This window comes from Limnohabitans sp. WS1 (assembly GCF_003063265.1).
Lineage (GTDB): Bacteria > Pseudomonadota > Gammaproteobacteria > Burkholderiales > Burkholderiaceae_C > Limnohabitans_A.
Genome location: NZ_NERU01000002.1, coordinates 55,229 through 285,914, shown reverse-complemented (window position 1 = coordinate 285,914; position 230,686 = coordinate 55,229). Strand labels below are relative to the sequence as shown.

The window sequence follows — 230,686 nt, the reverse complement described above, 5'->3', positions numbered from 1 at the left end:
CCATCGTGCAAAACTCGGGCCAGACCTGCAGCGCGGGCTCTCGCGTGCTGATCCAGCAAGGCATTTACGAGCCGCTGCTCCAACGCCTGGGTGAAGCTTTCAGCCGCCTGCAAGTGGGCTCAGCCGCGATGAACCTGGATTTGGGGCCCCTGATCCGCGCCAGCCAGCTGGAACGCGTCACGGGCTTTTTGGAGCAAGCCAATGCGGACGGCATCGCCACCGTGGCGCACGGCCAGATCGCGCCCGGCGTGCCTGCAGGCGGGTTTTACCAAGCCCCGGTGCTCTTGCGCGACGTGCCGGTGATGCACCGTTTGGCGCAGGAAGAGGTGTTTGGCCCCGTGCTCTCGGCGATGGCTTTTAAAGACGAAGACCACGCCGTCGAGTTGGCCAATGCCACCGAGTTCGGCCTCGTCGCGGGCATCTGGACTCGCGACGGCGGACGCCAGTTCCGCATGGCCAAACGGGTGCGCAGCGGCCAGGTGTTCATCAACAACTACGGCGCGGCGGGTGGGGTAGAGCTGCCCTTTGGTGGCGTCAAGTCATCGGGCTACGGCCGCGAAAAAGGCCTGGAAGCGCTGCTGGGCTTCACCACCCTCAAAACCGTGGCCATCTCACACGGCTGAAACCACCTGTTGATCCGACCCGATGGTGCTTGCATGAACGCTTTTTTGCAGGAGCGGCGCCCCCGCCGCGATAGAGCCTCACGGACCGCGACCCCTCGCCCCGAGGGCGGGGCTCCCACAGGGGTGAAACTCATGGCGTTTGCATGAACGCTTTTTTGTAGATCTGTCCATCCTTGACCATGCCACCTCCAAGGGGGTGGCGTGTCGGGCACAATCGCTGGCTATGTCTGAACGCGTCATTCCGCTGGTTGACCAGCGCCATCCCAGCTTGCCTTTGCCCGCCACCGTGCAAGGCCACAGCCACGACCTGAACCCACTGCCCTTGGACGGCCTGCGCCGACCCTTGACGGATTTGCGCATCAGCGTGACCGATCGCTGCAATTTCAGGTGCAGTTACTGCATGCCCAAGGAAATCTTTGACAAGGATTACGCCTACCTGCCGCACAGCCATTTGCTGAGCTTTGAAGAAATCACCCGCATCGCCACCGTGTTTGTGGGCCGGGGCGTGCGCAAAATCCGCCTGACGGGCGGTGAGCCCCTGCTGCGCAAAAACATCGAGATCCTGATCAAACAACTGGCCGCACTGCGCACCCCCGACGGCCAGCCACTCGATTTGACGCTGACCACCAACGGCTCGCTCTTGGCCCGCAAGGCCCAGAGCCTGAAAGACGCAGGCTTGCAACGCGTGACGGTCAGCCTGGACGGGCTGGACGATGCGGTGTTTCGCAGCATGAATGACGTGGACTTTCCGGTGGCCGATGTGCTGGCCGGGATCGAGGCGGCACGGGCAGCGGATCTGGGGCCGATCAAGGTCAATATGGTGGTCAAGCGCGGCACCAACGAGCATGAAATTTTGCCCATGGCGCGGCACTTTCGGGGCACAGGCATCGTGCTGCGCTTCATTGAATACATGGACGTGGGCGCGACCAACGGCTGGTGCATGGACGAGGTGCTGCCCAGCGCAGAGGTGATCCGCCTGCTGCAGACCGAGCTGCCGCTGGTGCAACTCGACCCCTCAGCCCCGGGAGAAACCGCCGAGCGCTGGGGTTACGCCAACGCCCAGGGCGAGCACGACCCGAGTTTGGGCGAAGTGGGTGTGATCAGCAGCGTGACGCAGGCCTTTTGTGGCGACTGCAACCGCGCCCGCCTGTCCACCGAAGGCCGCTTGTATTTGTGCCTGTTTGCCAGCCAAGGCTACGACCTGCGCCAGCTCTTGCGCGACCCCACACAAAGCGACACCACACTGGCTGCCACGGTGGACGCCATCTGGCGCGGGCGCACAGACCAATACTCGCGTCTGCGCAGCCTGCGCGGGCCGGACACCGCCAGCGGCCCCGGCCGCCGGGTGGAAATGAGCTACATCGGAGGCTGAAGGCCATGAACAACAACGCACCCGCCATCACCGGCCTCATCCTCGCAGGCGGGCGCGGCTCGCGCATGGGTGGCAGCGACAAAGGCCTGCAAAACTTCCACGGCCTGCCACTGGCTTTGCAAACCCTGATGCGCCTTCAGCTGCAAAGCCTGCCACTGCAAGAGGTGCTGATCAACGCCAACCGCAACCTGGCGGCCTACGAATCGCTGGGCGTGCCGGTTTGGCCTGACAGCATCGACGGCTTTGCAGGGCCTCTGGCAGGTTTTCAAACGGGTTTGGAGCGCTGCGAAACGCCGCTCATGCTCACGGTGCCCTGTGACACGCCCTTGTTTCCGCTCGATCTGGTGGAGCGCCTGGTCCACGCCATGAACGCCCAAGACGCCGATCTGGCCATGGCCGCCGCCCCCGAGGCCGATGGCACGGTGCGCCCTCAGCCGGTGTTTTGCCTGCTCAAAACCGATCTGCTCGAAAGTCTGGTCAAGTTCACCCAAGGCGGTGGCCGCAAGATCGACGCCTGGACCGCACAGCACCGCTGCGCCATCGTCCCGTTTGACCTGCCTGGCGACAGCCCACAGGCCTTTGCCAACGCCAATACACTGGCCGAACTGCAGCAACTCGAAGCCCTCTGAATCCCATGGCCACACAATGGCCGCGCCGACCATGACCATGCCCCTGCCCCCCGCACTGTCACCCACACCGTCACTCAGCGAAATCGCCGACCGCCTGCAAGGCTACGACCCGCAAGCCCTGTCGGCCCGCCATGTGAACGACTTTCTGGCCCAGCTGGTCCAGCCCCTGCGCGAACAAGAAACCGTGGCCTTGATGCAGGCCCATGGCCGCATCCTGGCGCAAGACGTGGTCTCACCCATCAGCGTGCCGCCCCATGACAACTCGGCCATGGACGGCTACGCCTTGCGCGGCGCAGAACTGCTGCCCGACCGTCCAACACCCCTCAACGTTGTAGGCACCGCGTTCGCCGGTGCTGCCTGGCAAGGCACGCTGAATGCGGGCGAGTGCGTGCGCATCATGACCGGGGCCATCATGCCCGCTGGACTGGACACCGTGGCGCCGCAAGAGCTGGTGAAGGTGGACGGCGACCAGGTGCAGATTCCGCCCGGCCTGCTGCAAACGGGCGACAACCGCCGCCTTTTGGGCGAGGACCTGATGGCTGGGCAACCCGCCCTGCGTGCGGGCACTCGCCTCGCGCCCGCTGCCTGCGGCTTGCTGGCCAGCCTGGGCTTGCCCAGTGTCAGCGTGTGGCGCAGACCCAAAGTGGCCTATTTTTCAACTGGCGACGAAATCCTGAGCCTGGGCGAAGCGCCCCGCGAAGGCGCGGTGTACGACAGCAACCGCTACACCGTGGCCGGCATGGTACAGGCGCTGGGCTGCGAGCTGATCGACATGGGCGTGGTGCGCGACGAGCCTGCCGCGCTGGAACAAGCTTTTGTGGATGCGGCTGCACAGGCCGACGCCATCATCACCAGCGGCGGCGTGAGCGTGGGCGAGGCCGACCACACCAAGGCCATGATGAAAAAACTGGGCGATGTGGCCTTTTGGCGCATCGCCATGCGCCCGGGCCGCCCCATGGCGGTGGGCCGCATCCAGCGTGGAAACCGCTCAGCGGTACTGTTTGGCCTGCCGGGCAACCCGGTCGCCGTCATGGTGACCTTTGCTGCCTTTGTGCGCCCCGCCTTGCAGCAACTCATGGGCTGGCAGGCACCAGCCTTGCCCCTGCTCAAAGCCAAAAGCACCGAAGCACTGCGCAAGAAGCCCGGCCGCACCGAATACCAGCGCGGCATCGTCAGCACCAACGCGGCTGGCGACTTGCAGGTCAGCATCACCGGCAACCAAGGCTCCGGCGTGCTCAGCTCCATGGTTCAAGCCAACGGCCTGATCGTGCTGGGCCACGCCCAAGGCAACGTGGCCGTGGGCGACCTGGTGGATGTGATGATGTTTGACGGGCACCTGTGAACCGGAAAATCCGGCACCCATGAAAAAAGCGGCCTTGGCCGCTTTTTTCATGACTCAGACGCCGCACAGCGCGTGCCGCGTCTGTGCGATCAATGCACAGGCACCTCAGGCGGTGCCTCATGCGCCACCGCCTTGTTCGGCCCAGGCACCGCTTTGCGGGCCAGCAGCGAATACATGGTGGGTACCACAAAGATGGCCAGCAAAGTGCCCAAGCTCATGCCACCCACAATCACCCAACCAATTTGCGTCCGGCTCTCCGCGCCCGCGCCCGTGGCCAAGGCCAGCGGCACCGCACCCAACACCATGGCCCCGGTGGTCATCAAAATGGGACGCAAGCGCTGGGCCGAAGCCTTGACCAAGGCCTCTTGCATCGCCATGCCCTGCTCACGCAGCTGGTTGGTGAACTCCACAATCAAAATGCCGTGTTTGGTGATCAAGCCCACCAGGGTGATCAAGCCAATTTGTGAGTACACGTTGAGTGACCCGCCCGTGAACTTGAGGGCCAAGAGCGCCCCGATCATGGACAGCGGTACAGACAGCATGATCACAAACGGATCCACAAAGCTCTCAAACTGCGCCGCCAGCACCAAAAAGATGAAGAACAGCGCCAGCACGAAAACGATGACCAAAGCCCCCTGCGAGCTTTTGAATTCGCGCGAAGTGCCGTTCAGCTCGGTGGTATAGCCGGGTTTGAGCACCTTGGCCGCGGTTTCATCCATGAACTTGATCGCTTCGCCCAAAGAATAGTCAGGCGACAAGTTGGCCGTGATCGACACCGACCGGCGTTGACCAAAGTGGTTCAACTCGCGCGGAGAGACGCTTTCGCGCACCTTGACCAGACTCGACAGCGGGACCATGGTGTCATTGCGACCGCGCACCTGGATCACGTCGATGTCGTCGGGCGTGTTGCGGGCTGAGGGCAAGGTTTGCACGATCACGTCGTACTGCTCGGCGTCGCGTTTGTAACGCGTCACCACCCGGCCCCCCAGCATGGTCTCGATGGTTTTGGCCACCACCTCGATGCTCACGCCCAGCTCGGCGGCTTTCACGCGATCGACTTCGATGCGCAGCTCGGGCTTGTTCAAACGCAGGTCCACGTCGGGTGACAAGATGCCGGGGTTTTTGGCCACCTCGTCCATCAACTGGCGTGTCAGCTGATTCAAGTTCTGGTAGCTGTCCGAGGTCTGGATCACAAAGTTCAAAGGCCGCTCGCGAAAACCCTGCCCCAAAGAAGGCGGCGTGATCGGAAAGGCATTCACACCGGGCAAGCTGTTGAATTTCCCACCCAATTCACGCGCGATCTCCAGCGTGGTGCGTTGGCGCTCGTCCCAGTCCACCGCACGATAAACCACCGAACCTTGCCCAACCGTGGGGTTGCCGATATTGGCAAAAATGCGGTCGAACTCGGGGTACGCCTGGCCAAACTTCTCCAGCGAACGGGCATAGCGGTCGGTGTATTCCAGTGTGGAGCCATCGGGCGCGTTGACAGTGGCCAAAATCACGCCCCGGTCTTCCAGGGGTGCGAGTTCCTGCTTCATGGTGGGGTAAATGAAGGCAATGCCCACCCCTGAGCCCACCATCACCAACACCACCACCCAACGTGCGCGGGTCAGAATGAAGCCCAACAAACTTTCATAACCGTTGGACAAGGCCGTGAGCCTGCGCTCCATGAAACTGTCAAACCAGCTTGGATTGGGGTTGTGGCGCAGCAGTTTGGCGCTCAGCATGGGGGCCAGGGTCAAGGCCACAAAGCCCGACACAATCACCGCCCCAGCCAGGGCCAAGGCAAATTCACCAAACAACTTGCCCGTGCGCCCCGGCGTGAAGGCCAAGGGCGCAAACACGGCGGCCAGCGTCAAGGTCATGGCGATGACGGCAAAACTGATTTCCCGAACGCCCTTGATGGCCGCTGAAAACGGGTCCAACCCCTCTTCAATGTGCCGGTAAATGTTTTCCAGCACCACAATGGCGTCGTCTACCACCAAACCAATGGCCAACACCAGCGCCAGCAGGGTCAGTGTGTTGATGGTGAAACCGGCCAAAGCCATCATGGCAAACGCCCCAATCAAGCTGACCGGGATGGTGATGATCGGGATGATCGAAGCCCGCAAGGTGCGCAAAAACACAAAAATCACCAAAGCCACCAAAACCACCGCCTCCACAATGGTCTGGAACACGTTCTTGATGGAGCGGTCGATGAAGACGGAGTTGTCGTTGGCCACGTCGATCGAGATGTCGCCGGGCAAATCAGCCTGAAGGCGGGGAATCATCTCGCGCACACCTTTGGACAAATCCAGCGGGTTGGCCGTGGCCTGGCGGATCACGCCAGCAGAAATCGCAGACCGGCCATTCAGGCGCACCACACTGCGGTCGTTGGCGGCATCTTCCTTGATTTGGGCCACATCGCGCAGCTTGACCGGAAAACCGTTCACGCTGCGGATCACGATGTCCCCAAACTGGCTGGGGCGGGTCAGGTCGGTTTGTGACGAGACACTGAATTCACGGTTGCTGGACTCGATGCGACCCGCAGGCAGTTCCAGATTGCTGCGCCGGATGGCGTCTTCCACGTCTTGCGGCGTGAGCTTATAAGACGACAAACGCGCATGGTCCAAGGACACCAGCATGGCGTATTTGCGCTCACCAAAAATACGCACATCGGCCACACCGGTCACGGTCTGCAGGCGCGGCTTGACCACGCGGTTGACCAGGTCGTTGATTTGCAGCGCATTGAGCGTGTCGCTGGAAAAAGCCAGCCAGATCACCGGAAAGGCATCGGCCTCGACCTTGGCAATGACGGGCTCTTCAATGGCCTGAGGCAAACGGTTGCGCACCCGCGACGTGCGGTCACGCACTTCGGCTGCGGCCGTGTCGGCGTCCTTTTCAAGGCGAAAGCGCACCGTGATTTGCGACTGCTCGGCGCGGCTGATGGAGGTGATGACATCCACCGCATCAATGCCCGCAATCGAGTCTTCCAAAGGTTTGGTGACCTGCGACTCGATCACCTCGGCCGAGGCCCCGACATAGCGGGTGGTTACGGTGACGGTGGGCTCGTCGATCTTAGGGTATTCGCGCAGAGACAAACTTTTGAAGCTCACAGCGCCAATCAGCAAAATCAGCAAGGACATGACCACGGCCAGTACAGGCCGCCGAATGGAGACTTCAGCGAGCTGCATCGTTGCCCCTCAGGCAAGGGTTGGGGCCGGACACCGCCACATTTCGGGCTGCAGACTGACCCGGCTTGGCCGCAGCAGCGGGTCCAGCACTTTGCAAAGCTGCACCAGGTGCAGCTGAAGGTGCAGCTGAAGCTGCAGCGCCTGAAGCCGGTGCCCCTGCAGCGCCCCCTGCTGCTGCAGGGGCACCGTTGGCACCTCCAGGCGCACGGCCAGCGGCAGCACCCGCAGCCCCAGAAGGCCCAGCGCCAGCAGGCGGTTTGCCACCTCCGGGCTGCGACAAGTCGACCACGCGCACAGCTGTGCCGTCTTTTTGCAACCGCTGGTGGCCTGCCGTGACCACGGTGTCACCTTCGGCCAAACCTTCCAAAACTTCGACTTTCCCCGGCAAACGCAAGCCCAACTTCACCGCCACGCGCTCAGAAATCAAGGCATCGGGCTTTTCGCCTGCCACCACCTTGACCACAAAGCTGCGTCCTCCCTGAGGGATGACCGCCTCTTCGGGAATCATCAAAGCGTTTTCACGCGAACCAAACACCGCATTGACCCGTGCAAACATGCCGGGACGCAAAGCCTGTTGGCGGTTGTCGATGCAGCCGCGCACGCCGACCGACCGGCCATTGGCCTCAATCAAGGGGTCCACCGCCTGCACAATGGCCGTGAAGGGACGTCCGGGCAAAGCATCCACCGTCAGCTGGGCTGTTTGGCCCGCACGGATCTTGGCCTGAAAGCGCTCAGGCAATCGGAAATCCAGCAACACCGCATCCAGGTCCTCGATGTTGACCATGTCCGCGCCGTCTTTCAGGTAATCGCCCACATTGATTTGCTTGAGGCCAGCGATGCCATCAAACGGTGCCAGCACCTTCAAACGCTGCAAGGTGGCATCGGCCAAAGACAGCTTGGCGCGAGACACCTCCAGCGCCGCACCGCTTTCATCGAGCGATCGCTTGCTGATGAAGTTTTGTCCTACCAGTTCTTGGTTGCGTTTGTGGTTGGCCTCGGCAATCGACAACTCGGCCCGGGCTTGCGACACCTGTGCCTGCTGCAGTTGGTCCTCAAACTGCACCAAAACCTGGCCCTTGCGCACACGTTGACCATCGTTGAAAAAAATCTGTTTGACACGACCGGCCACTTCGGGGCGCAGCATCACACCCTGACGGGAGCGCAAACTGCCCACCGCTTGGGTTTCGTCCACCAGGCGCTGGGTCTGAACTTTGGCCACTTCCACGGCAGGGGCACGGGCCGCGCCGGCTCCTGGACTTCCGGTGGCCGCCCCCGGCCCCGCCAAGGGGGCCACAGGGCTGCTTGTGGCAGGCTTGTTTTGCCACCACCACGCCGCACCAGACGCCACACAAACCCCGACGAGCGCCAGCAGGGCATATTTTTTCTTGTAAGCCATTCAGATTTCTCTCAGGTTGAATTCACCAAGACTGACAGAATGTAACAGCGGCACCCGCCCTGTCCAAGAGGTCGCGGTTCGGCTCAGGCTCAAGAAAATGGCTTTCCACACCAGCTCGGCCAACGCCAAAGGATTGGCCTCACCGGCCCAAGGCTTTGTCTACGCCGAGGTTGGCGAGTGCATCGGCCCTTTCATTGCCCGGGTCGCCCGCATGCCCCTTGACCCAGCGCCAGTCAATCCGGTGTCCCGCAGTGGACACGACTGTGTCCAATTTTTGCCACAAGTCGGCATTTTTGACCGGTTGCTTGGCGGCTGTGCGCCATCCCCGTGCTTTCCAGCCTTGAATCCACTCGGTGATGCCTTTGCGCACATATTCGCTGTCCAGGTACAAAGTGACTTGGCAAGGGCGTTTGAGTGCCAACAGGCCCTCAATGACAGCGGTCATCTCCATGCGGTTGTTGGTGGTATTAAGCTCACCACCAAACAACTCCTGCACATGCCGGCCAGCCTGCAAGCGTGCGCCCCAGCCACCCGGGCCAGGATTGCCCTTGCAGGCACCATCGGTATAAATTTCAACGTGGGTCAACACTGTCTTTCGCGGCCGCTTGACGGCCAATGGAGGTATCGGACCGGGCCACTGGCACAGTCGTTGCAGCGGGCGATCGTACCTTGCGCCAAGGGCGAGATTCCAGCAAACGGCCCCCATGGACACGTTTGGTGGCCATCAACAGATAAACGCCCCCAAAAATGGGCCACCAACGTTCACCCGCCCGGTCCATCCAGTCCATGCGCTGCATCCATCGCTCTTGACGCCAAGCCGGTGTCCAGCCTCCAAAACGGCTGACCTGAACCTCAAACCCCAACAAACGCAGCCAATCGCGCAACCGTCGGTAGGCGATCAAAGACTGGCCCAGGCCATGACCCACCCCCTGACGCCGCAAGGCACCTGACTGATGCCAACCCCACAAACTCAAGGGATTGAACCCCGTGATAAGCACATGCCCCTCAGGAATCAACACCCGCTCCACTTCGCGCAAGCAGGCGTGAGGATCGGCTGACCGCTCCAGGGCATGGGGCAAGACCACCAAATCCAGGCTGTCGGCCGACCAAGGCCAAGCGCGACTGTCCAGCCACACATCAGGGCCTTGGGCCAGGGTATCGGTGTTGTGATGAAATGCGACTTGCGAAGACTCGAACTCGGCCTGCGCCTGCCAACGGTGTGGCATTCGGTTGCCCCGCAAGGCTTGCAGGTCAGGCCATCCCAGCTGAACGGCGTGATAGCCAAAGACATCGGCCAAAAGTGCATCGGCTTGGGCCTGTTCCCAGGCCAACAAACGCGCGGCCACCGACGGCCCCAAACTGGACAACCAATCGGCATTTGAATGCTTGCTTTCTATAATCGGACTCTCCATGAAACTCATTGCATTGCCCGCTTTCACCGACAACTATATTTGGTTGTTACACACAGACCACCACGTTCTGGCTGTTGACCCAGGCGATGGTGCGGCTGTGCTGGACTGGCTGGCGGCACACCCCGGGCTGCAACTGGACACGATTTTAGTCACGCACCACCATGCCGACCACACCGGGGGCGTGGCCCAGCTGGTGGCCCAAACGGGTGCCCTGTGCAAAGGACCGGCCATGGAGCGCTTGCCTGTTGAAGCTCAGGGTCTGCAACAAGGCGATGCGTTGGACTGGCATGGCCTGAACTTCCAGGTGATCGATGTGCCCGGCCACACCCTGGGACACATCGCATTTTGGGCGCAACCGCCAGACCAAGACCCTGTGCTGTTTTGTGGCGACACCTTGTTTTCTGGCGGCTGTGGACGGCTGTTTGAAGGCACTCCCGCTCAAATGCTGCAGTCGCTGGACACCCTGGCCGCTTTGCCCTCTGCCACCCGGGTGTGTTGTGCCCACGAATACACCCTGTCCAACTTGAAATTTGCCTTGGCCGTGGAGCCTCACAACACCGACTTGCAGCAATACGTGCAGCGGTGCACCCAACTGCGCCAGCAAGATCTGCCAACTTTGCCATCACACCTGCACACAGAGCGAGCCATCAACCCCTTCCTGCGCAGCCGCGCACCTGATGTGGTCACGGCAGTGCAACAACATGCGCCTCACGCGGTGGACGACATCGCCATTTTTGCGGCCCTTCGTCAATGGAAAAACGACTTCCGATGAACCTCCTCCTATCGCCCCTGAAGGCCCTGGGCCGCCCCGCTGGGGCCTTGATTTTGGGCTTGAGCTTGCTGCTGGCGGGCTGCGCCACCCCCTCGTCAGGCCCCAGATCGAGCTTTCCCAGCGCAACACCTTCGTCACCCTCGACCTCACCCGTCAAACAAGACGCGGCAAATGCCTCCCTCAACGCACCACCCGTGGTGTCGATTGCCCCAGCAGAGCCTGACCGTGCCGTGGTGCTCAAGCCCCAATCACAAATTGGCCTTCAAGCCCCACCCGTTGACGTCTGGGAACGCATTCGCCGTGGTTTTGCCATGCCCGACCTCGACAACGAACTCGTGCGCAACCGCGAACAGTGGTATGCCAGTCGCCCCGACTACATCTTGCGCATGACCGAACGCTCACGCCCCTACCTGTTCCACATCGTGGAGGAACTGGAGCGGCGCAACATGCCCACCGAACTGGCCCTGTTGCCCTTCATTGAATCGGCCTTCAACCCCCAGGCCGTCTCGAGCGCCAAAGCCGCAGGCATGTGGCAGTTCATGCCCGCCACGGGCAAGTACTTTGACCTCAAGCAAAACCTGTTCAGGGATGAGCGTCGCGACGTGCTGGAATCCACCCGTGCGGCCCTCGACTACCTGCAAAAGCTCTACACCCTGTTTGGCGACTGGCATTTGGCTTTGGCCGCTTATAACTGGGGTGAAGGCAGTGTGGGCCGTGCCTTGGCACGCAACCGGGCCCAAGGCAAACCGCTGAGCTACAGCGATCTGAACATGCCCAACGAAACCCGTTATTACGTGCCCAAATTGCAGGCCGTCAAAAACATCGTGGCCCAGCCCGAGGCCTTCAGCACCCAGTTGCCCCTGATCCAGAACCACCCCTTCTTCAAGAGTGTGCCCATTGACCGCGATATCGATGTCGAGGTGGCCGCCAAATTGGCCGGTGTTTCCTTGGAGGACTTCAAAGCCCTCAACCCCGCCATGAGCCGACCGGTGATCCTGGCCGCAGGCACACCCCAAATTTTGCTGCCATGGGACAACGCCACCATCTTTGAGACCAACCTGCAATCACACGCCAACCGCCGACTGTCCACCTGGACCGCATGGCAAGCCCCACGCACCATGAAGGCCGAAGAAGTGGCCACTCAGCTGGGCCTGTCCGCCGAGCAATTGCGCTCGGTCAATGGCATACCACCGCGCATGCTGGTCAAAGCCGGCTCCACCCTGCTGGTACCGCGCCAGGGGAAACTGGACAACGATGTCACCGAACATCTGGCCGACAACGCCCACTTGGCCCTGGCCCCCGAAGTGGTGCTGAGAAAAATCCAGGTCAAAGCCAGAAAAGGCGACTCTTTGGCCAGCCTCGCGGCCAGACACGGTGTCAGCGCCGCCAACGTGGCCGAATGGAACCGGCTCAAACCCCAGGTCAGTCTCAGCAACGGTCAAACACTGACCCTGTTGGTGCCCTCACAAGCGCCACGAAGGGTAGAAAAATCAAGCGCACGAAGTCGACAAACTGGTCCCAAAAAAGGCACAGCGACTGCAAGAAAGTCCCAACGCTGAGACCCCGTCTCCTGTGACACCCCTCATGCAGAAAACCGCACCCGCGATTTAAGGGCAAAGGCGTTGGTGTAAGTTTTTTCAGGCACCACCCGGGCCAAGGCCGAGCCATTGGGCAAACGAGAGTGCGCCCGCCAAGCGTTCATCACCTCCTCGCTGCGCAAGATGCCATCGACCGCATAGGACTCGCGCAGCTTCTCAAAAGCGCTCAAATAAATGGCCCGATCGCCCAACCAATGACCCGCAGGCACGGCCTTCAAGACATCGGTCAAACCCGCAGTCTGCAACCATTTCAAAGCATGGACCACTGCATCACTCAAGGCCTGAACGCGCTCGGGTTGGCGCTGTAGAAAATCTGCCGTGGTCATCAAGCAAGCCCCGGGCACCATGCCCCCAAAAAGCTTGCGGGTCGCGGCCAGACTGCGGGCCTCGAACACCACACGAACTTCGTTTTTTTGCTCCAACCAATGCATCACCGGATCGGGTTGACACAGGGCATCAATGGCGCCGCTGCGCAAAGACTCCACCACCTGAGGAGCCGACCCCACCGGGACAAACACCACGTCTTCGGGCAACAAACCATGGTTCATGAGCCAATGGCAGGTCATCCAGTAGGTGGCCGAATCCAGAGACGAGACCCCCACACGCAGGCCCCTCAGATCCATCACCGAACGCCAAACCAATCCCGGCCGTGTGCTCACCCCCAAACTCAACTGAGGTGTTCGCCCCGTTTGCACAAAGGCCTGAAACCCCTGCACTTTTTGCTGCAAGAAAAACAAATGCTCGAACGAGCCGGACAGCACATCGGCTTGACCCTGCAACACACTGCTGGCCGCCTTGGCTCCGGACTCATGAACGACCCATTCCACCGCCACACCCGCCTGCTTGAAATAGCCCAATTGGTCTGCCAAGGTCAAGGGCAAGTGGTAGAGGCTTTGCCCTGCTGCCAAGGCAATTTTGACCCGAGGCAAAAAACGTCCGGGCTCCACATTGGCGGACACGGCAGCCGGCGCACAGGCCAGCCAAGCCATGGCGCTTGACAGAAACGAACGACGACCCCAGACCGCCTTGGACACAGGCCAGCTCCCTTGAAAACATGCAATGCCCCAAGCTTAAGCAAAGCCCTGTTGACGCGCATCGGGAATGATCCCAAGCGGGTTTTCACGTACGCAAAATCAGCGGCGGTCCACCAAAGCATGGGCAATCGTGCCCAGGTCCACATACTCCAACTCGCTGCCCGCTGGCACGCCCCGGGCCAAGCGCGTGACCTTCAAACCTTGCTGGCGAATCATCTGCGAAATCACATGGGCCGTGGCTTCGCCTTCTGCCGTGAAGTTGGTGGCCAAAATCACCTCGGTCAAGACCCCGTCGGCCACACGCTGCTTGAGCTTGGACAAGCCGATGTCGTGCGGGCCAATGCCGTCCAAGGGGCTGAGCTTGCCCATCAACACAAAATACAAACCCCGGTAAGTGCCCGTGCGCTCGATGGCCGACTGATCGGCCGGCGTCTCAATCACGCACAACAGTGTCCGGTCGCGCGAAGCGTCCAGACAGGTATCGCACAACTCGGCCTCGGTGAAGGTGTGGCAACACGCACAGTGGCGCACGTTTTCAACGGCATGCTGCAAAGCCGCGGCCAAGTGGCGAGCTGTGGCCCGGTCGTTTTGCAGCAGTTGAAAGGCCATGCGCTGGGCCGACTTGATGCCCACCCCCGGCAAGCCCTTGAGGGCTTGAACCAAAGTGGCAAGGGCGTGGGTATCGGCCATGTGGGCGTATCAATCGGTCAGAAAGGCATTTTCATGCCGGGCGGCAAACCGGCCGTCAATTTGCCCATCTTTTGCTGCGACACCTCTTCGGCCTGACGCACCGCATCATTAAAAGCAGCGGCCACCAAGTCCTCCAGCATGTCTTTGTCATCGGCCAGCAAACTGGGGTCAATGGTCACGCGGCGCACGCTGTGCTTGCAGGTCATCAGCACCTTGACCATGCCCGAACCCGACTGGCCTTCCACCTCGACAAACGCCAATTCGTCTTGGGCCTTTTTCAGGTTGTCCTGCATGGCCTGCGCCTGTTTCATCAAGCCGGCAAGTTGTCCTTTGTTGAACATGGTGATTCCTTTGAATGGGGGGAGTTGAACAGAAAAAGAAAAGTCAAATCAGCTGAATGCTGCCAGGCACAATTTTCGCGCCGAAGTCACGCACCATGGCCTGCACCAGGGGGTCGTTTTGAATCAGGTCTTGCGCGGCCAGCATTTTTTCGGCCGCCAAAATGGCCAAACGTCGGGCTGGAGTGTCGCTGACCGGCCCGATCTCGACCCCAAGCTGCACATCACCATGGCCTGCCGCCTGCAAAGCCAACTGCAAACGCTCCTTGCTGACCGCATGGTTCAGCATCTCGTTCTCGACGCGCAATTGCCACCGATCCTGCGTGCGCGACATCAGCTGCGACTGCAAGGCCAGCTCACGCACCAAGGCAGTGATGGCCTCTTGGGCCATCAGGCCCTGCACCACGGCCAGCCACACATCGCCCTCGGGCGTGAGCTGCACCGCCAGCGGTGTCGGCACATCGGCACGGCCCGCCACAGCCGCCATGTCACGCACCGGCAAAGACCGCAGACCCGAAACGGGTCTTTGAGCCTGTTCAGCCGCCATCGCGGAGGCCCCTGGCGGTTCATGGCTCAGGCGGTCATCGTGGGCACCGTGCCACTCATCCCAGGGCGGAGACTCATCCTGAGCGTCCTCAGCGTCCTGAGCCATCGCATCCACTGCGTCTTGATAGGCCACGGCAGGGGCCACCGGCTTGACCACCGGATGGGCGACGGGGTGGGGCAATACAGGCGCTGGCACTGCTGGCACTGCTGGCACAGGCTGTGCCACGGCAACCGGGGGCGATGCTGTGATTGTTGTCGGAGCGACTGGGGTGACAGGCGTTAAGACAGGTGTGAATGAAGCCAGTGGGACTGGTGAGGCGAGCGCAGGCACGGGAGCCACGGCGTCTGAAGACGCTGAAGGCACTGCAGGTGCCAAAGCCTTCACCTCGCCCGCAGGACTGGCCAACTCGGGCGCAGCAGACCCCAATGGGGCAGGAACAGGCACAGCGCTCGCCGCCGAAGACCCAGGCAGCGAGACTGCTTGGGGCGCGATCAGACGGGTGTCTTGGGGCTCAATGGCCGGGCGGGGGGGAATTCGTGGGCTTTTTTTTTCAGCCAAACCCGAAGCCGGTTTGAACGCCAACAAACGCAACAGCACCATGGTCAGCGCCGCATACTCGTCCGGGGCCAAGCCCAGCTCGGTGCGCCCATGCAAACACAGGCTGTAAAGCAATTGGGTTTCTTCGGCAGGCATCGCCATGGCCAGCTCGGCCAAACCTTGGGTGTCCGGATCTTCCCCATCGTGCGCCATGCTCGGCACCATCTGCATCACGGCCATGCGTTGCAGCAGCATGGCCATGTCTTCCAGGGTGGCCGCCGCAGACACGCCTTGCAGCCGCAAAGCGTCCACCTGGGTGACTACCGTGGCCCCATCACCCACCGTCAAAGCGCGAATCAAGTTCAACACATGGCTGCGGTCCACACTGCCCAACATCTGGCGCACACCGGCCTCTTGCACCAAGCCATTGCCAAAGGCAATCGCCTGATCGGTCAAGCTCAAAGCATCGCGCATGGAGCCGCGTGCTGCCCGCGCCAACAAACGCAAGGCCAAAGGCTCGGCCGTCAAGTGCTCGGCGCTGAGCACACGCGTCAAGTGCTCAAACACGGTCTCGGGCGCCATGGGCCGCAGGTTGAACTGCAAGCAACGTGACAACACCGTCACAGGCACCTTTTGCGGATCGGTGGTGGCCAAGACAAACTTCAGGTATTCGGGCGGCTCTTCCAAGGTCTTCAACATCGCGTTGAAGGCCGTGTTGGTCAGCATGTGCACCTCGTCGATCATGAAGACCTTGAAGCGCCCCTGCACCGGCTTGTAAACCGCTTGCTCGAGCAAACTCTGCACCTCGTCCACCCCCCGGTTCGAAGCGGCGTCCAACTCGGTGTAATCGACAAAACGACCGGCATCAATGTCGCGGCAGGCCTGACAGACACCACAAGGCTCGGCCGTGATGCCCCCCTGCCCGTCCACGCCTTGGCAATTCAAGGACTTGGCCAAAATGCGCGACACCGTGGTCTTGCCCACGCCCCGTGTGCCCGTGAACAGGTAGGCATGGTGCAAGCGCTGTTGCACCAAAGCGTTGGTCAAAGCTTGAACAACATGCTCTTGCCCCACCATTTCGGTGAAATTGCGGGGGCGGTATTTTCGCGCGAGAACAAGGTAGGACATGGGGCTTGATTCTATCGGCCCCCGGCACGCGGCCAGCACCATGCAAAAAACAAGGCTGACCCACGCCGGACCCACCCAAGCTCGCCTACAATCAACCCCGACGGGCCTTCCCGCATGGTGAAGCGGCCAACCGGGTCAGGTGGGGAACCAAGCAGCCCTAACTGTGAATCCAGTGCCGGGGTCAAGGCTCGTCACCTTCTTCTTTTCAATCTGTCGTCCCAGTCGCAGCAAGCTGTTGCATGACAGGTACATCCCCACAAAACCCCTGCGTTGCGACGAGTTTTAGCAAACCACGTCCCATCGCCCCGAGGGCGGGGCTCCCACAAAATGCCTCGCCCTTATTGATCCGGCCCGATGAAGTTTGCATGAACGCTTTCTTTGTGGGAGCGGCGCCCTCGCCGCGATAGAGCCTCGTAGACCACCACCCATCGCCCCGAGGGCGGGGCTCCCACAAAGCCCCCATCGTTGATCACTGTCCCCAAGGCAAGCCTTCCACTTCAAACTTCTCAGGGCCGGATCAATAAGGGCGAGGCTGCCAGAAAACGCCACACTCAAGGCCTTCAATGCCATGTGCTGAAACAAAGTCATCCACATTTTTGAACTTTGAAAACCCTTGCTTACCCCATTGAGTTTTTGAAATATTTGAATACTTGTGAAGTGGTTTAATATTTTTTTCAATTATTTCAAATAAACCAAATTTAGCCTTTAAAAAACCCGGGTTTTCAAATCAACGGAATCAAAACCAGTTCTGCACAAAGTTATCCACAGGCTTGCTTCCAATCCAGTGTTCCTCAATGGCTGTAAACCAGGCGCAGCAGCAAGCGGCTGGGGGAGGCTTGCGGGTTGGACAGTTGGCGGCTGGCCAGCGCATCCAGGCCCAGGCTGTCGTTGATTTTGACTTGCACGCCCATGCCGGCCGAACGCAAACGGTCGTCTGCCACACGCGTGGGGTCTTTGGCCAGACCTGCATCCCAAAACACATAGGCCTCACCCGATTCGCCACCCCAATCGCGCAAGCTGCGGCGCATTTCCAATTGGGTCGCAGCGCCCCGGTCACCGCTGCCAGCGCCCAAACTGAAGCCCCGCACCGAGTCCTGACCGCCCAAATAAAAGCGGTCCATCGAACTCAGCTCGCCGCTGGGCTTCAAGCGCAGCAGCCCAGCAGCCTTGACACTCCACAAGCCCGCCTCGTCCAAGGTATGACGCCATTGGCCGGTGAACTCGGCATAACGGTAGTTTTGGGTCTCCGAGGCCACATGGAAGGTGCCGCGCAAACCGCCTTTTTGGCGCGGGGTGTCGTACTCGACCGTGCCCAACCAAGACAGTTTGCGGCTTTGACGATCAAGCAAGGGCACATCGCTGGTGTCCAGGAAAGTTTGAGACCGATGCTTGGACACACCGAGGGTGGTGCCCGCCAGCCAAGGCGCGGCCAACACCCAAGCCCGTGAGACATCCCAGGTCAAGGCGGCCGATTCGCCACGGATGGCCAAATCGGACGAGTCCTTGCCTTTGACAACGCTTTCAGAGCGTGCCAATGAGCCGCTCAAGGTGGTGCGCCAGCCCCCCGTGCCCAGCGGAAAACTCATGGACCCCGTGCCGGTTTTGCCAGCACTCGTGGCCAAGATGGACAGGTCCTGTCGCCCGCCGTAAATGGTGAAGGGCACCACACGCAAGCCTGCGGCCAACTGCACCGGCGAGGTGCTGGCCGTGGACCGCTCCACAAAGGCCCACGTCTGCACCCGCTTGCCTTCGTTGACTGCCACGCTCAAATCGGTTTGTCCAAATGCGGCCCCTGCCACCATGTCGGCCGTCGCCGAAAAATCGCTCGCCGTGTTGAACAGCACCAAACGCTCACGCAAAGCTTCTTGCGTCAACACCGCATTGCGCTCCAGATCAAACCAACGCTTGACCCAGTCCACTTGCGCCATGCCCGGCTCGGCCACCTTGACCTCGCCCAGACGCCCTTCAACCAACAAAATCCGCAGCACCCCGGTCTGCAAGTCCTGCTTGGGCAAAACCGGCACGCCGGTCAGGATGCCCTTGTTCTGGTAGAGCAGCGACACGTCATCGAGCAAAGCCTGAATCTGGCCTGCACCCAAACGCCGCCCCACATAACGCTCGCCCAGCTCCTTCAATTCTTCGGGGGTCAAGAGCTGGGTTTTGGAAAACTGAATCTCGTTGATGAGCACCACCACATCAGACGCTGGGGCGCTCGGCCGAGGCGCTGCCAACGGTGCGGTGGGCGGGGGTTTTTTGGCCGAAGCCGCTTCCTCCATGCGTTTCAAATGGTCTTGCATCAGCAAGTTGGTGGTGTCGCTCAGCGGGTTCAGGATTTGGGCATGGGCCTGGGCGTGCAGCAAACAACCCGCGCCCACGGCCAGCGCAGTGAGCCAAACAGGATACGACCGTTTCAGCCCAGCACATGAGGGCACAACACACGGTGCAAAAGCGCCAGAAGACAGCAACTGGAAAGTCATCACATTCATCCTCAAGGGGGTATTCGGTCAAAAAAAACGACCACGGTGATCCGTTTCAACTCGGTCTCGCCCGAGGCCGTCCACAGGGGGGCAAAGGTCACCAGGTCATCGCTGCGGCGCACCCGGTTCAAATTGGCAGCGGGTCCATCCGAGCCATCGATCGCGGCGGCCAAACGGCGTGCGGCCACGATGGGCACATCGGTCAACAGCAGCGCGTTGAAGCGGTCTTCGGAGTTGTTGAGGGTGGGGTTGATGTTAAAAACCCCCAAAAACGCAAACCCGCCCACGCCGTGGGCACTGGCCTTGCGGTTGGGTTCGCCCGCAGGCATTTGCCCACCCCATTTGAGTTCGTTGAAGGCCACATTGAACTGGGTGTAGGGCGCCAGCGTCGATGCCGGGCACAACAGACCCAACGAATAGGTGGTGCTCACGCTGGCCGCAGCCGTCAATTCGGTCGGAATGCCGTAGTCGTAGGCATCGGCATTGAGGGCGCTGACGGTGACCAAAGGTGCATCCATCAAGCCATCGCGGTTGCAGTCACCCGGAAAGCGGCCAAACGTGGTCTTGTATGCGTTCAAATGGGCTTGCAGCACACGCACATGGTTGACAAACTGGACCTGCCGGTACTGCTCCACCATCTCTTGGGACTTGAAAGCAATGGTCGTCATCACCCCCAGCAAGGCCAACACCACGGCCACCTCCAACAGCGTAAAGCCCCGCTGTTGCCAGCGGGGCCGCCTTGGGGTGGGCATTCTGACGCACACAGGCACGCACACAGGCTCGCTCATCCGTTGTCCTTTTGCAGGCGGTTTTGCACCCAAGTTCGTTGCGTCGCCATGTCCGGCCTGTTCACACTCAAGTCCAAAAAGCGGCTGTAGGCCTTGCGGGCCTCGGCTTTTTGCCCCAGCGCTTGGTAGGAATGGCCTTGGTTGAGCCACAACTCCGGCGACAAGGGCAGCAACTGCTGCGCCTTGTCCAGCACCTGAATGGCGCGGGCATGGTCACCACGCTCTTGCAAAGCCACCGACAAATACAAGGCGGCCGTGGGGTGCCTTGGGTTGAGCGTTTGAGCCTTGCCCAAAGCGGTGATGGCCGGCTCCCAACGGCTCAGGCCCATCAAGGCCACCCCCGTCAAGTACTGGGTGCGCCAGTTTTCGCCAATGTACTTTTCCAGCTTGGTCACCCCCTCCAAGGCCCCTTGGTGGTCTCCGCGTGCCAGACTTTTTTCGACCGACTGAAAATCCACATCGATGGCTTTGGCCGCCGTGGACACCGGACCCGAAGCAGGCAAACGCTCGGCCTCGGTTCGGGTCAACTGGGGTGCCTCGGCGGCAGTATCTGCCACGGCGGCTTTGGCGTTTGAGGCGCTGGCCCCGGCTGCCGAGTGGGTCACCACCACCGAAGGTTTCATATGGGCCGCAGACGCCAAATCCGCCGGGTTCAGATTGACAGAGGGCGCTTTGTTTTGGCCACTGGCGGTGTTGACACTGGGGGTGTTTGTACCCGGGTTGTTGGTGCTGAGGTTGTGGGTGCTGGGGTTTTGGCCGATGCTTTTACCAGGCAAAGGTGCAGGGGTCGAAGCGGGCAAAGGCACCGACACGGGCGCGGCCGACACAGCAGGCGTTGGCGTGGTCATGCGAGGCGCGGCGCTGCTCGAAGGTGCAGGCAAAACAGCCGGTGCGGGTGCAGGTAAAGACGGCGGTGCAGGTGCAGGTGCAGGTGCAGGCAAAGGTGCAGGTGCAGGTGCAGGTGCAGGAGAAACAGTCGGCGCAGCCACCGCCGCGCCCTCACGCGGTGTCGCTGCCAGGCCCAGGGCTTGCTGCCACTGCGCCCAGGTGTTCACGGCCACCGGCACCGACAAGCCCTGCGACAAACTCTGACGGGCTCGCTCCACATCGCCCGGCGCAGGCACAGCCAACACCACCCACAGCTTGACCGCCCCGGTTTGACGGGCCAGCACCACCACCGGCATCTCGCGTGACCAGCGTGTGTACAAATTGGATGCCTGCACCAGGTTTTGCTGATCGCCCAGCAGCAGCAAGGCGGTTTGCGGACTTTCGGTCTGCAAACCCATCAACCACAGGCTAGCGCCCTTATCCCACACACCCCAGTCCCATTGGCGCTCACCGGCACGGTACCAAGCTGGCCAGCCGGGGTTTGAACTGGGCACAGCCCCATTCACAGCCCCTGCATTGGGCGCAGCAATCTGCGGCAGCCCCTGAGCCAAGGCTTGGGGTTGGGTAGGCGGCAGGAACGACGGCTCAGCCGCAGCAGATCGGGCCGCGCCTTCACCCGACGCCCCCCAGGGCAGCCACCGCGACAAGCTTTGGGGCTTGGACGACAGCATGCCCGCCATGATCACCCAAGAGCCCACCAAAGCGATGCTCAACACCACCAAGGCCACCGGCATCCACACCGACCTTTTGGGGGGCACATATTCCCCCGGATAAGCCATTTCAGACAGCCTCGCATCGTGGTCCTGAGCGGCGCTGTGCCGCTGCTGGTCGATTTGCCGAAGGGCTTTGTCCAAGGCGCTCATGACCAGGCTTTCGAAAACTCTCGGCATGCCTGCCGGGCCTGTGACAAACCCACTTTTTGCCGCTTGTCGGCAAAAGTCAGCAGCAAGGCTTTTTCGCACGCATAGTTGATGCGCCGTGGCACCCCCCCGGTGCGCCGATGCAAATGCCACAAAGCCAAGGTGGTGAACTCAAAACGCCCCTGGCTGTGCGTCAAGCGAATGCGGTGGGCAATGTAGGCGTCCATCTCATCGCGGCTCAGGGGCGACAACTTCAGCCACACCCCAATGCGCTCGCGCAATGGCCGCATGGCCCGCAACAACAAAGTCCGCTCCAGCTCAGGCTGGCCCACCAAAATCAAACTGATCAACTTGTGCTTTTCGGTTTCAAGGTTAGACAACAAACGCAGCATCTCCAGCGCCTCGGGGTGCAAGCGGTGCGCCTCGTCCACGATCACCGCATAGCGCAAACCCTTGAGGGTGCCCACCATCACCGTTTGCAGCAAGGCCTCGTGCACCTGCGACAGCGACATCTCGGCCGCCGAGGGCGTGTCCGAAAAGCGGGTGTAGATGTCGCGCAACAAATCGTGGTGGTCAATGAAAGGGTTGATCAAATACGCCACCCGCACCTCGGGTGGCAATTGCCGCAGCACCGTGCGCACCACCAAGGTCTTGCCCAGACCAATTTCACCGGTCAACACCGCCATGGTGCCGCTGGTGCAGGCATAGCGAATTTGGTTACACGCCGTCACATGCTGGCTGTCCGGAAAAAACAGCTCGGTGTCGGGCGTGATCGAGAACGGCACGCCCTCGAAACCCAAAAATCGGTAACAAGGCTCCAGAGGATTGGACGGCACAGCGTTCTCCATTTCCATTCATTGACCCGGCTGAATCGTTGGGGCCAGAAAAATCACCAGCTCTTTGCGCCGACCCGCCTTGTAGGTGCTTTTGAACAAATTGCCAAAAGCAGGCACCTCGCCCAAGCCCGGCACACGCCGGTTGGTGTCGCTGGTTTCTTCCTGAATCAACCCCCCCAAAATGATCAACTCACCGCTGCGCACCCGCACCATGGTGGTGGCCTCGCTCACATCCAAAATGGGGGCCGTGCTGTCACCGCGTGGCGACACCGCTGTGCCAATCAAGCGCGTCAAGCTGGGGGTGATGTTGAGCATGGCCCAGCCATCGGCCGAAATCTGCGGCGTCACGCTCAAGGTCACGCCCAGGCTCACAGTTTGGGGCTGCTCGTTCACCGTCTCGAGCACGCCGCCCGAGTTTTGCAACACGCGGTTGGACGAACGCACAAAAAACGCCTCGTCCGTGCCCGACTTCACCCGCGCCGTTTGGTTGTTCATGATCCGGATGCGCGGCTGCGAGACCATGCGCACATCGCCTTGCTGGCTCAGCGCATCGAGCAGCGACACATAACTGGCCGGGTTGGTCATGCGCAAAGTCATGGTGCTGGGCAGCGCACTGGTGCCCTGCGGTGCGGTCACCCGGGTGTTGAAGCCAATCGAGTTGTCTCGCCCGGCCACCTGCTGAAAACGTGACCAATCCAGGCCCAGTGCAAAGCTGTCGCTCAGCGTCACCTCCACAATGCGCACCTCAATGTCCACCTGGCGGTACATGCCCTCGCGCATCAAACCGATGAAGCGGGTGACCAACTCCACCCGGGCAGGCAAATCGGTCACCATCACCGTGCCGGTCAAACGGTTCACGATCAAGCGGCCCTTGGGCGACAACAGCGAGCGAATCTGGGTCTCAAACTCCTGCCAAAACGCGGCCCCCTCGCCCCCGCCACCACCGGCGGCACCTGTGCTGCGTTTGGCCTGGATGTAATCGACCTCGTAGGTGCGCGTGATGCTTGAATGCACACGGATCACCCCCTGATCGTCCTCCCACGAATAGCCCAGGCTCGACAGCAGAATGTCAAAGGCCTTGGCCAAAGGCACGTTATGAAAATCCACCGACACGATGCCGGTGACCTCTGGGTCGGCCACGATGTTCAGGCCATGCGCCTTGGCCAGCAAACCCAGCGCATCGCGCAAAGGCAACTGCCGCGCCTTGAAGGAATACAGCTGGGGCTGACCCGATCCGGCGTCCTGAACGCTGTCAAAGGTCGGCATGCGCTGGGTCAAAGGCAAGGCCGATTCGCTGCTGGGCAGCGAGGCATTCTTTTCTTTCAACTGCTGGTCCACCGGGGCATAGGCCGAAGGCGGAATCGACTCCGAACCCGGCAAGGCCTTGTTCAGGGGCGCACACGCCACCAACGCCGACAAAGACACGGCCAGCAGCACCCAACGGGGCGACGGCAAATGGGAAGAAACAAGCAGGGTCATTTTCGGTTGGAGTTTCATCGCTCAAGCACCTCCACCCAGCGCTTTTGGCGCAGGTCGGGGTGGTCAAATTGCACACGTTGGGATTCGATGGCCACCACCTTGAACAGGCCATGGCTCTCGCCCACCGTCAAGGCCTGGCCGTTGACCTGGGCCACTTTGCGTGAACCATCGACCAAAATACCGGCCACAAGAGGCACTTCGGGCGGGCCAGGTGGGCGCAAAGCCGTTTGGCCACGCGGGGCGGGCACACGCACCGAAGGCGGCAGCAGCACGTTCACCGGCACACGCACCACCTCTTGCGCATCGTTGGCGGGCACCACCACGCCCAAAGCGGGCGGGGCGTCCAGGGCCAGCACGGCGGGCAAGGCCAAGCGCTCGGGGGACAAGCCGTACATCGACAGCCCCCACCCGCCCAAACTCAAAGCCGGAATCAGCAGAAAAGGCAAAAAAGGTTTCATGGACGGTCCAGCACCAAAATGTTGTCGCCCTTGACGCTCACCCTGAGCGCGGGCTCGGCGTTGGCCGTGCCCGGCAAGGCCTCGATCGTCAAAGAGCGCAGAAAAAACTGGCCCTTGCCCACATGGTTGGCCTGCAAGATGTCGTTGAGTCGCTCACTCTCATGGCCCGCAATCGTGGCGCTGGTGTTGATGGTTTCGTGCCGCAAAGCCTGGCCGGGCCGCCAGCCAATGCGGTCAATCAAACTGCGGTAGTTTTCGGCACGCTCGCGGCCCTGGTCGAGTTCTCTGCGGGTTTTCTCCAGCGCCACCTGCTGGGTCTGAGAAAACGCCAAAGCCGCTTGCCCGGTCATGGCCGCGTAAATGCCCGCACCCAACAGGCACGAGGCCACGCTCAGCCACAGCACGGTTTTCGAATGAAAGGACAAAGACATGGTGCTTGCGCTCCGGTTCAAGGCAATTGCGTGACGGTGCAAGTCGGCTTGGCCGCCCCTGCCCGGTTGAATTCATTGCTGGCCAGCAGCGTGTGCGTGCCGCTGCACGACACCGTCACCGTCTGCCCGGCTGTGGCCGCGGCCAAAGCATTCAGGTTGCGCCAACGCGTCACCCCATCGTCGGCGGCGGTGGCCGCTGCGGTCAAGGTCGGGTCCACCAACAAGCCGCCCCGGTACCAATATCCGGCCGCCGCACCGTCGGCATAACCCACCGACCCGGTGGGGCTGATGAACGACACACGCAAATAACGGCTGCGCGGCTCGCTGGTCACGGCCGTGTTGAAGCTGTCCAGGCACACCCCCGTCGAGGTGCTGCCATTGGCAATGTCACCCGACTGCAGCACCGTGTACGCATCGCTCACGGGGTCGCGGTTCATCAGCTCCCAGCGCAGTGTCAGGCCCTGGGCGCTGCCGGTCAAAGGTGCCGAACTCACATAGTTGGCAAAACGCACAAAAAGCTGGTTGACCTTGCAAGTCTCGGGCAGCGTGGTGCACACACCGGCCTGGCGCAAACCATCGAGCAGTTCACCCAAAGACACCGCCTGCACCCGGCCGTCGTAGTCGTTGGCGTCCGAGGTGGGGCTGTCCACGGCAGGCGTCAAGGGGTTCTCGTACACCCGAAACCCCCGCTCGCCCGCCAAAGCGGGATAGACCGTGCCCCGGGCAGCCAATGTGGGGTCCAGCCCGGTGGTGCCCACCTGCTGAAACAAGGCATTTTGACGGTCCAGGCGGCGCTGCGCCGGGGGAGCGCGGCGCACCACCACAAAGGCCGCTGCCGAAGAGTTTTCAAACACCGCGTCCACCGTGCCAGCGGAGGTTGTGGCGTAACCCAATGCCGAGTTCCACACAAAATTGCTCTCGTAATCCTTGGCCCAAATGCGCGGCAAGGTCACGTTGATGAAGCTGCGGCGGTATTCAGCGCTGGTGGTGGTCGGGTAGATGCGAATTTTTTGCTCGATGTCCTGCAAGGTGTTGAGGTGGCGGCACAGTTGCGTGCGCACCCCCCCGGTGGACATGTTGGCGTTCACCGCAGGGTCCAGCTGGCTCATGATGGACTTGAACACCCAATTGGCCCCCACTTGCTCCACCGCAGGATAAAAAGCCGTGCCCGCGTCGGCCCGCAAAGCCGGTTGCACGTCGTAAGCGTATGCGGTTTGCCAAGGCGACACCGTGGGCACACCCAGCAATTGCCCCGGCAAAGCGCCCGGACGCCCCAGCGCCATCAACTCCAACGTGGGGCTCAAAGCCACATGGCTGGCCGCCGAGCCAAAACCCCCGGTGTCGGCCTCAGCAAACCGGATCGGCCCGGGCAAACCCATGCCCAGCACCGCTTGGCGCACCAAAGCGTCACGCGCTTGCTGCATGGACAAAGCGTCCTGCCGCGCACTGTCGAGCTTGCCCTGCATGGCCAGCAAGGGAATCAGCATGGCCGCCAGCCCGCCAATGACCAGCAGCGCCAGCGCCAACTCGATCAGCAAAAACCCCCGCACAGCAGGTTTCAAAGGTCGGCTCATGGCTGGATTCCTGCAGACGCCCGAGACGCCAAGTCGTACACCGGCCCCAGCATGGTGCTGCCCACCAGCAACAACACTGCCGCCAACACCAACAAGAGCACCGGCTCAAACAAACGCGTGCCGGTTTCAATTTGCTGCTTGAGCTTTTGCGCATAGTGCTCGCTCAGGCGCGTGCTTTGCTCGTCCAGCGTGCCCGTGTTTTCACCCAAGCGCACCAGGCTCAGGGCAAAACGTTCAAACACGCGCGTGCTGCCCAAACCCTCGGCCAGCGACTGGCCCCGCGCCGCATGCGCCCCGATGCGCCCAATGCGCCCGCCAAAAAACTGGTTCAGCGGCTGCTGCATCAACACCGCCAGCGTGCGGCTGAGCGTCAGGCCCGCGCCGTGCATGGCCGACAAGTGGCTGAAAAACGCGTGGTACACCCGCGCCCGTTCCAACTCACGCACACCGGGCAGCCACCAATACAGGGCATGAAACACCGGCTTCATGGCCGGCAGCCTGATCAACAGCACCAACAGCAGCAAAACACCCCCCAACACCAGGGGCAGCGAAGCCACATTCGCCTTCATGCCCTCGGCCACCTTCATGACCCACACCGTGGTGGGCGGCAGCTGCACGCGCAAAGACTCAAACAAAGCAGCCATTTTGGGCAAAACCATCAGCAACCAATACAAACCGCTCACCACCAACACCGCCAACACCAGGGCGGGGTAAATCAAGGCCCGCAGCAGCGCATTGCGCAGCTGGCGCATTTGCTCAAACTGGGCCGCCGCCATGGCCAAAATCGTGCCCAAGCGGCCAGTTTCCTGGCCCACCACCACCAACTGGCTGAGCATGGGCGGAAACACCTTGGTCTGGTCCAGGGCCTGCGACAGCGTGTCGCCCCGCTCCACCGAACGCTTGAGGCGGGCGCACAACATGCGCAGCCGCGTGGTCGAGGCGCTGGCCGCCGCCTCGGCCAAGGCCAAACGCAAATCGGCCCCGGCCCGCACATGGCTGGCCATCAGGTGACAAAACTCGGTCACCGCCGCAGGCTTCAAGGGCCGCAACACCAGGACATTGAGCCAAGTCGGCAAAGACCAGACCCGGTAAGGCTGCAAACCCTGGGCCGACAAAGCGCTCACCAAATCGTTCAAATCAATGTGCTCGCCCGAGCCGCGCACACTCGCGCCCTCGGACGTCATGGCCTGGTACCAATACAGCCTCATGGCGACAACTCACCAAACACGCGGTTCACCTCGGCCGGGTCGGTCACGCCCACATCCACCAGGCGCTGGGCCCAGGCCCGCATGGGCACAAAGCCGCGTGCGTGCAAGCTGCTGCGCATCTCGGCCTCACCGGCCAATTGGTCAATCAGGCCGCGCAAGGTGTTGTCCACCACCAGCACCTCGCCCACGGCCAGGCGGCCACGGTAGCCGGTGCCATTGCAGCGCTCGCAACCCACCGCCTTGTAGCGCCCACCACCCACCGGGGCGCGGCAAGCCATGCACAGGCGGCGCACCAGGCGCTGGCCAATCACCCCGCGCAAGGTGGCCGACAACAAATACGCCGGCACGCCCAAGTCGCGCAAGCGGCTGATGCTGCTCAGCGCATCGTTGGTGTGCAGCGTGGCCGGCACCAAATGCCCGGTTTGTGAGGCCCGCACGGCCATGGTGGCCGTGTCGCCATCGCGAATCTCACCCACCAGCACCACGTCAGGGTCTTGCCGCAAAAAGCCTTTGATGGCCGAAGTGAAGGTCATGCCCGCTTTTTCGTTCAAGCGCACCTGGCGCACCAGCGGCACCTGGTACTCGACCGGGTCTTCAATCGTCATGATGTTGCGCTCCAGCGCATTCACCAGGCGCAAACCGGCGTACAAGGTGGTGGTTTTGCCACTGCCGGTGGGGCCGGTCGACAGCACCAGCCCGTCGGGCGCACGCATGAGCCGCGTGATTTGTGCCACCTGCTCGGGCCAAAACCCGCACTGGTCCAGCGGCAACACATCGCCGCGCAAAGACAAAATTCGCACCACCAAGTTCTCGCCGTGGGTGGTGGGCATGGACGACACGCGCAAATCAAAGGCCTGGCCCACCACATTCAGGGCAAAACTGCCGTCCTGAGGGCGGCGCGACTCGGCAATGTCCATGCCGGACTCGACCTTCAAGGCCGACGCCACCCGCGCATGCAGGGCATTGGGCAGCACATGGTGCAGGTGCAGCACACCGTCAATGCGGTAAAACAACAACAAGGCAAAACCGCTGGGAGAAAAGTGCACATCGCTGGCCCCGCGCTCCACCGCGTCGGCCAGGGCCAGGCGCACCAAGCGCCCGCCGTCCAGGTCGCCGCCCACCCGCGCCAGCTCGTAAGCCAGTTCTTCGGCACTGGGGTGCGAGGCAAAGTGGTAGGCCATCTCGATGGCCGAAGCCAAAGCGCCCCGCGCCGACACCCAAAACGCCACCGGTCCCGACACATGGCGGTTCAGGCGCTGCTGGGCATCCAGGTCGGTTGGGTCGTCGACTGCAATTTGCAGCACACCGTCTTGGCTGCGCACCGGCAGCATGCGGTGCTGACGGGCAAAGGCAAACGGCACTTGGGCCAGGGCGTCCGGGTCCACCTGCACCGGGTCGGGCAACCAATAGCTCAGGCCATGCAAGCTGGCCAAGGCGCGGGCCATGTCAAAGTCGCTGGCCAGGCGCAACAAGCGCAGCACCTGTGGCGCACCCAAGCCCATGGACTGGCCAATGCGCCGTGTGTAATCCATTTGCTGGGGCGACAGCAAACCGTTGCTGGCCAACTGCTGCAACAATTTTTCGTCGTCCAGCGACAAAGCGGCCGTGGCCATGTGGCTGCGGGCGTTGCTCAAAAAGCCCCCGCTGCAATGGTCAAACGCGTCTTCAAACGCGCCCCGGGGGTACCGGCTGCGGTGTCTTCAAAGGTCAGCTGGGTGTCGGTCAAGCGGCCCATCAGGGTCAGGCGCTCGGCCAGGCTTTCGGCCTTGAGCTTGGCACTGGCATAGCTGCCGGGCACCACAATGTTCAAGTCCACCTGAAAACTCGGCTCACCCGCCACCGGCATGCGCCGCAGCGGGGTGCCCGAGGTAAAACCATCCACAAAGCCAGCGGGCTGCAAGCTCACCGCGCCCGGGTCTTTGGCACTGTCTTTTTTGGCCAGCTGTGCCTTGCGGCCGTTGCCCGCACCGGCATTGGCCTGCAGCACCGGCTGGCCATCGGCCACTCGCACCCGCTCGGCAGCCGCGCCGTTGCGTGTGATGGTCAGGGACTGCACCTGCACCCCGGCCGGTATTTGGGTGAGCATTTCTTTCAAAAATCGGTCGGCCCGCAAATTGGCGCCCAAGGCGGTCTCGCGCCAGGCGGCCGAACGCAGCGCCATCACGGCCTCGGGCGGGGGCTTGAGCTTTTGCAGCGCCTGCGCCTGCGCCTGCATGCCCAGTTGTTCTTGTTTCAAACCTGCCAGGGTTTGCTGCGCCTGGGTGTGCCACCACAAGCCTGCACCCAGCAAGACCACACCCAACAAGCTCGCCGTGGCCGCCAAGGCCGGGGCCACATGCCAGGCCATCACACGCTGACGGTAGCCGTTCACAATCAAACTCTCACGGGGCGAAGCAAAAGCCAGCCCATACAACTCGGGCTGCAGCAAGACCTCGTTGCCCGGCAGCCCCTGAAACAAAGCCTGCAGCTTGAGCACCAGTTCACGCGAACCGTTGCTGGCCCACTCGCCCTCGCTCGCCCACGGGCCATTGCCCAAGCGAATCACATGGCCATGCAGGCCCGAAAACTCCAAAGGCGCGGTGCGCACGGCCGAGTCCAGCCAGGTTTTCCACTTGCCAGCGCCCAAGTCACCCGTGGCCACATCACCCGATTGGATGTTGAAGGACTGCACACGCTGCCAAATCACCCGGCCCTCGCGCACGCCCAAGCTGCGCAAGCCGCCCACATGCCACCAGTGCACCAGCACCGCCGCCTGCGTGACCGCGCCCACCAGGGCGGCCACAGCGGCCTCGGCGGTCAACAAATGGGTCAAAGGCCGCTCGCGTGTGGGCAACAACTCGTGCGCCAGCTCGGCATCGTCTTCGAGCATGGCCAACACATCGACCTCGGCCTCGCCCTGGCGCAACCAGTTCACGCGGCTGCGAACCCGAAAGCGTTCGGTGAAGGTGCCGCTGTCGGTCAAATGCCGCTGTACCAGCACCGGCACAAAACGCCGCGACAGGGCACGCAAACGCAAACGCTCGGTCAGGTTGGCCGGCGAGTCCAGGCTCAGCCGCAAAGACTGCCCGCCCTGCTGCGCCATTTCGTCAATCGCCCCCTGCCCCTGCACCAGCACCTTGCGGCCACTGAGCACGGCATAGCGAACGGGGTGTGTACCGTAGGCGGTCGCGGTGCGCGACATGCTGACCAACAGGGTTTTCATGAAATGGGGAGGAGCGTGGATGCCGTCGAATTTGGAAAAATAGAGAAAAGCGGTCCCGGGATGTTGGGCATCCCGGGGCTTTAGGGGGGCGTTAGATCAGAAGGTCATCAAACTGGTGTTGTTGATGCAGTTGCGCCAGCCTTGGACTCTGGAATGCGATCAAAGAAATAAACCACGGTGACCATGCCGTCACGGGTTGCAGTGGTCGTGGTTCCTACAGCACCGGCATCGTCGTCCATTTGAATAGTTTGCCAAAGTTGGGAATAAGTACCTGCTGTACTAGTTTCACGTTGCAACAAACGAACGCGTGTGCGGTCAGCTCGTGAATCTTGACCGTTGATGGATGTGGAGAGGCGACGCGCCATCCACTGGGGCACGTTGTGAATGACGATGGCGTTGTAGTCAGCGCCAACAGCAGCACCACCACCTGCATCGGTGACCTTACCCACGAACATGAAATCTTCATGCACGAGTTTGGCCAATTTGCGGTTGGATGCACTGTCGCTGACCACGCCGGCGAGTTTCAAGTCGTTGAGCCACACGTTGGCGTTGGAAGTACTTGCAGCAACGTCAGCCACAGTACCTGCACCCATAAGAGCACAACCAGCAGTTTGGGCTGCTGCAGCTGCACCATCGGCTGGAATGGTGGGCAAGGCTACGGTGTAAGCGTATTCGCTGGCGCGAGAGTTATTACCGGTATCTGTGCGTAAGCTGGTTGTTGTGTTTTCATCAGCTTTGTAATCAATCACACCATCCGCATCGCAATCACCGGGCATACGGCCCTTGAGCTGCGCATATTGCTGAATTTGCATTTCAACAGTCTTGACATCGTTGATCAGCTTGGTCGCTTTGGCCTGATCAATCAGTTCTTGGCCGGTGGTCACGGCGGAAAACAGCAAACCTGCTGCTGCCATCGTGACGGACATCTCGACCAAAGTGAAGCCGCGTTGCTTGCCGGCTGGTTTGAGGTTGCGCTTCATGGAAATTTCCTTGAGGGTTGGGGAAGTGGAATTTGTCGATCCTGTCGATTGACGGGGAAATGTTAGCATGCAATCGTAAAATACAACAATCTCATTTGCATCAAATGCTAACATCAATAAATACACAAAAATTATTTTGAAATGAACACCTTGTCTTTGCCTGTGCCTTCCGCTGAGCGCTTCATGGCGCAGGGCGTGCTGCGTGGTGCAGTGGCCGGTGTGGTGGGCATGGCTTGGGCGCTGGCGGCGGGGGCTGCGCCGCCTTTGTCCCCTTCTGAGGCTGTTTCAGCCGCACCGCTTTACAGCTGTCCCGGCCCCTTGTTCACCAATGACATTCACCCGCTGCAGGCCCGGGCACAGGGCTGCACTTTGGCCCAACAAGGCCGCTGGTCGCAGGCCCAGGCCCCTGCCCTGCCTCAGCGTGTGGCAGTGCTTTCACCGAATGCCTTGCCCACTGGCGCTGTTGCCAATTCACCACAGTTACCGACCTCCACGTCCGTACCAAGCCCTTCCGCCGTTTCATTGGGGTCCTTTGGTGGTTCTGGCTCCTCTGCTGTTTCTGGCTCTTTCGGTGCATTCGACGGTTTACCCACCCCACCCCTGGGGGCGATGCCTGTGGCTGCACCTCAGGTGTCCCAGCTGCCCCTGGCCGCTGCCACGGTGGCAGCCCCCGCCTCTGGCCAGTCCAACACGGCCCCGTCTGTGCCACCCCCTTTGGCCCTGCGGCCCACGGCCTCAGCAACGGTGTCACACACCGCCTCAACCACTTCAGCACCCCCACCCAGCCCACAAGCCGCTCCAGCGGGGTCCGGTGGTGATGCCCAGCGCCAGCGTGACCGGCATGCCCGCGAGATCGTGTTGGCCGAGTTGGCCAGCACCCAGGCCCGCATCCAGTCTTTGTCGGCCCGGACGCAGTTCAGTGCCGACGAGGACAACGCCTTGCAACGCCTGCGCCGGGACGAAGAGGCTTTGCGCCGCGAGTTGGCCCGGCGACCGGGGTGAGGTCGAGTTCTCCACCCCTCCCATCGGCCCCCATTTCTCAGACACTTTTTGACCCGAATTTTTTGAAAGCCTTGAACCATGACCGCTGAACTCTCAACTGTGAACAACGACCTGGTGATCTTGCACCGCGAGGCACACGGGCACCTCAAGCTCAACCGCCAGTCGCCCGATTACGGTTTTGCCCGCGATTCGGTCACGGTGGCCCTGACGGTGGCCGAGCTGCCTGCGGCTTGCGCCGAATACCCCTGTGTCATGGCACGCCAGCCCGACGGTGCCCTGAGCCTTTTGGCCGTGACCGGTTTGCAGGCCGGGCACAACCTGTTTGTGGCGGCCGACGGCGCTTGGCAGGGTCAGTACCTGCCCGCCACCTTGGCCACTTGGCCGTTTCGCTTGGTGCGCGAGTCCGACGATGGGCGTTTTTTGGTGGCGGTGCGGCCCGAGGCCCTCAACCCCTCGGTGGGCGACCCGCTCTTTAATGCTGAGGGGCAAGAGCTGCCTTGGCTGCTGGAGCGCTTGCGCCAGCTGACCGAGACCGACGCGGGCATGGGGGCCACCACCGCGCAGCTGGCCCAGCTGGATGCGGCCGGTGTTTTGGTTGATCGGTCTTTGCAAGTGATCTTGCCCGATGGCCGCGACCTGGAGTTGCACGGCTTCATGACGGTGGACGAGGCCAGGCTGCAAGGCCTGCCGGCCGACACGGTGCACGCCCTGCACACCAGCGGCGCACTGACACTGGCGTATTTGCATCTGTTGTCGCTGCGCCAGTTCCGCCAGTTGGTGGCCCGCTCGGGCGAGTTGGCCAAACAAGCGGCTTTGCAAGAAGCCCAGCAATTGGCGGCTTTGAACGGCCAAGCCGGGCCTTTGGCTCAGGCCGAGTCGGTCGCTGTGCCTGCCGCCAAAACCACCTGACGGGCTTTTGCCCCTGCCTTGCTGCGTTGTGACTGCCGCATTTCCCTGTTTTTAAAAGCGCCTGTGCGCTTCCCGAAAGTTGACCATGTCCAAGCCCGTTTACACACCGCCAGCCTCTGTCAAGTCGGCCAGCAGCTTGCGCCGCCAAGTGGTTCGGGTGGCGCAGTTGCCGCTGGCAGCGGCGGTGTCGCTGGGCGCAGGGGTGCCTTGGGCGGTGGCGCAAACCACCAACGGCACGGTCATCACCACCCTGAGCGGCTCGGCCGCCACTCAAACGCTGGTCAACAGCCCGCAAGTGGGGCTCAAAACGGTCACCACAACGACCTTGCGCGATGGCAATGCCTTCAACAACTTCTCGCGGTTTCAGGTGGGCAACGGCGACACCGTCCAGCTGGTGGTGCCCACCGGGGCCAACTGGCTGGTCAATGTGGTGCGCGATGGGCGGGTGCAAGTCGATGGTGTGCTGCAAAGCCGCCTGGGCTCGGACGCGGGCGCGGTGGGCGGCAATTTGTTGTTCATCGACCGGCACGGTTTTGGTGTTGGCCCCAATGGCCGCATCGACACGGGCCGACTGACTTTTGCCGCGCCCTCCACCACCTTTGTGGATGCCATGCTGGCCTCTGGCCCGGGCTTGTCGGCCAACCAGGTCACGGGCATTTTGTCGGGGCAGTTTGAGCGTTCGAGCACCGGCTCGGTGCGCATCGACGGCGAAATCAACGCCCGAGATGGCGTGCAGATCATGGCCGGTCAGGGCCAGGACGCCGCGCAAGCGGTGGTGGTCAATGGCCGTGTCATGGTGGGGGGCCGCGCAGCGGGCTCGGCGGTCAACCTGGGCGATTTGCGCAGTTTGAACCCGGTGGTCGAACGCGATGGCGTGATCGACATCACCACCCCGGGCGATGTGCTGCTGAACGGCAAACTCTTGGCCGACGCCTCGCACTGGAATCAGGCCGGAGGGGTGCGTGTGGTGGCCGGTGGCAACATCGATTTGGGGGCACAAGCGCTGGTGTCGGCCACGGCCGCATTGGGCAGTGGGGGCCAGGGCGGGCAAGTGAGCTTGTTTGCCCATGGCAGCGCCAGCAATGCGGCCGGGGCCACTTTGGCCGCGCGCGGTGACGGCACGGGCGCGGGCGGTTTCATCGAGCTGTCGGCGGCCAAACAAATCCACTTGAACAGCGTGACCCTGGACGCGGGCAGCGACCAGGGCCCGGCCGGTCTGGCCTACATTGACCCGGAAGACTTGGTGGTTTCGGGCAGCGTGTACACCAACGGGGCCAACCTGTCGCTGGACGCCACCAAAACCTTGAAGGTGAACTCCGGCGTGACGCTGAACACCCGCAAGGTGACGGCAGCGGCAGGCTCGGCCAGCGGCGTGGCCGCAGCCGCCACCGCCATCGGCAACAACCCCTCAACGCCCTCTTTGGGCCACAGCGGCAACATCACCTTGGACGCCCCGTCGATCACGGTGCAGTCGGGGGCCACGCTGGACGCGTCGGTCATCAACCAAAGCGGCACCACCTACACGGCGGGGGACATCACGCTCACGGCCAGCAAGGCCAGCGAATGGGTCACCTTCATCAGCATGGCAGAGGCCAACGCCAGCATCGATGTGGCGGGCACACTGACCGGGCGCAATGTCACGCTGACGGCCTCGATCGAGTCGGCCGCCTCGTTTGGCGGCACCTCGGGGACCATCCAGCAAGAGCTCGTGAACCTGGCGCTGAGCGAAATGCCGTTTGCAGCCAGCCTGTCCTATGTGCAGGCCAAGGGCAATGCCACCGTCACTTTGCAGCCCACGGCGGTGCTCAGAGCCACCGAAAACATCGCCCTGACGGCCATGGCCGACCGTTCGGTGAGTGTGGAAACCGCCACAGAAGGTTCGGCCAAAGCCAACCTGAGCGCCGGTTTTGCCCGCGTGCTGGGCAACACCACGGTCGACGTCAAAGGCGGGGCCAGCCTGCAGGCCGATGGCGACATCGCTTTGGTGGCCGCCTCCAAAACCACGGTGTCCATGGCCAGTGCGGCAGCGGGTGTGACCGATCCCGACACCGGCGCAGCCAATGTGGCGTCGATTGTGTTTGCAGGTTCCACTTCCGAGGTGAACACCACGGTGAATGTGGCGGCGGGGGCCACCCTGCAAAGCGGCGGCGATGTCTTGCTGCAAGCCTTTCATTCGGGTCAGTACGACACTACCGCCGAGGTGACGGTGTATGGCGGGGGCACGGCCGGGGTGGTGGGGGCGCTGTCGCTGCAAAAGTCCACCACCAGCGTGACCATGGACGGGCAGATCACGGCCGACGGCCACGTCAGCATCATGGCCATGAACGCCTCGGCCAAAAACGCGATTTCGGCCACTTCGGCCAACGCCTCTGAAGAAGAGGAAGAAAGCGCTTTGGCCGGATTGCCCACTTCTTTGGAATACTCCAAGGACGATGCAGGCGCTGCGGCCGAAGCAGGTTTGTTGGCCAGCTTCAAGGCCATGGCGGATGAGGTCTCCGGCGGCGCGGACACGGAATCGGGCGGTGCACCGGCCGAGTCCAAACCCCCTGCCCTGCGCCTGGCCGGGGCCTTGACCTGGTCGGAATCACACCACACCACCCGCGCCACGGTGGGCGCAGGGGCCATCGTCACCGCCGGGGGCAACGCGGTGGTGGACGCCCAAACCCTGGTGGGCCAGCTGCAAAGCGTGGCCACCGCCGAAGCGACCTCGGACACCAAGGATTCGCAGGGCACCAAAGTCAGCCTGGCCGCCGCTTTCAATTACGGCAACCACAACATGACCACCCGCGCCTTGGTGGGCTCGGGGGCCCAAGTCACGGGCAACCATGTGGCCGTGCATGCGGCCACCGACATGCCCGAGTTTTACACCAACGGTTTGCCGCTGGACTGGAGCAGTTTTTCCTCGGCCTATGCCAACATCATGGGCGGCACCGACTTTTTGCTGGACGGCTTCAACACCCGCGTGGGGGCCACGTCTTCGGCCACCAACCTGGCCGCCGCCGGGGCGGTGAACTTGAGCTTCATGAAAAACGACACCCGGGCTTGGGTGGACACGGGGGCCAAGCTGACCACCCACATCACCGGGGGAGCCGCCTGGACGTATGACGTGAAAGAAGTCGGGTTTGATTCGGACTTGGTCGAGATGCTGATCCCCATCAACACCTACAGCCTGGACAAGGACTTGGGTGTGCTGGGCGACTTTGTCAGCACCACACGGGTCGCTCCCACCGGGCCAGCGGTGGACGAGATCAATTTCACCCGCAGCTTCACCGGTTCCACGGTGGTCAAAGCCGCCAACCATGTGCAGAGCCTGCACCACGCCGGTGGCCCTGCCCCGGCCGCAGGCGCATCGGGCACCTCGGTGGGGGGCACTTTCTCGATGGTGTCGCGCGACAACACGGCCATTGCCGGCATTGCCGACCGGGCCGAAATCAACACCTTCCGGCTGGAAACCACAGCCGAAACCGACGACTGGCTGGTCTCGATTTCGCCCACCTCGGGCCAAGGCGCGGGCGTGGCCGTCAATGGCATCGCGTCTTACAACAAGCTCAAGGAAACCACCCGCGCCTCGATCAGCCGCGAAGCCTTTGTGAATGCCACCCAAGTGGTGGTGGAAGCGAACGCCTCGCTGGGGGTGATCGCCATGACCGGCGCTGTCTCGCGCAGCGAGAACTCGGGCGTGGGCATTGGCCTGGCCATCAACAGCATCACCGGCGACACCCGCGCCTATGTGGGTGACAACGACGCCGATTCGGGCGGTGCCGACACCACCGAGGGCACGGTGGGGGCCATCGTGGCGGGGGCCATGCGGGTCGAAGCGCGAACCGACGGAAAAATTGTGGCCATGGGCGTGGCCGGGGCCACAGCGGGCGAAAAACCACCCGCCGCCCCCAAGAGCACCGGAGAAAACCTGGCCGACAAAACCGCCACCGATTCGGCCGACACCCAAGCCCAGCTGGACGGCAGTGATGCCAGCATGGCCCCCGTGGCCGAAGCCAGCGAACCGGCCAAAGGCTCGGGCTCGGACAGTGCCGCCGCCAGCGAGCCGGCCGCCAGCAAGCCGCCGAGTTTTGCCATTGCCGGGGCCGGTGCGATTGTCACCAACACCACCGACCTGGACACCACAGCGCTGGTGGACCGCGCCGTGATCAAGGCCGAAGGCGCTGGCACCCTCGGTTTGACGGTGCGGGCGCTGTCCGATCTGACCCAAGTGAGCGTGGCCGGTGGCGGCGCGCTGGCCATGTCCAAAAACGCATCCACCACCTTCAGCGCCGCCATTGCGGGCGCTGTGGCTTTGCAAAAATCAGACGACGACACCACCGCACGCATTGTGGACAGCAGCGTGACCGACTTGGCCGACACCGCCACCAGCTTGAACGTGCAGGCCATCAAGTCGGGCGAGCGCACGGCTGTGGCCACGGGTATTTCGGCCAACCTGTCCAAAGGCAGCAAGACCAGCGTGTCGGTGGTGGGGGCGGCCTCGGTCACTACCACCAACGATGACACCCTGGCGTCGATTGAAAACTCCACCGTCACGGGCAATGTGGCCAGCCCCACGGCAACGGGTGTGACCGTGGTGGCTTATGACCGCAGCCGCATTGGCGCGGGGGGGGGTGCTTTGTCGGTCAGCACGGGCAAGGGCTCGGCCGGGGTGGGTGCGGCCGTCTCGATCGTCAATGCCAAAGGCAGCACGCAGGCGCAGGTGTCCGGGGGGGCGCTCACGCAGGCCCATGACTTGTCGGTGCTGGCTTTGTCGTCGCAAAAAGTGGTGGGCGTGGGCGCCGTGGCGGGGGTGCAAACCAGCAGCGACGCGACTTCGGCGGGCCAACTCATGGGCTCTTTTGTGACCAACCATGTCAGCACCACCGTGAGTGCGGGCGTCAAAAACAGCGCGGTGGTCAACCTGACGGGTGACTTGATCGTGCAAGGCGGCGGCACGGCCGCCAGCGCCACGGCGACGCTGGACAGCTTGATCGGTGCGGTGCGGGCGTCCGAGGTGATCGACTTCGAGATGAGTTCGGCCAGCAACGGCTACACCAGCGAATTCAAAGACGCGGTGGGCGGCGAGAGTGTGGTGGGCGTGGCGGGCACCCTGAGCGTGACCCTGGGCAGCAATGCGTCCAGCCTGGGACTGTCGTATGTACACAACGACATCCAGACCACGTACGGCGCACAGCTCAATGGCAGCATCACCACCACCGGTGGCGTGAGCGTGTCCGCCATCAGCCGGGCCGACATCGTGGGTGTGTCTGCGGGCGTGGGGGCAACCAAGGGCAAGTTTTCGGGCATGGGCTCGGCCAGCGTGAACCTGATGGGTCAGCGCACCCAGGCGCAAGTGACGGGCGGCACGGTCACGGCCAGCCAGTTGAGCGTGAACTCCGAGACCAATGGCAACACCTTTGGCCTGGCCGGCAACCTGAGTTTTGCCGTGGGCGGGGGCAATGGCAAGGCCGCTGGCGCTGCCGTGGCCTACACACAAAACGGCACGCGCACCTACACCTCGGGCGGCTCGTCCATCAGCACACGCTCGGCAGGCAATGCCGCCACCATCGACGCCACCACTGTCAACGTGGGTTCGGGCACGGTGCAGGTGCAAGCCAGCAACACCAGCGATGTGATGTCGGTGGCCGCCTCGGGCGCAGCGTCCACGGGCAATGTGGGCTTTGCAGGCACCGTGACCGTGAACGAAACGGCCGATGTGACCGAAGCCCGCATTGGCACGTCCACCGTCACCGGGGGCACGGTGCGTGTGCAAGCCGGTGAAGGCAGTGGTGCCAGCAGCGCCCGCATCCGCTCACTGGCCGGTGGCGTCTCGGCGTCCAAGGGCTATTCGGGCGCTTTGGCCTTGGGCTACAACACCATCGAGAGCACACGCTCAGCGCAAATTTTGTCGTCCACCATCAACGCGGGCACGGCGGTGTCGGTGCTGGCCGACTCGGACGCCAGCATCCAGACTTTGTCGGTGACCTTGGCCGGTGGCAAAGACTATGCCGCTGCAGGTTCGTCCAGCACCAACGTGCTCAATGGAACGACCTTGTCCAACGTGGACAACAGCACCCTCAACGGCGCGGCCACCACATTGACGGTGCACGCCTCGCAAGCGGGCAGCATCGAGTCCTTGGCCGGTGCGGTCACGGGCGGGGGCACCGGGGCGATTGGGGGCTCGGTGGCGGTGAACCACATGGGCAAGGGGCCTGAAGACTTCAAGGTCACGGCACGCCTGAAAGACTCGGTGTTGGTGGCGCCGGTGGCGGTGACCGTTGACGCCAAGCTCGACGGCTCGATCCGCTCGGTGGCCGCTTCGGGCAGCGGTGCGGGCACCACGGCCATCAACGGCAGCGTGACGAGCAACGTTATCGAGTCCGATGTGCAGGCCCTGGTGGTGGGTGGCAGCCAAAACAGCAACGGCGGTGCCTTCAAGGTGCTGGCCGACAACGATGCCGACATCGCTTCCCTGGCGGGCACCATCAGCGGGGCCGGCACGGCCGGCGCTGGCGTGGCCGTGTCGACCAACGAAATTGGCGGCAACGTGACCGCCAGCCTGCAAAGCTACACGCTGCGGGCCACCGGGGCCGTTCAGGTCGATGCCACCTCGTCGGGCAACATTGGATCGATTGCGGCCGGTTTGGCCGGCGGCGGCACCAACGCCTTGGCGGGCTCCAACACCACCAACGCCATCACCTCGCAGGTGCTGGCGCAAATGAGCAGCGTGACGCAGTCGGCGGCGTCCTCGTCTTTGCGGGTCAAGGCGCTCGACAGTTCCATCATCAAGTCGTTTGCGGGCACCGTGTCCGGGGGCGGCACGGCTGGAGGCGGCGCAGCCTTTGCGCTCAACTTTTTGGGCCGCACAGCCACCAACGCCGACAGCAGCAAGGGGGTCAAGGCCCAGGTGCTCAACAGCAGCTTGAACTCTGGCGGGGCGGTGCAGGTGCAGGCCCTGTCCTCGGGGCTGATCGAGTCCATGGGCATGGCCGTGGCCGGTGGCGGCAGCGGCGCGGTGTCGGGCTCCAACACCACCAACTTGCTCGAAGACGACATCGTGGCCACTTGGTCGGGCGGCTCGCTCAATGGCACGGCCACGTCGCTCACGGTGCAAGCCGATGACTCGGCCACCGTGCGCACTTTGGCGGGTAATGTGGCGGGCAGCGGCGGGGGCGCGTTTGGTGCGGCCATTGCCGTGAACCAGGTGGGCAGCGCGGTGCAGGCCACGCTGACGGGCATGACACTGAACGCGGCACCTGCGGTGGTGGTCGATGCCGACATGCGTGGCGAGATCAAGTCGGTGGCGGCCTCGGGTGCTGCATCGAGTGGGGCTTCGGTCAACGGCAGCTTCACGACCAACCAGCTCACGGCCAGCGTGAAAGCCCAGGCCACCAGCGTGACGCAAGCCACCAACGGTGGCGCATTCACCGTGAGCGCCGACAACGACAGCGACATCTTTTCTTTGGCGGGCACCATCAGCGGATCAGGCGCTGCGGCCATCGGTGCGGCGGTGGCCGTGAACGAAATGGGCGGCGATGTGACCGCCCGGGTGGCCGACAGCACCTTGCGGGCCACAGGCGCTTTGGGGGTCACGGCCACGTCGTCGGGCACCATCAAATCGGTGGCGGCAGGCATGTCAGGCGGCGGCACGGTGGCCCTGGCGGGCTCCAACACCACCAACGCCATCACCTCGCAGGTGTTGGCGCAAGTCAGTGGCGTGACGCAATCGGCGTCTTCGTCGTCGGTGCGGGTCAAGGCGCTGGACAGCTCGGTCATCCAGTCGTTTGCAGGCACGGTGTCCGGGGGCGGCACGGCCGCAGGTGGCGCGGCGTTTGCGCTCAACTTTTTGGGTCGCACGGCCACCAACGCCGACAGCAGCAAAGGGGTCAAGGCCGAGGTGGTCAACAGCAGCATGAGCTCGGGCGGCGCGGTGCAGGTGCAGGCCTTGTCCACCGCCACCATCCAGTCCATGGGCATGGCGGTGGGTGGCAGCGGCAGCGGCGCGGTGACCGGCTCCAACACCACCAACTTGCTTGAAGACGAGATCACAGCCACTTGGTCAGGGGGCTCGCTGTATGGCACGGCCACCTCGCTCACGGTGCAAGCCGACGACGCCGCCACGGTGCGCACTTTTGCAGGCAATGTGTCGGGCAGCGCCGCAGGTGCGTTTGGCGCGGCCATTGCCGTCAACCAAGTGGGCAGTGCGGTGCAGGCCCATTTGTCGGGCATGACCTTGCACGCGGCAGCGGCCGTGGCGGTGGATGCCGACTTGCGCGGCGAAATCAAATCGGTGGCGGCCTCGGGCGCGGCCGATGGCGTGGCCTCGGTCAATGGCAGCTTCACCACCAACCAACTCACCGCCAGCGTCAAAGCCCAAGCGGTGAGCGTGTTGCAGGTCACCAACGGCGGCGCGTTCAGCGTGACGGCCGACAACGACAGCGATATTTTTTCTCTGGCCGGCACGATCAGCGGCTCGGGCGGGGCGGCCGTGGGCGCGGCGGTGGCGGTCAACGAAATTGGCGGCGATGTGACGGCTCGCGTGGCCAGCAGCACGGTGCGTGCACCCGGTCAGGTCGATGTGCAGGCCACGTCTTCGGGGGCCATCAAATCCGTGGCGGCCGGCATGTCCGGCGGCGGCTCGGTGGCTCTGGCGGGCTCCAACACCACCAACGCCATCACCTCGACGGTGTTGGCGCAACTGGACAGCACCAATTTGGTGGTCAATGCCAGCGCAGTGAATGTGCTGGCCCGTGACACCTCGAGCATTCAGTCGTTTGCGGGCACCGTGGCGGGCGGCGGCGCGGCCGGGGGTGGCGCAGCTTTGGCCTTGAATTATTTGGGCCGCACGGCGGGCAATGCCGACAGCAGCAAAGTGGTCAAAGCCGAGGTGCTCGCCAGCAATGTACGCGTCGCAGGCCCAGCGGTGGTCAGCGCCTATTCGACCTCGTCCATCGAGTCGATTGGCGTCGCCGCAGGAGCCAGTGGCACAGCCGCCATTTCGGGGTCGAACGCCACGAACTTGCTCGAAGACGAGATCACGGCCAACTGGACAGGCACCAACCTGTCCAGCACCAGCTCACTGACGGTGAGCGCACGACAAGCCTCCAACATCGACTCTCTGGCGGGCAACGTATCGGGCAGCCTGGGTGCAGCCGTGGGGGCTGCTGTGGCGGTCAACCGCATTGGCACCGTGACCCGCGCGAATTTGCTGGGTGAACCCATTGCGCGGTTTTATGCAGGTCAGGGCAATTGGACCTTGAGCGGTGACGACCTGGTGGTGTCCACCGAGAGCGACAACGAAATTGACACGATTGCCGTAGGCATGAGCGCCGGTGCGGCCGGTGTGCAAGGCTCGGTGGCGGTCAGTGTCATCAACGCACAAACCCACACCACCGTGGGGGCTGACGCCACCGTCAGCGACCTGTACTTCACCGATTCGGTCGCCATCACAGCCAACAGCCGGGACCGCATTCGCGCCTTGGCTGGCGCTGTGGGTTTTGGGGCCGCCGGGGTCGGTGCAGCGGGCGGGGTACTGACCAACATCATCACCAGCAGCACCACTGCGGGCGTGGTCGGTTTGGACACGCACATCAACGCCATGGCCCAAGGCAGTGGCCTGACGGTGCGCCAGTCGAGCCTGGCCAGCGCCCCCAATTTGATGAACATCAACCAGGTGTCAGACTCGGTGATGAACGGAGCCAGCTTTGGCACCCGAACGGTCAAGGGTCTGGCGGTGCAAGCCACCGCCATTCAGCAAATCGGGGCGGTGACAGCGGTCGCTGGCGGCGGTTTTACGGGTGCTGCAGGTGCGGCCATCAATGTGGACCAGATTGGTGGCACCACACGCGCCTACATTGACAAGGCACGCTTCATTCAAGACACAGCGGGCGCGAATGCCGCCCAAAGCCTGGATGTGATGGCGGCCAACCATGCCATGGTGGCCAGCTCGGCCTCGGCCCTGGCCATTGGGGGCGTGGGGGTTTCGGGTTCCTTGGGCACCGAAATTGTGGAGCGCGCCACTCGGGCCGAGATCATCGGTGGCGCACGGGTGTTTGCCAAAGGCGCTGCGGATGTCAAAGCCGTGTCCACCAATTCCGTGGCGCAAATCTCGGTCGGGGCCGCAGGCGGCGCTTCTGCGGGTTTGGCCGGCAGCGGCGATGTGGTGCTGCTCAAGGGCACCACCGAGGCCTTGATCGACAACAGCACCTTGTCGGCCGACACCGTGTCGGTGGTGGCCGATGGCACCAACAGTGCCAATTTGGTGGCCGGCTCCATTGCAGGGGGTGGCGCTTTGGGCGCGGGCCTGAGCTTCACGGTCAATGTGTCGGGCTCGACCGTACGGGCCAAAGTCAACAACACCACCCTCAAGGCCGATGGGGCCGTGGTGATTGACGCCGACAACCGCACCGAATCGTTTGCCGTCAGCGCAGCCGCTGCCGTGGGCGGCTTGGCGGGTGTGGCCGTGGGCGCTGCAGTGACGGTGATGGAGGGTGCCACCGAGGCGGGACTGACCGGCACGTCCACGCTGGGCCGGCGCACCTTGGCTACGGGCTTGGTGGCCTCGTCCAACAATGCGCCAGTGGCGATCACCCTGGCGTCGGACTATGACCAGGTAGGCACGGGCAACCAGACCCAGCTGCGCTTTAGCCTGAACGACTTGAATGGTCGGGTCAATCCGGCTTCGGCCGTGGTCACGGTGTCCGATGGCGAACTCACGGTGACCGCCGTGCGCCAGTCCGACGGCACCTACACCGCCAACGTGGCCAGCCTAGCCGACGGCCCCTTGATGGCCAAGGTGGTGCTGACGGAGAGCGGCACCAGCAAGGCGTCGAGCACGACCTTGTTCAAATCGACCGGCATCAACAGCTCGGAAACCGCCCCGGTGTTGGGCGCTTTGCCGGTGGCAGCCACACGCATTGCCACTTTGTCCAGTTTTGACCAGGTGGATGCCCGCAACGACAGCGCGGTGCGTTTTGTGCTCAAGGGCGACAGCGGGATTCAGCCCACCGGCACAGCCGTGGTCACGGTGGGTGATGGCACACGTTCGGTCACGGCCACACGCAACGCCGACGGCAGTTACACCGCCGATGTGCGCACGCTGGGCGATGGCGTGTTGACGGCGGTGGTGACCACTGGGGTGGGCGAGACCTCGCGGGTGACCCTGAACAAGGCCTCGGGTGCAGGCTCTTTGTCGGTCACGGCCAATGAGACGGTGACGCTGAACCACAATGCCGGGCAAATTGGCGTGGGTGGCGTGGCGGGCATTGGCTCGTCGGCCAACGTGGTGGTGGGCAAGAGCACGGTGGTGGCCAAAGTGGACGCCTCCAGCGTGCGGGTCTCGGGTGCGCTCAATGTCAAGGCCGAGCGCGAGGCCAACATCGACATGATCACGGCCACCGCAGGCGGTGGCGGTTTTGTGGGTGTCAGTGGTGCGGTGGGCGTGTTGGTGTTTGGCAGTGCGCCCGACAGCAATGCCAACAGCGAATTGACCGGCAGCTCCAGTACCCTGGGACAAATTGGCTCGGTCACCCAAGCCAACCGTTCACAAGGCTCGGGCTCGGCCCTGACCACGGCCGAAAGCGATTCGGCCAACAACAGCGGTCGCTACGACACCCAAGGGGCGTATGCAGGGGCCTCGGGCAGCCACCGCACCTCGGCCACCGTGGCCGCGACCACAGTCACGGCCGGCTCACTGACGGTGGCCAGTCTGGACCGCACCTCGGTGGACAACAACGCCGGGGCCGTGGCCTTGGGCGGAGCGGCCGGCATCAGTGCAGGCGTGGCGATCACCCTGCTGGGCGGGGCCAACCATGCGGGGGTGTCGGTGGGCAATATGGCCGTGGCCGGCAACATCGACATTCAGTCGGGCAACCGCACGCCCAGCGAGGGCGTTCCGGCCGTTGAGAGCCGGGCGATTTCGGGCGCGGGCGGTTTTGTGGGCGTGGGCGCCGCGGTGTCGGTGGCGTCCAACACCACGGCCAGCACGGCCAGTTTGGCCGGCACGTCAAGTGCCGGGGGCTCGGTGAATGTGCAGGCGCTGGACCAGGCCTCGATGCGCAGCGAGGCCGTCGGTGCCACTGCCGGTGTGGTGTCAGTCGGGGTGGTCACAGCCACTGCCACGCAGTCGGGCAGCGTGGCGACCACGGTGAGCGGTCAACACAGCGGCACGGGCTGGACGGCGCAAGCCGAACGCAGTGCGACAGCCGCCGCCCAAGCCACGGGGGGCTCGGCCGGTGTGTATGCAGGTTCGGGCGCAGGCGCGACCGCCAGCGACAGTGGCTCGGTCACTTTGACACTGGCCAGCAACACGGTGCTCGACGCGGGCACGGGCGATTTGTCGCTCTTGGCCTTGTCGACGCCCAGCGCAGACGCCTACGCTTTGGGCGTTTCGGTCGGGCGCGGCGTGGGCATGGGGGTGTCGGTGGCGCTGTCCGAGGTGGACACCAACGTGCAGGTGCTGGCCAATGGACCGCTGTCTTTGAGCGGCAAGAACATGCTGGTCAATGCGGTGCTGGGCCACGGCGACTCGAGCGTGACGGCCAAGGCTGTGGCCGGTGGCGGGGGCTTGCTCTTGGGCGCACAAGGCGCCGGGGCCACGGCCAGCAACCAAGGTACAGCCGCCGTGACCTTCAGCAACGGGGCCACTTTGGCAGCCACGGGCGATGTGGCCATCATGGCCAACGACGCCATGCGCATGAACTCGGAGTCCACCGGGGTGGGTGTAGGGTTTGTGGGGGCCGGTGTGGCCGTGGCCATGACCGAGAGCAATTCAACCGTCTCGTCCAATGCCAGTGGCTTGGCCGGGCGCGTTCAAGGCACCTTGACGGTGAGCGCACGGGGCGACGAGTTGATCGATGCCGATGCGGTGGCGGGCAGCGGCGGTGTGGTGGCCGGGGCGGGGGCTGATGCCCGCATCAACCATGTTCAAAACGTCAGTGCCACTTTGTCCAGCAGCGGCTCAGGCCTGCTGGTGGATGGCCTCACGGCCGTGACGGCAGAGCGCAAGGTGCGCTTTGACACCCAGGCCTCGACCATCAATGCCTCGGCATTTGGGGGTTCGGGTGCGGTGACCGTGGCGTCTCTGACGGGTTCGGCCACAGCCAAATTGGGCAACAACGCCAAACTGACGGGGGCCCAGTTGCAAATTTTGGCCACCAACGATGTGGAGCGCACGGACCTCACGGCCATCAACGTACAAGGCGGCGGTGGCGGTGTGATTGCCGGTGCGGGTGCCGATGCCAAAACCATCCTGAATGGCAACGCGGTGGCCGAAATCGGGGACGATGTGGTGTTGAACCTGGGCGACAGCGGCAATGGCTTGCTGGAAGTGCGGGCCTACAACCAGTTCCGGGGCTCGTCTTTGGGACGCCTGGACATTGGCGGGGCATTGCCGATTGCTTTGGTGGACACCGAAATCAACTCGATCGCCAACGCCACGGCCAAATTGGGTGCACGCGACAACATTCAGGTGGCCGGTGATGTGCATGTGAACGCCTTGTCCTATGTGGACATTGAGGCCAACACCATCACCAAAACCTATGGCGCAGCGGCCGCAGCGCAAGGCGATGCGCTGGCTTTGGCCAACGTGACCAACCTGGTCAGCGTGGGCACGGGCACCCAAATTGTGGGTGAAAACTCGGTGTCGCTTTTGGCCGGTCAAGACAAGGATTTTTGGCGCAACAAAAACTTTGTCACGGCGCGGGCCGATTTGTTCAACCACTCGGCGATTCCGGTGTCGGTCAACCCCGACGTGCAAGCCACGCTGAACCTGACCAACAACCTGACGCTCGACAGCCAATCGGTTCGCTCGGGTGGCTTGATCCAATTGGGGGGCATCAGCGGCACTTACATCGTGGAGGGCAAGGGCAAGGTCAGCGACTGGACCCGCGAAGTGGGCGAGTTGATGGGTTTGAGCAGCGAGTACGGCAGCTCCAACAAAACCTTGACGGCCAATGTGGCCTTGAAAGGCCTGATTGAGGCGGGCTATGGCAACAAACAAAAACTGGTGATCAACGCCAATGGTTCGGTGGCGTCCAGCGAGGGCAATATCCGCTACAGCATTGGCACCGAAGACTTGGCCGCCACAGGAGCCGCCTACCTGGAAACGCTGTACAACCAGTTGAAAAACTACGGTGACATTCCCGAGGTGAGGGCCTTCGTGGAAGCCGAAATGGCGTTTTATTTGCAAACTCTGCTGCGCGAAGGTTTTGCCACCATCGAGACCGACCCCGATACCGGGGCCACGCAGATCGTGCCGCAAGAAAACGTGCCGGGCACCTTTTTGACCCTGAAAAATATCCGGGCTGGCAGCGGCAACGTGGAGCTGTTTGGCAACAACGTGACCGGCACCGCCACAGTGGTGGCCAGAGCCGACTCTGAAATTTTGATCGACAACAAGAGCCCAATGAACATCCGGGCCAAGGACCTGATCATCGACAGCAGCGGTGGTTTTGCCAAATACAACGGCACTTACCTCAAGAGCAATGCCGACATTGCCAGCTTCAACCGCGATGTGAAGACGGGCATCAACATCACCGTGGACAGCATCGACACCCGAGGCGGTGGCCCGGCCGAGGCCTTGCCCACCATCAAGATCCTCAACAGCTATGTGTCCACGGGTGTGGTCTCGGCCAACCCGGTCATCGCCACCGCCCCGGATGGCAGCAGCGCCGATTTGCGGCAAGACCAGATGCGTTCGCCCGAAATCCGGGTCAACGGCTTGGCCTACAACAAACTCGGCTCGATCTTGCTGGACAACACTTCGGGCAGCATTTCGGTGATCGCTGAGGATGCGCTGTACACGCCGCGTCTGGATGGCCTGGAAATCACCGTCAATTCGGGCAAGAACTTTGTGCTGTCTTCGCCCACCGTGAGCCAGTCGATTGGGGGCTCACCCGAAAACCTGTATGCGGTGGCCTACAACGATGACCAGCAAAACAAGCTCAACAACATGGGCGTGGTGCGCTGCGGCACGGCCCGCGCCGGCAGCCCTGCCAGCACCAGCTTCTCATCCAATTGTTTGCGCAATGGCACGGGCGGCATTTACGCCAGTGGTGGCATTTTCTTGGGGGCCCGCTACCTCAACATCAATGGCACGATCCAGTCGGGCCAGTCCGACTACGCCGTCACACTGACCGACGCATCAGTGGGTTCAAGGATCAACAGCTGGAAAACAGAATGGCCGAGAAACCGGTCGCGCTCACCGCTGTTGCAAATCAGCGGCCGCCTGAGCACCGACAGCGAGTTGGATGTCACCAAACGCTTTGAAAACGGCACCATCACCCAAACCCAACGCGACAATGAATTGGCCGCCATTGCTGCACGACGCAAAGAACCCATCATCCACTACAACGCGTCCACAGACCGATTGCAAGTGGCCGAAACCAACATCACCGGCGGCTTGGTGGAGATGGTGGGCTCCATCATCAACACCGGTGGTGGTGTGGTCCGGGCGCTCGATGGTTTTGCCCGTTTCAACATCGACAACCAAACGTCTTATGGCCTGGATTTGCTGGGACTGGACACCGGCGGCGATGCGGGCGTGGTGCGCATCACCGACTTGAACCGCCCGGTCTACACGGGCAGCACCCTCACGGGCTACGAGGTCACCACCTACGAACGCAATGTGGCCGGTGTGTTCAAGTCGACCACCACGGCCGGTCGGGGGGCCACGGCCGCCGTTTTGCGTTCGAGCAACTCCACCCTGGCCAGTCCAAACCCCGCGCGTCCGGAACTCTTGGCCACCTTCAATTACAACCCGGTCACCAACAGCACCTATGTCTGGTCTGCGGGCTACGAATACAACCAGGAAAAACGCTACTGGTACCAGAAGTCGTCCATGTTGTGGGGGGCGATCAACCTGAAGGCGATCAACTGGAACAGTGTCGAGACCATCGTCAAAACAGCCTCGGCCATGGCCGAGGGCATTTATGTGACCACGGCCAGTCCGCCCTCTGGCAATTTCTGGATGGGCACGCAAACGATCACCACCGACGCAGAAAAAGAAATTTACAAGCGGCAGTGGAAGAAGTGCGGCTTCATGTGCTTCAAGAAAACCTTCTACGTGGATTACCGCACCGAGGTGGGCAGCAAGGATGTGTTCACCCAAAGGGTGCGTGCCGACCACCCGATTGCCATCGAAATGGTGGGCTACACGAGTGGTTTGATTCAAGTGGCCAGCAAAAAAGACATCCGTTTTTCGGGTGACCTGGTCAACGACGTGGGCTTGGTCTCTTTGACCAGTTCACTGGGCTCGATCGTGCAGCAGAGCGGCGGCACCTCGGTCACGGGCGACGATCTGCGCTTTTACGCCGCCACCGGCATCGGCAGCCAAGGCAGCCCGATCAACGTGATCACCGGCACCGGCTCGTTCACAGCCACCTCCACCAAGGGCAACATCGCCTTTCAGAGCTTGGGCGGTGCCTTGCGCATCAACCAAGTCTCGACCACGGGCAAGATTTGGTTGTTCGGCGACGAGGACATTGTGGGCGTGGACCCCAGCAAGGTGCATGTGTCGGGCAGCAGCATCGAAATTTCGGCGCCGCGCGGGGGCATTGGCAGTTTCAACGCCGATGGCTCGGTCAAGTCCACCCTCAACATCCAGACCGAAAACTCGGCGGGTGGTGGCATCACGGCCACGGCAGCACGCGGCATTGCACTCAAGCAAGCCACGGGCAACCTGTGGGTCAACCAGGTGGCCTCCAGTGGGGGCGATGTGTACATCGAAGCGGGTGGCGACTTGATCGACAACAACCGCAACGAGACCCGCGATGTGCGCACCGAAGAAGAGCTGTTGGCCTTGTGGAAGTCGGCGTCCTTGCAAGGCGCGGATGCCGAGGTCAGCCGCCAGCAAACCCTGCGCAGCGCCCGCAATTCCTTCCGACGTTACTGGGGCTTGCGCAATGCGGTGGTCACCTCGGTCAATCCGAGCACCGGTGCGGTGGTCAGTTACACCGCCGACAGCTACAACCCGGCCACCTATGCCTTCACCTACACCACCGCCGAAAAGCAGCAGCTGAGCCAAAACGGCCTGAGCGCGGCCCAGATCACGGCGCTGGAATCGGCACGCACGCAAGAGCTCAAAGATTTGCATGCGCTGTACGGCACCACCGCTTACCAGACCTCGGACACGCTGATCATTGACCAGATCAATGCGGCCAACGTGGCGGCAGGACGACCTGCGGTGGACGCCATGTCCACCTGGAGCACCGCCGAGTTGAGCAGTCCTCTGCCCAAGGCGATTTTCTCCAAGTCCTCCACCGACACCCAAACGCGCATCGAAGCACCCAACGTGATCGGCAACCGCGTGGTTTTGCGACCCGGTGGAAAAATCGGCCGAGACGATGGCGCGGTCACCATCAATTTGCTCAAGGCCGGTGGCCTGACCACCGAAGACCAGCTGACCATCATGTCGGCCGAGTCGGACGACATGGTGCTGAACAAATCGACCTGGATGCTGACGGTGGTCAAAAAGGACACTTTCGATGTGTTGTCCAACAAGCTGAACCTCACCTCCAACGGTTTTGTGTACCTGGGCTCCGAGTCCACCGATGCTTACCCCAACGGGGGTGATGCCAATCTGGAAAAAGTGGTCGGCAACGGCGAAATCCGCATCAAAGTCAGTGGCTCGGTGCTCAATGCTTCGGGCTCCACCGATTCGGTCATTCAGGGCCACAAGGCCATTTTGGAAGCGGCCACAGGCAGCATCGGCACCAGCCTCAAGCCGGTGACCATGACACTGACTGGCGGGGGCACCCCCAGCAATGCCACCTTGGTGGCACGCGCCCAAGACGGCATCTGGATCACACAGACCGGTGACATGCGGATTGCCGATGTGTATTCACCCGGCTTTGTGGGGCTGACGGCGCAAAACGCCATCATCGATGCGCGTGGCACTGAACGCACACGCTCTTTGGAGGCCGGTGAGGCATCGCTGACCGCACTCAATGGATCGGTGGGCACCTTGGCCAACCCCTTGGTGGTCAAGGCCAGCGCGTCCGGGGGCGTCAATGCCTCGACACCCACGGGCTTTTCGGTGTATTTGCAAGGCGCGGAAACAGGCCTGAGCGTCAAAAACATCAACTCGGGCCTGGACATTGACCTGTATTCGCCGACGGGCAACCTGCAAGCGCGGGGCAACATCAAGGCCATTGGCCGCTTGTCGGTAGAGACCGAGGGCACCGGCGACATCGTCATGGAAAGTGGCTCGATGTTCCAAGCCGTGTCGGGTGATATTTTTGTCGGGGCCGACGATGTGGGCCTGGGTCGGCTGGATGCCGCACGAGCCGTGGTGGTCAACGCCCGGGGGGCGATGACCAACAACAACACCGACACCAGCTTGATCAATGCCACAGGCCGCAGTGTGACGCTGCAAGCGGTGGGCTCGATTGGCACCAGCACCAAGGCCGTGGATGTGTTGCCCAAGGAAGTGACCCGTTTGATCGCCACGTCGAGCACTGGCGATGCCTACCTGAGCGCCAATTCGGGCATCTTGCGCGTGTCGCAAGTGGTGGCCAGTGGCATGGCTTCCTTGAGTTCGGCCTATTCCATCTTTGACGAACGCGGCACCAACGCACAGTCGGTGCAGGGGACGAACATTGCATTGTCTGCCGGGGGTGATCTGGGTCAGTCCAATTTGCCGATGACCTTGAAGACGGCGGCCAACGGCGTGGTCACCCAGGCCAGCGCTTATGGCTCGGTGTACGTGACTTCGCCTTGGGGCGTGTTGACGGTGCAAAACGGTCAGGCCACCACAGGGCAAATCTCCCTCAATGGCAGCGCCTATGGCCTGAACTTGACGGGCACCCTGAGCGCTGCACAAGGCTTGACCCTGAATGCCGGTGCTTATGGTTTGAACCTGGCCTCTACCGCCGACTTGAGCAACCAGGCGGGCAGTGTGGTCATGAAAGGGTCCACCATTGCGATGGCCGACGGGGCCAAGGTCCATGGCGGTCTGGGCACCCTGGTGCTGACGGCCACCGGCGACATCAGCTTGACGGGCCTGAGCTCGGACAATGCCACACGCAGCGCGATTTTGGTCTCCACCACCGCAGGCGCTGTGCGCGATGCGGGTGATGCCAACGCTTATGACCTGAAAGTCACGGCTGCAGGCGGTGGGGTGTCGGTCAGTGCGCTGGGCGATGTGGGCAACGCCGCTTTGGCCTCCTCGGCGGCAGGCCGCTTGCTGGACACCGATGCGTCGGTGCTGCAAATCACGAGCAAAACAGGTGCAGTGACCTTGGCGCAAAACAAGGCCACCACCGATGTCGCCATCACCTCGGCCAAAAACATCGAACTGCTGTCACAAGGCAGTGTGGTGGGCAGCAAGCTGTCGGCTTTGGGCGGCGGCTTGCTGGTGCGCAGCGCTGCAGGCGGTGTGCAACTGAGCAGCGGCACCAGCACGCAAAACCTGGAAGTGACGGCCGCTGGCCTGATCAGCCTGGGGGCCATCACGGTGCCGGGCGACATTTTGATCACCAGCACCACCTCGGGCGGCGTGACGGCGCAGGCCCTGACCGCAGGTCTGGGCATCATCGTGTCTGCGGGCACGGCAGGCAACCTGAGCTTGGGAGCGCTGAAGGCCCAGTCGGGCACCGTGGTCTTGGCAGCTGCAGGCGGCACCCTCTCGGCCACCAGCGCCAGCGCCACTGGCAACATCACCCTGGATGCCACGGGCAACACCAGCGTGGGAACCCTGAGCAGCAGCACCGGCGCGGTGGACGTGGAAGTGACGGCGGGCACCTTGACGACGGGCGCTGTGTCGGGCTCCTCAGCCGTGGCGGTCAAGTCCTCGGGCAACCTGAGCACGGGCGCTCTGACCAGCACCAACGCAGCGATCAACGCGCAGTCAACTGCTGGCTCGGTGGCCTTGGCTTCGGCCAGAGCCAACACAGGTTTGGTGGTCAACGCCAAAAATGACCTGACCATCACGACGTACAGTGTGAGCGCCGGCACGGCAGCCTTGACGGCGGGCACCACCTTCACCGGCACCAGCGGAACAGCCACTGGCCACATCACGCTGGACGCCGTGGGCAACACCAGTGTGGGCGCGGTGAGCAGCAGTGCGGGCACGGTGGACCTGGAAGTGACGTCGGGCACCTTGACGACGGGTGCTGTGTCGGGCCTGACCGGCTTGGTGCTCAAGTCTTCGGGCAACTTGGCCACTGGTGCCTTGACCAGCGCCAACGCGGGCATCAACGCCCAGTCGACAGCGGGCTCGGTGGCCTTGGCCTCGGCCAAAGCCGCATCAAGCCTGGTGGCCAAAGCCGCAAGCACTTTGGCAGTGACCACCTACGCTGTGAGTGGCGGCACTGCAGCCTTGACGGCGGGCACCACCTTCACCGGCACCAGCGGCACAGCCACAGGCAACATCACATTGGACGCCGTGGGCAACACCAGTGTGGGCGCGGTGACCAGCAGTGCGGGCACAGTGGACCTGGAAGTGACGGCGGGCACCTTGACGACGGGTGCTGTGTCGGGCCTGACCGGCTTGGTGCTCAAGTCTTCGGGTAACTTGGCCACAGGCGCCTTGACCAGCGCCAACGCGGGCATCAACGCCCAGTCGACAGCGGGCTCAGTGGCCTTGGCCTCGGCCAAAGCCGCATCAGGCCTGGTGGCCAACGCCAAAACCACCTTGGCGGTCACCACCTACGCTGTCAGTGCAGGCACTGCAAGCTTGACAGCAGGCACCACCTACACCGGCACCAGCGGCACAGCCAGCGGCAACATCACCTTGGACGCTGTGGGCAACACCAGTGTGGGCGCGGTGACCAGCAGTGGTGGCACCGTTGACTTGGAAGTGACCGCAGGCACCTTGACCACCGGTGCGGTGTCGGGAGGCTTGGGCGTGACCCTGAAGTCTTCAGGCAACCTGGGCACAGGCGCATTGACCAGTTTGAGCGGAGGCCTCAACGCCTTGTCAAGCACCGGTTCGGTGGTGATCACCTCGGCCAAGGCAGCCACCAGCTTGGTGGCCAACGCCAAAAATGACCTGAATGTCACGACTTACGCCGTCAGTGGAGGCACTGCTGTTTTGACCGCAGGCACAACGTTCACCGGTACCAGCGGCACAGCCACGGGCCACATCACCTTGGACACCGTGGGCAATGCCAGCGTGGGCGCTGTCAGCAGCAGCCAGGGCACCGTGGATCTGGAAACGACCGCCGGTACCCTGACCACCGGAGCGGTCTCAGGTGTGGCGGGCGTCGTGCTCAAATCCTCGGGCAATCTGAGCACAGGGGCACTGACCAGCACCAACGCAGGCATCAATGCCCAATCGACTGCGGGCTCGGTGGCTTTGGCTTCGGCCAAAGCGGGCACCAGTTTGGTGGCCAATGCCAACGCCGCATTGAACCTGACCACTTACACCGTGAGCGGAGGAACAGCAACCTTGACGGCAGGCACCACCTTCACCGGCACCAGCGGCACGGCCAGCGGCAACATCACCCTCGATGCGGTGGGCATCACCAGTGTGGGCACGGTGACCAGCAGCGCAGGCTCGATCGATCTGGATGTCACAGCGGGCACCCTGACCACGGCTGCAGTCACGGGCTTGACCGGTGTGGTGCTCAAGTCTTCGGGCAACCTGAGCACGGGTGCGCTGACCAGCGCGAACGGGGGCATCCATGCCTTGTCCACCATGGGTTCCGTGGCCTTGGCCTCGGCCAAAGCGGGCAGCAGCCTGGTGGCCAATGCCAAAACCAGTTTGGCCCTGACGACTTACACCGTGAGCGCGGGCTCAGCCACCTTGACCGCAGGCAGCACCTTCACCGGCACCAGCGGCACCGCCAGTGGCAACATCACCCTGGATGCCGTGGGCATCAGCAGTGTGGGCGCAGTGACCAGCAGTGCGGGCACGGTGGACCTGGAGGTCACAGGTGCAGCACTGACCACTGGCGCTGTGTCAGGGGGGGCGGCGGTTTTGCTCAAGTCATCGGGCAACTTGGGCACAGGGGCTTTGACCAGCTTGAACGGCAGCGTCAACACCGAGTCCTTGACAGGTTCGGTGGCGGTGACAGCCGCCAGCGCCAAGACCGGTTTGGTGGCCAAATCGGGCACCACCCTGAACATGACGTCCTTTGCGGTCAGCGCGGGCGCAGCCCAGGTGACGGCGGGCACCGATTTCACGGTCGGCACGGGCACGGCTTATGGCCCGATCACCCTGAACATGACGGGCATCGGCTCGCTGGGCACCTTGACCTCGACCACAGGCGCGATCAGTGCCACCAGCAGCTTGAAAGGCTTGAGCTTCACGACCTTGAAGGCGGGAACAGGCATCACGCTGCGGGCAGCGGCCAATATGGGATTGGGCCTGAACCCGGCCTTTGCCATCATCGGCACCAACTTGGACGCAGGCACAGGGGCGGTAGATGCACAAGCGACCACAGGAAATGTGCAAATTGGCAAACTGATGGCTGCCAGCGCCAGCACGGTCAAGGCACTCAGCGGCAATTTGAAAATCACCACCGTGACCTTGCCAGCCACCATAGGCCTGACGGCCTCTGCAACGGGCACGCGATCTTTGCCCATCGGCTTTTAACAAGACCTTGTCATGATGCTTCAACAACCTCCCCTTTTGCGCAGCTTGGGTCTGCGCTCGTCGGCCCTCGCGGCCGTGGTGCTGGCCTTGTCCTTGAGCAGCTGCGGCCACTTGCAAGAGCTGGGCAGCGTTCGCGGGGGCTATGCCCAAGGCTCTTGGTTGGCGCTGGACGATGCGCACCAGCACACGGTCTCGCCGGGTGTTTTTTTGAACTTGCCGGATGCACCTTACCGAGCCAAATTTGCAGATGAGCGTGGGGTCTACTACCAAACCTCTAGGGCTTTGCGTTTCAGCACACAAGACGGCGCGGTGATTGAAGTCGATGGCGGGCTGTACATGTTGCATGACAATCCGCTGCAAGCCACCACCTGGTTTTATCCCACGCTGGGGGCACCTGCCACACCGTACAAAACGCCCCTCAAAGTGACTTTCTTTTCTGCCAAATATTGACGCCCATACCGAAGCCCCGCACGATGATTCACCCTTTTTCAAAGCAGCGCCGCACGCCCTGGGCCTTGGCCCTGCTGGCTGTGTGCAGCGGCCATGTGATGGCCCAAACTCCGCCCGAAGTTCAACAAGCTTTGGCGCAACCTTTTGTGTGGGTCAATGAGCAAGCGCAGCCCACGGCCTTGGCCGAAGTGCTGTTTCGCGAGGCCATGGCCAAAGGCACGCCCAGCAGCCCGGCTTTGCGCGAAACCGTGCGCGATGACCTGATTCACCAGGCTTTGATGGCACAAGATGCACGGGCCCAGGGCTTGGACAAAAATCCCTTGGTGCAGGCCCAAATGGCACTGGCCAGCCAAGGCGCTTTGGTCCGTTTGTGGCAGCAAAAAGTCTTGGCAGAAAACCCCATCAGCGACGCCGCCGTGCAACAAGAGTACCAAGCGCAATTGGCGCAATGGGGCTCACAAGAAATGCTGATTGCCCACATCGTGGTGAACGACCAAGACTTGGCCAAGCGCCTGATCTCGCGCATTCAAAAAGGCGAGGCGCTGGCAACCTTGGCTGCCGAATTTTCAATCGATCCAGACAGCAAGGCCCAAGGCGGCTTGGTGGGCTGGGTGGGCATCCAGCAACTGGTGCCCGAAGTGGCGCAGGCCATCCGCCAAATGGCCGCGCAGCAACTGTGGTCTGAGCCTGTGCGCACAGCCCTGGGCTGGCATGTGCTGAACTTGCAGGCCACGCGACCTGTCACCCCCCCACCTCTGGACAAAATCCGGCCGCAGCTGCTGGAGTTGCTCGCGCAAAAAACGTTGGCACTCAAATTGGGCGAATTGAGGCAAAAAGCATCCATCAAATAAGGCCCTCATGTTTTGTATCATCTATGGATGATCACCTCAGCACACAACAGCGTTCCAGACGGCATCACAAGGCAGCTCTTGCTGGTGGAAGACAACCACCTGTTTGCCGAACAAATCACCGATGCCATGCAGGGCCTGCCCGACGATTGGCAGGTTACCGAATTCAGCGAGGGCTTGGTGGCCAAAGATTGGATCGAGCATCAAATCAAAGCCGTTGACTTGGTGTTGGTGGATTTGGGATTGCCCGATGTGAGTGGCATTGAAGTGATTCGCACTTGCCGCGAACGCTTTGCGGACATGCCCATTGTGGTGATCTCGGTGGTGGCATCAGAGTCTGCGGTGCTCACCGCCATCGAGGCTGGCGCCAATGGTTACATCTTGAAAGACGAGTCCATTTCGGAAATCACCGAAGGCATTCAGCAAGTGCTGCAGGGGGTCTATCCTTTGAGCCCCCGACTGGCCCGTTTTTTGTTCAAGCAACTGTCAGCGGCGGGAGAAAAAGCACCCGAGCGCAAAGACATCAAACTCTCGCCCAGAGAGCATGAAACCCTGCAATTGCTGGCCCAAGGGTTGACGTACGACAAGGTGGCCGACAGCATGGGCGTGACCTTGTCGACCGTGCAATCAAATGTGCGCAGCCTTTACAGAAAACTGAACGTCAATTCACAATCACAGGCGGTCAACATGGCCATCAGCTACAAGCTCATTTGAATCAATCCGGTGCTGCTCAGACACACGGGGCACGCGCAGCAAAACCTCCACCCCGGGGTGGTGCTCGATCAATACAAACACTCCGCCCATTTCTCGCGCACGGTAGCGCATATTGCTGATGCCCCGGCCCCGGTCCATGGGTGGCATGAGCCCTCGTCCATCGTCACGCACCGACAGGGTCAGCTGGTCTATCTGGGCATCAAAGTGAGCTGAAAAATACACATGTTGGGCATGTGCATGTTTGTAGGCGTTGTTCAAGGCTTCTTGGACCAGACGCAGCGCTTGCAAAATTTTGCGCGGGGCCAAGGGGGGCAAGTCCTTGAGCTGAACATCCCACTGCAATTGCGGACCGTTGCTGGCAAAGCGCCGCTCAAGTCGGTGGTGCATGTCCACCAAGGCCTCTTGCAAGGTGATGTTGATCTGACCCAAGGTGTCCACCACGAGGTGCAGGTCGGCGGTGATTTCACGCAAGAACTCGGGAAACTCTTCCGGCCGAATGCGGCCTTTTTCGGCCATCATGCGCACACCGGCCAACTGAGATCCAAAACCATCGTGCATGTCCCGAAGCAGTTGCTCGCGTTCCTTGGTGCGCGATTGTTCGATTTGCCGCAACTGCAATTGGTTTCGAATGCGGTCCGACTCTGCTTTGGCCTTGACCACATCGGTCCGGTCAAACAACACACCTTCAAAAAGGAGGGATCCGTCAGGCAAGGTTCTGGACACAGCCTCGCTGTTGACCCAACGCATTTCACGACCCAGAGGAAAAATCGGCCACTCCTTGGGTGTGAACACCCGTTTACTCGAGGAGTTACCAATGAACGCCTCCCACTCGGGCAAAGCTTTTTCATGCAGGATTTCTGCAAACACATTGGGGTCGTTCAACAAATCCTGGCGGTTCAGGCCGGTCAACTCAATGAAGCGTTGGCTCACAAAAATGAAACGACCTTGGGCCTCACCCGGCTTGAACACCAGGGTGTAAGTCCCCACGGGAATGTTTTCAGTGATCTCATAGGCCATGCGCTCGGCGGCCCTGCGCTCGAGCTGCGCCCGGTCCACGCGGGATTGACGCAAGGAGGTGGCCAAACTGCGAATGAGCACCGTGCCCAAGGTGAGCAGCATGGCGCTGTACACATAAGGAAACAAATAGGTTCCTTCGAAATTGGAGGACCCCGCAAAACGACGCCAATCCAAAACGCCAGCGAACACCAAGAGCATGGCCATGGAACTGGTGAAAATTTTGATGGGGCTGCGTGACTGAAATGCCCAAAAAATGGACAGCGTCATCAAGGCGAATCCAATGATCAAAAAGACGATGAACAACAAGGCAATCAAGGGCCGGTTCACCGATGTGAACGCCATCAGCAATGTGCCCGTGATGGAAAAACCCAACATGGCCACCACCATCCAGGTGCGCAACTTGCCAAACAAGGACAACATGGTGAGCAAGGCCATGGGTGTCGCGAAAAACCGCGAGGACACCACAAGCCAGGCAAACACTTCGATGTTGATCCATGGTCGAGTGACCGTCATGTTGAGCAAACCCAACATGTGCGCCAGACAACCCAAGCTGAACCACAGGTAAGCCAGTTCTTTGCTCAAAATGAAATACACCGTCAAAGACAAAAACCCGAACACAGCGCTCACCCAAAAAAGCGCCACCAGAAATTCGGTTTTGAGCCATTGATTGACACGAAATTTTTGGTCGAATAAGCGATCGACCTCACCGACCCGGACGGATGACAAACCACTCACCTGTCGGGCGCTTGCATAGATTTCAACCTCGATCGTGTTGTCACCGGCACGCCAAACGCTGGCGGGGGTGGTCAAAAAGAGGGGCGTGTGCAAACAACGCAGTGCCTCCAATGGCCCTTGCCCACAACTGTTGACAAAAGCGCCATTGATGTAGACCGAACCGGAGAGGCTGAGCTTGGGAATGAGGATGGCCAATGGCCCTTGAGGGGCTTCAGGCAAGTCCAGACTCAGTTTGTACAAAACCCGACTGCCCGATGGCGAAAAATCCTCAGGGGCCAGAACATGGGGCAACACCACACGACGCGGCAAGGACATTCCCGTGAGGAACGCTTGGTCGATGAACCATTCTTGCTGTGTGGCCCCCATGGCTGGCGACGAGGAAAGGCCCAACAACAGCCACAAGCCGAAAACCAAAGTCTTGAAGGCTGCCCCAAGTCTTGACATGACTGGGGCACACGGCCGAGTTTGAAAGGGGGATTCCATGCTCACCATGTTAAAGCCTTGCTGCTTTCCCATCACGCGGTGGACAGGTCTGCTGCAAAAAGCCTGAGCTTGGAAGAAAGGACACCCTTGGAGGGATCTACCGCCGCAGCCCCTGCGGACGGTTGCACGCTGTTCCGTGCTGGACCGGCTTTAGGCCAGACGGCGGCGCAAAGAAGGGAATGCCATTTTGGGGTCTTTGGACACTGCCACGAGCTTGGGGGCCAAAGGCGCTGTGCTGAGCAATTCAGAAACCAAAGCATCGGCATGGGCGTGAGGCCCCGCACGGCTGACCTCGAAATCCAAGCGGGTGCTTTTGGCCATTTGGGCCACAAAGTTTTGCGGATAGTCGCGCACATTGAATCCGCGCAAAGCCATCACCTTCATGAAAGCGTTGGCTGCCTCTTCAACGGCACACTGGTATTCCTTGGTAACTGCTGACGTCATGTCGACCTCGTTCTTGGGATGAAGTTATTCACCCTTGCATAACGCGGTGCAGACCCGGTTGGAATACATCATTTGTGTTTTTTTGTGACTGAATTCGACAAAATCCCATGGGCAGCCTGAACCCCACTGGCCAAACAGGCGGTCAACAAATAACCCCCCGTGGGGGCCTCCCAGTCCAGCATTTCACCTGCGCAATACACATCAGGTCGGGCATTGAGCCGCAAATCAGCCCCCAAGGATGACCATTTGACCCCGCCTGCGGTGCTGATGGCCTCGGCCACGGGTCGAGGGCTTTTGAGCACCACCGGCAGTGCTTTGATGTGTGCAGCCAACGCACCAGACTGTTGCAGCACCTCAGGCGGGCACAGTTCATGAAGCAAACCCATTTTGACGCCATCCAGACCCAAGCGGCTTTTGAGGTGACTGCTCAGGCTGCGACTGCCACGCGGCCATGAAACCTCTTTTTCGACTTGTGCCAAAGTTTTGTCAGGCAAAAGATCCAACATCAATTGGGCGTGCCCACTGGCCAACAGGTCGTCACGCAGCCAAACCGAAGCGGCATAAACCAAGCTGCCCTCCACACCGGTTTGGGTGATGACGAACTCACCTCGGCGCGAAAACCGGTCGGCCGTCGATGCGTCACCGCCCCCCTGCACCGTCAAGGCCACCGATTTGAGAGGATGGCCGGCAAATTTATCCACAAAATGCCGAGTCCACCCTTGTCCTTCGCGCCCCAGCACATCAAAACCGCAGTTGGCAGGCTGCAAATCAGCCACCTCAACACCTTGATCTTGCATCACAGGGACCCAAGCGCCGTCGGACCCCAGCCGTGGCCAACTGGCCCCTCCTAAAGCCAACAGGGTGGCTTGGGCCTGCACTTGCACCGTTTGCGCATCGGTTTGGCGGTGAAAAACCATGCAGTGGTCCTGCCAGCCACGCCAGTGGTGGCGCATGTGAAATTGAACAGGCACACCGCAAGTGGGGTGGCGCAAGCGGTGCAACCAGGCACGCAAGAGCGGAGCGGCCTTCATTTCGGCTGGAAAAACCCGCCCGGAGGTGCCCACAAAAGTGTCTACGCCCAAACCTTTTGCCCAATCACGTACCGCTTGGGCATCGGTGTGTTGGAGCCAAGTTGCAATCTCGTTTTGACGTGCACCAAAACGGGTGCGAAACAGTTCAAAAGGTTCGGAATGGGTCAGGTTCAAGCCCCCTCGACCTGCCAACAAAAATTTACGCCCCACAGAGGGCATGGCGTCAAACAAGTGCACAGACACGCCAGCCTGGGACAAAACCTCGGCCGCCATCAAACCCGCGGGGCCACCGCCCACAATGGCCACCTCGGTTTGCAATACAGGAAAATCGACTGGCTGGGATGTGGGCACTGTGGGAGTCATGGTGGGGATCAAAGAACGCAGCACTGTTGGGCGAAGGCGTCATGTTTCTGTCAAAATAGGCTTAACTTTATCCGCATCTCAATGTTCACAAGGAAAAGGCCATGGCCAGCGATTTGATCAAACACACCACCGACGCCACTTTCGAAGCTGACGTGCTCCAGTCGAGCCAGCCCGTGGTGGTCGACTTTTGGGCCGAATGGTGCGGTCCATGCAAAATGATTGCCCCCATCCTTGACGAAGTGGCCAGCGCCTACGAGGGCAAGCTCCAAATCGCCAAGATGAATGTGGACGACAACCGCGATGTGCCAGCCAAGTTCGGCATTCGGGGCATTCCAACCCTCATGATTTTCAAAGACGGTCAACTTGCCGCCACCAAAGTGGGTGCCATGAGCAAGTCTCAGTTGACCGCTTTCATCGACCAACAATTGGCCTGATGCTGCAGGGGCCAAGCCCCTTGTTCATCTGGTTGAGACCTCACCGGGCCCCATGGGCCCGGTTTTTTTGTTTTTGGACGGGCCTTAAAACCTGTCATAATTTCTCACAGGCATCCCGAACAGGGACCAGCGCCTTGATTGTCGAAAATTCCAGCCCCCAACCCCTGGGCAGTTTTTGGCTCTGAACATTTCCACCCGGTTACCCCGAAAAACGGTCTCCAATCGACCGATTCGCCACAGGCCCATTCCCATGCATTTGAACGAACTCAAGGCACTTCATGTGTCCGAACTCCTGAAGCAAGCCGACACACTCGAAATCGAGAACACCGGTCGCATGCGCAAACAGGAGCTGATGTTTGCCATCATCAAAAAACGCGCTAAAGCTGGTGAACAGGTCTTTGCCGATGGTGTGCTCGAGATATTGCCCGACGGTTTTGGCTTCTTGCGCAGTCCCGACTCGAGCTACACGGCCAGTACCGACGACATCTACATCAGCCCCAGCCAAGTGCGCCGCTTTAACCTGCACACCGGCGACATGATTGAAGGCGAAGTGCGCATCCCCAAAGACGGCGAGCGCTACTTTGCACTGACCAAACTGGACAAGGTCAACGACGACCTGCCCGAGAACAACAAACACAAAGTCATGTTTGAAAACCTGACGCCGCTGTTTCCCAAAGAGCAGATGCGTCTGGAGCGTGACATCAGGGGCGAAGAAAACATCACCGCCCGCGTGATCGACATCATCGCCCCGCTCGGCCGTGGCCAACGCGCCCTGATCGTGGCCCAGCCCAAATCGGGCAAGACGGTGATGATGCAGCAGATCGCCCACGCCATCACCGCCAACTACCCCGATGTGCACCTGATGGTGCTGCTGGTGGACGAGCGCCCGGAAGAAGTGACCGAGATGCAACGCAGCGTGCGCGGCGAAGTGATCTCTTCGACCTTTGACGAACCCGCTTCGCGCCATGTGCACGTGGCCGAAATGGTGATTGAACGTGCCAAGCGCTTGGTCGAGCTGAAAAAAGACGTGGTGATCTTGCTCGACTCGATCACCCGTCTGGCCCGCGCCTACAACAACGTGGTGCCTTCCTCGGGCAAAGTGCTGTCGGGTGGTGTGGATGCCAACGCCCTGCAGCGCCCCAAGCGCTTCTTTGGCGCGGCCCGCAATGTGGAAGAAGGCGGCAGCTTGACCATCATCGCCACTGCATTGGTCGACACCGGCAGCCGCATGGACGAGGTGATTTTTGAAGAATTCAAGGGCACCGGCAACTGCGAGATTCACCTCGAGCGCCGCCTGTATGAAAAGCGCGTGTTCCCGGCCATCAACCTGAACCGCAGTGGCACCCGCCGCGAAGAGCTGCTGCTGCAACCCGAAGTGCTGCAAAAAACCCGCATCTTGCGCCAGTTCATGTACAACATGGACGAAATCGAAGCGATGGAGATGGTCTTGAAGAGCATGAAAGCCACCAAGAACAACTCCGAGTTCTTCGACATGATGCGACGCGGCGGTTGATACCCTATAATCGACAAGTTTTGCGGAAAGTGCACTCAGATAGGCTGAAGTGTGGCTACCGTAGCGAAAGTAAAAGGATTTCCCCATGAAAGACGGCATTCACCCCAACTACCGTGAAGTTTGCTTCCAAGACATGTCCAATGGTTTCAAGTTCGTGACCCGTTCATGCGCTAACACCAAAGAGATGATCAAAATGGAAGACGGCCGCGAGTTGCCTTGGTACAAGCTGGATACGACCAGTGAGTCGCACCCCTTCTACACAGGCACACAAAAGTCGGTGGACAACATGGGCGGCCGCGTGGAGAAATTCCGCAACCGTTTCGGCAAAACCACCACCATCGCCAAGTAATTCAATTGGCTTGTCCCACAAAGGGCAGTCCGGGCAACCGGCCTGCCCTTTTTGTTGGGTGATCCACAGCACCCAACTTGCCCATGGGCATGTCACAGGTGACAGTCCCACCGCCCCATCCCTGATATCTTGATTCAGACGTGAACCACACCACCCCCGCCATCGTTGCACAAAGTGCCGTGCGCAGATTGCCGCGCCTGGCCTTGCTGTTGCTGTGCGCCGCTTATGTGCTGCCTGGTTTTTTGGGGCGCACGCCATGGAAAGCCCAAGACATTGAGGCCTTTGGGTACATGCTTCAATTGGTTCAACCGGCCATGGGCGAAGCCACTTCTTGGTTCAAACCCACCTTGCTGGGCCAAACCGACCCGCAACTGGCCTTGCTGCCTTATTGGTTGGGGGCCAGTTTTTTGCGTTGGGCCCCTGCCGGCTGGGAGGATGTGTTTGCACGCCTGCCTTTTGTCGCCATGCTGGGCCTGACCTTGGCGGCCACTTGGTACGCGGTGTATGCCTTGGCCAGAGCCCCTGCAGCACAACCGGTGGCTTTTGCTTTTGGAGGTGAGGCCAAGCCCACAGATTACGCGCGAGCTTTGGCCGATGGGGGTTTGCTGGCCTTGTTGGCCTGCCTGGGTTTGGCCCGTCTGGCCCATGAAACCACACCGGCCTTGAGCCAGCTGTGTTGTGCCGCCTTGATCTTTGTGGCCTTGTCTACTTTGCCGCGTTACCGCTTGGCCAGTGGTGTGGCCATGGGCGTGGGCATGTTGGGCTTGACGCTGTCTGGCGCTCCCAGCTTGGCCTTGTTCTTGGGGATTGGGGGTTCAGTCCTGCGTGCAGCGGCGCAAGCAGATCCGACACAACAACGCATGCGGGTGCTGGATTTGGGTTTGCTGGCCTTGATCTGCCTGTTGTGCATCACGACCGCTGGGGTCTTGGACTTGTGGCGTTGGCGCGTGGTGGCGCACAACATGGTCGATGTGCACATTTTGGCCAAGCTTTTGCTGTGGTTCACTTGGCCGGCCTGGCCTTTGGCGATTTGGTCCTTGTGGCGTTGGCGTGGGCAATTGGCCCGTGGTTGGCGGCACCCCCACCTGGCCCTGCCCTTGTGGTTTGTGGCGGTGACCATCACGGCAACCTGGTTGACGGGTTTGACCGACCGTGCATTGCTGGTCGCCCTGCCTGCCATTGCCTGCCTGGCTGCGTTTGCATTGCCCACACTCCGGCGCAGTTGGGGGGCTTTGATCGACTGGTTCACCTTGTTGTTTTTTTCGTTTTGCGCCTTGGCCATCTGGGTCGTTTGGGTGGCCATGCAAACGGGCTTTCCTGCAACCCCTGCCGCCAACGTGGCCAAATTGGCACCCGGTTTTGTGAATGCGTTTTCTGGGGTCACCTTCAGCATGGCCTTGTTGGCCACGGGAACCTGGGCCTGGTTGGTCCATTGGCGCATTGGTCACCACCGCGCTGCCATTTGGAAAATCATGGCCTTGCCAGCGGGTGGAGCGGTGTTGTGCTGGTTTTTGCTGATGACACTGTGGCTGCCTTTGCTGAACTACGCCCGCAGCTATGCCCCTTTGGTTGAAAAAGTGACATCCATCACGGGCGAGTCCCACTGTTTGCAATATGCCGGTCTGAGCAAGGCGCAAGGCACAGCATTCCTGTTCCATGGCCAATTCAAGCTGGAGGCAATGCGAGCACCCACGGCCAGCTGCCCCTGGTTGATCATTGACGAGAAAAACCTGCCCTTGATGGCAGACAAAATGGAGCGCTTGGGTTGGGTTCAACATGCCAAAGCCCAAAGACCGGCCGATAAGGATGAACACATCTTGATCTACCGTGCTTCAGCGCCACCTCAAGTCCCACGTCTTGACCCTGCGTTGCAGACCAGCGCACCACAAGACTGAAGCCATGTCCGAATTCAAGACCATCGCACGGCACGCCGGCACCGTGTTGGTGGGGCAACTGGCGGTCATGTCTTTTGGCGTGGCCGACACGGTGATTGCTGGGCGCTACAGCCCACAAGCCTTGGCGGTCTTGTCCCTGGCATCGTCCATTTACATCAGCATTTATGTGGCCCTCAATGGCCTGTTGCAGGCCCTGCTGCCCGTGTGGTCCGAGTTGCACGGTGCAGGCAAAACCCGCGAGCTGGGCCGTTCATTTCGGCAGGCTTTGTACATCACCGCCTTGGCCACTTTGACGGGCATGGCCGGGCTGTGGTTCCCGGACCCTTGGTTGTCTTGGACACAAGTGCCCTTGGAGTTGTGGCCCGATGTGCGTTCGTATTTGCGGATTTTGGCCATCGCTTTGGTGCCCTCTTTGCTGTTCAGGATGTACAGCACCTTGAACCAAAGTTTGGGTTTGCCGCGCTTGGTCACCTGGCTGCAAGCAGGGGCCTTGTGGGTCAAAATTCCTTTGTCGCTGGTGTTCACTTTTGGCCTTGGCCCATGGCCTGGTCTGGGGGTGGTGGGCTGTGCCTGGGCGACCTTGGTGGTCAACAGCTTGATGATGCTCACAGGTCTTTGGCTGCTGCGCACCCAGGACATTTACCAGCCATATGGCTTGTGGCAACGGATCGAAGTGCCGCAGTGGCCCCTGTTGAAACGCTATTTGCAGCTGGGCATTCCTGCTGGTCTGACGGTCATGGTGGAGGTCACCTCGTTCACCATGATGGCGCTGTTCGTGGCCCGACTCGGCGCTGTGGCTTCGGCAGGCCACCAAATTGCGGCCAGCCTGGCCTCGGTGTTGTACATGGTGCCGTTGGCCTTGGGCATTGCCAGCAGCGCCCGCACCGGTTATTGGCTGGGCGCCCAACAAGCAGGCAAAGCACGGCGGGCCACCTATTTGGGGCTGGGGCTGACGGTGGGGGCCGCCTTGGTGTGCGCTGGCGCATTGCTGGCGGGGCGGGACGCGATTGCGCACGCCTTCACCACCGACCCTGTGGTGGCACAAACTGCAACGGTGTGGCTGGGCTGGGTGGCCCTCTACCATCTGGCCGACGCGGTGCAGGCCACCAGCGTGTTTTTGCTGCGTTGCTACCGCATCACCGTGGCACCCTTGGTCATCTACACCGCCTTGCTCTGGGGTGCAGGACTCATGGGAGGCTACCTTTGGGCCTATCAGGACTCCGCCCTGGGCCTGAGCTGGACCCCTCGCCCTTCAGTAGACACCTTCTGGATCACCAGCACCATGGCCTTGGCCACCGTCTCGGTGCTGTTTGGGGGCTTGGTGTGGCGTGTGGCGCGTGCCCCTCATCGCCCGATGTAACGCTGACGCCGAAAAACCCAGGCCAAAGTCAGTGCCACAGCGATCATGAGCACCTCGGTCCACCACACCCCACCTTCGGCATGCAGCGCAGGAAAGTTTTCAAAATTCATGCCGAAAAACCCGGTGATCAAGTTCAATGGCAAAAAAATGGCCGTCAACACCGTCAAGGTTCGCATGACCTCGTTGGTGCGGTTGCTTTGCACATTGAAGTGCATCTGAACAGCGGTTTCGGCACTTTGCTCCAGTCGCCCCACATGGTGGACCACGCGCTCAATGTGTTCCAGCACATCGCGACTTCTGACCTTCAACATCTCGAGACTTTGGGTGGGGTACTGCAGATCTTCTGGCCATGAGCTCAACGCGGCAATCCAATCCTGAATGGCGGCGCGTTGGTCCTCGCACACTTCCTCAAGGTAGTGCAGGCTCAAACGCGCATTGAGCAAGGCCGACCAGTCGTTGAAATGTGCATGCGGGTCCAGCAAACGGGCCTGCCAGTGGTCCAGTTGGCGCGTGAGTTCGCGACGCAAATCCAGGTAAGCATCGACCACATGGCTGACCATGCGCAGCATCAAGTCAGCGGGATTGGCAGGCAAACGGTGTGCCGCTTGTGCGGGGGGCAAGCTGCTGGCCGTCAACAATCGGGCTGCAAAGTGCGAGAGCACTGCACAGTCCACCGGGTGCACAGAAATCACCAAGCGATCGAGCCACAAAAAAGCCACGGGACTGGTGTCTATCTTTCTCAAAATACCCGGTCCACCCATGGTGTTCTCCTGGTGCAAGATGACCCCCGGTTTGGACAAATCGGTTTCAGTTCGCCCTCTGGCCAATCGCCTGAACACCAACAAGTCGTAATCCGCGGTGTAGTCGTAATGCGAAGGCAGTTGGTTGTTCAAGAGGTCTTGCACATGCAACTCATGCAGGCTGACGCCCAAGCAATCCACCACCGTTTTTTGAAGCTGGCCTTGCAACAATTCGAATTCGCGTCTAGAAAAAGCCATCCACACAAAACCCTGTGTTGGCAAAGTTGCGGGGATGGTGTTGGACTCGTGCACCTCGTGCGAGGCCATGGTGAAAACGCGCATGTTCATTCCTTGCCACAGACCCTCTGTCGCATGGCTTGGCATTGTTGGACAGCGTCATGAAAGTGTCATGACAGAAATGACGCCAAACCGTCATCAAACATTCACGAGCTTGGGTGATATTGAAAGTTTCAAATACTTTGGGCCACCCCATGAGCAAAGACGAGTCCATTCAAGAATCACAAATGCGTCAACTGCGCGAAGACCTGTTGGACAGCCTCGATGAAGAGTTGGAGTTGGAACTCGACGACCGCTGGGGCGAGCAATCGGGGGGAAACCCTTTGGCCAGCAGCGAACGAACCCGCTACTTTCGCGAGCTTTTACGCCTGCAATCCGAATTGGTGATGCTGCAAGACTGGGTGGTCAAAACCGGCCACCGCATGGTGATCTTGTTTGAAGGTCGGGACGCTGCAGGCAAAGGCGGCGTGATCAAACGGATCACGCAACGCCTGAACCCCCGGGTGTGCCGCGTGGCCGCCCTGCCCGCCCCCAACGACCGCGAAAAAACACAGTGGTACTTTCAGCGTTACATCTCGCACCTGCCTGCAGCGGGTGAAATCGTGCTGTTTGACCGCAGCTGGTACAACCGGGCCGGTGTGGAGCGGGTCATGGGGTTTTGCAACGATGAAGAATACGAAGAGTTCTTTCGCTCGGTGCCCGAGTTTGAAAAAATGCTGGTGCGCAGCGGCATTCAGCTGGTGAAGTATTGGTTTTCCATCACCGATGACGAACAGCATGCACGATTTTTAGGCCGCATCCATGACCCGCTGAAACAATGGAAACTCAGCCCCATGGATCTGGAAAGCCGCCGCCGCTGGGAAGACTACACCCGCGCCAAAGAGACCATGATCGAGCGCACACATATTCCGCAGGCCCCGTGGTGGGTGGTGCAAGCCGTGGACAAGAAAAAAGCCCGCCTCAACTGCATCGACCACCTGCTGAGCCAAGTGCCCTACCACGAGGTGGAACACCCCCAGGTCATGCTGCCCGGGCGTGTGCGCAACCCGGACTACATTCGCCACCCGGTTCCCGAAGACATGGTGGTGCCCGAAAAGTACTGACACCTGCTCAAACAGCTCAAGCCTTGGTCAACAAGGGTTCACCCATTTTGATGCGCATGCCCGGGGTGAGCCCATCGGCCCAATCAAAACCGGCCGGCACAAACACCAAAATGGTGGAGCCGTGCTCGAACCAGCCCATCTCCTGGCCTTTGGCATAGTCGGCTTGACAAGGGATTTCGTTGGGGCCTTTGTAGCGCAAATTCAACAGCACATCGACCGCATGCAAGCGCATGCTCGCCACCAACACTGCGGCAACGGGCACGATCAAAAATGGCTCACCCGATTGGGCCAGCATGTGCAGCACGGCCCGTTCGTTTTTGCAAAACAGTTGTGCCACCCGCTTCAGCGCCACTGGATTGACGTTCCAGGTGTCACCCGAGATGTAGGTCACATGCTGAAGTTGCACATGGTGCGGCGCATGGAATCGGTGGTACATGCTGTTGGTCAAGCGCAAGGTCAGGAACTTGCCGCCTTCCAGTGCCTCGGGCCAATCACGGCACGCAGCACCATCGCCCAACAAGGTTTGCAAGCGGTAAGGAAAACCTTTGGCCTGAAAAACTTGTCCCTCGGTGATGACGCCACAAGCCCCCACGATGGCGTCACAAGGTGAAGTCAAGACTTTTGGATCAGGGTCCACAGGCCGCAAGCCGGGCTTGAGCTCACGGGTAAAACAAGCGTGCAGGCTGTCAAATTTTTGCTGCTTGGCTTCACTTAAATCAAGGTCACTGAACCAGCGCCAAACGGCCATGGAAGCCTTGACCACGAATGGGTTTTTGATCTGACTCCAGCGCCCCATGAAATGGGTCAAAGCGATGCGTGGAATGCGGTTGGTGAGCAAGAAATTCAAGTCCTCTTGCAGCAGTGTTTGTTGGAACAGCTTGCGAATCTTCATCATGTTGTCACTCAAATTGAATAAAAAGAAATTTCATTGACACAAGGAAATTGACTGTGAACTCCACTTGGATCAGTTTGGGATTGCTGGCTGCTTGGGCTCCTGCGCTTCGACGGCGCATACAGCTTTCCAGAGCCAAACACCGCTCTTTGGCCGGCCACTCGCGCATGGCCAAACGCCTGGCCCGTTGGCTGCCCGGCTACAGCTTTGACGAGAGCACTTTTTTTGGCTGCGATGGCGCACCTGCCGACATCCAGGCCCTGCGACGGGCGGCCTTCATGGCCTTGGCGCAGACACTTCAAACACGGCACAGCCAGAGCATTGCCGCCACGGTCAGTGCCCGAGACAACATCTCGGATATGCAATTCATCACGGCCTACCGGGTGCCCTTTCAATTCAGCCCCATGGTGCAAAAGCATCTGAAAGTGGGTTCGTTTTTGGAGTCGGCCCAAGGCGTTCAAGTGACTGACCTGGACGGACAGGTGTTTTACGATTTGACCGGCTCGTATGGCGTCAATGTGTTCGGTGCCGACTTTTACAAAAAAACCATGGCCGATGGTCTGGCCAAAACACAGGCCTTGGGGCCAGTGCTGGGCTCTTACCACCCCGTGGTGGCCAGCAATGCACAACGCCTCAAAGCCATTTCGGGCCTGGACGAGGTGTCGTTCCACATGTCGGGCACCGAGGCCGTGATGCAAGCGGTGCGACTGGCCCGCTACCACACACGCCGCCCTTACATCGTGCGCTTTTGCGGCGCCTACCATGGCTGGTGGGAAGATGTCCAACCCGGGCCAGGCAACCCCATGCCACCGCGTGAGACTTACACCCTGAGCGACATGAACGAGCGCAGTTTGGCGGTGCTGCGAAGCCGCAAAGACATCGCATGTGTGTTGATCAACCCATTGCAGGCGCTGCACACCAACGCCAATGCACCCGGAGATTCGACCTTGGTGGACAGCAGCCGACGCGCCGCCTATGACCGAGAGGCTTACACCACCTGGCTCAAAGCCTTGCGGCAAGTGTGTACCGACAAAGGCATTGTGCTGATTTTTGACGAAGTGTTTTTGGGCTTTCGCCTGGCCGCCGGTGGTGCACAAGCCTACTTTGGCGTCAAGGCCGACATGGTCACTTATGGCAAAACACTGGGGGGGGGCTTTCCGGTGGGTGTGGTGTGTGGGCAGCACCCATGGATGCGCCGATTTGATGAAAAACGACCCGCCGACATTTGTTTTGCACGCGGCACCTTCAACGCACACCCGGTGGTGATGGGGGCCATGTCGGCCTTTCTGGACCAACTCGAAACGCCTGAAATTCAAGCCATCTACCAAGGTGTCGATGCGCTTTGGAATGCGCGTGCACAGCACTTCAACGCAACCATGCAAGAACATGGCTTGCCCTTGCAAGCAGCCAACATGTCCAGTGTCTGGACCTTGTTTTACACCCAGGCGAGTCGCTACAACTGGATGCTGCAGTACTACCTCAGGCTTGAAGGTTTGACACTGAGCTGGGTGGGCACGGGTCGCTTGATCTTCAGCCTCAACTACAGTGATGCCGACTTTGAAGCTGTGTTGGAGCGGTTTGTGCGGGCGGCTCGACAAATGCAACAAGACGGTTGGTGGTGGCAAGATGATCAGCTCACCAACCGATCGATCCGCCGCCGCATTTTGAAAGAGACCTTCAAACGCTGAAAGCTTGCACCCGTCAGTCATGTGAAGCTGACGGGTGTGCTGAATCAGCGGCTGACCTGAGCATCCTGATGTGCAAAGCGTTGGCCCCGCAGCAAGTGCAAAGGTGCTTTGTGGTAGAGGTAAATGTCGTGAAATGGATCGGTCAAGATTTTGGTCATCCAGACCAGCCCAGTTTGAGCGTCTTGCAAAATAAACAAATGCAAAGTGCGAAACAGCAAAGCGCCTGCGCCCAAATACAACCAGGCATATCCCACCGCACGCAAAAAGCCATAAAAATCTTCATGCGTTGGCAAGAGGCCAAAAAGACCGGGATTCAAGAAAATCATCAAAGGCAAAAGTGCCCAGACACTGAGCAAGACCACCTTGCGCCGGAGGTTGTAGCCGACCTTGATGTCTTCTTTGAACGCCTGTGTTGCTTGATTGACTTCGTCATAGCCCAAGGGTTCAAAAAAGAAATGGCCCGCTTGTCGTGATGTCATGGATACCAGCCAAGCCAACAAGGCCGCCAAGGGAGGGTCAATGAACAACAAGACATAGGCCACCACAAACGCCATGGCACTTAGAAAATGCAAGGACTGGTTGATGCGGCAGTGGTGGTAATAACGGTGATCGTCCCAGCGCTGAATCCGCAAAGCTTCAAAAAAATCTTTCACACAAAACCTCCAAAAGTGGTGTTCGTATCATGAAGAAGTCATGTGAAAAAACAGTGACATGCCCTCACACCAAGGCCTAGATCTCCGCTCAAAAGCACCCGCTTGTTTGTCATCAAGTTGTTAAATCAACACGGCAACATGGGTTCATGGAACATGCATCGACCGAACACTTGCTGGTGGAAAACTTTGAGCCCGAAAATTCGGCATTGCGAATTGCTGTGGTCACCGAAACCTGGCCACCCGAAGTCAATGGCGTGGCACTGACGCTGTCCAAGCTGATCGTGCAGTTGAGTCAACGTCAACACACCATCCAACTCATTCGCCCCCGGCAGGACAAGCATGACACCGCTTCACAGCAAACAGCTTGGTCAGAAATTTTGTTGCGCGGTTTGCCCATCCCGCACTACCCTCAGCTCAAATTGGGATTTCCCAGCAAAAAGCAGCTGATCAAGGCGTGGACCATCAAACGACCCGACCTGGTGCACATCGCCACAGAAGGCCCTTTGGGATGGTCGGCCCTTCGAGCAGCCAAGGTGTTGCGACTGCCCGTGACCTCGGATTTCAGAACCAACTTTCACAGTTACAGCAGGCACTACGGCGTGGGTTGGTTGAGCAAACCCATCGTGTCTTATTTGCGGAAATTCCACAACCGCACCCTGTGCACCATGGTGCCCACCATGGCCTTGCAGGCGCAACTGGCGGCATCGGGTTTCGAGAATTTGAGTGTTGTGGCGCGGGGTGTCGACACACAGGTGTTTCACCCCGGTCAGCGCAGCGTGGCACAAAGAGCTGCATGGCAAGTGCAAGACGACACGGTGGTCTTGCTGTCGGTGGGTCGGTTGGCTGCTGAAAAGAACCTGGACCTGATTGTGAACACTTACCAGTCGCTCAAGCAAAGTGGCCGAAAAGTCAAAATGATTTTTGCGGGCGACGGCCCTTACCGTGCGAAACTTCAAATCGACTGCCCGGAGGCGGTGTTCATGGGCATGTGCAGTCATGCGCAGTTGGCCGTGGCTTACGCCAGTTCAGATTTGTTTTTATTCCCCAGCCTGACCGAGACATTTGGCAATGTGACGCTGGAAGCACTGGCCAGTGGCACGCCCGTTTTGGCTTTTGACTGTGCAGCTGCCACAGAACTCATCCGGCACGAACACAATGGGTGGCTGGTGCCCGGTGAAGACCCGCAGCGCTATGTGTTGAAAGCGTTGGACATCACCCGAAGCAGCGCCACATTGCTCCAAGCGAGACAACACACGGCCGCCAGCGTGGCCCCCTGGGACTGGCATCAAATTGCCGACCAGGTTGAGACCATCTTCCGCTCGGTTGTGACCGCGCACAACCCGGCGTGACTCAAGTTTTGGGGTTCCTGCTTTTCCACGGCATGACCGCGGCCAACAAAGGCAGGCTGAACAGCAGCATGATAGGCAACAAGGGCACATCCCAGGCCAGCAGTGCGCTGTAGGCACCCAACATGATCAACACACTCAGGTTTTCATTGAAGCCCTGAACGGCAATCGAGCGCCCCGACTTCATGATTTTGATCCCACGGTGCTGCAGCAAAGCATTCATGGGCACCAGCAACATGCCGCCTGCCCATCCCGCCAACAGCAGCATGATCACGGCCAGCCACAAGACCTGGGTGAGCGCCATACAGGGCAGCAACGCAGCCAACACCCAACCCCAAGGCAATGCCCGCCTTGCATTGAAAATCTGGCAAGTCGCGGCTGCCATGGCTGCCCCACCCATCACCCCCAAGGCCACCACGGCTTGCAAATAGGCCCCTTGCTGCAAGGTCAATCCCGCATTTTTTTGCGCCCAAACCAGCACGGCAAACTGCAGCACCGCGCCCACACCCCAACACAAGGTGGTGACATACAAAGACATGCCTCCCAAAGGGTCGGACCACAACTGCCGTTGATGATGCCAAAACGCGGACCAGCGCATCGCAGACCAGGTCAGTGGCTGACAAGGCTGCACTTGGGCCGCGCCCACACCGATGTTGAACAAGGCGGAAATGCCGTACACCACAGCCACCCATGCGAAGGCACCCCAAACCTGTGTCGATACGCTCAAAGGCGATTCAAATCCGTGCAAAGGCACAAAATCGGGCACCTCGACCAAAGTGTATACATGGATCATCGCCCCACCCAAGGCCACACCCAGCATCACCGACATCACCACAGACACTTCCAGCCAAGCATTGGCCTTGACCAGTAAGCGTGGCGATACCGACTCGCAAACCCAACCGTACTTGGCGGGTGCATACAAGGCTGCGGCCAATCCCGTCAATGCAAAAGCATAAAGGGGATGCACACCCGAGACCAACAAAATCACGCCCATCAGTTTCAATGCGTTCATGGCGGCCATCAACCGGCTTTTGGGAAAAGCATCGGCCAACGGACCCGCTATCGCAGCCAACAACACATACGCCAAGGTGAATGAAAACTTGAGCAAGGGAGCCCACCAAGGTGGATAGCCTTGCTCATGCAAAAAATACACCCCCAAGATCATGAAGGCGTTGTCAGCCAGGCCGCTGGCAAATTGCGCCAAGATCAAAAAGAAAAAACCTTTAGGCATGCACTGTCGTGCAAGACGGCGGTGGGTTCTCAAGCATGGGCTTGAAAAGAGGTGCCAGACTGCGATCAAACCTCAGACCTTGAACCAAGGCATTGCGACGGCCCACCCCTTGGTAGGCCATGCCCAATGCCAGCAAAGCCTGTGGGTTGTAAAGGTTGCGGCCATCCACAATGAAAGGCGTTCGCATGAGTGCCTTCATGGCTTCAAAGTCAGGGTTGTGAAAATTCTTCCATTCGGTCAAAACCAACAAAGCATCGGCTCCTTGCAAACCCTGCAAATCACTTGGAACAATTTCGAAACGTTGGAGCAGTTCAGGGTCTTGCGCAAAGTCCTCGCGCAGCGCCTTCATGGCTTCGATGCTGGCCACAGGGTCATAAGCGGTGACCTGTGCGCCCCGCATCAACAATTCGCGAATCACCACCCGGCTGGGAGCTTCGCGCATGTCATCGGTGTTGGGCTTGAAGGCCAAGCCCCACAAGGCAATTTTCAGACCCGACAAATCCTCGCCCGCATGCTGCACCAGGCGATCCACCAAAATCCGTTTCTGACGTTCATTGACACTTTCTGTCGCACTGACCACGGCCATGTCATGGCCATGCAACTTGGCGGTGCTGACCAAAGCCTGTGTGTCTTTTGGAAAACAACTTCCCCCATAGCCACACCCGGCATACAAAAAGCCGTAACCAATGCGTTCATCAGCCCCCATGCCGCGTCGGATCTGGTCCACATCGGCGCCCAACTCATCGGCCAAATTGGCAATCTCGTTCATGAATGAAATGCGGGCAGCCAGCATCGCGTTGGCAGCGTATTTGGTCAATTCAGCGCTGCGCACATCCATCCACACCGTGCGGGCATGGTGGCGGTTAAAACTGGCATACAAATCGCCCATCATGCGCTGGCTGCGGGCATGGTGGGGACCCTCATCCAAACCGACCACAATCCGGTCTGGCCGCATGAAATCGTCAATGGCCGCACCTTCTTTGAGGAACTCAGGATTGGACACCACGTCGAACAGGTCGTGTGGCATGCCGCGCTGCGTCAGCTCATGCGCAATCGCTGACCGGACTTGGTCAGCCGTGCCTACGGGCACGGTAGATTTGTTGACCACCAGTTTGAAACTTTTCAAGTGACGCCCCACCATGGACGCGACCGACAGCACATGACCCAAATCGGCAGAACCGTCTTCAGATGGTGGTGTGCCCACAGCGATGAACAGCACATCCCCATGGTCAATGGCATCCACAGCATCGCTGGTGAAACGGATGCGCCCATCGGCTTGATTTTTGTTCAGCAAGGCTTTGAGGCCGGGCTCAAAAATGGGCACATCGCCCTCTTGCAGGGTGCGGATTTTCTCAGCATCCTTGTCCAAACACACCACTTTGAAACCCAGGTCCGAGAGGCACCCCCCAGTGACCAAACCCACATAACCCGAACCGATGACCGTGACTCGCATTGCAGCACCTCCTATGGGGGAGATGATTGACACACAGCGTGAAACGTCAAAGTCAGTTTTGCGTCTTTTGAATGACAAAGCGCAGGGCCAGTTTCAGTGATTGAACGGCCCTGCGATCAGTGCACGAGGCCCGCTGCTTGGGTGATGGGTGAAGGTCTGCAAGGCTTGATCGCGACGGGGGCGTCGCTCCTACAGGGGGCTGCCTGCATTTTGTAGGAGCCCCGTCCTCGGGGCGATTCTGGGTGGTCTGCGAAGCTGATCGCGACGAGGGCGTCGCTCCTACAGGGGGCTGCCTGCATTTTGTAAGAGCCCCACCCTCGGGCCGATTCTGGGTGGTTTGCGATGCCTGATCGCGACGGGTCGTCGCTCCTACAGGGGGCTTCCTGCATTTTGTGGGAGCCCCGCCCTCGGGGCGATTCTGAGTGGTCTGCGTGGCCTGATCGCGACGGGGGCGTCGCTCCTACAGGGAATGCCCTGCATTTTGTAGGAGCCCCGCCCTCGGGGCGATGGGTGGTGGTCTGCGAGGCTGATCGCGACGGGGGCGTCGCTCCTACAGGGGGCTGCCTGCATTTTGTAGGAGCCCCGCCCTCGGGGCGATGGGTGGTGGTCTGCGAGGCTTGATCGCGACGGGGGCGTCGCTCCTACAGGGGGCTTTCTGCATTTTGTGGGAGCCCCGCCCTCGGGGCGATTTTGGGTGGTCTGCGAGGCTTGATCGCGGCAATGGCACCGATTCACCCAAAAAGCGTTGCTGCAAACATCACCGAACCGGATCCAAAGCAGTCAATGCCACAACCCGACTGGCCGGGAAAAACAACATGAAGGTCGAGCCCTTGCCCAATTGACTTTCAATGCGCAATTCACCGCCATGCCGTTGCGCCACATGCTTGGCAATGGCCAAGCCCAAGCCGGTGCCACCGGTCTCGCGTGAGCGGCTGCGGTCAACCCTGTAAAAGCGCTCAGAAAGTCTTGGCAAATGCTCAGCGGCAATGCCAGGACCCGTGTCGGTGACACGAAACACCACACCATCCGGCACCCTGAACCAGCCTGCACTCACACGCCCACCGGCCGGCGTGTAGCGCACGCCATTGCTCACCAAATTGGACACCGCGCTGAAAAGTTCTGTGCGCACGCCCAGCAAATTCCACTCAATGGGTTTGCTGAAGTCCAGTTCGTGCACGGGTCCTCGTTCATCACCCTCCTGGCCAGACAAAACAGCCGACAAAGAGGCCGCATCACAAGCCACTTGCGACATCAGATCACTCAGAGACACCGTCTCGTGGGTTCCTGGAGGCAAACTGCCTTCGAGTTGCGACAAAGTCAGCAAATCAGCCACCAGACTTTGCATGCGTGAGGCCTGCACAGACATCAATTGCAAATACGTTTGCTGTTCATCCGGGGCCAAGGGAATGGTCATGAGTGTCTCAACAAAACCGCTCAAGACTGTCAGGGGTGTGCGAATTTCATGGGACACATTGGCCACAAAATCACGCCGCATGGCATCGGCCAAGCTGACCAAGGTGATGTCTCGGCTCAAGAGCAAGTGCTGACCTTCGCCGTATTGGTGCAACTGAATCGACAGCTTGGGCATTTGCGTCAAGGATGACGAGCGACCGTCGATGATGACTTCACTGTCATGCTCTTCCTGCGCAAAGTACTTGGAAAAAGTCGGGTCGCGCAGCAAATGAACGATGTGCTGCTGCACATCGCGCTTGGCATCGAGCCCCAAGTGGTTAGAGGCCGTGGCATTGCACCATTCGATGCGCCCTTCGTTGTCCAGCAAAGTCACCCCATTGGGTGAGGCCTGAATGGCTTGCAAAAAGTACTGCAAGCGCTGTTCACTGGTGCGCAGTTGTTTGTCGTGTTGACGCAGTTGGCGTTGAATGCGTTGAACAATCTCACCCCAAACACCGCCCCACGCCAACTCATCACGCCAGTTGGGCCGAGACAACCACAACTCCAAACGCTCGGCTTTCCAAATCTGCACCAACACCACGCCGAGCAGCACCAACACCGCCATGCACAGCGCCCAAGTCAGTCCTCCAAAAAACCAAACCGGTGTGACCAACAGACCCAACAGGGCCAAAAGTTCAATGACAGAAATCAGCATCACTCACACCGCAGGCGCAGCTGTCAAACGGTAACCCGCTCCACGCACAGTCTCGATCATGCTGCCCGCATCCCCCAAGGACTCTCGCAGACGCTTGACGTGGACGTCGACCGTGCGCTCTTCTATGTAAACATGGTCACCCCAGACCTTGTCCAGCAACATGCCACGGGTGTGCACACGTTCAGGATGACGCATCATGTATTGCAACAACTTGAACTCGGTGGGTCCAATCTTGAGAGGTTTCTCCTGCCAACTCACACGGTAGGTGTCGGCATCGAGTTGCAAATCCCCCACTTTGACGGCCCCACCCGCAGACTCGGGCACGCGACGGCGCAACACCGCACGGATGCGAGCGAGCAGCTCACGCGGCGAAAAGGGTTTGACGATGTAATCGTCTGCACCCGCATCCAAGCCCGCCACCCGATCAGACTCATCCCCTCTTGCAGTCAGCATCAAGATGGGCACGGACTTGGTTCGTGCAGCGGCACGCCAGCGCCGAGCCAAAGTCAGACCACTTTCGCCAGGCAGCATCCAATCGAGCAAGATGACATCGGGCAAGATTTCATCGAGCTCTTTTTGGGCTGACTCGGCGTCCATGGCCCACACTGGCTGAAAGCCGTTGTGCCGAAGGTTGACCGAGATCAACTCAGCAATCGACGATTCGTCCTCAACAATGAGGATCCTGGGCAGGGTTCTCATCGCACCGCTTTTTCAATCTCGGTCAAGGCCGTGTGCCGCACATCGGCCCCCTTGACCACATAAATCACAAACTCGGCAATGTTTTTGGCATGGTCACCAATGCGCTCAATGGCTTTGGCCACAAACAGCAAGTCCAGGCTGGCCGAAATGGTGCGAGGGTCTTCCATCATGTAGGTGACCAGCTTGCGCAAAAATCCATTGAACTCAGCGTCAATCAGGTCGTCTTCTTTCAAAATCACCAAGGCCGTGTTCACATCCAGGCGAGCAAAAGCATCCAAGGCTTTGCGCAACAAACCTGAGGCCAGGTCAGAGGCCACACGCAGTTCTGACGATGGCAAGTTGCGTGGGCTGCCTTGTGCCAAAATTTGTTTGACCATGCGGGCAATGCGGTCCGCTTCGTCGCCGGCTCGCTCCAGATTGCCCGTGATTTTGGAGATCGCCATCAGCAGGCGCAAATCGCGTGCCGTGGGCTGCCTGCGGGCAATGATGGAGGCCAACTCGGCATCGATCTCCACCTCCAGTTTGTTGACTTGTTTTTCAGCCGCAATGACCTGATCGGCCACTTCTACACTGAATTGCGCCAGCGCATACACCGCATGGCGGGTCTGAGACTCCACCAAGCCGCCCAACTCCAGAACGCGCGACGACACGTTGGTCAGGTCAGCGTCAAATTGACTCGAAATGTGCTTTTCCATGGTTTTCCCCTGATCAGCCGAAACGGCCAGTGATGTAGTCTTCGGTTTCCTGGCGTGCAGGCTTCATGAAAATTTGCTCGGTCTGACCAAACTCCACCAATTCACCCAGGTACATGTAGGCGGTGAAGTCGGACACGCGTGCAGCTTGCTGCATGTTGTGCGTCACGATGGCCACCGTGTAGTCTTTCTTCAACTCGCTGACCAATTCCTCGACCTTGGCGGTCGAGATGGGGTCCAAAGCCGAAGTCGGCTCGTCCAACAAAATGACTTTGGGCTTGACCGCCACCGTGCGGGCAATGCACAGGCGTTGCTGCTGACCGCCCGACAGAGACAAACCACTTTGGCCCAGTTTGTCTTTGACTTCATTCCAAATGGCGGCCTTGGTGAGGGCCGACTCCACACGTTCGTCCATGTCGGCGCGGCTGAGCTTTTCGTACAAACGCACACCAAAAGCGATGTTGTCGTAGATCGACATGGGGAAAGGTGTGGGCTTTTGGAAGACCATGCCGATTTGGGCGCGAAGCAAGTTCAAGTCTTGGCCTTTGTCCAGAATGTTCTGGCCATAAAACTTGATTTCGCCTTCAGCGCGTTGACCCGGATAAAGGCTGTACATGCGGTTGAGCGTGCGCAGCAAGGTGGATTTGCCGCAACCCGATGGGCCAATGAAGGCGGTCACGCGGTGCTCTGCAATGTTGAGGTTGACGTTTTTCAGGCCTTTGAATTTGCCGTAATAAAAGTCAAGGTTGCGCACTTCCAGCGCGTTTTGAGTCGGTGTCTTGTCAGGCATGGAGATTCCTGTGAATGCAAAATGAAGAAGCTGAGGTGTTTGGGCCAAACGGCATCACGCCGACTGTTTGTCCCTGAAAAACACGCGTGCCAGAATGTTGAGCACCAACACAGCCAAGGTGACGAGCAATGCCCCAGCCCACGCCAGTCGAATCCAGTTGTCATAGGGACTCATGGCGAACTGGAAAATCACCACCGGCAAGTTGGCCATGGGCTTGCTCATGTCGGCATTGAAGAATTGGTTATTCAGCGCTGTGAACAACAAAGGAGCTGTTTCACCGCTGATGCGGGCCACGGCCAGCAACAAGCCCGTGATCACGCCACTCTTGGCCGCACGCAGCGTGACGGACAAGGACACTTTCCAGCGTGGAGCACCCAGGGCAAATGCCGCCTCGCGCAGACTGCCGGGCACCAAGCGCAGCATGTTCTCGGTGGTGCGCATGACCACAGGCACGGCAATCAGCGTCAGGGCCAAACTGCCTGCGTAGCCCGAAAAGGTGCCCAAAGTGGCCACCGCAATCGCGTACACAAACAAGCCAATCACGATGGATGGAGCCGACAGCATGATGTCGGTCACAAAACGGGTCAGCTCGGCGGTTTTGCTTTGGTCGCCGTATTCGGTGAGATAAATCCCCGCCAAAATGCCCACAGGCGTGGCCACCAACACGGTGAGTCCCACCATCAACAAACTGCCCACAATGGCATTGCGCAAACCACCGCCCTCGGTACCGGGTGCCGGCGTGTCCTGCGTCAGCAAGTTCAGGTCCAGTGCGGCAAAGCCGTTTGAAAACAGCACCACCAAAATCCACAACAACACCGCCAGACCCAAAGCCATGGCGATCATGGATGTCACCATGCCCCAGGCATTGGCCAATCGGCGGCGGCGATACAAGGCTTGATTCATGTTCATGGCCATGTCAGAACCCCTTGGCTTTTTCAGCCCGGTTGATCATGATTTTGGCGGCGGCCAAAACCACGAAGGTGATCACGAACAGCAAAAAGCCGAGCGCAAACAAAGAAGAAATATGGAAGTCTGCGGCCTCACCAAACTCGTTGGCCAAGGTCGAAGCAATGGACGTGCCGGGTGAGAACAACGATGTTGGCATGCGGTTGGCATTGCCGATCACAAAGGTCACCGCCATGGTCTCACCCAAGGCGCGACCGAGACCCAACATGATCCCGCCAATCACGCCTTTTTGGGTGTAAGGCAGAACGATCTTGCGCACCACTTCCCATGTCGTGCAACCCAGACCATAGGCCGATTCACGCAAAATGGGCGGCGTGATTTCGAACACGTCGCGCATCACGGCAGCCACAAAAGGCAAGACCATGAAGGCCAGCACAATGCCAGCCGCCAAAATGCCCATGCCGTTGGGGGCCCCTCCAAACAGGAAGCCGATCAGGGGCATGCCCCCCAGCACATCGCGCAGCGGCACCTGGATGTAATCGGCAAACAAAGGCGCAAACACAAACAGACCAAACATGCCGTAAATGATGGACGGCACGGCCGCCAACAACTCAATGGCCGTGCCCAAAGGGCGACGCAACCACACAGGACAAGTTTCCGTCAGAAAAACCGCAATGCCAAAAGCCAATGGCACCGCCAACAACATGGCAATCCCTGCACTGGCCAACGTGCCGACAATCGCGATCGCGGCACCGAACTCTTCGTTGATGATGTCCCATTCGACATACCAGATGAAACGCGCACCAAACTTGGCAAATGTGGGCCACGCATTGATGAACAAGGACACGATGATCCCGGCCAACGCCACCAGAACCAAAAGCGAGAAAAGCTGTGTCAAGCGGTGAAACAACGCGTCTTGCAGGCGCTGGCGCTTGACCACGGCCAACATGTGGCTGGTTCTGTCTGCGCTGGAAAGGGGGGTTTGCATGTCTTGACCCATCAAACAAAGAGCATCTAATTAAACAAGAAATCCGTCGGTCACCGAATGACAACCGACGGACAGCAGACCGGAGCCTGGATTACTTCTGGATTTGCGACCAGACTTTTGAACGGATCTGGTCGGTCAAGCTGTCAGGCAATGCGACGTAGTCCAAATCTGCGGCCATTTTCTTGCCATTCTTGAAAGACCAGTCAAAGAACTTCAGGGCTTCGGCCGATGCGGCTTTGTCGGCTGGGTTCTTGTACATCAAGATGAAAGAAGCCGTGCTGACGGGCCAGCTGTTGGCACCCTTGGCATTGACCATGGACACACCCATGCCTGGCACGCTGAACCAGTCGGCGCTGGCAGCGGCTGCAGCAAACGTCAAATCGTCTGGGCTGACGTACTTGCCGTCGGCGTTCTGGATTTGCATGAAGTTCATCTTGTTCTTTTTGACGTAGGCATATTCCACATAACCCAAAGAACCCTTGACGCGGTTCACGTTGGCCGCAACACCTTCGTTGCCTTTGCCACCGACCGAGGTGGGCGCTGGCCATTTGACTGCAGCGCCCTTGCCCACCTTGTCAGCCCACTCTTTGCTCACGGCTGTCAGGTAGTCGGTCCAGTTGAAAGTGGTGCCCGAACCATCGGCGCGGTGCACGATGGTGATGGTTTCGTTGGGCAAGTTTTTGCCAGGGTTCAAAGCAACAAATTTGGGGTCATTCCACTTACTGATCTTGCCCAGGAACATCTCGGCCATCACTGGGCCAGTCACGCGCAATTCGCCGGGTTTGAAGCCGTCCAAGTTGATCACGGGCACCGTGCCGCCAATGATGGCTGGGAACTGGACCATGCCGTCTTTGTCAAGCTCTTCACCTTTGACGGGCGCATCGGTTGCGCCGAAAGTCACCGTCTTGGCGCGGATTTGCTTGATGCCACCCGAAGAACCAATGGACTGGTAATTCATGCCTGTACCTGTGGCGGCCTTGTAGCCTTCAGCCCACTTGGCGTAAATGGGGAAAGGGAATGTGGCACCAGCGCCCGTGATGTCGGCAGCAAAGCTGGCAGCAGCGATGGCGCTCAGGCCAACGGCTGCCACAAAAGATTTCAATTTCAACATATCAACTCCTGGTTGAGGGTGCGAGTTCAAAGTGACCTGAGCCGGTTGATCTCAGGGACTGACATCACTTTAACGGTCAATTGTGACATTCTTGTGTCAAACAAACCCTTCTTACAAGGTGTTTTTAAATCACTGCCGACCCCTTGACTCCATGGGGGGTCAAACACACACAAAAGGGCGACCCCTGCAGTGCAGCGGCCGCCCGATTCGCTGGATGTCAGTTTAATGTCAGTTCGACGTCAGTATTTCAAATTGATCTGATAGATGACCGTCGTGCCGCTGATCTCATGGCCCACCACCAGCAGGGGCTTGCCATGGGGTGACTTGTCTGCTGTCACCAGGTGCAAACCCTCCGGACGGTGATTGTCAACAAAGTTGTCCTTTTTTTCGAAACTGCCATCGCCATTCTTTCTGGCAAGCTCGAATTCTCCCGCGGCGGGTTTAGCCACATGACGTTGGTGCGCTCGCGGTTGCGCGTGAGCTTTGATTTCCTGCGCCGAGAGTTCGGGATCATCCAACTGCATAAAACGATCAAGTGAGTGAATGATCGACGCGATAAAGTTGACTTAGCGGATCACTGTCCATTCACTTGCAGAAAAATTTGAGGTGTCATGACTTCTTCATATTGACCCGCAAAGATACAAGCCTCTCAACATGAATTTCTGGAGCTTGCATCATGGATATTAGGTCGATTGACAGTGAAGATTTGCCAACCAACATCTCGCAAAACGAGCACTTCCAATCCGTTGTGAATCGTGCAGTAGGCCGTCGTGGCTTCCTGAAATTTGGCAGTGGCGCTGCGGTTGCAGCTTTCTTGGCTGGCCCTCTCGCTGGATGCGGCGGCACCGACACCCCCACAGCTTCATTATTGGGTTTCAAAGCCGTCGCAGCCAACGGCCTTGACACTGTGACAGTGGCTGAAGGCTACACGGCCACCACTTTTGTCCCTTGGGGCACACCTTTGTTCTCTACAGGTGCTGGCTCGACTTGGAGCGGTATTGGCAGCGAAACTGCAGCTGACCAAGCACGCCAAGTTGGTGACAACCACGACGGCATCCACTTTTTCGCGATTGATGGCACATCCAGCACAGAAGGTCTGCTGGTCATGAACCATGAATACAACACGACACTGTCACCAACATTTACAGATTACCTGACCTTGTTTGGCCCAACGCCAGCCCCTGCCAACACACTGGAGCGCGTGAACAAAGCCATCAACTCATGGGGCTGCTCTGTCATTCACATCAAGAAAGACAATGCCAATAAGTGGAACGTGGTCAAGGACTCCGCCTACAACCGTCGCATCACCGCGGCCACACCCATGCAACTGACAGGCCCCGCCGCAGGCGATGCCAAGCTCCAGACCAGCGTGGACACCACAGGCACCGAAGTGCTGGGCACCTTCAACAACTGCGGCAACGGCTTCACGCCTTGGGGCACTTATTTGACGTGTGAAGAAAACTTCAACAACAATTTTGGCACCACCGTTGCACCCACTGAAGATGGACGCAATGTGTCCATGAAGCGCTATGGCATCACGGCAGGCACATCAGGCTACGCATGGGAAACACAAATCGATCGTTTCGACTACAAGAAAGAACCCAACGAATCCAACCGTCACGGCTGGATCGTTGAAATTGACCCCTTTGATGCCACTTCAAAGCCCAAAAAACGCACCGCACTGGGTCGTTTCAAGCACGAAAACGCCGCCTATGCTTTCACCAAAGACAAGCGCGTTGTGGTGTACATGGGCGATGACCAAGTCAACGACTACATCTACAAATTTATTTCAACTGAAAAGTATGTTGAAGGCAATCAACGCGCCAATGCCAACTTGTTAGACAGCGGCAAGCTCTATGTGGCCAAATTTGGCAACGGCGCAACGGCTGGCGACTTCATGGGCACAGGCGAATGGGTGGAGCTGAAACTCAGCAACATTCCTGGCTCTTACACCGCCTACACCTTTGCCAACCAAGCAGATGTTTTGATCAACGCCCGTTTGGCTGGTGATGCCGTCGGCGCCACCAAAATGGACCGCCCTGAGTGGGTCACGGTGCACCCAACGTCTGGCGAGGTCTATGTCACGCTGACCAACAACTCAGGCCGCACCACTGCAGATGAAGCCAACCCACGAACCAGCAACATCTACGGTCAAATCGTTCGCTGGCGTGAGACGGGGGGTGACGCAGCGGCCATGACCTTCGACTGGGATATCTTTGTGTTGGCTGGTAACCCCACAGTGCCTGGCAACCCTGGCACAACGAAAGCAGGCTCCAGCAATGTGACCGCTGACAACACCTTCAACAGCCCAGATGGCTTGGGATTTGACAAGTTCGGCCGCCTTTGGATCCAGACCGACGGCAACCACACCGGCTTAGGTAACTACGCCAACCAAGGCAATAATTCCATGCTGGCGGCAGACCCTGTGAGCAAAGAAATTCGACGTTTCCTGGTGGGCCCAAAGCAGTGCGAGGTGACAGGTTTGGCCTTCACCCCTGACAGCAAAACCTTGTTCATCAACATCCAGCACCCTGGCGAAAACGGCAACGGTGGAAGTACTTGGCCAGATGGCGGCACCAACATGCCACGCTCTGCCACAGTGATCATCACTAAAAATGATGGTGGCGTGATTGGTACCTGATCCTAGGGACAGCTAGCAAAACCCAAAGGCTCCGCTTTAGCGGAGCCTTTGGATGTATTTTTCGAGCTTTAATGCGGCTGTTTTAAAGGAAGCAACTGCTTCATGGATCATGCAAACCATGAGCCTGTGGTGGCTCATTCATTGACGTGGCAGTCCTCGACGGTTTGACAAAGCATGGTGGACACCGAGTTGAGTTAACCCCAACGATCTGGAACCCTGCTTCAGTTCGGAACCAACAGCTGGGCGATTCAGCGCTGGCCACACGCGCTAATGTGCCAGGTCATGATCGTGTTTTTCGAATGTGCACTGGTCAAGCACCTACCCCATAAGGCCAGCTCAACCCGCCTTGATCGCCCCCAAGGCATCGACCACTTCGAACACCGCCTGGTTGTTCATTTGTTGAACATGGCGATGGTATTTGGGCTGTTCGCTCAACAGCGCATCCACAGCACCCGGCAACTCACTGACCGATGCAATGACCTTACCCAGTTGGTTCTCTTCTACCCATGTCGTGTTGTAACGCTCTTGCGGCATGGTGGCGGTATTACGGAAGGTGATGACGGGCAACCCCATGTGAACCGCCTCACTCAAACTGCCCGGGCCAGGCTTGCCCACGAAGTAGTCACTCAGTTGCATCAACTGGTCAATGTCCTTGGTAAAGCCCAACACAAGGTGCAAAGACGAGACCGATTGCGCCGCCATTTTCTGGGCCAAAGCGATGTTGTGCCCCGCCACAAAAATCAGTTGCTGATTTGGCAAAGCCTTGGCAATTTTGAGCATGTCCTTCGAGCCATGACCGCCAAACATCACCAAGCCCGTGGGGCGATGGGGGTCCAGGCCCCATTGAGCGAAACGCTTGGGCTTGTCTACGCATGGCTTGCTGTAGAAGCTGGGGCGCAAAATCATTCCGGATGTCCGAATGATGGCGTCGGCGTCATAACCCAAGCTTGCGGCCTGAGATGCCGCAAACTCTGTCCCGCAGATGATGAACTGGCCTTGGTTGGGCTCTATCCAGAAGTTGGGAGGGTAATCGGCCATGTCCGTTAAAACCGTGACATAGGGCACGCCCGGCCACTCTTCGCGCAAGGCCTCGTACATCACCCTGTTGAAATTGGGTACCAACGAGACCACCAACTGGGGGCGCGTCTTGTGCCAGAACGATTGCATCTTCTTTTTGAGCTTGGGCAAAGTCAGCCGAATCATGGCTTGAAAAAGCTTGAGCTCGGTGGCCAGGCCTCGCGTCCAACCCCGTTTGAGACGCAGGTTGTACAGGTCTTCTGGCGCAAAGCCTGTCAATTTTTGGTAGTACCGGTCAGAGTCAATCACCTCAAACAGGTTCACCAGCGTCACCGCCCAGTCAGGGTGCGCCAGGGCGATGACTTCCTGCAACGCCAGGGCGGCAGAACGGTGCCCGCCTCCGGCATTGAAATATATGAGCTGGACATCATGTGGCATGGCTGTTGAGCTTGCCCGATGCGAATGACATGGGTATGACCAAAGCTCATCCTGTGATCTTGCAGACGGTTTCATGAAACTGAACTTTTACTGCCACACACTCTTCATAAAAATTTCACAAATGAACTAATCGTTGCATTCAAAATTGAATTTTTTGAATTTAACAATGCGCGCCATCAAAAAAGTCCGACAAGTCATTGCACATGACCCCTTGACCCCCACGGCTCAAATTTTTGCCCAGTTGATTTCTTCCCTGGTCGACGAAGTGGATGTCTCGCTCAAGGATCTGTATAAACTGGACACCTCAGATTTCCAACTGGCCATGGACATCTTGCAAGAGTGGCGGCTTGATCGCTATTACATGGGCAAAGCCAAAACATTCGATGTGGCCATGCAAGCATTAGAGATGAACAAACCTCAAGCAAAGAAGTCCGAGGCCTGAGAAATTGCCATTTTTAAAAGTCAGGAATTGATTCATGCGAATTGCTTCATTTGTAGGACAAAAAGGCGGTGTCGGTAAAAGCACTTTGGCCCGTGTTTTGGCCGTGGCAGCGGCCCGTGCACAACACAAAGTGCTGATTGGTGACTTTGATCTGGAGCAACTCACCTGCGTGGAGTGGGGTGCCCTGCGGCTGCGTCATGGCATCGAGCCTGAAATTGAAGCCCGCGCCTTCAACAACATGAAGAAATTGCGCAAAACATTGACAGGTTACGACCTGGTGGTGGTGGACACGCGAGGCTTGGCCGATGAGTTGACCGCCGATGTCAGCCGAGAAAGTGACGTGGTGTTCTTGCCCACGGGCACCTCCATGGACGATCTTCGCCCTACTCTGGCTTTGGCACGCAAGCTGGCCAAAACCCGTTCCGTGAGCAACAAGATCGTCATTGTGTTGTCCAAAACCGGGCGTTCGGAACGCCTGCTCGAACAAGCCGAAGCCACCATTGCCGATGCGGGTTTTGACATGCTCAACGCCGTCTGGCCAGAGCGTGATGGCTTTCAAGCTGACTTGGATGTGGGCCGCGCCGGCAGCGAGTCCAGCAACCCGCACCTCAAAAAAGCGTCTCAGGATGTGGAGCAGGCGCTGCTGACTTTGGCGATGAACTGAACTTGGGCTCACCAGGGCACCATGGGGCACAATCAAGTCCTCCATGATGGCTCCACATGAATTGACAATGGCTTTTCAAACACGCAGACAAGTGACCCTGGGCTTGAGTCTGGGTGCACTGTGGCCTTGGGCCAGTGTTCAGGCCCAAAGCCCCTCCGAAGCCGCTCTGGAAGCCGTGGCACCTGCCATGCCACGAGTGGGCGATGTTTTGAAAGTGCCGTCCATACGTTTGCTCACTGGCCAAGACTTTCAACACGAACGCCAGCCTTTGCTGTTGTATTGGTGGTCCAGCACCTGCCCTTTTTGCGCCCTGCAAAGCCCCAGCATGCAGGGCTTGTGGCAAGCACAAAAAAGCCGGGGCCTGCGCATGCTGGCCTTGTCCATCGACAAAAAGCCCGAAGACGCACTGGCGTATTTGCAAAAGCGCGGCTACAACTTTCCCTCGGCTTGGGCCAGCCCCGAGTGGCGCAAACAATTTCCCAAACCCAAGGGCTTGCCCATCACGCTCTTGATGGACAGCCAGCACAAAGTACTGCTGGCTGAAAAGGGCCAAATGTTCGCCGAGGATGTCGAGGCCATTCCTCGCTTGCTTTGAACACTTGGCCCCCGGGCTTTACAGCCCGATCACCCCACCATCTGTGCGGGTGATCACGATGGTCGCCGAACGTGGGCGGCCTTGTGGGCCATAGCCTGCGTTGCCTGGCCACATGCTTTGGGGCGCCGAGCCCGAAGCCAAAGGCTTGGACAATTCACCAGGATGCTGGATGTTGACAAACAAGGTGCAGCCATCGGCGGTCTCGGTGATCCCGGTGACTTCTGCACCTTGGGGTGCCACCAGAAAACGGCGCAACTTGGCGTCGCCCAAGGCAGCGCCCAAGAATGTTTCCTGAGTGCCGGTTTGTTCAGCGCCCCCCACCACCATCTTGTTTTTCACGGTCACTTTGCCGCCGTCGCCCACCTGGCCCGGAATGGCGGCCAGCATCATGCAGTTGGTCTCGTCGGTGAAAGCGCCGTCGTCGGTTTGAATCCAGCAAATGCCGGTGGCCTTGCTGAACCACAAGCCGTCTGGCGATGAGAACGAATTCTTGGCGGTCAGGCCCGACAGGTTGGCATCGCCCGAGTCTTCCTCAGCGCCGAACAAGAAGATGTCCCAGGCAAAGGTCTTGGCCGAAGCTTGGTGGCCAGGCTCTTTGAAGCGGATGATGTGGCCATGCGGGTTGCCCGTGCCTTTTTTGCCGTCCATGTCCATGTAAGCGCGTGGGTTGGCAGCGTCCACTTTGGTAGGCGTGCGGTTGGCCGCGCTGTTGTTGGTCAGCGCAAAGTACACCTCGCCATTGCGGTAGTTGACCGCACCCCACTCCGGACGGTCCATCTTGGTCGCGCCCACAGCGTCTGCTGCAAAGCGTGCGTTGATGTACACATCGCCCTGATTGGCGAACTTGTAGGCACTGTGGTTGGCAATGCGCGGGTCATCGATGGTCAGCTCCAGCCACTCGCCTTGCCCTGTGGCGTCAAAGCGGGCGGCGTACAGCTTGCCTTCGCTCAAGTACTTGTCACCGGCCACCAAGCCACCACCCACATCGCGGGGGTCCCACACCGCGCTGCTCACAAACTTGTAGATGTATTCGTTGCGGGCATCACAACCCATGTAAAACGCCAATGGCTGACCGGCCACAGGCAGGCTGCACACAGCGGCTTCGTGCGCGAAGCGGCCCATGGCCACGCGCTTGGCGGGTGTGGAGTTGGGTGACAAGGGATCGATTTCGACGTTGAAGCCAAAAGTGTTGGCTTCGTTGCGGAAGTCTTTCTCTGCGTTGGCGCCAGTGGCAGCCAAGTTCCAACGGACAAAACGGTCGTCGGTGGTCGAGACGGTGTGCCAGCCCTGGCTTGGCGCTTGTTTGGCGCCTGCTGCTGGAGCCGATGAGGGCACGCCATAGCGCTTGCGTGCGGCCATTTCTTTGGCCGGCAATGCAGCCCCATTGGCCATCGTCTGAAAGTAATAGGCCCAGTTTTCTTCGCAGCCCAAATAAGTGCCCCATGGCGTTTTGCCATGACCGCAGTTGTTCAGAGTGCCACGCGCCATGGCACCCGCCGTGTCCCAGCGGGTGACCATGAAGCTGCGAATCGCCTCAATGTGGGCGCGGGGGCCGCTGATGCGCACAGGCGTTTGTGCGGTGATGCGGCGGTTCAGCGGCGAGTCTTGCTTGATGCGCCAGCCTTGTGGTGTTTTGACGATCTCGACCACCGACACGCCGTGGTGGTTGATCTCTTTGAGCACTTCCAACTCGGGGCGGGTGCCCAAGTCCCAGTCACCAAACTGCGTAAACTTTTTGCCAGCCACGCCATTGGACGTTTGGCCGTTGGGGTGCATGAAATGCGCGTCGGCTGAACTTTCGTGGTTTACACACAGCACGGCGCGGCCGGTTTCCTTTTCGGAATAACGGCCGTTGGCGTCGATGTAATAAATGTCCATGCCATCGTGGTGATCGCCCACGCGACGTGACCAGTCGTCTGCTTCTGTGCCCTTGTTCGAGTAAGCAGCCAAGGCCGAGTCCAGCGCATCGCCTGTGGCATGCAGCACGCTGTATTGGTAGCCGGGCGGCAGCATCACATTGTCAAGCAGGCTTTTTTCGACAGAAGGAAAACCCAGCGCCCGGGGCGCAGCGGCCATGCCCGAAGTCAAAGTGGCGCAACCGGGCAACATGGCCAGACCCGCCAAGCCCAGACCACCACGCAGCAAACCGCGGCGCATCGGGTTTTGCAGGGACTGGTTCAGGACGTCCTGGAAATGGGGGTTGTTTGAGGTGTTGTGAATGGGGTCGTGATCGTGGTGTGACATCGGAACTCCTGGTGATTCAAGGATTGAAGTGTTTTTTTGTGACTGTTTGATGGCTAATCAGCCGCTGTCACGAAATCCGTCTTCACAAATCAATGCAAAAGGTGCTTTGAAACGCCACTGCACATCCCCTCGAAGTCAAAATTTGTCATTTTTTTGTCACACAGACATGGCAAAGTTCGTGCATTGATATTTCCAGAATGATCGAAAGATAGAGCATGAAAGTTGGCATCAACGGAATGGGCCGCATCGGCCGTTTGGCCCTGCGTGCGGCCATGGGCGCTGCCGAGCGCCAGTCAGACGACCCCCGCGCTGGCAACCGCTTGGAGGTGGTGCACCTGAACGAACTCAAGGGCGGTGCAGCGGCCACGGCGCATTTGCTGGCTTTTGACAGCGTGCAGGGCAAGTGGCGCGAGCGCATCGAGGCCGAGGGCGACAGCCAGATCCGCATCGGTGATCGCACCCTGGGCTTTTCGTCGCACGCCAACCCGGCCGATATTCCTTGGGGCGACATGGGGGTGGACTTGGTGCTCGAATGCACCGGTAAATTTTTAACGCCCGAAACCATTCAGGGCCACTTGGACCGGGGCGCCAAGCGCGTGATCGTGGCCGCGCCCGTCAAGGTGGGCGATGTGCTGAACATCGTGGTGGGCGTCAACCACACGCTGTACAACCCGGCCAAAGACCGCATCGTCACGGCCGCATCGTGCACCACCAACTGCCTGGCCCCGGTGGTCAAAGTCGTGCACGAAGCCATTGGCATCAAGCATGGCCAGATCACCACCATCCACGACCCGACCAACACCAACTTGGTGGTCGATGCCCCGCACAAAGACCTGCGCCGCGCACGCAGCGCCATGGTCAGCCTGGCCCCCACGACCACCGGCAGTGCCACCGCCATTGCCCTGATTTACCCCGAACTCAAGGGCAAGCTCAACGGCCACGCGGTGCGTGCGCCGGTGCTGAATGCGTCGCTGACCGACTGCGTGTTCGAGATGAAGCGCGAAACCAGCGCCGAAGAAGTCAACGCCTTGTTTGCCGCCGCAGCCCAAGGCCCGCTGGCAGGCATCTTGGGTTACGAGGAGCGCCCCTTGGTGAGTGTGGATTACGCCCGCGACACACGCAGCTCGATCGTGGACGCGCTGTCCACCCTGGTGACCGATGGCACCCTGCTGAAAATTTATGCTTGGTACGACAACGAGATGGGTTACGCCTGCCGCATGGTGGATCTGGCTTGCCACATGAACGAAGTCGGCATCTGAGATGAACGCCGCTGAACGCCACTATGGCATCGTGACCGCCGCCTATTGGGGCTTTACCCTGACCGACGGCGCATTGCGCATGTTGGTGTTGCTGCACTTTTACAAGCTGGGTTACTCGCCGTTCACGTTGGCGTTTTTGTTCTTGCTGTACGAAGGCGCGGGCGTCTTGGCCAACCTGATCGGCGGCTGGCTGGCCACGCGCTTTGGCATTGCCCGCATGCTCACCGTGGGCTTGGTCACGCAGATCATCGGCTTTGGCTTGCTCTCGGCCCTGCAGCCGGAGTGGACAGCGGCCATGTCGGTGGCTTGGGTGGTTTTGGCGCAAGGCGTGTGCGGTGTAGCCAAAGACCTCACCAAAACCGCCAGCAAATCGGCCATCAAGATCACTCAGGCGCAAGCCAAAGACCAAGGCAACGGGCAACTGTTCAAGTGGGTGGCCTGGTTCACCGGCAGCAAAAACGCCATGAAAGGCTTTGGCTTTTTCCTGGGTGGTTTGCTTTTAGAGACGCTGGGTTTTCAGGGTTCTCTGTGGGCGATGTCGGGGCTATTGGCCCTGGTGCTCGTCGGCGTGGTGAGCAGCTTGCCGCCCATGATGGGCAAGAGCAAACCATCGGGCTCGGCCAAAGAGTTGTTCGCCAAAAACGCGGGCATCAACGCGCTGGCGGCTGCACGCGTGGCTTTGTTTGGAGCGCGTGATGTGTGGTTTGTGGTGGGCGTGCCGGTATTCCTCTACTCGGTGGGCTGGACCTTCACCATGGTGGGCGGCTTTTTGGCCGCGTGGACCATTGGCTACGGCTTGGTGCAAGCGCTGGCGCCACAGATCGTGCGCCGCAGCGCCGATGGCCTGAGCCGCGAGGTGCCTGCCGCGCGTTGGTGGTCGGCGGTGCTCATGCTCATTCCACTGGGCATTGCCGCGGCCATGTGGCTGCAAGCGCCTCAGCTGCAGTGGTGGGTGGTGGGTGGCCTGAGTTTGTTTGGCTTTGCCTTTGCCATCAATTCGTCGGTGCACAGCTACTTGGTGCTGGCCTATGCAGGCTCTGAAAAAGCGGCCGAAGACGTGGGCTTTTATTACGCCGCCAATGCGCTGGGTCGCTTCATGGGCACGCTGCTGTCGGGCTTGCTCTACCAATGGGGCGGGTTGATGTACGCACTCTTGGGCTCGGCTTTGATGCTGCTTTTGTGCTGGTTGGCCACGCTGCGATTGCCCTTGGGTGTGCTCACCGACACCCCTGCAGAAAAGGCCGCATCATGAGCCCGGTTTCTTTGTTCAGCGTCATGGACGAGGACGTGGCCGTCAAGGCCTTGGCGGCTTTGGCACAAAGCTCGCGCCTGAAGGTGTTTCGCGCCATCGTGGGCACGGGCCCCGAGGGTATTCAGCCTGGGCAGCTGTCTGCCGCGCTCGACATTCCGGCCAACACGCTGTCGTTTCACCTCAAGGAACTGCACCACGCCGCCTTGGTCAGCGTACAGCGCGAAGGCCGTTTTTTGCGCTACCGCGCCGATCTGGGTGCGATGCAAAGCCTGATGGACTTTTTGACCGCGCACTGCTGCCAAGGTGTGCCTTGTGGCGACGCGATCAATCTGGCTTGTGATTCACGCCAGGGTTAGCTGTTTCCTTGGATGCAACAAAGCCCACAGACGGCCATTGCCTGATGCGTTAACCTGCCCGCACACGGCGTCATCAATTTTTCACAATTCCGTCACATAATCGGCTTTTCGCCCGATAACGCTGGTCATACCGCATGCACACCAAGTCCCTTTACGCCGCCATCGATCTGGGCTCTAACAGTTTTCGCCTAGAAATTGGCCAAATGGATGCTGGTCAATTGCGCCGTGTGGAATACATCAAAGAAACCGTGCGCCAAGGCAATGGACTTGATGCAGAACGCAACTTGACCGAAGATGCCATGGTCCGAGGCTGGGAATGTCTGGCGCGTTTTGCTGAACGCATCGCAGGCTTCAAACCCAGTCAAGTGCGGGCCGTGGCCACACAAACCCTGCGTGAAGCACGCAACCGCGATGTATTTTTGAGCAAAGCCAAGCGCCTATTGGGCTTCCCCATCGAGGTCATCGCGGGACGAGAAGAAGCACGGTTGATTTATTTGGGGGTCTCGCACCTTCTGCCGCAATCCGATGAACGACGTTTGGTGGTGGACATTGGCGGGCGTTCGACCGAAATGATTTTGGGCCAACATGAAAGTGCCAACACCTTAGAGTCATATCGGGTCGGCAGCGTTGGCTGGTCCATGAAGTACTTTGCTGATGGGCTGTGGACTCCGTCGGCTTTCAAAGCCGCAGAGATCGGCGCCAAAGCGGTGCTCGACGAGGCACAAATTCTGTTCAATCGTCAACACTGGGACAAATGCTACGGCTCCTCTGGCACCGTGGGTGCGGTGTCGGATGTGCTGAGCGCAGCAGGTTGGCCCGATGGCAAAGTGACCCGTGAGGGTTTGGCATGGCTCAAAGACAGATTGCTCAAGGCGCAAAAGCAAGACAACTTGCGCATTGAAGGCGTCAAGGAAGACCGCAAACCCGTCATTGGGGGGGGCTTGGCTGTTTTGCAAGCCGTGTTTGATTTGCTGCAAATTGACGAAATGCATGCAGCACAAGGTGCGCTGCGCCACGGTGCTTTGTACGACCTGATCGAGCGCGAAGGCATGCACGATGTGCGTTCATCCATGGTTGATTGGTTGGCACAGCGTTTTGGCACGGACAAACTGCAAGCTGAGCGGGTGTCACGCACTGCCCAACATCTGTTGCAAGCACTGATACCCGAGTCTTCCGACACGACCCTTGCTGAACGCCAACGCTACCTGCAAAAGCTCCATTGGGCATGCCAGTTGCACGAAACCGGCATGCGGATATCGCACAGCGATTACCACAAACATGGCGCCTACATTCTGGACAACACCGATTTGCAGGGCTTCACTCTGGACGAGTTGCACAGGCTCAGCCAGTTGGTGCTGGGACACCGGGGCAAACTGCGCAAGCTGGAATCTGAACTGGAAGACGCCAGCTTTGTCCAGCAACTCATGGCACTGCGCGTCGCCGTCATTTTGTGCCACGCCCGACGCGACCCCGACCTGTCGGGCTTGAACATGGTGTGCGATGTGCAGCGCCGGACGGCGCAATTGAGCATGGACGCAGACTGGGCTGAACTCTGGCCGCAATCAGCCCATTTGCTGCGCGAAGAAACCAGCGCATGGCTCAAAACAGATTGGACGTTTCAAATCAACATGAACTGAAGTTGGGCAACATCAAACCCAAATTGCCCAACATTCAAAAACCGACCCGAACAATGCCGCGAAGGCATTGACGGGCACGCATCAGCCATGCATCCCTTGTTCAGTCATCCATAACGGTATAAACTGTATGCACTGTTAATTTATGAAAGCGACACAGTGATGCAAAACATGACCATGACTGAAACCGGCGACACCACCCCGAAACCCAGCAACGCAGAAAAAGCCATAACCGCTGCTCCAAAAACAAAGCGCACGGCCAAGGCTGTCCCCAAGCAAGCCAGCAGCGCAAAAACTGCCGTCGACCCAAGCACCGCAACCGAAGTTGTCCCCAGCAAACCGATTGCAAAAACTGCAACGCCTGCCCCTGCTGCCCCAAGCAAAGCCAAAACCAAAGCTGTCAGCGCCCCAGTCAAGTCTCAAGCCGTGAAAGCCAAAACTCCCACGCCCAAGGCTCAGACCCAAGCAGAAGCCAAAGACGTCAAGCCCAAGGCCAAAGCCCCGAGTGTTACACCCACCAAACCTGCCAAAGAGAAAAAAGTCAAAGTGGTGCGTGACAGCTTCACGCTGCCCAAAACCGAACTTTTGCAGATTGCAGCCATGAAAAAACGAGCGCTGGCTTTGGGTGTGGATGTCAAAAAGAGTGAACTGATTCGTGCTGGACTTCAAGCGCTCTCGGGTATGTCAGACGCCCCGTTCAAGAAAGCCTTGGCCAGCATTCCCACCATCAAAACAGGTCGTCCTGCCAAAGACTGAAATTTCAAAGTTTGTCAGGACACGTCACAGCGATGAGCAGGGTTTGACTTTGCTCCTCGCGACAGCGGTGACGCAGCCACCAAACCGATGATTTTCGAATGGTGCATGCAGGCTCTGGCATGCCCAAAAGATGGGCCACCAGCCCCCCCATGGCAGGTTGGTGGCCCACCATCAGGACCGGATACTTGGCATCTGGCCATCCGGCGGATTCCAACAAGTCTTGCACACAGGCCCCTGGCGACAAGGCATCACGAACTTTGTATTTGCGCCCTAAATAGCGAACCGTTTGTTCAGCCCTGAGCGCAGGACTCGTCAATATCCGGGTTCCTTGCGGCAACTGCCGCTCCAGCCAATGCGCTGTGCGTTCAGCCTGTTTTTTGCCGCGCGGCGTCAAGGCCCGCAACATGTCGTCCTCTCCTGTTTGCGCTTCATAGGCTTCGGCATGACGCCACACAATCAGATCCATGGTGCTCATCTCCTGTTTTGCGCTGCACCGTAGCGTTGCATGAGGGCGTTTTGTGCGCTGTGCCCTGGAGCCTTCAGACCCACTCGGTGGTACTGACCATCGGCTGCCAAGTCCCAGGCATCACGCGCATCGTGCAGGTAGGCAATCAAGCATTCGTCAATCAAGCGCTGGCGCAGTACAGGATCCAACACAGGCCAAGCCAACTCAATGCGTCGTGTCATGTTGCGGCTCATCCAATCGGCGCTGGACAAGTAAAGCGACTCTTCTTGGTCCGCACAAAAGTAAAAGACGCGTGAATGTTCCAGAAAACGACCGATGACCGAACGCACGCGGATGTTTTCGCTCATGCCTTCCACACCGGCCGGCAACATGCAGGCACCACGCACAATCAAATCGATCTTGGCCCCTTGTTGACCGGCCTCCAACAAAGCCTTGATCAAGGGCACATCGGTCAAGGCATTCATCTTGATCACAATGCGTGCCTGCTGGCCTTGTAAGGCGGCTTTTCCCACATTGGCAATGCGCAACAACATGTCGGTGTGCAATTGAAATGGGGCCACCAGCAAACGCTTCATTTTGGGCAATTCGCTCTGGCTGGCCAAATGTCCGAACAAATGGTCCATGTCCAAGGTCATGGCCGCATCGGCGGTCAAGTAACTGATGTCGGTGTACAAGGCCGCTGTCTTGCGGTTGTAGTTGCCGGTGGACATGTGGCCATAGCGGCGCAAAGATCGCCCTTCCCTGCGGGTGACCAGCAGCATCTTGGCATGGGTTTTGAGACCCACAATGCCATACACCACTTGCGCACCAATGGACTCCAATTGCTCGGCCCAATTGATGTTGGCCTCTTCGTCAAATCGGGCTTTGAGTTCAACCACCGCCGTGACCTCTTTGCCACGTCTGACAGCCTCACGAAGCAAATCCATCATTGTGGTGTCGCTGCCTGCCCGGTAAATGGTTTGTTTGATGGCCAATACCTGGGGGTCCATGACGGCCTCGCGCAAAAAAGCCAAGACCCCATCGAAACTTTCAAACGGCTGATGAATCAGCACATCGCCTGTTTTGAGGCGGTTAAAAATCGAACCGTGTTGCGGCAACTGTGCAGGAAAACTCGCCTTGTAGGGTGGAAACAGCAAATCGGGCGCATTGATCAAGTCGATCAACTGCATCAAGCGCACCAAATTCACAGGGCCGTTGACGCGGTAGACAGCGCGTTCGGGCAATTGAAATTCCTTGCGCAAAAATTCAACCAAGCGTGGTGCACAGTTGGCCGACACTTCCAGACGCACCGCTTGTCCATAGTGACGATGCTGCAAACCCTGTCGCAAAGCCATGCGCAAATTGGCGATTTCGTCTTCGTCGACAGCCAACTCTGAATGGCGTGTCACACGAAACTGTGAAAACTGCCCCACTTCACGCCCATGAAACAAATCAGCCAAGTGGGCCCGAATCACACTGGACAGCAGCACATAGGCGGTACTGCCATCACACACTTTGGCCGGCAAGGGAATCAATCGAGGCAGCACGCGTGGCACTTTGACGATCGCAATTTCATTGGAGCGGCCAAAAGCATCTTTGCCTGACAAGTGAACAATGAAATTCAGCGATTTGTTGGCCACCTGCGGAAAAGGATGTGCCGGGTCAAGCCCCACAGGCACCAGCAAAGGTTGAACCTCTCGCTGAAAATAGCTGTGGACCCAACGCCGCTGTGCCGCATTGCGCTCACCATGGGACAGAATTTGAATGTGCTTGTTCTGCAAGGCAGGCAACAAGGCATCGTTGTAAAGGGCGTATTGGCGTTCAACCATCGCACCGGCCTTTTCGGCTATGGCAGACAAGGTCTGCTCGGTGTACTGGCCTGATTTGAGTTCTTGCAAACTCCCCATCACATGGGGCTCAGCTCGCACCTCAAAAAATTCATCCAAATTGGATGACACGATGCACAAATAGCGCAAGCGCTCCAAAACGGGCACTTCGGGGCGGTGCGCCCAGTCCAGCACGCGCTCATTGAAGGCCAGAATGCTCAGGTCCCTGTCCAGCAAGCCTGAGGGGTCATCGTTCAAATCGCTTGGTTTGGTTGAGTTGGACATGTCTCGTACTTGAATGGTTCAAGTCCATTCTAGGTAAGCGTCAAGTCATTTTGATGACAGTCTGGTGACCCAACGCACAGACCCATTCAAGTTTGATCTGCCCCAAGCGTAAAGGCCATAGAAGGTTTGAAATCTGCCGCCCAAATCTTGTTTTTCTTTCAGATGAACCCTCAACGTTCAACAAAAAATACCCCTGGAATTCTTCTGCCTGTTGTTTTTACATTGCCCGATGGACAGGACCCCCAATGACTTCTTCAGACCATGAGGTGCTGGTCAACACCAGCGCCTGATCGCCCCAGTGAACAATTTCCAAACGTCCATCCATGTGCTCCACCAAAGCCGTGCGACTTTCCACCCAGTCACCGTCATTGCAATACAACACCCCGTTGACCTGGCGAATTTCTGCATGGTGTATGTGACCGCAGACCACACCATCAAAACCCCGACGCTGCGCTTCGTGCGCCACGGCCACTTCGAAATCACTGATGAAATTGACCGCCTTTTTAACCTTGAGTTTTAAATAAGCCGACAAAGACCAGTAACCCAAACCCATGCGGGCCCGAAGACTGTTCAGATGGCGGTTGATTTTCAAGGTCAGCTCATACAACCAATCCCCGACATAGGCCAGCCATTTGGCACACTGAATCACCCCATCAAAATGGTCACCATGCACCACCCACAACTTCATGCCTTTGGCCGTGGTGTGGCAAGTGTCGTGAACCACCTCGACACCTCCAAACGCATGACCAACAAAATGCCGGGCAAATTCATCGTGATTGCCTGGCACATAAATCACACGGCAACCTTTGCGTGCCCGTCGCAAAAGTTTTTGCACCACATCGTTGTGGCTTTGTGGCCAAAACCAGCGTCGTCGCAGTTGCCACCCGTCGACAATGTCCCCAACCAAATAAAGACTCTCGCTGGAGTGGTGTTTTAAAAAATCAAGCAATGCCTCGGCTTGAAACCCTGGGGTTCCAATGTGCAGGTCAGAAATAAAGACCGCCCGATAACGGACATGACCCTGTGGCGTGTCATCGTCATCTGTATCCACTTGCTCAGGCACAGACCATGCTGTTTTTTGGGGCACAAGTTGAGCTTCCGATCCCGCAAAATGGGCTGTCAAATGTGGCATTTTTTGCCCCAGTGAGGTGCCGAACATCACACCATGCCCATCGAAAAATGTTTGCGGTAACGTGCAGGCAAATCGGCCGTGCGCATCATCATCGGCAGGTCTGCGGTGTTGAAGTCGGGATCCCACGCCGGTGCGCCCAAGACTTTGGCACCCAAGCGCAAATACCCTTTGATCAGTGCGGGCGGCTCCACTTGCAAATGGTGTTCCAAGGCCTCAATCGGCAAAGCCAAGCGGGGGCGAACATGGTGTTGAATTTCCGCCAAGTGGGTTTGCCGCAATTGATGCCAAATGCTCGCAGCGGCATTGCCTGTGACCACACCGTTGTGCAACATGGGAATGCTGGCACAACCGATCATGGTGTCCAAACGGTTACGGTCCATGAACTCAAACAAAGCTCCCCACAAAGCCATGATGACCCCGCCGTGGCGATGCTCGGCATGAACGCAACTGCGTCCAAGCTCCACCATGCGCTGACGCATGTCACGAAGTCGGGTCAAATCAAACTCGGTGTCGCTGTAGGTGCTGCCTGCGCGTTTGGCTTGTGCTGGCGTGAGCACACGATAAGTGCCAATGACCTGACCACTCGCAGTGTCTCGCACCAACAGATGTTCACAGTAATCATCAAACAAATCGATGTCATGGCCTGGCAAGGTGTTGGGTAAATTGGCACCCATTTCGTTCGCAAAAACGGAGTACCTCAGACGCTGCGCTTCTCGAACTTCGTCTTGATGTTGCGCCCAACCGACCACAATGGCGCTTTGCATGCGCCGAGGCAAAAAATCAACGTGGGGTGCAATTTGCCCCGGATGAAGTGACCCCCGTGGCATTTGAACTGGCGAGAGTGCAAAAGTGGGATTGGGCAGCTCTTTCATGGTGACAATTCCTTGTTATCAATCCCTTGATGTTGCTCAGGGGTCATGACAAGAAAAAGTAAATGTCGTTAAATTTTCGTGACGCCATGCGACAGCACACGGTCCATTAATTGCACCAACAGGCGGCTGGCCTCGTGTTGGCTCACCCCCAGCTCGTTTTCTTTTTTGCCCATGTCGTCCCAAACCCGCAAAGTCAAAGCATCTTTAAAAAAGGGCTCGGCTTCAAATGCTTCACGCTCTTGTGCAGACATGAGTCCTCCTTGCAAATGGAGACTTCTCACTGAATCAGGCGACAGCTTTTGGGCATAGGTCGTACTGGTGGTCACCCAATAGCGTTTGGCACGCACATGCAAGCGCACAGGCTCCGATACCGCCCTGCCAAAAATGGGCTCAAGCAAAGCAGCACCCGCATTTTCATGAAAGTCATCCTCCCCTCGCAAGGTCGGTGTGCCTTCACTGCTGACCCCAAGATGTCCAACGTCATGCAAAAAACTGGCCAGCTGCAAGGCCGGTGAAGCCCCAGCCTTTGCGGCCAGCTGGGCGCATTGCCACGCATGGGCCCATTGTGTGACGGGTTCGCCCGAGTATTGGCGATCACCGCCATTCCAATAAAGTGCAAGGATGGATTCAGTACAGGCGTTCATCCTTTGAAATATGCGTGGTTTGGATGTCAAGGCGATGACAGTCACACACTGACATGCAAGCGTCATATTTTCTTCACCAGTTCGTCACGCAGAACCATCAAGATGACAGGATGCATCAAGAACCTGCCGCCATTCGCGTCATCAACGCCAGCAAATCCTTCAATTCCCAGCGCAAGGCACTCAACGCCATCCATTTGACCATCGACCCAGGTCAATGCGTGGGCCTGCTGGGTGCGTCGGGTTCAGGCAAATCCACTTTGCTGCGCAGTTTGTGCGGCCTTGAGCGACTCGATGGCTTGGACAGCGAAGTTCAACTTTGGGGGAAGAGTCTTCAAAAGTCAGGAAAGCTCAGTCCTGATGTGCGTCAATTGCGAACACAGCTGGGCATTATTTTCCAGCAATTCAATCTGGTCGGACGCATGGATTTGTTGACCAACGTGATGACCGGTTTGCTGCCCCACATGCCCTTGTACAGATGCCTGTTGGGTCAATTCAGCACAGAAGAACGATTCAAGGCCTTGCAGGCTTTGCACGCGGTGGGCTTGGCTGACCAAGCCATGCAACGTGCATCCACCCTTTCAGGGGGGCAGCAGCAACGGGCCGCCATTGCACGGGCCTTGGTTCAAGGTGCCCGCATTTTGCTGGCCGATGAACCCGTGGCCTCATTGGACCCGGAATCCACACGCCGTGTGATGGACTTGCTGCGTCAATTGCAGCGCGAGCAAGGCATGACCCTGGTCATCAGCTTGCACAACGTGAATTTGGCTCGTCAGTACTGCGACCGGATCATTGCGCTGCGCGAGGGTTGCCTGGTTTATGACGGCCCCCCCATGGGCCTGGACAACCAACGCTTGCGCGATCTGTACGGCACGCATTCCGACGAGTTGTTCATGGACCACACGCCCGAAACATCAGACCCCCTCTTTAACCCGACGCTTCAACTTTTGGCGCATTGATTTTTTCAACCTGAGGACCTCACCATGAAACCTGCACACATCCTGGCCACTGGCCTGATTTCTCTGAGCGCCATCAGCGCTTTCGCACAAGACATCAGCTTTGGCATCATCGCCACCGATTCGGCATCGGCCCAACGCGAGCGCTGGGAGCCCTTCTTCCGTGACATGGAGAAAAAGACCGGCCTGAAAATCCAGTCGTTCTATGCCCCTGACTATGCTGGCGTGATCGAAGCCATGCGCTTCAACAAAATCCAGGTGGCCTGGTACGGCAACAAAGCCGCCATGGAAGCGGTCGACCGCGCCAACGGCGAAGTTTTTGCCCAGCTCATGTACGCCGATGGCAGCTTCGGTTACCACGCCTTGTTGATCACCCACAAGGACAGCCCTTATAAAACGCTGGACGATGTGATCGCCAACGGCAAGAACATCAACTTCGGCATTGGCGACCCCAATTCAACCTCGGGCTTTTTGGTGCCCTCGTATTACATCTTTGCCCAGCGCAACATCGAAGCACGCAACACCTTCAAGACCGTGCGCAACGCCAGCCACGGTGCCAACATCCAGGCCACCTTGGCCAAACAAGTGGATGTGGCCACCAACAACACCGAAGACATGGGCAAGCTCGAAAGTGCCAAGCCAGATTTGTTCAGCCAGTTGCGCGTGATCTGGAAAAGCCCCTTGATCCCGAGCGACCCCTTTGTGTGGCGCAAGGACATGGACCCCGCCGTCAAAACCAAAATCAAGAATTTTGTGTTGAATTACGCCAAAAACGACCCGGCTGAAAAAGCTGTGCTCAAGAACATCTACAACTACGGCGGTTTCCGCGAATCGACCAACGACCAACTGATCCCGATCCGTCAACTCGAGTTGTTCAAAGACCGTCGCAAGGTCGAGGGCGATGACAAATTGGCCGCTGCCGACAAAGCCAAACAATTGGCCGAGATTGACAAGCAACTGGCTGCTTTGAAGAAGTAAACATGTCCACACTGCCCAACGCCATGGCCAGCGCAGACCTGGCAAAACTACAACAACTGGCCTCGCAAAAAAAGAGCCAGGGCCTGAGCTACTTGGTTTGGCTGGTGGCAGCGGGCATTCTGGCCTGGGCATGGCAGGGGGCTGAAATACGCCCCCTGGCCTTGATCCGGGATGCGGCGAATATGCGCACCTTTGCCGCAGATTTTTTCCCGCCCGATTTCAAAGACTGGCAGATGTACCTGCGCGAGATGGTGATCACACTGCACATTGCCCTGTGGGGCACCGTGCTGGCCATTGTGGCGGCCGTGCCCATGGGCTTGTTGTCTGCGTCCAATGTGGCCCCGGCCTGGGTTTACCAGCCGGTTCGCCGCTTGATGGATGCGTGCCGGGCCACCAATGAAATGGTGTTTGCCATGCTGTTCATCGTGGCTGTGGGTTTGGGGCCTTTTGCCGGGGTGTTGGCTTTGTTTGTGCACACCACGGGGACTTTGTCCAAGTTGTTTTCTGAGGCGGTCGAAGCCATTGACCCGCGTCCGGTGGAAGGTATTCGCGCCACAGGGGCTCACAAACTCGCTGAAATTGCCTACGGTGTGATTCCCCAGGTGATGCCGCTGTGGCTGTCGTATTCGCTGTACCGCTTTGAGTCGAATGTACGCTCCGCTTCGGTGGTGGGCATGGTTGGCGCAGGTGGCATTGGCGTCATTTTGTTTGAGGTGATCCGCAGCTTTGAGTACGCCCAGACTTGCGCCGTCTTGCTGATGCTGATTGTCACCGTCTCTCTCATTGACATGGGGTCATCATGGCTTCGACAGCGATTCATTTGACGTGGTTCAACCCGGTTCAGCTCGAATGGGGCCCGGACCTTTTGCGCACTCACCGACCCGATCAACCGTTTTTTGTACTGGCCGATCCACACGCCATTCCTTTGGCCATGGAGGCCGATTTAAAAAGGCACTGGGGTGAACTGTGTCTGGGTTGGATCTGGCAGCGTTCGGCCCAAAGCAGCATCACGGCAGCACTTGAACTGTGCCAGCAGCTTTGGCCTTTGTGGTCGGCCCACCCGAAGGCCGCCTTGCTGGCCGTCGGTGGCGGCACCACCCTGGACCTGGCCAAGTTGGCCCGCTTTGAACTGCAAGACCTGAGCTTGGCTCCAGCGGTTTGGCGGTCCAACAAGCTGCCTGCCGATCACCGCAGACACGCCCTGTGGTGCGCGCCGACCACATCCGGCACGGGCAGCGAGGTCACGCCTTGGGCCACGCTGTGGGACCTCGATGCACAACCTGCGGTCAAACGCTCATGGGCCAGCAGCCAGGGCTTTGCCGACCAAGCCTGGATTGACCCGAATCTGACCTTGTCTTGCCCCGAAGGCCTGACCCGGGACACCGCCTTGGACACCCTGGCGCACGCGCTCGAATCGATCTGGAACCACCACGCCAATGCGATCACACGCCCCTTGGCCGTGCGTTCGGCGCGAATGGTTTTGCAAACTCTGCCTGCGCTGCTGAAGAACCCACTCAACACAGATTTGCGTGAACAGATGAGCCAAGCCTCTTTGTTGGCTGCTTTGGCCATGTCGCAAACCCAAACGGCCTTGGCCCACGCCTTGTCCTATGACTTGACATTGAATGAAAACCTGCCCCATGGACACGCTTGTGCAGTATGGCTGCCCATGGTTCTGGACATGGCAGCCGCCATCAGTCCCCAAGTGCAGGGTGACCTGGCAACCATCTTTGATGGCCCAGCCAATCAGGCATCAGAAACATTGTCTGCCTGGCTGCAAAGCCTGGGCATCGTGCCACGCGATCTGCGCAGCACCCCGGCCGGTCTTGAGCAACTCCATCAGGCTCTTGGCTCATCACGAGGCCGCAATTTTGTAGGAAGTACAGCATGAACAGCGACGTGATCATTGTGGGCAGCGGCATCGTGGGTCTGGCTTGTGCTTGGGCGGCTTTGCAACAAGGCAAAAGCGTGCGCGTCATCGACCGCGACCCTTTTTGTGTAGGGGCTTCGATTCGCAACTTTGGCTTTGTCACCGTGACCGGTCAAGGCCGAGGCGACACCTGGCGACGCGCACGGCGCTCACGCGATGTGTGGGCCTCTGTGGCCCCACAAGCGGGCATTGCCATTGAACACCAGGGCTTGTATGTGCTGGCCCAACGTCCACAAGCCAAAGTGGTCTTGCAGGAATTGTGTAAACAAGCCGAAGGCCAGGACCTGCAATGGCTCGAAGGTCAAGCCCTGCAAGACCAGGCCCCCCAGTTTGTCATGAACCATTTGCAGGGGGCCCTGTACAGCCCTCACGAGCTGCGCATCGAAGCACGCAGCGCCATTGAAAAACTGCGTTTGTGGCTGGCCACACAAGGGGTGGTGTTTCAGATGGGTCAGCATGTGCAAGAGGTCATCTCTGGTGCTGTCTTCACCAACGGCCAATGGTTGCAGGCCGAGCGCATCATGGTTTGCCCCGGCCCTGACATGCGAAGCCTGTTTCCCGAGGCCTTCAGCCAAAACAACACCCAGCTGTGCCAGCTGCAAATGCTGCGGGTTCAGCCGCCAGATGGTTACAAACTCGGTGCCTGCGTCATGAGTGATTTGAGCTTGGTCCGTTACCGGGGTTACTGCGAGTTGCCCGGATCTCAATTGCTGCTTGATCAGCTGCGCATCGAGGCAAGCCAAGAGCTGGCCCACGGCATACACCTGATCGTCGTGCAAAGCCACGACGGCTCGCTGGTGGTGGGCGACTCACACCACTACGGTCAAGCCATGCGCCCTTTTGCCTCACGCGAAGTGGAGGACCTGATCCTTCATGAAATGCAACGCCTGCTGTGCTTGGGCCACTACCAAGTGACCGAACGCTGGACGGGCATTTATCCCAGTGCCTCGCAAGACAGCCTGGTGCGTGAGGTTTTGCCCGGTGTACAACTCGTCAGCGTGACCAGCGGCACCGGCATGAGCACCTCTTTTGGCTTGGCTGAAGAAATCATTCAAAACTGGAGCACGTCATGAACCCTGCCCAAGATCACAAAATCCAAGGCCTCGTGCTGGACTGGGCAGGCACCATCGTCGACTTTGGCAGCCTGGCCCCCATGGGCGCTTTTGTCGAGTTGTTTGCTCGTCACCACATGGAAATCACCATCGCCGAGGCCCGTGTGCCCATGGGCTTGCCCAAAATTGAGCACATCGCCGCCTTGGGGCGCATGCCAGCCATCGCAGCCCAATGGCAAGCCTTGCACGGCAGGTCTTTTGGCCAAGAAGATGCACAGCAACTGCTCAACGAGTTTGAACCCATGAGTGCCAAGGCTGCCCTGGACCGAAGCAGTTTCATCCCGGGGTTCTTGTCGGCTTATCATGCGCTGACAGCCCAAGGCTTGGCTTTTGCCACGACCACGGGTTACACCCGAAAAATCATGACCCCTTTGATTGAGATCGCCCGAGCCCAGGGGTTCGCACCCGCCTTGGTGGTTTGCTGCGACGATGTGGCCCGCAGCCGACCTGACCCCATGGGCATGCAAGCATGTTTGCAGGCCATGGGTTTACAAGGGCAAGCCGCCCACGTCATCAAGGTCGATGACACTGCGCCCGGTCTGGCCGAAGGTTTGGCCGCTGGCAGCTGGACGGTGGGTGTGGCCATCAGTGGCAACGCACTGGGCTGGACGCATGAGCACTGGGAACTGGCCAGTCACACTGACCAAGCCCATGCCAGGGCACAGGCCAGTGCCGTGCTGCAAGCGGCCGGAGCACATGAAGTGATCGACAGCGTAGCCGATTTGCCCTTGGCGATTGCCCGCATTGAGCAACGCATGGCACTGGGCGAAAGCCCTTGAATTGGCATGTCCAGCGTCACCCGTCCTGAGCAAGCCTTTTGGGCCCGTTTGAGCGGTCCGCAGCAAACCTGGCTTGCAGGCCAATTGCAGGCCCAACAGCCACCGCCCCCTGAGGGTGTCAGGTGGTCATGTGACGGCGTGAATCTGGGTTGGGTTTTGTTTGAACGCGCCCAGGACATGGTGGCCATGCTGCCCGGTTGCACCATGGTCCGTGGGCAGCTGCACTGGCAAACCTCAATGGATCAGCCCTTGCAGCGCAGCCAAGCCTTGCAAAATTTTTTGCGCCATCAAGCCGATTGCGGCAAATTGACGGGCTGGCGTGATGAATTTTTTGCTTGGTGGCCAGACACCCCCGCCTGGCCACCTGCATTGAGCGTGCCACCGTTTCTGTGTGTTGAGCGAGCTGGCTTCAGGCATCTGGGCATGATGAGCCATGCCGTTCACATGCACGGTTTTTTGCCCCAAGGTGATCTGTGGTGTGGCCGCCGATCGGCCAGCAAAGCCACCGACCCAGGCTTGTTGGACAACATCGCTGCAGGGGGTTTAACGGCCGGAGAAAGTCCTTTGACCACCGCACTGCGCGAGTTGGCAGAAGAGGCCAGCTTGTATTTGCCAGACCCAAGCCGCTTGCGCTCTTGTGGGGCCATTCGCACCCAACGACTTGAGCCCCAAGGCTGGCACGACGAACAACTGTTGGTTTACGCCCTGCACTTGTCTGATCAAGAGATTCCCACAAATGCCGACGGCGAAGTGCAGGAATTTTTGCTCTTGAGCCCCTGCGAAGTGGTCTCGCGCATGCAATCCGGACAATTCACGGTTGACGCTTGCGCCTCACTGGCCCAGTGTCTCAGCCCCTGTTTGAACGTGCCTGAAGCTGCCCCAAACGATTGAATCGCCTCGTTGACACGGAACGCATCACTGCCTCACAAGTGACGCTTGTCGGTACCACATTGGGGTATGGTCATGTTTTTTTGAACCTGCAAGTCACCATGATCCTCGAACTCGCCGACATCCGCATTCACCCCGGCCAACAAGCCGCATTTGAAAAAGCCATTGAACTGGGCCTGAACACCGTGGCCTCACGGGCCAAGGGTTTCAGAGGGGCCAAGGTCAACCGTGGCATTGAAAGCCCAGAGCGTTTTGTGCTGCAAATTTTTTGGGACACCCTGGAAGACCACACGGTTGGTTTTCGTGAATCGCCGCTATTCACTGAATGGCGTGCCATCGTTGGGCCCTTCTTTGCAGCGCCTCCGCATGTGGAGCACTTCGAGCTGACCTTCGCCTCGGCTTGAACTGACCCTCAGGCCGCCTGATGGCCTTGCACCAGACGCGAGAGCAAATGCACAAACTGGCTTTGCTCCTGCGTGGTCAAGGGGGCCAGAATTTTCTCTTGCACCCGGGCCACATCACTTTGGATATTGGCCATAGCCTGCACCCCCAGCGGCGTGACCACCAGCAGCTTGCGCCTGCGGTCAGACCGATCGGCCTCACGCACCACCCAACCCTTGGCTTCCAGACGACCGATCACAGAACCCGAAGTGGCGGGATCAAACGCCACCCGCTTGGCCAAGCTCACTTGGTCAATGCCCGGGCTGTCGAGCAGGGCATTCAAAATGGCAAATTGCACAGGTGTGATGTCGGCGCTGGCCAATTGCTCGGCAAATATGGCCACTGCAATTTGCTGAGCTCGCCGGATCAAGTGTCCCGGCGTGGTCTGCAGGTCAATGCTTTGAATCATGTGGGTGTCGTGTTGCGGATGTTCCACGGGCGTGGAAAGGGTGCCATTTTCAGACGTTCCGATTAACATCTGATTTTCATTTTTCAAGAAAGCGACCCATGAGTTTTGTATTTTCACCCATGCCTGTGGTCTCGGTGCCTGTGCTCGGGCAAGTTGAACGTTTTCCAGTGCACCGCATTTACTGTGTGGGCCGCAATTATGAAGAGCACGCCAAAGAGATGGGTTTCACCGGGCGTGAGCCACCGTTCTTCTTTCTCAAACCTGCCGACAGCTTGGTCGTGGTGGAATCCGGGCAAACGGGTGTAATGCCCTACCCCAGCCTCACCCAAAACCTGCACCACGAAATCGAGCTGGTGGTGGCCATTGGCAAAGGCGGGCGCAACATTTCAGCCGCCGATGCAGCTCAGCACATTTACGGTTATGCCGTGGGCCTGGACATGACGCGCCGCGACTTGCAAAACGACATGAAAAAGCAGGGCCGACCTTGGTGCATCGGCAAGGCCTTTGACCACTCGGCCCCCATTGGCCCCATTACCACCATCGCCCAGGCCGGTGATGTCAACAACGCCGAGATCAGCCTGCAGGTCAACGGGTCCGATCGCCAGCGCAGCAATGTGGCCAAACTGATTTGGAACGTGGCCGAAACCATTGAACACCTGTCTGCCGCTTGGGAACTGCAGCCCGGCGATCTGATTTACACCGGCACCCCCGAAGGCGTTGCAGCCGTGGTGGCAGGTGATGTATTGGTCGGCCAAGTGGCGGGACTGGGCAGCCTTGAGATTGCCATTTCCTAAATGACAAAACTAAAAACCTAAAAGTCAGTACTTACCCTTAAACACGGGCACAGCACTTGCAAGATAATTCATATCGAAAAATCGATTGGGCCAATTGCATGCACTAAAGTGTGATCATCACCCAAAAACAATGCTTCATTAACCGACCGCTTGGTTGGTTAATGGTTTATCATCCATTTTCCAACCAACTTGCCGGAGACTTTAATGAAAAATAGATTGCCAAAAACTGCGCTGGCTGTAGGCCTGATGGCCATCGGCTTTGGCGTTCACGCCCAGACCATCACCCTGAAGGTGCACCACTTTTTGGGCCCACAAACCATACAGCACACCAGCATGCTGGGTGATTGGTGCAAAAACATTGCTCGCGATTCCAAAGACCGTCTGAAATGCGAAATTTTCCCGGCCATGCAACTGGGTGGCACACCCGTGCAGTTGTACGAACAAGCCCGTGATGGTGTGGTCGACGTGGCATGGACTTTGCAGGCTTTCACACCCAAATTGGCCAAACTTGAAGTGTTTGAATTGCCATTCATGATGACCAACGCAGAGGCCACCAGCCGCGCCGCTTGGGACTATGCCCAAAAGTATGCCCAGGATGACTTCAAAGACGTGAAGATGCTGGCCGTCCACGTCCACGGTCCAGGCAACATCTACACCAAGAACAAAGCCGTGACCACCATGGCCGACCTCAAGGGTCTGAAAGTGCGTGCGCCCACCCGCCAAGTCAACAAGATGGTCGCGGTGATGGGTGCCACGCCTGTGGCCATGCCGGTGCCTCAAGTGCCCGAAGCCTTGTCCAAAGGTGTGATTGACGGTGCCGTGATCCCTTACGAAGTTGCGCCCGGCCTGAAGGTCAACGAATTGACCAACTTCACAGCTGAAACCGACCGCAGCTACAACGCCCTGTACACCACAGTGTTTGTGGTGCCCATGAACAAAGCCAAATACGACTCGCTGCCTGCCGACCTGAAGGCTGTGATCGACAAAAACTCTGGCCGCGAGTTCTCTGCTTTCTTGGGCAAAACCCAAGCGGGTCACGATGCTGTTGGCAAGAAAGTCTTTGAAGCTTCGGCCAACCAGAAAATCAGCATCATCCCCAAAACTGAACTGGAAAAATGGAAGAAAGCCACTGACTCTCTGGACGACGCTTGGGTGGCCGAGATGACTGGCAAAGGCATGGATGGCAAAGGCATGCTGCAGTCCGCCACCGACTTGATCAAGCAATACACCAAGTAATCGGCTTTGCCGTTGTACACAAGAGCAGGGCCTACCCTGCTCTTGTTTTTTGACTGAATTGTTGTTTTCACTGAGCCTTTTAGTCGCCCTGGCGACTGTCGACAATCCCTGATTTCCGCAGCGCGGACCCTTCACCATGTTTTCAAACTTACTAGAGCGGACCGCCCGACTCTGTAGCATCCTGGGCGGACTGGTCATGACCGGCTTGATGCTCATGACCTGCTACAGCCTGATCAGCCGCAATTTTTTCGACTCTGCCCTGATTGGTGACTTCGAGTTGACCGGCGTGGGCGCAGGTGCTGCCATTGCGCTTTTCATGCCCCTGTGCCAACTCAAACGTGAAAACATCATCGTGGACTTTTTCACAGCCAAATGCAGCGAAGGCTTCAATCACGGGCTGGACCGCATGGGCGATGTCTTGATGGCGGTTATTTTTGGTCTGTTGTCATGGCGATGTGCCCTGGGTGCGATCAATGCCAAAGAAACCATGGGGGCTTCCATGCTGCTGGGCTTTCCTGACTGGATTGTCTTCACCAGCATGTGCATTCCATTTGGCATCACGGCCCTGATCGCACTCATGCAAGCGCTCTCCCAACTTCAACATCACGAGGAGGCCACAGCATGACCCCCATTCAATTGGCCTTGATGATTTTCGGCATCATGCTGCTGCTCATGGTGGTGCGCGTGCCCATCGCAGGTGCGATGTTCCTGGCAGGCACTTCGGGTTTCATCTTGCAAGCCGGCGTCCAGCCTTTTTTGAATTTCTTGAACAATTTGGCATTCGCCCGATTGGCCAACTACGACCTGTCGGTGATTCCCCTGTTCATCTTGATGGGCCACTTTGCGACGCAAGGCGGCATCAGCAAAGCGCTGTTTCAGTTCGCAGCGGCGGTCATGGGACGTTTCAAAGGTGGTTTGGCCATGGGCGCGGTGTTGGCATGTGGCGCATTCGGAGCCATCTGTGGGTCATCGGTGGCCACCGCAGCCACCATCACGGGCGTGGCATTGCCTGAAATGAAGCGCCATGGCTATTCTGGCCGATTGGCCACAGGCACATTGGCTGCAGGTGGCACCTTGGGCATCTTGATTCCGCCATCGGTCCCCCTGGTCATCTACGCCATCTTGACCGAACAAAACATCGCCAAGCTGTTTGCCGCCGCAATGATGCCGGGCATCATCGCCATGGTCGGTTACATGATCGCCATCGCCATCTATGTTCGCTTGGTTCCAGGTCAAGCCCCCGATCAGGAAGAACGCGAACGACTGACTTTGGAGTCGCTCAAAGGCATCTTGCCAATTGCCACCATTTTTGTGATCGTCTTTGGCGGCATCTACGCAGGCTTTTTCACGCCCACCGAGGGTGCTGCCGTAGGCGCAGCCTCCACATTCTTGGCGGCTTTGCTCAAGCAAGAATTGACCTGGAAAAAGTTCATCCAGTGCTTCCACTCTACGGCGATCAGCTCGGGCATGATCTTCTTGATCTTCATGGGTGCCGATGTGATGAACGCGGCTTTGGCGCGCACCCAAGTGCCCGCGCAATTGGCCGAAATGGTGGTGGCCATGAACTTTGCCCCGCTGATGGTGGTGGCGGGCATCTTGCTGCTCTATGTGGTGCTGGGCGCGGTGATGGACGAGCTGTCCATGTTGCTTTTGACCATCCCGATCTTCTTCCCCATCATCATGAAGCTCGACTTCGGCATGACACCCGAGTACACCGCCATCTGGTTTGGCATCATGGTGCTGATGACGGTGGGCTTTGGCATGTTGGCTCCGCCTGTAGGCCTGAACGTTTATGTGGTCAACGGCATGGCCAAAGACGTGCCGCTGAGCGAAAGCTACAAAGGCATCATGCCCTTCCTGATCAGCGACACCGTCCGCACCCTTCTGCTGCTGTTCTTCCCCGGCATCTCACTGTTCCTGATCAAGTACCTGACTTGATGACCCCCAAAAACAACGAAGCCCCTCAGGCCTATCGCCTTGGGGGCTTTTTCATTGATGGACTGGTTAGACTCTATCCAACTTGTTCTTTCAGCCCCCACACCAAACCCCCTCATGATGTTTGACCGCACCATCCGACATTGCCGCCAATGTGGCGCTCTGGTTGCACGCCGCCTGCCCGATGACGGCGACACCAAAGAGCGTGCCATTTGCACTGTTTGCCACACAGTGCACTACGAAAACCCCCTGAACGTGGTGGGCACAGTGCCCCATTGGGGCGACCAGGTGCTGTTGTGCAAGCGCAACATCGAACCACGCAAAGGCAAGTGGACCTTGCCTGCAGGCTTCATGGAACTGGGTGAATCCACATCACAAGGCGCGGCCCGCGAGACCACCGAAGAAGCCGGGGCGCAATTCATCATGGAAGATCTGTTCACGGTGATGAGCGTTGCGCGTGTGGGTCAGGTGCACTTGTATTACCGTGCCCGCTTGACCAGCGACGTGTTCGACCCCGGTCACGAAACCATGGAAGCCCGACTGTTCAAAGAAGACGAAATTCCTTGGGACGAATTGGCTTTCCGCACCGTCAAGGAAACGCTAGAACACTACTTTGCGGACCGCAAAGCGGGGCGGTTTGGCACCCATGCGTTTGATATTGCTTAAATGATCGAATGGATCTCCAAAAATAGCCAAGAGACATCGATAATACAAAGGTATTGTTATTGGACATTTTGGAGGCTTCACATGATCAAAACCATCACTTTTCTTTCGGGCATTCTTTTGGCTGTCACGGCCATGGCACAAACAGCCGCTCCAGCCACAGCCCCGGCCATGCCGGTGACATCGGCCCCGACACCCGCAGTGATCGCCACGCCCGCAGTGACGGCCACACCTGCAGCCGCACAAACACCCGCGCCAGTCCAAGCCGCTGCCCCCAAAGCACAAGCGCCAGCCAAGAAAAAGGCGGCCAAAAAATCGGGCAAAAACAGCAAAAAGAACAAGAAAGCGAAAAAGAAAAGCAAGATGCAGTGATGCACGCCATGGCGGCTTTGGGGGCCTGGCCCCAAGAATCGCCCTCACCACAAAGGCCACCTCGCGGTGGCCTTTGCATTTTTGGACGCCTTCATCTCAAGGCTTCGCTCCTTGCGCGAACGGTCTGCTCGCTGCGTTCCTCAGCGCTCAAGCGGCCCAGATCAAAAACCGGCTAAAACGCTTCACACGTCAATCGCGGCTGCCGATCCCGCCTGCTTGCGCAACTCAAACTTCTGAATCTTGCCTGTGCTGGTCTTGGGCAGTTCACCAAACACCACAGCCCGCGGCACCTTGAAGCCCGCCAGGTGTTGCTTGCAATGCGCCACGATCTGCTCGGCTGTGACCTGGGCGTCGGCTTTCAGCTCCACAAACGCGCAAGGCGTCTCGCCCCAGCGGGCATCGGGCTTGGCCACCACGGCGGCGGCCAGCACCGCGGGGTGGCGGTACAGCACGTCTTCCACCTCGATCGATGAAATGTTCTCGCCGCCCGAGATGATGATGTCTTTGCTGCGGTCCTTGATCTTGAAGTAACCGTCTGGGTACTGCACGGCCAAGTCGCCGCTGTGGAACCAGCCACCCGCAAAGGCCTCTTGCGTGGCCTTGGGGTTTTTCAAGTACCCCTTCATGGTGATGTTGCCCTTGAACATGATCTCGCCCATGGTCTCGCCGTCTTGCGGCACGGGTTGCATGGTTTCGGGGTCCAGCACGCGCACATCGCGCTGCAGGTGGTAACGCACGCCCTGGCGGGCGTTCAGCCGGGCCCGATCACCAATGTCCAGCGCGTCCCATTCGGGGTGCTTGGGGCACACGGTAGCGGGGCCATAGACCTCAGTCAGGCCATACACATGGGTCAAGTCAAAACCCATTTGCTCCATGCCTTCGATCATCGAAGCCGGGGGCGCTGCGCCCGCCACCATGGCCTTGATGCCAGCAGGCACGCCCGCCTTCATGGCAGTCGGAGCATTCACCAGCAGGCCGTGCACGATGGGCGCACCGCAGTAATGCGTGACGCCATGGTCGCGCATGGCGTCGAACATGGCCTGCGCGTCCACCTTGCGCAGGCACACGTTCACGCCCGCACGCGCCGCCACCGTCCAGGGGAAGCACCAGCCATTGCAATGGAACATGGGCAGCGTCCACAAATACGCCGCGTGCTTGGGCATGTCCCATTCCAGAATGTTCGAGATCGCATTGGTGGCCGCGCCCCGGTGGTGGTAGACCACCCCCTTGGGGTTGCCGGTGGTGCCGCTGGTGTAGTTCAACGCAATCGCGTCCCACTCGTTGGCGGGCAGGCTCCACGCAAAGTCAGCGTCTCCGCGGGCCACAAAGGCTTCATAAGTGACCGCGCCCAGTTTTTCGGTCGGGCCTGTGTAAAGCGCGTCTTCCACATCGATCACCAGCACAGGCCGTGTGGACTGGCGCAACGCCAGGGCTTTTTTCATCACACCCGCAAACTCCGGGTCCACGATCACCGCCTTGGCCTCGCCGTGGTCCAGCATGAAGGCCACCGTCTCCGGGTCCAGTCGGGTGTTGAGGGCGTTGAGCACGGCCCCGGCCATGGGAATGCCGAAGTGCGCCTCCACCATGGGCGGCGTGTTGGGCAGCATCACGGCCACCGTGTCGTTCTTGCCAATGCCCGCCTGCGCCAGCGCACTGGCCAGCTGGCGGGTGCGGCGGTAAGTGGTGGCCCAGTCCTGCCGTAAATCACCGTGCACGATGGCCAAGCGGGTCGGGTAGACCTCGGCCGTGCGCTCAATGAAACTCAAGGGCGAGATCGGGGCATGGTTGGCGGAGGTCTGGGGCAAATCCTGGTCGAAGATGCTGACTTGGGTATCGGTCATGAAAAGGTCCTGTTGCGGCTGACGTTCAAATGTTCAACAGTTTGCCTGACCCGGGGCTGAAAGCCATGCTGGTTTGCCCCGAAACAAGTGTTTCGGCCCGACGGGATGGCGGCTTCAGATCGGCGAAAATAGCCCTCTTATGGCCATCCCCCAGTCTTTCATTCAAGAGTTGCTGTCCCGTGTCGACGTGGTCGACATCGTGGGCAAGTACGTGCAGCTCAAGAAAGGCGGCGCCAACTTCATGGGCTTGTGCCCTTTTCACGGCGAAAAATCACCCAGCTTCAGCGTCAGCCCCACCAAGCAGTTTTTCCACTGCTTTGGCTGCGGCAAAAACGGCAACGCCATTGGCTTTTTGATGGAGCACGCGGGCATGACCTTCATCGAGGCGGTGAAGGACCTGGCCCAGCAAACGGGCATGGTGGTGCCCGAAGAGCAGCAGTCGCCCGAAGACCGCGCCAAAGCGGCCGCCCAAAAAGCCAAACAAGACAGCCTGAGCGATGTGCTGGAAAAAGCAGGCGAGGCTTACCGCGACCAGCTCAAAATCACGCCACACGCCATCGACTACCTCAAGGGCCGGGGCCTGTCCGGCCAGATTGCCAAGCGCTTTGGCCTGGGCTACGCACCCGAAGGCTGGCGCTCACTGGCCAGCATCTTCCCCAAATACGACGACCCGCTCTTGGCCGAATCGGGCCTGGTGATCGTGAACGAAGAAGACGACAAGCGTTACGACCGTTTTCGCGACCGAATCATGTTCCCGATCCGCAACATCAAGGGCGAATGCATCGGCTTTGGTGGGCGGGTGATCGGCAGCGGCACTCCCAAATACCTCAACTCGCCCGAAACCCCGGTGTTCCACAAAGGCCGCGAACTGTATGGCCTTTACGAAGCCCGCGAAGCCCTGCACAGCGCAGGCTATGTGCTGGTGACCGAAGGCTACATGGACGTGGTGGCACTGGCGCAACTCGGCTTTGCCAACGCCGTGGCCACGCTGGGCACGGCTTGCACGCCCGACCATGTGCAAAAACTCTTTCGCTTCACCGACTCGGTCGTCTTCAGTTTTGACGGCGACAGCGCTGGCCGCCGCGCCGCCCGCAAGGCGCTCGACGGTGCCCTGCCCTACGCCACCGATGTGCGCAGCATCAAGTTTTTGTTCTTGCCCGCCGAGCACGACCCCGACAGCTATGTGCGCGAGTTTGGCCAAGACGCCTTTGCCGAGCAGATCAAGCAAGCCATGCCCCTGTCGCGCTTTTTGATCGAAGCGGCCAGTGCCGACTGCGATCTGCAAACCGCTGAAGGCCGCGCACGCCTGTCCAGCCAGGCCCGTCCGCTGTGGCAGCTGCTGCCGGACGGGGCGCTCAAACAGCAACTGCTGTCTGAGCTGGCGCAACTCATCCAGCTGGAAACGGCAGGCCTGGAAAAACTTTGGGGCCAACAAGCGGCCAGTGACCAACGCTTTTCCCCTGCCGCCCGCAGTGCCACGCCCTCGCTGCAACAAGCCAACGCGGCCTTTAGCCAAGCTACGGCCAGCAGCGATGATTACCCCCAGTTTGAGCCTCACTATGGCGAGCCAACCGCCTGGCCCAGCGACCCTGGGCATCACCCAGCGCCCGCTGGCAGCTATGGGGGGCCAAGTGGCTACGGTCATGCCGGGGCTGGCGGCAACAACTGGCCACGCAAAAATCCCAACTGGACACCCGGCTTCAAGGGCAACAGCCGCTTCAAGCGTGATCAGCCGCCCGTTTACACCGGCCCCCGCACCCCACCGGCCAGCCGCGCCGACCATGCCGCCCGCCTGCTGCTGGGCAATATGGCGCTCTGGGAAACCTTGGCCGGAGAAGACCACGCCATGCTCTGTGCACAGCCTGCGCCGCATGGCCCCTTGTTTGCCTGGCTCGAATCACAGTTTCATGAGCAAGGGGCTTTGGGCTGGTCGGCCTTGCAAGCCGAAATGCAAGGCCAATCCTTTGCCGACGATGCCCGGCGTTGGACAGCCCAAGACCATCTGGGGGTCACACCGGGCAGCGAAGAGGCCCCACCACCCGACCCGAAAGAAGCCCGACAAGAGCTGCGACGCCTGCTCAACATGATGCTGATTGACCGCCTCAAGCAGCTCGAAACCGAAGCCCTGACACAGGCCAGCACCGGCCAGGACCCCGAAGCCCAGCAACGCTGGCGCAGCCTGCACGAACGGCGCAAAGCGCTGATGGCCACAGCGGCAGCACCCAACGAATCTTGATCCCTCAGGGGCTTGGTGTTGGGATTCATCGCAACGAGCGCGTCCCGCCGACAAGGCTTGACCGAACTTACTTGTCCAGCAAACGGTTGAGTTTTTCAGCCTCAAAACTTTCGCCGGTGGCGGCATCGCCTGGCATGGGCAGCTGCTGCTGGGCACACAACTGCTCCAGGGCTTTCCAGATCATGGCAATCTGGTGTTCTTGCCCGGCCGCATTGTCGATCAGGCCACGCAAAGCCTGGCTCACCGGGTCATCGTCTTGGGTGATGCCATAAGCCGTGAACTTGCGGTCTGTGCTCGACACATCAGCGCTTTCGCCCGCTTTGGACGGGATGATGCGAGCCGGAATGCCCACCGCTGTGGCCCCGGCGGGCACCGGCTTGATCACCACGGCGTTGCTGCCAATCTTGGCCCCGTCACCCACCTCAAAACCGCCCAACACCTTGGCCCCGGCGCTGACCACCACGTCTTTGCCCAAAGTGGGGTGGCGCTTGGCACCTTTGTAGAGCGATGTGCCGCCCAAGGTCACGCCTTGGTAAATTGTGCAACCGTCGCCAATTTCGGCCGTCTCGCCCACCACCACACCCATGGCGTGGTCAAAAAAAACACGCTCACCGATCTTGGCACCCGGATGAATTTCGATGCCGGTCAGGCCGCGGGCCAGATGCGAAATAAAACGCCCCAACCACTTGAACCCGTTGTTCCAGCACCAATGGGCCCGGCGGTGCAAGACCAAAGCGTGCAAGCCCGGGTAACAGGTCAGAACTTCCCAAGAAGTGCGTGCAGCGGGGTCTCGGTCAAGGATGCATTGAATGTCGGAGCGAAGGCGTGAAAACATAGGCTTGGAGTCTATCGCTTGGCGCTGGCGTTTTGGATCATCGCCTTGGCCACCCCGCGCAGGATGTGGATTTCTTCCGGGCTTAAATCAGCCCGATTGAACAGCTGGTTCAGCCGAGGCATGAGCTTTTTGGGCGCGGCAGGGTCCAAAAAGCCGATATCGGTCAGCGCCTGCTCCCAATGCGAGAGCATGCCCGCCACCTGCTGGGCATCGGCCTTGTCAGCCGGTGCAATGACATCCTGCACCGGAAAACCGCCCAAAGCCTCGCGCCAGTCGTAAGCCACAACCTGAATGGCCGAGCCCAAGTTGAGGGAGCCGAACTGGGGATTGGTCGGAATCGACAGCGCCACATGGCAACGGTAAACGTCTTCGTTTTTCATGCCAAAGCGCTCGGAGCCAAACAAAAAGGCCACCGACTGCTCGGGCGCACCGGGCTTGGTCAATTCAGCAAAATGTTCTCGGGGGGCTCGGGTGGGGGGGCCAAAATCACGCGGCGTCATGGCCGTTGCGCACAGATGCGTCACGCCGTCGAGTGCCTCGTCCAGCGTCTCGACCACCCGGGCTTTGTCGAGCACATCATTGGCCCCGCTGGCCCGCTGGATGGTTTCCTCCTTGCGCAGCACATTGGCCCAGCGCGGTTTGACCAGCACCAGCTCGTCAAAACCCATCACTTTCATGGCCCGGGCAGCGGCGCCCACATTGCCAGCATGGCTGGTTTCTATCAGGATAAATCGCGTTTTCATGCCCCGATTGTCCACGCTCCCATGCACTGAACTCGGTGCTTCTCGTCAAGCTTCGTTTTGCTAAACTGATCTGATCGAACAGACTTGCAGGAAACCCCATGAAATTTGACCACCTGAAAGACTTGCCCAAGGCGGAAAGCTTGCTGGCCATGGAAATTTTGTGGCAGTCCTTGTCTCAAAACCCCACCGAAGACCTGACCCCACCCTGGCACCAACAGGTACTTGCCGCACGATTGGAACGCCTGAAGTCAGGCCAGGAAAGCTGCCTGCCTTGGGATCAAGCCAAAGAGCGCTTGCGCACCCTGACCCGCCAAACCCCAAGCCACTGAGCCAGGCAAGCCATGAATGGTTGCGAGTCCATCGAGATCACGCAAGCGGCACAGGACGATTTGTTGGCGGCTTACTGGTTTTACGAACACCAGCAAGCTGGCATAGGCGCTTACTTTTTAAACAGCTTGTACGCTGACATTGACGCCTTGCAGATCAGTGCCGGTGTTCATATCAAAGTTCAACCCAGCGGCGCGTTTTGAAGCTTGGGAAGCCGCTTTCCCTTTGCCATTTGCTATTTGCTTGCGGGCAAAAAAGCCACTGTATTGGCCGTGCTGGACACCCGCCGTTCACCAGAGTGGCTGCGCGAACGTCAAAGCTTATGACGCACCAGCGACGGCTTGCTGGGCTTTTCATGAGAAAATGCGCCCCTTGTCGCCGCGATCGTGCGTGCGTTACACCCGTTCTTCACACAATTCATGTCGTCCAATCTCCACCCAATGCTCAACGTGGCCATCAAGGCTGCGCGCGCCGCTGGCGCCATCATCAACCGTGCCGCGCTCGACGTTGAAGCGGTTCGCATCTCGCAAAAACAGGTCAATGACTTCGTCACCGAAGTCGACCACGCCAGTGAAAAAGTCATCATCGACACCTTGCTGACCGCCTACCCTGACCACGGCATCCTGGCCGAAGAGTCGGGCAGCACACATGGCAACCCGCTCGCTGACCACATTTGGATCATCGACCCCCTGGACGGCACGACCAACTTCATCCACGGCTTCCCCGTTTACTGCGTGAGCATTGCCCTGCAAGTGCGCGGCAAGATCGAGCAAGCCGTCATTTACGACCCCACCCGCAACGATTTGTTCACCGCCACCAAAGGCCGTGGCGCGTTCATGAACGACCGTCGCCTGCGCGTGAGCAAGCGCATCCGCCTGCAGGAATGCATCATCTCCACCGGTTTTCCCTTCCGCAAGGGCGACAACTTCAACCAGTACCTGCGCATGATGGGCGACGTGATGCAGCGCACTGCCGGTCTGCGCCGCCCCGGTTCTGCCGCACTCGACCTGGCTTACGTGGCCGCAGGCTTCACCGACGGTTTCTTTGAAACCGGCCTCTCGCCTTGGGACGTGGCTGCGGGCTCGCTGCTGGTGACCGAAGCCGGTGGCCTGATTGGCAACTTCACGGGCGAGTCCGACTTTTTGGAACAAAAAGAATGCCTGGCTGGCGCGCCCCGCATTTACGGCCAGCTGGTCACCATCTTGGGCAAGTACAGCAAATTTGCCAGCGCGGGCGACAAAGCCAACGTGCGCACCGCCGTGGACACCCTGAGCCGTGAGCGCACAGGCGACACGCACAACCCGGACGCCGAAGGCGCTGCCGATGCCCCCGGCGAAAGCACTGAAGCGGCCAGCGACGAGCGCAAAGACGCACCGTTTTAAGCACGCGACTGACGCATCAACCTGCGTCTTCAGTCCAAAAAAAAGCACCCTCAGTGGGTGCTTTTTTGTGCCTGACAGCCGATCAGTTGCCGGCCGTTGACTCGTCGCCTGAATCGCCCTCGGGGGGTGGCAAGCGAACGGCCAACACCTTGTCAATGGCGCGGCCATCCATGTCCACAATCTCCAGTTTCCAGCCTTCCCACTGCACCGAATCGGCCACCTTGGGCAAGGTGCCCGTCAGCAGCATGATCATGCCGCTCAGCGTGTGGTAGCGCCCACGCTCTTCTTCGGGCACCTCTTGCAGGCCCAGGCGGTCCTTTAGTTCAGGCACTGGAATATGGCCGTCGAGCAACCAACTGCCATCGTCACGCTGCACGGCCCATGAAGTTTCGGGATCACGCGGCTGAAACTCACCGGTGATCGCCTCAATCAGGTCTTGCAAGGTGATGATGCCCTGCACCTCACCGTACTCGTCGATGACAAAGGCCATGTGCACATCAGACAGCCTGAAGTTATCGAGCAGCTCCATGCCAGTGATGGTCTCAGGCACGTACAAAGCGCTTTGCAAATTCTGCTCACGCAGGGCCTGCAACTGCTGGGGATCTTTGAGCGCACGGGCCAACCATTGACGTGCATTGATCACACCCAAGATGTTTTCGATGCCGTTTTGAACCACAGGAAAGCGAGCGTGGTCAGAATCTTCAATGCGCTTGAGGTTCTCTTCAAAGGAGTCGTCTACATCCAGGCACACGATGTCGGCACGCGGCACCATGAGCGAGCCGATTTGCCGGTCATCCAGCCGGAACACATTGCGCACCATGGTGTGTTCGTGCGACTCGATCACACCTGCCGAAGTTCCCTCAACCAGCATCGCGTGGATCTCTTCCTCGGTCACGGGCGTGCCCTTGGTTTCTTTGACGCCCATCAAACGCAGCAAGCCCCGGGTGGAAGCCGACAGCAAAATCACGAAAGGCTTGGTCGCCAGCGCCAGAAAGTTGATGGGCCTGGCCACCAGGCGGGCAAAGGTTTCGGGGTAAGACTGTCCAATGCGCTTGGGCACCAACTCGCCCACCACAATCGAGAAATAGGTGATCGTCAACACCACAATGCCGGTGGCGGCGAAGCTGGCATAGGCATCGGGCACCCCCAAAGACACCAGCCACATGGCCATCGGTGCGGCCAAAGCAGCCTCACCCACGATACCGTTCAAGACACCGATGGAGGTGATGCCGATCTGGATGGTGGACAAAAAACGCGTGGGATCTTCCCCCAGTTTGACAGCCGCTGCCGCGCCGCTGTCGCCCTCATCAATCAGCTTCTGAAGCCGGGCTTTGCGGGCCGTGACCAAGGCAATCTCGGACATGGCAAACACCCCGTTCAAGCAGATGAGGGCAAAAAGTATCGCTATTTCCATACAAGGGGTTCGAGCGAACCCTGAAAGTTGAGTAATCGCTATTGTAAAGAGATGTGTTTTTAAAGCCCACAGCCCCGTTTTCTACCCCGGCCCCCCATGGCCATCACTTCAAGAAGTTGGCCCAAACGCCGATGTTGTGCACGTTTTGATAACCATGCTTTTTGAGCAGCATCCGGGCCATGCCGCTGCGGGTGCCGCTGGCTCAGGCCAGCACCACCGGGGCTGTACGCGGAATTTCAGCAAGCCGCGAGCCCAACTCCTGCAACGGAATGTTCAGGGTACCGGGGGCATTGGCGTGGGCAAATTCGGACACCGAGCGCACATCGACCAAGGTGGCACCTTGCTGTTTCAAGGTTGGCAGCATGGCCACGACCCGACGCGCGTTCCACCATTTGTAGCCAAACCACAGGGCCAGGGCCATGATGGGCCAATAGTTTTTCAAAAATTCCATGGGTTCCTTCTTTTTCAAACTGGCGGCATCTTAACCAACACAACACCGCCCCAAACACAGACACAGACACAAGGCAAGGCTGCCTGAGGACCGCAAGCCACGGCAGGTCTCCCTATAAAATCTTGAGTCTTTCGAGGTTTGTTTGGCTTTTCGCGCGCTTTTTGCTCTGCGCTCAGGCCTGCAAGTTTCAAGCTGAAACACCCTCATCTCACCTCACCAACACCCGGCGACTGATCCTGAAGTCGGCCCAGCCCTTGATGCCAAAAGACATTTCCCCTGCAAATGGACCCGCCGACTACGCTGGCCACACGCCCATGATGGCCCAGTACCTGGGCATCAAGGCGGAGTTTCCAGACACGCTGGTGTTCTACCGCATGGGCGACTTTTACGAGCTGTTCTTTGGTGACGCCGAAAAAGCCGCAGGCTTGCTCGACATCACCCTCACACGCCGGGGTCAATCGGCCGGGCAGCCAGTGCTCATGGCGGGCGTGCCCTTCCACTCGGTAGAGACCTATTTGGCCCGGCTCATCAAGCTGGGCGAATCGGTGGCCCTGTGCGAACAGGTCGGCGATGTGGCCACGGCCAAAGGCCCGGTCGAGCGCAAAGTCGTGCGCGTGGTCACCCCCGGCACCCTCACCGACACCGAACTGCTGTCCGACAAAAGCGAAGCGATTTTGCTGGCCGTGCACCAAGCGGGCAAAAACCGCTGCGGCCTGGCGTGGCTGAGCGTCACGCAAGGCGTGGTGCACCTGGCCGAATGCGCGCAAGATGAATTGGCCGACTGGATTGACCGCATCAGCCCCAGCGAACTGCTGGCGAGCGCAGGCATGACGCCCACGTTTGAGCAAAAACTGCGCGGCCTCAAAACCGCAGGCCGGGGCAACTGGTCTTTTGCCATGCGGCCCGATTTTCAGTTTGACGCAGGCCTGGGCCAGCGCAAGCTGCTGGAGCAACTGCAAGCCACATCACTGGCCGCCTGGAGCGCCGATGCGCTGACCGACGCGCACGCCGCCGCTGCCGCCCTGCTCACTTACGCCGAACACACCCAAGGCCGCAGCCTGCCGCATGTGCAGCGGGTGCAGGTGCAGCGCTCGGACGCGCTGATTGACTTGCCCTCCAGCACCCGACGCAACCTGGAGCTGACCCAAACCCTGCGCGGCGAAAGCGCTGCCGATTCGCCCACGCTGTTTGCCCTGCTCGACACCTGCATGACCGGCATGGGCAGCCGCCTGCTCAAAAGCTGGCTGCTCAGCCCACCGCGCGAGCGCCAAGCCGCGAGGGACCGCCTGCAAGCCCAAGCCGTGCTGCGCGGCGACAGCGGCGCAGGCCCCTGGAGCAGCCTGCGCGAACAGCTCAAAGGCGCAAGCGACGTGGAGCGCATCACCGCCCGCACTGCGCTTCGCCAAGTGCGCCCGCGCGAGCTGGTCGCCCTGCGCCATGCGCTGGCGCGTGCGGCTGCGCTGTCTGTGCAATTGCAAGCTCTGCAACCTGAAACAGGCACGCTGTTGGCCGGCATGGCCCGCTGGCTCACGCCGCCCACAAACTGCGCCGAGCTGCTGCAAATGGCCCTGCTCGAAGAGCCCGCTGCCCTGGTGCGCGATGGCGGCGTGATCGCCGACGGCCTGGACGCCGAGCTGGACGAGCTGCGCGGCATTCAAACCAACTGCGATGCCTTCTTGCTCGACCTGGAAACCCGCGAAAAAGAGCGCACCGGCATTGCCAACCTGCGGGTGCAGTTCAACAAAGTGCACGGCTTTTACATCGAGGTCACTCAAGGGCAACTCGACAAAGTGCCCGACGACTACCGCCGTCGCCAGACCCTGAAAAACGCCGAGCGCTTCATCACGCCCGAGCTCAAAACCTTTGAAGACAAAGCCCTTTCGGCGCAAGAGCGCGCCTTGGCCCGCGAGAAGTGGCTCTACGAAGGCCTGCTCGACCAACTGCAACCCTTTGTGCCCGCGCTCACCGCTTTGGCGCAGGTCATGGCCAGCCTGGACGTGCTGTGCGCCCTGACCGAGCGCTCGCTCACCCTCAATTGGTGCGCCCCCGAATTCACCAAAGAGCCCTGCATCGAAATCCGCCAAGGCCGCCATCCGGTGGTCGAGGCGCGGCTGGCCCAGATGTCGGGCGCCAGCTTCATCGCCAATGACACGGTGCTGGGGCCACGCCAGCGCTTGCAAATCATCACCGGCCCCAATATGGGCGGCAAATCGACCTACATGCGCCAGGTGGCACTGATCGTGCTCTTGGCCAGCATCGGCAGCCATGTGCCCGCCAGCCGCTGTCGCCTGGGACCGATCGACGCCATTCACACGCGCATCGGTGCGGCCGACGACCTGGCCAACGCCCAATCGACCTTCATGATGGAGATGACCGAGGCCGCGCAAATTCTGCACAGCGCCACGCCCCACAGCCTGGTGCTGATGGACGAGATCGGGCGCGGCACCTCCACCTTTGACGGCTTGGCATTGGCCAGCGGCATCGCCACGCACCTGCACAACAAGACTCAGGCCTTTGCCCTGTTTGCCACGCACTACTTCGAGCTGACCGAGTTCCCGGCCACGCACACGGCCGCCGTCAACATGCATGTGAGCGCCGCCGAATCGGGCGCGTCGATTGTGTTCTTGCACGAGCTGCAAGCCGGCCCGGCCAGCAAGAGCTACGGCGTGCAAGTGGCGCGGCTGGCCGGCATGCCCGCCGCCGTGCTCAACCACGCCCGTCATGCGCTGAGCGCGTTGGAGGCCGGAGCCAATGAAAGCCGTCAACAGGTGGACCTGTTCGCCGCCCCCCCCGAATCCGAAGCCACCGGACCCAGCCCCATCGAAGTGGCGCTGGCCCAAATCAATCCCGATGCGCTCAGCCCCCGCGAAGCGCTCGAGGCCCTGTATGCCTTGCAGCGCTTGCTGCCCAAACATTAAAGAGAAGAAACCATGACCTATTGTGTTGCCGTCAAAACCCGCGCCGGACTGGTGTTCCTGTCCGACTCCCGCACCAATGCAGGCCTGGACCAGATCAGCACCTTCCGCAAAATGATCGTCTATGAAAAAGCGGGCGACCGCTTCATGACGCTGTTGTCAGCGGGCAACCTGAGCATCTCACAGTCGGTGCGCGAGGTGCTGCAGATCGAAAAATTGGTCGAGCCCGGGCAAGACGAACCCCTGACCATCTGGAACGCCAAAAGCATGTTCGACGCCACCCGCGTGCTGGGCGCGGCCGTGCGCCGCGTGTACGAGCGCGATGCCGCCGCCCTTCGCGCCTCGGGCGTGGAGTTCAACGTGTCCATGATCTTTGGCGGCCAAATCGGAGGCGAAGGCATGCGCCTGTTCCAGGTCTATTCACCCGGCAACTTCATCGAAGCCACCGACGAGACGCCCTACTTCCAGATCGGCGAATCCAAATACGGCAAGCCCGTGCTCGACCGCGTCATCACCCCCAACACCCCACTGGACGAAGCCGCCAAATGCGCTTTGGTCTCGATGGACTCCACCCTCAAATCCAACCTGTCGGTGGGCCTGCCGCTGGACATGGTGGTCTACCAAGCGGGCAGCCTGCAAACCGACCGCGTGATGTGCATCGACGAGCACAACCCCTATTTCAAAATGTTGCGCAGCAGCTGGGGCGACAAACTGCGCCAGATGTTCGACAGCATCGAAGACCCGATGTGGCATGGCGGCGCGACCGAGGTGCCGCTCATGGTTTCCCCGGTGCGCAACGCCTTGCTCAAAAAAATCACCACCCCCGAAGAAAAGCTGATCTGATGAACGCCCGCATCATCTTCTCGCACGGCAACAGCTTCCCGGCCAGCACCTACCGCGTCATGCTGGACAATCTGCGCCAGCGCGGCTTTCTGGTCGATGCGGTGGAGATGTACGGCCACGACCCCCAGTACCCGGTGACCAACAACTGGCCCCACCTGGTGGAGCAACTGGCCGACTTTGCGCGGGACAAGCAAAGCGAGGGGAAACCGGCCTTTTTGGTCGGCCACTCACTGGGCGGCATTTTGAGTTTGATGTGCGCCGCCCGCCACCCCGAACTGGCGCGTGGCGTGCTGCTGATCGACTCGCCCGTGCTGGGCGGCTGGCGGGCCACCACGGTGGGCTTGGCCAAGCGAACACCCCTGATTGGGGCCCTGTCGCCCGGTCGCATCAGCCAAAAACGCCGCCACCAATGGCCCGATGCACAAAGTGCGCTGGAAAGTTTCCAGCAGAAAAAAACATTTGCCCGCTGGGAACCGCAAGTTCTGCGCGACTACATCGAACACGGCACGCACGATGCCGATGGCCAGCGTGTACTCAGTTTTGACCGCAATGTGGAAACCGCCATTTACAACAGCTTGCCGCACAAACTCGACAGCCTGCTCAAACGCAAGCCCCTCAAATGCCCTGCGGCCTTCATCGGCGGCACCCATTCCGTCGAAATGCGCCAAGCGGGTGCTGATTTGACGCACAAAGTCGTCAAGGGCCGCATCATGATGCTCGACGGCTCACACCTGTTTCCCATGGAAAAACCCCTGGCCACCGCCGCCGCCATAGAGGCCAGCTTGCGCAACCTCGGAGCCTGATTCAGCACAAATTGGGGGCTCAGGTGCTTTGACGCTGCAAGATGTCAAAACCCAAATCGATCTGTGGCGTCAGGGGCTCTTCGCCCCGCATCAGGCTCAGCAGCATCTGCGCAGCTGCCTCGCCAATTTGCGCACGAGGTGTGCGCACCGTGGTCAACGGCGGCAGCATCTGGTCGCTGCCGGTCAGGTCGTTGAAGCCGGCAATGGCCACCTGCGAAGGCACAGCGATGCCTCTGCGCAAAGCGGCCATCAAAGCCCCTTGTGCCAAATCGTCGTTGCAAAAAAAGATGGCATCGACGGCAGGCCGCTGCTGCATGATTTGCTCAAACATCACCGCCCCCAAAGCCAACGATGAGGGCGCGGGGTTGAGGAACTCCAGTGTGGCCTCGTAAACACCGGCTTCTTGCAATGCGCTGCGCCAGCCGAACAACCTTTGCATGACCCGGGGATCCAGCTGCGCTGCAGCAAAGGCAATTCGACGCCGACCGGTTTGCAACAAATGCAGCGTCATGGCCGCACCGGCATCGGTTTGCCGAAAGCCCACGCAGTAAGGGCCAGCAGAGTGCGGGTCCGATGGCAAGTCCATCAGGTGCACACAAGGCACCAAGCTGCTTTCCATGAGTTTTCGGGTCACCGCGTTGTGGTCCAGCCCCGTGACCAAGAGGCCCGCTGGTCGGTGCAGCAGTTGCTCGCGCAGCAGTTGCTCTTCTTCGCTGGCGTCGTAATGCGTCACGCCCATGAGGGTTTGGTAGCCCGAGGCTCGCAATGTTTTTTGGGCTGTATCGAGCAAATCCACAAACAAGGCGTTGGACAGCAGCGGAATCAGGATGGCCACATGGTTGCTGCGCTGGGAGGCCAAGGCCCGCGCCGCCGGATCGGGCACGTAGCCAAGCCTGGCGGAGACGGCCTGCACGCGTTCGATCAAGGCGGGATCCACCGCACGCTCGCCCCGCAAAGCCCGAGACACGGTGCTGGGGCTGACGCCTGCAGCTTGCGCGACGTCGGTCAAGGTCACGCGGCCCGTGGCGCGGTGACTTTTGGTGGTCTTGGTGATCGGAGGAATGGCGTTGGGCAAGGGTTAATCCGGAGCAGGAAGGACAAGCGAAGTCGATAGGATAGCGCTATCCAAGAGTCAGGGATACAGATTGACCCAATGCAAGGGAAACCTTGATGTGCAAATGGAACTGGTCTTTTTCAGCCCTGCCTTTTTTTTGATTTTTTTGGACAGCGCTGTCCAAAGCCGAATGAACCATGGGAGTGATTGACGTGTCCAAACCCGATGTGCTGGCCGTGGCCAAACTGCACCCCTTCTACCAAAAAGCCCTGGAGTCGCTGTACACCGTGCACGACCGCACCCATGTGACCGACCCGGCCGCTTTTGCCGCCCTGGCCCCCCGCATCGTGGGTGTGGCGGGCACGGGCGAGGCCAGCGTGCCACGCAGCCTGCTGGCGCAGCTGCCCAACGCCAAAGTGGTGGCGGTGTTTGGTGTGGGCTATGACGGCGTGGATGTGCCCGCCGCGATCGAGCACGGTATCCCCGTGACCCACACGCCCGATGTGCTGACCGACGATGTGGCCGATCTGGCCATGGGCCTGGTGCTGTCGGTGGGCCGCGCCATCCCGCAAGCGGACCAATTTGTGCGTGCAGGCCAGTGGCCCAGCGGCCCCATGGCCTTGGGCCGCAAGGTGTCGGGTGCACGCATGGGCATCGTGGGGCTGGGGCGCATCGGCAAGGCCATCGCGCAACGGGCACGCGCTTTTGGCATGTCCATCGCTTACACCGCCCGCAGCGAAAAACCCGATTCAGGTTTCCAGTTTTACCCCTCGGCGGCCGAGCTGGCAGCCAACGTGGATTTTCTGGTGGCCATCACGCCCGGCGGCGCTGGCACCAAGCACCTGATCAACGCCGAAGTGCTCAAGGCCCTGGGCCCACGCGGCTTTTTGATCAATGTGGCGCGTGGCAGCGTGGTCGATGAAGAGGCGCTGATCATGGCCCTGCAAAACGGCACCATTGCAGGCGCAGGCCTCGATGTATTTGCCAACGAGCCCCATGTGCCCGAGGCGCTGTGGAGTCTGCGCAACGTGGTGCTGACCCCCCACATGGCCAGCGCCACCACCGAAACCCGCCAAGCCATGGCCGATCTGGCGTTTGCCAACATGCAGGCCGGCATTGAGGGCCAGCCCTTGCGCTCGCCTGTGCCCGAGTGCATGGGCATGGGCATGGTGAAGTGAGGTACGGCCCTTGCACATGAACACCATGCCTTTGCGCCTGATCGTCATGGGCGTGTCCGGTTGCGGCAAGTCGACCATGGCTGCTGCCTTGAGCGAACGCCTGGGCCTCGACATGGTGGACGGCGATGACCTGCACCTGCCTGAGAGCGTGGCCAAAATGCGCTCGGGCATTGCCCTGCAAGACGCCGACCGCTGGCCTTGGCTGGACCGCATTGGTCAGTGCCTCGCGCAAGCACACGAGCCTGGGCGTGTGGTGGCTTGCTCGGCGCTCAAACGGGTCTACCGAGAGCGCATCCGCGCTCAAGCGGGCGATGTGTGTTTTGTGTTTCTGGATGGTGACTACGATTTGATTGCGCAACGCATGCACCAGCGCGTGGGCCACTATATGCAGCCGGGTTTGCTCGACAGCCAGTTCCGCACCCTAGAAAAACCCCAGGCCGACGAAACCGATGTGATTCGCCTGCCCATCACCGAACCGGTTCAGGACATGGTCGCGCAAGCGATTTTGGCTTTGCACAGCCGCCTGCACCCTGCCCTCTGATTTTTTAGAAAGCCCCCTCATGTTCATCCGCTGCGCATTTTTCCAAGGCCAAGTCAAACCGGGCATGGAGGACGCCTTCAACCGCTACATCCGCGACAACTTGGTGCCGCTGTGGACCCGCTTCCCGGGCGCACAAGAAGTGCGGGTGCTGCGCCAAGTTGAAAGTGACGTGAATGATCCGCACTTTGGCATGGTGCTGTCGGTGCGTTACCCCAGCCGCGAGGCGATCGAGATCGCCCTGGCCTCTGAGGTGCGCATGAAGAGCAAAGAGGTTTCCAAGGACATGATCGCCATGTTCGATGGCACCGTGTTCCACGCCGTCTTCAGCGCAGATGAATACGCGCTGCCCACCGATTGAGTTTTGCGACAGTCCTTTAAATCAACCCGGAGACAACACCATGAAACTTTCCCGCATCCTGCTCGCCTGCCTGGTGGCCGCCGTCGGCTCCAGTGCTTACGCTGCCAAGTTCAACCTGAAAATGGGCCACGCCGTCAACGCCACCGACGGCCAGCACGCCGCTGCCCTTAAATTGGCCGAGCTGGTCAAGCAACGCACCAACGGCGATGTGGAAATCACCGTGTTCCCGGCCAACCAGCTGGGCAACGATGCGGCCATGATCAACGGCACCCGCGGCGGCACGATCGACATCGTCTCCAGCGGCGCGTCCAACTTCAACGGCATCGTGCCCAACACCGCTGCGATGGAACTGCCCTTTGTGTTCCGCAGCGCGCAACACGCCTACAACGTGCTCGACGGTGCGGTGGGCACGGGCGTTTTGAATGAGCTGGCCCCTCACGGTCTGAAAGGTCTGGCCTATTGGGAAAACGGCTGGCGCGCTTTCACCAACAACAAGCGCCCCGTGAACAAGCCTGACGACTTGAAGGGCCTGAAGATCCGCTCCACACCCAACCCTTACCACATCCAGGCTTTCAAGTTGCTGGGCATGAACCCCTCGCCCATGCCGATTGCCGAGCTGTACACCGCGCTGGAGACCGGTACTTTTGACGCGCAAGAGCACCCGATCAACGTGACCTGGTCCTCCAAGTTTTACGAAGTGCAAAAACACCTGACGGTGAGCAACCACGTTTACTCGCCCCTGGTGGTGGCCATGAACAAGGCCAAGTTCGACAGCCTGCCTGCCAACTACCAAAAAGTGGTGGTGGATGCGGCTCGCGAAGCGGCCACCTACCAGCGCAGTTTGAACGCTTCGAATGCGGGCAAGGTGATCTCTGAGCTGAAGAAATCTGGCATGCAAGTGATCGAGAACGTGGACATGGCCCCGTTCCAGAAGATCGTGTCCGCCGAAATCGCCAAGACCTTTGGTGAGAAAAACGGCCCAGCATTGCTCAAGGCCATCGAAGACACCAAGTGATGGTTTGACCCAGAACACGCCCCCTCTTTGGAGGGGGCTTTTTTGATGGCACTATGAAAAAAATCAACGACCTTTTCTTCAAGCTGGCAGAGCTCACCCTGGTCATCATGTTGTCGGCCATGGTCATCATGGTGTTTGGCAACGTGGTGCTGCGCTACGGCTTCAACGACGGCATCATCAGCTCGGAGGAGTTGTCGCGGTTTTTGTTCATCTGGATCACCTTCCTGGGGGCCATCGTCACCATGCGTGAAAACGGCCACCTGGGTCTGGACTCCATCGTGCGTAAGCTCAGCCTTCGGGGCAAAAAAATCGCCTTCGCTGTTTCCAATGTGCTGATGCTGGGCTGCTGCACCCTCATGTTTTACGGCACCTTCAAACAACACGGCATCAACGCCAGCACGCGCTCGGCCGTGACGGAAATCCCCATGAGCTGGGTGTATGGCGTGGGTTACATCACCAGCGTGGCCATGGGCCTGATGATCTTGGGCAAGCTGGTCCAGCTGGCCAAAGGCAACTTCAACGAATCCGATTTGATCCAGGTGCAAGACTCCGAAGAAGTCGTGACCGCCCACACCCAAGGGGCCTCCAAATGACCGTCATCGTGTTCATTGTGTCGCTGCTGGCGGCCATGGCGCTGGGCATGCCGCTGGCGTTTTCACTCATCGTCTCCGGCGTGGCGCTGATGCTGCACCTGGACAACTTCGACACGCAGATCGTGTCGCAAAACCTGATCAACGGCGCTGACAATTTTCCATTGATGGCCGTACCCTTTTTCATGCTGGCCGGTGAGCTGATGAATGCGGGCGGCATGAGCCGACGCATCGTCAACTCGGCCATGGTGTGGGTCGGGCACTTTCGGGGCGGCCTGGGTTATGTGGCGGTGTTTGCCGCCATCGTCATGGCCAGCTTGTCGGGCTCGGCCGTGGCCGACACGGCAGCGCTGGCCGCTGTGCTCATGCCCATGATGCGCGACGCGGGTTACCGCATGGACCGCTCGGCGGGTCTCATTGCCGCAGGCGGCATCATCGCGCCGGTCATTCCACCGTCCATCGGATTCATCTTGTTTGGTGTGATCGGCGGCGTGTCGATTTCCAAACTTTTCATGGCCGGCATTTTCCCAGGCATCTTGATGGGATTTGCCCTGATCGTGACCTGGTGGATCGTGGCCCGCAAAGACCAAGTGGTGGTGGCCGAGAAGGTGCCGTTCAAAAAACGCATCACGGTGACCATCAACGCGTTTTGGTCTTACCTGCTGGCCATCACCATCATTGGCGGCATGAAGATGGGCGTCTTCACACCCACCGAAGCGGCGGTGGTGGCAGTGGTCTACTCCTTGTTTGTGGGCCTGTTCATTTACCGCGAAATCAAGCTCAAAGACCTGTACGGCATCATCCTGTCTGCGGCAAAAACCTCTTCGGTGGTCATGTTCTTGGTGGCGGCGGCCTTGGTATCGGCCTGGCTCATCACGGTGGCCAATATTCCGGCGCAGATTGTCGAAATTTTGCGGCCGTTCATTGACAACAAAACCCTGCTGATGGTCATGCTGATGCTGCTGGTGATGATTGTGGGCACGGCACTGGACTTTGCGCCCACGGTGCTGATCCTGACCCCCGTGCTCATGCCCTTGGTGCGCGAAGCGGGCATTGACCCGGTGTATTTTGGCGTGCTGTTCATCATCAACAACGCCATCGGTTTGCTCACCCCGCCTGTCGGCACGGTGCTCAATGTGGTTTGCGGCGTGGGCCGCATCCCGATGCACGACGTCATTCGTGGCGTCATGCCTTTCCTGGCTTCGCAGGTGGTGGTGATGGGTGCACTCATTGCCTTCCCGAGCCTGGTGATGGTTCCTCTGAAATGGATGCTGATGCGATGAATGTTCTGAATTCCTTCAATTTATCGGGCCACCGCGCCCTGATCACCGGCTCTTCGGCGGGCATTGGTTTGGCCCTGGCCGAGGCCCTGGCGCAAGCCGGGGCGCACGTCGTCCTGAACGGCCGCACGGCCAATAAAGTGGATGCCGCTGCGCAGAGTTTGAAAGCCCAAGGCTTGTCCGTCAGCACCTCGGTGTTTGATGTGACCGATGCCGACAGCGTGCGCTCGGCCGTCGATCAGATCGAGGCCGAGGGGCCGATCGACATCCTGGTCAACAACGCGGGCATGCAGATTCGCGGCCCGCTGCATGAGTATGCGGACAGCGACTGGCACACCCTCATGAAGACCAACCTGGACAGCGTGTACTACGTGGGCCAGGCGGTGGCCAAAAAAATGATCCCGCGTGGACGCGGCAAGATCATCAACATTTGCTCGGTGCAAAGCGAGCTGGGCCGCCCCGGTATTGCGCCCTACACCGCCACCAAGGGCGCGGTGAAGATGCTGACCAAAGGCATGGCCATCGACTGGGGCCAGTTTGGCATCAACGTCAACGGCATTGGCCCGGGCTACTTCAAGACCGAACTGAACCAAAAGCTGGTCGATGATCCGGCCTTCAGCAGCTGGCTGGTGGGCCGAACACCGAGCCGCCGCTGGGGCGATGTGCAAGACCTGGGCGGCGCGGCCGTCTTTCTGGCCTCGGACGCTTCGCGTTTTGTGAACGGCCATATTCTTTACGTTGACGGCGGCGTGACCGCCACCCTTTGAAGCTTTTGCAAGGACATTCCATGAAATCCGTTGTCTGCCATTCGGCAAAAGATCTGCGCATCGAAGACACCGAACTGCCCACCTTGGGCGAACACCAACTGCGCGTGAATGTGGCCTATGGCGGCATTTGCGGCTCGGACCTGCATTACTACCAGCACGGCGGCTTTGGCACCGTGCGCATCAAGCAGCCCATTGCACTGGGCCATGAGATTTCGGGTGTGGTGGATGGCGTGGGTGCAGGTGTGAGCGGCGTGCCCAAAGGCCAGCGCATCGCCATCTCGCCGTCGCGCCCCTGCGGCCACTGCCGCTTTTGCCAAGCAGGCCAGCACAACCACTGCCTGAACATGCGTTTTTACGGCAGCGCCATGCCCTTTCCGCACATCCAGGGCGGGTTCAGCGAGCAACTGATCATCGAGGGCTACCAAGCCCACCCGATTGCCGACCACCTGAGCCTGTCCGAAGCCGCGCTGGCCGAGCCTTTGTCGGTGGGCCTGCACGCCATCCAACGCGCAGGCAGCGTGCTGGGCAAACAGGTGCTGGTGACCGGTTGCGGCCCGATTGGCTCGCTCTTGATTGGTGCTTTGCGCCGTGCAGGTGCGGCCCGCATCGTGGCCGCCGACATCGCCGATTTGCCCCTGAAGTGCGCCAAGGAAATGGGCGCAGACGAGACCATCAACCTCAAGTCTGATGCAGCAGCCTTGGACAAATACAAAGTGGACAAAGGCCAGTTTGACGTGGTGTTCGAGGCCTCGGGCAGCGAAGCTGCATTGCGCGTGGGTCTGGACACCATCGTGCCGCGTGGCGTGCTGATCACCGTGGGCATGGGTGGCGACATCAGCCTGCCCATGACACAGATCGTGGCCAAAGAAGTGGACCTGCGTGGCACCTTCCGCTTCCACGCCGAATTTGCCACCGCTGTGCGCTTCTTGAACGAAGGCCTGGTCAACGGCAAACCGGTCATCACCAGCGTCTTGCCACTGGACCGCGCCATCGAAGCCTTTGACCTGGCAGCAGACAAAAGCCAGTCACTCAAGGTACAGATTTCTTTCCAAAACGCCTGAAAATCTGGCTTTTTCCAGCCCTCTCTAGAAAGTTCTCACCATGTCCAAAATCGCCCTCGTCACCGGTGCCAGCTCCGGCATTGGAAAAGCTTGCGCTCTGGCCCTGCTCAAAGAAGGCTGGCAAGTGGTCCTGGTTGGTCGCCGTGCTGACGCGCTGGCAGCAGCCGTGGCTGAAGCGGGTGCCAACGCTGGCCACGCCCACGCCATCCCGACCGACCTGTCCAAAGAACCCGAAGTCAAAGCGCTGTTTGAGCAGATTCGCGCGCGCTTTGGCCGCCTCGATTTGGTGTTCAACAACGCGGGCATCTCGCTGCCCTACACCTTGCCGGGTGACTTGTCGGGCGACGAATGGCGTCGTGCGGTGGACATCAACCTGAACGGCGCGTTCTACACCCTGTCGTATGCCTTCAAGCTGATGCAAGAGCAAAGCCCACAAGGCGGCCGCATCATCAACAACGGCTCGATCTCGGCCCATGTGCCGCGCCCGGGCTCGATTGCCTACACCGCCACCAAACACGCCATCTCGGGCCTGACCCGCGCTGCATCGTTGGATGGCCGCCCTTACAGCATCGCCGTGGGCCAGATCGACATTGGCAACGTGGCCTCGGACATGACGCTCAAAATGGCCTCGGGCGTACACCAGGCTGACCTGACCATCAAAGCCGAGCCGCGCATGGACATGTCCGCCGTGGTCGAGACCTTCTTGACCATGGCCCGTTTGCCCCTGTCGGCTAACATCTTGTTCACCACCGTGATGGCCACCAACATGCCTTTTGTGGGTCGGGGATAAATCGGACCTATGCAGAAGATGGACATCGGCCTGGTGGGCCTGGGCGTCATGGGCGAAAACCTGGCGGTGAATTTGGCACGCAACGGTTTTGGCGTTTGTGGCTTTGATCTGGACGCGGCCAAGCGCGACAGTTTTGACCAGCGTACACAGGGGCTCAAGGCGCAGGCGGCAACTTCTTTGGTGGACCTTGTAGGCAGCTTGCAAACACCGCGTTGTGTTTGGCTGATGGTGCCCGCAGGGGCTGCGGTCGATGCCGTGCTGGCCCAGCTCAGCCCATTGCTGAGTGCGGGCGATGTGGTGATGGACGGTGGCAACACGCTCTACACCGACACCCAGCGCCGCATGCAGGCGCTGGAAGGCTCGGGCATTCACTACGTGGGCGCGGGCGTGAGCGGCGGCGAAGAAGGCGCTTTGCGTGGCCCGGCTTTGATGCCCGGCGGTGCAACTGAAGCTTGGCCGCACCTGAAACCCATGCTGCAAGCCATTGCAGCCAAAACCGATGGTGGTGAACCCTGCTGCGAGTGGATGGGCCCAGGCGGCTCGGGTCACTTCGTGAAGATGGTGCACAACGGCATTGAATACGCCGACATGCAAACCATCTGCGAAGCCTATTGGTTGATGCACCACTTGCTGGGCATGAGCCCAGCCGAGATGAGTGCCGTGTTCCACGAATGGAACCAGGGCGAGCTGGCCAGCTACCTGATCGGCATCACCGCCGAGATCCTGGCGCACACCGACCCCGAAACGGGCAGCGCTTTGGTGGACCTGATTTTGGACACAGCCGAACAAAAAGGCACGGGCAAATGGGCCAGCCAAATTGCCCTCGATCTGGGCGTGACCGCGCCCACCATTGCCAATGCGGTGTTTGCGCGCACGGTGAGCGGCTTGCATGCCGAACGGGCCAAAGCTTCCAAGGTCTTGCCTGGGCCCGCAGCCCGCGCCGCAGGCCCACGCGATGCAGTGCTGGGCCAGATCAAAAATGCGTTGCTGGCCTCCAAAATTTGCGCCTACGCCCAAGGCTTCAGCCTGCTCAAGGCCGCTGACCGCGAGCACCAATGGCAACTGCCCATGGGCACCGTGGCCTCGGTCTGGCGTGCGGGCTGCATCATCCGAGCGAATCTGCTGGAGGACATCCGTGCCAGCTTTGAACGCTCGCCAGACCTCGACAACCTGATGATGGACCAGCACTTTGCCGGGGTGATGGGTCGCTGCCACCAGGACCTGCGCGAAGTGGTGGCCATGGGCGCCCTGCACGGCGTGGCCGTGCCCTCGTTCATGAGTTCATTGAGCTACTACGACGCCTACCGCTCGGCCCGCCTGCCCGCCAACTTGCTGCAGGCGCAGCGCGATTATTTTGGTGCGCACACCTACCAGAGGATTGACCGGCCGGGCAAGTTCCATACACGTTGGAACGGTTGAGTTGATCGCCCCGAGGGCGGGGCTCCTACAAAGAGCCCCCCCTCCTGTAGGAGCGACGCCCTCGTCGCGATGGAGCTTTCGCCCCGAGGACGGGGCTCCTACAAACTCACCCGCACCACCGCATCGGCCCGTTGGTGCAAATCGGGCAACAACTCCAAACCCAAACCCGGCTTGTCGTTCAGGCTGATCATGCCGTTCTTCACTTGCGGCAACTCGGTCACCAACTCCTTGTACCAACCGCTGTAAAAAGCCCGCACGCTCTCTTGAATCAGCGCATTGGGCGCGTGCAGCGACAAATGGGTGGAGGCGGCCCACACCACAGGGCCAGTGCAGTCGTGCGGGGCCACGGGCAGCTGCCAGGCGTCGGCCATGGCGGCAATTTTGCGCGCTTCGGTCAGGCCCCCGCACCAACTCAAATCGAGCATGGCCACACCGGCCACGCCGGTTTGTAAATAGTCCTTGAAGCCCCATTTGTAGCTCAGCGTTTCGCTCGCACAAATCAGCGCCTTACAGTCCACCGCGTACTGCTTGAGCAAATCGAGGCTGTCCATGCGGATCGCGTCTTCGTGCCAGAAGGTGTCGAACTCTTGCAGGGCGCGTGAAATCTTTTGCGCCATGGGCAAGCGCCACAGGCTGTGGAACTCGACCATGATGTCCATCTTGTCGCCTACCGCATTCCTGATTTTGCGAAAAGGCTCCAGCGCGGTGTTCAGGTCTTGCGGGCTGATGTACTGGCCATGCGATTTTTCTGCGGCCACATCGAAGGGCCAAATTTTCATGCCGGTGATGCCTTCGGACAGCAGCGACTCGGCCACTTCGTCGGCGCGGTGCAAAAAGCCCTGCAGGTCTTCGTAAGGCCCTGCGTTGTTGCCCAGCCCCCAGTTGCTGCTGGTCTGGTTCACGTTGCTGCGGATGTACTGGTAACCCGCGCAGGTGTTGTACACGCGGATCTCGTCGCGGCTCTTGCCGCCCAGCGCGGTGTAAACCGGCATACCTGCGGCTTTGCCAAAAATGTCCCACAGCGCAATGTCCACCGCCGAATTGCCACGCGTCTCGACTCCGGACCCGCGCCAGCCCAAGTAACCCGTGATGTCACGCTGGCGCGACTCGATGGCCAGTGGGTCTTGGCCCACCAGTTTGGGCGCAACCCATTCGTGCAAATAAGCCTCGACCGCTTGCGCCCCCATGAAGGTTTCGCCCAGACCCACCAGGCCTTCGTCGGTGTGCAAGCGCACCCAGATGATGTTGGGAAATTCCCCCAAGCGGATGGTTTCGAGTTGCGTGATTTTCATGAGGGCACCCTTTTTCGGTCGTTAAAAAAGCTCCACAGCGGGCGGCTGTGGAGCTTGTGGGTTCAGCAAAAAGGCTGATCGCAGGGGATCAACCGCCGCGTGACTTCTTCAACTCGTCTTGCACCACCTTGATGGCGTCAGCACCGATCGAGTCCTTGTGCTTGTCGTACACCGAAGCGACTTTGGCACGGATGCGGTTTTGCTCAGCGGCACTCACCTCGTTGACCTGCATGCCTTTGGTCTTCAGGCTGGCCAGCGATTTCTCGTTCAAAGCGCGGTTGGCGGCGCGTTGCACTTTCTGGCCTTCCATGGCGGCTTCACGCAGCACAGCTTGCTCTTGTGGGTTGAGCTGGTCCCACAGTTTCTTGCTGTACAAAATCAGGAACGGTGTGTAGGCGTGACGCGTCACGCTCAGGTACTTTTGCACTTCATTGAACTTGGAAGTTTCAATGGTCACAAAGGGGTTTTCTTGGCCGTCGATGGTCTTGGTTTCCAAGGCGGTGAACACCTCGCCAAAGGCCATGGGCACAGCGTTGGTGCCCAAGGTCTTGAAGGTGTCCAAGAAGATGTTGTTCTGCATGACGCGAACTTTCACACCGTCAAAGTCTTCCAGCTTGGTCACTGGGCGCTTGCTGTTGGTCAGGTTGCGGAAACCGTTTTCCCAATACGCCAGATTCACCAGACCCACGGCTTCGAGCTTGGCGTTGAAATACTTGCCCGCTGCACCGTCCAACACCGCGTCGGCTTCTTTCTCGTTGGCAAACAAGAAAGGCAGGTCAAACACACCCAACTCTTTGATGATGCCCACCAGCGGCGAGCTGGAGGTGCAGACCATCTCTTGGGTGCCTGCACGCAAGGCTTGGGTGGCTGGCAAGTCGCCACCGGCCGCGCCGCCCCAGAAGGCGGTGATCTTCATCTTGCCGCCGGTTTTGGCCGCCAGCACTTCTTGCATTTTCTTGACGCCCACGCCCACCGGGTGGTCTTCGTTCACACCGTTAGTGAACTTGATGTTGCGGTCGGCAAACTGCGCCATGGCGCTCGATGCCACCAGGAATGTGCCCGCGATCAGGGTCACCAAATTTCTGCGTTTCAACATGACTGTCTCCTTATAAAAAACACACACAGGGTTACGAAATCAACTCAGCATCCACTTCATCGGCACAAGGACGATGGCGGGGAAAGCGATCAACAAGGCCAGCACTGCCAGCTGCGCCCACAAGAAAGGCAAGACCCCTTTGAAGGCCGTGTCCATGTTGATCTTGGCCACACCACACACCACGTTGAGCACGGTGCCCACGGGCGGGGTGATCAGACCAATGGCGTTGTTCATGATGAACAGCACGCCAAAGTAAACAGGGTCAATGCCTGCCTTGATCACCAAGGGCATCAGCACCGGCGTCAGGATCAACACCGTGGGTGTGAAGTCGAGCGCCGTGCCGACCACCACCACCAAGAGCATGAGCACCACCATCAACAAGGTCTTGTTGCCCATCAGCGGCTCCATCATGCGGGCCACTTCGGCCGGGATGTTGGCCACGGTGATGAGCCAGGCGCTGACCATGGCCGCAGCCACCAAAAACATGATGACCGAGGTGGTCTTGCCGGCCGCCAAGGTCAGGCTGTACAACTTGGACCACTGCAACTCGCGGTAAACAAATGCACCCACCACAAAGCTGTAGACCGCTGCCACCACCGCTGCTTCGGTGGGCGTGAACACACCGAACTTCATGCCGCCAATGATGAAGACTGGCAGGCCCAGCGCCAAGATGCCTTCACGCGTGGCTTTGAGTTTTTCAGACAGGGGCATGCGTGGTGCGGGCTGCACGTTCTCGCGCTTGGCCAGCCACCACCAGGTCAGGCCAATGGCCACACCCATCAAAATGCCCGGCACAATGCCCGCCAAAAACAGCTTGGTGATGGACACGTTGGCCGCCACACCGAAGATGATGAAACCAATGGAAGGTGGAATGACCGGCGCGATGATGCCGCCCGAAGCGATCAAACCCGCCGAGCGGCCCACGTTGTAGCCCGCCCGCTTCATCATCGGAATCAGCAAAGCTGCGAGTGCCGCCGTGTCAGCCACCGCAGAGCCCGAGAGCGAAGCCATGATGACCGCGGCCATGACGGCCACATAGCCCAAACCACCCCTGAAATGGCCCACCCAGGCCATGGCCAGGTTCACGATGCGGCGGCTCAAACCGCCCGCGTTCATGAACTCGCCGGCCAGCAAGAAGAAGGGCACCGCGAGCAAGGGGAAGTTGTCCGCGCCATCGACAAAACGCTGCGCCAGAATCTGGCTGTCGAAAGCGTTGATCATGCCGTTGCTGGCCATGTAGGCCATCAGGCTCAGGCCGCACACCAACAAAGCGTAGGCAATGGGCATGCCCAAGGCCATGGCCCCCAGCAAGCTGAATACAAAAACGGCGATGGTCATGCGCGGCCTCGCACTTCTGAATTCATGGGCACGGGGGATGCAGCTTTGGGCGTCAGCTCATCCAACACCACGGTGTCTTCTGATTCGACCACCATCACCAAGTCTTCCTCTTTCAGGCGACCGGTCAGCAGCAAGCGCAGTTGGTTGAGGTTCATCGCGGCCATGACGCTGGCCGTCACATAGCCAATGCCGTAAATCCAGATCATGGAAATGCCCACCACCACCGAAATGTTGGTGACCTGCAAATCATGCATCTTCCATGTGCCCCAAAAGAACAACACATTGCAGCCGAGCATCATCACTTCGCTCAAGAAAAAGCACAGTTTTTTACCACCCAGCGACAAACGGCGCACCAAAGTGTCCACACCCAAGTGGCCTTTTTCGCGCATCGCCACCATGGCCCCAAGATAGGTCAGCCAGATGAAGCAGTAACGCGACATCTCGTCCGAGATAGAGATGCCCGAGTTAAAACCGTAACGCAACACCACGTTGCCAAACACCATGATGACCATGGCCACCAGGCAAGCCACCACCAGAAACTCCAGCAGTTTGAAAAAGAGATCAATGATTTTTGGCAAGTGCAGCCCCTGATTTTGAAATGTTCATTTTGGACATGGCTTTGGACATCGTTTTGGGTTGGGCTTGGGTCTTGATCGGTGTGGCCATGCCCGACACCATCGGTAACTTTTTGCGCGACGACAGCACCAAGTCGATGTCGTCTTTGGCCCCTTCAATCAGCACCATGATGGCGCGTTCGGCCTTGGCTGGTTCGCGGGCAATCACAGCATTGAGCACCGCACGGTGCAGCGGCAGCGAATTTTTCGGGCCATCCTTGATGCGGGTCGAAATTTCGAAACTGGTGCGCAGCAAAGCATTGAGGGCCTTGCTCATTTGCACCAGCATGCGGTTGTGCGAGGCCTGCAGCAGGCCTTGATGAAAGCGCATGTCGTGTGTGACGTAATCGCCCCCCTCTTCCACTGCTTTCTTCATCCCGGCATAAGCCGCTTCAATCACAGCAATGTCTTCGGACGTGGCCCGCTCGGCCGCCAAACGCACGGCAGCAGGCTCCACCACGCGGCGCAGCTCTTGCAAGTCTTTCAAAAATTCAGGGGTCAGGCCACACTGAGCTTGCCAGGCCACCACGTCGGGGTCAAACCAGTTCCAGTCGGCATCGGGCAGCACACGCGTGCCCACCTTGGGGCCCGTGAACAGCAAACCTTTGGCCACCAAGGACTTGATGACCTCGCGGATCACGGTGCGGCTCACGCCAAATTGCTCGCACAGCAGCGGCTCGGGCGGCAAACTGGCGCCCACCGCATAACGACCCGACAAGATGGCGTGACCCAGCAAGTCGAGGGTGTGTCTGTGAAAGTTTTTACTCATGGTGGTGTCACTGATCTGCTTATCATATGATGATTGAGCGGACACTTGGGACTCTGGAAAACCCTAGGACAGTCATCTTGGCGTCAGGGGTTTCCCTGAATGTCGCTGGCTTTACAAGTGGTGCTTGTTTTTTAATCGTCATACGATAGTATTTTGAAATCTTTGGCCATTTGACCTTTCACCGGAAGCACCCCCATGAGCGACAACAACGGCAGCCCACCCCGCAAAAAACCCGAAGACCTGCGCAGCCAGCAATGGTTTGGCCGCCAAGACCGCGATGGCTTTGCCTACCGCAGCTGGGTCAAGGGCAAGGGCGTGCCGCACGACCAGTTTGATGGCCGTCCGGTCATTGGCATCTGCAACACCTTCAGCGAACTCACGCCCTGCAATTCGCACTTTCGCACCCTGGCTGAGCAGGTCAAGATTGGCGTGTACGAGGCGGGTGGCTTTCCGCTCGAATTCCCCGTCATGTCGCTGGGCGAAACACTGCTGCGCCCCACCGCCATGCTGTACCGCAACCTGGCCAGCATGGACGTCGAAGAATCCATTCGCGGCAATCCGATCGACGGTGTGGTGCTGCTCATGGGTTGCGACAAAACCACGCCATCCTTGCTGATGGGCGCGTCCAGCGTGGGCCTGCCCACCATCGGTGTGTCGGGCGGCCCCATGCTGAACGGCAAATGGCGCGGCCAAGAGCTGGGCTCGGGCACGGGCGTGTGGAGCATGAGCGAGCAGGTGCGTGCCGGCACGCTCAAACTGACCGATTTTTTTGAAGCAGAGAGCTGCATGCACCGCAGCCACGGCCACTGCATGACCATGGGCACTGCCAGCACCATGGCCAGCATGGTCGAGGCCTTGGGCATTGGCCTGCCCGGCAACGCCGCCTACCCGGCGGTGGACGGCCGCCGCAATGTGCTGGCGCGCGACGCCGGTCGGCGCATTGTCGAGATGGTGCACACCGACCAAACCATCAGCAAGGTGCTGACCCGCGAAGCCTTTGAAAACGCCATCCGCACGCTGGCCGCCATTGGCGGATCGACCAACGCGGTGATCCACCTGATCGCGATTGCGGGCCGCTTGGGCCTGAAACTCACCGTGGACGATTTCGAGCGCTTGGGCAGCGAACTGCCTTGCCTCTTGAATTTGCAGCCGTCTGGTGAGCACCTGATGGAAGACTTCTGCTACGCCGGTGGCTTACCGGTGGTCATGAAGGAAATCGAGCACCTGCTGCACAAAGACATCGTCACGGTGAGCGGCAAGACGGTGAGCGAGAACATCGCCAGCGCCGTGAACTACGACCCGCGTGTGATCAAGACCTTCGAGGCCCCATTCAAAGAGAAAGCCGGCATCGCCATCTTGCGCGGCAACCTGGCACCGCGTGGCGCGGTCATCAAGCCCAGCGCTGCCACACCTGCACTGATGGTGCACACCGGCCGCGCCGTGGTGTTTGAGGACAGCCACGATTTCCACAAACGCATCGACGACGAGAGCTTGGATGTGGACGAGAACTGCATCTTGGTGCTCAAGAACTGTGGCCCCAAGGGCTACCCCGGCATGGCCGAAGTGGGCAACATGCCGCTGCCGCCCAAAGTGCTGCGCAAGGGCATCACCGACATGGTGCGCATCTCGGATGCCCGCATGAGCGGCACAGCCTACGGCACCGTGGTGCTGCACACCACGCCCGAAGCAGCCGCAGGCGGCCCGCTGGCCGTGGTGCAAAACGGCGACATGATCGAGCTGAACGTGCCCGAGCGCAAACTGCAACTGCTGATCAGCGACGAAGAACTGGCCCGCCGCTTGTCGCTGTGGGAAAAGCCCGCGCCCGCCATGAATTCGGGTTACTGGAAACTTTACATCGACCATGTGCTGCAAGCCGACGAAGGCGCAGACATGGACTTTTTGGTCGGCCAGCGCGGCTCGGCTGTGCCCAAAGACAACCACTGATTCCCAAGGAAAAACCATGCGTATTTTGATCACCGGCGGTGCCGGATTTTTGGGCGCTCGGTTGGCCCGCGAGATTTTGAAACGCGGCCAATTGAACGGCCAAAGCGTGAGTGAATTGGTCATTGCCGACTTGTTCCCCGCCCCTGCCGATTTGTTGGCCAACCCAAGGGTCAAGGGCCATGCGGGCCCCATGCTGGAGCAAGGCGACTTGTTCAAGAGCGGTTTTGACGGCGTGTTCCATTTGGCCTCGGCCGTGTCGGGCGAGTGCGAGCTGGACTTTGATCTGGGTCTGCGCTCCAACGTGGACAGCTCGCGCTTGTTGCTCGACAGCATTCGGGCTTCCGGCAAGGCATCGCGCTTGGTGTTTGCCAGCTCGGTCGCGGTGTTCGGCCCGGATGCGGCCAACCCCATGCCTGCGCTGGTGGCCGACACCACCTTGCCCACGCCACAAACGTCGTATGGCACCCACAAGTTGATGATCGAGTACATGGTGGCCGACTACACCCGCAAGGGCTACATCGACGGCCGCGCCGCCCGCCTGATGACGGTGGCCGTGCGCCCTGGCAAGCCCAATGGCGCGGCGTCCTCTTTCTTCAGTGGCATCATCCGCGAGCCTTTGGCGGGCACCGCCACCACTTGCCCAGTGGACGCCACCGTGTCGCACCCCATTTCTTCGCCGGGCAACACCGTGCACGGTTTGATCACCGTGTTCGAGGCCAGCCGCGAAGCCTTTGGTGGCCGAATGGCGCTGAACCTGCCGGGCTTGAATGTGAAGGTCAGCGACATGCTGGCCGCATTGGAGAAAGTCGCTGGCCCCGCTGTGCGTGCCCGCGTGACTTTTGAAAAAGACGAGCGCATCGCGGGCATTGTGGACAACTGGGCCAAAGGTTGCACCTTCGAGCGTGCGCATGCCTTGGGTTTGCGGGCCGATGCCAGCTACGAGGCCATCATTGAGCAGTACATCGAGGACTGCAAAACCCGCCCGGGCTACCCGGCCGAGGCTTTGAACGGCTTGAAGTGAGGTACCTCAAGGCCTTCACACCCCAAAAGTGTGAGGGTCCGCCTGCCATGGACGAAGCATCGTGTAGGTCGGTGCCTTCAGGTCCGACATCTTCGGTGCACCACCGCCTCTTGAAAATGTCGCTTCGCGAAGGATGGCTGTCGGACCATAAAGGCCCGACCTACGGGGAGATGGGATGCTGGAATTTGACACTTCGCAGGGAAGCATCGATAAGCTGACTTCAAAAATGCGTGCTGATCGCCCCGCTGATGCGCCCATCGTCTTCGATGACCGCCATCCAGCGCCATTTGTCGAAAGTGGTGCAGGGATGAGAAATGCCCAGTGCCACGCGGTCGCCCACCTGAGGCCAGACGCCATCCGCATCAAACACCATGTGCGCATGCTGATCACTCAGCGCTTTGACTTTCCACGACTCGGGCGTGGCCTGCATGGCGCCCTCGCCACGTTGACCGCGTGCGGCCCAGCGCACCGGCATGGGCATGCACTGGTCAAACGACAGGTCGCGCCGGCCTGCACTCAAAATCGCCAGCCCCGGCTCGGGCACCGACTGCACCTTGGCCCAGACCTCCAAGGCAGGCTGCAGCGAAGCACTCAAGCCCTCACGCGCCTCCACCAGCTTGAGGTATCGGGCGTAGTTCCAGTGGTCGTGCGTCACGTAGCAGCCCGATCGCAACACGCCTTGCACAGGACGGCTCTTGACCTGAGTTTTGAGCATGGGGATCACCAAATCGAACACCGCCGAGCCGCCTGCCGACAACAAGACCTCCTCACCGCCCCACAGGTGCTGCTCATCGATTTGTTGCACCAGGGCCTGCACGCTGCGCACCAAGGCGCTCACGGCCTCCATGTCATGGGCACTGTCGCATTGGCCCAGTCCCCCCTCGTAGCACTCCACCCCGCCCAGATTCACCACAGGCGATGCAGCCATGGCCTGCGCCAAAGCCAAGGCTTGTTCGTGGGTGCGGCAGCCGGTGCGGTAACCCGCAATGCCCAGCTCCAGCAGCACGTCCCAGCACCGGGCATTGCCCCGACGTGCGCCCCAGTCAGCCAGGGCATCCAGCTGCGCCAGCGAATCGACCAAAAACCAGACCCGCGCTTGCGGATACTGGTTGAGCAACAAGTCCAAGCCGTCCAGGTCCGCATCCGACACCAACTGGTTGGCGATGATGGCGCGTTGTGCGCCTGCGGCCAGGCCCACACGCAGCTGGTGCACATTGGCAAAAGTCAGGCCCCAGGCCCCGGCCTGCAACTGCATGCGAAACAGCTCAGGCGACATGGTGGTCTTGCCGTGCGGGGCCAGGGCCACGCCTTTGCGTTGAACAAAATCCTGCATCCAGGCCAGGTTGTGCGTGAGGGCCGGGCGGCGCAGCACGGCCACCGGGTAAGCCAGCGCGTCATCGAGCAGGTGCCAGCCGCGCTGCCCCAGCGCCGAAACACGGCAAGGCTCGGCCGCCAAGGGGTAGCCCTTGCAGCTCGCATTCAGTACAAAATCGCTTTCAGTGCCTGCTGTCCACATGTTGTTTGTCTCCAAGATGTCGCCCATGGCGTCCACGGTTGACGATGATTCTCCCACCTCCACCCCCGAATTCACTTCAGCCCCGTCGCCCTTTTTTGACATGACCCACCCCAACAAAACCCTGGACATCGTGGCGCTTGGCGAAGCCATGGTCGAGTTCAACCAGCGGCCTCATGAACAGGCCGACGACGCCCCGCTCTACCAACAAGGCTTTGGCGGCGATACCAGCAACGCCGCCATTGCCGCGGCCCGCGCCGGAGCGCGTGTGGCCTACCTGACGCGTCTGGGCACCGACCGCTGGGGTGATCGCCTGATGGACCTGTGGCAGCGCGAAAACGTGGACACCACCACCGTGGTGCGCGACACCCAAGCGCCCACCGGCATGTACTTTGTGAGCCACGACGCACAAGGCCACCACTTCAGCTATGCGCGTGCAGGCTCGGCCGCCAGCCGCATGCAGCCACAAGACATGACGCATTGGGCCGATTCAATAGCCCACAGCCAGTGGCTGCACCTGTCGGGCATCTCTTTGGCCATTTCCGCCACGGCCTGCGACACGGCTTTTGCAGCCATGGCGCATGCCCGCAGCAGCGGCACACGGGTGGCGCTGGACTCCAACCTGCGTTTGTCGCTGTGGCCCCTGGCCAGGGCGCAGGCCTGCATCCGCCATGCGGTGAGTCTGTGTGATCTGTTTTTGCCCAGCCTGGAAGACATGACCGCGCTCACCGGCCTCACGCAGGCGGCCGACATCATCGCTTGGAGCCACGCACAGGGTGCTGCGCAGGTGGTACTCAAACTGGGCGGTGACGGGGCGCTGGCAAGTGATGGCCACCACCAACGCCGCGTGCCAGGCCATGCAGTCACGGCCATTGACGCCACAGGCGCGGGCGACTGTTTTGCGGGCAACCTGCTGGCGCGTTTGTCGGCGGGTGACGACCTGTGGGCCGCCACCACTTACGCCAACGCCGCCGCCTCGCTCTCGGTGCAAGGCTTCGGCGCGGTCGGCCCCTTGCCCACACGCGAGGCCGTGCTCAAGGTGCTCAACACCGCATTGAAAGGCGCAGCAGCATGAGCAGTACAAGACCTTTGATCGCCATCGACTGGGGCACCTCTTCACTGCGCGGCGCACGGCTCGGTGCCAGCGTCCAGGTGTTGGAATCCCGCGAATTTCCACGCGGCATCCTCACCGTGCCGCCTGGCGAGTTTGAAGTGGTGTTTCAAGAACTCTTTGGCGACTGGATGCAAGCGCCGGGAGCGCTGTGCCTGATCTCGGGCATGGCGGGCAGCCGCCAGGGCTGGCAAGAAGCGCCCTACTGCCCCTGCCCCGCAGGCTTTGCCGAATTGGGCCAGCACCTGCTGTGGCTGCAGCCCGGACGAATCGCCCTGGTCCCAGGCCTGAGCTGCCTGGGTGCAGACGCCCTGAACACACCCGATGTGATGCGCGGCGAAGAGGTGCAAATTTTTGGGGCATTGCACATGGCGGGCCGCGACAGCGCCACGCTGGTGCTGCCCGGCACCCACAGCAAATGGGTGCAGGTGCAAGGCGGGCGCGTGGCGCAGTTCCAGACCTTCATGACCGGCGAGGTGTTTGCGCTGATGAGCCAGCACTCGATTTTGGGCAAGACGATGGACCTGCAGGGTGCTTTTGACGAAGCGGTTTTTTTGCAAGGCGTGGACCAAAGCCAACAAAGCGGCAGTGTGCTGCACCACCTGTTTGCGGTGCGCACCCTGGGCTTGTTTGAACGCCTGAGCGCGGCCCAATTGCCCAGCTACCTGTCGGGCCTGCTGATCGGCGAAGAGCTGCGCCACCAGACCGCGTCAACCCACACCGAGCCGGTGATTTTGATTGGCAGCGAAGCACTGACCCTGCGCTACACCCTGGCCCTGCAGCACCTGCGCATTCCATGCCAAAGCCGAGGGTCCGAGGCCACTTGGGCGGGCTTGTTTGCGCTGGCATCGGCATGCTGATATTCAAGCGCTCCATCGCGGCGAGGGCGCCGCTCCTACCCAATACCTCACCATGACATCCACCACCCAACCCACCCACGCCTTGGCACAAGCCCTGGCCCAACTGCCATTGATCGCCATCCTGCGCGGACTCACCCCTGCCGAAGCTCCTGCCATCGGCGAGGCGCTGGTCAGCAGCGGCTTTGCCATCATCGAGGTGCCGCTCAACTCACCCGAGCCCTTGCACAGCATCGCCGCCCTGACAAAGCTTTTTCCGCAAACCCTCATCGGCGCAGGCACCGTGCTGAACGCGCAGCAGGTCAAAGAGGTGCACGCTGCGGGTGGCCGCTTGGTTGTGGCTCCCAACTTCAACCCCGCCGTGGTGGCGCAAGCCCTGGCCTTGAACATGGTGGTGCTGCCCGGTGTGGCCACGCCCACCGAAGCCTTTGCCGCACTCGATGCCGGTGCGCACGGCCTCAAACTTTTTCCGGCCGAGATGATTTCACCCGCCACCGTCAAAGCGCTTCGGGCCGTGCTGCCCAAATCGGCCGCCCTCATGCCCGTGGGCGGCATCACGCCCGACAACATGGCGGCTTACCGCACAGCAGGCGCTTCAGGTTTTGGTTTGGGATCGGCCTTGTACGCGCCGGGGCGTTCGGCGCAAGCGGTTCAACAGCAGGCCCAGGCCTTTGTGAAGGCCTTCAGGGGCTGAGCCTGGGTCCAGTGCCTCGAAAATTCAGGCCTTCTCGCCCAGACGCCCGTCCCTGAAATCCGCCAAGGCCTGGTAGATCTCTTCTTTGGTATTCATGACAAACGGGCCGTATTGCACGATGGGCTGTTTGAGCGGTTGGCCCGCCACCAAGATGAGTTTGGCATCGGCACTGGCTTCGATCACCACACCGTCGGCTTGCGGTGTGTTTTTCAAAATGGCCATGCGCTGCAGAGGCACGGCCTGCCCTGCGATGCGCACCTCGCCCCGGTACACGTACACAAAGGCGTTGTGCCCGGCGGGCAGGGTTTGCTCAAAACGTGAGCCTGCGGGCATGTGCACGTCCAGATAAATCGGCTGGGTGATGCTGCGGCTCACCGCGCCTTGCACGCCATGGCTGGCCCCGGCGATCACCGTCACGGCCACGCCTTCGGGCGTCTGGAACTGCGGCAGCTGGTCGTTTTGAAAATCGCGGTACCAAGGCGCGTTCATCTTCTCGCTGCTGTGCAGGTTCAGCCAGAGCTGAAAGCCCTCCATCACGCCGTCGGCTTGCTGCGGGATTTCAGAATGGATCACGCCCTGGCCTGCGGTCATCCATTGCACGCCGCCGTTTTGCAGCAGGCCTTCGTTGCCCGCACTGTCGCGGTGCAGCATGCGCCCGGCGATCATGTAGGTCACGGTTTCAAAACCCCGGTGGGGGTGGTCTGGAAAGCCTGCGATGTAGTCGTCAGGCTTGTCGCTGCCGAAGGCGTCGAGCATCAAAAACGGGTCGAGCCGGTGCTGCAAATCTTGGGTAAGGATGCGACTCAGCTTGACGCCTGCGCCGTCTGACGTGGCCTGGCCGGTGACCAGGCGCTCCACAGTGCGGGGCAGCTTGACGGTATCTGGGGTGTTGGACATGGGGGTTCCTTGTGCAAATTCAGGGGCTCGGGTTCCGGTCGACTTCAGGCCGAATTCAGGCCAAGGTCAAGCCACGTAATTGTGAATGCGCAGCGCCTTCCAGGTCAGGTGGCAGCTGGTGCTTGGATTGCAAGTAGTGGTGGGTGTACACCGCCAGCCAGGCCTGCAGCGTGTGGGCGGCATGGGTTTCGCCTGCCAGATCGAGGCAAAGCGATGCCACTTCGCTGGTGCAAAAGTGGTCATCGCGGCGCGAACGGCGCAACTTGTAATTTGAAATCTGCTCAGGGTGCAGACTCAGCACCGGGAGCTTGTCCAAATAGGGACTTTTACGGAACATCTTGCGCGCTTCGGGCCAGGTGGCGTCCAGCAAGATGAACAAGACTCTCTTGCCCACATCGGGGGTCTGGACCGTGCGCACCACCCGCTCAGGCTCCACAAAATCACCCGGAAACACCACAAAGGCCTGCCACTGCGGATCGGCCAGCAGCGCCAGCAAAGCCGGGTCCACCTCGGTGCGGGCCCAGCCAAACGCAAAGGTGTCGGGCACCACGTCGGCAATCAGCCAGCCGGTGTTGCTGGGCTTGAGGGGCTCGATGTCGGCCATCAGCAAACACACACCCGCATGGGTGGGCACCACCGACCGCAAGCCGCACAGGCAGTGGCTGGGCACGAGGCGGCAGCCCGGGCAGCGCTCGCCCTTGATGCCGCCCCGGGCCAAAAAGGGTTTGGCACTGCGGGCCAGGCGCTCGGTGCGCAGGCGCGAGACGGCGTGGGGCGCTGGGGCCAACTCAGGCTCTGACAAACTCATGGGCTTGGCAAAGTCTCAAACCGCCGTGGCCATGCGCAAACGTCGCGCAGCTTCTTCGTCGCGTGCATCGTCGATCTCGCGCAGCACGGCCTGCATGTCCACATGGGCCGTCGAGCGCTCAAAACGGCCCTTCAGCGGCGTCTCGTTGCTCAGCAGTCCGGCTTGGTAGAGGCTCCAGATTTCGGGGCCGTAGTCGGTCTTGAGCAGCTCGGGTGCAAACTGGCCGAAAAAGTCGCGCAAATTGCCCACATCGCGCAGCAGCATGCGTTGGGCGTGGTTGTTGCCGGCCGCGTCCACCGCTTGGGGCAGGTCAATGATGACGGGCTCGTCCACCCCAGGCTGGTCGCCCTCGCCGGGGATGTGCGCCAACAAAATGTTGAACTCCGACAAGTCGCCGTGCACCACACCGGCACACAACATGCGCACCACCTCGCCAATCAAGGTGGCGTGGTGTTGCAAGGCTTGCGCAGGGGTGAAGGCCACATCGTTCAGGCGCGGGGCGGCGTCGCCATGGGCGTCGGTGACCAGCTCCATGAGCAGCACGCCTTCAAAAAAGTTGAAAGGCCGGGGCACGCGCACGCCCGCTGCGGCCAGGCGGTACAGCGCATCCACCTCGGCACTTTGCCAGGCGGCTTCTTGCTCCTGGCGACCAAACTTGCTGCCCTTGGCCATGGCGCGGGCCGAGCGCGAGTTTTTGACCTTGCGGTTTTCGGTGTAGTCCACCGCTTGCCGAAAACTGCGGTGCGTGGCTTCTTTGTAAATCTTGGCGCAGCGGGTCTCGTCGCCACAACGCACCACAAACACCATGGCTTCTTTTCCGCTCATGAGCTGACGCACCACGGTGTCGATCAGGCCCTCTTCCACGAGGGTCTGCAGCCGGGGGGGAGCCTTCATCCAGGGCGATGCAAGACGCAGATTTTGTGGCCGTCGGGGTCGCGCAGGTAAGCCAAGTAGAGTTTGCCGGCAGCGCCTTCGCGCCAGCCTGGGGGGTCTTCACAGGTCACGCCACCATGGGCCACACCCGCCGCATGGAAGGCATCCGCTTGCTCGGGCGAAGTCGCCTTGAAACCATAAGTGCTGCCATTGCCCACCGAGGCGGCTTCACCGTTGATGGGGGTGGTGATGCCAAAGGTGCCGGTCGGGCTGCGGTAAAAGTAGCGCTGGTTGTTGGCCATTCCGGGCGCAATGCCGACAGTGCCCAAAACGGCGTCGTAAAACTTTTTGGAGGCTTCGAGGTCTTTGACCCCGACCATGACGTGACTGAACATTGTGTTCTCCTTAAAACCCGGTGGCGGGCGAATGATCGGGGTCAATGGTACTTGATACCCGAGCTTGGCCTGCCGACCACAGGGGCCTTTTTGAAACCCCCTTTGAAGTCCTGGGGGTTGGTGCTGTCCGCCACACGACGAGCTTGTGCGACAAAAGGACCTCCCTTGTGGCAGCATGGCAACTTTCGCAACCAACCTTTGAGCCCCCTGAGGAGACCCCCATGACCCCATCGAACACGCTTTCATTCGGCTTGCAAGGCCGCGTTGCCATCGTCACCGGGGCAGCCAACGGCATTGGCGAGGCCTGTGCCCGCCGTTTTGCGGCAGAAGGTGCCCATGTGGTGCTGGCCGATGTGAACAGCGAGCGCGGTGCCACCGTGGCCGCCGAACTGCGCAGCCAAGGCCACAGCGCCGGCTTCATGGCCTGCGACGTCTCGCGCAAAGCCGATGTGGATGCGCTCGTGAACCATGTGCTGCAGGCTTTTGGCCGCCTGGATGTGTTGGTCAACAATGCGGGCATCTTCAAGGCCGCCGATTTTCTGGACGTGACCGAAGAAGACTTTGATGCCGTCATCAAGGTCAACATCAAGGGCTCGTTTTTGATGGGCCAAGCCGCCGCCCGCGCCATGAAAAGCACCGGGGGCGGCTCGATTGTCAACATGAGCTCGGTGAACGCGGTGATGGCCATCCCCAACATCGCCAGCTACAACGTGAGCAAGGGCGGCATCAACCAACTGACCCGTGCCATGTCGCTGGCCCTGGCCGACTTTGGCATTCGGGTGAACGCGGTGGCACCGGGCACGATTGCCACCGAACTGGCCCGCCAAGCGGTGCTGACCAGCGAAGCGGCCGAAAAGAAAATCATGATGCGCACACCCATGAAGCGTTTGGGCGAGCCTGACGAAGTCGCCAAGGTGGTTGCCTTTTTGGCCAGCGATGCGGCAAGCTACATCACCGGTGAAATTGTCACCGTGGATGGCGGACGCATGGCGCTGAATTACACCGTGCCTGTTTGAAGAAAACCCATTTTGTGAATTCCTCTCCCTCTACACCCTCCTCTTTACTCGACACCTGGTTGGCCCAAGAGCGCGTCGTGCGTCAACGCCTGGATGCAGGTGCTGGCCCCGGTGTGGCGCGGCCCGACCAAGTGGCTGGAAAAACCGGCCTGCAAGTCATGCAAGGCCTGCTGAGTGGCGAGCTGCCTTACGCCAGCATCGCCAAAACACTTGACTTTGTGCTGATCGAGGTCAGCGAAGGCCAGGCGATTTTTCAGGGTGCCCCGGGCTGGAACCACATGAACCCGCTGGGCACCGTGCATGGCGGCTGGTTTGCCACCTTGCTCGACTCGGCCTTGGGCTGCGCGGTGCACACCATGATGCCGCCCGGGCGCGGCTACACCACGGCCGATCTGAGCGTGAAACTCGTCAAGGCCCTCACCCCCAAAGTGCAGCGCGTGCGGGCCATTGGCCAGGTGGTGCACTGCGGCCGCCAGTTGGCCACCGCCGAAGCACGACTCGTCGGGCCCGACGGCACCCTGTACGCCCATGCCAGCACGGCCTGCCTGGTTTTTGAAATGCCATCACCCACCGGAAACAAACCATGAGACTTCTTCACACCATGCTGCGCGTGGGCGACCTCCAGCGCTCCATCGACTTCTACACCAAGGTGCTGGGCATGAAACTGCTGCGCACCTCGGAAAACCCCGAGTACAAATACTCGCTGGCCTTTGTCGGGTACGGCAACAACCCCGACCATGCCGAGCTGGAGCTGACCTACAACTGGGGCGTGGAAAGCTACGAGATGGGCACGGCCTACGGCCACATCGCCCTGGGCGTGCCCGATGCCTATGCCGCCTGCGACAAGATCAAAGCCGCTGGCGGCAAAGTCACACGCGAGGCCGGCCCCGTCAAAGGCGGCACCACGGTGATCGCCTTTGTGACCGACCCCGATGGCTACAAGGTGGAGCTGATCCAACGGGCCGAGTACGCAGCGGGACAAGGACTGCGCTGAAAAAACGGAGCCAAGACATGATCGATCTGACCGGCCAACGCATCCTGGTGACCCAGTCCCAAGATTTCATGGGGCCCGCCCTGTGCCACGAGTTGCGGGCCTGTGGCGCTGAAGTGATCGCCGATGAGCGCCTGCTCACCCACCCGCTGGACGCGCAGGCCGTGATCGAGGCGGCTGGCCCGCTGGATGCGCTGGTGATCAACCTGGCGCTGCCTGCACCGTCCACCCCTGTCACGCAAATTGACGAAGCCGAGTGGCGGCAAGTGTTTGAGGTGATGGTGGACCCACTGCCTCGCTTGGTGCGGGCGGTGGTGCCCGGCATGAAGACCCGGGGCGGCGGCAAGATCGTGGTCATGGGCAGCGCCTCGGCCTTGCGCGGCATGAAGCGTGCCGCCAGCTACAGCGCCGCGCGGGGTGCACAGCTGGCCTATGTGCAAGCGGCCGGCGTGGAGCTGGCCCCGGACAACATCCAGCTCAATGCTGTGGCGCAAAACTTTGTCGACAACCCCACCTATTTCCCACCCGAGGTGCAGGCCAACCCACGTTTTCAGGAGCGCCTGAAACGCGAAGTGCCGCTGGGCCGCTTGGTCAAGGCCGAAGAAGATGCCCGCTTTGTGGCCTACCTGTGCAGCAATGCAGCCAGCTGCTTTGTCGGGCAGGTGTTTCCGATCTCGGGCGGGTGGGCCGTGCGCTGACAGGTGACGGTGCAGAAGTTATGGATTTGGCCCGATTAAGTTTGCAAGAACGCTTTTTGTGAGTGCCGCGTCCTTGTCGCGATAGAGTCTCGCAGATCACTACCCATCGCCCCGAGGGCGGGGCTCCCACACGGACCGCTGTGCTCACTTTTGTGGGAGCGGCACCCTCGCCGCGATAGAGCCGCGCAGACCACTCCCATCGCCCAGAGGGCGGGGCTCCCACACGGACCGCTGTGCTCACTTTTGTGGGAGCGGCGCCCTCGCCGCGATAGAGCCGCGCAGACCACTCCCATCGCCCAGAGGGCGGGGCTCCCACACGGACCGCTGTGCTCACTTTTGTGGGAGCGGCGCCCTCGCCGCGATAGAGCCGCGCAGAACACACCCATCGCCCCGAGGGCGGGGCTCCCACACGGATCGCTGTGCTCAAGCAAAGCCATTCACTTCAAACTTCACAAGGCTGGATCCATAAGACCTGCGGGGGTATTTGCAGGTCGGCGGTTTCAGCCCCGAGCAGTCTACGTAGCGCACAAGCGATGTCGGACCTGAAGGTACCGACATGCAAATCAACGTGCCAGCTGAGTCGCCTCACGCGCCAGAGCTTCGATGCGCGCCCAATCGCCATGGGCCAAGGCGTCGGCGGGCACCAGCCACGAGCCGCCCACGCAGGCCACGTTGGGCAGGCTCAAAAACTCGGCGGCATTGCCCGGTGTGACGCCACCCGTGGGGCAAAACTTCACATCAAAAAACGGACCGCTCCAGGCCTTGAGCATGGCGGGGCCGCCCGCTTGCATGGCGGGGAAGAACTTGAGTTCGGTGTAGCCGTCGTCTTGGGCCATCATGATTTCACTGCCGGTGGCCACACCGGGCAGCAATGACAAACCATGGTCGCGGCAAGCCTGGCCCACAGCGCGGGTGTAGCCTGGGCTAACCGCGAAACGGGCACCGGCCTTGGCTGCTGCTGCGGCGTCAGCTGGGCTGCGCACGGTGCCTGCCCCCACCACCGCACCGGGCACTTCCTTGGCAATGGCTTCCATGCAAGCCAGCGCCTGCGGAGTGCGCAGGGTGACTTCGAGCATGCGGATGCCACCGGCCACCAGGGCGCGGGCCATGGGCACGGCGTGGGCCACGTCCGTCAGCACGATCACGGGGATCACGGGGGCGTCCTGCATCACTTGCAGGGCTGTCAAATGTCCACTCAGATTCACAGCCATGTGCAGGCTCCTTCTTCGGCTTTGAGCGCGTTGCGGCGCAGGTTGGCAAACAGTTCACGGCCCATGCCCACACCGTTGGCGGCACGCAGCTCGGCGGGCATTTGGGCCAGCGGGCGGGCGGCCCATTCGGCCTCGCTCACCAGCACATGCAGGGTGCCCAACACGCCGTCGATCCGGATCAAATCGTCGTCTTGCACCTTGGCCAGTGGACCACCCGCTGCGGCTTCGGGTGAAACGTGGATGGCGGCAGGCACTTTGCCCGACGCGCCGCTCATGCGGCCATCGGTGACCAGCGCCACCTTGAAGCCCTTGCCTTGCAGCACCGCCAGCGGCGGCGTGAGTTTGTGCAGCTCGGGCATGCCGTTGGCTTGCGGGCCTTGCCAGCGCACCACACACACCACATCACGGTCGAGCTCTCCGGATTTGAAGGCTTGCTGCAATTCATCTTGCGAATTGAACACCCGTGCCGGGGCTTCGATCACATGCAAGGCTTCGGGCACGGCTGAGATCTTGATCACGCTGCGGCCCAGATTACCTTGCAAAAGTTTGAGGCCACCCGTGGCGCTGAAGGGGCTGCACGCCGGGCGCACCACGGTGTCGTCTTGGCTGGCACCTGCGTCCCGCCAAACCAGCTGGCCATTTTGCGCAGACGGGATGCGGGTGAATTCACGCAGGCCGCCAGGGCGCACCGTGAGGACATCGGCGTGCATCAAGCCCGCATCGAGCAGCTCGCGGATCACATAGCCCGGGCCGCCTGCGGCCTGGAACTGGTTCACGTCGGCACTGCCGTTGGGGTACACGCGGGTGAGCAGCGGCACCACGTCCGACAGGGCCGAGAAGTCATCCCAGTCGATCACGATGCCCGCTGCACGCGCCACCGCCACCCAGTGGATCAAATGGTTGGTCGAGCCGCCCGTGGCCAGCAGGGCCACCATGGCGTTGACGATGCAGCGCTCGTCCACCAGTCGGCCAATCGGTGTGAAGTTTTTGTCCTTGACCAGCGCCAGCACGGTGCGGGCCGCTTCACGGGTCAGGTCCTGGCGCACGCCTTCGCCGGGGTTGATGAAGGCGGTGCCGGGCACATGCAGGCCCATGGCTTCGAGCAGCATCTGGTTGCTGTTGGCCGTGCCGTAAAAGGTGCAGGTGCCTTCGCCGTGGTAGGCCTTTGACTCCGCTTCCAGCAATTCGGGGCGACCTACCAGGCCCAGCGCGGCTTGCTCCCGCACCTTGGATTTTTCGTTGTTGGACAGGCCGCTGGTCATGGGGCCAGCCGGCACAAACACCGTGGGCAAATGGCCGAACTGCAAAGCGCCGATGAGCAGACCCGGCACGATTTTGTCGCACACGCCCAGCATCAGGGCGGCGTCAAACACATCATGGCTGAGCGACACGGCGGTGGCCATGGCGATCACATCGCGGCTGAACAGGCTCAACTCCATGCCCGGTGTGCCCTGGGTCACGCCATCACACATGGCGGGCACGCCGCCAGCCACTTGGGCGGTGGCACCGAGCTTGCGTGCTTCGTCTTTGATCAGGTCGGGGTAGTGCTGCAGCGGCGCGTGGGCCGACAGCAAATCGTTGTAGGCATTGACGATGCCGATGTTGGGCGCACGCGGGGCGACCACTTTGATTTTGTCGAGCGCGGTGGCGCGGCTTTTGTCGCCCTCAGGCATGGCGGCAAAGGCGTGGGCCACGTTGGCGCAGCCCAGGCGCTGGGCACCGGGGTCTTGGCTGGCGGCGGCATCGACCTGCTGCAAATAAGACTGGCGGGTCGGGCGGCTGCGTTCGGTGATGCGGGTGGTGACCGCCATCAAAATCGGGTGAAGGGTCATGTTTGAACGCCGGGTCAGGCGTGGTAACTAAATTACATGCCCGATGGTAACCGCCTTACCGCCATTTGGAGCCATCTCTCGGTTACAGACAGGGTACAACCCGCAAGACAAGCAGCCGATGGACCGCTGAAGGCCCCAAAACGCCTCTCTTGAAAAGCCAGCCCTGCTGTGCTTGCGGTTGCTTGCACGCGAAAAAAAACCCGCCGAAGCGGGTTTTTTCGGTGCGCCATCACGATCACTTGGCCGCAGAAGCATCAGCAGCGGGGGGCGCTGCAGGTGCAGAAGCGTCAGCGACGGGTGCAGAGGCATCGGCAGCAGGCGCTGCCACCGAAGCGGGTGCGGGTGCAGCAGGGGCGGCTTTTTTGCTTTTGGCCAAACCAAAACCAATGGCCAAGCCTACGGCCAGCACGATCACGGCCACCAAAACGGCCCACACTACAGGTTGATTGTCATCTTGAGGGGTCGACATGTTTCTTTTCTCCGAAAATGGTGGCGAGATTGTAATGGGGCCTGATTGCACATGACTGACACACCCGCCACAAGCCCAGACACCAGGGTTCTGGACCCAGGGCACCACATCACGCCAACATCCTTCAAACCGGACCTGCTTGAGCGCTTCAGGGCGCAAACCGCAGGCCAGGATTTGTGGGTGTTTGGCTATGCCTCGCTGCTGTGGCGACCCGAATTTGAAGCACAAGAACAACACATCAGCCGCGTCTGGGGCTGGCACCGTGCCCTGAAAATGTGGAGCCGCCTGAACCGGGGCAGCCCCGAATGCCCGGGCCTGGTGTTTGCCTTGTTGCCCGGCGGCAGCTGCCAGGGCGTGGCCTATCGGGTGGCCCGCGAACAAGCCGACGAGGTGCTGGTGCGGCTGTGGGAGCGGGAAATGCCCATGGACGTCTACACCCCCAGCTGGTTGCCTTGCAACACGCCACAAGGCCCCGTTCAGGCGCTGGCTTTTACCCTGCCGCGCAGCAGCCCCAGCTTCACCGGCCAGCTGCCAGCCGACACTTACCGGCAAATTTTCAAGCAGGCCTGCGGGCGATTTGGCACGACGCTGGACTATGCCCAGCAAACCTACAGCAGTCTGCAGGCCCACGGCATCGAAGACCGGGCGCTGGCCGCCTTGCTGCGCTATGCCGACTGAGCGTATCCCTATACTCACCACCATGAACATCGCCGACCTGCGCAAGAGCTACGAAAAAGCCGAGCTCAACGAAAACGCCTCCCATGCGGACCCACTCCAGCAATTTGAGCAATGGCTGCAAGAAGCCATCGCGTCCGAAGTGCCCGAGCCCAACGCCATGACCTTGGCCACCGTGGCCAGCAACCTGCGCCCCAGCACACGCGTGGTGCTGATCAAGGGCTACGACGAGCGCGGCATCGTCTGGTACACCAACTACGCCAGCCAAAAAGGCCAGGAACTGGCAGGCAACCCCTTTGCCGCGCTGCAGTTTCACTGGGTTGAACTCGAACGCGTGGTGCGCATCGAAGGCCGTGTCGAGAAAGTCAGCGACGAAGAAAGTGACGCCTACTTCCACAGCCGCCCACTCGATTCGCGCATCGGGGCTTGGGCCTCGCCGCAAAGCCAGGTGATCGAGGGGCGCACTGTGCTGGTGACCAACGCCGCCAAATATGCCGCGCAATTCATGCTCAAACCACCACGCCCACCGCACTGGGGCGGCTACCGCCTGGTGCCCGACCAGTGGCAGTTCTGGCAAGGCCGCAAAAGTCGACTGCATGACCGCCTGCGTTACACGCAAAACGGCGATCAGTGGCTGCGGGAGCGCTTGGCGCCTTGAGACAAGTCAGGCCAATGGCTTGCGAGCCGCAGCCTCAAACGCCCGGAACCCCGCCATGAAAGTCTCGATGTCTTCAAAATAAGGCATGGCCCCGGCTTGCATCACCGTCACCTGCCAGTTGGGGCGATGGCGCACCAGGTCCAGCGCCCGGTAATCGGTGAAGTCGCCCCGGGTGCCGTGCACCACCCACACCGGCAGGCGCAAGCTTTCGTACACGTTGTGCATGTCGGCGCTGAACAAACCCCCGCTCAAAAACGACAAAGGCGCTTGCTCGGCGTTGGGCACATGGGCCGTGCGCACGGCATAGGCCCACAGCGTTTCGTCGATCTGCTGGCCACCCCAGGTGCGGCGTAAAAAGTAACGCACCACCGAAGGCCGTGACAACTGCCGGAACAAAAACCGGCCCCAGCCTGGCCCCGGGCGACGCAAAAATTGGTCAAACCCCGCCATGAAAAAAGTGCTGCCCTCGGGCTTGCGCAGCGACTTGCCGCCCCGAAAGCCGGTGGGGCTGACCAAGGTCAGGGCAGCCAACAAGTCCGGCGACTGCTGGGCCACGCGGGCCACAAACTCGCACGACAGTGACACCCCCACGGCTTGCAGCGGCTGGCCGGGGTGCCGCTTTGCCACCCATTGCGCGACCAGAAGAATGGCGGCGCACATGTCAGCCACCGAATAAGCACGCGGCAGGCGATCAGACAGGCCGTAGCCCGGCAAATCCAGCGCATAGACACTGTGGTCCTGGCGCAGGGCCTCAAACAGGGGACGGATTTCGGCCGCCGAAGCCAGGGCGTTGACGCTGTGCACCAGCAACACGGGTGGCCCCAAGCCGCCCGCATAGACGGCCAGACGACCACTGGCCCCCCTGAGGTGATGAAGTTCAGCTGGGAGCGCGGGCGGCAGAGGTGTGTTCATGGCCTGATGGTAGGGCATGCGCTCAGCGCGAGAGAACCCCTGGATCAAACCGGCAGCACGGCCAGCAAGGCCATGGTCAGCGAGATGCCCAGCATGGAGATGAGTGTGGACACCGCCACGGCAGCCGTCACCGTGTCTTCTTCCTTGCGGTAGCGCTGAGAGAACAAGAACACATTGGCCCCAATGGGCAAAGCCGCCGCCACAACCATGACCGACAAATGCAAGCCACGCAGGCCCAGCGCCCAGCCCACCGCCAGCATGAGCGCCGGGTGCAACACGGTTTTCACCAGCGACGGCTTGAGGGCCGATGTGAACTGCCGCCCCACAGGCGTTTGCGACAAGGTGATGCCCACCAGAACCAAGGCGATGGGGCCAAAGGCGCTGCCCAGCAAAGCCAGGGGACGGTCCACCACCGGATGCAAGCCCCAGCCGGTTTGGGCGTAGGCCAAGCCCAGCAAAATCGGCAAAGGCACGGGGTGAATGATGGCGTTACGCACGGCCGAAGCCACGGTGCGCCAAACCGGACGGCGCTCACCCGACAAAGTGGCTTGCTCGTGCGCCACTTGCAACTCCAGCACCAGCGTGGCGGCACTGAGCAAAACCAGGGCATGCAGCGAAATCAAGGTGAACAGCAGCACCTGACCTTCCTGGCCATAGGCCAGACCGATCAGGGGCACACCGATCATCAAGGTGTTGCTGAAAATGCCGGCCAGCGCCAGCACCGAGGCCCGGCTGTTGCCGCCATAAGCCCACAGCATGGCCACAAACAACATGCCCGCCGCCAAAAAGTATTGCGCCACGGGTTTGAAATCGAGCTGCTCGATGTGCACGCTGCTCATGGTGCGAAACAGCAGCGCTTGTGTGAGCACCAGAAACACCAGGTTGGACAAATCGCGCACCGACTCACCCCGCACCAGCTTGGCTTTGCCCGCCACAAAGCCAATGAAAATCAGCAGCACCACCGGCAAAAGCGAAGAAAGAACGGGATGATCAAGGTTCATGGCTGGATTATCCCGGCCTGCCTTTGTCTCACTTCAGGGGAAACCACGTAGCGCCGCCACTTGGGCGACGCTACGCAGCCCATCAGAACGTGGCCTGAACCCCCAGCTTGAAGCTGCGCCCCGGCAAAGGCGACTTGCCAAACGCGGTGCTCGTGAGGATGGAACTGGCGCTGTAGGCCAGCTGGTCGCTCAGGTTGTCCAGTCGGGCAAACCAGTGGAGCACCGTGTCGTCCAGCTTTTGGCGGTAAGACACGCTGGCATTGACCAAGGTATAGGCACCCGTGGCCACACTGCCGTCGGGCACGCGCTTTTGCGCGGCATGCCAGTCGGCCCCCAGCTTGGCGCTCCAGGGGCCTTGACCGTGCACCAAGGTCGCGCCCACACGCACAGGGGCGATGCGCGGCAAGGGCTCGCCCGTGCTGCGGTTGCTGGCCCGCACGGTGTCGGCACGCCAATCGAGGTCGAGTGTCGAAGCGCCCTGCCACAGGCGCTGGCGGCCGCTGGCCTCCAGGCCTCTGAATTGGGCATTCACGCCTTGATAACGCTGCACGGGCAAGTCATCCTCGATCTCCGAGGTGTTCATCAAGCCAATGTAGTTGGCAAACTGGCTGGCAAAGGCCGTCACATTGGCACTGTTGGGGCCGGACTTCCACTGCACACCCGCATCGAGGCTCTTGGACTTTTCCAGACCCAGGTCTTTGTTGCCGATTTCCCAGGCGTTGGTGGCCAAATGAGGGCCGTTGGCAAACAGCTCGTAATCTTTGGGCGCACGCTGCGTGAGGGCAGCATTGCCGGTCATCGACCAAGTGGGCGACAACTTGAAGACCGCACCAGCAGCCACGCTGGAGGGTGTGAATTTTTGGGCCCCGATGCCCTCGTCGAAGCGTGGCAAATCGGGGTTACCCAAGGATTCGACCCGCACCGACTCCCAGCGCGCCCCGGCCGTGACTTGACCCCAGGCGGTGGGCCGCTCTTCGTGCACAAAAAGGGCTTGGCTGCGTGTGCGGCTGAAGGGGGCAAAGGCTTCATCCCCCACCGCAGAAAAGCGGCTCGATTCGGTCTGCACACCCACCACGCCTTGCCACCCCGCCAACGGGCGGTGCCGCACCTCGATGCGCAGGTCTTGACCCTTGTTGGCAAACACGGTGCCCGCTTGCCCCCCCTCAAACTCGGTGTGCTGGTAATCGGTGTGGCTCAGCCGGGCTTTGACGCTCTCAAACCAACCCGGCAATTGGCGCACTTGCCCCTCCAGCGCGTAGCGGGTGGTCTTCATGCCAATCGTCACCTCGTCTTCGGCCACCGTGCCGTAATCGCTTTGGTAGGTGTTGGCCGACGCGCCCAAATAGCCGTGGTACCAGAAGGTGCTGGCCCCGAAAGCACCACCCCGGGCGGTGCTGGCCGAGTTGCAGATGCGCCGGGCGTTGGCAGGCGAGCCGGGTTTTGTGCAGTCGAGCGACACCGGCACCCGCACATCGCTGGTGCGGCGGTCAAAACCATCCAGGTGCAGGGCATAACGTTCGTTGCCCGCCTCCACCAAACCGGCCACGCTGCGCTCGTCGTTGCCTGTGCCCGCTTGCAGCTGGGCTTTGCCCAACACGCCTGAGACCGCTTCTCGCGGGATGCGGTTGTCGATCACGTTGACTACACCGCCCACGGCGCTGCCGCCATAGAGCAAAGCGGCCGGGCCGCGCAAGAACTCAATGCGGTCGGTGGACAAAACATCGAGTGGCACCGCGTGGTCGTAGCTGAGCGCCGAGGCATCGAGGCTGGAGGCGCTGTTGTTCAGCACCCGGATGCGGTCGCCATCGAGCCCGCGAATGGTGGGGCGGCTCGCGTTGGGGCCAAAGTAGGTGCTGGACACACCGGGCAAACCGTTCAGGGTTTCGCCCAACGTGCTTTGCCCGCGCTCGAGCAGGTCGGCGCGGCCCAAGCTGCTCACAGGCACGGTGGTGCTGTCGCGGCCCAAAGGGTTGCCGGTGATGACGATTTCACCGGGCACACCCGGTGCGGCGCTTTGCGCCCAGACATTTGAAAAAGACAAAGTGGCCACGCAGGCGCAAGCCAAGGCCGAAAGCTGAAAAGAATGAGTCATGACAATGTGATTTGAAAAACAGGAACAGCCCAGCGCCTTCCGTCACAGACGGAAAGCCAGCCAGACAAGATCAGGGCTTCAAATCAGCGCAGGCGGCGCACGGGCTTGCGCCGGGGACCAGAGGTCTGGGTCCGGAGGAAAAGCCCCCCCAAAAATGGGGGGAGCCATGGCGACCATCGGGGCCAGGCCGGGTGAGCACGGGGCACTCAGCCGTTCGGCTTGGGACAGGTGGTCCAGCAGACGACACAGATCGGCGTCGGCCTCGTGGCCCAAAGCATCTGAAGGCCCTGCATGCCGATGTTCACCATGCACCTGCCCTGCATGCGCATGCGCCGCTTGCAACTCACCGGAGGCCGAAAGCGCATGCCGAGTCCCGCGTTCGCTGACATGCTCACTGCCGTGCCCAATGTTGTGCAACTGCCCCCACAGCGGAGCCCACAGCAAGGCCGCCACCAGCACGGTGTGCAGCCAAACAGGCAGGCGTGAACGCGAAAAACTCATGACAACTCAGGTGAACAGCGGCGCATCAATGCGCGTGTTTCATGCCGCAGTATTTGCCCAGCGCCAAGCCCCGGCAGGCGGTTTGCAGCTCTTGGATGCACTGATCCGGTTTTTTTCCGGACTCCAGGCATTTGGCCGCGGCTTCGTGCGCCTCGGCCATGGCGCGGTGACGGGCGATGTCCTGCTCGACCTCCTTCTTGCTGTGTTGGGCCACAGCGCCCCAGGACAAGCTCATGGCGGCAAGAAACAAGGCAATTTTGTTCATGTTGATGCTGGGGTGATTGGGTAAATCACGGTGTGAAAGGACAGATCGGATGGGATACCAGACGATACCCGAGGCCGACATTGTCACTCACGCACCAGACGCGCAAACGTCTTTTTGAATTTGCTCACCTTGGGCGCGGCCACGGCCATGCAGTAGCCCTGATAGGGGTTGCGCTCGAAGAAGTCCTGGTGGTAGTCCTCGGCTGCGCTGTAGTTGGCCAGCGCCAGCACCTCGGTCACGATGGGCTGGCCAAAGGCGCGCGCCGCCGCGAGCTCGGCAAGCATGGCTCGCGCCTCTTCGGCTTGCTCGGGTGTGGTGAAGTAGATGCCGCTTCGGTATTGGGTGCCCACGTCGTTGCCCTGGCGGTTCAAGGTGGTGGGGTCGTGGATCACAAAAAAGATTTCCAGCAGCTCGCGGGTGCTGACTTGCTCGGGGTTGTATTCGAGCTTGACCACTTCGTTGTGGCCCGTGCGGCCGGTGCAGACTTCTTCGTAGGTGGGGGCCACGGTCTGGCCGTTGCAGTAGCCCGACTCCACATCGGTCACGCCGCGCACCTTGACGTAAACCGCCTCGGTGCACCAAAAACAGCCGCCGCCCAAAACCAGGGTTTGCATCATGTGGATTCCTTGTTGAAGAGGATTTGAATTATCCGTGGGGCAGCAGCCCGCCCCGCACCGCCTGCACAAAGTCCCCCAGCGCCGTCTGGTCTCGGTCGCTGCGCCACAGGCAGCGGGTGTCGTAACGGGCATCGACCTCGCGCAGCGGCACAAACACCGCGCCCGCCAGCGCCGACTGCTGCAGGGCCTGCGGCACCAGCGCCACGCCCAGGCCTTGCGAGACCAGAGACACCACGCTCAGCCAATGACGCAACTCGTGCACCACCTGCGGCATCCACCCGGCCTGTTCGCACAGCATCACGATGCGCTCGTGGTAGTCGGGCGATACGGTGCGGGACACCACCACCAGGTCTTGCCCGGCCAGTTCTGCCAGCGCCACACTGGCCGCCCTCGCCAAGGGGTGGCTGGCGGGCAAACACGCCACCAAGGGCTGGCTGGCCACCAAAATCTGCTCAAAGCCCAGCGGCACCCGAGGCGTGTGCACAAAGCCCACATCCAGGCGCTCGCGCAGCAATTCAGACAACTGCTCGGACGAGCTGAGTTCGCGCAGCACCAGACGCAAACGCGGGTGGCTGGCCTGAAAACGGCTGAGGATTTGCGGCAGGCCGCAATACAACATGGTCCCGGCAAAGCCGATGTGCAGCTGGCCCGACTGGCCCTCGGCCACATCACGCGCCTCACGCGCTGCGGCACTGGCCTGCGCCAGCAGTGCCCGGGCAGCGGGCACAAAGGCCTGGCCCGCCGCCGTGAGCTGCACCCCCCGGCTGTTGCGGGTGAACAGCTGCGCCCCCACCGAGGCTTCGAGCTGCTGGATGTTCAGACTGAGCGGCGGCTGCGAGATGGACAGGCGCTGGGCCGCGCGGCCAAAGTGCAGCTCTTCGGCCAACATCAGAAAATAGCGCAGGTGACGAAATTCCATGAATTAAAATAATGTATTGATGAATAGGCAATCGATATTAGACAACTATTCATCTCAGCCTGACAATCGGCTTCAAGATTTTTCAAGGAGACATCCACCATGGCCACCACCAAAAATACCTTCAGCTGGGAAGACCCCTTCAACCTCAGCGCTCAACTGACCGACGACGAGCGTCAGGTGCAAGAAGCGGCCCGCGCCTACTGCCAGGAACGCCTGCTGCCCCGCGTGAAAGACGCTTTCTTGAACGAAACCACCGACGTGGCCATCTTCCGCGAGATGGGCGAACTGGGCCTTTTGGGGGCCACCATCCCCGAGCAGTACGGCGGCGCAGGCCTCAATTACGTTTGCTACGGCCTGGTGGCGCGCGAAGTCGAGCGCGTGGACTCGGGCTACCGCTCCATGATGAGCGTGCAGTCTTCTTTGGTCATGTTGCCCATCAACGACTTCGGCACCGAAGCGCAAAAGCAAAAATACCTGCCCAAGCTGGCGCGTGGCGAGTGGATCGGCTGCTTTGGCCTGACCGAACCCAACCACGGCTCGGACCCCGGCAGCATGATCACCCGCGCCAAGAAAGTGGACGGCGGCTACAGCATCAGCGGCGCCAAGATGTGGATCACCAACAGCCCGATTGCCGACGTGTTTGTGGTCTGGGCCAAGGACGACGGCGGCCAGATCCGTGGCTTCATTTTGGAAAAAGGCTGGAAAGGCCTGAGCGCCCCCGCTGTGCACGGCAAGGTGGGCTTGCGCGCGTCGATCACCGGCGAGATCGTCATGGACGAAGTCTTCTGCCCTGAAGAAAACGCTTTCCCTGAAGTGCGCGGCTTGAAAGGCCCCTTCACTTGCCTGAACAGCGCCCGCTACGGCATCGCTTGGGGCGCCTTGGGCGCTGCCGAAGACTGCTACGCTCGTGCCCGCCAGTATGTGATGGACCGCCAGCAGTTTGGCCGCCCCTTGGCCGCCAACCAGCTGATCCAGAAGAAACTGGCCGACATGCTGACCGAGATCAGCCTGGGCCTGCAGGGCTGCCTGCGCCTGGGCCGCATGAAGGACGAAGGCACCGCTTCGGTGGACCTGACCTCCATCCTCAAGCGCAACAGCTGCGGCAAGGCCCTGGACATCGCCCGCATGGCCCGCGACATGATGGGCGGCAACGGCATCAGCGCCGAATACGGCGTAGCCCGTCACCTGGTGAACCTGGAAGTGGTCAACACCTACGAAGGCACACACGACGTGCACGCCCTGATTTTGGGCCGCGCGATCACCGGGATTCCTGCTTTCTCGAACTGAGGCCTCAGCAACATCAATCCGGTCAATACACCACCTGGCTGCGCAAATCCCTCATCACGGCATTGCCCATGCTGCGCAACTGGGGGTAGTCCTTCGGCTGAACGATGATGTCGGAGAGTTCTATCACCAGTTGACGTTGCACCCTCAGTTCACGCCCCTTCAGTTCGTATATGGATATGTAACGGCCAAAAGGTGTTTCCATTGAGACGGGGGCGGGCAAACGACTCACCGAAATATCTTGAGGCAATTTCAGGAGCATGTTCTCAATGATTTTTCCATTCCCAAAAATCAAAGGCTGAGTCCGCAGCTCAGGCGCAATGAACGCGAATGTATTCGCAATGCTTGAAAAACCCTTGATGCCTTGCGGGATAGCCATGGCGCCGGGGCCAGGCAGCTGCACAGCGTTGGGCAACACAAAAATGGCTTCGTAGCTATAGGGTTTTGAAGTATCTTCCTCGTTCTTGTGGATCAGATTTCCTGAACCACTTTGCCCTGACATGGTCAGCAGTTGGCTGACCAGTTGCGGCTCCACACCAGGCGGCAAGGAAGACATGATTTGCCGTGCCAACAAATCCAGGTAGCCTGTCGATTGAATCTTGCTTCGGCCTGTGATCTGCCCTTGGCTGTTGAGTTCCAAAACAGTGTCAATCTGGACCGCGTTGGCGCCTGACTCACCGAGAGGCACTTTCATCATCTCTGGTTCGCCCTTGGCATTCTGGATGACCAAGGCGTGCTTGCCCAGCAATTGCGGCGACAGGGTGCCAAACATGGCTTTGCCGGGCGTGGCGTCTAGGAACAAGTTGAACTCAGGGATGTAGGTGATGGCATGGTTGAATGCCGTGGTGGGCATGGCGATGGAAGGTAGCCAGTAGACATCGGTGGCATTGATCAGTGCCGTGCTGCTGGCGATGCCCTTGGCTGACAGCAAGGCTTGCAGCAAGGTGGTTTTGTCCTTGCAGTCGCCGTAACGCGCATCGGCAATGGCTTGTGCCTCGTGCGGCACTACACCGCCAAAGCCCAAAAAAATGGCCACGTACCGAATGTTGTGGTTCACCCACTGGTACAGCACCTGGGCTTGTTGACGGCGGTCAGTCATGCCCTGTGTGATGTCATCGGCGAGTTTTTGAATGCTCGGGGTCACTGCCGATTTGGATTGAGCACGCTCCAGGTAGGCTTTGGCGGCATCTGCATAGCTGGCAAAGCTGGTCATGGCCACATGCGGAATGCGCTCATGCGGGCTGGTGGCAGCCATTTCTGGGGGAGAGGCTTTCACGTTCTCCTGCGACCATTTCCAAACTTGTTGCGCAGGGTCTTCGGATGGCACTTCTCCGCCATTCATCTTGTTGGCCGCCACCTGAAGTTTCATGGACTTTGGTGCTTTGACCGTGATTTCAAATGACTTGAACTCCACTTGTGGCCACGCTGCTTCCAGGTCATAAAAATGGCCTTTGAACAGCGGCGTCTTCTGTGTCATGCGCGAGTGAACGCCCAAGCGTGCACCAACTTCAACGGCGGGGAAGATGACCACTTTGACTTTGTGATCGTCGAACATGGGCGCACCCGCACTGGCGGGACTCTGCTGTTCGCGAATCTCTTCCGGTTTGACATCGATGCGCTTGCCATCTTTGGTAATGGTGTAAGCCTGCAGGACTTCAAGCGCTTGCAATGTGGTGCTGAAAGGCATTCGCAGTTGACTGCGCTCCTTGACGCCCTGGTCCGTGTTGATCTGGATTTCTTCCACCACTTCTTTTGTATAGCGGCCATCGGCTTGGACCACATACGAAATGCGGTCTTTCAGGACGGTGGCGTTGGGCGTGAACGCCGCCGGCTGCGCAATGCTGGTGGCTTGACATGACCACCAGAGTGTCGCTGCCAGTGCAATGCGTTGGTAACTCATTCTTTGAAACATGTTTTCTCCTTAAAAATAGTTTTTGATACGTCTGCGTTGCTCACCTGTGCGAGGCCCTCCGCCGTCATCTCAACCCGCCTCTGCGCATGGGCAATCGTCTCTGGCCGATGGGCGATCACGATGCGCGTGAGCGGCATCTGGGCCAGGACGGCATTGACTGCTTGTTCATTGCCAATGTCCAGGGTGGTGCACTCGTCCTTGGGCTAGGCCAAACTTTTGATACGGGTAGGCACCGTAGCGCATCCACACGGTTTGCCCGGGCTGGATGAACCCAGCGGTGCGGCTGGGGGCATACAAGGTGGCTTGCAGTTCTGTCTTGACAGGGGTGTTGGCATCGGCGGGCAGCAAGGTGGCCACGCTTTGGCCCGCTTGGACGGACACCCCCTTGGGCAGGTGGATGCTGGAGACCACGCCCGATTGGGGGGCCGTGATGACAATGGTTTGACGCGACTGGTTTTCCGTGTGTTCTTGCGCCAAGGCGGCCAAAGCCCGGTCCAGCTGGCTCAGGTCGATGTTCAGTTGGCGTTGGTTGGCTTGCCGCTCGGCTTGCAGGCTTTGTTGTTCTCGCTGCAAGGTGGCGGCATTGCGTTGGGTGTTTTCGACCCGGGCTTGCAGGTCGATCAGTTCCTCTTGCTTGTTTTGCGCTTGGATGTCTGACACAAAACCCTCTTTGGCCATTTGCTGGTAACGGCCCAGCGTCTTTTTGGCCAACGCGACCCGGCTGCTTGCCAAAACAGCTTCTTGCTGGGCTTGGGTGATTTCATGGTCCAGCGCTCGGATGCGGTCTTGCAGCGTGCTGTCTCTTTGGCGGGTTTGCTGCACGCGGGCGGAGCGTTCGGCCTCCAGCGTGCTGCGGCGCTGGGCCAAGTGGGCGGCCAGCAAGACAGCGGCCGATCCTTCTGCCGTGGGGCGGTCGGTGCCCAGCACAAACAGGGCTTGACCGGCGGTGACTTGTTCGCCGTCTTGCACCCATTGCTCAGTCAGCACCCCGGGCGCATTGGCACTGAGCTGCACGGTGCCCTGCAGTGGCATGTGGACACCCGGAATGCGCGACTTGCGGGCCACTTGGCCCCACACTGCAAACGTGACCAAGCAACCGGCCAGCAGCAAAGCCACACCGGCCACTGCGCTGAACTTGGGTTTGTGTCCGACACGAATGCCACCCAGCCAGGCGGTTTGCCGGGCTTGCATCACTTCAGGTCGAAACAGGTTGTTGGAAGTCATGGTTTGAAATCGATTGCAGGTGTTTAACTATTTCCTGTAACTCACCTGTTCTCGATTCAGACAAACCCGATGTCCAAATTCATCATTGGATTAAGACGAACTTGTATTTGATGATTTTCATCACCATAAACTCATAAATTCATATGTAACCTCCATGCAATCGTGCTGATAAAAAAACATATAACCAACTAAGCACCCATCACTTTGTACTCATAACGGAACTTGCGCACTGTTGCCTCACCACCTTGCTTTCATAACTCGGCCTTGACGTCACCACCCTCTGCCCCTATATTACTAACCTCTTAGTCATTAATTGATTTTTGGTGAACGTCACAGAAGCCCACGCCCCCCACAAACGCGAACGCCGCAAACAAGACCGCCCGGGCGAACTGCTCGAAGCGGCTTTGGACTTGTTCGTGGAAAAAGGCTATGCCGCTACCCGCGTCGAAGAGGTGGCTGCTCGGGCGGGCGTGTCCAAGGGCACCTTGTTTTTGTACTTTCCCAGCAAAGAAGACCTGTTCAAAGCCGTGGTGCGGGCCAGCGTTGTGGAGCCCGTCGCCCAAGGTGCCGCCGAAGTGGCCCATTTTCAGGGCACATGCGGCCAGTTGCTGGAATGGATGATGCTGCAATGGTGGCACCGCTATGGCGACACCAAGGCCTCGGGCATCTCCAAACTGGTGATGAGCGAGGCCAGTAACTTTCCCGAACTCGCACAGTTTTACCGCACCGAAGTCATCGAGCCTGGCCACGCTTTGGTGCGCAATGCCTTGCAAAAAGGCATCAGCCAAGGCGAGTTTCGCCCCGTGAATGTCGAGCTGGCCTTGCATTCGGTCATGGCCCCCCTGCTGTTTTTGGTCATGTGGAAGCACTCCATGGGGCCGTGCTGCCCCAACCATGAACAGATCGACCCGGAAGCCTTCATTTCGCAACACGCCCAATTGTTGATGCGTGGCTTGGCCCTCGGTTGAGCGATCACCCCCGATTTTTGCCCCCTATTCTCATGAAAAAATCAACCCTCTGGATTCTGTCGGCTGTGGCTGTGGCCGCTCTCGTGGTGATTGGCGCTCGCTGGAACAGCCAGCGCAAGGCAGCCCCCGTCCCCACAGCCACCACAGTCGCCACGGCCATCTCCAGCATTGAGCTGGCCCGCACCGACGTGTTCACAGCCCAGACCCAAAACCTGAGCTTGGGCATTGCGGTTTCAGGTCCCCTCAAAGCCACCCAAAGCGCCGTGGTCAAGGCCCGTGTGGCCGGTGAATTGCAAGAACTCAGCGTGCGGGAAGGCGACCGCGTGCAAGCCGGGCAAGTCATCGCCCGCATCGACCCCAGCGAATACCAGGCCCGCGTACGCCAGGCGCAACAGCAAGCCGATGCGGCCAAAGCCCAGGTGGACATTGCCCAGCGCCAGTTTGACAACAACCAGGCGCTGGTGAACCAGGGCTTCATCTCGCAAACCGCCCTGCTCACCTCGCAAGCCAGCCTGAACGGGGCCAAGGCCACACACGCAGCAGCGCTGGCAGCGCTGGACCTGGCCAACAAGTCGCTGGCCGATGCCACGTTGCGCTCGCCCTTGACGGGCGTGGTGGCGCAGCGCCTGGCCCAACCTGGCGAGCGCGTGGCCATTGAGGCCCGGCTGGTCGAGGTGATCAACCTGTCGCAACTCGAGCTGGAAGCGGCCCTGACGGCCGAAGACGCCAGCCGCGTGCGCGTGGGCATGACGGCGCAGCTGCAGGTCGAGGGCGTGGCCGAACCGGTGTCAGCCAAAGTTTTGCGCATCAACCCCAGCGCCCAGATGGGCAGCCGCAGCATCGTGGTGTACCTGGGCATCAACGGACGCGAGGGCTTGCGCCAAGGCCTGTTTGCCCAAGGCAATTTGGGCACACAAACCATGCAAGTGCTGGCCGTGCCCGTGAGCAGCGTGCGCACCGACAAACCCCAGCCTTATGTGCAGGTGGTGCAAGAAGGCCAAGTGCGCCACATCACGGTGCAGCCGGGCGTGCGCAGCGAGGGTGACCGCCAAAGCCTGGTGGCGGTGACCGGCGTGTCCGAAGGGGCCCAAGTGCTTGCGGGCAGTTTGGGAGCGGTGCGCGAAGGGGTTCAAGTCCAATTCACCGCACCCGCCAAGTCAGCGCAGACCTCTGCAGCCGCTCCGGCCTTGCCGGCCAGCGCAGCCAAATAAAAGGGTTTTCAGCATGTGGTTCACCCGTGTCAGTTTGCAAAACCCGGTGTTTGCCACCATGGTCATGTTGGCCTTGGTGGTGCTGGGCATTTTTTCCTTCCAGCGCCTCAAAGTTGACCAGTTCCCCAACATCGACTTTCCGGTGGTGGTCATCAGCACCGAATACCCCGGGGCATCACCCGAGATTGTGGAGAGCGAGGTCTCCAAAAAGATCGAAGAAGGCGTCAACTCGATCGCGGGCATCAGCACCCTGACCTCGCGCAGCTTTGAAAACCAGTCGGTCGTGATCATGGAGTTTCAGCTGCAGATCGACGGCCGCAAAGCCGCCGAAGATGTGCGCGAAAAAGTCGCCTCGCTGCGCCCCCTGCTGCGAACCGAAGTCAAAGAGCCCCGGGTGCTGCGCTTTGACCCCTCCAGCCGCGCCGTGTGGTCGCTGGCCGTCATCCCCGAAGGTGACAAACTCAATGCCGTGGAATTGACCAACTGGTCAGAGCAAGTGCTTAAAAAGCGCCTGGAAAACGTGCGCGGTGTGGGCTCGGTCACCTTGGTGGGTGGCAGCAAACGCGAGATCAACCTGTATTTGCAACCGGCACACATGGAGGCGCTGGGCGTCACGGCCGAGCAGGTGGTGGCCGCCGTGCGCAACGAAAACCAAGACTTGCCCGTGGGCGGGATCCGCTCGCTGCAGCAAGAACGCATGGTCCAAATCAGCTCGCGGATGGCGCGGCCCGAAGACTTTGGCCGCATCATCGTGGCGCGCAAAAACGGCACCCCGATTCGCCTGTCGCAAGTGGCCACGGTGCAAGACGGCGCGCAAGAGCTGGAGAACCTGGCGCTGTACAACGGTCAGCGCACGCTTTTGATGTCGGTGCAAAAGTCGCAAGACGAAAACACCATTCAAGTGGTGGATGGCCTGGTCAAGGCCGTGGCCGAGTTGCAAGCCCAACTGCCACCGGGCCTGCGGCTTGAGCCCATCACCGACAACTCACGCCCTATTCGGGTGTCGGTGAACAACGTGCGCCAGACCCTGATCGAGGGGGCCATCCTCACGGTGTTGATCGTGTTTTTGTTCCTCAACTCCTGGCGCTCCACCGTCATCACAGGCCTGACGCTGCCGATCTCGCTGATCGGCACCTTCATGTTCATGCAGATGTTCGGCTTCACGATCAACATGATCACGCTGATGGCTTTGAGTCTGTGTGTGGGCCTCTTGATCGACGACGCGATTGTGGTGCGCGAGAACATCGTGCGGCATGTGCAGATGGGCAAAAGCGCCTACAAGGCCTCTTTGGAGGGCACACAAGAAATTGGCCTGGCCGTGCTGGCCACCACCTTGTCCATCGTGGCGGTGTTTTTGCCCATTGGCTTCATGGAAGGCATCATCGGCAAGTTCTTCCACGAGTTCGGCATCACCATCGTGGCGGCCGTGATGATCTCGATGTTTGTGAGCTTCACGCTCGACCCCATGTTGTCCAGCATCTGGCACGACCCTTCCATTGAAGCGCATGGCAAAAACCAAGCCCCCGCCAACTGGTATGACAAGAGCATTGGCCGCGTGACCGGCTGGTTTGACCGTAGCACCGAGCGCCTGGCCGACGGCTACCAGAGCATCTTGCGCTGGGCGCTGGTGCACAAAAAGTCCACCGTGTTTCTGGCCTTGGCGATTTTTGTGGCCAGTGTGTTCATGACCCGCTTGCTGGGCACCGAATTTGTGCCCAAAGCCGACTTTTCCGAGACCTCGCTCAAGTTCGAAACCCCGGTGGGCACATCGCTCGAAGCCACCGAGGCCAAAACCCGGCAGGTCGAAGCCATCCTGCGCGACTTCCCGGAAGTGCGCTACACCGTCAGCACGATCAACACCGCCAACGCGCAGGGCAAGAACAACGTCAACCTGTACATCCGTTTGGTGGACCGCAAAAACCGCAGCCGCAACGCCGACCAGATGTCCGCCGCCCTGCGCGACCGCCTCAAACAAGTGCCCGGCATCGCGGTCACGCACGCCGGTTTGCTCGACGCCATTGGCGGCAACAAGCAAGTGGAGTTCTCGCTGCAAGGCCCGGACCAAAAAGAGCTGGAGCGCCTGGCGCTGCTGGCCCTGGCCAAGGTGCGGGACATTCCCGGCTTGGTGGACCTGGACTCCAGCGTCAAGCCCAACAAACCCGTGATTGGCGTGGAAGTGCTGCGCGACGCGGCCTCAGACCTGGGCCTGGGCACGGCGCAACTGGCCGGCCCCCTGCGCACCCTGGTGGCCGGGCAAACCGTGGGCAACTGGCGTGCACCGGACGACCAGACCTATGACGTGAATGTGCGTCTGGCACTCGAGGCCCGCAACAGCCCCCAAGACCTTGAACGTTTGCCCTTCATGGTGACACCGGCCGCTGATGGCAGCCCACGCATCGTGCGCCTGGGCCAGGTGGCCAAGGTGAGCGAAACCACCGGCTCCAACCAAATCAACCGACGCGACATGATGCGCGAGGTGGCCATCAACGCCAACGTCTTCGGACGCTCCGCCGGGGAAGTCTCGGCCGACATCCGCAAAGCCATGGACAGCCTGAGCCTGCCGCCCGGTTACCGCTACAGCTTTGGCGGCTCGACCAAAAACATGGCCGAGTCCTTTGGTTATGCCCTGTCGGCCCTGGCCATGGCGGTGATCTTCATCTACATGATTTTGGCCAGCCAGTTCAAGAGCTTCTTGCAGCCCCTGGCCCTGATGACCGCCCTGCCGCTGACCCTGATCGGCGTGGTGCTGGCCCTGATGGCATTCCGCTCCACTTTGTCGATGTTCTCCATCATTGGCGTGATCATGCTCATGGGCCTGGTCACCAAAAACGCCATCTTGCTGGTGGACTTTGCCATCCGTGCCCGTGAGGACGGACTGGAACGCGCTGAAGCCCTGCTGCTGGCGGCCAAAGTGCGGCTGCGCCCCATCTTGATGACCACCTTGGCCATGATTTTTGGCATGGTGCCGCTGGCCTTTGCCTTGAGCGAAGGCGCCGAGCAACGCGCGCCCATGGGCCAGGCGGTCATTGGCGGGGTCATCACCTCCTCGCTGTTGACGCTGGTGGTGGTGCCGGTGGTGTACTGCTACATGGACGATCTGGCGCAGTGGCTGCGCCGCAAAGCCGGCCTGAGCCCGAGCCGTCAGGGCCAGGACACGAGCGCCCCTTAAAATCATTGCTTATTTGACTTAGACCCCCCGCAGGAGTAAACGAGATGGACATGAACCAGGCCCGCTTCAACATGATCGAGCAGCAAATCCGCCCTTGGGAAGTGCTGGACCCGCAAGTGCTGGCCCTGCTGTCCACCGTGCGCCGTGAAGACTTTGTACCCTTGGCGCACAAGGCGCTGGCCTTTGTGGACATGGAAATCCCGCTGGGCGCTGCGCCCAACCAAGTCATGTTGGCCCCACGCGTGCAAGCCCGCTTGCTGCAAGACCTGGCCGTGCTGAACACCGACAAAGTGCTCGACGTGGGCACCGGCTCGGGTTTCATGGCGGCCTTGCTGGCCCACCAAGCAGCCAGTGTGTTGAGCCTGGAAATCGATCCCGCTCTGGCCAGCCAGGCCCAAGCCAAGCTGCAACAAGCCGGCGTGAGCAACGTCACCGTGCGCTGCGCCGATGGCAGCCAAGGCGCTGCTGCTGACGGCCCCTTTGACGCCATCGTGCTCAATGGCTCGGTGGCCGAAGTGCCCGCCACCTTGCTGCAACAACTCACCGTGGGTGGCCGCCTGGTGGCCATCGTGGGCCAAGAGCCCATGATGCGGGCCACCTTGATCACCCGCACCGGGCAAAACAGCTGGACCACCACCGAGCCTTGGGACTGCAATGCCCCGCGCCTGTCAGGTTTTGCCGAACCCTCCAGCTTCCACTTCTGAGACCCTTATGGAACAGCTTTACCCCTCCCAAGTGGCCGAATGGGCCAGCCAACAAACCCAACGCCCCATATTGCTTGACGTGCGGGAAGGCTGGGAACTGCAAACCGCCAGCACCCAGCCTGAAGCCTTGGATCTGGTGCACATGCCCATGCAAACCATCCCGGCGCGACTGAGCGAACTCGACAAAACCCGCCCAATTGCCTGCCTGTGCCACCACGGCGGTCGCAGCATGCAGGTGGCCAACTTTTTGCTGCAACACGGTTTCCAAGTTGTGAACGTGGCCGGTGGCATTCACGCCTGGTCGGCCCAAGTGGACCCCAGTATTCCAGTTTATTGAGTGAGCTTTTGGCCCGATGCTGGCCTGACATTTTTCAAAAAGATCCGCCATGAAACTGCGCACCCTGCCCCTGACCTTGGCCCTGATGGCCGCCTTTGCAGGCACGGCCCAAGCCCAAAACTTGGCTCAACTGTACGAATCGGCCAAAAGCCACGATGCCACCTTCAAGTCGGCTCGTTCGCAATTCGAGGCCACGCTGGCCAAGGCTGAGCAGGCCAAGGCCTTGCTGCGCCCCACCGCAGGTTTGGGTGGCAGCTTGTCAGAAACCGATCTGGACAACCAATCGAACGCCTCGGGCAGTCGCGCTTTCGGCACCCGTGCACTCACACTCAGCGCCAGCCAACCTTTGTACCGCCCGGCCAACCAGGCCAGCTACGAACAGGGCATGAAGCAAGTGGACTTGGCGCAGGCCCAGTTGAAAGTGGCCGAGCAAGAACTCATCGTGCGGCTGAGCCAGGCTTACTTTGACGTGCTGACGGCACAAGAAAGCCTGAACTTTGTCAAAGCCCAAAAGACTGCCGTGGCTGAACAATTGGCCGCTGCCAAACGCAACTTCGAAGTTGGCACCGCCACCATCACCGACACGCGCGAGGCTCAAGCCCGTTTTGATCTGGTCACAGCTCAAGAGATTGCCGCTGACAACGATTTGCGCATCAAAAAGCTGGCCTTGGATGACACCGTGGGAAAACGCGAGGTCAACCCCGCCCCTTTGGCAGGCGCAGTCAACATGGACCGTCTGCAAAGTGGCAGCATCGAGTCGTGGGTGGCGCAATCGGCGCAAAACAATGGCAACTTGACCCAAGCCCGCATCGCCTTGGAAGTGGCCCAGCTTGAAATCACCAAAGCCCAAGCCGCCCTGCGCCCCACGCTCGATCTGACCGGCAGCTACGGCATGACGCGCTACCGCAATGGCAGCCCCACTGCCCAGTTCAACACCAACGCCGCCACCATTGGCCTGGCCTTCAACTACCCGCTTTACACCGGGCAGGCCAGTCAAAACCGCATTCAAGAAACCGTGGCTTTGGAAGACAAAGCCAAAAGCGACCTTGAGGCAGCCCAACGCAGCGTGGCCCAAGCCACCCGCATCGCCTTTTTGGGTCTGCAATCAGGCCTGAGCCAGGTCAAGGCCTTGCAAGCGGCCGAAGCCTCCAGCCAAAGTGCCTTGGACGCCAACAAACTGGGTTATCAGGTGGGTGTGCGCATCAACATCGATGTGCTCAACAGCCAAAGCCAGCTGTTTCAGACCAAGCGTGACCTGGCCAAAGCACGTCACGATGTCATGCTGGGCCAGTTGCGCCTCCTGCAGGCCAGCGGGACCCTCAAGGCCGACGATCTGCAAAACCTGTCTACGCTGCTGCAGAAATAAGCGACATCAGGCCTTTGGGCGGGGCTTGAGCCCAGCGCCTGGGGTTTCAGGCCGCTGTGTCACTCTGGGCTTGGCGGCTCTTTTTCCTTGTGGCTTGGGATGGTCTCAGGCCCCCCGTGTGATGGCCTGAGCGTAGCGCTGGGCGGCACCCCGGCTTTGGGCCACCAAGTCCAGCCCCTTTTGGCGGGCCTTCGCCAGGTCTTGAGGTTGACGCAGCCATTCCATGACCTGGTCCAGCGCCCCGTCCATGTCGTTGACCCGCACTGCCGCCCCCGCTTGCTCGGCATTTTGGGCGGCTTCGGCAAAGTTGAAGGTGTGTGGCCCCATGATCACCGGGCAGCCAAAGGCGGCGGCCTCGATCAGATTTTGTCCGCCCAAGGGCATGAAACTGCCACCCAACAAGGCCATGTCGGCGCTCTGAAAATAAACAGGCATCTCACCCACGCTGTCGCCCAGCCAAACGGGCACATTGTCAGCGTGAACAGGTAACGGCTGACCCAAGTCCCAGTTCGAGCGACGAACCACGCTCAGACCCTGCGCAACCAACAAATCGTGGACTTCGTCAAAACGCTGCGGGTGCCTGGGCACCAGCAACCAGACCACGCCCGCGGCCTGGAACGCGGCCAGCCGATCCGCTTTGGCCGTCAAGGCCTGCAGCCACAGGGCCTCCTCACCTTCGCGGGTGCTGGCCAACATGACTACCGGCCGGGCTTTGCCGTCGTGCTGCCACTGTCGACGCAAATGCTGGGCCGATGCGAGTGCCTCAGGCTGAGGCTGCACATCAAATTTGAGGTTGCCCAACACCCCCTGCACCTTGGCACCCAGTTGCCCAAGGCGGGCCCCGTCTTCCGGGCTTTGTGCCCACACCGCATGCAAACCCCGGTAAGCCGGGCCGGACAGCAGCGACCAGCGCAAGCCCGAGCGCAACGACTTGTCGTTCAAGCGGGCATTGGCCAGCACCAAGGGCAGCTGCGCCTGCACGCAGGCTTGCACCAACATGGGCCAGACCTCGGTCTCCATCAAAATGCCCAGGCGCGGCCGGTGGTGCTGCAAAAATTGCCGGGTGGCCTCAGGGGTGTCCCAGGGCAACCAGGCCTGCGCATCTCCGGGGCGCAACAAAGACTGCCCCTGGGCCCTGCCCGTGGCCGTGCTGTGGGTCAGCAGCAAACGCATGTCGGGCCACACATCGCGCAAGGCCTCGATCAGGATGGCCGCAGCCCTTGTCTCCCCCAAGGAGACGGCATGCACCCAGACGCGGCCGGGCTCCGGTGGGCTGCCGTCGTAAAAACCAAAGCGCTCGGGCATGTGCGCCAGATAACCGGGCTCTTGTTGACCCCGGCGGTGGAGTTTGCGGCGCAGCAAGGGCTGCAAGGCGCGCATGATGACACCGTAGGCCCACAGCGCCAGGCCTTCTGCCCAAGACAAGCCTTTGCCCGTCAAGTCCGAGCCGCCTGGTCAAACAACTGCTGGTAGACCCGGCCAATGCCCTCGGCCTCTTTGGCCAACGAGAACACCTGCGACACCCGATCGCGTGCGGCATGGCCCATCTGCACGGCAGTGGGCAAATCGGCCAACACTTGTTGCACCGCTTGGGCCAGACCAGGCGCATCGCCAGTATCGACCAGCTCGCCCGTGAAGCCGGGCAACACCAGTTGGTCAAACGCCCCGGTGCGTGAACACACCAGCGCACAGCCCGTGGCTGCCGCCTCGAAGGGAGTGAGGCCAAAGGGTTCGTAACGCGGGCAAGCCACACACAGCAGGCAACGTTGGTACCACCGATGCACCTCGCCAGCGGGCACTTCGCCCAGAAACACAATGCGCTCGGACAGGCCCGCTTGGGCAATTTTGTCGATCAGGGCTTGTTGGTAGGCTTGGTGCTGAGGCTGTGCCAGACCGGCAATCACCGCAGTGGCACCCGGCAGATGCGGCAGTGCCTCGATCATGGCATCCACAAACACATCGCTGCCTTTGTCGGGTCGGACACGGCCAAACACCCCGATGCCGTACTGCCCGGGCAATCCTGAATCAGCCCAGGCTTTCAGCTTGTCGGGCGACGGCGCAAAACGCGACAGGTCAATGCCATGCGGCACCACGGCCGTGGTGTTGGGCACAAAAGAGGCCGCCAGCGGCGTTGTCGAGATGACCGCGTCCATTTTGGAAATCAGCCAGCGAGGAAACCGCCCATGCAAATGCTGCGCAGCCGAGGTGAAGACCAGCTTGATCGGCAAGCGCAACACATCGCGGGCAAAAATGCCCAGCATCATTTCAGGGTCACGGCGCACATGCCAGATGCGGAATGCGCGCCCCGGTGGCGGCTGGCGCGACAAGGCAATGGCCTGTCCAGCACTCATGCCCACCACACCATTGGACAGGGTGTTGCCGCAATAGCCCAAGCGCCATTGCTGCAGTTGCAAAGGCACCAAAGCGTTGATGGTGGCGGACACACCCGTGTAGCGCTGCTTGATGTTGAAGACAATGACGTCGGGATTGGAATGGAGCACGGGTTCCGAGGCTGAGTGGGTATCGGCAAATTATAGGGAGCGCCATCGGGCCAAGGTGTTGCATTCCCAAGCGGCAAGCCATGCAGGTATATTTGGCCCACGACTGGAAGACACCCTGGATGAAAACCTACATTTTGAATTTGCCCTCAGCGCTGGAACGCCGGACGTTTCAGACGCAACAAGCCCTGCGCTTGGGCTTGGAGGCTCAGTTCATCGATGCGCAAACTCCGGCCGATATTCCCGATGCGTTTTTTCAGGCCCATGCTTTTTCTTGGGAACGTCCGATCAAAATCACCGAAGTGGCCTGCTTCATGAGCCACCACCAAGTTTGGCAACAGATTGCAGACAGCCACGAACCGGCTCTGGTGCTGGAAGACGATGCCATCTTGGCGCACAACACGCCCGACTTGCTGAAACACTTGGAAATGCTCAATGGGCTGGACCATGTATCACTCGAAACCCGGCAACGCCAAAAACTGCTGGGTCGGCGCAGCAAGGCCATGGCGGGTCTGAATGCCCGTTTGCACCCCCTGCTGCAGGACCGCACGGGAGCCGCCGCCTACGTGCTTTGGCCCTCTGGCGCACGCATCCTGCTGGCCAAATTTGCCCAGCATGGCATGGGCTTGGCCGACGCATTCATCTCCAGCACTTACCCGCTCAAATCATGGCAAACGGTTCCCGCTTTTGCCATCCAGGCGGACATGGCCGTGGCCTATGGTGTGTCTTGCCCCATCGCACCCCATTCCCTGATTGCCCGAGAGAAAGTGCCCAGCCCACCCACCCGGGGCGGCCTGCACGACTTGCAATTGAAATGGCGCAGATTGCGCGGACAACTGCGCCTGGCCGCTCGGTATCTGGGGTGTTTTTGGCGAGCCCGACGTCAATTTGTCGGCATCGACATTCAGCAGTTCTGAATCAGCGACGCCAAAGACGCCGCCCCAACAACTCCAGCTTGTTCAGAATCAAGGGCAGCCATCGGGTGCGGTAAGCATTGAATTTGTAGGGCTTGCGCACCCTTGGATCAACCGTGTCCACAAAATCTTCGGCAAAGGGGTACACACTCAAATCCCTTTGTGCAAATGCCGCGCAGGCCTGCACACCCATGTCCTGAAAAGACTTGACCTGGTTGCCCGACATTCTGACCGCCAGTTTGGCCCCGTAGGTGAGCACGCGCCCACGGTAAGCGGGCTCCTCGGGGACATAAAAAACCCAAGGCTCGGCCGCCTGAACCATGTCGCCAAACAGGCTGTCGGCCAATGCGCCATTGGCCTCTTCGGATCCTGCAAAGCGCCAGCCACTTTGACGCAAACGAGCAACATGCAAGACGGCGATATCGGCGTACTTCTGAGGCACTTTGCCCGTTTCTAGCGGATCGGCTGACCAGCGATAGCAACGCAGTTGAGCGTCGGGTTGGTAACGTTGCTGAAAATAGGCCCTTTTGCTGCCCTTCATGAACAAGGGGCTGATGAAGACCGTTGTCGGGCTTTGTTCGAAGACCTGGTCTATCCTGAACAGGTCTTCAGGCGCAAATGGCCGGACCACCTGCAAATCGTCTTGCAACATCAGCAGGTAATCGGCCTGCGCCGCATCCAAAGCGGCTTGCATGTTGTTGTAATAGCCGCCATGACGGTCATCGCCCGCTGCCTTCATGGGCCGAACGGCCCCGCCTAAAGTCTGCAAATAAGCCACGGTTTCGGGCTCATCGCTCCCGTCGTCATAGACCGTCCAGCCGATCCCGGGCATGTTGCGTTGCAAGGAGTCAACGCAGTTCTTGAGGTAGGCCCCTCGGTTGTACGAAAAAATAGCGACGTGCAGGCTGGGAGTGCTCATGCCTTCAAACCATGCCCGTTCAAACCCATCCAATTTAAAAATTCAAGCATGTCCGTGCGCTCCTGTTCAGGGGAATAAGTCTTGGCCAATGCCCGAATGGTGGGCAAACAAACGTCAAACCCTTGGGCTTGATCGATGGCCTGTACTTTAGCAAGAACCCGCTGGGCAAACCCGGCCACATCGCCCGAGGCGACTTCATCAAAGATTTCCGGCCGCCAGTATTCCTTGGCACCTTGCCCGGTGTAGCCAATGACTTGGTTGCCGCTCAAAGCCGCTTCCAGCGGGGGCAAAGGACAGCCTTCAAAATGGCTGAAGGCCATGAAAATTTTGGACCGCTCCAGCAAAGCAGCGACCTGAACTTCGGTCATGCCGTCAATGGGCACGATGGACCAATGCGCGGGCAAATGATGGCGCAGAAAAAACAGCACCTTGGAGGAATGGTCGGCCAACTTGCGAGGCATGTAGGTGATGATGTTTTCTTTGGCTTGATCGGGTTTGAAGCGCTGCGCGTCCACGGCGTAATGAACCCGCAAAATCCTCGACTCGACCCCGGGAAACGCCAGGGCCACACACCGGGTGGCATCGTCCGAGATGGTCAAAATGCAACGCGCCCCCTGGTAGGCCTTGTCCAGGTCAGACGGACGACCCTTGGTGATGTAGTAACCGTTTTGCACGTAGATGGCATAGGGCACGCCCATCGAGGCCAATTGGGCACCGTATTTTCAGGCCCAAAGCTCGGGAATGACCACCGTGTGTTTGTCGGGATTGAATGCGCCAGCGATGTTGGACATGGAGGGTTTGCCCATCCAGCGCCATTTGAAAAACGCGCGTTTCAAAGGCACAGTGGAATCAAACCAGCCGACCTTGAAAAAAAAAGTATTGGGGTGCATCACGGCGGCCGAAAAACCGCGCGATTGGCCCAATGTGTGAATCAACTCTGCTTGCCTGTAAATGACCTTGACCCCGCCTACAGCCTTTCGAATGGCCGGGCATAAAAAAATGAGCTCCATCACTCTCCCTTGTGTTTCCTCTCCGACATGATCACAAGGCTCAGAAGCATCACAGACAGGGTGCAAAAAGAGTATCGAAAGGCATTGCGTCCCAAAGCATTGACCGTCAGGCCAAACTCAAAAAGCATGACCACGAGCAACATGCCCAACAAAACAAAAGCCGAGGTCTGGGCCTCTTGAACTTGCTTTTTGAATTGCCAAAACCCGAAAAACACACCCACGTACAAACCCAACACAGATAAAACGCCCACCGAGCCCGCCACAGCGGCAAAGTGTAGCAAATCGTTCTCAAAGACCGGCGCAATGCCTACAGGAACATTAAAAGGCTTCAAGTGTTCGGCCAGTTTGGCAAGCGCCTCGCCCCCAGACCAGCCCAACAGCGGCTTTTGGCTGAACAACTCCCATGCGTAAGACCACAACTCCAGGCGAATGCTGACGGACCAATCGGTGACTTCACCGGTGTCAAACCAATGCTTGGCACTGCCCCAGACCCCTTCCAAACGGCCCCAAACCAAGGCCTCAGGTGCCAGCAGGACCCCTTTGAGGATGAGCGCCACGATGCACAAAAGCCCCAAAGCCCGCCACATCAACGCTTTCTCGGCGGTCAAACGCCAGGCAAAAACAAACATGACCATCACAATCGACAACCAGCCGCCTTTGGTCCCGCTCAGCAAGGAAGCCCAAACGCCCATGAGTGCGCCGAGCAGCAAATACGCCCTGAGGTAGAACGAGGATTTGGCCTGCTGCGAATAGAGCACACCAAACAAGGCAATCGACGCCAGCACGACTGACAAGTCGCCAAAAATGATGGGGTGGTTCATGGCCCCTTTGGCACGCCCCACATCGAGCACCAAACTTTGGTAGCTGGCCAAGACGCCTGCCAGCCCTGCTGCGCTGGCCGCGCCCAACCACAGCACGCCCGCTTGCAATCGTGCCGTCAACACCCCGTGCAGCATCAAAGGGGCCATCAGAAAGGGAATGTAGGCCTCGTAATAGCCCGGCCCATAGCCATACCAAACTCCGACAAAAACACCCGCCACCACAAACGCTGCAAATCCCCAAGCCACTGAGCGCAACTGTGGCCAAGCCCAAAGCGAAGCCAGACTTTGCGGCAATTGCGAGACGCCCAGCAACCCCAATGTGGTCAAGAGCAAGGCCAACAACAAAGGCCCTCCCGGCACCACCAAGATCCAAGACAAGAACAGCCAGACCAGGCCATTTTGGAGCCGCTCACCCCGGGTCAGGGTTCCGGGATTAAATCGCATCATCGGCTTGCCACCTCACCAGGCCCATCCATCGCCCGGCCATGCGCGCGATGCGTTTGGGTGAAAACAACACCACACGCAAAGGCAGCGCCAGGGATGTGGACACAAGTAAGCTGCGCCGCTGACTCAAGGCGCGTGCCCGGGAACCATGTTTTTGCTCAAAAATGAGCTTCGACTGGGCGTGGTGAAAACCGCGCACGTACTCACTTTTTAAGGGCGAGCGTCCCTTGACCGAGCCCCGCGAGCGGTGCACCGCCTGGATGTCCGGCAACAGCACCATGGGACGTCGGGCATTAAAAAGACGAAGGCACACATCATCGTCTTCGTAGTAAAGAAAAAACCGCTCGTCAAAAAAGCCCACAGGTTCAAAACGGTCCATGCGAAACAACATGGCCGCACCGCACACAAAGCCCACACAACAAGGCCCTTCGGCCGCAGGCCCTTGGGACGTCCATAAAGTGTGGGGCCAGCGGTAATTGACTTCGGCTTGCCCTTTGGCAGTGACCAACTGCGGGGCCAGCAAAGCCGCATCGGGCATCGCCTCGGCTGCCGCCATCAAGGCCAGCAAACCTTCTGGGGTGATTTCGCAATCGGGGTTGAGCAAAAAGGCCAAAGGTGTTGTGACACGACTCAAAGCGCGGTTGTTGGCGGCACCAAAGCCCAAGTTATGGGGGTGGGCCAAGACCTGGGCTTGGGGCCACAAGGCTTGGGCTTGTGCGGGTGTGCCATCGTTGCTGGCATTGTCTGAAACGATGATGTGCGGACAATGTGCGAGCAAGGCATTCAAACCGGCCAAGCAGTGGGCACTGTGGTGGGTGACCACCACCACCGTGACCTGATCGAGCGTTGGCAAGTCCATGCTCAGTGCGCAGAGGCTTCGATCTGCGCATCGGGTTTGACCGAACGCAGCAGGGCCAGCATTTCGCCTTCGATGCGGTGCAGCGCCGCCTCGGTCTGGCCTTCAAAGCGCAGCACCAGCACGGGGGTGGTGTTGGAGGCACGGATCAGGCCAAAGCCATCGGGCCAATCCACGCGCAGGCCGTCAATGTCGGAAACCTTGGCGGGCGCACTGAAGGCGCTGGCCGCCTTGGCCTGCAGGGCGCGGGTCACGCTGTGCGGCTCGCCTTCGGCGCATTTCACATTCAGCTCGGGCGTGCTGAAGCTGGTGGGCAAGGCGTTGAGCACGGCGTTGGCATCGGGGCTCTGGCTGACGATCTCCAGCAGGCGGCAACCGGCGTAGGTGCCGTCGTCAAAACCGTACCAGCGCTCCTTGAAGAAGATGTGCCCGCTCATCTCGCCGCCCAGCGGGGCCTGGCCGCCTTCGGACTCAATCGCCTTCATCTTGGCCTTGATCAAGGAGTGGCCGGTTTTGTACATCAGGGGCTTGCCACCAGCGGCCTCGATGGCCGGGGCCAGGCGCTGCGAGCACTTCACGTCAAACAAGATGGTGCCGCCGGGCACGCGGCTGAGCACGTCCTGGGCAAACAGTTGCATCTGGCGGTCGGGGTAAATGTTGTTGCCGTCCTTTGTGACGATGCCCAGACGGTCGCCGTCACCGTCAAACGCCAGGCCCAACTCGGCCCCGGTGGTTTTCAGGGCATTCATCAGGTCTTGCAGGTTTTCGGGCTTGCTGGGGTCGGGGTGGTGGTTGGGAAATTCGCCATCAACCTCGCTGAACAGCTCGATCACCTCGCAGCCCAAGGCGCGAAAAATGCCGGGCGCAGACGCCCCGGCAATGCCATTGCCCGAGTCCACGACGATCTTCATGGGGCGGGCCAAGCGAATGTCACCCACGATGCGCTGGGTGTAGTCGGCCAACACATCCAAGTGCGACACGCTGCCACCGGCCTTGAGCTGCCAGGTTTCGGTTTCCATCATCTGGCGCAGGGCCTGGATTTCGTCGCCGTAAATGGCACGGCCGGCCAAGACCATCTTGAAGCCGTTGTAGTCCTTGGGGTTGTGGCTGCCGGTGACCTGGATGCCGCTTTGGCAGGCGGTGTTGGCCGCAAAGTAGAGCATGGGCGTGGTGGCCATGCCGATGTCGATGACCTGAATGCCTGCGGCCACCAAGCCGCGAATCAGCGCAGCCGACAAGCCAGGCCCGCTCAAGCGGCCATCGCGGCCCACGGCCACCTGGGTCTGGCCCTCGGCCAGCGCCTGGGTGCCAAAGGCCTTGCCCAGGCCCTCGGCCACTTGCTCGTTCAGCGTGGACGGCACCACGCCGCGGATGTCATAGGCTTTGAAGATGGAGGGGGTCACTTGCATGGGATGAAGCAATCAAAAGCCATGAGGCTTGGTTTATGAATTGAATGAGCATTGTAGGCGGCAAGGGTTGCAAAACAGAGACACCATCACGGGTCCGAAAACAGCACAAAACCCATGGTTCTGCGCACAGGTTTGCCGATAACATGGCTGCCGATGCATCACCTTCCATTTGCCCCACCCACCTCGACAGCCGGATCGAGCGAAGGCCTGGACGCGCAGCGCTGTTACCAGGCCATGGCCGACAAGGATGCAGCGTGGGATGGGCTGTTTTTCACCGGCGTGACCTCCACCGGCATTTATTGCCGCCCTGTTTGCCGGGTGAAACTGCCCCGCCAAGCCAACTGCCGCTTTTTTGAAACAGCCGTTCAAGCCGAGGCGCAAGGCTTCAGACCCTGCCTGCGCTGCCGCCCGGAACTGGCCCCCGCACGTCGCTTTTGGTCCACCACCGATGCCCAGGCGGTGCTGGCCGAAAGCGCGGCCCAACAGCTGCAATCGGCCATTCAGCAAGGCACCAAGCCGCCCAGCATGGCGGCATTGGCGGCGCAGCTGGGCGTGAGCGACCGGCACCTGAGGCGTCTGTTTTTGCACCATTGGCAGGTCTCGCCCCTGCAATACCTGCAAACCCAAAGGCTGCTGCACGCCAAACAGTGGCTGCAAGACAGCCCCCTGTCGGTGGCCCATGTGGCGCGTGCCAGTGGTTTTGGCTCGGCCAGGAACCTTTACGCCGCATTTGCCCAGCACTACCAACTCAGCCCGGGGCAACTTCGAACCGCAAGCGCGCCGCTGCGCAAGGCCCCCCAGCCCGGCACCGCCCTGGTTTTGCCCTACCGTCCGCCTTGTCAAATCGCCACGCTGTGGCAGTTTCTGCAAGACCGCAGCTTGAGCGGCATGGAAAGCTGGGAGGGCCAAGGCCCGCACGCCGTGTTGCGCAGGACGGTGCGCTGGCCTCACGCAAGCCAAGCCATCTCTGGCTGGCTGGAGCTGCGCTGGGACCGCACGCAAGCCGTGGTGCACCTGCGGGTCAGCGCCTCATTGGACCCCGTGTTGCCCCAGGTGGTGGCACAGGTGCGGGACTGGCTGGACCTGGACGCCGAGCCCGCCCGCATCGCACAGGTCATTGGGCGTGATTTTCCGCAAGCCCTGGGCCAACGTCTGCCCGGCTGCCTGGATGGTTTTGAGCTGGCCGTGCGGGCCATTTTGGGTCAACAAATCAGCGTCAAAGCCGCCCGCACGTTGGGCCAGAGGCTGGTCAACACCCTGGGCGAGCCCTGCAACACCCCCTGGCCCGAGCTAAACCGCACCTTTCCCAGCCCGGCCACTCTGGCGCGCGAAGAAAATGGCGCACTCATGGGCAGCCTGGGCTTGGTGCGGCAACGTCAAAGAGCCATACAGGCCCTGGCGCAGGCGGTCGAATCGGGCAGCCTGGACCTCAGCCGCCGCGCCCAGCTGGAGCCCACCTTGCAGGCGCTCATGGCCTTGCCCGGCATCGGCCCCTGGACGGCCCACTACATCGCCATGCGCGCCCTGCACTGGGCAGACGCCTGGCCAGTGCAGGATGTGGCCTTGCAAACCGCCTTGGGCGTGCGTCAGCACCCTCGCCCAACCCAAGCCCTGAAAGCCTTGGGCCAGGCCTGGCGGCCCTGCCGCAGCTATGCCCTGATCGCGGCCTGGCAGAGCTTGTCCCCTCAATCCGAGCCCTCCGATCACCCCGAGCCCCACAACCACAACGCCCCCGCACCATGACACCCCTGTTGACCCAACAATGGAACAGCCCCTTGGGGCCGATGATCTTGGCCGCTTCAGACCTGGGCCTGTGCGGCGTTTGGTTTGAAGGCCAGCGGCATGGCCCCAGCGATGAACGCCTGCGCGGCTGGACAAGCGTCACCGCACACCCGCTGCTGCAAGACGCCAGCGCGCAATTGCAGGCCTATTTCACGGGCGATTTGAACCGCTTTGATCTGCCGCTGGACCTGTCGGCAGGCACCGCATTCCAGCAATCGGTTTGGCAGGCTTTGCTGGCCATCCCGTCTGGCCACAGCCAAAGTTATGGCGACCTGGCCCGGCAACTGAACAACCCCAAGGCTGTTCGGGCGGTGGGCGCGGCCGTGGGGCGCAACCCGGTGAGTATCATCGTGCCCTGTCACCGCATCCTGGGCGGCGGTGGCCAACTCACGGGCTATGCAGGCGGGCTGTGGCGCAAACAGGCGCTGCTCAAACTGGAAGGCCACCCCATCGCCCTGCCCTCCTCTGATTCCCTCTTTCCTGAATGACTTCTTCTCACGCCAAAGGCTGGCTGGCCGACTTTCTGATTCTGTCGGCCATCTGGGGCTCGTCCTTTTTGTTCATGCGCATGGCGGCCGTCGAATTGGGGGCCTTGCCTACCGCCGCCATTCGGGTGGCCATTGCCGCTGCTTTTTTGCTGCCCATCATGCTGGCCAAAGGGCACTGGGCTGAGCTGCGGCGTCATTGGAAACCCGTTCTGTTTGTGGGCGCACTCAACAGCGGTATTCCGTTTGCCCTGTATTCCTTTGCGGTCATGCACATCACCACGGGTTTTTCATCCATCTTGAACGCCACCGTGCCTTTGTTTGGCGCAGTGGTGGCCTGGCTCTGGCTGGGGGACAAGCCCAGTTTGTCGCGCACCGTGGGTCTGGCCATCGGTTTTGGCGGCGTGGTGCTGCTGGCCGGTGGGCAGGCCAGCTTCAAGCCCAACGCCTCGGGCATAGCGCCCGCATGGGCGGTGCTCGCTTGTCTGGCGGCCACCACCTGCTATGCGCTGTCGGCCAGCTTCACCAAAAAGCACATCCCCAGCCTGCCCCCGCTGGTCACCGCCACCGGCAGCCAGATCGGGGCCACCTTGGCTTTGGTGTTGCCAGCGCTGTGGTTTCATCCCGACCAATGGCCCAGCACCTCGGTCTGGTGGTCCTTGATCACCGTGGGCGTGCTGTGCACCGGCGTGGCCTACATCCTGTATTTCAGACTCATCGAAGTGGCGGGGCCAGCACGCGCTTTGACGGTCACGTTTTTGGTGCCCGTCTTTGCCATCGCTTACGGCGTCCTGTTTCTGGGCGAAACCGTCACCGCCTGGATGCTGCTGTGCGGCGCGGTGATTTTGCTGGGCACATCGCTGTCCAGCGGGCTGGTCAAACTGCCTGGACGTTGAGCGGGCAGCCATGCATTTGTAGGTCGGCGGCTTCAGCCCCGACATGTGACCTTCGCAAAACCAACAACGTCGGACTCTGCGAGTACCGACGGGGAATTCGGCATTTTGTCGGCGCGAAGACCCGGGGCGTTTTGTAGGTCGGCGGCTTCAGCCCCGACAAGAGCTTTCGCAGAAACCAACAATGTCGGACTCTGCGAATACCGACCTGCGGGGAATGCGGTAATTTGTCGGCGCGAAGACCCGGGGCGTGTTGTAGGTCGGCGGCTTCAGCCCCGACAGGAGCTTTCACAGAAACCAACAATGTCGGCGCTGAAGCTCCGACCTACGGGGAGATGTGTGTGGCCTGGGGCTTCGAGCCTGACATGAACATTTTCACGGGCTGCACGCGCTGCACATCACGGGCACGCAACTGGCCGCAGCCGCCGTCCACATCCTGCCCGGCGGATTGGCGCAGTTTGGTCAGCACACCGCGCTGATGCAAGGTGCGGGCGATGCCAGCGGCCTTATCCCAACTCGGCCGGGCATAAGGCAGATCGGGCACCGCGTTGTAGGGAATCATGTTCATCAGCGCGTATTTGCCTTTCAGCAAACGCACGATGCCGTCGATTTCTTCATCGCTGTCGTTGACGCCTTCCATCAAGGTCCATTGGTACTGGATTGGATAACCCGTGGCGCGGGCGTACACCTCGCCCGCCTCAACCAGGTCTTGTGGGTCAAAACGCGGGGCTCGCGGCAGCAGCTGAGCCCGCAGATCGGCACGCGTGGTGTGCAGCGACAAAGCCAAGGCAGGCTTGACGCGGCCCTGCGGCAAACGTTCGAACACCCGCGCATCGCCCACGGTGGAAAACACCAGATTCTTGTGCCCGATGTTGCCCACCGTGCCCAGCAGGTCGATGGCGTCCATCACCGCTTCCAGGTTGTGCGAAGGCTCGCCCATGCCCATGAACACCACTTTTTTGACGGGCCTGAGCGTGCGGGCCAAAGCGACCTGCGCCACGATCTCGGCACTGCCCACCTGGCGAATCAGGCCTTCACGGCCGGTCATGCAAAACACACAGCCCACCGCGCAACCGACCTGGCTGGAAACACACAGGCCATCGCGCGGCAGCAAGACGCTTTCCACCGTCTGGCCGTCTTGCAGACCCACCAGCAAGCGGGCCGAGCCGTCTTGAGCCGGGTGCTGTTCGCGCAAGGTGACCAAGGCTGCGAGGGCCTCACTCAAGGCAGGCAGTGCCTCACGCACCGCCTTGGGCATGAAGCTCTCCAGCGGCCTGCGCCCAGTGTTTTGCGGTTTGGCTTGCGCCCACAAACGCAGCACACGCTGCTCGTGCAAGGCGTTGGCGCCCAAGGCACGCAAATGGTCCCGAATGTCCTGAATGCTGTGGAATTTCATCAGTAATGCGGCGGAATCTCGTCACGCAAATTGCGCACTTCAGCGCCACCGCCCGACTCGGGCAGGCGATCGCGCATCTGGCGCAGTTCCTGAATGAGCGCATCAATTTGCTGCTGCTGGCGGTACACCTGCGCATTGAGCTGGTCCAGCAGGTCTTCGGTAAAGCCTGCCTTGATTTCCAAGTCGACCAGGCGGTTTTCAATAGGGGTGGGAATGTCCATGGGCTGTATTGGACATGATTTTTGATGCACGCAGACAACATGCCAACCACGTTGGCGCTGAAGCAGCAGAACGAGAGGGCTTCGATTTGGAAGGCCGGCACAGAAGCGTACAGACGATCAGCCTTGAGTGAGAGGCGGCCTCTGCTTCATTGACAGTGCGTTCTTCAACACAGACTCCCAGCAAATTGATACAATCAAAAAATCGCCGAGTTAACTGAACTACTTGCAGGGCGATTCATAAATTCTGCTAAAGCGTTCGCCAGGCTCCGGGTTTTCAGGGTCGGCAACGCCGACAAACCTTTGAAAACAGGAGCCTTTTTTATGTCCAACGACTTCCTCTTCACCTCCGAATCCGTCTCGGAAGGCCATCCCGACAAAGTTGCAGATCAGATCTCTGACGCAATCCTTGACGCCATCTTTGAACAAGACCCCCGCAGCCGCGTGGCCGCCGAAACCCTGACCAACACCGGTCTGGTGGTCTTGGCCGGTGAGATCACCACCAACGCGCACGTCGACTACATCCAGGTGGCCCGCGACACCATCAAGCGCATCGGCTACGACAACACCGACTACGGCATCGACTACAAGGGTTGCGCGGTCATGGTTTGCTACGACAAGCAATCCAACGACATCGCCCAAGGCGTGGACCATGCGTCTGACGACCACCTCAACATCGGCGCGGGCGACCAAGGCCTGATGTTCGGCTACGCCTGCAGCGAAACACCCGAGCTGATGCCCGCCCCCATTTATTACGCCCACCGTTTGGTCGAGCGCCAGGCCCAGCTGCGCAAAGACGGCCGCCTGCCTTTCTTGCGCCCCGACGCCAAGAGCCAGGTGACCATGCGTTACGTGGACGGCAAGCCCCACAGCATCGACACCGTGGTGCTGTCCACCCAGCACAGCCCCGACCAGTCGGAAACATCGACCAAGATGAAAGCAAGCTTCACCGAAGCCATCATCGAAGAGATCATCAAACCCGTGCTGCCCAAAGAGTGGCTGCAAGACACCAAGTACCTGATCAACCCCACCGGCCGTTTCGTCATTGGCGGCCCCCAGGGCGATTGCGGTTTAACTGGCCGCAAGATCATTGTGGACACCTACGGCGGTGCCTGCCCCCACGGCGGTGGTGCCTTCTCTGGCAAAGACCCGTCCAAGGTAGACCGCTCTGCCGCTTACGCCGCCCGCTATGTGGCCAAGAACATTGTGGCCGCAGGTCTGGCCACCCAGTGCCAGGTGCAGGTGGCCTACGCGATTGGCGTGGCACGTCCCATGAACATCACCGTCAACACCGCCGGAACGGGTGTGATTTCAGACGACAAATTGTCCGCCTTGGTGGCTGAGCACTTTGACCTGCGCCCCAAAGGCATCATCCAGATGCTGGACCTGCTGCGCCCCATCTACAGCAAGACCGCCGCTTACGGCCACTTTGGCCGTGACGAGCCCGACTTCACTTGGGAACGCACCGACCGTGCTGCTGCACTGAAGGCCGCTGCAGGCCTTTGATTCCAGCCTGCCAGCACTGGGTCAGACTCAAGCCACCCGGCATGATACGGGTGGCTTTTTTTATGCAGGATTGCCCGCTGGAGGGCATTCCAACGCTTCTTTAAAAAGCGCTAAAACAGGGCTTGCAGGGTCAAAACCATGTTTTGGGGAAATGCGATCTAGATCCGAAAAAACCACGCCAAGACTTGCATCGATCAGCATGGGGGCGTTCTCTCAGGTGTCCGGGGGGCAAACCGGGGAACGTTCCCCGTTTTTTCAGATTTTACCCCGGTTGTTCCCCGCTTTGTTACCCCGTTTGGTTTGGCTGTCAACGAACGCTAATGAACGTCCTTGCACTGTAAACCCTTGATTTCCCAAAGAAAAAGGGCGTTTACTGAAACTCAGTAAACGCCCTTGAACTTGCATATGGTGGAGCTGGGGGGATTTGAACCCCCGTCCATAAGTCTTTTTCGTACAGTTCTACATGTGTAGTCGTCTGATTTGAGTCTCGCCAAATGAACCGCGCAGCGACACGCTGAACACCCAGCCAGCACCCTTTTTTCTCACACCACCTCAAGGTACCCGAGGTGATGCCAGCCCATATGTTTTACCTTGCAGTTAGGACTTTGAGGGGTTTAACCCCCTCATCACCCTGACCCAGCCTATCGGCCAACTGTTGCAAGGCTCACCGGATTAAGCGGCGAGTGCGAAACGTTCGTCGTTTGCAGTTAGTTTTTTTTCCGAAGATTAACGAGGATCAGAACCTCGACATGCCCTGCCACGCGTCCGAACCCATGTCGAAACCAGTGCAGCCCCTGAACGTTCTATTTTAGGCGCTCTTGAGGGATTTCAAGAGGTCCATCGGAGAATCAATGTGCAAATGGGCATTCCAGCGCGAAATATCGGTCTGTTGGCCCAAATAACCGTAAGTGGCTGCCACCGTGCCCATGCCTGCGGCCAAACCCGCCACGATGTCACGCTCATCGTCGCCAACATACACGCATCGGGCCGGGTCGATGGCCAAACGCCTTGCGGCTTCGAAAAGGGGTTCGGGATGCGGTTTGGCGTGTGGGGTGGTGTTGCCACTGACGATGGTCCCGGCCGTAGCGAACAAAGGCATGGCCGATGTGAGCGGATCGGTGAATCTGCTGGATTTGTTGGTCACCACACCCCAGGGCATGCCTTGCGCCACCAAACTCGCAATCAGCTCAACCACGCCATCAAAAATGCGGGTGCGCTCAGTCATGCAGCGCTCATAGTTGACGAAGAACTCTTCCTTCATCGCCTCAAAGTCGGCGTGATCGGGTGTCATGCCAAAGCCAATGCCCAACATGCCTCGGGCACCCGCACCGGCCATGTGGCGGTAGTGGTCCAAGGGAAAAGAAGACAAACCACGGTCAACCCGCATTTTGTCTACCGCTGCGCCCAAATCAGGGGCACTGTCAATCAAGGTGCCGTCCAAATCAAACAAGACGGCTTGTACGTTGTGGAACATGTTCAGGCTTTCTTGCACGCCAGCAAATAGTTGACACTGGTGTCTTGACTGAGCCAATAGCGCTTGGTGAAGGGGTTGTATTCCATGCCTTTGAAGCCTTGGGCGTCCAGCCCTGCTTCACGCGCCCAAGATGTGAGTTCGCTGGGCTTGATCAGGCGGGCAAACTCGTGCGTTCCTTTGGGCAAGAGTTTGAGGATGTACTCGGCACCAACGATGGCGAACAGAAAGGATTTGGGATTTCGGTTGAGTGTGGAAAAGAACACCCAGCCCCCAGGCTTGACCATTTGGGCACAGGCCTTGACCACCGAGGCCGGATCCGGAACGTGTTCCAGCATTTCCATACAAGTGACCACATCAAATTGCTGGGGTTTTTCTTCGGCCAAGGCTTCAGCACTGACTTCGCGGTACTGAACGCCTTGCGTGCCCGCTTCGAGCGCATGCAATTGGGCCACTTTGAGGGATTTGGTGGCCAAATCAATGCCCAAAACCTCTGCCCCTTTTCGAGCCATGGCGTCGGCCAAAATGCCGCCACCACAACCGACATCCACCACTTTCAATCCCGTGAGTGGCACCAAGCCGTGAATCCACTCCAAACGCAAGGGGTTGATTTGATGCAAGGGACGGAATTCGCTTTCGGGGTCCCACCAGCGGTGGGCGAGGTCTGAAAACTTGGCCAATTCGGCCGGATCAACATTGGATGAGCTTGGATTCATGGGCTGGATTGTCGGTTAAAGCACAGCACTCAGAAAATTTGAGGCAAAAAAAAGCCCCATTGCTGGGGCTTTTGGGCAATCCAGAGAGGATTACTTGTTGGCGCGTGTGCCCACCACTTCGATTTCCACGCGGCGGTTTTTAGCGCGGCCAGCAGAAGTCTTGTTGTCAGCCACAGGCTGCTTCTCGCCTTTGCCTTCGGTGTAAACGCGGTTCTTTTCAATGCCTTTGGACACCAAATAGGCCTTCACAGCGTCAGAGCGCTTGACCGACAGCTTCTGGTTGTAAGCGTCAGAACCCACGGAGTCGGTGTGACCGACAGCGATGATGACTTCCAGGTTCACGCCTTTGACTTTACCGACCAAGTCGTCGAGCTTGGCTTTGCCTTCAGCTTTCAACACGGCTTTGTCGAAGTCGAAGAACGCGTCGGCAGCGTAAGTCACTTTGGTGGCAGCAGCAGGCGCAGGTGCTGGTTTTGGAGCTGGTTTTGGAGCGGGTGCAGGAGCGGCTTTTGGAGCTGGGGCAGGCGCAGCTGGGGCAGGCGCTGGTGCAGCTTTAGGAGCCACGATGGCACCGTCGCAACCAGCAGCAGCTGTAGCAGGTGTCCAGTTGGCATCGCGCCAGCACAGTTCGTTGGTGCCGTTTTTCCACACCAAGTCGCCGGAGCCGTTGCGCCAGTTGTCAACGGTTTGAGCGCCGGCTGCGGTTGCGAGAGCTGCGGAGGCAAACAACATCGCCACTTTGTTGAGTTTCTTCATGGTCTTCCTCTTGAGGGATAAAGCCGCAGACTCGCTGCGTAAAAATGACACAGCAAATGACCGTCACTTACTGCGTTGACATTTATTGTGCCATAGACGGCGGTGACTTCTGTCAAATGCTGAACAGACGATAAAAGCATTCGTTGAAAACACTGACAAATGTTGCAACGAAGCTACACTCGCATGCACTTAAAATGAGTGGTTTACACCGCGTTACTTTTCTTCCTACATATGACCCAGTTCGCCAAAGAAACACTGCCCATCAGTCTGGAAGAGGAAATGCGACGCAGCTACCTCGATTACGCCATGAGCGTGATCGTGGGCCGTGCATTGCCCGATGCGCGCGATGGCCTGAAACCCGTGCACCGCCGTGTGTTGTTTGCGATGCACGAGCTGAACAACGACTGGAACCGTCCGTATAAAAAGTCGGCCCGTATCGTGGGTGACGTGATTGGTAAGTACCACCCTCACGGTGACCAGTCGGTATACGACACGATCGTGCGCATGGCACAAGACTTTTCCATGCGCCACATGCTGGTGGACGGCCAGGGGAACTTTGGCTCGGTCGACGGCGACAACGCGGCGGCGATGCGTTACACCGAAATCCGCTTGGCCAAGATTGCCCATGAGATGCTGGCCGACATCGACAAGGAAACCGTGGACTTCGGGCCCAACTACGACGGCTCCGAAAAAGAACCCCTGGTCTTGCCCTCGCGGCTGCCCAATTTGCTGATCAACGGCTCAGGCGGCATCGCTGTGGGCATGGCCACCAACATCCCACCGCACAACTTGAACGAGGTGGTGGACGCTTGCTTGCATTTGCTGCGCAACCCCGAAGCATCCATCGACGAATTGATGGAAATCGTGCCCGCGCCGGATTTCCCCACGGGTGCCATCATTTACGGCATGACCGGGGTGAAAGACGGCTACCGGACAGGGCGTGGACGCGTTGTGATGCGAGCCAAATGCCACTTTGAAGACATCGACAAAGGCCAACGCCAGTGCATCGTGGTTGACGAACTGCCTTACCAGGTCAACAAAAAGACCCTGCAAGAGCGCATGGCCGAGCTGGTGCACGAAAAGAAAATCGAAGACATCAGCCACATCCAGGACGAGTCCGACAAGTCGGGCATGCGTTTGGTGATCGAGCTCAAGCGCGGCGCAGTGCCCGAAGTGGTGCTGAACAACCTGTACAAACAGACGCAGCTGCAAGACACCTTTGGCATGAACATGGTGGCCTTGATCGACGGCCAGCCCAAGCTGTGCAACCTGAAAGACCTGATCCAGGTCTTTTTGCAACACCGCCGCGAAGTGGTGACACGCCGCACGGTGTTCGAGCTGCGCAAAGCACGTGACCGTGGCCATGTGCTCGAAGGCCTGGCCGTGGCTTTGGCCAATATTGACGACTTCATTGCCATCATCCGCAATGCGCCCACACCACCCGTGGCCAAAGCCGAGCTGATGACCCGCTCTTGGGACAGCCAGATGGTACGCACCATGCTGACGCGTGCCCGTGACGATGGCTCCGTGGTCGATGCCGACGACTACCGCCCCGAAGGGCTCGATCGCGAATACGGCATGGGTCAAGACGGCCTGTACCGCCTGTCAGACACGCAAGCGCAAGAGATTTTGCAGATGCGCCTGCAACGCCTGACCGGGCTGGAGCAGGACAAAATCGTCGCCGAGTACAAAGAGGTCATGTCCGAAATTGAAGACCTGTTGGACATCCTCGCCAAACCCGAGCGCGTGTCCACCATCATTGGCGACGAGCTGGGCACCGTGCGCCAAGAATTTGGCCAGACCAAAATTGGCGCTCGCCGCAGCGAGATCGAGCACAGTGCGCAAGACCTCTCCACCGAAGACCTGATCACGCCCACCGACATGGTCGTGACACTTTCGCACAGTGGTTACATCAAGAGTCAACCGCTGAGTGAATACCGCGCCCAAAAGCGCGGCGGTCGTGGCAAACAAGCGGCAGCCACCAAAGAAGACGACTGGATCGACCAGCTCTTCATCGCCAACACACACGACTACCTGCTGTGCTTCTCCAATCGGGGTCGTTTGTATTGGCTGAAGGTCTGGGAAGTACCGGCCGGCTCACGCGGCTCACGCGGTCGCCCCATCGTCAACATGTTCCCCCTGCAAGAAGGCGAGAAAATCAACGTCGTGCTGGCCCTGACCGGTGCAGCACGCACCTTCCCAGACAACCAATATGTGTTCATGGCCACCTCCATGGGCACCGTGAAAAAGACATCGCTGGACGAATTCAACAACCCCCGCAAAGGCGGCATCATCGCCGTCAATTTGGACGAGGGTGACTTCTTGATTGGCGCTGCCCTCACAGACGGGCAGCACGACGTGATGCTGTTCAGCGACGGTGGCAAGGCCGTGCGTTTTGACGAAAACGATGTGCGCCCGCTGGGCCGCAGTGCACGCGGCGTGCGCGGCATGATGATCGAAGACCACCAAAGCGTGATCGCCATGCTGGTGTCGGAACAAGAAAACCCCGACACCCCCGCCGATGAAGCCAAAGCCCGCGCCAGTGTGCTCACGGCCACCGAAAACGGCTACGGCAAGCGCACCAGCATCACCGAATACACCCGCCACGGCCGTGGCACCAAGGGCATGATCGCCATCCAGCAATCCGAGCGCAACGGCAAAGTGGTTGCCGCCACCTTGGTGCATGCCGACGACGAGATCATGCTGATCACCGACACCGGCGTTTTGGTGCGCACCCGCGTGTCCGAAATCCGGGAACTGGGCCGCGCCACACAAGGTGTGACCCTGATTGGTCTGGACGCCGGTGCCAAGCTGTCAGGCCTGCAACGCATTGTGGAAAACGACGCGAATGCCAGCGATGGTGAAAGTGACAGCACCAACACTTCTGATGACAACACACCCGCAGCGGAATAAGGCATGAGTCGCGCTTTCAATTTTTCGGCCGGTCCGGCCGTCATGCCCGAAGAGGTCTTGCAACAAGCGGCCTCAGAAATGCTCGATTGGCACGGCTCGGGCATGAGCGTGATGGAGATGAGCCACCGCGGCAAAGAGTTCATCAGCATTTACGAGCAGGCCGAAGCGGACTTGCGTGAGCTGCTGGCCGTGCCCGCCCACTTCAAAATTTTGTTCATGCAAGGTGGTGGCTTGGCGGAAAACGCCATCGTGCCCCTGAACCTGTCGCAAGGCGAGGCCATGGACTTTGTGCTCACGGGCAGCTGGAGCCAAAAGTCGCTCAAAGAAGCGGGCAAATACGGCACCGCCCGCGTGGCGGCCTCGGCGCAAGCCGACGGCTTCATCACCCTGCCCGCGCCAGCCACTTGGCAAATTGGCTCGGACAGCCGCTATGTGCACATTTGCGGCAACGAAACCATCCACGGGGTGGAGTTTCATGAACTGCCCGACCTCAAAGCCTTGGGGTGTGACGCCCCGCTGGTGGTGGACTTTTCATCGCATGTGGCCTCCCGCCCGGTGGACTGGTCGCGGGTAGGTCTGGCTTTTGGTGGTGCACAAAAAAACCTCGGCCCCGCAGGCCTGACTTTGGTCATCGTGCGCGAAGACCTGATCGGCCACACCCTGCCCCATTGCCCCAGCGCCTTCGACTACAAACTGGTGGCCGACAACCAGTCGATGTACAACACGCCGCCCACCTACAGCATCTACATCGCCGGGCTGGTGTTCCAATGGCTCAAGAAAAACGGCGGCATTGCCGCCATGGAACAGCGCAACATCGCCAAGGCCCAGCTGCTGTATGACTTTCTCGACAGCTCCAGCCTGTTCGAAAACCGTGTCGCCCAAGACTGCCGCTCACGCATGAACGTGCCCTTCTTCTTGCGCGACGAATCGCGCAACGACGCCTTTCTGGCCGGGGCCAAAGCCGCCAATTTGTTGCAGCTCAAGGGCCACAAATCAGTCGGTGGCATGCGGGCCAGCATCTACAACGCCATGCCCATCGAAGGCGTGCAGGCCTTGGTGGCTTACATGCGCGAATTTGAAAAAACACAGGCCTGAAGTTTTCTCCCGAAACAGGCCGCCAGAAAGTAGAAGAGACATGAGCCAACAACCCATTCAGTCGGATGCCTTGGGCGCTTTGCGTGTGCAGATTGACGCGCTGGACAAACAGCTGCTGAGCCTGCTCAACCAACGCGCCCATGTGGCCGAACAAGTCGGCGAGATCAAACGCGCCGAAGGCTCACCCTTCTTCCGGCCCGACCGCGTGGCCCAGGTCATCGACAAGATCACCAACGCCAACCCCGGCCCGCTCAAAAACGAGCATGTGGCCTCTATTTGGCGCGAGATCATGTCGGCCTGCTTGGCGCTCGAAGCGCCCCAGCGCGTGGCGGTGCTCGGCCCGCAGGGCACGTTTTGTGAACAAGCCGCCATCGAGTTTTTTGGCAGCGCGGCCAACCTGATTTACTGCGCCAACTTCGACGAAGTCTTCCACGCCACCGCAGCGGGCACCGCCCAGTACGGCGTGGTCGGCATGGAGAACTCCACCGAAGGTGTGGTCGCGCGTTCGCTCGATTTGTTCTTGCGCTCGCCCGTGCATGTGGTGGGCGAAGTCAGCCTGCAGGTGCGTTTTAATTTGCTGCGTCAGCTCAACTCTGACGCGGGCATTGAGGTCGTGATGGCCCACCCCCAGGCGCTGGCCCAGTGCCAAGGCTGGTTGTCCAAACACCTGCCGCATGTGGAACGCCGCGCCGTGTCGAGCAACGCCGAAGGCGCGCGCTTGGCCGCCACCAACCCGGCCTGGGCGGCCTTGGCCAGCGAACGCGCAGCCAGCCAATTTGGCCTGCACATCGTGCACCACGCCATCCAGGACGAAGCGTTCAACCGCACACGCTTTGCCGTGATCACCCTGCCCCAAACCCTGGCCACGCCACCGGCTTCGGGCAAGGACTGCACCAGCTTGGTGGTGTCGGTGCCCAACCGCCCAGGTGCGGTGCACGACTTGTTGGTGCCGCTCAAAAACAATGGCGTGTCCATGACGCGCTTTGAGTCGCGTCCCGCCAAATCGGGCCAGTGGGAATATTACTTCTACATCGACCTGCAAGGCCACATCAGCGAGCCGCATGTCGCGGCGGCCTTGCAAGAGCTGCAAGGCCTGTGCGCGTTCTACAAGGTGCTGGGTTCTTACCCCGTTCCTGAATGACTCCCGAGTGAGCGCATGGTGAAATTCCAACGCCTGGCCCTGATTGGCTGCGGCCTGATGGGTGGCTCGTTTGCGCTCGCGCTGCGCCAAGCGGGCCTGGTGCAGCACATCACCGGTTTCAGCGCCTCCGAAAAAACACGCCAACGCGCAGTGGACCTGAAGGTCATCGACCAAGCCTGCAACAACGTGGCCGAGGCGGTGCAAGGTGCCGATTTGGTCTTGCTGGCCGTGCCCGTGGGGGCCATGCACAGCAGCTTTGCTGCGCTGCGAGACACCCTCTCGCCCAATGCCTTGCTGATGGACGTGGGCTCGACCAAATGCGACGTGATCGCGGCAGCCCAGGCGGCCTTGGGCGAACGCCTCAATTGTTTGGTGCCTGCCCACCCGATTGCGGGCAAGGAAGTCGCTGGCATCGAGCACGCCGAGGGCACGCTTTACCAAGCGCGCCGCACCATCCTCACGCCCTTGCCACACAACAGCATCCGCCAAATCAAAACAGCGAGCGAGGTCTGGACCGCCATCGGCAGCCATGTGAGCCAGATGACGCCCGAGGCGCACGACGCCACCTTTGCGGCCGTCAGCCACTTGCCCCACCTGTTGGCCTTTGCAGCCGTCAATGCGCTCACCGCACAGCCACAAGGTGCTGCATTTTTGGAGATGGCAGGCCCGGGCTTTCGGGATTTTTCACGCATCGCCGCCAGCGACCCGGCAGTCTGGCGCGACATCCTGAGCGCCAACCGGGCCGAAGTGCTCACGCAGATGGCGCACTTTCGCGCTGCGCTCGACCAGTTTGAAAACACCTTGAAGCAAGGCGACACCGCCGCGCTGCAACAGTTGATTGAACAAGCCAGCGATGTGCGTGCGGCTTGGACCTTGCAAGCGGGCAACGCTTGCAGCAAAGTTTCTGAAAACCCTTAAATGTTCTCCACCCCTTTCCTCGACCTCCCTGCGCTGCAAGGCGCGTCCGGCACTGTCACCCTGCCCGGCTCCAAAAGCATCTCGAACCGCGTGCTGCTGCTCTCGGCCCTGTGCCAAGGCACCACCGTGGTCCACGACCTGCTGGACTCGGACGACACCCGCGTCATGCTGGCCGCGCTGCGCCAACTGGGCTGCGGCCTGGAGGTGCAAGGCACCACAGTGACCATCACGGGCCTCGGTGGCCGCACCTGGCCCAGTGAAGCCATTGAATTTTTCATGGGCAACGCGGGCACGGCCATGCGCCCGCTCACTGCTGCGCTGGCCGTTCAGGGCGGTGACTTCACGCTCAAAGGCGTGCCCCGAATGCACGAGCGCCCCATTGGGGACCTGGTGGATGCCCTGCGCGAGCTGGGCTGCGCCATCGACTACCTGGGCAACGAGGGCTACCCGCCGTTGCGCGTACGCCAGCCAACGCTGCAACTGGACAAACCCATCCCCGTGCGGGGCGATGTGTCCAGCCAATTTCTGACGGCCTTGTTGATGGCGCTGCCCTTGGCGGCCCAAGACCGCGCCATCACCATCGAGGTGGTGGGCGAACTCATCAGCAAGCCTTACATTGAAATCACACTCAACCTGCTGGCCCGTTACGGCATTGCCGTGGAGCGCCAAGGCTGGGAACGTTTTGTCATCCCGGCGGGCAGCCGCTACCAGTCGCCGGGCACGATCCACGTCGAAGCCGATGCGTCTTCGGCCAGCTACTTCATCGCACTCGGCGCCATCGCCCAAGGCAGCGGCATCCGCATCCAGGGCGTTGGGGCCGACTCGATTCAGGGCGACATCCGCTTCATGGATGCCGCAGCGCAAATGGGCGCAAAAATCACCAGCGGCCCCAACTGGCTGGAGATCCAGCGCGGCGCATGGCCGCTCAAAGGCATCACGCTCGACTGCAACCACATCCCCGACGCCGCCATGACGCTGGCCGTGATGGCGCTGTATGCCGATGGCCCCACCACGCTGCGCAACATCGCCAGCTGGCGCGTGAAAGAAACCGACCGCATTGCGGCCATGGCCAACGAAAGCCGCAAGCTCGGTGCCACCGTCGAAGAAGGCCCGGACTGGATCACCATCCACCCCCTGCCTGCGGACCAGTGGCAACGCGCCAGCATCCACACCTACGACGACCACCGCGTGGCCATGTGCTTCTCTCTGGCAGCGTTCAACGCCGACCTGGTTCCGGTGCGCATCGAAGACCCCAAGTGCGTGGCCAAGACCTTCCCCGACTACTTTGAAGCCCTGTTCTCGGTGGCGCACACAGCCGCCCACAACATCCCTGTGATCTGCATCGACGGCCCCACGGCCTCGGGCAAAGGCACGCTGGCCAGCCGCGTGGCCGCTCAGCTGGGCTACCACTACCTCGATTCGGGCGCGCTCTACCGCGTCACGGCCCACGCCGCTTTGCAAGCGGGTCTCACGCTGGAAGCCGCCGACGAAGCCAAGATCGCCGAGCTTGCCCGCAGCCTGCCCGTGCTTTTTGAAGGTGAGCAGGTCTTACTGGACGGCGTGGACGTGACCGATGCGATCCGCAGCGAGCAAGGCGGCATGAACGCCTCCAAAGTGTCTGTCTTGCCAGCAGTGCGCCAAGCGCTGATCGACCTGCAACACAGTTTTCAGCGCCTGCCTGGCCTCTTGGCCGACGGCCGTGACATGGGCACGGTGATCTTTCCAGAAGCCGCGTTGAAGGTGTTTTTGACCGCCAGCGCCGCAAAACGGGCCGAAAGACGGCATAAGCAATTGATTTTGAAGGGTTTTTCGGCTAATATCGATGCTCTTCGCGCTGACTTGGAAGCACGCGACGCCCGGGACACATCCCGGAGCGTGGCGCCTCTGAAGCCCGCACAAGATGCCTTGCAACTGGACAACTCGTCCTTGACCATCGAAGCCTCGGTGGAACAGGTGATGGTCTGGTGGCAAAGCCGGCAGGTTTTTGGTTGATCGACACAAATTGATCCACTGACAACAGCCACCCCAGCCCGCCGAGTGCAGGCTGACCTGAAGTTCCACCCGGCTCTCCTCGTGCAGCTTGCACACTGGCCAGGTGGTTTTTTACAAACCAACCGCGGTTTACACCGCACAACCAACCGCCACAGTCAGCTCCTGGAAACGACGCATTTCGCGTTCGTCAGTCCTGTTTGTGGATGAGGAAATCACATGTCTGAATCTTTTGCCGCCCTCTTTGAGGAATCCCTGCAACGTACCGAAATGCGCCCTGGTGAAGTCATCACCGCTGAAGTGGTGCGCATCGAACACAACTTCGTGGTCGTCAACGCCGGTCTCAAGTCCGAGTCCTACGTGCCCCTCGAAGAGTTCAAAAACGACCAGGGTGAAGTTGAAGTCCAGGTCGGCGACTTCGTTTCCGTGGCCATTGGCTCCATCGAAAACGGCTACGGCGACACCATCTTGTCCCGTGACACCGCCAAGCGTTTGGCTTCCTGGATGTCTTTGGAAAAAGCCCTGGAATCGGGCGAGTTCGTCACTGGCGTGACCAGCGGCAAAGTCAAGGGTGGCCTGACCGTGTTGGTCAACGGCATCCGTGCTTTCTTGCCCGGCTCTTTGGTCGACACACGTCCTACCAAAGACCTGTCACCCTATGAGAACAAGACCCTGGAATTCAAGGTCATCAAGCTCGACCGCAAGCGCAACAACGTCGTGTTGTCACGCCGCGCTGTGGTGGAAGCCTCGATGGGCGAAGAGCGCGCCAAGCTGATGGAAACATTGCGCGAGGGCTCTATCGTTCACGGTGTGGTCAAGAACATCACCGAATACGGTGCGTTCGTGGACTTGGGCGGCATCGACGGCTTGCTGCACATCACCGACATGGCATGGCGCCGTGTCCGTCACCCCTCCGAAGTGGTCACTGCAGGTCAGGAAATCACCGCCAAGATCCTCAAGTTCGACACCGAGAAGAACCGCGTGTCCTTGGGTCTGAAGCAAATGGGCGACGACCCATGGATGGGCGTGAACCGCCGCTACCCACAAAGCACCCGCATGTTCGGCAAGATCACCAACATCGCCGACTACGGCGCGTTTGTGGAACTCGAGCCAGGCATCGAAGGCTTGGTGCACGTGTCCGAGATGGACTGGACCAACAAGAACGTGGCTCCTTCCAAGATCGTGGCTTTGGGTGACGAAGTCGAAGTCATGGTCCTCGAGATCGACGAAGACAAGCGCCGCATCAGCTTGGGCATGAAGCAGTGCCGTGCCAACCCATGGCAAGAGTTTGCTCAGAACACCAAGCGCGGCGATCGCGTCAAGGGCCCGATCAAGTCGATCACCGACTTCGGCGTGTTCGTGGGCTTGGCTGCCGGCATCGACGGCTTGGTGCACTTGTCTGACCTGTCTTGGAACGAAACCGGCGAAAACGCCGTGCGCGAATTCAAGAAGGGTCAAGAAGTCGAGGCTTTGGTCTTGGCTGTGGACGTGGACCGCGAGCGCATCAGCTTGGGCATCAAACAGCTCGACTCCGATCCTTTCACCACCTTTGTGTCGATCAACGACAAAGGCCAGATCGTCACCGGCAAGGTCAAGACTGTGGATGCCAAGGGCGCTGAAATCGACCTGGGCGAAGACATCGTGGGCTACCTGCGTGTCAGCGAAATCTCGCGTGACCGCGTGGAAGACGCCAGCCACGTGCTCAAAGTCGGTGACGAAGTCACTGCCGTCGTGGTGAACGTGGACCGCAAGACCCGCAACATCCAGTTGTCGATCAAGGCCAAAGACCAAGCTGACCAACAAGAAGCCATGGCGAACTTGTCTCAGCAGTCGTCACGCGAAAACGCGGGCACCACCAGCCTGGGCGCTTTGTTGCGTGCCAAGTTGGACAACAACTGAAGTGAAAGCTGAGCGTTGAGCGTTTGACGTTGAGCGGCAAGCCGGGTTTTCTGGCTTGTTCAGCTCAACGCACAACCCCCAACGCTCAACCTCCAACGCACATGACCCGCTCCGATCTGGTTGAAGAACTCGCTGCACGTTTTGCGCAGCTGACCCACCGTGACGCCGAACTGGCGGTCAAAACGGTGCTCGAAGCCATGAGCGATGCCCTGGTCAAAGGCCACCGCATCGAAATTCGCGGTTTTGGAAGCTTTTCCATCAATCGCCGTCCACCTCGCATTGGCCGCAACCCTCGCTCTGGAGAAAGTGTGCACATACCCGAAAAACGGGTCCCTCACTTCAAGCCAGGCAAAGCCTTGAGAGAAGCCGTGGATGCAGGCACTTTGGCTGCCGCACAAACCACCCCCAAGACCCATGCCTGAGGCCCAAGGCCCAGCCACGCTCCAATACCGATGGGTAGGGCGTGTTCGTGGTTTTACTGGCCACTGAAATTGCGCCATTAGAATGGTTTCAGCTTCCAAGGTCGAATCATGAAACGTCTGCTCCGGCTGCTTCAGTGGCTACTGAAGGCGGCTGTTTTTTTTACACTTTTCGCTTTTGCGCTGAACAACCAGCAAGAAACGCGCGTGAATTTCTTTTTTGGCACCCATTGGTCTGCGCCCACCGTGCTGGTGGTTTTGTCAGCCTTCACTCTGGGTGTGGTGGTTGGCGTTTTAGGCATGGTGCCACGCTGGTGGCGTGAACGGCAAGCCGTGAAACACCGACTTAAACCCGCCAGCGATGCGGTATCACCCCCACAGGAGGCCCCACGTGGAGTTTGACCTGACCTGGATTTTGCTGGGTTTACCCGCGGCTTTTGCATTGGGGTGGATCGCCTCTCGTTTGGACTTGCGCCAGATGCGCATTGCCAACCGCCAAGCCCCTCGCGCTTATTTCAAGGGCTTGAATTACTTGCTCAATGAACAGCAAGACCAAGCCATCGACGCCTTCATTGAAGCCGTACAAAACGACCCGGATACCTCGGAATTGCATTTTGCATTGGGCAATTTGTTTCGCCGCCGTGGCGAATACGACCGAGCCGTCAGGGTCCACGAACACCTGCTGCAACGCGCCGACATCAGCACTTCAGACCGACAAAGAGCGCAACATGGTTTGGCACTTGATTATTTGAAAGCCGGCTTGCTGGACCGCGCTGAAGAGGCGCTGCGCAAGCTGGAAGGCACCTCTTACGAAGGACAAGCCAGGCTGGCACGCATGGCCATTTACGAACGATCACGCGAGTGGCCTGAAGCTGCGGCCGTGGCACGCTTGCTTGAAAAATCAGGCGAATCCAACTTTGGGATTCGTTTGGCCCATTACCAATGTGAGCAAGCGCGAGAAGCGGTACAAAAAGGAGACAGTGCCAAAGCCCTGGCCCTGCTGGCACAAAGCCTGAAAGAACAATCCGAAGCGGCCCGGCCTCGAATTTTGCAAGGGCAATTGCTTCTGAGCCAAGGGCAGGCTGTGCCCGCCTATGCCAGCTTGGCCGTGTTGTTTGAGCGCAATGACACAGCGGCCCCATTGGCAGCGGCAAGCTTGGCTCAAGCAGCCCAAGCCTGTGGCAAAGCCGATGAGGCCTTGGCCTTGCTGCAAGCGCATTACCAGCGCCAGCCCTGCATTGATGTCCTCGATGCCATCATGACTTTGAGCGCCAACCCTTCACCCGCCGATCAGCTCACGCAGGCCCAGGCGATGCAGCGCTACTTGGACCACCTGCAAAAAACCCCGTCCCTGATGGCTGCCAGTCGCTGGCTCAACGGGGTCCAGCCCAGTGACCATGCCTTGCCGGCACCGGTGCAAAAAGCACTGGAACACGCCACCAAACCCCTGACCCGTTACCGCTGTGCGGCCTGTGGTTTTGAAGCCAAAGAGCACTTCTGGCATTGCCCGGGATGCCAGGCTTGGGACAGCTACCCCCCCAGACGGATCGAAGAACTCTAGCCCTGCGAGGCTCGCCAGGGGGTTTACCCTGCTTTAAAAATAACATTTAAGTTCTCAAAATAAAGGTCTGCAAATTTTTGCAGTGAACCAAAGGGGAATAGACATGCTGAGAAAAATTGCAGGGGTATTTCTGGCATTCAGCTTTGCGGGACTGAGTTGGGCACAACAAATTGACTTGAACAAAGCCACCGAAGTCGAGCTCGACGCCCTGAAAGGCGTGGGGCCGGTCCTCACCAAGGCAGTGATGGACGAGCGCAAAAAGGCCGCGTTCAAGGACTGGGAAGATGCCACCAGCCGAGTTAAAGGCCTGGGCCCTCAAAAGGCCAGCAGCTTGTCCGCGCAAGGTGTGCGGGTGCAAGGCAGTGCATACAAGGTCAAAGTGGCTGATCAAAAGCCTGCCGCCAACAAGGACGCGAGCGCCGACAAGGCTGCGGCCAAACCCGCCAAACCGGCAGCGGCAGATGCCAGCGCCAAACCTGCGCCCGCGAAAAACTGAAAACTGCCACACCCGGCCTGCCGAATCGGCCCAATCGGTCAATTCGGCAGGCATGACCGGCCTACAGACGGTCGGTCGTACAACTTATTGATCCGGCCCTGTGAAGTTTGAAGTGCAAGGCTTGCCTTGGGGACAGTGATCAGCGATGGGGGCATTGTGGGAGCCCCGCCCTCGGGGCGATTCTTGGTGGTCTGCGGGGCTTTATCGCGACGAGGGCGTCGCTCCCACAAAAAAAGCGTTCATGCAAACTTCACCTGGCCGGATCAATTGCCGCTGCCTAGGCCTTGCCAAACCCGCCGCCGCCGGGCGTGTGGATTTCAAACACATCGCCCGCCTGCATCTCCACCTGGCCGATGTGCGCCAATTCTTCGACCCGGCCGTCGCTGCGCACCACGCGGTTGATGCCCGGCAAACCGCTGTGACCGCCTGCCATACCAAACGCGGGGTGGACACGCCCATTGGACAAAATGCCTGCCGTCATCGGCTCCAAGAAGCGCACGCGTCGCACACCGCCATCACCGCCATGCCAGCGACCCGCGCCGCCTGATCCCTGGCGGATGGCATAACTTTCCAGCCGGACCGGAAAGCGGAACTCCAGCACCTCGGGGTCCGTGAGGCGTGAATTGGTCATGTGGGTTTGCACCACCGAGGTGCCATCAAAACCCCCCACCAGTTGGCCTTGCGCATCGAAGCGCCCACCCGCGCCGCTGCCGCCAGAAATCGTTTCGTAGTACTGCACCCGCGCATTGCCGAAGGTGAAGTTGTTCATGGTCGGCTGGCTGCCCGCCATCACACCCAAAGCGCCAAACAGCGCATTGGTGATGCAGGTCGAGGTTTCCACATTGCCCGCCACCACAGACGCGGGCGGGTTGGGGTTGAGCATGGAGCCCTGCGGAATGATGACCTTGAGCGGCTTCAAGCAGCCAGCGTTCAGCGGGATGTCGTCGTCCACCAAGCTGCGGAACACGTAGAGCACCGCCGCCATGCACACCGCACGCGGCGCGTTGAAGTTGTTGGGCAATTGGGCGCTGGTGCCGGTGAAGTCGATCTCGGCCGTGCGGTCTGCGGCATTGACGCGCACCGCCACCTGGATCTGCGCCCCGTTGTCCAGCGGCAAAGTGAATGCGCCGTCTTTGAGGCGCGTGATGACGCGGCGCACCGATTCTTCGGCGTTGTCCTGCACATGGCGCATATAGGCCTGCACCACGTCCAGACCAAACTGGTCCACCATGCGGCGTAATTCCTGCACACCTTTTTCGTTGGCGGCAATTTGCGCTTTCAGGTCGGCCATGTTTTGCGCAGGGTTGCGCGAGGGGTATTCGCCGCTTTGCAGCAGCGCCACCATCTCCGCTTCGCGCAGGTGGCCCGCCTCGACCAGCTTGACGTTGTTGATCTGCACGCCCTCTTCTTCGATGCGCGTGGAAAACGGCGGCATGGAGCCCGGCGTCAGGCCACCCACATCGGCGTGGTGACCGCGTGAGCCGACATAAAACACCGGATCAGTGTGACCATCCAGGTACACCGGGGTGATGACGGTGATGTCGGGCAAGTGTGTGCCGCCGTGGTACGGGTCGTTCAGAACGAACACATCACCCGGCTGCATGCGGCCTTGGTTCTCCTTGATCACGGTCTGGATGCTCTCGCCCATGGAGCCCAGGTGCACGGGCATGTGGGGCGCGTTGGCAATCAAATGGCCTTCGGCGCTGAACAGCGCACACGAAAAGTCCAGCCGCTCCTTGATGTTGACCGAGTAGGCCGTGTTTTGCAGCTGCAGCCCCATTTGCTCGGCGATGTTCATGAACAGGTTGTTGAACACCTCCAGCAGCACCGGGTCGGCCTGCGTGCCTGCGGCATGCTGCACCGCCCGCGCCTGCACGCGCACCAGCAGCAAATGGTCCAGAGCAGTCAGACGTGCTTGCCAGCCTGCTTCGACCACCGTGGTGGCATTCTTTTCGGCAATGATGGCCGGGCCGTCGATCACATCGCCGGGGCGCATGTCTTCGCGCACCACCAACGCAGCGTCTTGCCACTCGGCCATGCCTTGCGCATTCGCGGCGTACACACGCACCGTGTCGCGTCGCGGCACCTCCCGCTCAGAGTTCAGCGCATGAACAGCCTCTTCGGGCGCATCGCCAGGCAGCACCGCCTCGACCGACACGGCTTCGACCACCAGAGCCTTGCCCTGCATCAAGAAGGCAAAGCGCTGGCGATACGCCGCTTCAAAACCCGCCACCAAGTGGGCCAAATCACCCCAAGGCACGACCAGCGCCGAGTCGGTGCCTTCGTAACGCAAATGCACGCGTTGGCGCAGCTCGATGCGGTCAGCACCTCCGGCATCCACGCCCATCTGGGCCAGCAGGGCTTGGCGCGAGGTTTCGCCCAAAGCCTGCAAACGCTCGGCCATGAAGGGCATGGCCGAAGCTTCCAGACGCCGCTCAATCGATTCTTCGCGCATCACGTTCTGGTCCGCCAGGCCCATGCCATAAGCCGACAGCACACCCGCCAGCGGGTGCACCAACACCTGCGACATGCCCAGGGCATCGGCCACCAGACACGCATGCTGCCCACCCGCGCCACCAAAACACTGCAAGGTGTAGCGCGTCACGTCATAGCCCCGCGCCACCGAAATTTTCTTGATGGCATTGGCCATCTGCTGCACCGCGATCTGAATGAAACCGTGCGCCACGTCTTCAGCGGCGCGGCCGGTTTGCGTGGCCAGTTTTGCAAAATGGCCATGCACCACCTCGGCGTCCAGCGGCTGGTTCGCTTCCGGCCCAAACACCGAAGGGAAAAACTTCGGCTGCACCTTGCCCACCATCACGTTCGCATCGGTCACGGCCAGCGGCCCGCCCCGGCGGTAACTGGCTGGGCCGGGGTTGGCCCCCGCGCTTTGCGGGCCCACCCTGAAACGCGCACCGTCATAGGCCAGCAGCGAGCCACCACCCGCCGCCACGGTGTGGATGCTCATCATGGGCGCACGCATGCGCACACCCGCCACCTGGGTTTCAAACTCGCGCTCAAACTGCCCGGCAAAGTGCGACACATCGGTGGAGGTGCCACCCATGTCAAAACCAATCACCTTGTCATGACCCGCCAGCTGCGCAGTGCGGGCCATGCCCACAATGCCACCCGCCGGGCCACTCAAAATCGCGTCTTTGCCCGCAAACACCTGCGCGTCGGTCAAGCCGCCCGACGACTGCATGAACATCAGTTTCACGCCCGGCATCTCGCTGGCCACTTGGTCCACATAGCGGCCCAAAATCGGTGACAAATACGCATCGACCACCGTGGTGTCGCCCCGGCTGACCAGCTTCATCATCGGGCTGGTCTGGTGCGAGGTGCTCACTTGCGTGAAACCCACCTCACGCGCCAGCCTCGCTGCCGCCTGCTCGTGCGCGGTGTGCCGCCAGCCGTGCATGAACACCACCGCCACCGAGCGCACGCCTTGCGCAAAACTGTTCACCAATTGGGTGCGCAAATGCACCTCGTCGAGCGGCAACAACACTTCGCCGTCCACCGTCACCCGCTCCTGCGCCTCCACCACCGCGCTGTACAGCAACTCGGGCAGCACGATCTGGCGGTCAAACAGGCGTGGGCGGTTTTGGTAAGCGATGCGCAGCGCGTCGCCAAAGCCCTGTGTGGTCACCAGCAGCGTGGCCTCGCCTTTGCGCTCCAGCAGTGCGTTGGTGGCCACCGTCGTGCCCATCTTCACGCACTCGACCAGCTCGGGCGTCACCGGCTCACCAGGCTTCAAGCCCAGCAAATGCCGAATGCCTGCCACCGCTGCGTCGCGGTATTGCTCGGGGTTTTCACTCAGCAGTTTGTGCGTGACCAGGCTGCCGTCAGGCCGCTTGCCCACCACGTCGGTGAAGGTGCCGCCCCGGTCAATCCAGAACTGCCAACGGTTTTTGCCAGCGGGTGTGATGGTGGGTTCGTTCATAAGTCGCTCAACAATCAGAATATAAATACCAAGGTCACAAAGAAGCCGCAGCACGCGCAGCCTGGTCGTACATGCCCGACAGCACACGCAGCAATCGGGCCAACTCGCCAATGTCGCGGTTCAAGCCATCGTCGGCCTTCAAAGCGTCAATCAAGCAGCTCTCGCGGATTTCGCGGTAACGCTGCACATAAGCACGGCCTTCGTCGGTCGCGGCATAAGTCACGTCTTTGCCATTTTTTTGAGACACCACCACGCCCAAGCCTTGCAGCTTTTTCAGGGCGTAATTCACCAAATGGGTGTCTTCGATGTTCATGATGAAGCAGATGTCGGCCAGGCGCTTGTCACGCGCACGGTGCGTGACGTGGTGCAGCACAAGCACATCGAGCGGCGTCAGGTCTTTCAAGCCCGCCGCCGCCATGCAGTGGATGATCCAGCGGTGAAACGCGTTGCCCGCCACGATCAGGCCGAACTCGAACTCGCTCATCTCGGCGCTGTCGGGCGAGACCAGATGGGCCGAGGACACGATGGGGCTCGGGGCAGAGATGCTCAGAGAATTTTTGCGCGGCATGGGTTCCGTCCAGGCTGGAGAGTTGAGAAAGTCTATGCCCGATGCCGACAATTTGCCAACAATTTGTTGACGTTAAGGGAAAACACCGATCACGGATTGGCTCTGCCTTGCCTACAGTGGGCACCAGACAGATGCACCCGATGCACGCGTGAAGCGGGCACCTTTCTTGCACTGCCCAGTGAACCGTACATTCCCATCTTTCACAGGAGTTTTCATGCAACGTCGCGCCCTTCACCTCAGCCTGCTGGCTGGCCTGCTCGCTGTTTCCGGCTTTGTCTCGGCCCAAACCAAATGGGACCTGCCCGCCGCTTACCCGGCCACCAACTTCCACTCGGTCAACATGACCCAGTTTGCGGCCGATGTGGACAAAGCCACGGCGGGCAAGCTGAAGATCACGGTGCACGCCAACGCATCCCTGTTCAAGGCCCCCGAGATCAAGCGTGCCGTGCAAGGTGGCCAAGCCCAGTTGGGCGAGATTTTGCTGGTCAACTTCCAAAACGAATGGCAACCCTTTGGTGCGGACGGCCTGCCCTTTTTGGCCGACAGCTACGACGAATCCATGAAGCTCTACAAAGCGCAAAAGCCGCTCTTGGAAAAGAAATTGGCCGACCAAGGCATGATGCTCTTGTACTCGGTGGCCTGGCCCCCACAAGGCATTTACAGCAAAAAACCGATCAACAGCGCCGCCGACCTCAAGGGCATCAAATGGCGTGCTTACAGTCCCACCACCGCCAAGATCGCTGAACTGGTTGGCGCCCAACCTGTGACCGTGCAAGCGGCCGAGTTCTCGCAGGCCTTGGCCACGGGTGTGGTCGAATCGACCATGACCTCGGGCGCCACAGGCGTGGACAGCAAGCTGTACGAGCACCTCAAGTACTACTACGACGTGCAAGCCTGGTTGCCCAAAAACGCGGTGATTGCCAACAAAAAAGCTTTCGACGCGCTGGACAAGCCCACCCAAGACGCCTTGCTCAAAGCGGCTGCTGCGGCCGAGACCCGGGGCTGGGCCGAATCGCGCAAGGTCAACACCACCACCCTGGAAACCCTCAAGGCCAATGGCATGACGGTGGCTCCACCGTCTGCGCAACTCAAAGCCGACATGAAAAAAGTGGGCGACACCATCATGAAAGAGTGGCTTGAAAAGTCTGGGGCTGAGGGGAAGGCCATCGTCGACGCGTTCAACCGCTGATCGCATGCGCCGACTGCTCAACGCCATTTATGACAGCACCGCCGCCTTGGCGGCGCTGTGCATGTGCGGCCTGCTGTTCATGGTGCTGTTGTCCGTCTTGAGTCGGCAGCTCCATGTGCATGTGCCCGGCACCGACGCCTATGCGGGCTACCTCATGGCCGGGGCGGGCTTTTTGGCGCTGGCCCACACTTTAAAGCGCGGTGAACACATCCGAGTGACTCTGGTGCTGGGCTTGTTCAAGGGGGCCGCACGCCGGGGCATGGAAGTGTTCAGCCTGTCGCTGGCCAGCCTGCTGGCTTGTTTGTTCGCTTTCTACAGCTGCCGCCTGGTGTGGCAATCCATCGAGTTTCATGACATTTCGACCGGCAATGACGCCACGCCTTTGTGGATACCGCAACTGGCCATGGCGCTGGGCACGGTGATTTTTGCACTGGCCTTTGTCGATGAACTGGTGCTGGAAATTCGGGGCCAACGTACAGCCCCCGAGAGCGGCGAGATGCTGCGCAACGAATGAACCGCCATGAATGACTTGATGATCACAGGGCTTTTGGTCCTGACCTTGTTTCTGATTTTGGGCAGTGGCGTGTGGATTGGCCTCACGCTCTCTGGCGTGGCCTGGGTGGGCATGCAGATGTTTTCTGCCCGCCCCGCAGGTGACGCCATGGCGGTGACCATATGGGGTTCGGCCTCAAGCTGGACGCTCACCGCCTTGCCCCTGTTCATCTGGATGGGCGAAATTTTGTTTCGCACACGCCTGAGCCAAGACATGTTCAAAGGCCTAGCCCCTTGGATGCAGGCCCTGCCCGGGCGCTTGCTGCACACCAATGTGGTGGGCTGCGCGATCTTTGCGGCCGTGTCGGGCTCGAGCGCGGCCACCTGCGCCACGATCGGCAAGATGACCCTGCCCGAGCTGCAAAAACGTGGCTACCCCGAAGACATGGTCATTGGCACCCTGTCCGGCTCCGGCACCTTGGGTCTGTTGATTCCGCCGTCCATCATCATGATCGTGTACGGCGTGGCGGCCGATGTGTCGATTGCCCAGCTCTTCATCGCGGGGGTTTTGCCCGGCTTGCTGCTGGCCGGGCTGTTTTCGGGTTACATCATTTACTGGTCATTGCGCCATCCAGACCAGATCCCGCCGCGTGACGCGCCCATGAGTTTCATGCAAAAGCTCGAAGCCTCCAGCAGCCTGATCCCGGTGGTCTTGCTGATTGCGGCGGTGCTGGGCTCGATCTACACCGGCTTTGCCACCGCCACCGAAGCGGCCGCCGTGGGCGTGGTCGGCTCTTTGATCTTGTCGGCTTTGCAAGGCTCCATGAACTGGGCTGTGTTCAAGGACGCCTTGATGGGGGCCACACGCCTTTATTGCATGATCGCGCTGATTTTGGCGGGCGCCGCATTTTTGACCTTGTCCATGGGCTACATCGGCCTGCCGCGCCACCTGGCCGAATGGATTGGCAGCCTGGGCCTCAGCCCCTTTGCGCTCATCATGGCCTTGATGGTGTTTTTCATCCTCTTGGGTTGCTTTCTGGACGGCATCTCGATGGTGGTGCTGACCATGGGCGTGCTCATGCCCACCGTGCAAAAAGCGGGCATCGACCCCATCTGGTTTGGCATCTTCATCGTGTTTGTGGTCGAAATGGCGCAGATCACGCCGCCCGTGGGCTTCAACCTGTTTGTGCTGCAGGGCATGACGGGCAAGCAACTGCCCTACATCGCCCGGGTGTCCATGCCCATGTTCTTTTTGATGATGGGCGCGGTCTTGTTGATTTACTTTGTGCCGGGCATCGTGACCTGGCTGCCCACCCAAATGAAACTCTGAGCTTGCAGGCAAGTTCATCCTCTATGATTCAACCCGTCCCCAAAGGACGGGTTGTTCATTTGGGCAGTAAGGATTGTTTGTGTTCAAAAATGTGATGGTTTACCGCATCGGCGAGGGCTTTGCGCCCACATTGGCCGATGTGCAAGCGGCCTTGGAGCCGGTGCAGTTTGTGGAATGTGGTGCCAGCCAGGAAAAATCCATTGGCTGGGTGCCCCCACGGGGCGAAGCGCATGGCCCCTTGGTCGAATCGGTGGCCGGGCAGTGGATCATGAAACTCATGATCGAGTCCAAGGCCGTGCCCGGCAGCGTGGTGCGGCGCAAAGCCGACGAGCGCATCGCCGAAATCGAAGCGGCCACTGGGCGCAAACCCGGCAAAAAGGAAAAGCGCGACCTGATGGACGACGTGCTCCTGTCGCTGCTGCCCCAGGCCTTTGCCCGCCAATCGAGCGTGATCGTGTGGATGGACTTGAAAAACCGCCGCTTGGTGCTCAACGCAGGCAGCCAGGGCAAAGCCGACGAGGTCATGTCGGCCCTGATGAACGTGTTGGCTGGCCTGTCGGTGTCGTTGATCCAGACCGTGACCTCGCCCCAAGCCGCCATGACCCAGTGGCTGCTGGCCCCGACCGAAGATGAATGGCCGGCCGACCTGACCGTGGAGCGCGAAACCGTGCTCAAGTCCACCGGCGAAGACGCCGCCAGCGTGCGCTTTACCCGCCACCACCTGGCCAACGACGACGTGCGCAAGCATGTGATGGAAGGCAAGCTGCCCACCCAGCTGGCGCTCAGCTGGGACGGCCGCGTGGCCTTTGTCCTGACCGAGACCTTGCAGCTGAAAAAAGTGCAATACCTCGACGGTGTCATGGACGAATCGGGCACTGACAAGAACGAAGACCGCTTTGACGCCGACGTGGCCTTGTCGACTGGCTTGCTCGGACCGTTGATCGACAGCCTGATCGAAGCCCTGGGCGGCGAGATGGAGCTGGGTGCCGCTGCGGCCGATGCCAACACGTCGAACCCGACCCGCACCGTGCTCAATTCCACTGTCACAACGGGTGCCGCTGCAGTCGACGAAGAAGACCCGCCTTTTTAAAACCTGGGGCTTCAAGGTCCCCCTCATCCCCTAACGCCCTGCCGAAAGGACCCACCCCATGCTCACGGTGATCGCGATTTGCATTGGTGCCAGTGTGGGCGCACTCTCGCGCTGGCAGCTCGGCTTGTGGCTCAACCCCGCCAGCGCTGGTCTGATGCCTTTGGGAACTTTGGCGGCCAACCTGATCGGTGGCTATCTGGTGGGTGTGTGTGTGGGTGTGTTCCAGCAACTGCCGGACCTTGACCCGGTCTGGCGACTGGCCCTGGTGACCGGTTTTCTGGGCGCACTGACCACGTTTTCCAGTTTCTCGGCCGAAGTGGTGGACATGCTTCAGCAAGGGCGTTTGGCGTGGGCTCTGGGCACCGCCACCTTGCACTTGCTCGGCTCCTTGATGCTCACGGTGCTGGGCCTGTACACCGTCACATGCTGGTTCAGCCAGAACTGAGCGGCGGCTCCATCCCCTTCAAACGCATGAAACACCAGGCGGGTGACGGGCCGCCTACCCGAGGAACAAACCCTGCCCGCTTTCGCCCATGCCGGGCGTCTTTAAAACCCAATGGCTTGGCGCAGCACCTGCAAGGCGTGTTGGTCATCTTGCCCTCTCCAAGCCACGATCTGATCGGGTCTGATCAGCACCCATGGGGCTTGGTAGAGTGGGCGCAAGCCACTGGCGCTGTGGTCCAAACGCTTCAGGTTCAAACCCAGACTCTGGGCGGCCACTTCAAAACCCGCACCTGCCGAACTGCTGGCGTCCAGCTGCAACAAGGTCCATTCGCTGTGAAACGTGTCGTACAGCGAGCGACCATCGGCCAGCCAAGCATGCGGCGGTCGACCACCTGGACAGGCACTGGGCTGGTAGCTGTTGGCGGCGTCGGGTGGGGGCGTGGTGCCGTCTCTCACCACAATGGGCGAATCGTCGTATCGGCCCCCAAAAGTCACGCCGGGAATGTTGAATTCCATGCGCACATGACCGTTCAAGTGAACGCTGGCCTGTTGGCGAGCTGCTTGACCGGAGGGCTTGTCGTCTTCCAAGGCCGATGTGGCTTCAAACAAGCCGACCGAATCGGCAAATTGCCGGGCATAGGCGGTGTTGCGGTGGGCCAAAGGCATGCGCTCTGAGGCATAACTGTCGAGCAAGCTGGGCGGTGCGATGCCTTGAACCACACTGGCCAGCTTCCAGCCCAGGTTGATGGCATCTTCGACGGCCGTGTTGTAACCCAGCCCACCCGTGGGGGTGAAGAGATGCGCGGCATCACCGCCCAAAAATACCCGCCCTTGCCCAAACGATTCGGCAACCAAGGCGTGCCCAGCCATCCAGGTGCCCACCGACAAGACCTCGATGGGCAGCTCACAACCCATGGCTTGGTTGAAAATGCGCTGAGCGTCTTCGGCTGTCCAGGCATCGGCGTCTTCACCATCGTGCACCGCCGCATGGAAGGCAAACTCACCTGCCCCATCCACCGTGGCCATGAAGGCACGGCGCTGGGCATTGACCGTGACATACATCCAGGCTTTGTCGTGCGGCATGACCTGGTCAAAACCTGGCGCACGCAAGTACACGGCAAACATTTTTCCACCCATGAAGTCGCGCTTGACCCCGGTGCTGCCGCCCCAAGCAATGCCCAACTGGTGACGGATCGGACTGCGAGCCCCGTCGGCCCCCACCAAGTAGCGGGCTCGCACCGAAACAGGCGCACCACCGGCCAATGGGGTCACGGTGGCGTCGACCCCCTCAAGGTCTTGCACAAAATGGGTGAGCGACCAGCCGTAACGCACATCGTTGGAGGGACAAGCCTGGGCCTGCTGGCGCAAGGTTTTCTCGACAAACTTTTGCGACACGCGGTGAGGCAACTCGGCCGCACTCCAAGAGCCCTGCAGGGTCTTGATGGTCTGAGTGGCTTGCGCTGCCGTAGGCAAAGGCAAACGCGCCAATTCATGGCCCGTGAAACGGGTGAAATAAGCGATATCGGTGGGGTGATCGGCAGGCAGACCTTGCGCCCGGATCTCGGAGGCAAACCCCAGACGCCTGAAATGCTCCATGGTGCGCGCTTGCGTGGCATTGGCCTGGGGGTTGAACGCGGTGCCCGCTTTGGGGTCCACCAGCAAAGTCCGCACCCCACGACGCCCCAACTCGATGGCCAGCATCAAACCAAAAGGCCCACCGCCTGCGATCAGCACATCCACAGTCAAGGGTGGGGTTTGAGGTTTGCCGCTGTGGGTTGAATTTGCAAAAGAAGCACTCATGGGCTGATCCATTCCGGTTGATCCATGGGCTCATTCTGACTGAACAGGTGCCTCAAATTGACAGCTCACCCACCCCCGCGCTGGGTGTACAGATCAAAGTGCCGCATGAAGGCGTAGCGTTCTTGTTCGCTCAAGCCCTCAAACTGGAAGTGCATGCGCAGCACGGGCAGGCGAATTTGTGCAATGACGCGTGGGGGCATGACTTGCCAGCGCAATTGCAGATGCCCCACACCGATGGTGATGTGTGCGCTGCTGGCCTGGCATTGCAGCGGGTGTTGTCCCACAGCACGGGGCAGCCACCCCAGCCATTCGGCTTCGGTGCAGCCCATGTCGCGCTGGAAGGTTTCGGCGTAGCTTGCTTGCATCGAAGACTTCAGCCGCCTGCAACAGGCGGCCAGATGGCCAGCACATCGCTCTCAACCAAGGCGTGCGTGCCTCGGTCTTCGGGGGCGATGTATTTGCCATTGACCAAGACCAGATGCACCAGCTTGGGGGGCAGACTGAAGGAGTCGATGACTTGCATGATGGTGGTGCCAGATGCCACGTCCATGACGATTTGATTGCTGCGGCGAACCTCGGCAGGCAGATAGTCGGTGAGCGTGGCAAACAGTTTGAAGGTGATGTTCATGCGAGGATTGTCACTTCATCTGCGCCGCGCATCCGCCGCACCACTCCATTGACCCTGGCCTTGTGCACAGGCCAGATAGGCGTCCACGAGGCGGGTGGGGTCTTGCATCAGGCGTTCTTTCCATTCGCCCAAACGCACTTGGCCTTCGACCAGCCCACGCATGACGCCCACATGCTCGGTCCAACCCACCGAGTTGCAGCCCACCATGACATCGTCCTTGAACTGCAGGCTCAGGTGTTTGCCTGCGGCTTGGTCGGTCAGCTGGGCTTGTTCGCCGCCTTCCACACCTTGCCAATTGCCAAAGCTGGTGGAAATCAGGCCCAGGGTGTCAAGCACGTTGATCTGGGTCACGCCCTTGAGGGTGGTCTGTTGACCGGCCATGTTGAGCGCAGCCACGCGGGCTTGTTCAGCCGCGTTGGGCTGGATGGCGCTGACGATGGTCTGGCCACTGACTTTGTCAAAAGCTTCGGCGCAGTCCCCGGCGGCATAAATGCCCGGCACATTGGTTTGCAAGAACTCGTCGGTCAAAATGCCTTGCAAGCAAGTGATGCCACTGTCTTTGAGGAAGCCGATGGCCGGGCGCACGCCGGTGGCGCTGATGACCAAATCGGCCTCGACGGTTTGACCATTGGACAGGCGCACATGCAAACCTTGAGCTGCTGGGGCTGGACTGCCCAGGCCAATGGCGCTGGCCAATTTGCCCAAGATGCCGCTGGGGGCAGCGGCCGCGGCGGCAGGTGCAATCGACTCGACTCGGGTGCCCACATAGACTTTCACGCCTTTGGTTTCGCACCAGTCACGGATCATGCCGCCCGCCATGGGGCCCATCATGCGGGGCACCATGCGGTCACCCATCTCGACCACCGACAATTCGACGCCGCGTTGCTTGAGCGCTTCCATGATGATGCAGCCAATGAAGCCCGCGCCCATTTGCAAGACCTTGGCACCAGGCTGGGCCAGTGCGGCAATGGCACGGGCGTCGGCCAGCGTCCAGCAAGGGTGCACACCGGGCAGGTCCATGCCTGCAATGGGGGGACGCACGGGCTGCGAGCCGGTGGCGATCAGCAGTTTGTCGAACGCCAGCTTTTGGCCGTTGTCCAGCACCACTTGGCGCGCCACGGTGTCCACCTGGGTGGCGCGTGCGTTCATGATGTCGATGCGCAAGTCGGCAAAGTGGGTGTCGCCCTTGCGCAGCCAAGTGCCTTTTTCTTCGACGTTGCCAATCAGCAAATAAGGAATCGCCATGCGCGAATAAGGCGCTTCTTTTTCGTCACCGACGATGGTGATGCGGTCTTGCGGGCAATGCTTGCGCAAGGTCTCGGCGGCGATGACGCCTGCAGGGCCTGCGCCCAGAATCACGTGATGGGTCATGGTGTTTTCTCCAAAAGCAGGCAGCGGCCATTGAAGGCCGCTGCGCATTTCATTCAAGCCTCACCAAGCGGGACCATGGGTTTGACGACATGACCACGCCCTGTGGGCAATGACCGTCAAAGTCCCAGACGTTCCCGGGTGGCCGATGTGGGTCGGCCTTCGCCGTCCCAGCCACGCGCGTCGTAGTACTTGGGCAGCATCTCGTCCAACTTGCTGACCATGCCTTTGCCGGGGCCGGTTTTGGCGGCTTCGGTCATCAGGCGCTTGGGCAGGTTGTCGTCGGCCTTGGTGAAGCCTGCGGCGTTGTTGAACTCGCGCTCCATGTTCCAGATGCGCTCACCAATGTGGGCCAAGTGTTCCATGGTGAACTCTTCGCCGCATGCGGCTTGCACTTGGGGGGCCACGTCGGCCAGGGTCCAGGCGAAGCTGGTGAAAACGCAAATACCGGCCGAGTCAAACGCAGCAGTCGCGTCCTGGAAAGCCTTGACCAGTTCTGGCTTGCCTTCGTGCTCGGTAGGCTCGGTCTTGACCGGGATGCCCAGCACTTCAGAAGCGATGGTGTAACCACGCAGGTGGCAGGCACCACGGTTGGACGTGGCGTAAGCCAGGCCAATGCCCTGGATCACACGTCCGTCATAGGCTGGGAATTCCTGGCCCTTGACGCTCATGGACAGGTCGGGGTGGCCGTACTTGGCGGTCAGGCGCTTGGAGCCCAAGCCAATTTCCTTGCCAAAACCAATGCCCTTGGCGGTCATGTCGACAAACTCGCACAAGGCTTCGGCGGAGCCAAAAGGCGCGTCCACACCAATTTGCTCTTTGGTCAGCACGCCCATTTCGTACAGCTCCATGACGGCGCCAATGGTGGCACCGAAGCTGATCGGGTCAAAGCCTTCTTCGTTGCAAATCATGTTGGCGTATTGCAGGGCTTCGAGGTCCTTCACACCGTTGGCTGCACCCAGCGCCCAAGCGGCTTCGTATTCGAGACCACCCGATGCGCCCCAGTATTCGGGCTTGTTCTTGACCGAGAAGTGGCCCTCGTCCATCTTGCTGATGCGGCCGCAGGCGATGGTGCAACCGAAGCAGGCTTGGTTGGTCACCAGGTGCTTTTTGCCGTCGGTCTCGCGGGGCGTGACCATGGCTTCAGCCGAGATGTCCTTGGCGCTTTCGAATTGCACGTCGCGGTGGTTGCGGGTAGGCAAAGCACCGACTTCGTTGATCACGTTCATCAGCACTTGAGTGCCGTAAGCAGGCAGGCCCTGGCCGGTGACGCCGTTGTCGGCCAGCACCTTTTTGGCGGCCTTGGTCGCCGCCATGAAGGCCTTGGGGTTTTGCACGTTGCCCACACCAATCGTGCCGCGCACGGCGATGGCCTTGAGGTTTTTGCTGCCCATGACGGTGCCCACGCCCGAACGGCCAGCCGCACGGTGCAGGTCGTTCACCACAGCGGCATACAGCACACCGTTTTCACCGGCCTTGCCAATGCTGGACACGCGCAGCAGCGGGTCTTGCAGGCTGGACTTGAGGATTTCCTCGGTCTTCCAGACGCTTTGGCCCCACAGGTGACCGGCGTCACGCAGCTCGACTTCGTCGTCGTTGATGTAGAGGTACACCGGCTTGGCCGATGCGCCTTCAAAAATGATCATGTCCCAACCGGCCATTTTCAGCTCGGCACCCCAGTAGCCACCCGAGTTGGAGCAGGCAATGGCGCCCGTCAGTGGGCCTTTGGTGATGACGGTGTAGCGGCCACCGGTAGAGGCCATGGTGCCGGTCAGCGGGCCGGTGGCCCAGATGATTTTGTTGTCGGCCGACAGCGGATCGACTTTGGGGTCGACTTCGCTGATCAGGTATTTGCTGCCCAGACCGCGTGAACCCAGATAGGCCTTGGCCCATTCCATGTTCAGAGGTTCAGATTTGACGGTGCCCGCGGTCAGGTCGACGCGGAGAATTTTTCCAGCCCAAGACATGTTGATGCTCCTTAAGGGTGGGGGGTTTAAGCCGCAGAGGGCTGATTGCCCAACTTGTCGGCCCACTGTTTCATTTTGTCCATACCAGTCCAGTTGGCATCGACGAAGGTGATGGCGCCGGTGGGGCAGGCATCAGCGCAAGCTGGATCGCCACCGCACAGGTCGCACTTTTGCACCTTGCCAGTTTCTTGCACATAGTTGATCGTGCCAAATGGGCAGGCGATGGTGCACACCTTGCAACCCACGCAGGTGGACTCGTTGACCACCTTGGCGCCCGTGACTTTGTCCACGGTGATGGCTTCCACTGGGCAGGCGTGCAAGCACCAGGCTTCATCGCACTGGGTGCAGGTGTAAGGCACTTTTTTGCCGGTGTGGTGGAAGTCGAACACCTTGATGCGCGACTTGGATGTGGCGTATGTGCCGTAGTTCTCGAAAGAACAGGCCATTTCGCACTGCAAGCAGCCGGTACATTTGTCCGGATTGATGTGCAGGACTTTCTGCATGTGGATCTCCTGTGAATTGGCGGGCTGGTCAAGCTCGCGCTTATGAATCAGAATGCATAGCCATTGTTGGCGCATACACCTGTAAACCGATACGGATTAACCCTAGGTTTGACAGGGTTGACGCAAAAATTCTCAGCTTGATACACATCTGACATGCCCCTGACTGCCCTCAACAGCGACCGCTTGCAGCGGATAGAACAAGCCCGTGATCTGGTGTTTCAGGGGCGCTCTGGCCACTTGCGCCCCGGCGAATCGCTGGCAGGTGTGTCACCTTGGCTGACCCAGTCCTGGAAACGCTGCCTGGCCATGGGCCTGCAGCCGCAGCAAAGCGTAGGGTTTGACACCGTTTCGGCTCAGCAAATGCGCCGCGTACAAGAAAACAGCCGCCCACTGGTGCAGGCGGCCCAGCCTGTGCTGGTGGAGCTGGCCCGTGCGATTGCCGACATCCGCTATTTCGCCATCTTGACCAATGCACAAGGCATCGTGGTCGATGTGCACGGCCCGGTGGACCGCCAAGACCGCCGCGCCGACGCCATTGCCCGTGTGGGCGTGGACCTGTCAGAACGCTCGGTGGGCACCACGTCCATCAGTGCTGCCTTGAGCGAACTGCAACCGGTCTGGCTCCACCGGGGTGAGCATTTTTTTCAGGACAACAGCGTCTACAGCTGCGCCGGGGCACCGGTTTTTGGTCCTGACGGCTTGTGCGCGGGCATGCTGGACCTGACGGGCATCGAAACCACCGAACGCCCGGCCCTGAAACATCTGGTGCGGCGCTCGGCCCGCAGCATCGAAAACAGCTGGCTGCTGTCCACCGGACACGCGCTGGTGCTGCGCCTGAACTGGCCCGGCAACCAAGCCGGCGACGACAGCGACGGCTTGATCACCTTGGGCCCCAACGGCCACATCTTGGGTGCCAACCCGACCGCGCGTCAAATGTTGTCTTTGTCGCCCACGCCGCAAGGCGAGTCCTTGCACGCCAGCGATGTGTTTGCCTCTGCTTGGGAAAACCTGTTCGACGCGGCCCGGCGAAACAGCAAAGGCGCAGCGCAGACCCAAGAGTTGCCCCTGTGGTCAGGGCTGCGCTTGCAAACGCAGGCCTGGCTGGCAGGGTCTTCGGCGCAGGCTTTTCACGCCGCACCTTCAGGCCATGGTGCCCACACCGCGCACCCCGAGCCCCCAATTGCGGCCATGGCCCAAGTCCCCAAAGGCCTGAAAGACGCACAAACCGAGATGATCCGCGAAGCCGTCAAACAGGCGCGAGGCAATGTGGCCGAAGCGGCCCGGGCCTTGGGCATCAGCCGAGCCACGGTGTACCGCAAACTCGGCTTGCCCAAAAGCTGACCCAGTGTCAGATCACTTCCCCGCGTTCGGGAAAAACAACTGCTCGCCGCCGATTTTGTAGTCGGCAATCACACCCTGACCAGCGGCCGAGGTGATCCAGTCCACAAACTTTTGCGCATCGGCCTGTTTGACGTGCGCATGTTTGGCCGGGTTGACCACCATGACGCCGTATTGGTTGAACAGACGTTGGTCACCCTCCACCAAAATGGCCAGATCGGCGCGGTTTTTGAAGTTCAGCCAAGTGGCGCGGTCGGCCAACACATAGCCGCCGGAAGACGCCGCAATGTTCAAAGCCGGGCCCATGCCGCAGCCGCATTCCTTGTAGCCGCTGCCTTTTTTGTCAGCTAGATTGGCCATCTTCCAAAAACGCAGTTCGGCCGCGTGTGTGCCGCTCTTGTCACCGCGCGACACAAAGGCAGCATTGCCTGCCGACAACTTGGCCAAGGCCGCCACAATGTCTTTGCCCTTGGTGGCTGCCGGGTCGGCCTTGGGGCCGATCAGCACAAAGTCGTTGTACATCACCGGCAAGCGCTTGATGCCAAAGCCATCGGCCACGAATTTTTCTTCGGCCACTTGGTCGTGCACAAACACCACATCGGCATCACCGCGCCGCGCCATGTCCAGCGCCTGGCCTGTGCCCAGGGCCACCACTTTCACGTCCAGGCCACTGGCCTTTTTAAAGGCCGGCAAGAGGTGCGCAAACAAACCTGACTGCTCAGTCGATGTGGTGGACGACATGACGATGGACTGGGCTTGTGCCCACACCGAAGTGGTGGCCAACACCGCGCACACCAGAGCGCGACGGGTCATAGAAGATGGAAAGGTCATGAAAGTTCTCCTTGAACAAAAGCATGGGCTGCTGGGCTGCACTCGGCCAGCAGTTCGGGGTTGAAAAAATCGGCCACGGGCAAGTCGGCCATCACTTGACCGAACTCCAGATAAATGACGCGGGTGGCCAAGCGCTTGACTTGGCCCAGGTTGTGGCTGGCCCAGACCAAGGTCAGCGGCCGTTCTGGGGCACAGGCAAATTCGGCCATCAGGGCTTCGACTTCGCGCTTGGCGTGAGGGTCCAGGCTGGCCGTGGGTTCGTCCAGCAGCAGCACATCGGGCTGGCGTGCCCAAGCGCGGGCCAAGGCCAGGCGCTGCTGCTGCCCACCCGACAACTGGCGGCCGTTTTGCTGCTCCACAGACAACAAACCGACGCGCTCCAAGGCCTGTTGTGCCAGTGCCTTGGCAGCGGCCCAAGACAGGCCGCGTGCACGGTCCAGCCACAAGCCCAGCGCGACATTGTTCAAGGCGGACAGGCGCAACAAATGCGGCCTTTGAAACAGCATGGCCTGGCGCACCCCCGGCACTTGCAAAACCTGGCCTTGCGAGGGCAGCACCAGACCATGCAGGGTGCGCAGCAAAGTGCTTTTGCCCGAGCCATTGGCTCCCACCAGCGCCACGCGCTCGCCCGCTTCGATGCGCAAGCTCACGCTCTTCAAGGCTGCTTGTGACCCCAGTTGCACGCTCACCGCGTCCAAGCCAATCTGCGCGGCACTCATGGCTGCACCTCAGTGGTTCTACCCTCTGGCGCGGATCGCGCGCAGCGCCGCTCACCCCACAGGCGCAGCCCCGCCACCAGCGCATTGAGCAGCAGCACCACCGCCAGCAAAACCATGCCCAACCCCAGCGCCAGCGGCAAATCGCCTTTGCTGGTCTCCAGGGCAATGGCGGTGGTCATGACGCGCGTGAAGCCGTCGATGTTGCCGCCCACGATCATGACCGCGCCCACCTCCGAGATGGCGCGGCCAAAGGCGGTGACGCCAATGGTGAGCAAGGCCAGTCGTTCATCCCAAGCCAGCAACAAACTGCGCACCCAAGGCCCTGCGCCGAGTGAGGCCCACTGCTCGCCATGCTGGCGCTCCACGTCTTCAACCACCTGGCGCGTGAGCGCGGCCACCACGGGCACCACCAAAATAAACTGGGCCAGCACCATGGCCTTGAAACTGAACATCCAGCCCAAAAAACCCAAAGGCCCGGTGCGCGACAGCAGCAAATACACCACCAAGCCCACCACCACCGAAGGCAGCGCCAGCAAAGTGTTCAAGCCCACCAGCACAGCGCCCCTGCCGCGAAATCGCGACACCGCCAGCCAAGCCCCCAATGCCACGCCCACGCCATAGGCCAGCAGGCAGGCCGTGGCACTGACGGCCAAAGACCGGGTGACGACCACCCATAAGCCAGGATCAAGAGAGGTGACGAGAAGCAGCGCCGCATGGACGCTGTCGGAGAAGGTATTCATACAACGGTGTGGATGCTAAGGGACAAGCACCCTTCAAGCCATGAGGGGAGTCCACTATGAACAAGTTTGCATAGGTTGAACCCGCGCCATCTCGTCTCCATGGTCCGGACAAAATGCATCCACAAAAAAAGCCCGGCGAACCGGGCTTGTGGGTGGAATCAGGTTGGCGCAACCCTGCTTTACTTCTTTTCAGCCTTCATTTCGGCTTCCAAGGCTTTAGCAGGATCATCCTCTTGACCTTCTTCGCCTTCAGGCTTGAGATCATCAGCTTGTTCATCCTGGGTTTGACTTTCACTCTCCAGCATCTGCTCCAAAGCAGCATCCGCATCAATCTTGACGCCTTCTTGCAGGCCACCTGTGACCAAAGACGGCACCATGATGATGGCGGCCACCATGATCAACTGCAGGATGATGAATGCGATCGAGCCTTTGTAGATCTCAGTGGTGGTCACCGCGCGGATGTTCTCTCCGGTGACACGGTCTTTGTAATCGTTCTTGGGCGCAACACTGCGCAGGTAGAACAAGGCAAAACCAAAGGGCGGTGTCAGGAAGGAGGTCTGCAGGTTCATCGCCACGATCACACCAAACCAG

197 protein-coding genes and 2 other RNA genes (2 of these 199 cut by a window edge) are annotated in these 230,686 nt (G+C 60.1%); 100 read left to right on the top strand and 99 right to left on the bottom strand.

Features of this window, described 5'->3' with window-relative positions; all coding sequences use genetic code 11:
• The 4 genes from B9Z48_RS04980 to glp all read left to right on the top strand — a co-directional run.
• Positions 1-623 carry the 3' end of an aldehyde dehydrogenase family protein gene (locus B9Z48_RS04980; RefSeq protein WP_108377438.1) on the top strand. 811 nt of this gene lie to the left of the window's left edge, so the window shows 623 of its 1,434 coding nt (coding positions 812-1,434); the start codon falls outside the window, past its left edge; the stop codon is at positions 621-623.
• A 223-nt stretch (positions 624-846) separates the two neighbouring features.
• A complete protein-coding gene (moaA, locus tag B9Z48_RS04975; protein ID WP_108377353.1) occupies positions 847-1,995 on the top strand; it encodes a GTP 3',8-cyclase MoaA in 1,149 nt (382 codons plus the stop codon).
• Between the two features lie 5 nt (positions 1,996-2,000).
• Entirely contained in the window at positions 2,001-2,624 is a 624-nt protein-coding gene (gene mobA, locus B9Z48_RS04970) for a molybdenum cofactor guanylyltransferase MobA (protein WP_108377352.1), read from the top strand.
• A 16-nt stretch (positions 2,625-2,640) separates the two neighbouring features.
• Positions 2,641-3,966 (top strand): gephyrin-like molybdotransferase Glp, encoded by a 1,326-nt coding sequence (gene glp, locus B9Z48_RS04965; protein WP_233261023.1) that lies wholly within the window; start codon positions 2,641-2,643, stop codon positions 3,964-3,966.
• An 89-nt stretch (positions 3,967-4,055) separates the two neighbouring features.
• Here the strand turns inward: glp and B9Z48_RS04960 are convergent, their stop codons facing one another.
• The 4 genes from B9Z48_RS04960 to B9Z48_RS04945 form a co-directional block, all read right to left on the bottom strand.
• A complete protein-coding gene (locus B9Z48_RS04960; RefSeq protein ID WP_108377351.1) occupies positions 4,056-7,139 on the bottom strand; it encodes an efflux RND transporter permease subunit in 3,084 nt (1,027 codons plus the stop codon).
• Positions 7,126-8,535 (bottom strand): efflux RND transporter periplasmic adaptor subunit, encoded by a 1,410-nt coding sequence (locus tag B9Z48_RS04955; protein ID WP_108377350.1) that lies wholly within the window; start codon positions 8,533-8,535, stop codon positions 7,126-7,128. Before B9Z48_RS04955 ends, B9Z48_RS04960 begins: the two co-directional genes overlap by 14 nt.
• Before the next feature lie 139 nt (positions 8,536-8,674).
• On the bottom strand, positions 8,675-9,121 hold the full coding sequence (rnhA, locus tag B9Z48_RS04950) for a ribonuclease HI (RefSeq protein ID WP_089955233.1): 447 nt from the start codon (positions 9,119-9,121) through the stop codon (positions 8,675-8,677).
• Positions 9,108-9,947 carry a class I SAM-dependent methyltransferase gene (locus B9Z48_RS04945; RefSeq protein WP_108377349.1) on the bottom strand — a complete coding sequence of 280 codons (840 nt, stop codon included), beginning with the start codon at positions 9,945-9,947 and terminating at the stop codon, positions 9,108-9,110. Before B9Z48_RS04945 ends, rnhA begins: the two co-directional genes overlap by 14 nt.
• Between B9Z48_RS04945 and gloB the strand changes: the two genes are divergently transcribed.
• Complete coding sequence (gene gloB / locus B9Z48_RS04940; protein ID WP_089953993.1) at positions 9,946-10,719, top strand: hydroxyacylglutathione hydrolase; 774 nt, start codon at positions 9,946-9,948, stop codon at positions 10,717-10,719. The two genes, B9Z48_RS04945 and gloB, sit on opposite strands and share 2 nt — an antisense overlap.
• Positions 10,716-12,278, top strand: a complete 1,563-nt coding sequence (locus tag B9Z48_RS04935; protein WP_089953997.1) for a transglycosylase SLT domain-containing protein — start codon at positions 10,716-10,718, stop codon at positions 12,276-12,278. The genes gloB and B9Z48_RS04935 overlap by 4 nt, the downstream gene beginning before the upstream one ends.
• Positions 12,279-12,301: 23 nt before the next feature.
• On the opposite strand, the gene B9Z48_RS04930 is transcribed toward B9Z48_RS04935, so the two are convergent.
• The 4 genes from B9Z48_RS04930 to dnaX form a co-directional block, all read right to left on the bottom strand.
• Positions 12,302-13,351: an ABC transporter substrate-binding protein gene (locus tag B9Z48_RS04930; RefSeq protein ID WP_233261022.1), complete on the bottom strand. Its 1,050-nt coding sequence runs from the start codon at positions 13,349-13,351 to the stop codon at positions 12,302-12,304.
• 99 nt (positions 13,352-13,450) lie between these two features.
• Positions 13,451-14,041, bottom strand: coding sequence for a recombination mediator RecR (gene recR / locus B9Z48_RS04925; protein WP_089954004.1), 591 nt, complete (start codon positions 14,039-14,041; stop codon positions 13,451-13,453).
• Between the two features lie 17 nt (positions 14,042-14,058).
• On the bottom strand, positions 14,059-14,382 hold the full coding sequence (locus B9Z48_RS04920; RefSeq protein WP_089954010.1) for a YbaB/EbfC family nucleoid-associated protein: 324 nt from the start codon (positions 14,380-14,382) through the stop codon (positions 14,059-14,061).
• A gap of 43 nt (positions 14,383-14,425) precedes the next feature.
• Positions 14,426-16,591 carry a DNA polymerase III subunit gamma/tau gene (gene dnaX, locus B9Z48_RS04915; RefSeq protein ID WP_108377347.1) on the bottom strand — a complete coding sequence of 722 codons (2,166 nt, stop codon included), beginning with the start codon at positions 16,589-16,591 and terminating at the stop codon, positions 14,426-14,428.
• A 99-nt stretch (positions 16,592-16,690) separates the two neighbouring features.
• On the opposite strand from dnaX, the gene ffs reads away from it, so the two are divergent.
• Positions 16,691-16,787: signal recognition particle sRNA small type (gene ffs, locus B9Z48_RS04910), an RNA gene on the top strand.
• A gap of 595 nt (positions 16,788-17,382) precedes the next feature.
• Here the strand turns inward: ffs and B9Z48_RS04900 are convergent.
• From B9Z48_RS04900 to B9Z48_RS04840, 12 genes are all read right to left on the bottom strand, one after another.
• Positions 17,383-19,068, bottom strand: coding sequence for a ShlB/FhaC/HecB family hemolysin secretion/activation protein (locus B9Z48_RS04900; RefSeq protein ID WP_158273213.1), 1,686 nt, complete (start codon positions 19,066-19,068; stop codon positions 17,383-17,385).
• Positions 19,069-19,079: 11 nt separating this feature from the next.
• Entirely contained in the window at positions 19,080-19,856 is a 777-nt protein-coding gene (locus B9Z48_RS04895; RefSeq protein WP_108377344.1) for a type II secretion system protein, read from the bottom strand.
• On the bottom strand, positions 19,853-21,607 hold the full coding sequence (locus B9Z48_RS22055; RefSeq protein ID WP_158273212.1) for a M48 family metallopeptidase: 1,755 nt from the start codon (positions 21,605-21,607) through the stop codon (positions 19,853-19,855). The genes B9Z48_RS04895 and B9Z48_RS22055 overlap by 4 nt, the downstream gene beginning before the upstream one ends.
• Positions 21,604-22,452, bottom strand: a complete 849-nt coding sequence (locus tag B9Z48_RS04880) for an ExeA family protein (protein WP_158273211.1) — start codon at positions 22,450-22,452, stop codon at positions 21,604-21,606. The genes B9Z48_RS22055 and B9Z48_RS04880 overlap by 4 nt, the downstream gene beginning before the upstream one ends.
• 6 nt (positions 22,453-22,458) lie before the next feature.
• The gene (locus B9Z48_RS04875; RefSeq protein ID WP_108377340.1) at positions 22,459-23,937 is read right to left on the bottom strand and encodes a type II secretion system protein GspD; all 1,479 of its coding nucleotides are present in this window, start codon (positions 23,935-23,937) and stop codon (positions 22,459-22,461) included.
• Positions 23,934-24,377, bottom strand: coding sequence for a hypothetical protein (locus B9Z48_RS04870; RefSeq protein ID WP_108377339.1), 444 nt, complete (start codon positions 24,375-24,377; stop codon positions 23,934-23,936). Before B9Z48_RS04870 ends, B9Z48_RS04875 begins: the two co-directional genes overlap by 4 nt.
• Positions 24,374-24,808: a hypothetical protein gene (locus tag B9Z48_RS04865; RefSeq protein ID WP_089954056.1), complete on the bottom strand. Its 435-nt coding sequence runs from the start codon at positions 24,806-24,808 to the stop codon at positions 24,374-24,376. Before B9Z48_RS04865 ends, B9Z48_RS04870 begins: the two co-directional genes overlap by 4 nt.
• Positions 24,809-24,825: 17 nt before the next feature.
• Positions 24,826-26,382, bottom strand: a complete 1,557-nt coding sequence (locus tag B9Z48_RS04860; protein WP_108377338.1) for a hypothetical protein — start codon at positions 26,380-26,382, stop codon at positions 24,826-24,828.
• The gene (locus B9Z48_RS04855) at positions 26,379-27,590 is read right to left on the bottom strand and encodes a type II secretion system F family protein (protein ID WP_108377337.1); all 1,212 of its coding nucleotides are present in this window, start codon (positions 27,588-27,590) and stop codon (positions 26,379-26,381) included. The genes B9Z48_RS04860 and B9Z48_RS04855 overlap by 4 nt, the downstream gene beginning before the upstream one ends.
• The gene (locus B9Z48_RS04850) at positions 27,587-29,224 is read right to left on the bottom strand and encodes a GspE/PulE family protein (RefSeq protein WP_108377336.1); all 1,638 of its coding nucleotides are present in this window, start codon (positions 29,222-29,224) and stop codon (positions 27,587-27,589) included. The genes B9Z48_RS04855 and B9Z48_RS04850 overlap by 4 nt, the downstream gene beginning before the upstream one ends.
• Positions 29,221-30,792 (bottom strand): hypothetical protein, encoded by a 1,572-nt coding sequence (locus B9Z48_RS04845; RefSeq protein WP_108377335.1) that lies wholly within the window; start codon positions 30,790-30,792, stop codon positions 29,221-29,223. Before B9Z48_RS04845 ends, B9Z48_RS04850 begins: the two co-directional genes overlap by 4 nt.
• Before the next feature lie 107 nt (positions 30,793-30,899).
• Positions 30,900-31,772: a type II secretion system protein gene (locus B9Z48_RS04840; protein ID WP_158273210.1), complete on the bottom strand. Its 873-nt coding sequence runs from the start codon at positions 31,770-31,772 to the stop codon at positions 30,900-30,902.
• Between the two features lie 141 nt (positions 31,773-31,913).
• Here B9Z48_RS04840 and B9Z48_RS04835 point away from each other — a divergent pair, with 141 nt between their 5' ends.
• From B9Z48_RS04835 to B9Z48_RS04810, 6 genes are all read left to right on the top strand, one after another.
• Positions 31,914-32,774 carry a hypothetical protein gene (locus B9Z48_RS04835; protein WP_108377333.1) on the top strand — a complete coding sequence of 287 codons (861 nt, stop codon included), beginning with the start codon at positions 31,914-31,916 and terminating at the stop codon, positions 32,772-32,774.
• A 78-nt stretch (positions 32,775-32,852) separates the two neighbouring features.
• Positions 32,853-33,683 carry a SapC family protein gene (locus B9Z48_RS04830; protein ID WP_089954084.1) on the top strand — a complete coding sequence of 277 codons (831 nt, stop codon included), beginning with the start codon at positions 32,853-32,855 and terminating at the stop codon, positions 33,681-33,683.
• Positions 33,684-33,768: 85 nt separating this feature from the next.
• The gene (locus B9Z48_RS04825) at positions 33,769-56,202 is read left to right on the top strand and encodes a leukotoxin LktA family filamentous adhesin (protein ID WP_108377332.1); all 22,434 of its coding nucleotides are present in this window, start codon (positions 33,769-33,771) and stop codon (positions 56,200-56,202) included.
• Between the two features lie 12 nt (positions 56,203-56,214).
• Complete coding sequence (locus B9Z48_RS04820) at positions 56,215-56,652, top strand: hypothetical protein (RefSeq protein ID WP_108377331.1); 438 nt, start codon at positions 56,215-56,217, stop codon at positions 56,650-56,652.
• A 23-nt stretch (positions 56,653-56,675) separates the two neighbouring features.
• A complete protein-coding gene (locus tag B9Z48_RS04815) occupies positions 56,676-57,503 on the top strand; it encodes a peptidylprolyl isomerase (protein WP_108377330.1) in 828 nt (275 codons plus the stop codon).
• A 27-nt stretch (positions 57,504-57,530) separates the two neighbouring features.
• Positions 57,531-58,214 (top strand): response regulator transcription factor, encoded by a 684-nt coding sequence (locus B9Z48_RS04810; protein ID WP_089954102.1) that lies wholly within the window; start codon positions 57,531-57,533, stop codon positions 58,212-58,214.
• On the opposite strand, the gene B9Z48_RS04805 is transcribed toward B9Z48_RS04810, so the two are convergent.
• The 3 genes from B9Z48_RS04805 to B9Z48_RS04795 form a co-directional block, all read right to left on the bottom strand.
• The gene (locus B9Z48_RS04805; protein ID WP_089954106.1) at positions 58,173-60,410 is read right to left on the bottom strand and encodes an ATP-binding protein; all 2,238 of its coding nucleotides are present in this window, start codon (positions 60,408-60,410) and stop codon (positions 58,173-58,175) included. The two genes, B9Z48_RS04810 and B9Z48_RS04805, sit on opposite strands and share 42 nt — an antisense overlap.
• 189 nt (positions 60,411-60,599) lie before the next feature.
• Complete coding sequence (locus B9Z48_RS04800) at positions 60,600-60,893, bottom strand: hypothetical protein (RefSeq protein WP_089954113.1); 294 nt, start codon at positions 60,891-60,893, stop codon at positions 60,600-60,602.
• Positions 60,894-60,961: 68 nt separating this feature from the next.
• Positions 60,962-62,287, bottom strand: coding sequence for a TIGR03862 family flavoprotein (locus B9Z48_RS04795; protein WP_089955236.1), 1,326 nt, complete (start codon positions 62,285-62,287; stop codon positions 60,962-60,964).
• A gap of 101 nt (positions 62,288-62,388) precedes the next feature.
• Between B9Z48_RS04795 and trxA the strand changes: the two genes are divergently transcribed.
• From trxA to B9Z48_RS04770, 5 genes are all read left to right on the top strand, one after another.
• Positions 62,389-62,721 (top strand): thioredoxin TrxA, encoded by a 333-nt coding sequence (gene trxA, locus B9Z48_RS04790; protein ID WP_089954116.1) that lies wholly within the window; start codon positions 62,389-62,391, stop codon positions 62,719-62,721.
• A 250-nt stretch (positions 62,722-62,971) separates the two neighbouring features.
• A complete protein-coding gene (gene rho, locus B9Z48_RS04785; RefSeq protein ID WP_089954120.1) occupies positions 62,972-64,234 on the top strand; it encodes a transcription termination factor Rho in 1,263 nt (420 codons plus the stop codon).
• 85 nt (positions 64,235-64,319) lie between these two features.
• Positions 64,320-64,583, top strand: a complete 264-nt coding sequence (locus B9Z48_RS04780; RefSeq protein WP_019425345.1) for a type B 50S ribosomal protein L31 — start codon at positions 64,320-64,322, stop codon at positions 64,581-64,583.
• Between the two features lie 140 nt (positions 64,584-64,723).
• Positions 64,724-66,478: a hypothetical protein gene (locus tag B9Z48_RS04775; RefSeq protein ID WP_089954123.1), complete on the top strand. Its 1,755-nt coding sequence runs from the start codon at positions 64,724-64,726 to the stop codon at positions 66,476-66,478.
• A gap of 4 nt (positions 66,479-66,482) precedes the next feature.
• Positions 66,483-67,838, top strand: coding sequence for an MATE family efflux transporter (locus B9Z48_RS04770; protein ID WP_089954126.1), 1,356 nt, complete (start codon positions 66,483-66,485; stop codon positions 67,836-67,838).
• Here the strand turns inward: B9Z48_RS04770 and B9Z48_RS04765 are convergent.
• Entirely contained in the window at positions 67,823-68,920 is a 1,098-nt protein-coding gene (locus B9Z48_RS04765; RefSeq protein WP_089955240.1) for a magnesium transporter CorA family protein, read from the bottom strand. The genes B9Z48_RS04770 and B9Z48_RS04765 overlap by 16 nt on opposite strands.
• Positions 68,921-69,069: 149 nt before the next feature.
• Here B9Z48_RS04765 and ppk2 point away from each other — a divergent pair, with 149 nt between their 5' ends.
• Entirely contained in the window at positions 69,070-69,978 is a 909-nt protein-coding gene (ppk2, locus tag B9Z48_RS04760; protein ID WP_089954129.1) for a polyphosphate kinase 2, read from the top strand.
• Positions 69,979-69,994: 16 nt separating this feature from the next.
• Here the strand turns inward: ppk2 and asd are convergent, their stop codons facing one another.
• On the bottom strand, positions 69,995-70,873 hold the full coding sequence (gene asd / locus B9Z48_RS04755) for an archaetidylserine decarboxylase (RefSeq protein ID WP_233261021.1): 879 nt from the start codon (positions 70,871-70,873) through the stop codon (positions 69,995-69,997).
• Positions 70,874-70,926: 53 nt separating this feature from the next.
• Between asd and B9Z48_RS04750 the strand changes: the two genes are divergently transcribed.
• The gene (locus B9Z48_RS04750; RefSeq protein WP_233261020.1) at positions 70,927-72,558 is read left to right on the top strand and encodes an aminotransferase class III-fold pyridoxal phosphate-dependent enzyme; all 1,632 of its coding nucleotides are present in this window, start codon (positions 70,927-70,929) and stop codon (positions 72,556-72,558) included.
• 44 nt (positions 72,559-72,602) lie between these two features.
• On the opposite strand, the gene B9Z48_RS04745 is transcribed toward B9Z48_RS04750, so the two are convergent.
• On the bottom strand, positions 72,603-73,211 hold the full coding sequence (locus B9Z48_RS04745) for a hypothetical protein (RefSeq protein WP_108377328.1): 609 nt from the start codon (positions 73,209-73,211) through the stop codon (positions 72,603-72,605).
• A 146-nt stretch (positions 73,212-73,357) separates the two neighbouring features.
• On the opposite strand from B9Z48_RS04745, the gene B9Z48_RS04740 reads away from it, so the two are divergent.
• Positions 73,358-74,560 carry a glycosyltransferase family 1 protein gene (locus B9Z48_RS04740; protein ID WP_108377327.1) on the top strand — a complete coding sequence of 401 codons (1,203 nt, stop codon included), beginning with the start codon at positions 73,358-73,360 and terminating at the stop codon, positions 74,558-74,560.
• Between the two features lies 1 nt (position 74,561).
• On the opposite strand, the gene lplT is transcribed toward B9Z48_RS04740, so the two are convergent.
• The 10 genes from lplT to B9Z48_RS04690 form a co-directional block, all read right to left on the bottom strand.
• Positions 74,562-75,788 (bottom strand): lysophospholipid transporter LplT, encoded by a 1,227-nt coding sequence (lplT, locus tag B9Z48_RS04735; protein ID WP_108377326.1) that lies wholly within the window; start codon positions 75,786-75,788, stop codon positions 74,562-74,564.
• Entirely contained in the window at positions 75,781-77,241 is a 1,461-nt protein-coding gene (locus B9Z48_RS04730; RefSeq protein ID WP_108377325.1) for a UDP-glucose/GDP-mannose dehydrogenase family protein, read from the bottom strand. The genes lplT and B9Z48_RS04730 overlap by 8 nt, the downstream gene beginning before the upstream one ends.
• A gap of 757 nt (positions 77,242-77,998) precedes the next feature.
• On the bottom strand, positions 77,999-79,348 hold the full coding sequence (gene phoR / locus B9Z48_RS04725; protein ID WP_108377324.1) for a phosphate regulon sensor histidine kinase PhoR: 1,350 nt from the start codon (positions 79,346-79,348) through the stop codon (positions 77,999-78,001).
• Between the two features lie 3 nt (positions 79,349-79,351).
• Entirely contained in the window at positions 79,352-80,047 is a 696-nt protein-coding gene (phoB, locus tag B9Z48_RS04720; protein ID WP_089954154.1) for a phosphate regulon transcriptional regulator PhoB, read from the bottom strand.
• Complete coding sequence (phoU, locus tag B9Z48_RS04715) at positions 80,044-80,742, bottom strand: phosphate signaling complex protein PhoU (RefSeq protein ID WP_089954157.1); 699 nt, start codon at positions 80,740-80,742, stop codon at positions 80,044-80,046. The genes phoB and phoU overlap by 4 nt, the downstream gene beginning before the upstream one ends.
• A 13-nt stretch (positions 80,743-80,755) precedes the next feature.
• Positions 80,756-81,529 carry a phosphate ABC transporter ATP-binding protein PstB gene (gene pstB / locus B9Z48_RS04710; RefSeq protein ID WP_089954159.1) on the bottom strand — a complete coding sequence of 258 codons (774 nt, stop codon included), beginning with the start codon at positions 81,527-81,529 and terminating at the stop codon, positions 80,756-80,758.
• A gap of 54 nt (positions 81,530-81,583) precedes the next feature.
• Positions 81,584-82,438: a phosphate ABC transporter permease PstA gene (gene pstA, locus B9Z48_RS04705; RefSeq protein ID WP_089955248.1), complete on the bottom strand. Its 855-nt coding sequence runs from the start codon at positions 82,436-82,438 to the stop codon at positions 81,584-81,586.
• Positions 82,439-82,445: 7 nt separating this feature from the next.
• Entirely contained in the window at positions 82,446-83,435 is a 990-nt protein-coding gene (gene pstC / locus B9Z48_RS04700) for a phosphate ABC transporter permease subunit PstC (RefSeq protein WP_108377323.1), read from the bottom strand.
• Positions 83,436-83,514: 79 nt separating this feature from the next.
• On the bottom strand, positions 83,515-84,534 hold the full coding sequence (pstS, locus tag B9Z48_RS04695) for a phosphate ABC transporter substrate-binding protein PstS (RefSeq protein WP_089954165.1): 1,020 nt from the start codon (positions 84,532-84,534) through the stop codon (positions 83,515-83,517).
• A 239-nt stretch (positions 84,535-84,773) separates the two neighbouring features.
• Complete coding sequence (locus B9Z48_RS04690) at positions 84,774-85,058, bottom strand: hypothetical protein (RefSeq protein ID WP_108377322.1); 285 nt, start codon at positions 85,056-85,058, stop codon at positions 84,774-84,776.
• 290 nt (positions 85,059-85,348) lie between these two features.
• Between B9Z48_RS04690 and B9Z48_RS04685 the strand changes: the two genes are divergently transcribed.
• Positions 85,349-87,175 carry a PhoX family phosphatase gene (locus B9Z48_RS04685; RefSeq protein ID WP_368665911.1) on the top strand — a complete coding sequence of 609 codons (1,827 nt, stop codon included), beginning with the start codon at positions 85,349-85,351 and terminating at the stop codon, positions 87,173-87,175.
• A gap of 336 nt (positions 87,176-87,511) precedes the next feature.
• Here B9Z48_RS04685 and B9Z48_RS04680 read toward each other — a convergent pair whose 3' ends face one another.
• The gene (locus B9Z48_RS04680; protein WP_108377321.1) at positions 87,512-88,630 is read right to left on the bottom strand and encodes a glycosyltransferase; all 1,119 of its coding nucleotides are present in this window, start codon (positions 88,628-88,630) and stop codon (positions 87,512-87,514) included.
• A gap of 166 nt (positions 88,631-88,796) precedes the next feature.
• Here B9Z48_RS04680 and B9Z48_RS04675 point away from each other — a divergent pair, with 166 nt between their 5' ends.
• The 3 genes from B9Z48_RS04675 to B9Z48_RS04665 all read left to right on the top strand — a co-directional run bounded on the left by B9Z48_RS04675 (position 88,797) and on the right by B9Z48_RS04665 (position 90,331).
• Positions 88,797-89,072: a hypothetical protein gene (locus B9Z48_RS04675; protein ID WP_089954175.1), complete on the top strand. Its 276-nt coding sequence runs from the start codon at positions 88,797-88,799 to the stop codon at positions 89,070-89,072.
• Between the two features lie 34 nt (positions 89,073-89,106).
• Entirely contained in the window at positions 89,107-89,736 is a 630-nt protein-coding gene (locus tag B9Z48_RS04670) for a ParA family protein (protein ID WP_089954180.1), read from the top strand.
• Between the two features lie 67 nt (positions 89,737-89,803).
• Complete coding sequence (locus tag B9Z48_RS04665) at positions 89,804-90,331, top strand: TlpA disulfide reductase family protein (protein ID WP_158273209.1); 528 nt, start codon at positions 89,804-89,806, stop codon at positions 90,329-90,331.
• An 18-nt stretch (positions 90,332-90,349) separates the two neighbouring features.
• Here the strand turns inward: B9Z48_RS04665 and B9Z48_RS04660 are convergent, their stop codons facing one another.
• Positions 90,350-92,575, bottom strand: coding sequence for a PhoX family phosphatase (locus B9Z48_RS04660; RefSeq protein ID WP_108377319.1), 2,226 nt, complete (start codon positions 92,573-92,575; stop codon positions 90,350-90,352).
• A gap of 215 nt (positions 92,576-92,790) precedes the next feature.
• Between B9Z48_RS04660 and B9Z48_RS04655 the strand changes: the two genes are divergently transcribed.
• The 5 genes from B9Z48_RS04655 to B9Z48_RS04635 all read left to right on the top strand — a co-directional run bounded on the left by B9Z48_RS04655 (position 92,791) and on the right by B9Z48_RS04635 (position 97,832).
• The gene (locus B9Z48_RS04655; protein WP_089954192.1) at positions 92,791-93,834 is read left to right on the top strand and encodes an ArsJ-associated glyceraldehyde-3-phosphate dehydrogenase; all 1,044 of its coding nucleotides are present in this window, start codon (positions 92,791-92,793) and stop codon (positions 93,832-93,834) included.
• A gap of 1 nt (position 93,835) precedes the next feature.
• A complete protein-coding gene (gene arsJ / locus B9Z48_RS04650; RefSeq protein ID WP_108377318.1) occupies positions 93,836-95,086 on the top strand; it encodes an organoarsenical effux MFS transporter ArsJ in 1,251 nt (416 codons plus the stop codon).
• Between the two features lie 23 nt (positions 95,087-95,109).
• Positions 95,110-95,442, top strand: a complete 333-nt coding sequence (locus tag B9Z48_RS04645) for a helix-turn-helix transcriptional regulator (RefSeq protein ID WP_089955257.1) — start codon at positions 95,110-95,112, stop codon at positions 95,440-95,442.
• A gap of 134 nt (positions 95,443-95,576) precedes the next feature.
• The gene (locus tag B9Z48_RS04640; RefSeq protein WP_089954201.1) at positions 95,577-97,079 is read left to right on the top strand and encodes a Ppx/GppA phosphatase family protein; all 1,503 of its coding nucleotides are present in this window, start codon (positions 95,577-95,579) and stop codon (positions 97,077-97,079) included.
• 159 nt (positions 97,080-97,238) lie between these two features.
• Positions 97,239-97,832, top strand: a complete 594-nt coding sequence (locus B9Z48_RS04635; protein WP_233261019.1) for a hypothetical protein — start codon at positions 97,239-97,241, stop codon at positions 97,830-97,832.
• A 4-nt stretch (positions 97,833-97,836) separates the two neighbouring features.
• Here B9Z48_RS04635 and B9Z48_RS04630 read toward each other — a convergent pair whose 3' ends face one another.
• The 5 genes from B9Z48_RS04630 to B9Z48_RS04610 form a co-directional block, all read right to left on the bottom strand.
• Positions 97,837-98,307 (bottom strand): histidine phosphatase family protein, encoded by a 471-nt coding sequence (locus B9Z48_RS04630; RefSeq protein WP_089954205.1) that lies wholly within the window; start codon positions 98,305-98,307, stop codon positions 97,837-97,839.
• Positions 98,304-100,388: a polyphosphate kinase 1 gene (gene ppk1, locus B9Z48_RS04625; RefSeq protein ID WP_089954209.1), complete on the bottom strand. Its 2,085-nt coding sequence runs from the start codon at positions 100,386-100,388 to the stop codon at positions 98,304-98,306. Before ppk1 ends, B9Z48_RS04630 begins: the two co-directional genes overlap by 4 nt.
• 217 nt (positions 100,389-100,605) lie before the next feature.
• Positions 100,606-101,547: a UDP-2,3-diacylglucosamine diphosphatase gene (locus B9Z48_RS04620; protein ID WP_228769116.1), complete on the bottom strand. Its 942-nt coding sequence runs from the start codon at positions 101,545-101,547 to the stop codon at positions 100,606-100,608.
• Positions 101,547-102,392: a GNAT family N-acetyltransferase gene (locus tag B9Z48_RS04615; RefSeq protein WP_089954213.1), complete on the bottom strand. Its 846-nt coding sequence runs from the start codon at positions 102,390-102,392 to the stop codon at positions 101,547-101,549. The genes B9Z48_RS04620 and B9Z48_RS04615 overlap by 1 nt, the downstream gene beginning before the upstream one ends.
• Before the next feature lie 68 nt (positions 102,393-102,460).
• Positions 102,461-103,036, bottom strand: a complete 576-nt coding sequence (locus B9Z48_RS04610; protein ID WP_089954218.1) for an HD domain-containing protein — start codon at positions 103,034-103,036, stop codon at positions 102,461-102,463.
• 110 nt (positions 103,037-103,146) lie between these two features.
• Here B9Z48_RS04610 and phnC point away from each other — a divergent pair, with 110 nt between their 5' ends.
• The 8 genes from phnC (at position 103,147) to B9Z48_RS04570 (ending at position 110,080) form a co-directional block, all read left to right on the top strand.
• On the top strand, positions 103,147-103,992 hold the full coding sequence (gene phnC / locus B9Z48_RS04605) for a phosphonate ABC transporter ATP-binding protein (protein ID WP_089954225.1): 846 nt from the start codon (positions 103,147-103,149) through the stop codon (positions 103,990-103,992).
• Positions 103,993-104,016: 24 nt separating this feature from the next.
• Entirely contained in the window at positions 104,017-104,967 is a 951-nt protein-coding gene (gene phnD, locus B9Z48_RS04600) for a phosphonate ABC transporter substrate-binding protein (protein ID WP_108377317.1), read from the top strand.
• Between the two features lie 2 nt (positions 104,968-104,969).
• Positions 104,970-105,791: a phosphonate ABC transporter, permease protein PhnE gene (gene phnE, locus B9Z48_RS04595; RefSeq protein ID WP_108377316.1), complete on the top strand. Its 822-nt coding sequence runs from the start codon at positions 104,970-104,972 to the stop codon at positions 105,789-105,791.
• Positions 105,767-106,858 carry an iron-containing alcohol dehydrogenase gene (locus B9Z48_RS04590; RefSeq protein ID WP_108377315.1) on the top strand — a complete coding sequence of 364 codons (1,092 nt, stop codon included), beginning with the start codon at positions 105,767-105,769 and terminating at the stop codon, positions 106,856-106,858. The genes phnE and B9Z48_RS04590 overlap by 25 nt, the downstream gene beginning before the upstream one ends.
• Positions 106,855-107,970, top strand: a complete 1,116-nt coding sequence (locus B9Z48_RS04585; protein ID WP_108377314.1) for a TIGR03364 family FAD-dependent oxidoreductase — start codon at positions 106,855-106,857, stop codon at positions 107,968-107,970. Before B9Z48_RS04590 ends, B9Z48_RS04585 begins: the two co-directional genes overlap by 4 nt.
• Positions 107,967-108,788, top strand: coding sequence for a phosphonoacetaldehyde hydrolase (gene phnX / locus B9Z48_RS04580; protein ID WP_089954244.1), 822 nt, complete (start codon positions 107,967-107,969; stop codon positions 108,786-108,788). Before B9Z48_RS04585 ends, phnX begins: the two co-directional genes overlap by 4 nt.
• 6 nt (positions 108,789-108,794) lie before the next feature.
• Positions 108,795-109,679 carry an NUDIX domain-containing protein gene (locus tag B9Z48_RS04575; RefSeq protein ID WP_089954248.1) on the top strand — a complete coding sequence of 295 codons (885 nt, stop codon included), beginning with the start codon at positions 108,795-108,797 and terminating at the stop codon, positions 109,677-109,679.
• A 98-nt stretch (positions 109,680-109,777) separates the two neighbouring features.
• A complete protein-coding gene (locus B9Z48_RS04570; protein WP_108377434.1) occupies positions 109,778-110,080 on the top strand; it encodes an antibiotic biosynthesis monooxygenase in 303 nt (100 codons plus the stop codon).
• Positions 110,081-110,088: 8 nt separating this feature from the next.
• Here the strand turns inward: B9Z48_RS04570 and B9Z48_RS04565 are convergent, their stop codons facing one another.
• Positions 110,089-110,526 carry a MarR family winged helix-turn-helix transcriptional regulator gene (locus tag B9Z48_RS04565; protein ID WP_089955270.1) on the bottom strand — a complete coding sequence of 146 codons (438 nt, stop codon included), beginning with the start codon at positions 110,524-110,526 and terminating at the stop codon, positions 110,089-110,091.
• Positions 110,527-110,624: 98 nt separating this feature from the next.
• On the opposite strand from B9Z48_RS04565, the gene B9Z48_RS04560 reads away from it, so the two are divergent.
• From B9Z48_RS04560 to B9Z48_RS04535, 6 genes are all read left to right on the top strand, one after another.
• Positions 110,625-111,320, top strand: a complete 696-nt coding sequence (locus B9Z48_RS04560; protein ID WP_089954252.1) for a fumarylacetoacetate hydrolase family protein — start codon at positions 110,625-110,627, stop codon at positions 111,318-111,320.
• Positions 111,321-111,524: 204 nt separating this feature from the next.
• Positions 111,525-112,556 carry a TRAP transporter substrate-binding protein gene (locus tag B9Z48_RS04555; protein ID WP_108377313.1) on the top strand — a complete coding sequence of 344 codons (1,032 nt, stop codon included), beginning with the start codon at positions 111,525-111,527 and terminating at the stop codon, positions 112,554-112,556.
• A 136-nt stretch (positions 112,557-112,692) separates the two neighbouring features.
• Entirely contained in the window at positions 112,693-113,181 is a 489-nt protein-coding gene (locus tag B9Z48_RS04550) for a TRAP transporter small permease (RefSeq protein WP_108377312.1), read from the top strand.
• Complete coding sequence (locus B9Z48_RS04545) at positions 113,178-114,494, top strand: TRAP transporter large permease (protein ID WP_108377311.1); 1,317 nt, start codon at positions 113,178-113,180, stop codon at positions 114,492-114,494. Before B9Z48_RS04550 ends, B9Z48_RS04545 begins: the two co-directional genes overlap by 4 nt.
• 114 nt (positions 114,495-114,608) lie before the next feature.
• Positions 114,609-115,157 carry an NUDIX hydrolase gene (locus tag B9Z48_RS04540; RefSeq protein ID WP_108377310.1) on the top strand — a complete coding sequence of 183 codons (549 nt, stop codon included), beginning with the start codon at positions 114,609-114,611 and terminating at the stop codon, positions 115,155-115,157.
• A gap of 81 nt (positions 115,158-115,238) precedes the next feature.
• A complete protein-coding gene (locus tag B9Z48_RS04535; protein WP_108377309.1) occupies positions 115,239-115,526 on the top strand; it encodes a hypothetical protein in 288 nt (95 codons plus the stop codon).
• Between the two features lie 182 nt (positions 115,527-115,708).
• Here the strand turns inward: B9Z48_RS04535 and B9Z48_RS04530 are convergent, their stop codons facing one another.
• Entirely contained in the window at positions 115,709-117,367 is a 1,659-nt protein-coding gene (locus B9Z48_RS04530; protein WP_089954279.1) for an acyl-CoA synthetase, read from the bottom strand.
• 139 nt (positions 117,368-117,506) lie between these two features.
• Here B9Z48_RS04530 and dnaG point away from each other — a divergent pair, with 139 nt between their 5' ends.
• The gene (gene dnaG, locus B9Z48_RS04525; protein WP_108377308.1) at positions 117,507-119,603 is read left to right on the top strand and encodes a DNA primase; all 2,097 of its coding nucleotides are present in this window, start codon (positions 117,507-117,509) and stop codon (positions 119,601-119,603) included.
• A 67-nt stretch (positions 119,604-119,670) separates the two neighbouring features.
• Here dnaG and cysE read toward each other — a convergent pair whose 3' ends face one another.
• Positions 119,671-120,438, bottom strand: a complete 768-nt coding sequence (gene cysE, locus B9Z48_RS04520; RefSeq protein ID WP_108377307.1) for a serine O-acetyltransferase — start codon at positions 120,436-120,438, stop codon at positions 119,671-119,673.
• 11 nt (positions 120,439-120,449) lie between these two features.
• Positions 120,450-121,181, bottom strand: a complete 732-nt coding sequence (locus B9Z48_RS04515) for an RNA methyltransferase (RefSeq protein ID WP_108377306.1) — start codon at positions 121,179-121,181, stop codon at positions 120,450-120,452.
• 98 nt (positions 121,182-121,279) lie between these two features.
• Between B9Z48_RS04515 and B9Z48_RS04510 the strand changes: the two genes are divergently transcribed.
• From B9Z48_RS04510 to B9Z48_RS04500, 3 genes are all read left to right on the top strand, one after another.
• Entirely contained in the window at positions 121,280-121,510 is a 231-nt protein-coding gene (locus tag B9Z48_RS04510; protein WP_089954295.1) for an addiction module protein, read from the top strand.
• A 12-nt stretch (positions 121,511-121,522) separates the two neighbouring features.
• Positions 121,523-121,711: a hypothetical protein gene (locus tag B9Z48_RS21630; protein ID WP_199233451.1), complete on the top strand. Its 189-nt coding sequence runs from the start codon at positions 121,523-121,525 to the stop codon at positions 121,709-121,711.
• A 216-nt stretch (positions 121,712-121,927) separates the two neighbouring features.
• The gene (locus tag B9Z48_RS04500; RefSeq protein ID WP_108377305.1) at positions 121,928-122,890 is read left to right on the top strand and encodes an inositol monophosphatase family protein; all 963 of its coding nucleotides are present in this window, start codon (positions 121,928-121,930) and stop codon (positions 122,888-122,890) included.
• A gap of 82 nt (positions 122,891-122,972) precedes the next feature.
• Here the strand turns inward: B9Z48_RS04500 and B9Z48_RS04495 are convergent, their stop codons facing one another.
• Together B9Z48_RS04495 and B9Z48_RS04490 are read right to left on the bottom strand one after the other, a co-directional pair.
• Positions 122,973-124,304: a hemolysin family protein gene (locus tag B9Z48_RS04495; RefSeq protein ID WP_108377304.1), complete on the bottom strand. Its 1,332-nt coding sequence runs from the start codon at positions 124,302-124,304 to the stop codon at positions 122,973-122,975.
• Between the two features lie 202 nt (positions 124,305-124,506).
• Complete coding sequence (locus tag B9Z48_RS04490) at positions 124,507-124,755, bottom strand: rhodanese-like domain-containing protein (protein WP_199233450.1); 249 nt, start codon at positions 124,753-124,755, stop codon at positions 124,507-124,509.
• 257 nt (positions 124,756-125,012) lie between these two features.
• Between B9Z48_RS04490 and mutS the strand changes: the two genes are divergently transcribed.
• From mutS to B9Z48_RS04475, 3 genes are read left to right on the top strand one after another with little or no spacing between them, the layout of a single operon-like run.
• Entirely contained in the window at positions 125,013-127,673 is a 2,661-nt protein-coding gene (gene mutS, locus B9Z48_RS04485) for a DNA mismatch repair protein MutS (protein ID WP_108377433.1), read from the top strand.
• A gap of 12 nt (positions 127,674-127,685) precedes the next feature.
• Positions 127,686-128,513, top strand: coding sequence for a proteasome-type protease (locus B9Z48_RS04480; RefSeq protein ID WP_089954311.1), 828 nt, complete (start codon positions 127,686-127,688; stop codon positions 128,511-128,513).
• Complete coding sequence (locus B9Z48_RS04475) at positions 128,513-129,316, top strand: alpha/beta fold hydrolase (RefSeq protein WP_089954314.1); 804 nt, start codon at positions 128,513-128,515, stop codon at positions 129,314-129,316. Before B9Z48_RS04480 ends, B9Z48_RS04475 begins: the two co-directional genes overlap by 1 nt.
• Positions 129,317-129,335: 19 nt before the next feature.
• Here the strand turns inward: B9Z48_RS04475 and B9Z48_RS04470 are convergent, their stop codons facing one another.
• Entirely contained in the window at positions 129,336-130,391 is a 1,056-nt protein-coding gene (locus tag B9Z48_RS04470) for a LacI family DNA-binding transcriptional regulator (protein ID WP_233261018.1), read from the bottom strand.
• A gap of 176 nt (positions 130,392-130,567) precedes the next feature.
• Between B9Z48_RS04470 and B9Z48_RS04465 the strand changes: the two genes are divergently transcribed.
• Genes B9Z48_RS04465 through gndA form a run of 10 tightly spaced genes read left to right on the top strand, consistent with a single transcriptional unit; the run spans position 130,568 to position 139,369 of the window.
• Positions 130,568-131,548 (top strand): 2-hydroxyacid dehydrogenase, encoded by a 981-nt coding sequence (locus tag B9Z48_RS04465; protein WP_108377302.1) that lies wholly within the window; start codon positions 130,568-130,570, stop codon positions 131,546-131,548.
• A gap of 16 nt (positions 131,549-131,564) precedes the next feature.
• Positions 131,565-132,089, top strand: a complete 525-nt coding sequence (locus B9Z48_RS04460; RefSeq protein ID WP_108377301.1) for a gluconokinase — start codon at positions 131,565-131,567, stop codon at positions 132,087-132,089.
• A gap of 19 nt (positions 132,090-132,108) precedes the next feature.
• Positions 132,109-132,447, top strand: a complete 339-nt coding sequence (locus B9Z48_RS04455; protein ID WP_108377300.1) for a hypothetical protein — start codon at positions 132,109-132,111, stop codon at positions 132,445-132,447.
• A gap of 40 nt (positions 132,448-132,487) precedes the next feature.
• The gene (locus tag B9Z48_RS04450) at positions 132,488-133,462 is read left to right on the top strand and encodes a TRAP transporter substrate-binding protein (protein ID WP_089954326.1); all 975 of its coding nucleotides are present in this window, start codon (positions 132,488-132,490) and stop codon (positions 133,460-133,462) included.
• Positions 133,463-133,515: 53 nt separating this feature from the next.
• Positions 133,516-134,055: a TRAP transporter small permease gene (locus tag B9Z48_RS04445; protein WP_108377299.1), complete on the top strand. Its 540-nt coding sequence runs from the start codon at positions 133,516-133,518 to the stop codon at positions 134,053-134,055.
• Entirely contained in the window at positions 134,052-135,335 is a 1,284-nt protein-coding gene (locus B9Z48_RS04440) for a TRAP transporter large permease (RefSeq protein WP_108377298.1), read from the top strand. The genes B9Z48_RS04445 and B9Z48_RS04440 overlap by 4 nt, the downstream gene beginning before the upstream one ends.
• A complete protein-coding gene (locus B9Z48_RS04435) occupies positions 135,317-136,099 on the top strand; it encodes an SDR family oxidoreductase (RefSeq protein WP_089954338.1) in 783 nt (260 codons plus the stop codon). Before B9Z48_RS04440 ends, B9Z48_RS04435 begins: the two co-directional genes overlap by 19 nt.
• 20 nt (positions 136,100-136,119) lie before the next feature.
• Positions 136,120-137,160 carry an L-idonate 5-dehydrogenase gene (locus B9Z48_RS04430; protein ID WP_108377297.1) on the top strand — a complete coding sequence of 347 codons (1,041 nt, stop codon included), beginning with the start codon at positions 136,120-136,122 and terminating at the stop codon, positions 137,158-137,160.
• A gap of 40 nt (positions 137,161-137,200) precedes the next feature.
• Positions 137,201-137,950 carry an SDR family oxidoreductase gene (locus B9Z48_RS04425; protein ID WP_108377296.1) on the top strand — a complete coding sequence of 250 codons (750 nt, stop codon included), beginning with the start codon at positions 137,201-137,203 and terminating at the stop codon, positions 137,948-137,950.
• A gap of 9 nt (positions 137,951-137,959) precedes the next feature.
• Positions 137,960-139,369, top strand: coding sequence for an NADP-dependent phosphogluconate dehydrogenase (gndA, locus tag B9Z48_RS04420; protein ID WP_108377295.1), 1,410 nt, complete (start codon positions 137,960-137,962; stop codon positions 139,367-139,369).
• 98 nt (positions 139,370-139,467) lie between these two features.
• On the opposite strand, the gene B9Z48_RS04415 is transcribed toward gndA, so the two are convergent.
• The 5 genes from B9Z48_RS04415 to B9Z48_RS04395 all read right to left on the bottom strand — a co-directional run bounded on the left by B9Z48_RS04415 (position 139,468) and on the right by B9Z48_RS04395 (position 144,478).
• On the bottom strand, positions 139,468-140,661 hold the full coding sequence (locus tag B9Z48_RS04415) for a mandelate racemase/muconate lactonizing enzyme family protein (protein WP_089954355.1): 1,194 nt from the start codon (positions 140,659-140,661) through the stop codon (positions 139,468-139,470).
• Between the two features lie 88 nt (positions 140,662-140,749).
• Positions 140,750-141,757, bottom strand: coding sequence for a TRAP transporter substrate-binding protein (locus tag B9Z48_RS04410; protein WP_108377294.1), 1,008 nt, complete (start codon positions 141,755-141,757; stop codon positions 140,750-140,752).
• A gap of 39 nt (positions 141,758-141,796) precedes the next feature.
• Positions 141,797-143,095 (bottom strand): TRAP transporter large permease subunit, encoded by a 1,299-nt coding sequence (locus B9Z48_RS04405; RefSeq protein WP_108377293.1) that lies wholly within the window; start codon positions 143,093-143,095, stop codon positions 141,797-141,799.
• Complete coding sequence (locus tag B9Z48_RS04400) at positions 143,092-143,673, bottom strand: TRAP transporter small permease (RefSeq protein WP_108377292.1); 582 nt, start codon at positions 143,671-143,673, stop codon at positions 143,092-143,094. Before B9Z48_RS04400 ends, B9Z48_RS04405 begins: the two co-directional genes overlap by 4 nt.
• On the bottom strand, positions 143,657-144,478 hold the full coding sequence (locus tag B9Z48_RS04395) for a FadR/GntR family transcriptional regulator (protein WP_108377291.1): 822 nt from the start codon (positions 144,476-144,478) through the stop codon (positions 143,657-143,659). Before B9Z48_RS04395 ends, B9Z48_RS04400 begins: the two co-directional genes overlap by 17 nt.
• Positions 144,479-144,673: 195 nt before the next feature.
• Here B9Z48_RS04395 and B9Z48_RS04390 point away from each other — a divergent pair, with 195 nt between their 5' ends.
• Positions 144,674-146,422, top strand: a complete 1,749-nt coding sequence (locus B9Z48_RS04390; RefSeq protein ID WP_089954373.1) for an IlvD/Edd family dehydratase — start codon at positions 144,674-144,676, stop codon at positions 146,420-146,422.
• A gap of 16 nt (positions 146,423-146,438) precedes the next feature.
• A complete protein-coding gene (gene denD, locus B9Z48_RS04385; protein ID WP_108377290.1) occupies positions 146,439-147,443 on the top strand; it encodes a D-erythronate dehydrogenase in 1,005 nt (334 codons plus the stop codon).
• 220 nt (positions 147,444-147,663) lie between these two features.
• On the opposite strand, the gene B9Z48_RS04380 is transcribed toward denD, so the two are convergent.
• Entirely contained in the window at positions 147,664-148,959 is a 1,296-nt protein-coding gene (locus B9Z48_RS04380) for an alanine racemase (RefSeq protein ID WP_108377289.1), read from the bottom strand.
• A gap of 100 nt (positions 148,960-149,059) precedes the next feature.
• On the opposite strand from B9Z48_RS04380, the gene B9Z48_RS04375 reads away from it, so the two are divergent.
• From B9Z48_RS04375 to B9Z48_RS04365, 3 genes are read left to right on the top strand one after another with little or no spacing between them, the layout of a single operon-like run.
• On the top strand, positions 149,060-150,031 hold the full coding sequence (locus tag B9Z48_RS04375) for a sugar kinase (protein ID WP_108377431.1): 972 nt from the start codon (positions 149,060-149,062) through the stop codon (positions 150,029-150,031).
• Positions 150,028-150,927: a 2-dehydro-3-deoxygalactonokinase gene (locus B9Z48_RS04370; protein WP_108377288.1), complete on the top strand. Its 900-nt coding sequence runs from the start codon at positions 150,028-150,030 to the stop codon at positions 150,925-150,927. Before B9Z48_RS04375 ends, B9Z48_RS04370 begins: the two co-directional genes overlap by 4 nt.
• Before the next feature lie 52 nt (positions 150,928-150,979).
• Positions 150,980-151,618, top strand: a complete 639-nt coding sequence (locus tag B9Z48_RS04365; RefSeq protein ID WP_108377287.1) for a 2-dehydro-3-deoxy-6-phosphogalactonate aldolase — start codon at positions 150,980-150,982, stop codon at positions 151,616-151,618.
• A 24-nt stretch (positions 151,619-151,642) separates the two neighbouring features.
• On the opposite strand, the gene B9Z48_RS04360 is transcribed toward B9Z48_RS04365, so the two are convergent.
• The 4 genes from B9Z48_RS04360 to B9Z48_RS04345 are packed head-to-tail and all read right to left on the bottom strand — an operon-like array spanning position 151,643 to position 154,591.
• Complete coding sequence (locus B9Z48_RS04360) at positions 151,643-152,515, bottom strand: pirin family protein (protein ID WP_108377286.1); 873 nt, start codon at positions 152,513-152,515, stop codon at positions 151,643-151,645.
• 55 nt (positions 152,516-152,570) lie between these two features.
• Positions 152,571-153,323, bottom strand: coding sequence for a tRNA-uridine aminocarboxypropyltransferase (locus tag B9Z48_RS04355; protein WP_108377285.1), 753 nt, complete (start codon positions 153,321-153,323; stop codon positions 152,571-152,573).
• Between the two features lie 15 nt (positions 153,324-153,338).
• A complete protein-coding gene (locus B9Z48_RS04350) occupies positions 153,339-154,217 on the bottom strand; it encodes a PA4780 family RIO1-like protein kinase (protein ID WP_108377284.1) in 879 nt (292 codons plus the stop codon).
• Positions 154,214-154,591: a VOC family protein gene (locus B9Z48_RS04345; RefSeq protein WP_089954399.1), complete on the bottom strand. Its 378-nt coding sequence runs from the start codon at positions 154,589-154,591 to the stop codon at positions 154,214-154,216. Before B9Z48_RS04345 ends, B9Z48_RS04350 begins: the two co-directional genes overlap by 4 nt.
• 221 nt (positions 154,592-154,812) lie before the next feature.
• Between B9Z48_RS04345 and B9Z48_RS04340 the strand changes: the two genes are divergently transcribed.
• The 4 genes from B9Z48_RS04340 to B9Z48_RS04325 are packed head-to-tail and all read left to right on the top strand — an operon-like array spanning position 154,813 to position 157,296.
• Positions 154,813-155,607, top strand: coding sequence for an SDR family NAD(P)-dependent oxidoreductase (locus tag B9Z48_RS04340; RefSeq protein WP_108377283.1), 795 nt, complete (start codon positions 154,813-154,815; stop codon positions 155,605-155,607).
• A gap of 14 nt (positions 155,608-155,621) precedes the next feature.
• A complete protein-coding gene (locus B9Z48_RS04335; RefSeq protein WP_108377430.1) occupies positions 155,622-156,194 on the top strand; it encodes a PaaI family thioesterase in 573 nt (190 codons plus the stop codon).
• Positions 156,191-156,601 (top strand): lactoylglutathione lyase, encoded by a 411-nt coding sequence (gene gloA / locus B9Z48_RS04330; protein WP_089954409.1) that lies wholly within the window; start codon positions 156,191-156,193, stop codon positions 156,599-156,601. The genes B9Z48_RS04335 and gloA overlap by 4 nt, the downstream gene beginning before the upstream one ends.
• A 17-nt stretch (positions 156,602-156,618) precedes the next feature.
• Positions 156,619-157,296 carry an SDR family oxidoreductase gene (locus B9Z48_RS04325; RefSeq protein ID WP_108377282.1) on the top strand — a complete coding sequence of 226 codons (678 nt, stop codon included), beginning with the start codon at positions 156,619-156,621 and terminating at the stop codon, positions 157,294-157,296.
• Between the two features lie 563 nt (positions 157,297-157,859).
• On the opposite strand, the gene eda is transcribed toward B9Z48_RS04325, so the two are convergent.
• The 3 genes from eda to B9Z48_RS04310 form a co-directional block, all read right to left on the bottom strand.
• Positions 157,860-158,507, bottom strand: coding sequence for a bifunctional 4-hydroxy-2-oxoglutarate aldolase/2-dehydro-3-deoxy-phosphogluconate aldolase (gene eda, locus B9Z48_RS04320; protein ID WP_108377281.1), 648 nt, complete (start codon positions 158,505-158,507; stop codon positions 157,860-157,862).
• The gene (gene edd / locus B9Z48_RS04315; RefSeq protein WP_108377280.1) at positions 158,498-160,339 is read right to left on the bottom strand and encodes a phosphogluconate dehydratase; all 1,842 of its coding nucleotides are present in this window, start codon (positions 160,337-160,339) and stop codon (positions 158,498-158,500) included. Before edd ends, eda begins: the two co-directional genes overlap by 10 nt.
• Positions 160,340-160,574: 235 nt before the next feature.
• Complete coding sequence (locus B9Z48_RS04310; protein ID WP_108377279.1) at positions 160,575-160,808, bottom strand: hypothetical protein; 234 nt, start codon at positions 160,806-160,808, stop codon at positions 160,575-160,577.
• A 51-nt stretch (positions 160,809-160,859) separates the two neighbouring features.
• On the opposite strand from B9Z48_RS04310, the gene B9Z48_RS04305 reads away from it, so the two are divergent.
• Positions 160,860-161,486, top strand: a complete 627-nt coding sequence (locus B9Z48_RS04305; protein WP_108377278.1) for a gamma-glutamylcyclotransferase — start codon at positions 160,860-160,862, stop codon at positions 161,484-161,486.
• A gap of 22 nt (positions 161,487-161,508) precedes the next feature.
• Complete coding sequence (gene pdxH, locus B9Z48_RS04300) at positions 161,509-162,141, top strand: pyridoxamine 5'-phosphate oxidase (RefSeq protein WP_108377277.1); 633 nt, start codon at positions 161,509-161,511, stop codon at positions 162,139-162,141.
• Between the two features lie 6 nt (positions 162,142-162,147).
• Here pdxH and B9Z48_RS04295 read toward each other — a convergent pair whose 3' ends face one another.
• The 7 genes from B9Z48_RS04295 to B9Z48_RS04265 all read right to left on the bottom strand — a co-directional run bounded on the left by B9Z48_RS04295 (position 162,148) and on the right by B9Z48_RS04265 (position 168,448).
• Entirely contained in the window at positions 162,148-163,053 is a 906-nt protein-coding gene (locus B9Z48_RS04295) for an alpha/beta fold hydrolase (RefSeq protein WP_158273208.1), read from the bottom strand.
• Between the two features lie 44 nt (positions 163,054-163,097).
• Positions 163,098-164,054 (bottom strand): AEC family transporter, encoded by a 957-nt coding sequence (locus B9Z48_RS04290; RefSeq protein ID WP_108377275.1) that lies wholly within the window; start codon positions 164,052-164,054, stop codon positions 163,098-163,100.
• 82 nt (positions 164,055-164,136) lie between these two features.
• Complete coding sequence (locus tag B9Z48_RS04285) at positions 164,137-166,146, bottom strand: TonB-dependent receptor (RefSeq protein ID WP_108377274.1); 2,010 nt, start codon at positions 166,144-166,146, stop codon at positions 164,137-164,139.
• Between the two features lie 78 nt (positions 166,147-166,224).
• Positions 166,225-166,647, bottom strand: a complete 423-nt coding sequence (locus B9Z48_RS04280) for a hypothetical protein (protein WP_108377273.1) — start codon at positions 166,645-166,647, stop codon at positions 166,225-166,227.
• 25 nt (positions 166,648-166,672) lie between these two features.
• Positions 166,673-166,912 (bottom strand): hypothetical protein, encoded by a 240-nt coding sequence (locus B9Z48_RS04275; RefSeq protein WP_108377272.1) that lies wholly within the window; start codon positions 166,910-166,912, stop codon positions 166,673-166,675.
• Between the two features lie 83 nt (positions 166,913-166,995).
• Positions 166,996-167,529, bottom strand: a complete 534-nt coding sequence (gene msrA, locus B9Z48_RS04270) for a peptide-methionine (S)-S-oxide reductase MsrA (RefSeq protein WP_108377271.1) — start codon at positions 167,527-167,529, stop codon at positions 166,996-166,998.
• A gap of 28 nt (positions 167,530-167,557) precedes the next feature.
• A complete protein-coding gene (locus tag B9Z48_RS04265; RefSeq protein ID WP_108377270.1) occupies positions 167,558-168,448 on the bottom strand; it encodes a LysR family transcriptional regulator in 891 nt (296 codons plus the stop codon).
• Between the two features lie 99 nt (positions 168,449-168,547).
• On the opposite strand from B9Z48_RS04265, the gene B9Z48_RS04260 reads away from it, so the two are divergent.
• On the top strand, positions 168,548-169,735 hold the full coding sequence (locus B9Z48_RS04260) for an acyl-CoA dehydrogenase (RefSeq protein WP_108377269.1): 1,188 nt from the start codon (positions 168,548-168,550) through the stop codon (positions 169,733-169,735).
• Between the two features lie 22 nt (positions 169,736-169,757).
• Here B9Z48_RS04260 and B9Z48_RS04255 read toward each other — a convergent pair whose 3' ends face one another.
• The gene (locus tag B9Z48_RS04255; protein WP_108377268.1) at positions 169,758-171,644 is read right to left on the bottom strand and encodes a DUF3857 domain-containing protein; all 1,887 of its coding nucleotides are present in this window, start codon (positions 171,642-171,644) and stop codon (positions 169,758-169,760) included.
• 165 nt (positions 171,645-171,809) lie between these two features.
• Positions 171,810-172,868: an HlyD family secretion protein gene (locus B9Z48_RS04250; protein WP_108377267.1), complete on the bottom strand. Its 1,059-nt coding sequence runs from the start codon at positions 172,866-172,868 to the stop codon at positions 171,810-171,812.
• A 323-nt stretch (positions 172,869-173,191) separates the two neighbouring features.
• On the opposite strand from B9Z48_RS04250, the gene B9Z48_RS04245 reads away from it, so the two are divergent.
• The 6 genes from B9Z48_RS04245 to B9Z48_RS04220 are packed head-to-tail and all read left to right on the top strand — an operon-like array spanning position 173,192 to position 180,623.
• Positions 173,192-173,836: a TetR/AcrR family transcriptional regulator gene (locus tag B9Z48_RS04245; protein WP_199233449.1), complete on the top strand. Its 645-nt coding sequence runs from the start codon at positions 173,192-173,194 to the stop codon at positions 173,834-173,836.
• Positions 173,837-173,868: 32 nt separating this feature from the next.
• Positions 173,869-175,047, top strand: a complete 1,179-nt coding sequence (locus B9Z48_RS04240; RefSeq protein ID WP_108377265.1) for an efflux RND transporter periplasmic adaptor subunit — start codon at positions 173,869-173,871, stop codon at positions 175,045-175,047.
• Positions 175,048-175,060: 13 nt separating this feature from the next.
• Positions 175,061-178,216, top strand: a complete 3,156-nt coding sequence (locus tag B9Z48_RS04235; RefSeq protein ID WP_108377264.1) for an efflux RND transporter permease subunit — start codon at positions 175,061-175,063, stop codon at positions 178,214-178,216.
• Between the two features lie 44 nt (positions 178,217-178,260).
• Positions 178,261-178,920 (top strand): protein-L-isoaspartate O-methyltransferase, encoded by a 660-nt coding sequence (locus tag B9Z48_RS04230; RefSeq protein WP_108377263.1) that lies wholly within the window; start codon positions 178,261-178,263, stop codon positions 178,918-178,920.
• Between the two features lie 7 nt (positions 178,921-178,927).
• Positions 178,928-179,257, top strand: coding sequence for a rhodanese-like domain-containing protein (locus tag B9Z48_RS04225; RefSeq protein ID WP_089954483.1), 330 nt, complete (start codon positions 178,928-178,930; stop codon positions 179,255-179,257).
• A gap of 49 nt (positions 179,258-179,306) precedes the next feature.
• Complete coding sequence (locus tag B9Z48_RS04220) at positions 179,307-180,623, top strand: TolC family outer membrane protein (protein ID WP_108377262.1); 1,317 nt, start codon at positions 179,307-179,309, stop codon at positions 180,621-180,623.
• A 105-nt stretch (positions 180,624-180,728) separates the two neighbouring features.
• Here B9Z48_RS04220 and B9Z48_RS04215 read toward each other — a convergent pair whose 3' ends face one another.
• Both B9Z48_RS04215 and B9Z48_RS04210 read right to left on the bottom strand, forming a co-directional pair.
• Entirely contained in the window at positions 180,729-182,003 is a 1,275-nt protein-coding gene (locus B9Z48_RS04215) for a 3-deoxy-D-manno-octulosonic acid transferase (protein WP_108377429.1), read from the bottom strand.
• A gap of 56 nt (positions 182,004-182,059) precedes the next feature.
• A complete protein-coding gene (locus B9Z48_RS04210; RefSeq protein WP_108377261.1) occupies positions 182,060-183,124 on the bottom strand; it encodes a glycosyltransferase family 4 protein in 1,065 nt (354 codons plus the stop codon).
• A gap of 119 nt (positions 183,125-183,243) precedes the next feature.
• On the opposite strand from B9Z48_RS04210, the gene B9Z48_RS04205 reads away from it, so the two are divergent.
• Positions 183,244-184,038: a glycosyltransferase family 25 protein gene (locus tag B9Z48_RS04205; protein ID WP_158273207.1), complete on the top strand. Its 795-nt coding sequence runs from the start codon at positions 183,244-183,246 to the stop codon at positions 184,036-184,038.
• Position 184,039: 1 nt separating this feature from the next.
• Here B9Z48_RS04205 and B9Z48_RS04200 read toward each other — a convergent pair whose 3' ends face one another.
• From B9Z48_RS04200 to B9Z48_RS04175, 6 genes are read right to left on the bottom strand one after another with little or no spacing between them, the layout of a single operon-like run.
• The gene (locus B9Z48_RS04200; RefSeq protein ID WP_089954497.1) at positions 184,040-184,954 is read right to left on the bottom strand and encodes a glycosyltransferase family A protein; all 915 of its coding nucleotides are present in this window, start codon (positions 184,952-184,954) and stop codon (positions 184,040-184,042) included.
• Complete coding sequence (locus B9Z48_RS04195; protein WP_108377259.1) at positions 184,951-185,652, bottom strand: hypothetical protein; 702 nt, start codon at positions 185,650-185,652, stop codon at positions 184,951-184,953. The genes B9Z48_RS04200 and B9Z48_RS04195 overlap by 4 nt, the downstream gene beginning before the upstream one ends.
• Positions 185,653-185,676: 24 nt before the next feature.
• Positions 185,677-185,964 carry a hypothetical protein gene (locus B9Z48_RS04190; RefSeq protein ID WP_108377258.1) on the bottom strand — a complete coding sequence of 96 codons (288 nt, stop codon included), beginning with the start codon at positions 185,962-185,964 and terminating at the stop codon, positions 185,677-185,679.
• On the bottom strand, positions 185,964-187,232 hold the full coding sequence (locus B9Z48_RS04185; protein ID WP_108377257.1) for an O-antigen ligase: 1,269 nt from the start codon (positions 187,230-187,232) through the stop codon (positions 185,964-185,966). Before B9Z48_RS04185 ends, B9Z48_RS04190 begins: the two co-directional genes overlap by 1 nt.
• Complete coding sequence (locus tag B9Z48_RS04180; RefSeq protein WP_108377256.1) at positions 187,219-188,088, bottom strand: glycosyltransferase family 2 protein; 870 nt, start codon at positions 188,086-188,088, stop codon at positions 187,219-187,221. Before B9Z48_RS04180 ends, B9Z48_RS04185 begins: the two co-directional genes overlap by 14 nt.
• A 2-nt stretch (positions 188,089-188,090) precedes the next feature.
• Positions 188,091-189,494 (bottom strand): phosphomannomutase/phosphoglucomutase, encoded by a 1,404-nt coding sequence (locus tag B9Z48_RS04175; protein WP_108377255.1) that lies wholly within the window; start codon positions 189,492-189,494, stop codon positions 188,091-188,093.
• A gap of 153 nt (positions 189,495-189,647) precedes the next feature.
• On the opposite strand from B9Z48_RS04175, the gene B9Z48_RS04170 reads away from it, so the two are divergent.
• The 3 genes from B9Z48_RS04170 to B9Z48_RS04160 are packed head-to-tail and all read left to right on the top strand — an operon-like array spanning position 189,648 to position 192,657.
• Positions 189,648-191,237 carry an Ada metal-binding domain-containing protein gene (locus B9Z48_RS04170; protein ID WP_199233448.1) on the top strand — a complete coding sequence of 530 codons (1,590 nt, stop codon included), beginning with the start codon at positions 189,648-189,650 and terminating at the stop codon, positions 191,235-191,237.
• Entirely contained in the window at positions 191,234-191,764 is a 531-nt protein-coding gene (locus tag B9Z48_RS04165; protein WP_108377253.1) for a methylated-DNA--[protein]-cysteine S-methyltransferase, read from the top strand. Before B9Z48_RS04170 ends, B9Z48_RS04165 begins: the two co-directional genes overlap by 4 nt.
• Entirely contained in the window at positions 191,761-192,657 is an 897-nt protein-coding gene (locus B9Z48_RS04160; protein WP_108377252.1) for a DMT family transporter, read from the top strand. The genes B9Z48_RS04165 and B9Z48_RS04160 overlap by 4 nt, the downstream gene beginning before the upstream one ends.
• A gap of 322 nt (positions 192,658-192,979) precedes the next feature.
• Here the strand turns inward: B9Z48_RS04160 and B9Z48_RS04155 are convergent, their stop codons facing one another.
• Positions 192,980-194,050 carry an RNA methyltransferase gene (locus B9Z48_RS04155; RefSeq protein WP_108377251.1) on the bottom strand — a complete coding sequence of 357 codons (1,071 nt, stop codon included), beginning with the start codon at positions 194,048-194,050 and terminating at the stop codon, positions 192,980-192,982.
• Positions 194,050-194,271 carry a SlyX family protein gene (locus B9Z48_RS04150; RefSeq protein ID WP_108286412.1) on the bottom strand — a complete coding sequence of 74 codons (222 nt, stop codon included), beginning with the start codon at positions 194,269-194,271 and terminating at the stop codon, positions 194,050-194,052. Before B9Z48_RS04150 ends, B9Z48_RS04155 begins: the two co-directional genes overlap by 1 nt.
• Before the next feature lie 321 nt (positions 194,272-194,592).
• On the opposite strand from B9Z48_RS04150, the gene metK reads away from it, so the two are divergent.
• Positions 194,593-195,774, top strand: coding sequence for a methionine adenosyltransferase (metK, locus tag B9Z48_RS04145; protein WP_108377250.1), 1,182 nt, complete (start codon positions 194,593-194,595; stop codon positions 195,772-195,774).
• A gap of 60 nt (positions 195,775-195,834) precedes the next feature.
• Here metK and B9Z48_RS21515 read toward each other — a convergent pair whose 3' ends face one another.
• The 5 genes from B9Z48_RS21515 to ompA all read right to left on the bottom strand — a co-directional run bounded on the left by B9Z48_RS21515 (position 195,835) and on the right by ompA (position 198,717).
• Positions 195,835-195,975, bottom strand: a complete 141-nt coding sequence (locus B9Z48_RS21515; protein WP_158273206.1) for a hypothetical protein — start codon at positions 195,973-195,975, stop codon at positions 195,835-195,837.
• Positions 195,976-196,180: 205 nt separating this feature from the next.
• Positions 196,181-196,569: a transfer-messenger RNA gene (gene ssrA / locus B9Z48_RS04140) on the bottom strand.
• A 13-nt stretch (positions 196,570-196,582) separates the two neighbouring features.
• Entirely contained in the window at positions 196,583-197,248 is a 666-nt protein-coding gene (locus B9Z48_RS04135) for an HAD-IA family hydrolase (RefSeq protein WP_108377249.1), read from the bottom strand.
• A 2-nt stretch (positions 197,249-197,250) separates the two neighbouring features.
• The gene (gene ubiG / locus B9Z48_RS04130; RefSeq protein ID WP_108377248.1) at positions 197,251-197,961 is read right to left on the bottom strand and encodes a bifunctional 2-polyprenyl-6-hydroxyphenol methylase/3-demethylubiquinol 3-O-methyltransferase UbiG; all 711 of its coding nucleotides are present in this window, start codon (positions 197,959-197,961) and stop codon (positions 197,251-197,253) included.
• 90 nt (positions 197,962-198,051) lie between these two features.
• Complete coding sequence (gene ompA, locus B9Z48_RS04125; protein ID WP_108377247.1) at positions 198,052-198,717, bottom strand: outer membrane protein OmpA; 666 nt, start codon at positions 198,715-198,717, stop codon at positions 198,052-198,054.
• Positions 198,718-198,948: 231 nt separating this feature from the next.
• Between ompA and gyrA the strand changes: the two genes are divergently transcribed.
• From gyrA to B9Z48_RS04075, 10 genes are all read left to right on the top strand, one after another.
• Positions 198,949-201,630, top strand: coding sequence for a DNA gyrase subunit A (gene gyrA, locus B9Z48_RS04120; RefSeq protein WP_108377246.1), 2,682 nt, complete (start codon positions 198,949-198,951; stop codon positions 201,628-201,630).
• Positions 201,631-201,633: 3 nt separating this feature from the next.
• Positions 201,634-202,725, top strand: coding sequence for a 3-phosphoserine/phosphohydroxythreonine transaminase (gene serC / locus B9Z48_RS04115; RefSeq protein WP_108377245.1), 1,092 nt, complete (start codon positions 201,634-201,636; stop codon positions 202,723-202,725).
• A 40-nt stretch (positions 202,726-202,765) separates the two neighbouring features.
• Positions 202,766-203,866: a prephenate dehydratase gene (gene pheA, locus B9Z48_RS04110; RefSeq protein WP_108377244.1), complete on the top strand. Its 1,101-nt coding sequence runs from the start codon at positions 202,766-202,768 to the stop codon at positions 203,864-203,866.
• A 15-nt stretch (positions 203,867-203,881) separates the two neighbouring features.
• On the top strand, positions 203,882-204,784 hold the full coding sequence (locus B9Z48_RS04105; RefSeq protein WP_108377243.1) for a prephenate dehydrogenase/arogenate dehydrogenase family protein: 903 nt from the start codon (positions 203,882-203,884) through the stop codon (positions 204,782-204,784).
• Positions 204,785-206,776 (top strand): bifunctional 3-phosphoshikimate 1-carboxyvinyltransferase/cytidylate kinase, encoded by a 1,992-nt coding sequence (locus B9Z48_RS04100; protein ID WP_108377242.1) that lies wholly within the window; start codon positions 204,785-204,787, stop codon positions 206,774-206,776.
• A gap of 216 nt (positions 206,777-206,992) precedes the next feature.
• Entirely contained in the window at positions 206,993-208,672 is a 1,680-nt protein-coding gene (gene rpsA / locus B9Z48_RS04095; RefSeq protein WP_089954570.1) for a 30S ribosomal protein S1, read from the top strand.
• 50 nt (positions 208,673-208,722) lie between these two features.
• A complete protein-coding gene (locus B9Z48_RS04090) occupies positions 208,723-209,094 on the top strand; it encodes an integration host factor subunit beta (RefSeq protein WP_255419474.1) in 372 nt (123 codons plus the stop codon).
• A gap of 108 nt (positions 209,095-209,202) precedes the next feature.
• A complete protein-coding gene (locus tag B9Z48_RS04085) occupies positions 209,203-209,493 on the top strand; it encodes a lipopolysaccharide assembly protein LapA domain-containing protein (protein WP_089954575.1) in 291 nt (96 codons plus the stop codon).
• A complete protein-coding gene (gene lapB, locus B9Z48_RS04080; protein WP_108377241.1) occupies positions 209,483-210,652 on the top strand; it encodes a lipopolysaccharide assembly protein LapB in 1,170 nt (389 codons plus the stop codon). The genes B9Z48_RS04085 and lapB overlap by 11 nt, the downstream gene beginning before the upstream one ends.
• Positions 210,653-210,755: 103 nt before the next feature.
• Positions 210,756-211,148 carry a helix-hairpin-helix domain-containing protein gene (locus B9Z48_RS04075; RefSeq protein WP_108377240.1) on the top strand — a complete coding sequence of 131 codons (393 nt, stop codon included), beginning with the start codon at positions 210,756-210,758 and terminating at the stop codon, positions 211,146-211,148.
• 277 nt (positions 211,149-211,425) lie between these two features.
• Here B9Z48_RS04075 and B9Z48_RS04070 read toward each other — a convergent pair whose 3' ends face one another.
• On the bottom strand, positions 211,426-215,088 hold the full coding sequence (locus B9Z48_RS04070) for a hydantoinase B/oxoprolinase family protein (protein ID WP_108377239.1): 3,663 nt from the start codon (positions 215,086-215,088) through the stop codon (positions 211,426-211,428).
• Positions 215,089-215,122: 34 nt separating this feature from the next.
• Complete coding sequence (locus B9Z48_RS04065) at positions 215,123-215,656, bottom strand: winged helix DNA-binding protein (protein ID WP_089954592.1); 534 nt, start codon at positions 215,654-215,656, stop codon at positions 215,123-215,125.
• 214 nt (positions 215,657-215,870) lie between these two features.
• Here B9Z48_RS04065 and B9Z48_RS04060 point away from each other — a divergent pair, with 214 nt between their 5' ends.
• The 5 genes from B9Z48_RS04060 (at position 215,871) to crcB (ending at position 220,202) form a co-directional block, all read left to right on the top strand.
• Positions 215,871-216,845, top strand: a complete 975-nt coding sequence (locus tag B9Z48_RS04060) for a TRAP transporter substrate-binding protein (RefSeq protein ID WP_089954595.1) — start codon at positions 215,871-215,873, stop codon at positions 216,843-216,845.
• A gap of 4 nt (positions 216,846-216,849) precedes the next feature.
• A complete protein-coding gene (locus B9Z48_RS04055; RefSeq protein WP_108377238.1) occupies positions 216,850-217,359 on the top strand; it encodes a TRAP transporter small permease in 510 nt (169 codons plus the stop codon).
• Between the two features lie 6 nt (positions 217,360-217,365).
• A complete protein-coding gene (locus B9Z48_RS04050) occupies positions 217,366-218,667 on the top strand; it encodes a TRAP transporter large permease (protein ID WP_108377237.1) in 1,302 nt (433 codons plus the stop codon).
• Positions 218,668-218,746: 79 nt separating this feature from the next.
• Positions 218,747-219,757 (top strand): recombination-associated protein RdgC, encoded by a 1,011-nt coding sequence (locus tag B9Z48_RS04045; protein WP_233261017.1) that lies wholly within the window; start codon positions 218,747-218,749, stop codon positions 219,755-219,757.
• Positions 219,758-219,815: 58 nt separating this feature from the next.
• Positions 219,816-220,202: a fluoride efflux transporter CrcB gene (crcB, locus tag B9Z48_RS04040; protein WP_108377236.1), complete on the top strand. Its 387-nt coding sequence runs from the start codon at positions 219,816-219,818 to the stop codon at positions 220,200-220,202.
• Between the two features lie 101 nt (positions 220,203-220,303).
• Here crcB and B9Z48_RS04035 read toward each other — a convergent pair whose 3' ends face one another.
• From B9Z48_RS04035 to B9Z48_RS04010, 6 genes are all read right to left on the bottom strand, one after another.
• Positions 220,304-222,001, bottom strand: coding sequence for an FAD-dependent oxidoreductase (locus B9Z48_RS04035; RefSeq protein WP_108377426.1), 1,698 nt, complete (start codon positions 221,999-222,001; stop codon positions 220,304-220,306).
• Between the two features lie 65 nt (positions 222,002-222,066).
• Positions 222,067-222,366 (bottom strand): hypothetical protein, encoded by a 300-nt coding sequence (locus tag B9Z48_RS04030; RefSeq protein ID WP_108377235.1) that lies wholly within the window; start codon positions 222,364-222,366, stop codon positions 222,067-222,069.
• A gap of 8 nt (positions 222,367-222,374) precedes the next feature.
• A complete protein-coding gene (locus B9Z48_RS04025) occupies positions 222,375-222,629 on the bottom strand; it encodes a MoaD/ThiS family protein (protein ID WP_108377234.1) in 255 nt (84 codons plus the stop codon).
• A gap of 15 nt (positions 222,630-222,644) precedes the next feature.
• Positions 222,645-224,000, bottom strand: coding sequence for an NAD(P)/FAD-dependent oxidoreductase (locus B9Z48_RS04020; RefSeq protein WP_108377425.1), 1,356 nt, complete (start codon positions 223,998-224,000; stop codon positions 222,645-222,647).
• A 116-nt stretch (positions 224,001-224,116) separates the two neighbouring features.
• Entirely contained in the window at positions 224,117-225,964 is a 1,848-nt protein-coding gene (locus B9Z48_RS04015) for an aldehyde ferredoxin oxidoreductase family protein (RefSeq protein WP_089954619.1), read from the bottom strand.
• A 26-nt stretch (positions 225,965-225,990) separates the two neighbouring features.
• Positions 225,991-226,467 carry a 4Fe-4S dicluster domain-containing protein gene (locus B9Z48_RS04010; protein WP_089954622.1) on the bottom strand — a complete coding sequence of 159 codons (477 nt, stop codon included), beginning with the start codon at positions 226,465-226,467 and terminating at the stop codon, positions 225,991-225,993.
• Positions 226,468-226,620: 153 nt separating this feature from the next.
• Between B9Z48_RS04010 and B9Z48_RS04005 the strand changes: the two genes are divergently transcribed.
• Complete coding sequence (locus B9Z48_RS04005) at positions 226,621-227,808, top strand: sigma-54-dependent Fis family transcriptional regulator (RefSeq protein ID WP_108377233.1); 1,188 nt, start codon at positions 226,621-226,623, stop codon at positions 227,806-227,808.
• Positions 227,809-227,820: 12 nt separating this feature from the next.
• Here B9Z48_RS04005 and B9Z48_RS04000 read toward each other — a convergent pair whose 3' ends face one another.
• From B9Z48_RS04000 to B9Z48_RS03985, 4 genes are all read right to left on the bottom strand, one after another.
• The gene (locus tag B9Z48_RS04000; RefSeq protein WP_108377232.1) at positions 227,821-228,636 is read right to left on the bottom strand and encodes a substrate-binding domain-containing protein; all 816 of its coding nucleotides are present in this window, start codon (positions 228,634-228,636) and stop codon (positions 227,821-227,823) included.
• Complete coding sequence (locus tag B9Z48_RS03995; RefSeq protein WP_108377231.1) at positions 228,633-229,355, bottom strand: ATP-binding cassette domain-containing protein; 723 nt, start codon at positions 229,353-229,355, stop codon at positions 228,633-228,635. The genes B9Z48_RS04000 and B9Z48_RS03995 overlap by 4 nt, the downstream gene beginning before the upstream one ends.
• Positions 229,352-230,095 carry an ABC transporter permease gene (locus tag B9Z48_RS03990; protein WP_108377230.1) on the bottom strand — a complete coding sequence of 248 codons (744 nt, stop codon included), beginning with the start codon at positions 230,093-230,095 and terminating at the stop codon, positions 229,352-229,354. The genes B9Z48_RS03995 and B9Z48_RS03990 overlap by 4 nt, the downstream gene beginning before the upstream one ends.
• A gap of 179 nt (positions 230,096-230,274) precedes the next feature.
• On the bottom strand, positions 230,275-230,686 hold the 3' portion of the coding sequence (locus B9Z48_RS03985) for a TRAP transporter large permease subunit (RefSeq protein ID WP_108377229.1). Its footprint extends 1,376 nt past the window's final position; 412 of the gene's 1,788 nt are visible here — the last part of the coding sequence; its start codon lies beyond the right edge, outside the window — the gene reads right to left on this strand; its stop codon occupies positions 230,275-230,277.

Coding starts and splice junctions, on each gene's coding strand:
- B9Z48_RS04615 (WP_089954213.1), bottom strand. CDS start 102,392: ATGAAAGAGCTGCCCAATCCCACTTTTGCACTCTCGCCAGTTCAAATG.
- B9Z48_RS04290 (WP_108377275.1), bottom strand. CDS start 164,054: ATGAACCTTGATCATCCCGTTCTTTCTTCGCTTTTGCCGGTGGTGCTG.
- B9Z48_RS04370 (WP_108377288.1), top strand. CDS start 150,028: ATGAGCAGTACAAGACCTTTGATCGCCATCGACTGGGGCACCTCTTCA.
- B9Z48_RS04675 (WP_089954175.1), top strand. CDS start 88,797: ATGCGCGCCATCAAAAAAGTCCGACAAGTCATTGCACATGACCCCTTG.
- B9Z48_RS04635 (WP_233261019.1), top strand. CDS start 97,239: ATGCAAAACATGACCATGACTGAAACCGGCGACACCACCCCGAAACCC.
- pstC (WP_108377323.1), bottom strand. CDS start 83,435: ATGGGTCAAGACATGCAAACCCCCCTTTCCAGCGCAGACAGAACCAGC.
- ompA (WP_108377247.1), bottom strand. CDS start 198,717: ATGAAGAAACTCAACAAAGTGGCGATGTTGTTTGCCTCCGCAGCTCTC.
- B9Z48_RS04740 (WP_108377327.1), top strand. CDS start 73,358: ATGGAACATGCATCGACCGAACACTTGCTGGTGGAAAACTTTGAGCCC.
- B9Z48_RS04030 (WP_108377235.1), bottom strand. CDS start 222,366: ATGCAAGCAAGCTACGCCGAAACCTTCCAGCGCGACATGGGCTGCACC.
- B9Z48_RS04535 (WP_108377309.1), top strand. CDS start 115,239: ATGATCAAAACCATCACTTTTCTTTCGGGCATTCTTTTGGCTGTCACG.
- B9Z48_RS04830 (WP_089954084.1), top strand. CDS start 32,853: ATGACCGCTGAACTCTCAACTGTGAACAACGACCTGGTGATCTTGCAC.
- B9Z48_RS04075 (WP_108377240.1), top strand. CDS start 210,756: ATGCTGAGAAAAATTGCAGGGGTATTTCTGGCATTCAGCTTTGCGGGA.
- B9Z48_RS04510 (WP_089954295.1), top strand. CDS start 121,280: ATGAAATTTGACCACCTGAAAGACTTGCCCAAGGCGGAAAGCTTGCTG.
- B9Z48_RS04405 (WP_108377293.1), bottom strand. CDS start 143,095: ATGACCATCGCCGTTTTTGTATTCAGCTTGCTGGGGGCCATGGCCTTG.
- B9Z48_RS04310 (WP_108377279.1), bottom strand. CDS start 160,808: ATGTCGACCCCTCAAGATGACAATCAACCTGTAGTGTGGGCCGTTTTG.
- B9Z48_RS04620 (WP_228769116.1), bottom strand. CDS start 101,547: ATGTTCGGCACCTCACTGGGGCAAAAAATGCCACATTTGACAGCCCAT.
- B9Z48_RS04490 (WP_199233450.1), bottom strand. CDS start 124,755: ATGGAATTTTTGAAAAACTATTGGCCCATCATGGCCCTGGCCCTGTGG.
- B9Z48_RS04415 (WP_089954355.1), bottom strand. CDS start 140,661: ATGAAAATCACGCAACTCGAAACCATCCGCTTGGGGGAATTTCCCAAC.
- B9Z48_RS04660 (WP_108377319.1), bottom strand. CDS start 92,575: ATGTCACACCACGATCACGACCCCATTCACAACACCTCAAACAACCCC.
- B9Z48_RS04215 (WP_108377429.1), bottom strand. CDS start 182,003: ATGCGCGCCTTGCAGCCCTTGCTGCGCCGCAAACTCCACCGCCGGGGT.
- B9Z48_RS04440 (WP_108377298.1), top strand. CDS start 134,052: ATGACCGTCATCGTGTTCATTGTGTCGCTGCTGGCGGCCATGGCGCTG.
- B9Z48_RS21630 (WP_199233451.1), top strand. CDS start 121,523: ATGAATGGTTGCGAGTCCATCGAGATCACGCAAGCGGCACAGGACGAT.
- B9Z48_RS04265 (WP_108377270.1), bottom strand. CDS start 168,448: ATGGAATTTCGTCACCTGCGCTATTTTCTGATGTTGGCCGAAGAGCTG.
- asd (WP_233261021.1), bottom strand. CDS start 70,873: ATGATGAAGATTCGCAAGCTGTTCCAACAAACACTGCTGCAAGAGGAC.
- ubiG (WP_108377248.1), bottom strand. CDS start 197,961: ATGAATCCAAGCTCATCCAATGTTGATCCGGCCGAATTGGCCAAGTTT.
- B9Z48_RS04555 (WP_108377313.1), top strand. CDS start 111,525: ATGAAAAATAGATTGCCAAAAACTGCGCTGGCTGTAGGCCTGATGGCC.
- phoR (WP_108377324.1), bottom strand. CDS start 79,348: ATGCTGATTTCTGTCATTGAACTTTTGGCCCTGTTGGGTCTGTTGGTC.
- B9Z48_RS04835 (WP_108377333.1), top strand. CDS start 31,914: ATGAACACCTTGTCTTTGCCTGTGCCTTCCGCTGAGCGCTTCATGGCG.
- B9Z48_RS04015 (WP_089954619.1), bottom strand. CDS start 225,964: ATGTCTTGGGCTGGAAAAATTCTCCGCGTCGACCTGACCGCGGGCACC.
- B9Z48_RS04165 (WP_108377253.1), top strand. CDS start 191,234: ATGACACCCCTGTTGACCCAACAATGGAACAGCCCCTTGGGGCCGATG.
- B9Z48_RS04390 (WP_089954373.1), top strand. CDS start 144,674: ATGAGCGACAACAACGGCAGCCCACCCCGCAAAAAACCCGAAGACCTG.
- B9Z48_RS04730 (WP_108377325.1), bottom strand. CDS start 77,241: ATGCGAGTCACGGTCATCGGTTCGGGTTATGTGGGTTTGGTCACTGGG.
- B9Z48_RS04085 (WP_089954575.1), top strand. CDS start 209,203: ATGAAACGTCTGCTCCGGCTGCTTCAGTGGCTACTGAAGGCGGCTGTT.
- B9Z48_RS04435 (WP_089954338.1), top strand. CDS start 135,317: ATGGATGCTGATGCGATGAATGTTCTGAATTCCTTCAATTTATCGGGC.
- B9Z48_RS04250 (WP_108377267.1), bottom strand. CDS start 172,868: ATGACTTCCAACAACCTGTTTCGACCTGAAGTGATGCAAGCCCGGCAA.
- B9Z48_RS04065 (WP_089954592.1), bottom strand. CDS start 215,656: ATGCCGCGCAAAAATTCTCTGAGCATCTCTGCCCCGAGCCCCATCGTG.
- moaA (WP_108377353.1), top strand. CDS start 847: ATGTCTGAACGCGTCATTCCGCTGGTTGACCAGCGCCATCCCAGCTTG.
- B9Z48_RS04020 (WP_108377425.1), bottom strand. CDS start 224,000: ATGACCCATCACGTGATTCTGGGCGCAGGCCCTGCAGGCGTCATCGCC.
- pheA (WP_108377244.1), top strand. CDS start 202,766: ATGAGCCAACAACCCATTCAGTCGGATGCCTTGGGCGCTTTGCGTGTG.
- B9Z48_RS04670 (WP_089954180.1), top strand. CDS start 89,107: ATGCGAATTGCTTCATTTGTAGGACAAAAAGGCGGTGTCGGTAAAAGC.
- B9Z48_RS04160 (WP_108377252.1), top strand. CDS start 191,761: ATGACTTCTTCTCACGCCAAAGGCTGGCTGGCCGACTTTCTGATTCTG.
- dnaX (WP_108377347.1), bottom strand. CDS start 16,591: ATGTCCTACCTTGTTCTCGCGCGAAAATACCGCCCCCGCAATTTCACC.
- B9Z48_RS04560 (WP_089954252.1), top strand. CDS start 110,625: ATGAGTTTTGTATTTTCACCCATGCCTGTGGTCTCGGTGCCTGTGCTC.
- arsJ (WP_108377318.1), top strand. CDS start 93,836: ATGAACGCCGCTGAACGCCACTATGGCATCGTGACCGCCGCCTATTGG.
- eda (WP_108377281.1), bottom strand. CDS start 158,507: ATGGCTGTGAATCTGAGTGGACATTTGACAGCCCTGCAAGTGATGCAG.
- B9Z48_RS04055 (WP_108377238.1), top strand. CDS start 216,850: ATGCGCCGACTGCTCAACGCCATTTATGACAGCACCGCCGCCTTGGCG.
- B9Z48_RS04230 (WP_108377263.1), top strand. CDS start 178,261: ATGGACATGAACCAGGCCCGCTTCAACATGATCGAGCAGCAAATCCGC.
- B9Z48_RS04585 (WP_108377314.1), top strand. CDS start 106,855: ATGAACAGCGACGTGATCATTGTGGGCAGCGGCATCGTGGGTCTGGCT.
- B9Z48_RS04070 (WP_108377239.1), bottom strand. CDS start 215,088: ATGAACGAACCCACCATCACACCCGCTGGCAAAAACCGTTGGCAGTTC.
- B9Z48_RS04395 (WP_108377291.1), bottom strand. CDS start 144,478: ATGAGTAAAAACTTTCACAGACACACCCTCGACTTGCTGGGTCACGCC.
- B9Z48_RS04380 (WP_108377289.1), bottom strand. CDS start 148,959: ATGTGGACAGCAGGCACTGAAAGCGATTTTGTACTGAATGCGAGCTGC.
- phnD (WP_108377317.1), top strand. CDS start 104,017: ATGAAACCTGCACACATCCTGGCCACTGGCCTGATTTCTCTGAGCGCC.
- B9Z48_RS04285 (WP_108377274.1), bottom strand. CDS start 166,146: ATGACTCATTCTTTTCAGCTTTCGGCCTTGGCTTGCGCCTGCGTGGCC.
- B9Z48_RS04780 (WP_019425345.1), top strand. CDS start 64,320: ATGAAAGACGGCATTCACCCCAACTACCGTGAAGTTTGCTTCCAAGAC.
- B9Z48_RS04460 (WP_108377301.1), top strand. CDS start 131,565: ATGAACACCATGCCTTTGCGCCTGATCGTCATGGGCGTGTCCGGTTGC.
- B9Z48_RS04150 (WP_108286412.1), bottom strand. CDS start 194,271: ATGGACATTCCCACCCCTATTGAAAACCGCCTGGTCGACTTGGAAATC.
- B9Z48_RS04465 (WP_108377302.1), top strand. CDS start 130,568: ATGGGAGTGATTGACGTGTCCAAACCCGATGTGCTGGCCGTGGCCAAA.
- B9Z48_RS04050 (WP_108377237.1), top strand. CDS start 217,366: ATGAATGACTTGATGATCACAGGGCTTTTGGTCCTGACCTTGTTTCTG.
- B9Z48_RS04305 (WP_108377278.1), top strand. CDS start 160,860: ATGACTGACACACCCGCCACAAGCCCAGACACCAGGGTTCTGGACCCA.
- B9Z48_RS04550 (WP_108377312.1), top strand. CDS start 112,693: ATGTTTTCAAACTTACTAGAGCGGACCGCCCGACTCTGTAGCATCCTG.
- B9Z48_RS04575 (WP_089954248.1), top strand. CDS start 108,795: ATGTCCAGCGTCACCCGTCCTGAGCAAGCCTTTTGGGCCCGTTTGAGC.
- B9Z48_RS04875 (WP_108377340.1), bottom strand. CDS start 23,937: ATGAAACTCCAACCGAAAATGACCCTGCTTGTTTCTTCCCATTTGCCG.
- B9Z48_RS04515 (WP_108377306.1), bottom strand. CDS start 121,181: ATGAAAACGCGATTTATCCTGATAGAAACCAGCCATGCTGGCAATGTG.
- denD (WP_108377290.1), top strand. CDS start 146,439: ATGCGTATTTTGATCACCGGCGGTGCCGGATTTTTGGGCGCTCGGTTG.
- B9Z48_RS04360 (WP_108377286.1), bottom strand. CDS start 152,515: ATGTCCAACACCCCAGATACCGTCAAGCTGCCCCGCACTGTGGAGCGC.
- B9Z48_RS04920 (WP_089954010.1), bottom strand. CDS start 14,382: ATGTTCAACAAAGGACAACTTGCCGGCTTGATGAAACAGGCGCAGGCC.
- B9Z48_RS04655 (WP_089954192.1), top strand. CDS start 92,791: ATGAAAGTTGGCATCAACGGAATGGGCCGCATCGGCCGTTTGGCCCTG.
- B9Z48_RS04960 (WP_108377351.1), bottom strand. CDS start 7,139: ATGCAGCTCGCTGAAGTCTCCATTCGGCGGCCTGTACTGGCCGTGGTC.
- pstA (WP_089955248.1), bottom strand. CDS start 82,438: ATGAACATGAATCAAGCCTTGTATCGCCGCCGCCGATTGGCCAATGCC.
- B9Z48_RS04005 (WP_108377233.1), top strand. CDS start 226,621: ATGCCCCTGACTGCCCTCAACAGCGACCGCTTGCAGCGGATAGAACAA.
- B9Z48_RS04545 (WP_108377311.1), top strand. CDS start 113,178: ATGACCCCCATTCAATTGGCCTTGATGATTTTCGGCATCATGCTGCTG.
- pstS (WP_089954165.1), bottom strand. CDS start 84,534: ATGTTGAAATTGAAATCTTTTGTGGCAGCCGTTGGCCTGAGCGCCATC.
- B9Z48_RS04155 (WP_108377251.1), bottom strand. CDS start 194,050: ATGAAATTCCACAGCATTCAGGACATTCGGGACCATTTGCGTGCCTTG.
- B9Z48_RS04870 (WP_108377339.1), bottom strand. CDS start 24,377: ATGAAACCTTTTTTGCCTTTTCTGCTGATTCCGGCTTTGAGTTTGGGC.
- B9Z48_RS04220 (WP_108377262.1), top strand. CDS start 179,307: ATGAAACTGCGCACCCTGCCCCTGACCTTGGCCCTGATGGCCGCCTTT.
- B9Z48_RS04135 (WP_108377249.1), bottom strand. CDS start 197,248: ATGTTCCACAACGTACAAGCCGTCTTGTTTGATTTGGACGGCACCTTG.
- B9Z48_RS04255 (WP_108377268.1), bottom strand. CDS start 171,644: ATGTTTCAAAGAATGAGTTACCAACGCATTGCACTGGCAGCGACACTC.
- rpsA (WP_089954570.1), top strand. CDS start 206,993: ATGTCTGAATCTTTTGCCGCCCTCTTTGAGGAATCCCTGCAACGTACC.
- phnE (WP_108377316.1), top strand. CDS start 104,970: ATGTCCACACTGCCCAACGCCATGGCCAGCGCAGACCTGGCAAAACTA.
- B9Z48_RS04170 (WP_199233448.1), top strand. CDS start 189,648: ATGCATCACCTTCCATTTGCCCCACCCACCTCGACAGCCGGATCGAGC.
- gndA (WP_108377295.1), top strand. CDS start 137,960: ATGCAGAAGATGGACATCGGCCTGGTGGGCCTGGGCGTCATGGGCGAA.
- B9Z48_RS04445 (WP_108377299.1), top strand. CDS start 133,516: ATGAAAAAAATCAACGACCTTTTCTTCAAGCTGGCAGAGCTCACCCTG.
- B9Z48_RS04275 (WP_108377272.1), bottom strand. CDS start 166,912: ATGAACAAAATTGCCTTGTTTCTTGCCGCCATGAGCTTGTCCTGGGGC.
- B9Z48_RS04530 (WP_089954279.1), bottom strand. CDS start 117,367: ATGACCGATACCCAAGTCAGCATCTTCGACCAGGATTTGCCCCAGACC.
- B9Z48_RS04895 (WP_108377344.1), bottom strand. CDS start 19,856: ATGAGCGAGCCTGTGTGCGTGCCTGTGTGCGTCAGAATGCCCACCCCA.
- B9Z48_RS04590 (WP_108377315.1), top strand. CDS start 105,767: ATGGCTTCGACAGCGATTCATTTGACGTGGTTCAACCCGGTTCAGCTC.
- B9Z48_RS03995 (WP_108377231.1), bottom strand. CDS start 229,355: ATGAGTGCCGCGCAGATTGGCTTGGACGCGGTGAGCGTGCAACTGGGG.
- B9Z48_RS03990 (WP_108377230.1), bottom strand. CDS start 230,095: ATGAATACCTTCTCCGACAGCGTCCATGCGGCGCTGCTTCTCGTCACC.
- B9Z48_RS04260 (WP_108377269.1), top strand. CDS start 168,548: ATGGCCACCACCAAAAATACCTTCAGCTGGGAAGACCCCTTCAACCTC.
- B9Z48_RS04025 (WP_108377234.1), bottom strand. CDS start 222,629: ATGAACATCACCTTCAAACTGTTTGCCACGCTCACCGACTATCTGCCT.
- B9Z48_RS04100 (WP_108377242.1), top strand. CDS start 204,785: ATGTTCTCCACCCCTTTCCTCGACCTCCCTGCGCTGCAAGGCGCGTCC.
- B9Z48_RS04645 (WP_089955257.1), top strand. CDS start 95,110: ATGGACGAGGACGTGGCCGTCAAGGCCTTGGCGGCTTTGGCACAAAGC.
- crcB (WP_108377236.1), top strand. CDS start 219,816: ATGCTCACGGTGATCGCGATTTGCATTGGTGCCAGTGTGGGCGCACTC.
- B9Z48_RS04345 (WP_089954399.1), bottom strand. CDS start 154,591: ATGTTCAGTCACGTCATGGTCGGGGTCAAAGACCTCGAAGCCTCCAAA.
- B9Z48_RS04800 (WP_089954113.1), bottom strand. CDS start 60,893: ATGACGTCAGCAGTTACCAAGGAATACCAGTGTGCCGTTGAAGAGGCA.
- B9Z48_RS04225 (WP_089954483.1), top strand. CDS start 178,928: ATGGAACAGCTTTACCCCTCCCAAGTGGCCGAATGGGCCAGCCAACAA.
- B9Z48_RS04480 (WP_089954311.1), top strand. CDS start 127,686: ATGACCTATTGTGTTGCCGTCAAAACCCGCGCCGGACTGGTGTTCCTG.
- B9Z48_RS04195 (WP_108377259.1), bottom strand. CDS start 185,652: ATGGGCGTGCCCTATGCCATCTACGTGCAAAACGGTTACTACATCACC.
- edd (WP_108377280.1), bottom strand. CDS start 160,339: ATGACCCTTCACCCGATTTTGATGGCGGTCACCACCCGCATCACCGAA.
- B9Z48_RS04035 (WP_108377426.1), bottom strand. CDS start 222,001: ATGAGTGCTTCTTTTGCAAATTCAACCCACAGCGGCAAACCTCAAACC.
- B9Z48_RS04840 (WP_158273210.1), bottom strand. CDS start 31,772: ATGAAGCGCAACCTCAAACCAGCCGGCAAGCAACGCGGCTTCACTTTG.
- B9Z48_RS04860 (WP_108377338.1), bottom strand. CDS start 26,382: ATGAGCCGACCTTTGAAACCTGCTGTGCGGGGGTTTTTGCTGATCGAG.
- lplT (WP_108377326.1), bottom strand. CDS start 75,788: ATGCCTAAAGGTTTTTTCTTTTTGATCTTGGCGCAATTTGCCAGCGGC.
- B9Z48_RS04295 (WP_158273208.1), bottom strand. CDS start 163,053: ATGAACACACCTCTGCCGCCCGCGCTCCCAGCTGAACTTCATCACCTC.
- B9Z48_RS04900 (WP_158273213.1), bottom strand. CDS start 19,068: ATGACTTTCCAGTTGCTGTCTTCTGGCGCTTTTGCACCGTGTGTTGTG.
- B9Z48_RS04280 (WP_108377273.1), bottom strand. CDS start 166,647: ATGAGTTTTTCGCGTTCACGCCTGCCTGTTTGGCTGCACACCGTGCTG.
- trxA (WP_089954116.1), top strand. CDS start 62,389: ATGGCCAGCGATTTGATCAAACACACCACCGACGCCACTTTCGAAGCT.
- B9Z48_RS04880 (WP_158273211.1), bottom strand. CDS start 22,452: ATGGAGAACGCTGTGCCGTCCAATCCTCTGGAGCCTTGTTACCGATTT.
- metK (WP_108377250.1), top strand. CDS start 194,593: ATGTCCAACGACTTCCTCTTCACCTCCGAATCCGTCTCGGAAGGCCAT.
- dnaG (WP_108377308.1), top strand. CDS start 117,507: ATGGCCATCCCCCAGTCTTTCATTCAAGAGTTGCTGTCCCGTGTCGAC.
- mobA (WP_108377352.1), top strand. CDS start 2,001: ATGAACAACAACGCACCCGCCATCACCGGCCTCATCCTCGCAGGCGGG.
- B9Z48_RS04500 (WP_108377305.1), top strand. CDS start 121,928: ATGTCGTCCAATCTCCACCCAATGCTCAACGTGGCCATCAAGGCTGCG.
- B9Z48_RS04640 (WP_089954201.1), top strand. CDS start 95,577: ATGCACACCAAGTCCCTTTACGCCGCCATCGATCTGGGCTCTAACAGT.
- serC (WP_108377245.1), top strand. CDS start 201,634: ATGAGTCGCGCTTTCAATTTTTCGGCCGGTCCGGCCGTCATGCCCGAA.
- B9Z48_RS04955 (WP_108377350.1), bottom strand. CDS start 8,535: ATGGCTTACAAGAAAAAATATGCCCTGCTGGCGCTCGTCGGGGTTTGT.
- B9Z48_RS04175 (WP_108377255.1), bottom strand. CDS start 189,494: ATGCAAGTGACCCCCTCCATCTTCAAAGCCTATGACATCCGCGGCGTG.
- pstB (WP_089954159.1), bottom strand. CDS start 81,529: ATGCCTGACAAGACACCGACTCAAAACGCGCTGGAAGTGCGCAACCTT.
- phoB (WP_089954154.1), bottom strand. CDS start 80,047: ATGAGAACCCTGCCCAGGATCCTCATTGTTGAGGACGAATCGTCGATT.
- B9Z48_RS04340 (WP_108377283.1), top strand. CDS start 154,813: ATGACCCCATCGAACACGCTTTCATTCGGCTTGCAAGGCCGCGTTGCC.
- B9Z48_RS04610 (WP_089954218.1), bottom strand. CDS start 103,036: ATGAACGCCTGTACTGAATCCATCCTTGCACTTTATTGGAATGGCGGT.
- B9Z48_RS04475 (WP_089954314.1), top strand. CDS start 128,513: ATGAACGCCCGCATCATCTTCTCGCACGGCAACAGCTTCCCGGCCAGC.
- B9Z48_RS04810 (WP_089954102.1), top strand. CDS start 57,531: ATGATCACCTCAGCACACAACAGCGTTCCAGACGGCATCACAAGGCAG.
- B9Z48_RS04805 (WP_089954106.1), bottom strand. CDS start 60,410: ATGTCAAGACTTGGGGCAGCCTTCAAGACTTTGGTTTTCGGCTTGTGG.
- B9Z48_RS04060 (WP_089954595.1), top strand. CDS start 215,871: ATGCAACGTCGCGCCCTTCACCTCAGCCTGCTGGCTGGCCTGCTCGCT.
- gloB (WP_089953993.1), top strand. CDS start 9,946: ATGAAACTCATTGCATTGCCCGCTTTCACCGACAACTATATTTGGTTG.
- B9Z48_RS04365 (WP_108377287.1), top strand. CDS start 150,980: ATGACATCCACCACCCAACCCACCCACGCCTTGGCACAAGCCCTGGCC.
- B9Z48_RS04190 (WP_108377258.1), bottom strand. CDS start 185,964: ATGGAGCTCATTTTTTTATGCCCGGCCATTCGAAAGGCTGTAGGCGGG.
- B9Z48_RS04185 (WP_108377257.1), bottom strand. CDS start 187,232: ATGATGCGATTTAATCCCGGAACCCTGACCCGGGGTGAGCGGCTCCAA.
- B9Z48_RS04180 (WP_108377256.1), bottom strand. CDS start 188,088: ATGGACTTGCCAACGCTCGATCAGGTCACGGTGGTGGTGGTCACCCAC.
- msrA (WP_108377271.1), bottom strand. CDS start 167,529: ATGATGCAAACCCTGGTTTTGGGCGGCGGCTGTTTTTGGTGCACCGAG.
- B9Z48_RS22055 (WP_158273212.1), bottom strand. CDS start 21,607: ATGAGCGCCTTGGACAAAGCCCTTCGGCAAATCGACCAGCAGCGGCAC.
- B9Z48_RS04355 (WP_108377285.1), bottom strand. CDS start 153,323: ATGAGTTTGTCAGAGCCTGAGTTGGCCCCAGCGCCCCACGCCGTCTCG.
- B9Z48_RS04825 (WP_108377332.1), top strand. CDS start 33,769: ATGTCCAAGCCCGTTTACACACCGCCAGCCTCTGTCAAGTCGGCCAGC.
- B9Z48_RS04540 (WP_108377310.1), top strand. CDS start 114,609: ATGATGTTTGACCGCACCATCCGACATTGCCGCCAATGTGGCGCTCTG.
- B9Z48_RS04495 (WP_108377304.1), bottom strand. CDS start 124,304: ATGGAAATAGCGATACTTTTTGCCCTCATCTGCTTGAACGGGGTGTTT.
- B9Z48_RS04410 (WP_108377294.1), bottom strand. CDS start 141,757: ATGTTGAAACGCAGAAATTTGGTGACCCTGATCGCGGGCACATTCCTG.
- B9Z48_RS04820 (WP_108377331.1), top strand. CDS start 56,215: ATGATGCTTCAACAACCTCCCCTTTTGCGCAGCTTGGGTCTGCGCTCG.
- B9Z48_RS04845 (WP_108377335.1), bottom strand. CDS start 30,792: ATGAAAACCCTGTTGGTCAGCATGTCGCGCACCGCGACCGCCTACGGT.
- B9Z48_RS04565 (WP_089955270.1), bottom strand. CDS start 110,526: ATGATTCAAAGCATTGACCTGCAGACCACGCCGGGACACTTGATCCGG.
- B9Z48_RS04815 (WP_108377330.1), top strand. CDS start 56,676: ATGATTCACCCTTTTTCAAAGCAGCGCCGCACGCCCTGGGCCTTGGCC.
- B9Z48_RS04430 (WP_108377297.1), top strand. CDS start 136,120: ATGAAATCCGTTGTCTGCCATTCGGCAAAAGATCTGCGCATCGAAGAC.
- B9Z48_RS04000 (WP_108377232.1), bottom strand. CDS start 228,636: ATGACCTTTCCATCTTCTATGACCCGTCGCGCTCTGGTGTGCGCGGTG.
- ppk1 (WP_089954209.1), bottom strand. CDS start 100,388: ATGTCCAACTCAACCAAACCAAGCGATTTGAACGATGACCCCTCAGGC.
- B9Z48_RS04450 (WP_089954326.1), top strand. CDS start 132,488: ATGAAACTTTCCCGCATCCTGCTCGCCTGCCTGGTGGCCGCCGTCGGC.
- B9Z48_RS04945 (WP_108377349.1), bottom strand. CDS start 9,947: ATGGAGAGTCCGATTATAGAAAGCAAGCATTCAAATGCCGATTGGTTG.
- mutS (WP_108377433.1), top strand. CDS start 125,013: ATGCCAAAAGACATTTCCCCTGCAAATGGACCCGCCGACTACGCTGGC.
- phnX (WP_089954244.1), top strand. CDS start 107,967: ATGAACCCTGCCCAAGATCACAAAATCCAAGGCCTCGTGCTGGACTGG.
- B9Z48_RS04690 (WP_108377322.1), bottom strand. CDS start 85,058: ATGCAGTTGGATGATCCCGAACTCTCGGCGCAGGAAATCAAAGCTCAC.
- B9Z48_RS21515 (WP_158273206.1), bottom strand. CDS start 195,975: ATGCTGATCGATGCAAGTCTTGGCGTGGTTTTTTCGGATCTAGATCGC.
- B9Z48_RS04795 (WP_089955236.1), bottom strand. CDS start 62,287: ATGACTCCCACAGTGCCCACATCCCAGCCAGTCGATTTTCCTGTATTG.
- B9Z48_RS04240 (WP_108377265.1), top strand. CDS start 173,869: ATGAAAAAATCAACCCTCTGGATTCTGTCGGCTGTGGCTGTGGCCGCT.
- B9Z48_RS04325 (WP_108377282.1), top strand. CDS start 156,619: ATGATCGATCTGACCGGCCAACGCATCCTGGTGACCCAGTCCCAAGAT.
- B9Z48_RS04235 (WP_108377264.1), top strand. CDS start 175,061: ATGTGGTTCACCCGTGTCAGTTTGCAAAACCCGGTGTTTGCCACCATG.
- B9Z48_RS04350 (WP_108377284.1), bottom strand. CDS start 154,217: ATGAAGGCTCCCCCCCGGCTGCAGACCCTCGTGGAAGAGGGCCTGATC.
- B9Z48_RS04770 (WP_089954126.1), top strand. CDS start 66,483: ATGTCCGAATTCAAGACCATCGCACGGCACGCCGGCACCGTGTTGGTG.
- gyrA (WP_108377246.1), top strand. CDS start 198,949: ATGACCCAGTTCGCCAAAGAAACACTGCCCATCAGTCTGGAAGAGGAA.
- B9Z48_RS04105 (WP_108377243.1), top strand. CDS start 203,882: ATGGTGAAATTCCAACGCCTGGCCCTGATTGGCTGCGGCCTGATGGGT.
- phoU (WP_089954157.1), bottom strand. CDS start 80,742: ATGGAAAAGCACATTTCGAGTCAATTTGACGCTGACCTGACCAACGTG.
- B9Z48_RS04570 (WP_108377434.1), top strand. CDS start 109,778: ATGATCCTCGAACTCGCCGACATCCGCATTCACCCCGGCCAACAAGCC.
- ppk2 (WP_089954129.1), top strand. CDS start 69,070: ATGAGCAAAGACGAGTCCATTCAAGAATCACAAATGCGTCAACTGCGC.
- gloA (WP_089954409.1), top strand. CDS start 156,191: ATGAGACTTCTTCACACCATGCTGCGCGTGGGCGACCTCCAGCGCTCC.
- B9Z48_RS04865 (WP_089954056.1), bottom strand. CDS start 24,808: ATGTCTTTGTCCTTTCATTCGAAAACCGTGCTGTGGCTGAGCGTGGCC.
- phnC (WP_089954225.1), top strand. CDS start 103,147: ATGCATCAAGAACCTGCCGCCATTCGCGTCATCAACGCCAGCAAATCC.
- B9Z48_RS04200 (WP_089954497.1), bottom strand. CDS start 184,954: ATGAGCACTCCCAGCCTGCACGTCGCTATTTTTTCGTACAACCGAGGG.
- B9Z48_RS04680 (WP_108377321.1), bottom strand. CDS start 88,630: ATGCCACATGATGTCCAGCTCATATATTTCAATGCCGGAGGCGGGCAC.
- B9Z48_RS04935 (WP_089953997.1), top strand. CDS start 10,716: ATGAACCTCCTCCTATCGCCCCTGAAGGCCCTGGGCCGCCCCGCTGGG.
- B9Z48_RS04855 (WP_108377337.1), bottom strand. CDS start 27,590: ATGAGGCTGTATTGGTACCAGGCCATGACGTCCGAGGGCGCGAGTGTG.
- B9Z48_RS04425 (WP_108377296.1), top strand. CDS start 137,201: ATGTCCAAAATCGCCCTCGTCACCGGTGCCAGCTCCGGCATTGGAAAA.
- B9Z48_RS04765 (WP_089955240.1), bottom strand. CDS start 68,920: ATGCGCGTTTTCACCATGGCCTCGCACGAGGTGCACGAGTCCAACACC.
- B9Z48_RS04630 (WP_089954205.1), bottom strand. CDS start 98,307: ATGAGCACCATGGATCTGATTGTGTGGCGTCATGCCGAAGCCTATGAA.
- pdxH (WP_108377277.1), top strand. CDS start 161,509: ATGAACATCGCCGACCTGCGCAAGAGCTACGAAAAAGCCGAGCTCAAC.
- rho (WP_089954120.1), top strand. CDS start 62,972: ATGCATTTGAACGAACTCAAGGCACTTCATGTGTCCGAACTCCTGAAG.
- glp (WP_233261023.1), top strand. CDS start 2,641: ATGGCCGCGCCGACCATGACCATGCCCCTGCCCCCCGCACTGTCACCC.
- cysE (WP_108377307.1), bottom strand. CDS start 120,438: ATGTTTTCACGCCTTCGCTCCGACATTCAATGCATCCTTGACCGAGAC.
- B9Z48_RS04010 (WP_089954622.1), bottom strand. CDS start 226,467: ATGCAGAAAGTCCTGCACATCAATCCGGACAAATGTACCGGCTGCTTG.
- B9Z48_RS04455 (WP_108377300.1), top strand. CDS start 132,109: ATGTTCATCCGCTGCGCATTTTTCCAAGGCCAAGTCAAACCGGGCATG.
- B9Z48_RS04665 (WP_158273209.1), top strand. CDS start 89,804: ATGGCTTTTCAAACACGCAGACAAGTGACCCTGGGCTTGAGTCTGGGT.
- recR (WP_089954004.1), bottom strand. CDS start 14,041: ATGGCCGATACCCACGCCCTTGCCACTTTGGTTCAAGCCCTCAAGGGC.
- B9Z48_RS04205 (WP_158273207.1), top strand. CDS start 183,244: ATGAAAACCTACATTTTGAATTTGCCCTCAGCGCTGGAACGCCGGACG.
- B9Z48_RS04375 (WP_108377431.1), top strand. CDS start 149,060: ATGACCCACCCCAACAAAACCCTGGACATCGTGGCGCTTGGCGAAGCC.